The following is a 229,766-nucleotide window of genomic DNA, read 5'->3' as shown; positions in this document are numbered from 1 at the left end:
GGGCTGCTCGTCCCCGCCGGAGCCCTGGAGCGGCCCGCGGTGCGCGAGCTGGCCGCGCTCCTGCCGGTCGCGCTGCTCGCCGCGCTCACCGCGCAGCAGACCTTCGCCACCGGCCACGAGCTCGTGCTCGACGCCCGCGCCGCCGGGCTCGCGGCCGCCGGGGTCGCCCTGCTGCTGCGGGCCCCCTTCCTCGTCGTGGTCGCGGCGGCCGTCGCGGTCACCGCGGGGCTGCGGGCCCTGGGAGGCTAGGCCCGGTCATCAGGCCGTAGGCCCGCAGCGTCAGCAGGGCCTCCAGCGTGGCGATCGGGCGCCGCTCCAGCGCGCTGCCCGGCGCCCAGTCCGCGCGGTGCACCGGCCAGCCGCCGTCCGGCTGCTGCAGCCCGGCCAGGTGGCGCAGCGAGCCGCGCAGTTCCGCGTCGGTGAACCAGCCCCGGGCCAGGGACGCGGGGCGCGGGGCGAAGTCGTACGGGTGGAGGTGCCCGCCCGGCGCCAGGCCGGGCACCGGCGGGTACGCGTCCTGCCGCGCGGGGTCCAGTACGACGAGCCGCCGCTCGCGCACCAGCCGCCCCAGCCGGTCGGCGGCCGCCGAGGCCCGGGCCCGGTCGGGGACCCCGTCCAGGAAGGACACCGCGCCCTGGATCTCATGCGGGTGCGGACGGCGCAGGTTCTCCACCCGGTCCCAGCAGAAGTCCGTCGCCCGGAACAGCCACGCGTGCCAGACCCGGTTGCGGTGCAGGATGCCGACGGCGGGGCCGGTGGTCGCCAGGTCGCCGGGCGGATCGTCGTGCGGGGGCCGGTACGGGGCCGCCGGGTAGCCTCCGGCGGCCGGGGAGGTCGCCGGCAGCGCCCCGTCCGGGGTCGAGACCCGGGACAGGTGGGCGCAGAGCCGCTCGACGCGCTGTCCGGCGCAGCGGCCCAGGGAGTCCAGGACGCGCAGGGCGTGGGCGGCGTGCAGCGGGTGGCTCAGCGGTCCGCGCACGTCGGGGTCGAGGGCGTGGCCGTACCCGCCGTCGTCGCCGAGGTACGCGCCGAGGGCCGCGTCCACCGGGTCGGCGCCCCCGCCGAGGAAGTGGAACGCGAACCGCCGCTGCTCCAGGACCCGGGCCGTGAGCCAGATGAACTGCTCGGCGCGGGCCGCCGGGCTCGGCGCCGCCGGGGCGGGGGCTTGGTCTCCAGGCATGCGGGAAACCGTAGGGGCCCGTGGGGCGCCGAGGGTTGGTGGGAGGGCTAGGAGGTGTATAAGAGACGGGGCCCGCACTGGGCTCGGAGGGTACGGCCTGCCGTGAGGGTCCGGCAGACCCGAGCAGCCCTCCCCACGCATCCGGCTCGATGGCCCGCCGTCGGTTACCGGCGGGGGGCGTACTCACGGAATCCGCGGCCGGTCTTCCGGCCCAGGCAGCCCGCCGCCACCAGGTGCTCGAGCAGCGGGGACGGGGCCAGACCCGGGTCGCGGAACTCCTTGTGCAGGACCTGCTCGATGGCCAGCGACACGTCCAGGCCGACCACGTCCAGGAGCTCGAAGGGCCCCATCGGGTAGCCGCCGCCCAGCTTCATCGCCGCGTCGATGTCGTCGATGCCGGCGTAGTGCTGCTCGACCATCTTGATCGCGTTGTTGAGGTACGGGAACAGCAGCGCGTTCACGATGAAGCCGGCCCGGTCCCCGCAGTCGACCGCGTGCTTGCGCACCTGGCCGCAGATCCCGCGGACCGTGGCGTGCACGTCGTCGGCGGTCAGCACGGTGCGGACCACCTCGACGAGCTTCATCGCCGGAGCCGGGTTGAAGAAGTGCATGCCGATCACGTCCTCGGGCCGCGCGGTGGCGCGGGCGATCGCGATCACCGGCAGCGAGGAGGTCGTGGTGGCCAGCACCGCGCCCGGCTTGCAGACCTTGTCCAGCGACTGGAACAGGTCCTGCTTGACGGCCAGGTCCTCGGCGACGGCCTCGACGGCCAGGTCCACCTCGGCGAACGCGTCCAGCGAGCCCGCCGGCGTGATCCGGCCGAGGGTGGCCGCGGCCGCCTCCGCCGACAGCCGGCCCCGGTCCACGGCGCGGCCGAGCGACTTGCCGATCGCGGCCTTGGCCGCGTCCGCCTTCTCCTGGCTGCGGGCCGCGAGCACGACGGGGAAACCGGCCTGCGCGAAGACCTGCGCGATGCCGCTCGCCATCGTGCCCGAACCGGCGACGCCGACCGAGTTCACCGGGCGGCTCGCCCGGACCAGCTCCCCGTCCGGCGGAGTCTGCAGGTCGCGCACGACGACCTGGCTGCCCGCGGCCTCGTACGTGTAGAACCCGCGCCCGGACTTCTGCCCGGTCAGGCCCGCCTCGGCGAGGTGGCCGAGGATCGGGGCCGGGGCGTGCAGCCGGTCGCCGGAGGCCGTGTACATGGCCTCCAGGACGGTGCGGGCGGTGTCCACGCCGATCAGGTCGAGCAGCGCGAGCGGGCCCATCGGCAGACCGCAGCCCAGCTTCATGGCCGCGTCGATGTCCTCGCGGGAGGCGTACTTCGCCTCGTACATGGCGGCGGCCTGGTTGAGGTAGCCGAACAGCAGGCCGTCGGCGACGAACCCCGGGCGGTCGCCGACCGCGACGGGCTCCTTGCCGAGCTCGCGGGCCAGTGCGGTGACCGCCTCGACGGCCGGCGGGGCCGTCAGCACGCTGGAGACGACCTCGACCAGCTTCATCGCCGGGGCCGGGTTGAAGAAGTGCAGGCCGACCACGCGCTCCGGGCGCCGGGACTCGGCGGCCATCCGCGTCACCGACAGGGCGTTGGTGCCGGTGGCCAGGATCGCGGTGGGCCGCACGATCGCGTCGAGCTCGCGGAAGATGCGCTGCTTGAGCTCGTAGGACTCCGGGACCACCTCGATGACCAGATCGGCGTCGGCGGCGGCTCCCAGCTCGGAGAAGGTGCGGAAGCGGGCGAGCACGCCCTCGCGCTCCTGCTCGGTGAGCAGGCCCTTGGTGACGGAGCGGGCGGTGGCCGCCGCGAGGGAAGCGGTGGCCCGGCGGGCGGCGGCCTCGCTGACGTCGATGCCGACGACCTCGCGGCCGGCCCGGGCGAGGACCTCGGCGATGCCGGAGCCCATCGTGCCGAGACCGACGATCGCGATGGTCTGCAGCGCCGGACGCACGGGCTGGGAGGAGGGGGAGGACTGACTGGACGTGGACGGAAGGTCCATCGCGGGACTCCAGTGGAAGAGGGTGACGACTGAGGGGCGCGCGGCGCGGAGCACGCGCGGATGCCGAACGGGAAGCCGTGCGGGAGAGCCCCGGCCGGGAGTTCCCGGCAGGACGTGGTGGTCCGAGGGGGAACGGCCCGGAGGGCGGAAGCGGCGGAGCCCTGTCCCGGGGTCACGCCGTGAGGTCGTACGGAGGTCGTACGGGGGTAGTGCAGAACCGACTGGTACGAGGTGGCTGCGTCACCAGGCCGCCCTCGTACGTGTTGTAGGGACAGTAACCCGCTGGTAACCGGTCCGCCAGGGTGCGCACATGTGACCTGTGCCGCTCAAATGTACCGATCATCGATCATCGATCAACCGACTCTCGAGCGGGCCGTGCACAGACGGGGCGAGGGCCGCGCGAGGGGCCGGCGCCCGAGTCCCGGAACCCCGCGTGGCGGCCGTCCCGCCCCCCTAAGGTGGCGGCGTGAACGACGTGTTGGAACGCCTGCGGGCGGAAGCCGGGCAGGCACCGGAGTACGAGGCCCTGCTCGCCGCGGACGCGAACGGCCTCGCGGCCTCCCTGACCTCCGCCGGGCTGCCGCTGTGGGCCCGCGAACTGGCGGCCTACCGGCTGGGCCTGGCCGGCGACCGGCGCGCCTTCGAAGCGCTGGTCCTGCTGCTCAACCACCGGGACCCGCCGCGCTGCGAGGCCGCCGCGCGGGCGCTGGCCGTCCTCGGGGACCCGCGCACCGCCCGCGCGGCGGCGGCCCTGGCGACGAACGAACTGCGCACCGCCTACGCCCTGCACCCGGTCCGGCTGCTGGCGGCGCTGCGCGCCCCGGAGTCCGCCCCGGCGCTGATCCGCACGCTCGGGCGGCTGCTCGCGCCGAACGACCCGTACTGGCGGGTGGCCCTGGCCTGCGTGGAGGGCCTGGGCGCGCTGGCCGACCAGCGCGCCCGGGAGGTCCTGGCCCGGGCCCAGGCGCACCCCCGGCTGGCGGTGGCGGCGACCGCGGCCCTGCGGAGCCTGGAACTCAGCTAGCGAACCCGGTCTTGAACCCGGTCCCGAAGCCGGCCCCGGACCCGGTCCGGAAGCCGGTCCCGGTCTCGCTCTCGGCCCTGTTCGCGGACCCGGACCCGGACCCGGCCCGCTCCGCCACGATCGCGAAGGCCTCGATCTCCAGCAGCAGTTCGGGCCGGACGAGCGCCGCCACCTGGACCGCGGAGGAGGCCGGGACGCGGTCCCGGTCGATCACCTCGTCACGGGCCGCGCGCACCGCCGGGAGGTGGGCGACGTCCGTGACGAAGTACGTCAGCTTCACCACGTCCTCGAACGTGGCCCCGGCCGCCGCCAGGCAGCGCCGCAGGTTCTCGAACACCTGCCGGGCCTGGGCGGCGGCGTCGCCCTCACCCACCACCTCGCCCTTCTCGTCGAAGGCGCACTGCCCGGACACGGCGACGAACCGCCCCGTGCCCCATACGACATGGCTGTATCCGGTGCCCGCGGCGACGCCCTCGGGAGCGGCGACGCGGGTGAGGTGGCTGTTGGTTGTCATGGCTCCGATTGTGCCCGGGCGGATCGGCCGCCGCCGCTCACCCCCGGAAGCCGAGCAGTCCGTGCAGCGCCGCGCCGCCCGCCGACGGCGGGACCGCGCGCGTCGCCGCGAGCGGCGTGGGGGCCGGCTGTGCGGGGCAGACGGCGTCCGCGGCCTTGCCCGTCAGCAGGTACGCCGACAGCTTCTCGTCCAGGCACTTGTTGCCGCTGAGCGCGACGCCGTGGTTGCCGCCGCCCTCCTCGACCACCAGCGCCGAGCCCGCCAGTTTGCGCCGCATGCTCACCGCGCCCTCGTACGGGGTCGCCGCGTCCTCCGTCGCCTGGAAGAGGAGCGCCTGCGGCAGGGCGGTGTTGGTGACGTCCGGGGCCTGCAGCGGCTCGGTCGGCCAGAACGCGCACGGGGCGTTGTACCAGGCGTTGTTCCAGGTCATGAAGGGCGCCTTGGCGTGCGTGCGCCACATGTCGGCCCGCCACTGGTTCCAGTCCTTGGGCCACGCCGAGTCCCGGCACTGGACGGCCGTGTACACGCTGTAGCTGTTGCCCGCCGACGGCTCCACCGCGCCGAACCGCTCGTAGGCGGCGACCAGCGGCTTCGGGTCGCCGTCCACCGCGTACGCCGAGAAGGCCGCCGCGAGGTGGGGCCAGTAGCCGTTGAAGTAGCCGCCCGGCATGAAGGTGTCCTCGAGCTCGGCCGCGCCCACCTTCGCCCCCGCCGGGTTCTCGCGCAGCGCGGCGCGCATCTCGTACCAGCGGGCCTCGACCCGGGCCGGGTCGGTGCCGAGGCGGTAGGTGGAGTCGTACCGGGCCACCCACGCGAGGAAGGACTTGTGGCGGGCGTCGAAGGCCTGGTCCTGCGCGAGGTTGTCCTCGTACCAGACCCCGGCCGGGTCCACGACGGAGTCCAGGACCAGGCGGTGCACCCGGTCGGGGTGGAGCTTGGCGTACACCGCGCCCAGGTAGGTCCCGTACGAGTAGCCGAAGTAGCTCAGCTTGTCCGCGCGCAGGGCGGTGCGCAGCACCTCGATGTCGCGGGCCGCCGAGACGGTGCCGATGTGGGGCAGGACGTCCGCGTGCTTGGTCTGGCAGGACTCGGCGAAGGCCTTCACCCGCGCCAGGTTGGCCCGCTCGGTCTCCCCGTCCAGCGGTACGGAGTCGGGCCGTACGGGGGTGAAGTGGCCGGCGCCGCAGTTCAGGGCGGGCTCGCTCTTGCCGACGCCGCGCGGGTCGAAGCCGATCACGTCGTACTGGGCGGCGACGTCCTTGGGCAGCGCCGAGGCGATGTACCCGGCCAGGGTGCGGCCGCTGCCCCCGGGGCCGCCGGGGTTGACCAGCAGCGGCCCCTGGGAGCGGGCGGCGGTGTGCGGGACCCGGGTCAGGGCGAGGGAGATCTGGCGGCCGGCCGGTTCGTCGTGGTCGAGGGGGACCTTGAGGGAGGCGCACTGGAGCGTCGGGTAGCGCGGGGTCACGCAGTCGGCCCACTTCAACGGGGCGGGCGCGGGCGCCGGCGCGGCCGGGGCGGCGGCCGTGACCGGGGCCGCGAACGCGGAAGCGGCGACGGTGGAGAGCGCCAGCAGGACGGCGGCGCGCTTCTTCGAGGGACCGCGCTTGTTCATCGGATGCAGCATGGGGCCTCCCAGCCGAGGGTTCTGGGCGGAATCGTCCCGGAACCCGCGCCCGGAAAGCGGGATTGGACCGCTCATTGGCCCGATGTGATGACCTTTCACCGGGCCCGGGGAGCCCGGCTGCCACTCAGAGCAGGCTCAGCTGGGCCGGCCCGGCGGGAGCGGGGTCGGCCGGCCGCTCGGGTACGGGGGTCCGAGGGGCCGCGCCGCGCCCGCCGGGACCGATGCCGAATTCGGTGGCGAGCTCGTGGACTTGGCGGGTGATCGCGCGCTGGTACCAGGTCGGCGCGTACGAGCCGCCCGCGTACATCCGCGCGTACCGCTCGACCAGGTGCGGGTGGTGCTCGCCCAGCCAGGCCGTGAACCACTCGCGCGCCCCGGGCCGCAGATGGAGTACCAGGGGTGTCACGGAGGTCGCGCCCGACTCGGCCACGGCCCGGACGGTGGCCCGCAGCTGCTCCGGGGAGTCACCGAGGAAGGGGACCACCGGGGCCATCAGCACCCCGCACTCGATGCCGGCGTCGGTGAGGGTGCGCACGGCCTGCAGCCGGGCACCGGGGGAGGGGGTGCCGGGCTCGACCGTGCGCCACAGGGCGGTGTCGGTGAAGCCCACGGAGACGGAGATCCCGACGTCGGCGACGGCGGCGGCCTCTTGGAGGAGGGGCAGGTCGCGCAGGATCAGGGTGCCCTTGGTGAGGATCGAGAAGGGGTTGGCGCGCTCCCGCAGCGCCTCGATGATCCCGGGCATGAGGCGGTAGCGGCCCTCGGCGCGCTGGTAGCAGTCGACGTTGGTGCCCATCGCGACGTGCGCTCCGGTCCAGCGGCGGGAGGCCAGCTCGCGGCGCAGCAGTTCGGGGGCGTTGGTCTTCACGACGATCTGGGTGTCGAAGCCGATGCCGGTGTCGAGGTCGAGGTAGCCGTGCGTCTTGCGGGCGAAGCAGTAGACGCACGCGTGGCTGCAGCCCCGGTACGGGTTCACGGTCCACTCGAAGGGCATGCGCGAGGCGCCGGGGACCCGGTTGAGGATCGAGCGGGCGCGGACCTCGTGGAAGGTGATGCCCCGGAACTCGGGGGTGTCGAAGGTGCGGGTGACGACGGCGTCGGCCCCGAAGAGCGCGGCGGGCCCACCGGCGGCGGCCCCTGCGCCGTCCCCGGTGCCGCTGGTCAGATTGTCCCAGCGCATGGTGCGCCTCCCTCGGTAGCTCGCCCCGAGAATAGAACAAACGTTCCCATGATCGTGCGGCCGTCGATCCCGGCCCCGACCCCGAGGGCCGTCGGGCGGCGGCGCCGGGCCCGACGGCCCCGTGCGGGGACGCCCTGCCCGCCTCCGTACGCCGCCGCGGCCGACCCGGATTTGGGCGGCCGCCCCGGAGGTGGTTGGCTTGCGGCGACGACGGACACAACTGCTGGAGGACAGCCATGGCGCAGGTCGAGGCCACCACGGAGCGCATCATCACGGCGGACGCGGAGACCGTGTTCGACGCGCTGGCCGACTACACCGGGACCCGGGGCAAGCTGCTGCCCGAGCACTTCAGCGAGTACGAGGTGCGCGAGGGTGGCGACGGCGAGGGCACCCTCGTCCACTGGAAGCTCCAGGCGACCAGCAAGCGGGTCCGCGACTGCCTGCTCGAGGTCAGCGAGCCCACCGACGGCCAGCTCGTCGAGAAGGACCGCAACTCCTCCATGGTCACCACCTGGACGGTCACCCCGGCCGGCGAGGGCAAGTCCAAGGCCGTCGTCAGCACCGTGTGGAACGGCGCCGGCGGCATCGGCGGCTTCTTCGAGCGCACCTTCGCGCCCAAGGGCCTCGCCCGCATCCACGACACCTTCCTCGCCAACCTGGCCGCCGAAGTCGAGGGCTGAGCAGCGCCGTTGCCGGTGGGCCCGGTCAGCGGGCCTCACCGGATCGGGTGAAACGAACGACCCGGGGGGGCCGATGCTGCAACAGAACGGGCTGTACTACCCGTACATCCACTTCCGCGACGAGAGCTGGCTCAAGGCCGCCGCGCTGTACTGGCCCAGCCTGGGCCGGGTCGTCCCGGACGGATACCCCGTCATGGACTCGCCGACGGTCCGGCGGCTGAGCGAGGGGCTGCCGGGGTTCGTCCACGACGTGGACCCGGCGGCGGCCGCGCGGTCCGTGGCCGAGGACTTCCTCGAGGTGCTCACCGGGGACCCCGCCGTCCTGCGCGGACTGCGGGACGCCCACGCGAACTTCGAGGAACTGGCCGGCGCCCCCGGCGTCGGCCCGGGAGTCGGCCCGGGCACGAACGGCTTCCCCGACTTCGGATCCCGACGGCACGGCATGCCGACCGTGTCCCGCGACCCGGCCCCCGACCGGATGCGCCGCTCCGGCCTGGCCGGCGTCTACCGCGGCGAGGTCGACCCCCGGCTCCGCGCGGCCCTGACGGACAGCGGGCTCGCCCTCCCGGCGCGCTCCGCGCGCTTCCGCGGGGTGGCCGACGCCGGCTTCCTCGCCATGTCCCCCGAGCTCGCCTGGGTCTACAAGTGCGCGCTGACCGAGGAACTCGCCCGGCTCGGCGGCTACGCGCCGACCACCGACCACACCGCCTCGCACACCGCCTCGCAGGGCTGGGACGCCGAGCGCATCGCGCGGGCGCTGCTCGACCGCGGGTCCGCCCCCGGGTTCCGGCCGCCGGACACCGTGGACGGAGGCCTCGTCGACGCCGTGGGGATGCTCGCCGTGCGCATCGTGCTCCCCGCCGACCTGCACCGCGTCGACATCGAGAAGATCATCGAGCTGCGCACGACGCACGCGGCGGCCTTCGACCGCTTCGGCCAGGCCGTCACGGACACCGCCGAGGCCCTGAAGTCGGACCTTGCGGACGTCCTGCTGCCGCAGGCCGCCCGCCGCTACCTCGAACGGGAGGTCGACCGGCGGTTCCGGATCCCGCTGGCCGACCTGGAGGACGCGGTGCGCTCCCTGAACGGCGACACGGTCTTCAGCGCGGCCAACGTGGCCTTCACGCTGCCGCCCCTCCTGGGCCTCGCGGTCGGGCAGTTCTCCGGCAACCCGGCGGTCGCCACCGGCCTCGGCGCGGCCTTCGGCATCACCGGGGCCGTCCGCGGCGCGCGCCAGCGGAAGCGGGCCGCGCTGGCCGGCTCCCCGGTCGCCTACCTGCTGTCCGTCAAGCGCGAGCTGGCTCCCGCGCAACTCCTCCGGCGGATCACCGCCCGGGTGCGCGGCCGGGACTGAGACGGACCGGCCCGGGCGGGTGCGTCCGGGGCGGGTGCGTCCGGGGCCGCGGCGCCCCGCGCCGGGCCGTCCGGGCGGGCGTCCCGGCGGCCGCGCCCGTGGGCGGCGCGGGTAGGAGGGGGCCGGGGGCGCCAGGCGGCCGGCCAGCGGTCCCGGGGGCAGGGGGAGGTTGAAGAGGAAGTTACCGATGACCTGGGCGCCCGCCGGCTCACCGTCTCCGAGGCGGCGGTCGGCAAGCACATCGGGAACAAGAGACGGGCGCGGGCGCGCTCGTACGGGAGTACACGACGGTCGGCGCCTGGTCGCTGACCGGGATGGGAAGCACGGTCCTGGCCGACGTGCCGCCCGGCGAGGTGTGGGCCGGGAGCCCGGCCCGCCGACTGCGCGAGGCGGGTGGCCCGGCGCTCGACGAGCTGCGGGCCGATGAGTCGGAGACCGGCCGCGGGCCGGAGACACGGATGGGGAGCACAGCCGGATGAACCAGATACCGCTCGTCGACCTGAAGGCGGCGCACGCCGAGGTCGCGGAGGAGATACGCGCCGGTTTCGACCGGGTGCTCGCCGGCACTGCTTTCATCGGCGGTGAGGAGGTCCGCGCCTTCGAGCGCGAGTACGCCGAGTTCGCCGGAGTCGGCCACTGCGTCGGCGTCGCCAACGGCACCGACGCACTGGAACTGGCCCTGCGCGCCAGCGGGGTGGGCGTCGGCGACGAGGTCGTGCTGCCGGCCAACACGTTCGTCGCCACCGCCGGCGCCGTGGCCCGCATCGGCGCCCGGCCGGTCCTCGTGGACTGCCTCCCCGACACCCTGCTGATCGACCCGCAGGCCGCGCTCGACGCGGTCGGCAAGGCCACCCGCGCGGTGGTCCCCGTCGACCTGTACGGGCAGTGCGCGCCCGCCGCCGAGCTGGCCGCACTGCTGCCCTCGCACGTCAGGCTCGTCGAGGACGCCGCGCAGAGCCAGGGCGCCACCCGCGGCGGCCGCTCCCCGGGCACCGGCGGGATCGCCGCGACCAGCTTCTACCCGGGCAAGAACCTGGGCGCGTACGGGGACGCGGGCGCGGTGGTGACCGACGACGAGGAGACCGCCGACCTGGTCCGGGCGCTGGCCAACCACGGGGGCGTCGCCAAGTACCGGCACGACGTGGCCGGGTTCAACAGCCGCCTGGACGGACTGCAGGCCGTCGTGCTGCGCGCCAAGCTGGCCCGGCTGGCCGACGGCAACGCGGCCCGCCGCGCCGCCGCCGCCCGGTACGACGAGCTGCTCGCCGATGTCGCCGCCGACGGACGCCTGACCCTGCCGGTGACGGACAGGGGCAACGTCCACGTGTGGCACCTGTACGTGGTCCGGGTCCGGGGCGCCGACCGCGACGCGGTCGTCGGCAAGCTGAACGCCGAGGGCATCGGCGCCGGCGTGCACTATCCCGCCCCCGTCCACCTCACGCCGGCCTTCGGCCACCTCGGCCACGGACGCGGGGCCTTCCCGCACGCCGAGGACGCCGCCGACCGGATGCTCTCCCTCCCGCTCTTCCCGCAGATCACCGCCGCGGACCAGCAGAGGGTCGTGGGCGCGCTCATCGACGCCCTGCGCTGACCAGCACTGTGCTGACGCAAAACACAAAGAGGTACAGATGAACAGACGGACAAGGTTGCTCCGGTACGGCCTCTTCACCGCGGTCGCGGCTCTCACGGCCACGGTCTTACCTCCCTTCGCGGTGGCCGACGCGGCGGACCCCTGCGGTCCCGGCACGAACGCGATCGTGTGCGAGAACTCCAAGCCGGGCACACCGATGTCCGACTGGTTCGCGCCCAGCGCCTACGGCGACATCAAGGGCTTCAGCGCCCAGATGAGCGTCCAGGCGGGTGAGACCGTGCAGTTCAAGGTCCAGTCGCCGACCGCGTACAAGGTGTCGGTCTACCGGCTGGGCCACTACGGGGGTGACGGGGCCCGCCTGATGTCGACCGCGGCGCAGGCGGCCCAGACCTTCCCGGCGAACTTCCCCGCGGGAGGCAGCCCGCACAGCTGCACCACCAAGCCCACCACCGGGCTGGTCGACTGCGGGAACTGGCCCGTCACCTCGACGTGGACGGTGCCCTCCGACGCCGTCTCGGGCCTCTACATCGCCAACTTCGACCAGGCGGACGGCAACGGCGTGATGCCCTACCCGTTCGTGGTCCGCAACGACTCCAGCCACTCCGACATCGTGGTGCAGACCGCCGACCAGACCTGGCAGGCGTACAACAACTACGGCGGCCAGGACCTCTACGACGGAGCCGGGCCCGCGCCCGACGGCCGCGCGTACGAGGTCAGTTACAACCGGCCGATGGACATCGGCGGCGAGAACGGGATCTACGGGTCCGAGTACCAGATGATCGCCTGGCTGGAGCGCAACGGGTACGACGTCAGCTACATGTCCGGGATCGACATGTCGACCAAGGGCGCCGCCCAGCTCCAGAACCACAAGGTGTTCATGTCCTCGGGGCACGACGAGTACTGGACCCAGGATCAGTTCACGAACGCCCTGAACGCGCGCCGCGCGGGCGTCAACCAGACGTACTTCGCGGGCAACGAGGTCTTCTGGAAGACCCGTCTCGCCCCCAGCATCGACGGCGCCAACACGGCCAACCGGACGCTGGTCTGCTACAAGGAGACCAAGCTCTCCTTCCCGCAGCCCAACGGCATCCCCGACCCGAGCGGGATCTGGACGGGCACCTTCATGGACCCGGCCAGCGCCACGAACGGGCGTCCCTTCCAGCCGCAGAACCAGGTGACCGGCTCGCTGTTCAGCGTGAACGGCTACCGCAGCGACGCGATCACCGTGCCCGGCGCCTACGCGAAGATGCGGCTGTGGCGCAACACCACCGTCGCCAACCTGACCCCCTCGCAGACCGCCACCTTCCCCGTCGGCACGCTCGGCTACGAGTGGGACAGCGACGTGGAGGACGCGGCGCGCCCGGCCGGGCAGATCGCGATGTCCTCCACCACGGTGGACATCAACGACGGCAAGTACCGCCTGGACTACGGCAACACCTACGGGAACGGGACCGCGACGCACAGCCTCGTCGCCTTCCGGGACCAGACCTCGCACGCCCTGGTCTTCGGATCGGGCACCGTGCAGTGGTCCTGGGGCCTGACCAACATGCCGACCGGCAACCCGGACGACGCGGTGGTCACCGAGGACAAGCGGATGCAGCAGGCGACGGTGAACATCTTCGCCGACATGGGGGTCCAGCCCAAGTCCCTGCAGAGCAACCTGGTGGCGGCCACCGCCTCCACGGACACCACGGGCCCGACCATCACCGTGACCAGCCCCGCGGCGAACGCCACCGTGCCCGCGCTGCGTCCGGTGACCATCACCGGCACCTCGGCCGACACCGGCGGCGGCGTCGTGGCCCGCGTGGAGGTCTCCACCGACGGCGGGACCACCTGGAAGGCCACCACGGGCGTCGGGTCCTGGAGCTACAAGTGGACCCCGACGGTCCCCGGCGCCGCGCAGATCAAGGTCCGCGCGGTGGACGACAGCGTCAACATCGGCGCCACCACCACCGTGCCGCTGACCGTGGGACCCCAGCAATGCCCCTGCACCGTCTGGCCGGCCTCGGCCGTGCCGGGCACGGTCAACGCCGGTGACGGCAGCGCCGTCGAGCTCGGCGCCAAGATCCGCTCCTCGGCCCCCGGTTCGATCACGGGCGTCCGCTTCTACAAGTCGCCGGCCAACACCGGCACCCACACCGGCAGCCTGTGGAGCAGCTCCGGACAGCGCCTGGCCACGGGAACCTTCACCAACGAGACGGCGTCCGGCTGGCAGCAGCTGAACTTCTCCTCGCCGGTCCCCGTGAAGGCCAACACCACGTACATCGCCTCGTACTTCGCCCCCAACGGCGGGTACTCCTTCGACACCACCTTCGCCTCCTCCGCAGCGGGGCTCGCCCCGCTCACCGCGCTGAAGAGCGGAACGGACGGCGGCAACGGCGTCTACCGCTACAGCGGCACCGGCGGGTTCCCGTCCAGCGCCTCGTCCGGCAGCAACTACTGGGTCGACGCGGTCCTGGACACCGCCACCGCGAGCACCACGCCTCCCACGGTCACCTCGACCACACCGCAGTCGGCGGCGACCGGCACCGCGATCACCGCGGCGGTGAAGGCCACCTTCAGCACGGCCGTGGACGCCGACACCCTGGTGTTCACGCTCAAGGATGCGGGCGGCGTCACCGTCCCGGGCAGCAAGGGCCTCGACGCCTCCAACAGCGCCACCTTCACCCCGTCCTCCGAACTGCAGCTGAACACCACCTACACGGCTTCGGTGCAGGCCGAAGACCTGTGGGGCAATGCCATGGCGGCGCCGGTGACCTGGAACTTCACCACCAGCACGACCCCGCCGGTGGTGAACTGCCCCTGCACCCTGTGGGGTCCGGCCGCCACACCGACCACCGCCAACGTCGGGGACGACACCAACTCCGTTGAACTGGGCACCCGTTTCCAGTCCACCGTCAGCGGCTACGTCACCGGCGTGACCTTCTACAAGGGCGCCGGCAACACCGGCACCCACACCGGCAGCCTCTGGGCGCAGGACGGCACCCTGCTGGCCACCGGAACCTTCGGCAGCGAGACCCTGTCGGGCTGGCAGCAGCTCCACTTCACCACCGCCGTGCCCATCACGGCGGGCACCACCTACGTGGCCTCCTACCACGCGCCGAACGGCAAGTACTCGGTGGACGGCGGCTACTTCACGGCGGCGCACCGCTCCTATCCGCTGGTGGCTCCGGCCGACGGCAGCGGCGGTGCCAACGGCCTCTACAAGTACGGGTCGGCCACGGTCTTCCCCACGAACACCTTCGGCTCGGTGAACTACTGGGTCGGCCCGGTCTTCAGCACCACGGCACCGTCGGGCCTCGCGGCGCAGGGCTCGGAGGTGGCCGGCCAGTGAGCACCGTCAGCGTGGTGATCCCCTGCTACAAGTACGGCCACTTCCTGGCGGACTGCGTCAAGAGCGTGCTGGACGAGCAGGAGGGCGTCGACGTACGGGTACTGATCATCGACGACGCCTCGCCCGACGACTCGGCGGAGGTCGCGCGCGCCCTCGCGGCCGCCGACCCCCGGATCGAGGTCCGGGTCCACGAGCGCAACCGGGGTCACATCGCCACGTACAACGAAGGCCTGCTGGAGTGGGCCGACGGGGACTACGTGGCCCTGCTCTCGGCCGACGACCGGCTGGTCCCCGGCGCCCTGGTGCGCGCCGCGGCCCTGCTGGACGCCCACCCGGAGGCGGGCTTCGCCTACGGCAGGCCGCTGCGGTTCCAGCACGGCGGGCCGCTGCCCGAGGCCCGCACCCGGACCACCGGATCGGTGGTCTACCCCGGGCGGTGGTGGCTGGAGCGGCGCTTCAGGGAGGGCACCGGGTGCATCACCTCGCCCGAGGTGGTCGTGCGCACCAGCCTCCAGCGGAAGGTCGGGGGCTACGACCCCGAGCTTCCGCACGCGGGCGACATCGAGATGTGGATGCGGCTCGCGGCCCACGCCGACGTGGGCTACGTCCGGGGGGCCGACCAGGCCTTCTACCGCGTCCACGGCAACAACATGTCCACCACGGACTTCGGCGGGCAGCTCGACGACCTGCGCCAGCGCCTCGTCGCCTTCGACTCCGTACTGGAGAAGTGCGGCGGCCTCCTCCCGGAGGCCGCCCGGCTGTCGGCGGCGGCGCGCACCCGGCTCGCCCGGTACGCCCTGCGCAGGGCGTACCGGGCCTACGACCGGGGGCGCACCGGGGTGGTCCCGGTCGAGGAGCTGGAGGCCTTCGCCGCCGAATGCCGGCCGGACTACACCGAGCTCGCCGAGTACGGGGCGCTGCGCAGGCGCCGGCGGGTCGGAGCACGCGTGATGCCGTACCTCCAGCCGCTGGTGCTCTCGGCCTTCGCCGACCGGGGGCGCGAGTGGCTCTGGTGGCAGTCCTGGAAACGCCGAGGGATTTGATGAATTCTCCGCACCACCCGCACCACATGCACCATCCGCACCACCGCCCCGCGGTTGGGGCACACCCGGCCCGGCGGCCCGCTTCCTCAGCGGGCCGCCGCGGCCGCGGGTACACGGCCTTCGGCCGTCTCCTGCGGACCGGCGTCGGCGCTTTCGCGCCGGCTCCGGCTCCGGCGTGTCAGGAGCTGGTCGGTCCACAGCGTGCACGCGACTCCGCCGACCACGGCCAGCAGCGCCGTCCCGGCCAGGCCACGGCTCTTCGTACCGGTCTGCGCGACCGAGGTCGGCGGTACGAGGAGGGTCACGCTCATCCGCGCCGCCGCCGGGATCCGCTGCTCGGCCTGCATGTCCGAGAGGTGCTTCGTGTAGACCTCGACGACCTTCAGGACGGAGCGGTCGGCCACGACGGGGTCCACGTGCTCCGCCTGCACCTGGAGCGAGGGGATCAGATAGCGGGGGGTGACGCTCGTGCCGCTGTTGCGCGGTGTCATCCGGTACTCGCCCTCCACCCCCGCGGCGCGCAACTCGGCCTCCCCGTCCGGGGAGTCCAACTGCTGCACCGCCGCGTAGGAGACCGCGGCCAGCGGCGGCTGCAGGTTGGCGAGCTGGTTGGGCTGGTTGCCGGTCACCGGCGGCTTGAGCACGACGATCGCCGTGCTCACGTAGGTCTGGGTGGGGCGGAGCACCTGCAGGGCTCCGGCGGCCGCGAGCGCCGCCGCCAGCACCAGGACGTACCAGCGGCGGCGCAGCGTGCGGAACAACTCACCAGGCGACACAGGATTCCTTCCGTCGTGATCGATCTTCCCAGGACGCGGGTCGGCCCGCCATCGGTTCCCGGCCCTCATGGGGGGCGTTCGTGAACATCGGTGAGATAGGCGCCGTGTTGAGGCGCCGCTGGTACGTGATGATGCCCCTGACGATGATGGGAATCCTCGCCGGCCTGCACCTGTACGAGTCGGTTCCGGTGTCCTACCAGTCGCAGAGCTCGGTGGCGCTGCTCGACTCCTCGGCGGTCGCGGAACTGGCTCCGACCTTCGGCAACCCCATCTCCAACGCGGGCGGTTCGCTGGTCGTCACCGCCGACGTGCTCATCAGGACCCTGTCGGGGGCCGACGCGGCCCGGGACCTGCAGGGGCTCGGCGTCACCGATCCCTACACCGTCGGATTCGCCGCGAACACCTCGGGCCCCATGCTCACGTTAACGGTCACGGGCAACGACCGGGCCAAGGTGCTCAAGGAGACCAGCACGCTCACCGCGTTCGCCGGGGAGCAGCTCAACGCCCTCCAGTCGGCGGCCAAGGTACAACCCGCCTACTTCGTGCAGACCGCCCCGGTGGTGCTCCCGCAGACCCCCAAGCCCCAGCTCAAGAGCCGCTACCAACAGGTGCTCGCCGTCCTCATCGCCGGCCTGGTCGCCGGCTTCACCCTGTCCTTCGTGACGGAGAGCCTGCTCGCGTCCCGGCGCCGGCGGCGCGAAGCAGTCGAAGCCGCGCGGGCCGCCGAAGCCGGCGGAGCGGCCGCCGGGGCGACGGCGCGGGTGCGCAGGCGGACCAGGGCCCGGCAACTGGACGCCACCGCGCTGCTCACCGGCTATCTCGCGCTGGCCTTCTTCATCCCCTCGAACCTCACCCTTCCGGGGCTGGGAGGGGTGGGCACCCCGGCCAACGTGTTCGCGATCCTGGGGCTGTTCTGGTACCTCGCGACCTGGCTGACCGGCCGGATCCGGCCCGCTCACGGCACCCGGCTGCCCCGGATCGCGATGTGGCTGCTGGCCGTGTCGGTCCTCGCCTCCTACCTCGGGAACGCCTCCCGGGGCAGTACCCACAAGGAGGTGCTGGGGGCCGACCGCGGGCTGATCGGACTGCTCGTCTGGGTCTCGATCGTGGTGCTGGTGTCGGCCGGCATCCAGGACCGGGCCCGCCTCGACGTCCTGCTGCGACGGGCCGTGGTGATGGGGGCGCTGGTGGCCGCCATCGGCTACTACGACTTCTTCACCGCCACGAACATCGCCGAGAAGATCAGCATCCCGGGGCTCCAGTCGAGCGTGGCCCAGATCACCGCGCTCGACCGGGGGGCCTTCACCAGGCCGCGCTCGACGACGGCGCAGCCGCTGGAGTTCGGCGGCATGCTCGCCCTGATGCTGCCCTTCGCCGTGCAGCAGGCCTTCGATCCGGCCCGCGCGCACCTGACCCGGTGGCGCCGCTGGGCACCGGTGGCCCTGATGGGCGGGGCCCTGCCGCTGACGGTGTCGCGCACCTCCATCATCGGCGCGCTGATCGTCGTCCTGGTGATGGTGCCGCGGTGGAAGCCGCAGCGGCGCTGGACCACCTTCGGCCTGCTCCTGGGTTCCGTGGCGATCTTCAAGGTCCTCGTACCGGGGCTGATCGGCACGATCACCACGCTCTTCGCGTCCTTCCTGTCGAACTCCGACAGCAGCACCCAGGCCCGAACCGTCAAGTACAGCGCGATCGTCCCCTACCTGGAGGACCGCCCGCTGTTCGGACGGGGCCTGGGCACCTTCACCCCCGACCTCTACTTCTTCACCGACAACCAGTACATGCTGACCCTGGCGGAAATGGGCCTGCTGGGCCTCGTCGCGCTCCTGGCCCTGTTCCTCACCGGGATCCACCAGGGCGGCGCCATCCGGAGAATCGCCGCCTGCGAGTCCGACCGCGAGCTCGGCCAGGCCTTCTTCGCCTCGGCCCTCGTCGCCCTGGTCAGCGCCGCCACCTTCGACGCCCTCAGCTTCCCGATGTTCGCCGGGATGTTCTTCCTGACGATCGCCGCCGGAGGCAGTTACCTCGGCTTCATCCGGCGCGCCGCGCCGAAGCCCCGAACCGTGGAGTCCCCGTGTCCTCCCATGGCCCCGACCCCAGCACAGACCGACCACGTGGCCCGGCCGGCGGACCCCTTCCAGGCCCCGTGGTCGGTCTTGATCCGCTCGTCGCTGGTGTGGGAGAGGCGCTCGGTCTCCACGGCGCCGGGGCGATGGTGACCACGCGCACGCCCGAGGCGGCGACCTCCTCGCGCAGGTTCTCGGACATGGCGTGTCTCGCAACGATTTCCGACCACCAGGAGAGCACCTCGACCCTGTCTCGCGGCGCACCGAAACCAGGGGCCTGACGGCCTGTCGGGACCACGGATTAGGCTGGCGGAATGGGCTACGGGACCGATGGCATGTCGCAAGGGCTGAGCGAGCTGGCCGCCGGCTTCCTGAGCGGGCACGGCGTCCGGGTGGAACGCCGGCAGGTGGAGCCGTACCGGGCGAAGTGGCTGGACCTCGGGGTTCCGGCCGAAGTCATCGACCGGGTGGCGGAGTTCGAGGCCCGCTGGGGCGGTCTCGTCCTGCCTCCGGCGCCCTGGTACGAAGGCGGGCCCCTGGTGTTCGGCGCGGACACCCCCGAGGGGTCGCCCGGGACGGGCTGGTGGTTCTGGGCCGGGGACCAGCGTTCCTCCGTCCCGTTCAGCTTCCTGATCGGCCCGCACGGTGAGTTCGGGATCCGCGGCGCCCGGTGGGTCCCCCTGCACGCCGGTGTCGAGGGGTGGGTCGAGTCCGTGGCCCTCGCACACCACGCCCGGCAGTGGGCGCGCCGGACCACCACGCTGTCGGGGGACGCCGTGGAGGGCCTCGATCTCGGCGGCCTGGAGCCGGTGGCGTCGGTGGCGGGCCTCGCCGACACCTGGTGGCGGGGACCGGGGACGCTGGTCGCCGTCTACCGCGGTGAAGCCGAGGCCTTCGGTATTCCCAGGGCGCTGCGGGCCCAGGTCCACGAAGGCCTGCCCGAGGACGCGTTCTGGTTCGACCTCCGGGCCCGCACCTGACCGGACGGCCACTGACCGCACAGCCACGACCGCACGGCCACGACCGCACGGCCACTGACCGCGCGGCCACTGACCGCACGGGCCGACGGCAGGGGCCCCGACCTGCGGATCGCCCACCAAGTGCGCCGCGCACCCGGCCTGCCCATACTGGGGGAATGAGACGTACCCGTACCGTCTTGGTGTGCATCGTCGGCCTGATGGGCGCGGCCCTTCCCGCCGGGACGGCGGCGGGCGCGGAGCCGGCCGCCGCAGCCCCGGGAACCTGCGTCAACTCGCCCGGCCCCGCGCAGGGCGAGGCACGTGAGGTCCTGGCCATCGCCCAGCAGGCCCAGAAGGAGTTCGGCCTGAACTCGGTGATCCTGCGGGTCTCCTCCGACGGCCGGGACGTGCTCACCACGGCTCTCGGGGAATCGATGACGGGGGTCCCGGCCGAACCGTCGATGCACTTCCGCACGGGCTCCGTGGCCATCGTCTACATGGGCGCCGTCCTGCTCCAGCTCGTCGACCAGGGCAAGGCCTCGCTCGACGATCCCGTGTCCCGCTGGCTGCCGGACGTGCCGCACGGCTCCGAGATCACCCTGCGGATGCTCGGCAGCTCCACGTCGGGCCTGCACGACTACGTCACGGACCCCGCCTTCGTCGCCGCGCTCGAGGCCGCGCCGTTTCGCAAGTGGACGCCGGAGCAAGTCATCGGCATCGCGACGGCCAAGCCGCTCCTGTACGAGCCGGGGACCAACTGGAGCTATTCGCACGCCAACTTCGCGATCCTCGGCGCCGCCCTGGAGAAGATCAGCGGACTCCCGCTGGACCGGCTGCTCGCGGAGCGCGTGTTCGAACCGCTCGGGCTGAGCGAGACCAGCAACCAGTTCACACCTCAGATCCCCGACCCCGTGGTGCACGCCTTCACCTCCGAGCGCGGCACCTACGAGGAGTCCACCTTCTGGAACCCCTCGTGGACCACCGCTCCCGGCGCCGTCCTCGTACAGAACATCTGCGATCTGGACCGGTCCGCTCGTGCCATCGGGACCGGGGAGCTGCTGTCAGCGAAGTCCTTCAAGACGCAGCTCGATCCGGGCACCATCGGCCTCGGTCACGCGACGGCCTCCTGCCCCGCCAGTGCCTGCCTCCTGACCAACACCGAGGCCCACCACTTCGGGCTGGGCGTGATCGTGGTCAACGACTGGATCCTGACGAACCCGTCGTTCTCCGGATACGCGGCCATCCAGGCCTACTTGCCGGCGAAGAAGCTCGCGATCTCGGTGAACGTGACGCAGGGCCCCAAGAGCCCCGAGGGCAACTCTGCCCAGACCATCGCCGAACGCATCTCCGCGGCCCTCGCGCCCGGCCAGGAGCTGAAGATGCGCTGACGCGCGGTCCGCCACCCGCTCCTACCGGGTGTACCTGAGGATGCGGTAGCGGAGGCCCGCGGTCGAGGTCTGCCAGTCGGCGTCCTCCTCGAGGCTCCACGTCGCGTCCGGTGCCGGGGCGTAGGTGTCGCCCTTCACCGCGGAGTCGACCTCGGTCACCGAGAGCATCGTGGCGTGGGCCAGGGCGGCACGGTAGACCTCACCCCCGCCGATCACCCACACCGTCGCGCGGGCGGCCGCGTCCGGGGACCCGGCCGCCGCGAGTCCCAGCGCCTCGGCGATGGATCCGGCGCGCTCCGCGCCCTCGGCAGCCCACCGCGGATCGCGCGTCACCACGATGTTGCGCCGGCCGGCCAGGGGGCGGAACCGCACGGGAAGGGAATCCCACGTCTTGCGCCCCATCACCACCGGGTGCCCGAGGGTGGTCGCCTTGAAGTGCGCCATATCCTCGGGCAGCCGCCACGGAATCCCGTTGTCCGCGCCGATCACGCCGTCGAGGGTCTGGGCCCAGATCAGCCCGACGTCAAGCCTTGAGTCCGGCCGGACGTCCGGCCCGGCACCCGGCTCGGAGTCCGGCCCGGAGTTCGCCACGACGCTCATACGGCGACCGGAGCCTTGATCGCCGGGTGGTGGCGGTAGTCGAGGATCTCCACATCGGAGTAGGCGTAGTCGAAGAGCGAGTCCGCCCGGCGCAGCCGCAGCTCGGGGAACTCGAACGGGGTGCGCGAGAGCTGCTCGGTCACCTGTTCGACGTGGTTGTCGTAGATGTGGCAGTCGCCCCCGGTCCAGATGAAGTCACCCGGCTCGAGGCCCGCCTGCTGCGCGACCATGTGCGTGAGGAGGGCATAGCTGGCGATGTTGAACGGGACGCCGAGGAACAGGTCCGCGCTGCGCTGGTACAGCTGGCAGGAGAGCTTGCCGTCGGCGACGTAGAACTGGAAGAAGGCGTGGCAGGGCGCCAGCGCCATCTTGGACAGCTCGGCGACGTTCCAGGCGGAGACGATCATCCGGCGGGAGTCCGGGTCGCTGCGCAGGGTGGCGAGGACCTCGCTGATCTGGTCGATGTGGCTGCCATCCGGGGTCGGCCAGGAGCGCCACTGCACCCCGTAGACCGGGCCGAGCTCGCCGTCCGCGTCGGCCCACTCGTCCCAGATGGTGACGCCGTGCTCGTGCAGCCAGTCGACGTTCGATTCGCCGCGCAGGAACCACAGCAGCTCGTACACGATCGACTTGAGGTGCACCTTCTTGGTGGTGACCAGCGGGAACCCCTGCGAGAGGTCGTAGCGCAATTGGTGTCCGAAGACACTTCGGGTGCCGGTGCCCGTCCGGTCGGCTTTGGCCGTCCCGGAGGTCATCACCAGGCGCAACAGGTCTTCGTACTGAGTATCCACCACAGCCGACGAGTCTACTGGCCTGCGCGGACGCGGGCGTACGGCGGGCGCGCGAGGCCAGCGGCCCGGCGGTGTCCGGGCACGGACGGCCCGGTGGGCGGCCGCGCGCACCGGGCCGCGGTGATTCCGCGGTGCAGTGCCCATGAGGCGCGGCCCGGCCGTGACCCTGGTGTTCAGTTCCCGCGCGGGGCGTACATGATGACCGCCATCCCGGCGAGGCAGACCAGCGCGCCGACGACGTCGTAGCGGTCGGGGCGGTAGCCGTCGGCGACCATGCCCCAGGCGATGGAGCCGGCGACGAAGATCCCGCCGTAGGCAGCCAGGATCCGCCCGAAGCTGCCGTCGGACTGGAACGTGGCAACGACCCCGTACACGCCCAGCGCGATGACGCCGGCACCGATCCAGATCCAGCCCTTGTGCTCGCGGATGCCCTGCCAGACCAGCCAGGCGCCGCCGATCTCGAAGAGCGCGGCAACGGCGAACAGGGCGAGGGAGCGGGCGACGAGCACGGTGGAGTCCTTCTGGAGAAGGGGGAACGGACCGGCCGGGGCCGGCTCAGACCAGGACGGCGGGCTTGAGGATGTCCCGGGACCACGGCCGTCCCCTACTGGATCATCGTCGCCCGGTACGTTTCGAGGCTCGTCCCGTGACACCGAACCGGGCGCCGCGACGGCTTCGCAGGCCGCCCGGGTGAAGCCCAGGTAGGGCTCGCCGGGGCCGTCGGACCGCGGGTTCGGGGGCACCAGCCAGAGCACGCTGTCGGCGCCGGGGTCGCCGTGCGATCCCCGCGCGACCAGCCCTTGGATCCTTCCCCGAACGAACCGTGTCCGGTGCCCGAGCACCCGGCCCAGCTCCGCAACGAACTCCGGCAGCAGCGCCGGCCCGTTCCGGAAGTCGAACCCCAGGTAGGCGAAGGCGAGCCCGTCTCCAGCCCACTCCCATGCGGCCAGCGGCACCACCCGTCCGCAGGCCGGACAGGGCACTGCGGCCCAGCCGGTGTTCCACCATTCGTCCATTGCCGGCGAGAACGCCTCACGGTGCCCATCCCCGAACACCACCGCGCAGTACGGACAGACCGGCGGCCCGCCCTGCTGCGGCGAGAAGAACACCGTCCGCCCAGTGACAACGGTGAGCCCATCGCTCCCGCTCGCTTCCCGGAACCCGGTCGCCCGCTCCCACCGCGGCCCAGGACCGTAATCCGGCAGCCCCACGATTCTCTCGCCCACCAGCCACGCCGCCACCCGCTCCCCGTGCGCGACGCCGTCCTGGGCGGTGGCGTCCAGGTCGACGATCGTCTGAAAAGAGCTACCCACAGCCGAACGGTAGGCGGCCTACTCGATTCCGCAAAGCCCGTACATCCCGATCCGCATGGCACCGCTGCCGCCCGCGAAAAGAGCAGGAAGTCCGCTTCCCCCGTGCGCAGCACGTCCCACACGTGATCGACAAGACGCCCCCTGGGCGCCGGAGATCGTTTACGGGACAGCCCTTAGGGCCAGCCCTCGCCGTAGGACGCGAGCAACGCCCCCAACGTTGCGCTCGTTCGCTGGTCCTTCCTGCCCTCGCGCTCATCTCCAGGGCCGAGGACCGGCGCGATTTCACTCGACCGCATCGCCTACCGATGAGGGTGGCGCGGGGTCAGCTGAAGGTGCGGCGGTACGCGTGGGGGCTGACGCCGGTGGTCTTCTTGAACCGGTCGCGGAACGCGGTGGGTGAGCCGAAGCCGACTTGAGAGCCGATGCGTTCGACGGAGTGGCGCGTGGTCTCCAGGAGGTGCTGGGCCTGGCGGACGCGGGCGCGGTGGAGCCATTGGAGGGGCGTGGATCCGGTCTGATCGCGGAAGCGTCGGATCAGGGTCCGGGTACTGGTCCCCGCCTCGGCGGCGATGTCGGCGAGGGTGAGCTCCGAGCCCAGGTTGCCCCGCAGCCAGACCAGCAGCGGTTCGAGGGTCGAGCCCTGAGGGGTGGGCGCGTGGTCGTGGACGATGAACTGCGCTTGTCCGCCCTCGCGCTCCAGGGGCATGACGGACAGCCGGGCGGCGTCGGCGGCGACGGCCGAGCCGTAGTCGCGGCGGATCATGTGCAGGCACAGGTCCAGTCCCGCCGCGGCGCCGGCCGAGGTGAGGATCTGCCCGTTGTCGACGTACAGGACGTCCGGATCGACCTCGACGGCCGGGTACGTGGCGGCGAGGAGGCCGGCCGCGATCCAGTGGGTGGTGGCCCGCAGCCCGTCCAGGAGCCCGGTGGCGGCCAGCGGGAAGGTGCCCGAGCAGATGGAGGCGATGCGCGTACCGTGCTCCGCCGCCGCGCGCAGGGCCTCGCGGACGGCGGGAGCGAGCGGCGCCTCGGGGTCGTCGGTCCCCGGGACGATGATCGTGTCCGCGCCCTCGAACCCCTCCAACCCCCAGGGCGCGCGCAGGCTGAAGGTGCCCGCGTCGATCTCCGGCTCCTGCGCGCACACGCGGATGCGGTAACCGGGGCGGCCGTCCGGGAGACGGGTGCGGCCGAAGACTTCGATCGGGGTGGACAGGTCGAAGGGGATCACCCGGTCCAGCGCGAGGATCGCGACAGTGTGCATGGCCAGAAGATACCCGCCCGCCAAGGCCAAGGCGTGGTCCGAGGGGCCTCGGGACGCATCATCTGCGCAGGTCAGCGGCGGTACTGCGGCGTTGGCGATATCCCGTTGAAAGGTGTCGACAATGCCACTGGGGGTGAGGGCGCCATCCGCTTAGTGTCGGGATCGAGCCCGGCGCGGACCGGGCCCGCCGGACTCGGAGGAACCCCGCATGCGCGCCCAGATCGTCCTGTTCGACGGCTTCGATCCGCTCGATGTCATCGCCCCCTACGAGGTGTTGTACGCCGGCGGTACCGCCTCCGGCGGGGCGGTGAGCGTGGAGCTGGTCTCCGCCGAAGGACCGCGCGAGGTGGTCAGCGGCACCGGGGGCCTGACGCTGCGCGCCACCGCCGTCCTCGACCCGGGGCGCGCGGACGTGGTCCTGGTCCCCGGCGCCTCGGGCCGCGTCGGTGAGCCCGGAGAGGTCCCCGACCATGACGCGGGGGCCGGGGAGTGGCGGCAGGACGAGTTCATCCCCGTACTGCTGGGCCGCACCCTGAGCACCGAGCTGCCCGCGCTGCTGAAGGCGGCGATGGACGACCCGGAGGTGACGGTCGGCGCGGTGTGCGGCGGCTCGCTCGTCCTGGCCATGGCCGGCCTGCTGGAGGGCCGCCACGCCACCACCCACCACCTGGGACTGGACATGCTCGAAGCCACCGGGGCCCGCGCGGTGAACGCCCGGGTCGTCGACGACGGCGACCTAGTCACCGGCGCCGGAGTCACCTCCGGTCTCGACCTGGGCCTGTACCTGCTGGAGCGCGAGGTGGGCCCCCGGATCGCCCACGCCGTCGAAGAGCTGTTCGCCCATGAGCGCCGCGGCACCGTCTGGCACGACAGGGGTCCGGTGCCCGCCGGCCTCTGACCGCGCGTCCGCCCCGCACTGCCTGCCCCGCACTGCCCGCGCCGCGCGCCTCGCCCGTACCGCAAGCACCGTAAGGAAGTACAGCAGCATGTCCGTTGAAGGAATCTGGGACCTGTCCGTCTCCACCCCCGTCGGCAGGATCGCCGCCGTGGTCGAACTCCTGCGGGAAGCCGGTGCCCTGACCGGGACCGCCCACGGGGCGGGCGAGCACGTCCCGCTCGGCGACGTCGCCCTCGACGGCGACCGGCTCACCTGGAAGCAGGCCGTCACCACGCCCCTGAGCTTGAACCTGGCCTTCGCCGTGACGGTCGACGGAGACACCCTGACGGGAACCTCCAAGGCGGGGCGCCTGCCGGCCTCCAAGGTCAGCGGCCGGCGCCGTACCGTCGGGGCGGGCGCGGAACACTGACCATGGCGAAGCTCTTCCTCTCCCTGCACGTCCTGGCCGCGCTGGTCGCGATCGGCCCGGTCACCGTCGCCGCGAGCATGTTCCCCAAGGCGATGCGTCACGCCCACCGCGCCCCGGGCGACCAGGACGCGCTCACCACCCTGCGGACGCTGCACCGCATCTGCCGGGTCTACGCGGCCGTCGGCAGCGCGGTCCCCGTCTTCGGGTTCGCCACGGCCGGCAGCCTCGGGGTCCTGGGCAGCGGCTGGTTGATCGCCTCGATCCTCCTGACCGCCGCCGCCGCGGCGATCCTGGCCCTGCTGATCCTGCCCGCCCAGGACGCCGCGCTCGCCGGCGCGGAGGCTCCCGGCCCCGGCCCCGGCGCCGGTCACGACCTCGGCTCCGGCCCCGCCTCCCGGTCGATCGCTCGCCTCGCCATGCTCACCGGCGTCTTCAACCTGCTGTGGGCGACGGTCACCGTCCTGATGATCGTCCGCCCCGGCTCCACCACGGGAGGATGACAGGAGATGTACAAGCGTATTGAACAACCGTCATAGACGGTTGTATGATTTCCCCGTCGGCCCGCACCGGTACCAACAAGGGGGAATTCCCGTGACGAACACCGCCCAGCCCACCCGCGCCACCCTGACCATCGACGGCCGCGCCCTGTCCCACCTGGACTTCGGGGGCGCCGGCCGACCCCTCCTCGCCCTGCACGGCCACCTCTCCGAGGGCTCCTCCTTCACCGCCCTCGCCGCCGCCCTCGGCCCCGAGTGGCGGGTGATCGCGCCCGACCAGCGGGGGCACGGCGACTCCGACCGCGCCGGGGAGTACACCCGCGCCGGCTACGTCGGCGACCTGGTCGCCCTCCTCGCCCACCTCGGCGTCGACCGGACCGTCGTCCTGGGCCACTCCCTCGGCGGGATCAACGCCTACCACCTGGCCGCCGAACACCCGGAGCTGGTGGAGGCCCTCATCGACGTCGACGGCCCCGCCGACCTGCCCGACCACGGCGTCAGCCCCCTCGCCTTCGTGCTGAACTTCCCCTACACAAACGCAAATGTGTATAAGAGACACCCCCACTCCCGCAACCCACCGCCCCGAACCGCGAGAGGCGCAGCCATGTCCACGATCCCCGCCACCCCGCCCACCAGACCCGACGTGCCCGCGTCCACGGACGTGTCCACGGACGCAGCCAGGGCCACGGCCACGGCCGAAGCAGACGGCGGCGGCCGGCGCACCGGCATGCTCGCCCTCGGAGCCGCACTGCTCGGGGTCGCCGCCGTACTGGCGCTCGTCGTCCGGCGGGACGTGCTCCGTCCGCCCTTCCAGGGGTTGGACGAGCGCTGGCACGCGTGGATGGGCGGGCCGCACGAGGGGCTCTACTCGGCGGTCGCGACGGTCCTGAACCTGTTCGGCGGCCCGGCGGGATCCGTCGTGCCGCTCGCCCTGCTGGCCTTCCTGCTCATCCGGCGCCGGTGGGTGTCGGCGGGGTTCCTCTTCGGCGTCTACATGGCGGGCAACATGCTCGTGATCCAGGGGCTCAAGCACCTGGTGGACCGGCCGCGCCCGGCCAACCCGCTGGTCCGGGTCGACCACGGCTCCTTCCCCTCCGGGCACGCGGCCGGCGCGGCGCTCCTCGTGGTCATCGTCGGGGCGCTCCTCGTCCCGGCCGCCCGGCGCCGGGCCTGGTGGGTCGGCGGCGCCGTCTTCACGCTGGCGATGATGTGGAGCCGCACCTGGCTGCACGCGCACTGGCTCAGCGACACCGCCGCAGGCGCTGCGGCCGGTGCGGGGGCCGGGCTGCTGGCATGGTGGCTCTGCGCCCCGGCACTGGCCCGGGAGGCACGGCGCGCGCCCGGCCGCCGGCACGCGTCGGAGCGGGTACCCGCCGCCCGGTGACGGCCCCGGCCGCGGGCCCGGGCCCGGGCCCGGCGCGAGCCCGGCCCGGGCTTGACTCCAGGCCCGGCCCGGCCCGGGCCTTGTCCGGGCACGGCACCGGGGCGGCGCTCGCGCTCAGCCGCGCGGGCGCGCCCGCGGCGTCCGGCGGCGCCGGAGCAGCCCCAGCACTCCCAGGGCCGCCGCCACGAGCACGCCGGCGACGGTCAGCATCCAGACCGGGACGCCGGCCGCCGTGCGCAGTTCGTCGCGGTACTCCACCCGCCGGTACGCGGTGTCCGCGGCGGTGGCGCGCAGTTCGTGGTCGGCGTCGATGCGGGACGGGACGGGGAAGCTCTGGTCGATCGCCGTCAGGAACACCGGGGCGGTGCCCGCGAATTCGGCGACCGGGCCCGTCGGGGTGATCCGTCCGGCGAAGGTCACCTCGGGCGCGCTCCCGCCGATCGGGGAGGCGGGCTCCATGCGGTGGTCGGCCAGCACGTACAGGCCGAGGGACTGCGCGCTCTTCGCCAGTCTGGACAGCCGCATCGGGTAGACCAGCCGGTCGCTGTCGAAGCGGATCAGGAGCGGGTCGAGGGTGCCCCGCAGGACCCCGCCCGGCTCGCGGGGGGCGAGGCGGACGGCGACGTACTCCCAGTGCCGGTCCACGTACGGCTCCAGCTCGGTGGAGAGCCCTTCGGGCAGTTCGAAGCCGTTGTCCTCCAGCCAGCCGCGCAGGGCACCGGGGTCGGTGGCGGTCAGCCGGGCGACGTCGAAGTCGCCGAGCCGCTCGCGGCCCACGACGCCGACCCCCGGGTCCGGGCCGCCGGGCGGCGGCGCTCCGGCCAGGTCACCCCGGTCGGAGGTGAAGGGCCAGTCGCCCCGGCGCGGCCAGAAGTAGCCGTGGGTCCGGTACTCGGGCCCGGTCAGGTCCGCCAGCTGCGGGAACAGCCCGCTGTCGCCGAGGCGCACCGTGGCCCGCCCCGGCACCGGCATGATCCACGCGGCCCGCTTGGCGTCTCCGCCGACGGTGAAGCGCATCGCGATCTGCTCGGTCCGGCCGTCCCAGCGCACCACGGACGCCTCGCGGGAGACCCCGATCCGGGAGGCGCCGTCCGGGACCATGGCCCCGCAGCCGCAGGCGTAGGCGGGGCTGATCAGCGAGCCCAGCTGGGTCGCGAGCAGCGCGCACGCCAGTACGCCGGCCCTTCGTCTCTTCCGCGACTTCGTCCACATGTGCTCATGGACGGCTGCGCCCGCGATCCGGTTCCGGTCACCTGTTCGCCATCCGGCGGCCACCCCGGCCTGCCACGATGCGGCTCGTCGAGAGTTGTACATACAACTTTCCCGGACGATGACACAGGAGCCCCCATGTCCGCGACGGCGATCACCCGCCCGCCCGCGCCCTGGCTGCGCGACAACTGCCCCTGCGCGGACTGCCGTGATCCGCGCACCGGCCAGAAGCTCTTCCAGATCACCGAGCTGCCCGGGGGCCTCGCCGTCGGCTCGGTGCGCGAGGTGCCGGCCGCCGGCGCCGGCGGCGGACCGGGGTGGGAGGTGGTGTGGCAGCCGGACGGCCACCGCTCCGTCTACGCGGCCGACTGGCTCGACGCCCACGCCCCGGACGACGCGGGTGAGGGCCGCTCAGGACACCGCCTGACCGGGGACGGCCGGACCGAGGCGGACAAGGAGCTGTGGGCGGCCCGGGACCTGGACGGGCGGATCCCCGAGGCGGGCTGGGACGCCTACACCTCCTCCCGCGAGGTCCGCGAGCGGGTCCTGGACGGCGTGGTCCGGCTCGGCTTCGCCCTGCTGCGGGACGTGCCGTGCCGGGACCGGATGGTGCTCGACGTGGCGCGCACCTTCGGCTTCGTCCGCGAGACGAACTACGGCGAGCTGTTCGAGGTACGCGTGGAGGCCGAGCCCAACAACCTGGCCTTCACCGGCGCGCGGATCACCCCGCACACCGACAACCCGTACCGGGACCCGGTGCCCACGCTGCAACTGCTGCACTGCCTGCGCAACGAGGCCCGGGGCGGGGACTCCGGGCTGGTCGACGGCTTCCACGCCGCAGCGCTGCTGCGCGAGCGGGAGCCGGAGGCCTTCGAGGTGCTGACCCGGGTGCCGGTGGAGTTCGTGTTCGCCGACGCCCGCACCGAACTGCGGGCCCACCGGCCGCTGATCGGCGTCGACCCGCTCGGGAAGGTGCGCGAGATCCGTTTCAACAACCGCTCCATCGCCACCCTGCACCGGCCGGCGGCGGTCCTGGAGGAGTTCTACGCCGCCTACCGGCTCTTCGCCGAGTTGCTGGAACGGCCCGAGCTGCGGCTCGACTTCCGGCTCGCGCCCGGCGACTGCCTGGTATTCGACAACACCCGCCTGCTGCACGCCCGTACCGCCTTCGCCGAATCGGGCGGGCGCCACCTCCAGGGGGCCTACGCCGACATCGACGGGCTGCTCTCCGCCCTCGCCGTCCTGCGCCGTGAAGGAGCCCGCGCGTGAACGCCCCCGAACCCGGACTCGGACTCGGACTCGGAGACAGCATCGGCATCGATGCCGACCCCATCGCCCTGCTGGCCCGCCTCTTCGAGGGCGAGGGCAGCGCCGAGTACTTCGGCGAGGCCGTCACCCAGGCCGGGCACATGCTCCAGGCCGGGGCCCTCGCCGAGGCCGCCGGAGCCCCCGCGCACCTGGTGGCGGCCGCGCTGCTGCACGACGTCGGGCACTTCCACGGGACCGTGACCGGCCGCGATCTGATGGAGGACGGGCTGGACAACCGGCACAGCCACACGGGGGCGGACTGGCTGGCCCGGTGGTTCGGGCCGGAGGTGACCGGGCCGGTCCGGCTCCACGTGGCCGCGAAGCGGTACCTGTGCGCGACCGAGCCCGGCTATGTCGGCCTGCTCTCCGAGGCGTCCGTGCACACCCTGCGCGTGCAGGGCGGCCCGATGACCGGCGAACAGGTACGCGCCTTCGAGGCGCTGCCGGGTGCGGCCGACGCGGTGGCCGTGCGGCGCTGGGACGAGCAGGCCAAGGACCCCGAGCGGGCCACCCCGGACTTCGGCCACTTCCGGCCGCTGCTGGAGGGGCTGCTGCTGTAGCGGCTGCTCCTGCTGTAGGGACTGCTCCTGGGGCCGCCGCTCAGGGGCCGAGGCGGCGGCCCAGCGCGCTCGTGGCCGTCGAGTGCACGGTGAAGGCCACGGTTCCCGGCAGGTAGCGGTCCTGCGACCACTCCACCGGGTTCCCCGCCGGGTCGGTGGAGCGGCGCCGCTCGCGCAGCAGCGCCTCGCCGGCCCGGCAGCCCAGCAGCTCCGCGTCGTCCGCGTCCGCCGCCACCAGGTCGATGGTGTGGTGGGCGTCGGTGAACAGGACGCCGTGCCGGGCGAGTTCCTCGGAGTACGAGACGGTGTCCCGCGGCATGGCCGCGACCAGGGCGCCGACCGCCTCCGGGTAGGTGGTGCGCTCCACCATCACCGGGGCCCCGGACAGGGTGCGCAGCCGAAGGACCCGGCGGACGGGGGCGCCCGCTTCGAGCCGCAGCTGCTCCGCCTCCTCGGCGTCGGCCGCGCCCCGGTCCACGGCGACGGTCCGCCCGCCCGGCTCCCGCCCGAGCGAGCGGGCCCACCGGGTGAAGCTGCGGAGCTCGGCGACGCCCGCCGCCCCGGCCGGGCCGCCGCCGAGGACCACCCGGCGGGTGCCGCGCCTCGAGGTGATCAGGCCGTCGGTGCGCAGTGCGGTGAGCGCCTGGCGGACCGTACCCCTGGACACGCCGTAGCGGTGGGCGAGTTCGTCCTCGGCGGGCCGGCGCGCGCCGGAGCCGTACTCGCCCGCCGTGATGGCGGTCCGCAGGTCCGCGGCGACCTTCAGGTAGAGCGGTGTCCTGCGTGCCGTGTCGCGCGGTGCCTCGTTCACGGCCCCAGCCTGCCACGGCCGGGAGCGGGCCCGGACGGCGGCGGGCGGACCCGTACCGCGCGGGGCGAAGGGCCCGGCGGGTCGGGACGTTTCGCCCCGTATTGAGCCGATGCGCGTCGTCTAAATTCGGAGGTACCGCACGGCCGCACACCGACTCGCAGAGGACATCACCATGTTCGGCATGACCATCGACACCACCCTCGACACCACCGCCGGCCCGGCCCTGCGCCTGGACCCCGAGGGCGGGCCGTTCCGCGAGCTCGCCGCCGTCCGGATCCAGGTGCCGGCCGGCGGCACCATCCCGGCGCACGGGCACGGCGCCTCCGAGCTGCTGCTCACGGGTGTCGCGGGGACGGTGGAGGCCTCGTGCGGCTGCGGCGCCAAGACGGTGGCCCCGGGCACCTTCGCGATGCTGCCGGCCGGCAAGGAGGTCACCCTGGCCAACCACGGCGGCGAGCCGGCCACGGTGCTCGCCGTCTTCTCGCAGAGCGAGTTCACCGACGGGCTGCCGCGCGGTGCGGCGAAGGGCTGCGGCTGCCAGGGGCACGGCGGCTGATCCCGCGGCCACTGACATCCCGCACGGCCGCCGAGCCGTGCGGGGAGGGCCGCCCGTCCCCGCGGGGAGGGCCGCGCTGGACCGGCAGCCCGGCTGATCCCATACTTCTCCCGTGAGAACGACGGAGAAGCAGCCCCGCACCAGTCCACTGGTGCCCGACGCGGTCGCCCGGGAGATTGCCCGGCACGACTGGGAGTCCGTCACGTGCGGGTGCGGACGCCCGGCGGGGCATCTCGCCGACACGCTGTGGGACGCGGCCGAAGGACATCCGGCCGCGTTCCACGCGCTGGAGGGCCATGCCTTCCACACCGGCCGGCTGCGGGCTCCCGCGCCGGCGGTGTGCGGGGTGCTGATGGCCGTGTGCTCCGCCGGCCCGCCCCGGCAGTCGACCCGCGAGGCCCTGCTGTGGACCCTGCTGCGGCTGCTCGGCGCCGAGGACGACGGCTCCTCGCACGAGGCCGGCCTGTACGGCCAGTGCGCCGCCCACATCCGCGCGGGCCTTCCGTCCCTGCGCGCGTCGGCGGGCGCCCCGGGCTCCGTGTCCGCGGCGTACGTGGAGGGCATCCTGCGCCTCCTCGACCTGTCGGACTGAACCGAGCCCGGGACGGGCCGGGAATCCGGCGTGCTCAGACGTCCAGGGGCGCTGCCAGGCAGGCCCTCAGGGTGGCCGGCGTGACCGATTCCAGGGAGTGCGCGAAGGTGCGTACCGGGGAGGCGGGGACCGGGAGCAGGGAGGGGACCACCAGGAGTCCGCAGCCGGCCGCCTCCGCCGAGGCCGCCCCGTCCGGGGAGTCCTCGACCGCCACGCAGGCCCGCGGCGGCGCGCCGAGCCGAGCGGCGGCGGTCCGGTAGGGCTCCGGGTGCGGCTTCGTCCGGGCCGTGTCGTCGGCCGACAACGTGAAGGCGAAGGGCACGTGCGCGAGCGAGCCCCCGACGACCGAGTCGACGACCACCCGCGGTGAGGCGCTGACCAGCGCGAACGGCACGCCTTCCCGTTCGAGGGCCGTCAACAGGGCCTGCGCCCCGGGCCGCATCGGCGCGCCCGCCTCGACCCGGCGGAAGAAGCTCCCGGTCAGGGCGCGGGCCACCGCGGCCGGGTCGCCGGCGCGGGCCACCCGGACGAGGTGCGCCGCGGTGTCCTCCACCGCTCGGCCGACCACCTCGGGCGCGTCCGTGTCCGTCAGCGCGTGGCCGAGGCCCGCCGCGATCTCCTCGGTGGTCAGCCACCACAGCGTCTCGGTGTCCACGAGGGTGCCGTCCATGTCGAAGAGGACGGCGGCGAGGTCGTTCACGAGGCGGTCCGCGCGACGACCAGGACGGGCCGCTCGGCCAGGCCCACGGCCGCCCGGGCGCCCGGAACCAGGGCTCCGGCGTCGCGCGAGGGCAGGTCGGCCTTGACGCGCGTGCCGTCCGCCAGATCCAGGTGGAGGCGGGTCACCGAGCCGAAGAAGGAGGCCGAGGCGACGGTGGCCGTGCCCGCCTCGTCGGCCGCCACCGTGATGTTCTCGGGGCGTACGAGGACCTCGACGTCCGGGGAGGAGGGCACGGGGCCGTCCACCGGCAGCCGGGAGCCGGCCGCTTCGACCAGCCCGGAGCCGGTCAGCCGGCCGGGGAGCCGGTTCATGGTGCCGACGAACTCGGCGACGAAGGGCGTGGCGGGCCGCTCGTAGAGCTCGGCGGGCGCGGCGCACTGTTCGAGGCGGCCCGCGTTGAGCACGGCGACCCGGTCGGCCATGGACAGGGCCTCCTCCTGGTCGTGCGTGACGAACACGGTGGTGATGCCCAGCGAGAGCTGCAGCCTGCGGATCTCCTCGCGCAGGTTGGCCCGTACCTTCGCGTCCAGCGCGGAGAGCGGCTCGTCGAGCAGCAGGACCCGGGGGCGCAGGGCCAGGGCGCGGGCGAGCGCGACGCGCTGCTGCTGGCCGCCGGACATCTGGTGCGGGTAGCGGTCGCCGTGGTCGGGCAGGCCGACCAGGTCGAGGAGTTCGGCGGCGCGCTCGCGGCGCTGCGCGGCGCCGACCTTGCGGACCCGCAGTCCGAAGGCGACGTTGTCGCGGGCGCTGAGGTTCGGGAAGAGGCTGTACGACTGGAACACCATCCCGGCGTCGCGGCGGTTGGCCGGGACGCGCGTGATGTCCTCGCCGTCGAGGAGGACTTCGCCGGAGTCGGGCTGCTCGAATCCGGCGACGACGCGCAGCGCGGTGGTCTTGCCGCAGCCCGACGGGCCGAGCAGGGCGACGAGTTCGCCGGGCTCGATGGTGAGGTCGAGTCCGTCGAGGGCGACGGTGGAGCCGAACGCCCGGCGCAGTCCGCGGAATTCGACGCGCGCGCCGGCGGGGGCGGCTTCGCCGTCCGCGGGCTTCCTGGCCTCGGGAAGGGTGAGGGACATGCGGGTCAGGACTCCTTGCCGGAGGTGCGGGAGGTACGGGAGGTACGGGAGACGGCCGGTCCGGGGGACACGGTGGCGGGGGTGGTGCCGGCCCGGGAGAGGAGGAGCAGCAGCAGCCAGGTGATGAGGAGGCTGAGGACGGACACGGCCACCGACATGCGGGCGTGCGCTCCGGAGATCGAGACGATCCACACGGCGAAGGGCTGGAAGCCGAGCAGCGAGGCGATGGTGAACTCGCCGAGGACCAGCGCCAGCGTGAGGAAGGCGGCTCCGGCCAGGGCGGCCCGCAGGTTCGGCAGGATCACGCGCAGGACGACGTACGGCCAGCTCGCGCCACAGCTGCGGGCGGCTTCGACGAGGGTCGGGACGTCGACGGCGCGCAGGCCCGCGTCGAGGGAGCGGTAGACGAAGGGCAGCGCGAGCACCGTGTAGGCGAGGACCAGGACGACGGGGAAGTCCGGGTTCTGGACGGCCAGGAAGGTCTGGTAGAGCGGGGTCCTGGACAGGTGGTCCGGGCCCCAGCGCAGCACGGTGGTGATGCCGGTGACCAGGGCGATCGGCGGCACCACCAGCGGCAGCATGCACATCACCTCGACGACGGGGCGCAGGCGCGGCGAGCCCACGCGCACGGCGACCAGCGCGGGCACGGCGAGGAGCAGCGACAGGGCGATGGTCGCGGCGGCGAGGCCCAGTGAGAGCAGCAGGCTCTCGGTGAAGCCTTCGGCGGAGAGCAGTTGGGTGTAGGCCTCGAAGCTGATGCCCTGGCCGGGGACGTGCACGGTGAAGACGAAGGAGGCCAGGAGCGGGAGGAGGAAGTACGCGCCCGCGAGCAGGAGGACGGCTCCGCGCCACACCCGGGGGCGGGGTCGGGAGCGCCGTCAGCGGTGAGAAGGTAGGGCTCGCTGAAGAGGTTGGCGCCGGTGATGATCGCGGGGATGGCGACCAGGGCCGAAGCCGTCGTCGCCGCCCAGCGGCAGCAGGCTGCACGGGCCAAGGCGCGCGAGGCGTACGCGGTGACGGCGGCGGCTCCCGCACCCGGACGGCGGGGGATCCGGGCGTGCGCGGGGACCGGGTACGGGCGGTGTGGTGGGCGCTGTCGGGCCGGGTCCGGATCGCTGCCCGGGGCCTGCTGCTGGCCGGAGTGTTGCCCGCGGCCGCCTGGCGTCTGGTGCAGGCCGGCTTCACCCTGACGGTGCTGGGCGGCACGGCCGCCGTGGCCATCTTGTACCGGGGCGCCGTGTACCGGCCGCAGCTCGCCCCCTCCGGCCGGGCCGCTGGTGGCGCCCTCGGCGGAAGTCCAGCGGCACGCCGCCCGCGAGGCGGCCACCGGGCCCGGCGCCTGACCGGAGAGAGCTGAGGGAGGGACGCGGTTGGTGATGACGGGCAGGCAGCGCCGAGCCGGTGGCGGTGCGTTGGCGGGGACGGTGCTGGCTGCGGCAGGCTGGTGGGCGCAGTGGTCCGGGTACGAGGTCGTGGTCCTGGCCTTGACTGTGCTGGCCGGGGCCGTGGTGCTGGGCAGCAGTGTGTGGCGCTCGGGCGCCCTGCACCTTCCGCAAGCCGCGGCGGACCTGGGCAAGCCCCCGTCACGGCTTGCCCAGGGCTGAACTCCGGGAAGGACCCGTGCATGTGAAGACGGGCAACCCCTTGACCTCCTATGAATCGTTGGCGGTCAAGGGGCTACCCGCCAACCATGACCGTGTGCCGGGTTCCGCCGGGTCCTGCGCGCTGGTGATCAGCTCGACCATGTTGCGGCCGCCTGGGGCTCCCCGCGCCGTCTATCCAGCCTCGCGTGCGCCTTTAGGCCATTACGCCGTGTTCGATTTTGTAAAGACGGTGGGGGCTTCAGGCTTGGCGGGGCGAAGCATCACGTGTGTCCACGGGACGCCCACATCATCATCTTTGGGGGAGCCATGGCATCGGTCCAGGAATGGAAATTGGACTCTGGAACCGCGCGGGTATTTCCCGCGAGGGAGAACGGCATCACCAAGCCGCTCGTTGGCTCACGAGGGAGGAACGGGCGCTACGGACTTGGCCGCATTCGAAGCCAGCCTCGACGCCGACCCCTACTCGTTCCTCCTTGCCGCGCGAGCGTATCGGTATGACCTGATCCTGGTCGGCTACAACGCCGGCACCAGCCTCGCCGGCCAGGCGAACACGGTCACCTACGCCATTCGCAAGGTGATCGCCGAGCACATCGGTGGCGACAACACGATGACCGTGGGCGGCATCGGCCGAGGCGCACTGGTGGCCCGATACGCCCTCGCAAGTTTCGAGGCCCGTAACGAGAATCACCAGGTCGAGCGCTACTTCTCCTACAACGGAACGGTGCCCTCTCAGGAGGAGGGCGAAGAGCTGAAGAGGCTGCGCGACTGGCCGATCAGGCCTCTCAAGATCGGGCTGGTCAGCGCCGACTTCACAAGCGAAATGGTCGTCGACCCGCCCGAGTACAGCCCCTTCGACGAAGGCAAGAAGGGTGCCGCCAACCCGGGGGGCCAGCTGATCACCAGCGAGCTCGGATCCTGGCTGCTGAACGCCTGGACCGCAAGAACTAGACCTCACCGGCAAGCACCGGCACCAGCCTGAGCGCCCTGCACAGCCAAAGCGGCCGTGCAGGGCGCTCAGTCACACCCGCGTGCAGTCACAGGTCGTGCACGCGCAGGTTGGTTGAGCACTGCGCAGTTTCACTGGTTCCCAGGATGCGGCGGCGGCTACGAGGTGGGGTTGATGGCGAGCCAGGCGGTGGGGATGAGCTCTTCGCCGCCGCACCCGTTGTAGCGGATGGAGTTCTGGTACCAGGGATGGGGCAGGTCGGCGTGGTCGCTGACGATGATCTGGAAGCCGGGGGAGAGTTCGGTGACGACATCAACCCAGTCCACCCCCGCTACGCTGGGGGCGCCTGCATCCAGAGACTGTTGTCGCTGGTCAGTGAAACTGAGCAGTCGTTATGCTGCTGACCTTGGGTTGTGCAGTTTGGGTGAGCGGTTTCGCGATGGGGCGGCTCACTGAATCTGCGCAGAGACTGGGCCTCGTTAGTCGTCTGACCTGCAGTGTTCGTCATCCCGTGTGCGGTTGCGCAGGTTGGTTGAGCATTGTGCAGTTTCGCTTATCCCCGACAACGGCGGCGCCCAGGGCTTCGGTGTAGTCGTGTGACGTCCGGTTCGTGACGGTCTGTCGGATAGGCGGCCCTGGGAACGTGACAGGCACGGCTTCCAAGATCATGGAGTTCTCGACGCCCCGTGATCCGAGTGGAAGACCCTGCCTGCCGACGCAACATCGCCGATCCCGCCTGCTCTTGACCAACTCCGCCAGCAGTCCGAGTCCCGGCCCGAGGAGATCCCGAGCCTACTGGAATGGCTCGCGGGGTGCTGGACCCGCGTGATCCATGCGGGGTCCGCAGGCGGTGCACTCGAAGGTCGTTTGGCTCTCGCGTGACTTCGGGCCCAGATGCCCCTACAGGGCCCACCCCTGATGCCTGGCGGGACAGATGGCGTTCGTCGAGATCGACGCCGCCCACGCCGCGTGCTTCGGCCGCGCCAACGAGTAGTCGAGGTCGCTACGGCCGCGTCGGCCGCCATCTGCCGCACCAGGCGAGTAGAAGGGATGGCAAACCGCCAACCTCAGCGTTCCGAGACGAGGACACCATGTCGCACGCCCGGCCCGCTCTGCGCCGCCCGGAAGCCAGGCTCGCTCTCGCACTGGCGTTCGCGGCTGCCGCCGCGGTCTTCGTCGCCGTCTTCCTGTTCGGCCGGGCGAACACTCCGGACTACACCGCGACACTGTTCGGCCAGGCGGACGCCGATGCCGTGCGTCTCAAGGCACAGCTCGCCACCGGCGTCCTGGGGCTGGCCGCTCTCCAGCTGCTGCTGGCGCTGTGGATGTACCGTCGGCTGCCCGGGGTGCGCCGGGTGCCGGGCCCGGTGCCGATCACCCACCGGATCGTCGGTGTGGTCCTGTTCGCCCTCACCGTCCCGATCGCGGTGCACTGCGTTCAGGCGTATGGCGTGCAGCTGACCGGCTCGCGTGTCGCAGTGCACTCGATCGCGGGCTGCTTCTTCTACGGGGCGTTCGCCGCCAAGGTCCTGCTGGTGCAGAGCCGTCGCCTGCCGGGCTGGGCCCTGCCACTGGCCGGGGGCGCGCTGGTGGTCGTCGTGGTGGTCCTCTGGTACACGAGTGCGCTGTGGCACTTCAACGGAGACAGCGTGCCGGTGCTGTCGCTCGGACACCACCACCTGCCACCGGGGTAGATGTGACGATCGGACGAGCGCCGTAGAGCAGGGCCTATCGGATGACGCTCCTCGGCAGCGGCCCCTCGGCGCGGTATAGACCGCGCGCAGCCGGTCGTGTACGTCGTGGCGGCCGAGGGCGAAGAGAGCGAAGGGGCTGCCGCTCTCGCTGGGGATTTCCGGTGCGAACATGCACGACAGCCTCGGTCTTGAACCGCTCGTGCGGGGCATCCCGCCGATCCGGTCTCGACGAGGACCTCGTCGACGGCGCCCCGGCAAGCTCCACGGAGGCAAGGGCTACGACTACAACCACCTGCGTCGATGGCTCCGCAAACGCGGCATCCGCCACCGCACCGCCCGCAAGGGCATCGACTCCTCACAACGGCTCGGCCGCCACCGCTGGGTTGTCGAACGGACCGTGTCCTGGCTCGCCGGCTGCCGTCGGCTCCACCGCCGCTACGAACGCAAGGGCTCGGCGGTCCGGGCGCCGGAGTTCCGGGTGCGGGGCGGAAGGCCGCGAGGTAGTCGCGGACGGAGGCGTATCCGTCGGGGTAGCCGCGTCCGGCGATCTCGCGATGTAGGGCCGGGGCGTTCGTGCACCCCTCTGCCCAGCGCCGTTGCAGGTATGGCTTGTAGGGATCAAGTTTGCTCGGACGCGGAGGCATGCCGACGAACGTCTCCTGCCAGCGGGCGGCGTGCGCGTATCGCATCACCGTTTTCCGGCCCCAGGCGAGGTGCCGGGCGATCGCCCGGAGACCGTGCCCCTGAGCCATCAGTTCGTGGACCTGGGCGTGGGCGGCCCGTTTGCGTTCTGCTCGCGGCCCTGTGGGATCCGGCCCAGCCGTCGGCTCCGTGTCGTCCGCCGGCGTCGACGGCGCCGGGACCGGTGCCTGGAGGCAGGAGCGGTGTGCTCCGACGGTCTTCTCCACCGCCCGGCCGAGTCCCTGCCAGAGATGGAAGCGGTCGGTAACATGGACCGCATCCGGGGCGCCGAGCCGTGAGCCTTCCGCGTAGGCCCCGGCCCGGTCCCGGCAGATCACTTCCACACCCGGATGCGCGGCCAGCCAGGCGGCCAGAGGACCTGCCTCGCGGCCCGGCAGCACGTCGATGACCTGGTGCGTCTCGCCATTGGTGATCACAGTGGCGTACGTGGCCCCACGCCGGGTGGAAATCATCGACGCCGAGGACCCGTGGCACCTCGGCCTCGGGGTCAGGTAGAGCCAGCACCCGCCGAAGGAACGTCATGCGGCCCGCCGCGATGCCGAAGGAGTTCGCGAGCCGGGATCCGGCCCGGCCGGCGAGGGCGAGCCCGATCACCTCCAACCAGGTGCCCAGTCGCCGCGTGCAGCGTGCGTACGGAGTGGTCAGCTGAGTAAAGCGCTCGGCGAAGGTCCGACGCTCACAACGAGCGTTGTCACAGATGAAACGGCGTACCAGCAGCGTGATCACCACGGGCTGACCACCCATCGGAAGGTCCTGCACCCGCCGGTGATAACGGTCGTGGACACGCTCGCCACACCGCCCGCAGTCCGGGCAATCCTCACTCGCCGCCCGGCCCCACCCCGTGATGAACACCAGCCCCAGTGACGACCGGACAGCTCTGATGACGAGTCCGCCGTCCAGGCCGGCGAACGCGAGCGAGGGCCAGCAGGAATCTCCGAGGTCCATGCCCGACCATCCGCGCGCACGCCTCTGCCCGTCACGACCCGAACCCTTAGCTGATGGAGCGTCACCCTGCGGCCGCCAGGCGCGTCACAGCGACCGGGCACACCGGCGCACTACGCCCCACTCGAACACGGCCATCACTCTCCGCGACGACTCCCCAAGATCTGTGCCGGACCCCAGTTGTCACTGACGCAGCCAAGTGAGACGCCCAGGTCGCGTACTGACGTGAAAGCGAGAGATCGCATTCAGGTCCGAGCCGCTGACCCCGCTGGGATACACCCGAGTCCACAAGTACGACCTCGTGGACTGGATGCGCCCGGCACCCGGCAAGAACCCGGGAGCCGCCGCGTGACCACGCCTGGTGGGCCGATCGTGTCCCTGCGATCCACCCTCATCCTTTTCGGCGGCGTGATCGTCGCGGCTGCGGCCGGCATCTGGACCTGGCGCTTCGATCCGGCTGTCGCGGCTGGTACTGCAGTGGTTTCCTTCGCTGGAACCGTCATTTTCCTCAGCAGCATCAGCGAGTCCTGAGGCGGCTCGACCCTACAGATCGGCCCTGCCGAGCCTCCGGATCAATGAGGCTCGGCGGGGCCGATCTAACCTCAGATCTAGTCAGGGCGACGCGAGAGCGTCTCGCTGGATCTTCTCGGTGACAGCCATCTGGTGAAGGGCCGGACAGCCACACGGTGGCCCGCCAGATGTTCGTCTCCGAGCACACCGTGCAGGACCACCTCAAGTCGGTGTTCGCCAAGACCGCGACGAACAACATCAGAATGCCGCTGGCCCGCGCACTCGGAACGCGAACCGCGGGCCGCTACCCCGCCTGCTTGACGCAGGTCTGGTCCCTCGCCGGCAGCTTGCCGGTGGCCAGGTACCGGTTGACCTGGTCGTCCACGCACGCGTTGCCGTAGCGCCCGAAGAGGGCGTGCCGGTTGGCGCCCTCGAGGGTGACCAGCCTGGAGCTCGGCAGCTGCTTGTGCAGCTCGACGCTTCCCTTGTACGTCGTACGCGGGTCACCGGTGGCGGCGACGATCAGTGCAGGGGCATCGCGCCGCACCCGGGTGGGCTCTTCGCGCGGCGAGTCCCAGAAGGCGCACGGGTTGATGTTGTTGGTCAGAGCGCCGAACAGCGGGTGCGCGGTGCGGTTGCGCTCGATGTCCCGCCAGTAGAGCTCGGGATCGCGCGCGGCGGCCACGTCCCCGCAGATCACGGCGGACTGCGCGCCGGTGGGCTCGCCCTCACCGCGCAGCACGTACCGGAGCTCCGGGACGAGCATCGGCGGCACCGTCGTCGGCCGGCCCTCCGCGGCTTTGGCCAGTACGGAAAGCAGCTCGCCGAACGACGCCCGCGCCGGGGCGGTGTCGTCCGCGATGCCCGAGAAGAGGAGGAGCGGCACCTGGCTGTCGTCGATCCGGAAGGCATCGGCGCCGGCGCCGATGGTCAGCGGACCGCGCGCGGCCGCCGCGACGATGCGGTCGACGGCGGCGAGCACCTCGGCGCGGCTGCGGCCGAGGCCGTAGGCGTCGTGGTGCTCCGCGGCCCAGGCGGCCCAGTCGGACAGCGCCTTCTCGTTCTCGCGTTCGGTGCCCTTCAGTAGCCGGGGGCGGTAGTCGCTCGGGTTGATCGCCCCGTCCAGCACCATCCGGTCGTGGCGGCCGGGGAACATCTGCGTGTAGACCGTGCCCAGGTAGGTGCCGTACGAGTAGCCCAGGAAGGAGATCTTCCGCTCGCCGAGCGTGCCGCGGATGACGTCCATGTCGCGGGCCGTGTTGCGGGTGGTGATGTGGGGGAGCACCGCGGCATCGGTGGCCCGGCACTTGTCGGCCAGGCTCTTCTGCAGGGCGACCTGGCGGTCGAAGCCCGCCCGGCCGGTGCCGGCGGACAGCCAGGTCATGCCGACGGGCAAGCCGCAGTCCAGCGCGGTGCTGCGCCCGATGAAGCGCGGGTCGAAGCCGACGATGTCGTAGCGCGCGCCGACCTCCTTCATCGACGCGCGGGCCTGCGGCGGGGACTGGAGCGCGGGACCGCCCGGACCGCCGTTGTTGAGGAGGATCGCGCCGATGCGGTGGCGGGCGTCGGTGGCCTTGAGCCGGGAGATCGCCACGGTGATCGTGCGCCCCCGGGGGTCGGCGTAGTCCAGGGGCACGGTTACGTCCGCGCACTGCACGCCTGCCTGGTCCAGATCGCGGCCCGTGGTGTCGTCGGGGCCCTTGATGCAGCTGCCCCAGTTGAGGTGTTGGTGGTAGTACCGGTCCAGTCCGGCCCCGGAGCTGTCCTGGGCGGGGGTCTCGGCGGCCGTGGCCAGGACGGGGGAGGACGTGAGGCAGGCGGCGAGGGTGAGGCCCACGGCCAAGGCGCGGCGTGCGGCGGGGCTGACAGTGGTCACGGGGTCTCCTTGAGCATCGTCCGCTTCGTGTGATCGCATGCCCCGAGGCTAGGAACCCGCCCTGGTACGGCACATCGCCCAAGGGCACGAGGACCCAGGTCCCGTTTATCCCTGGTCTGGGACCTGCGGCCCGGTCCCGCCTCCTCCTCCGGGAGGAGACCGTCGGCGGGGCTGCGCTGAGGGCCGTCCCGGCCACGCGCCTGCCGCAAGGGGAGATCGCCGCACTGGCATGCTGTCAGGGGTTCTTCGGCTCCAGAATCGAGACGACCCCGTGTCTGCTTCCCAGGATCCTCTGGCTCTTCACATCGGTCTTCACCGCCGCGGGATCGGTCATCGGCGTCGTCGCCTCCCTCAAGATCCGACGCGCCCGGTTCCTGCTGAGGGAGGGCAGTACTGCGAGGGGGTGGTGACCCGTCTTGAGGAGAGCCGGATCGCGCTGGCCTCGGATGCCGGCAGCACCAGGCGGAGCGTCGGAACCACCGTGTACTACCCGGTCATCACTTGGAGCACGGGCGACGGCCGCGCAATGGAAACCAGGACGAACATCGCTCGACCCAAGGACAGGACCCTTTCCGTCGGTGCCCGCGTCGAGGGCCGTTTTGGTGCCGGTCGGGTTGGCGTGTGTCTTTGTGATGGCTCGCAGTTCAGATGGGGAAAGCGGCCGAGACACGGGCCAGGTCTTGCGGTGTGAGGGCGAAGGCGTTGGACGGGTTGCGGTAGGAGTGCCCGCCGTCGTCCACGCGGACGCCGTTCTTGTTCGCCCAGTGCGAGGGTCCTGTTGCGCCCTGGCCGTCGGCTAGAGCGGTAGCGAGTCCTTCGGGGTCTTCAACGGTTGTCCGGGCAGCGAGGGCTGTCGTGAGGCGGCTTTTCGCGCCTTCTGGGGCGCGGTCGTCTCCAAGTGCCGGCAGCAGTAGCAGGAGTCGGCTGTCTGGGTCGGCGGTGCTGCCTCCCGGCAGCTGGTTGTCGGCGGCGGAGAGCAACTCGGGCCAGGATCACGGGCCGGGCCTTGCACACCGAGATCACCACCCGCGGATCCAACGGGTCCTACCTCCTGCTCGCCCCGGACAGTGCCCCTCCGCCGCCACTGCTACCGCCACCTTCCGTCCGGCAGGTCACCGGCTGGCTGACCCGCCATCCCGCCGTCCTTACCCCCGATGCGACCGTCCAACGCAAGGCCGTACTGGCCCACTGATGCGCGTCCTGTGCGCTCACCTCGACCGCCTGGAGGAGATGCGCAAGTCCCGACGGATCGTCGAGCAGTGCCTAGCCCGCGCAGCTCGCCATGGGCCCGACTCCTGGCGATCCAGGCACTGCTCGACGATCCGCAGGGACTGGCGCATCTCCTCGGGCCGATGGGCCCTCGCGTGCGGGTCGCGGGACACGGTGGGCTGGCGCGCTCCTCTTGCCGCGTGCGGGACCTTTGCCATACTTACGTTGCCGTAGGTTACGCGTCCGTAGAAAGTGTGGCCGGGCGGCGCGCCTGCCGACTCCTTCACCCTCAGGGGACCTCTATGACCATCAGTCCCGACGTGATCGAGGACGCCTCGGCGTCTTCCGGCGCGTCCGTGCCGTCCGCGACCCTGGGCGGTGAGAGCAAGCGGTCCGTCGAGCAGATCGCGCTGCTGCTGTTCATCACCGTCCCCTTCCTGGCACTGCTCGCGGTCGTTCCGCTGGCCTGGGGGTGGGGGGTGAGCTGGCTGGACGTGGGCCTGATGGTGTTCATGTACTTCCTGGCCTGCCACGGCATCACGATCGGTTTCCACCGCTACTTCACGCACGGTTCCTTCAAGGCGAAGCGGCCGCTGCGGATCGTGCTGGCGGTCATGGGGTCGATGGCGGTGGAGGGTCCGCTGGTGCGCTGGGTGGCCGATCACCGCAAGCACCACAAGTACTCGGACCACGAGGGCGACCCGCATTCGCCGTGGCGGTTCGGGGAGACGCTGCCGGCGCTGATGAAGGGCCTGTGGTGGGCCCACATCGGGTGGCTGTTCGACGAGGAGCAGACCGATCAGCAGAAGTACGCCCCGGACCTGATCAAGGATCCGGCGATCCGGCGGATCTCGCGGGACTTCGTCTTCTGGACGATGTTCTCCCTGGCGATCCCGCCGGTCGTGGGCGGTCTGGTGACGATGTCCTGGTGGGGGGCGTTCACGGCGTTCTTCTGGGGTTCGCTGGTGCGGGTCGCGCTGCTGCACCACGTGACGTGGTCGATCAACTCGATCTGCCACGCGGTGGGCAAGCGGCCGTTCAAGTCGCGTGACCGCAGCGGCAACGTGTGGTGGCTGGCGGTGCTCTCGTGCGGGGAGTCCTGGCACAACCTGCACCACGCCGATCCGACGTCGGCGCGCCATGGGGTGCTGCGCGGCCAGGTCGACTCCAGTGCCCGGCTGATCCGCTGGTTCGAGCAGCTGGGATGGGCGTCCGACGTGCGCTGGCCGTCCGAGGCCCGCCTCGACGCCCGGCGCAAGGAAGAAGCGTCGAACGCGGCATGATGGGGGGTGTGGCGATCGACGGCAGCAGTTCCAGCAGCGACAAGCCCAGGCGCGGCCGCCGGGTCCGGATGACGGGCGCCGAGCGGCGCCAGCAACTGCTGGACATCGGCCGCATCCTGTTCGCCGAGAAGGGCTTCGAGGGCACGTCGGTGGAGGAGATCGCGGCGAAGGCCGGGGTTTCCAAGCCGGTGGTGTACGAGCACTTCGGCGGCAAGGAGGGTCTGTACGCGGTCGTCGTCGACCGGGAGATGCGCCAGCTGCTGGACGGGGTGACGGGCGCGCTGACGGCCGGCCATCCGCGGGAGCTGCTGGAGCAGGCGGCGTTCGCGCTGCTGGACTACATCGAGAACTACACCGACGGGTTCCGGATCCTGGTGCGGGATTCGCCGGTGGCCCAGTCGACGGGCACCTTCGCCTCGCTGATCAGTGACATCGCCACGCAGGTCGAGGACATCCTGGGGCTGGAGTTCAAGGCCCGCGGCTTCGATCCGAAGCTGGCGCCGCTCTACGCGCAGGCGCTGGTGGGCATGGTGGCGCTGACCGGGCAGTGGTGGCTGGAGACGCGCCGGCCGAAGAAGGCGGAGGTGGCAGCGCACCTGGTGAACCTGGCCTGGCACGGGCTGGAGAACCTGGAGGCGAAGCCGAGGCTGGTGGGCCACCGCAAGAGCTGAGCACGCCCGTACGGGTCCCGTACGGGCGCGAGGTGCGACGGCGCCCCGTCACCGGATCTCCGGCGGCGGGGCGCCGTCGCGCGTACGGCAGCCCTCAGCCCAGGGGGGCCTGCGGGCTGTGCTCTTCCGGGCCGCGCTGCTCCAGGCCGTGCCGCTACGAGCTGCGCGGCTCCGAGCTGTGCTGCTCCACGCTGTGCTGCTCCAAAAACTCGAGCCGGTTGCCGACGGGGTCCTCGGAGTAGAAGCGGCGGTGCCCCGGCAGGTCGTCGTCCCAGACGACCTCGGCGCCCCGCTCCTCCAGTCTGCTCGCGTAGGCCTCGATGGCGGTGACCCTGAGCCCGGGGTGTGCCTTGCGGGCGGGGCGGAAGTCCTCCTCGACGCCGAGGTGGAGCTGGACGGGCCCGGCGGCGAACCAGCAGCCGCCGCGCGCCGCGAGCACCGGCGGCTTGGGGATCTCGGTCATGCCGAGGACGCCGGCGTAGTAGGCGCGGAGAAGGTCCTCCGCGCCGGGCGGCGCGGCGAGCTGGACGTGGTCGACTGCGGCGAGCATGGTCAGGACTCCTTGCGGGCGACGGCGAAGATGCGGCGGAACGGGAAGACGGTGCCGCGGGGTCCCGGCGGGTAGGCCTCGCGCAGCAGGGTGCGGTATTCGGTGAGGAAGGCGGCCTCGGCTTCGTGGTCGTCGCCCAGCGCGGTGAGGACGGGCCGCAGGGCGGTGCCCTTGACCCAGTCCAGGACGGGGTCGGGGCCTTCGAGGAGCTGGTGGTAGGTGGTCTCCCAGACGTCGGCGGCGCAGCCTAGCTCGGTGAACCGTTCCAGGTAGCCGCCGGGTTCGAGCATGTGGATGTAGCGGGCCCCGTGTCCGGCGAGCCGGGCCCGCCAGCGGGGGGCGTCGCACAGGTCGGCGAGGATCCGGTGGCTGGGGGCGCCGAAGTTGCCGGGGATCTGGAAGGCGAAGGTGCCGCCGGGGCGCAGTCCGTTGATCCAGGGGGCGAAGGAGGCCGCGTGGCCGGGGACCCACTGCAAGGCGGCGTTGGAGACGATCAGGTCGTAGGGCTCTTCGGGGAGCCAGTCGGCGAGGTCGGCGCGGTGGAAGTCGAGGAGGCCGCCGCCTTCGGTGGGTCCGGCGTGCTCGGCGCTCGCGCGGTGGAGCATTTCCGGGGAGAGGTCGTATCCGGTGATGCGGGCCTCGGGCCAGCGTTCGGTGAGCAGGGCGGTGACGTTGCCGGGACCGCAGCCGAGGTCGGCGATGCGGGCGGGCTTGGTGGGGAGCTCGGCTATGCGGCCGAGGAGGTCGAGGAAGGGCCGGGCCCGGTGGCCGGCGTGCCGGAGGTACTGCTGCGGGTCCCAGGTGGGGGCGGCCGGCGCGGTGGGGGCGGCGGCTGCCGGTGCGGGGTTCGACGCCGGAATCCTGGCCGACGCGGTATCGGAATGCATGTTCGGGCCTCCTTGCGGGCGGTGCGGTCGGAAGCGGAAGCTGCTCCGGCCCCCTCCATGCCCCCATGGTGCGCAATATATATCTCGACATCAAGATACACGAGATCGAGATACTCGGTTTGAAGAGACTTCACGTCGACAGACCCTTTACACTGATCGGCATGGAGGACGAGGTCGACCGACTGGTTGCGGCATGGCGGCGGGAACGCCCTGACCTCGACGTGGAACCGCTCGAGGTGCTCAGCCGCGTCAGCAGGCTCGCGCGCCACCTCGACCGGGCCCGCAGGCTGGCCTTCTCCGAGCACGGCCTGGAGCCGTGGGAGTTCGATGTCCTGACCTCGCTCAGGCGGGCCGGCGCGCCCTACCAGCTCTCCCCCGGGCAGTTGCTGACGCAGACTCTGGTCACCTCCGGCACCATGACCAACCGGATCGACCGGCTCGCCAAGAAGGGCCTCGTCGAGCGGCTGCCGGACCCCAACGACCGGCGCGGGGTCCTGGTCCGCCTCACTCCCGAGGGCCGCGACCGCGCCGACCAGGCGCTCGCCGGGCTGCTGGCCCAGGAACGGGCGATCCTGGCCCAGCTCTCGCGCACCCAGCGCGGCGATCTCGCGGCGCTGCTACGCCAGTTGACCGCTCCGTTCGACAACGTCCCCGGCTAGTCCGGACCCTGGCAGCCCGGACCCTGGCAGCCCGGGTCCCGACAGTCCGGCCCCCGGCAGTCCCGGCAGTCCCGGCAGGTCCGCGGGGCGTACGCCGGCCCGCCGGGCCAGGGCGACGGCCGCGAGCGTGGAGTGCACCCCGAGCTTGCCCAGCACGTTCTGCATGTGGGTGCGGACGGTGTGCGGGGAGAGGAACAGCCGCGCGGCCACGTCCTTGCGGCCCAGCCCCGCCACCATGCAGCGCAGCACCTCGTGCTCGCGGGGCGTGAGGGACTCCACGAGCCGCTCGCTGTCCGTACGGTGCTTGCGGGCGGCGGTCAGCTCCCGGAGGACTCCGGTGAGCAGCGCGGGCGGAAGGTGCGTCTCCTCGCGCAGGACTCCGCGCACGACGGCCAGCAGCCGCGAGAGGGAGCAATCCTTCGCCACCCACCCGGAGGCCCCCGCCTGGAGCGCGAGGGCGGCCCGGCGCGGATCGTCGCGCTCGGCGAGGACGACCGTGCGGACCCCGGGATGGGACACCCGTACGCCCGCCACGAGTGCGATTCCGTCGGCGGTGGCCGGTGGAGCGGCGGCGGGCTCCCGCTGGGCGGGGACGGCTCCGGCGACGGCGGCGAGGTCGGCGTCGACCAGCAGCACGTCGAACCGGCGGCCCTCGGCCGCGCCGCGTTCGAGGCAGCGCAGCGCGGCGGGGCCGCTGCCGGCCGCGGAGACGTCCACGTCCGGTTCGGCCGCGAGCGCGGCGGCGAGAGATTCGGCGAAGATGCGGTGATCGTCGACCACGAGTACCCGGATACGGACCACAAAACCCCCAAGGGTCGGGGAACGGACGACGGCGGGTACGGCGCCCGGACCGGGTGATCCGCAGGCGCCTCGGCCGCCGCCGTGACATCTCTGCACTACCCCGGACCGGACGTCGTACCCGACTTGTCTCGACCCCTGAATCAACACCGGCCCCCACCGGTGTCACGCATCAGCGTAGGCCCGGGGGAGGCTGGTGGTTGGCCGAATAGCAGAAGTTTTCCGAGCCATTTTCCGGTGAGGCGGCCGTTCAAGGCCTCCTGGCTGGCCGGAAATCACCCCTACCGCGATGCCGTGGGACATATCGCGGACGGTCGTGTGCCGCGGGCAGTTGCACGAGGTGTATTTCACCCGGCGTGCGCACGCCGGGCGCCCGCGCACGGCGCCCGGTCACGGCGCACCCCGAACGTGTGCGCGCCCCCGCACCGGGTGGGGGCGGGGGCGCGGAGCTCCGTAGGGATCGGGCCGCTTCAGCTGGTCCGGGCGCGCAGCGCGCGGGTGAAGTTCCAGGCGTCCGTCACGATCCCCGTGAGGTCCGAGCGCTCCGGGGTCCAGCCGAGGCGCTCGTGGGCCGTGCGGGCGGAGGCGACGAGCACCGCGGGGTCGCCGGCCCGGCGCGGGGCGACGACCTCGGGGATCTGCTCCCCGGTGACCTTGCGGACGGTCTCGATGACCTCGCGGACCGAGAACCCGTTGCCGTTGCCGAGGTTGCACACCAGGTGCTCGCCCGCCGCCGCGGCCCGCAGCGCCGCCAGGTGGGCCCGCGCCAGGTCGGCGACGTGGATGTAGTCCCGCACGCAGGTGCCGTCCGGGGTCGGGTAGTCCTCGCCGAACACCGAGATCGACTCCCGCTCGCCGAGGGCCACTTGCAGCACCAGCGGGATCAGGTGCGTCTCGGGGTCGTGGCGCTCGCCGAACTCGCCGTAGGCGCCGGCCACGTTGAAGTAGCGCAGCGACACCGCCGCGAGGCCGTGCGCCACGCACTCCCCCGCGATCATGTGGTCGACGGCGAGCTTGGAGGCGCCGTACGGGTTGGTCGGCGCGGTGACCGAGGACTCGGTCAGCGGTCCGCCGGCCGGCTCCCCGTAGGTGGCGGCGGTGGAGGAGAACACCAGCGTGCGCACGCCCGCCCCGCGCATCGCGGCGAGCAGGGCCATGGTGCCGCCGACGTTGTTCTCCCAGTACTTGCCGGGGTTCACCACCGACTCGCCGACCTGCGAGGAGGCGGCGAAGTGCAGGACCCCGTCGAAGGAGGAGTCCAGGTGGTCGGCGGCGTCCTGGATGCGGCCCTCGATGAACGTGGCGCCGGCCGGCACCCCGGAGCGGAAGCCGGTGGAGAGGTCGTCGAGGACGACCACCTCGTGGCCCGCTTCCAGGAGGTGGGCCGCGACGACGCCGCCCACGTATCCGGCGCCGCCGGTGACCAGGTATTTGGAAGGTGCCGTCTTGCTCACGTGCCCACTGCCTCTCGCGCGAGAACGCACGCGCGATGCGTCGCGTGCTGGTCTCCGGCTTACCGGATCGCGCCGCCCGGGGGAAATCCGCGGCACGGATCAGGACGAAGCGGCCCCGGTCGGCGGCAGTCCGGCCCGCTCCAGCAGCCCGGTGCGGGCGGCCAGCGCGGCCGCTTCCAGCCGGGACCCCACGCCGAGCTTCATCAGCACCCGCTGCACGTGCGTGCGCGCGGTGCTCGGCGCGATGGCCATGCCCGCGGCGATGAGCCGGGTGTCCTCGCCCTCGGCGACCCGGACCAGCACTTCCACCTCGCGCGGGGTGAGCATCCGCAGCAGCCGGCTGCCCTCGTCGTCGGGCTGGGCGGCGGGGTTGAGCAGTTCCGCGAAGGCGCCCTGCAACAGCTGCGGGGCGATGGCGACTTCCCCCGCGCGCGCCTTGGCCAGGGCCCGCTCCACGCCCTCGATGCGCTCGTCGTGGCGGACGTACCCGGAGGCTCCGGCGGCGAAGGCGGCGGCGATGCCGCGCGGGCTCGGCACGGGGCCCAGGACGACCACGGCGATCTGCGGGCGCTCGCGCTTGATCCGGACGATCGGCTCGAAGACCCCGGGCTCGGCGGGCGTGGCCGTGCCCAGCAGGCAGACCTCGGGGGCGCGGCTGATCACCAGCTCGGCGGCGCCGGCGGCCGGCGCGGCGGCCGCCAGGACCCGGTGGCCGCGCAGTTTCAGGGCCGAGGCGAGCGCCTCGGCCAGCAGCCGGTGCTCGTCGACCACCATGACCCGTACGCCCATCGCAACCCACCCCCCACCCTTCTGCCCCGGCAAGCTACACGCTTGTTCGACGGCGCGGTGCGGATACCGCGCAGAAGCCCCCGGAAGGACGGACCTTCCGGGGGCTTCGGGCGCTTCTGGGTGATTGCGGGTGGCCGGTCAGCCCGTCTTGAAGGAGACGACGATGTAGTTCGGGTCGCTGGCCACGGAGGACTTGGTCATCACGGAGGTGGCCGCGATGAAGAGCCTGCCGTTCTGGTAGTGGTACTCGGCGCGGTCCGGCACGAACTGGGTCTCGGCGCGCTGCGATTCCTTGGTCGCCGGGTTCTGCATCAGGACCGTCTGCTTCATCTCCTTGGGCTCGATGGAGACGATCTGGCCGCCCCCGTCGTAGGGCGGGACCTTGTAGGCGATGAGGTTCGGCCCGTCCATGCGGATCGGAAAGATCTTGAAGCGCTCACCGGCGTCCGAGCGGTCGGCGGTCTGCTTGCCGGTCTCCAGGTCGAAGGAGACGATCTCGTTCGTGCGCCCGTACTCGGCCGCGCCCTTGTGCTCCTGGCTCGGCATGTAGATCTTGCCGTTGCCGACCACCATGTGGGTGCAGTCCTCGACCTCGGTGGAGCTGCACCTGGGTGCGTAGTTGCCCGAGGTGAGCGGGATGCGCGTCTTGAGCGCACCGGCGTCGTCGAGGACGAAGAGGTCGCTGACGCCGGTGGCGTCCTTCGCGGTCTTGTTGATGTTCACCGCGACGATGAGCGGCTTGGTCGAGGCGATCTGGGCGAACTCGACGCCCGCGGGGAGCTTGTACGAGAACTTCGCCGCGCCCGTGACCGGGTCGAGGGCCTGGGCGTACAGGACCCGGGTCGAGCTGCCGCACTTGCGGATCACGGCGAGGGCCGGGCCGCCGCCGTAGCCCATGTCCTCGCAGCCCTCGGCATCGGTCTTGGGCGCCCACAGCGCCTTGCCGTCGGCGAGGTTCCAGGCGGCGCCGCCGCCGGTGCCGCCCGCGGCGACGGTCTGGCCGCTGAGGGTGATCTCTTCGAAGTTGACGGCCTTGTCGCCGCCGGTCTGGGACTTGGCGCTGGCGGACCACAGGAGCTTGCCGCTGACCAGGTCGATGACGCCGGCCTGGTTGCACGGCTGGTACTTCTTCTCCGCCGTCGGCATGGCCTCGTCGAAGAGGATCGCGGCCTTGTTGTCGGAGGCGTAGCGGCTGGCTCCGCAGATGTTGCCCTTGAGCGGGGTCTCCCACGCCTTGGAGCCGTCGGTCAGCTTGTAGCCGACGACCTTGCCCACATCGGACTTCACGTACGTGGTGTCCGTGACCCAGGAGCCCTTGATCTGGACGATCTCGGTCGATTCCGGCTCCGGGATGTTGAGGAACGTCTTCGACTTGATGCTGGCGGGGACCTTCTCGGAGCCGCCGGCGCCGGACTGGCCCTTGTCGCCGCCCGCGCCCGGGCTCGCGCTGCCTTCGGCGACGGGCTGCTCGCCGCCGCCGTCGCCGTCGTCGGAGACGTACCAGAAGCCGCCGCCGATGATGAGGGCGATGGCCAGGAGGGCCGCGCCGACGATCATCAGCTGGGTGCGCACGTCGTTGCCGCCGGAGCCGGCCGCGGGTCCGGCCGGGGCCTGGGCCGCGTACATGGGCGCGGTGACGGGCTGCTGCGGCGGGTGGCCGTAACCCGCCTGCGGATAGCCGTAGCCCTGTCCCTTCTCCACCTCCGAACCTGCCCGCCAGCCACCATGGGCACGTCATTGTGGTTCGCGCCGTGCGGCGCCGCGGACGCCGGGGCGCTGGTCGAGGTGTTCCGGGATCCGGCGCTGCGGCACTGGCTGACGCGGCACGTCGACGGCGTCGAGGACGCGCGGAGCTGGCTCGGGGAGCAACGGCTCGGGTGGGCGAGCGGGAAGCGGGGAGGGCTCAGATGCCGTGCGAGGTGACGAACGCCATCCGGCGCAGTGCCTCGTGGAAGGCGTCGGGCTCGACGTGGACCCCCGACGCGTAGGCGTGGTTGAGCTGGAGGACCAGCCAGACCCCGTAGCCGCAGACGGCGCCGAGGGCGGCGATGCCGAGGATCCCCCGGATGCCCTTGGGCCAGCCGATGAGGACCAGGAAGCCCACGGACAGGGCGGCCGCGCCGATCAGGGTGACCACCATGATGGACGGGAGCCCGCCCTGGATGTCCGCCACCCGGACCCGGCGCTGCGCCAGCAGCCGGTTGATCGCGTCCCTGGAGTCGTCCACGGCCTTGGGCGGGGTGTCCGCCGGGATCTTGGCCACCAGCTGGTAGAGCCCGTAGACCATGGCCCAGGTCTCGTCGTCCGTCTGGCCGTCCCGCATCTTCGGCCATTCGCGCTCGATGACCATGTGTGCGTACTTCTCGGAGTGGCCGCGCACTTCCGCCTTCGTCTGCGCCGGCATCCGGTCGGCCGCCAAGTACAGGTCTATGAGGGCGCCGGCCTCGGCGTAGTTCCCCTTGCGGGCGACGGCCAGGTCCTGGGCCGAACTCACCATCAGGAAGGCCAGGGTGAGGATGAAGAAGGAGAAGACCACTCCGGCGGCGGTACCCACGGCCGGGCCCGCGTCCGGCATGCCGCGGTGGCGCGCCAGGTAGTGGCCCAGCCGCGCCGCGGCGACGGCGATCAGGGCGGCTCCGATGACGGCGATGACGGCGACAACAACCATGGGGTCGAGGACTCCTCGGTGCGGGGGCCGGCCGGCAGCACTCGCTGCCGGTGATCAACACCCTCCGTGATCATTGCCGCCCGCGCGCGCCGGGCGCACCGATGGGGTGAAGCACCGTATCCGACGGACCGTCCGACCACCCGTACTCCGGCTCGTACGCCGCCTCGTACTCCGCCTTGTACTCCGCCTCGTACTGCGGCTCATCCGCCGGCTCGGTCCGCCCGCCGGGCGGGTCAGCCCGCGGCGGGGAGCGCGCGCCGGTAGCTCCGCCCGGGGCGGCCGTCGACGGTGAGGTCCCCCGTCGGCGTGAAGCCGGACCGGCGCAGGACAGCCGCGGACGCCGCGTTGTCCAGGGTGGTCACCGCGGTGAGGGTGCGGAGCCCGTACGGCGAGGCGGCGAGCAGGCAGACTTCCCCGACGGCGGCCGTGGCCGTACCGCGGCCCGCCGCGCGTTCCCCGATGCGGTAGCCGAGTTCGGCGGTGCCTTCCTCGACGTCGACGAGGTTGACCCGGCCGACGAGGGCTCCGTGCTCGTCCAGGACGACATGGAAGTGGCACGTGCCCGCCTCCTGTTCGGCGAGCAGCGCGCGGTGGCGTGCCTCGAACCCGGTGAAGGTGAAGTACGTGTCGCCCCGGTCCGGTACGGAGCGGGCGAAGTACTCCCTGTTCTCCTGCTCGAAGGCCAGCAGGATGTCTCCGTGTTCGGCGCGGAGCCGCTCCAGTCGCAGCATGCGCCGAGCCTATACGGGCCGCCCGGGCGGCCTCCAGGCGATTTCCCGGGGCGCCGCGAGGAGCATCGTGGGGCGCGCGCCGTACCGGGCGCCGGGACGGGAGGATCGGCCTGACCGCCGGAGTGTCGTAGGGGCGTGCGACGATGTTTTCCGGTTCGGGAGGGGATACGGGCCGGACCGAGTCAACACACGGCCAAGGGGTGGGAATGAAGACAGGGAAGGTCGCCGCGGGCATCACCGCGGCACTGATCGTGACGGTGGGCCTGAGCGGCTGTACGGCCGGCTCGTCGGTGGGCAAGCAGGCCGCCGACACGGCGGAGACGCTGGTCGCGACGCTCACGAAGGCTTCCGACGAAGCTTCGAAGGCGGGCTCGGCCAAGGTCAAGATGACCGTGTCCACACCGGACACGGGTGGCAAGCCGGTGCTGATGGAAGGCGTCTACTCGTGGGGCAACGGCCTCGCGATGGAGGCCGAGATGCCGGCGAAGGACCTCGAGATGGAGGACCTGGTCGCCGACGGCACGGTCACGATGCGGCTCGTGCAGGGTGCGTACTACTACGGTGTCGACCCGGCCTCGGAGGGTCCGTTCAAGGGCAAGAGCTGGCTGAAGGTCGAGGCCTCGGCCATCCTCGGCGACGCGGGCGCCTCCGCCATGAACGCGGGCAACAACGACCCGACGGCCGGCCTGAAGACCCTCAAGTGGGCCAAGGACGTCAAGAAGGTCGGCACGGAGACCGTCAACGGCAAGAGCGCGGTCCACTACCGCGCCACCATCCCCAAGGAGAGGATGGGCGACGCCGCTTCCGTGTTCGGCGCGGTGGGCGGCGGCAGCGCCGACGGGCTCGTCGCGGACGTCTGGGTCGACGACAAGGGCATGCCCGCGCGGCTGACCCAGACCTACGGGGACGTCAGCGGGGACGTGGAATTCCTGTCCTTCGGCGTCGCGCAGGACATAGCCGTCCCGCCGGCCGCCGACACGGCCGACATGACGGACCTCGTCAAGAACGGCGGCGCGGGCCAGGTCTGAGGCGCGGGCCCAGGGGACTCACGGGACCCACGAGCCCACGGGTCCACGGGTCTCGTACGGAGGCTGCGCGGGTGTGGCCTCGGCCTGCCGCGCAGCCCCGCCGGGGGCGACCGGGGCAACCAGGGCAGCGGTGCGTAACGCACGGTTCGGTCCATATACTGAGACCGCACGCACCGCCATCGCGCTGACGCGAAGGACCGCCCCATGGAAGCCGAGACGGCGAACGCCACGGACGAGTACGGCATCCCGGTCGCCCCCGGCCTCCCTGACGCCGCCCGGCGCAAGCGGCAGGCGATCATGGAGGCGGCCGCCGCCGAGTTCCTGGCCGAGGGCTATTCCGCCGCTTCCATGGACTCGATCACCAGCCGCTCCGGGGTGTCCAAGGCCACGGTCTACAAGCACTTCGGCAACAAGGAGCGCCTGTTCCTCGCCGCCATCGGCGGGATCCTGCGGCGCACGTACGCCGGCCTCGAGCCGTACGGCTCCACGATCGCGGAAGCCGGCGATTTGCGCGGCGCCCTGATCGGCGCCACCCGGGACTGGGCCGCGCTGCTGCTGCGCCCCGACATCGTGTCGCTACGGCGCCTGGTCATCGGGGAGACCGACCGTTTCCCGCAGCTCGGCCGGCTCTGGTACGACCTCACGTACGACATGTGCGACGGCCCCCTCACGGAGGCCGTCGCAGCCCTCGGTCGGAGCGGGAAGCTGGACGTGCCCGACCCCGTGCTCGCCGTGCGGCAGCTCGTCGCCACCACCGTGGGCGTCCCGCAGCTGGTCCACACCTTCCTGCCCGACACCGAGACGGATCCGGCGGAGCTCACCCGCGTCGTCACCTCGGGCGTGGACCTGTTCCTGGCCCGGTACGCCACTCCCACAGATTGCCGATGAGGGCCGGCGTTTCCACCTCCGTCCGCCGTCCCCACGGCCCCGCCGTCCACGTGTCCGGATGTGACAGAAGACCGTCATTGCGGATGTGAGGGGCGGGGGGAACCATGGGGTCATGCCCAGCAACCGCCGCATCGTCATCGTGGTCTTTCCGGACGTCGACCTCCTCGACGTGACGGGTCCGGCCGAGGTGTTCGCCCTGGCCAACCGCGAGACCGAGGGCCGCGCGGGCTATCAGGTGCAGTTGGCGGGCCCCTCGCGCGGCGCGGTCACCACGGCGGCCGGGGTCCGGCTGCTGGCGGACCTCGCCTTCGACGAGGTGAGCGGCGTGCTGGACACGCTGCTCGTGCCCGGCGCGGTCGACCTGCGCCCGCAGGGCCCGGTCGCCCGGGTCGACCGGGACGTCGTGGAATGGGTCAGGGTGACCGCGCCGCAGGCCCGCCGCGTGGCGTCGGTGTGCGTGGGCGCGCACCTGCTGGCCGCCGCCGGGCTGCTGGACGGGAAGCGGGCGACCACGCACTGGTCGACCGCGGCCCAACTGGCCGCCGAACACCCGGAGGTGACGGTCGACGCGGACCCGATCTTCGTCAGGTCCGGGAAGGTGTGGACCGGCGCGGGGATCAGCGCCTGCATGGACCTCGCGCTGGCGATGGTGGCCGAGGACCTGGGCGAGCAGGTCGCCCTCGCGGTGGCCCGGCAGCTGGTGATGTACCTCAAGCGCCAGGGCGGGCAGAGCCAGTTCTCGGTACCGCTGAGCCGGCCCGCCGGGTCCAGGCGGGACATCGAGGAACTGCGGACGTACATCGCGGAGCACCTCGAAGCCGATCTGTCCACGGTGGCGCTGGCCGGGCGGATGGCGCTGAGCGAGCGGCACTTCGCGCGGGTCTTCCGCAAGGAGACCGGCACCAGCCCGGCCTCGTACGTCGAGGCCGTCCGGGTGGAGGCGGCGCGGCGTCTGCTGGAGAGCACCGACCAGCCACTGGACCGGCTCGCCGCCGCCTGCGGATTCGGCTCCGCGGAGACCTTGCACCGGGCGCTGCGCAAGCAGATCGACACGACGCCCGCCGCCTACCGCCGCCGCTTCCGCACGACCGCCTGACCCCCGCTCCACCCCTACGCGTCACACATCCTCGCCCCTTCTCCCTCCTCTCCTCTCTCCTCTCCTCTCTTCCACGGTCGCGGGCACCGCGCGGGCCGTGCGGCTTCGCCGTGCCCTCGTGCGCCATGCCCTCCATCCCTGCTTGCCCTTCCCGAAAGGAACCCTTCCCATGAACGCTCCGCTCACCGCTTCGCCGACGCTGCGCGAGATCTTCGGACTCGACTCCGGTCTGCCCCGGCTCGCCGACACCGCTCTCGTCATGATCGATTTCCAGAACACCTACACCGCCGGGGTGCTGGAGCTGGAGGGCGTACGGGAGGCCCTCGCGGCCGGTGCCCGGCTGCTCGCCGCCGCCCGCGCCGCCGGGATCCCCGTGGTCCACGTCGTGAACGACTCGGGCTGGAACTCCCCCTACGACATCCGTGCGGAGATCGGCGCCATCTGCGCGGAGGTCGCCCCCGTCGACGGGGAGCCCGTCGTGGTCAAGGAGTTCCCCGACGCCTTCCACGACACCGTCCTGGAGAAGGTGCTGCGCGAGCTGGGGGCGGGGACGGAGCTGGTGCTGGCCGGCTTCATGACGCACATGTGCGTCGTCTTCACCGCCCACGGTGCCATCACCCGCGGCTACCGGCCCACCGTCGTCGCCGAGGCCACCGCCACCCGCCCGCTGGCCGGCCCCGACGGCACCGTCGTCCCGGCGGCCGCCCTGCAGGCCGCCTCGCTGGTCACGGTCGCCGACCGGTTCGGCGCGGTCGCGCCCACGGTGGACTCCCTCATCGGCTGACACCACCACCACGACGGCCGCCGCTCCCGGACCGCGGACCGGGAGCGGCGGCTGCGCGACAAGACCGGGCGGGGGCGTGACGAGTTCCGCCCCTCACCATCGGGGGGAGAACGGAGAACACCGCGACGAAATCCACTGGCGGGTCCGGTCCCCCGAGGGCGAGCATGGGGCACATGAGTGATCAACCCGAGCGATGGACCCAGGCGACCGTCTACCCCGACATGTGGGCGGACCCGGCCGACGACCCCCGCAACAACGAGGACAGCCCGGACGGCGAGCTCGCCACGCTGCTGGACTTCCTCGCGAACTACCGCATCACCCTGCGGATGAAGTGCGAGGGCCTGGATCCGGAGCAGCTGGCCCGCCGGGCGGTCCCGCCGTCGACGATGTCGCTGCTCGGCCTGCTCCGGCACCTCGCCGAAGTGGAACGGGACTGGCGCAACTGGATCAGCGACGGTGATCCGCTGCCGAAGCTGTACGGCAAGAAGGACGCCGACTTCGAGGGGGCCGTCGCCGAGCAGGCCGTCGTCGACGCCGCGTACGCCGATCTGGCGCGCGAGCAGGCCGAGGTCGACGCCGCGCTCGCCGGGCACCCGGATCTGGGCGAGCGGCTGGGCAAGGACCGGATCGCGGTGCGGGAGCTGATCGTGCACCGGATCGAGGAGTACGCCCGGCACTGCGGGCACGCCGACCTGCTGCGCGAGTGCGTCGACGGCAGGGTGGGCCAGTGAGGTTCCGCCGGTGAGGTTCCGCCGGTGAGGTCCCGCCTGTGAGGTCCCGCCGGTGAGGTCCCCGAGCGCCGGGCGCTGAGCACGCGCCCGCGGCCGGCGGGCACCGCCCCCGCGATCCGCGGCGCTCCGGGGGGAGCGGCCGCGAGCGCGGGGGCGGTCTCGGTCAGCCGTCAGCGGTCCTGGGAGAGGCCGTACAGCTCGGCGAACGTGCCGCCGAGGGCGGTCAGTTCGGCGAAGGTGCCGGTCTCGGTGATCCGGCCCTTCTCCAGGACGATGATGCGGTCGGCCAGCCGGCAGTTCTCCAGCCGGTGCGTGACGATCATGGTGATCCGGTCGTCCTTCATCTCCCGCAGCCCGGTGAAGATCCGGTGCTCGCCGCGCGCGTCCATGGCCGAGGTCGGCTCGTCCATGATCAGGAGCCGGGGCCGGCGGTGGAAGGCCCGGGCGCAGGCCAGGCGTTGCCACTGGCCGCCGGAGGGCTCGTGGCCGCCCCACAGCGAGCGGGCCAGCAGGGTGTCGAGGCCCTGCGGGTACTCCCGTACCGCCTCGCCCAGGCCCACCGCGGCCAGCGCTTCCCACACCGCCTCTTCACCGCGCTCGCCGGGCTGGCCGAGGGTGATGTTCTCGCGGGCCGCGAACGGCCACTGCGCATAGGACTGGGCGACCAGCCCGACGTGCGTCCACAGGGTCCGCTGGTCGTGGTCCCTGGTCGGGACCCCGTCCCAGTACGCCTCCCCGCCGCTCGGCACGGTGAGGCCGGTCAGCAGCCGGATGAGGGTGGACTTGCCCGCGCCGTTCTCGCCGACGACGGCCACGATCTCGCCCCGCGTCAGGGACAGGCTGACCGGGCCGAGCGCCGGGACCTCCTTGCCCGGGTAGGTGTACGAGGCGTCCTCCAGGCTGACTTGCAGTGGCGGCGCGGCCGCCACGGCGCCCCGGGTGGCCCCGAGTTCGCGCGCCCGGTCCAGGAAGAGGCGATAGTCCTCCAGGTAGAGGGCGTGCTGGAACATGGCGGCCCCGTACACGACGAGGCTGGACAGGGCGGAGGCCGAGGTCCGCATGGCGACGATGGCGGTGCCGGCCGCCGCGAGGGCCATGGATCCGGTGAGGACGAGCGCGGCGAGCGCCGCCCAGGTGCCGACCTGGAAGAGGCCGCCGAGGGCCGCGGCCAGGAGCGAGACGCGCAGGTAGCGCGGGGCGGAACCGACGAGTTTGGCGTCGATCCGGGCGCAGACGGCGGCGTACCAGGCGTGCGCGTAGGGGCGCATGGAGTTGCAGCGCAGCTCGTCGCCGAGCTTGTGGGTGGTGAGGTACCAGCGCATCATGCCCCGGATGTTGCGCGAGGCGATCGTCTCGTTGTGCAGGGCGTAGTCCAGGCGGGCGGCGATGACGGCGCCCATGCCGCGGGGTACCACGCAGAGCAGGAGCAGCGGCATCAGCACGGGGTGGACGACGGCGAGGACGCCGGCGACGGCCAGGAGGTTGATCAGGCCGTTGGTGAAGGCCATGGCGTCCTTGACGAGCATGGACGAGCGGGCGGCGCCGATCTCGGCGGCCTCCGAGCGGTCGGAGAACCCGGGCTCGTCGTAGGCGGAGACCTCCACGTCCATGTGGGCGTCGACCATCTCCAGGTCGGCCGTCGTGCTCAGCCGCGGGGTGAGCCGGCGGGCCGCGCTGCCGGCGGCGATCTCGGCCGTGGTCCCGGCCCCGGCCGCCACCATCGCGATCGCCAGCGGCCAGGCGGCGGCCGTGACGCGCTCCGTGGCGTCGCCCGCCGCGAGCAGCGGGCCCATGGCGTCGGCGACCCCGGCGAGGGTGGCGGCCGTACAGGCCCCGGCGATGATCTGGCCGCCCAGCAGCCAGGCCACGGAGGCCCGGTCGATCCGCCAGGCCATCCGCGCGGTCTGGGCGAGCGCGGCGGGCAGCCGTGCGGCCATCTCCCGGAGCGAGAGGTGCTCCATGGCCCGGTTGTGCGCGCCCCAGGCGAAGGTGAACTCGGGCGGGTCGGCGGCCTCCGGTTCGCGTGGTGCGGGCACCGTTCCCCGTGCCGTGCGTTCCGTCTTCTCAGCCACGTGCGGCTCCTTCACGTCGTCGTCGAAACACGGCGGTCCCCCGCCGCGGACCCGCGCCACGGCATGGCGGAGCGGGGCCGCGAAGCGCCCTGGAGGAACCGTTGAGTGAGGGAGTACATCCGAGCCCGGGGAGCGGAGTAACGAGAACCGGCCTTCGTGCCGGACCGGGGGGCGCGGCCGCGCGGGGCACCGGGGACGGACGTCCGGTGCCCGCCCGGGGGCGAGAACGGCCGGATACCGACGGGGCGCGGGGGAAATGCCTTGCACTCCCCCGGCCCGCGCCGGGAAGGTCGGGACGGCGTGAGGGTCACGCCCGATCCCGGCCGGGGCGGGGCGGCCGCGCGCCGACGGGATGAAGTTTCCCGGGCTTTCGCCCCGGGCGGCGCATGCCGCGGAAGGAACGGTCGTACGGGGCCCTCAGACTCCCCGTGTGCGGGCGGGCGCCGGCGCCGGCCGGACGGAACGGGAGGCAGGTTTCGTGTTGGTTAAGGGGCAGAGTGGGGGGCGGGCAGGCATTCCTTGCCGCGAGTGCGGGCGTCCAGTCATAGGCGAGCTGGCCGCCTCCGGGCTGGAACCGCTTCAGCTCCCCGCCCCCGCTGCCGTAGAAGAAGGACCAGACCCCGCCGGTCTGGTTGTCGAAGTAGAACCCGCCGCCGTTCCAGTTCGACACCGAGTAGCGGTGACAGGCGTCCAGGTAGAAGATCTTCCAGTCCGAACTCGTCGGGTCCCAGACGAGGGTGCACAGGTTCCCGCTGGCGCAGCCGTAGCCGCCGCCCGGCGGTACGTGGCCGCTGGGGGCGTACGGCGAGATGCCCGGGGAGGCGGCGGCCAGGGCCGCCGAACGGTCGGCGGCCGCCGGGGCGGCCGGGGCGGTCAGGACGACGCGGGCCGCAGCCGTGCTCTGCTCCGAGGGTGCGGCCGCCTGGGCCGGGGCGGTGGTGAAGGCCGCTGCGCACAGCATCGCGCAGACGCCGGCCGTGCCGAGGATGGATCGCTTGACGCGCATCGTGAAACCCCTTGTCAGAGCGGTGTGATGTGCCTCAAGGCTCTCGGAGGAGCCGGCCGGGCGGAACCTCGCACGAACGAGGGTGAGCGGGTGCGAGGGTGAGCGGGTGCGAGGGTGCGAGGTGCTGCCAGGGCGGTCAGCAGCTCGGGACCCAGGCGTGGGAGCGCGGGCTCTCCCCTCCGCCGAGGTTCGTCCTGGTGCGCACCTTCACGCAGCCCAGCAACTGCCGCTCGCCGGCCTGCCCGTAGTAGCGGACGTCGACCTTGGCCGCTCCCTCGGCGAGGTCGAAGCCGTTGTTGTAGACCGAGCGCGGAGCGCCGCTCGCCGCCCACGGGCAAGGGGCCGGCGCATCGGTCCAGTCGGTGTCGCCGTCGACCCAGGAGCACATCTCGCCCCGGCCGTCCTCCCGCGCGAAGAAGCAGACGGCGCCGCGCCGGCACCTGTCGTAGCCCGTCGTCCCGTCGCCCGCGAGGGGCAGCAGTCCCGAGCCCCAGACGACCCCGAGGCCCGCGAGTGCGCCGGCCGCGGCCGCGGCGGCGATCAGGGCGCGGCGCCGTCGTCGCGGGAGCGGGCTCCGCGGACCCCGGCCTTGAGCGTCCGGGCCCTGCGGAACCGGGTCCTGCGGAACCGGGCCCTGCGGGACCGGGTCGCGCGGGGCCGGTGGCGCGTACGTCCCTTCGGCGCGGGCCGTCGCCGCCGCCCGCGCCCGGCACAGCAGTGACGCCGCGGTGTGCCGGACCCGGTCCTCGTGCCTCCGGGCCAGGCAGTCGTGGACGATGTCCCGCCAGGGTGCGGGCAGTTCGGGCGAGAGGCGCAGCTCCTCCTCGCCCCTGGCGTAGCGCAGCGCGGCGTCCCGGCGGGCCGCCGGCGTACCGCCGGGCAGCGGCAGCGTGCCGGTGAGGACGACGTGGGCCAGGACGCCGAAGGCCCAGATGTCGGCCGTCGGACGGATCTTCGTCCCGCGTTCGCCGACCTCCGACCAGAGCAGGTCCGGCGGGGTGTAGTCGGGTGTCGCGAAGGCCGCCGCGTACGCGTGGGTGCCCTCCAGCTCCGCCGCCATGTTGAAGTCGCCGAGCCGCGCCGAGCCGTCGGGCATCAGGAGCACGTTCCCGGGCTTGAGGTCTCCGTGCACCCAGCCCGCCCGGTGCAGTTGGTCGAGTCCCTCGCAGACCTGGGCGAGGAGCACGGGCCCCGCGGGCGGCACGCCGCCGGCGAGCAGGGTGTCGAGGGACCCCGCGGCCTCCTCCAGGACCAGGACGGTGGCGCCGTCGAGTTCGGGGCGGTCCGGATCGTCGACCGTGAGCACCTCGTACATCCGGATCAGGCGGGGCGTCCGCACCCGGCGCAGCACCTCGGTCTCGCGCGCGGCGAGCTCTCCCAGGTGGCGCAGCTGGCGCGGGGTCGAGGTGCCCGTCGGTAGGACCTTGAGCGCTGCCCGGCCGGGCAGTCCCGGTTCGGGTACGGCGCGCAGGGCCGCGTACACGCTGCCGAAGGCGCCGGATCCCAGGAGGCGGCCGGCGACCCAGGGGCCGACCCGGTAGCCCCGCGGGACCGCGAGGGCGCCCGGTCGGCCCGCCCGCCCGGTCAACGCCCGCCACCGGTCGCGGGGGTCGGCAGGGCCGCCAGATCGTCCTCGCCGACGAGGTCGAAGCGCAGGGCCAGCGAGACGAGGGTCTCCTTCTTGCCGACCAGTCGCGGTCCCGGATCCGCCGTGTCCGGGCCCGGCTTGAGGCGGAGCTTGACCGCGAGGTAGTCGATGTTCCACTGGACGGCGGCGCGGTTCGCGGCCGTCCAGTGCGGCTTCAGCCGTTCGACGACCTGCTCGACGGTGGGCAGCGGCGCGTGCGGTTCGCCGCGCAGCCGGGACTCGCAGAGCGCGGTGAGGACCAGGAAGTACCGGCTGGAGCGGTCGAGCGGGAAGGCGAGTACGGTCGGGTCCCCGCCGGGGTCGCCGGGCTCGTTCCGGTCGGCGTAGTCGTGGCGCGGTGCCCAGACGTCCAGGGTGAGGAGCTCGGATCCGGCCGGCAGGACGATCCGGGCGAACTCGAACGGGACGGGTGCGGCGAGCCGCCCGGGTGCGATCTTGATGTGTTCGCCGGCGCCCTCGGGGTTCTCCACCACGTAGGTCGACGAGCGGCTGAGGTTGCTGAGCGACCAGTGCGTGCCGCTGGCGGCGATCTCCCCCGCCGAGCGCGAGATGCCGGCGTGCGGTAGGCGCAGGCAGCCGTCGCCCTCGCCGCCGCGGCCGAACCGGAGGGTCTGCCCCGGTGCCAGGCGGATCTGTGCGGCCGGGGACATGGTGGGCCCCGGAACCACGATGATGCTGTACACGCTGTTTCCTTCCCCCAGAGTGCCGGGGGAAGGTTAGCCAGCGGAATCAATCAGTCCTGTAACGGCGGCCCGTGCTCAGCACTCGCCGCGCCACCGGAAGCTCTGGATCGTCCGGCCTCCGGCGGGCAGGTTCCCGCGTCCCTCCTGCGGGCCGAAGTGCAGGCAGGCGCCGCCGCCCTCCCGGAAGGCGACCTGTACGTGGTCGTAACCCGGGTCGGCCGTACCGTTGTTGAAGAAGGACTTGCGCAGCCCGCAGGTGCTGTTCGGTTCGTTCCCGGCGGAGCGGCAGACGGTGCCGGTCCCGTCGGTGCCCGAGTAGAAGCAGACGTATCCGGACGGGCAGTCCTGCCAAGCGGGCGGCGTACCGGTGCAGTTGCGGCTGGTGACGCTCATCCAGTCCTTCGAGGCACCGGTGTATTCGACGCCGTCGAAGTGGACGGGCACCCGGTGGCTCTCGTCGGTGAAGTCGCCGCCGGTGGCCAAGTACCGCTGCTCGTAGTGCAGGTGGGCCCAGCCCGAGGCCCCCGAGGTGCCGATCCGGCCGATCCGGGTGGACGGCTGGACGGCGTCGCCCTTCTTGACGTAGGCCGCCGGGTCGTCCTTCAGGTGGTAGTACGCCGTGAACCAGCCGTTGCCGTGGCTGATCTGAATGGTGTTGCCCGAGCCGTTGTTCCAGTAGGTGGCGGACACCGTGCCGGCGGCGGACGCCAGGACGGGCAGGCCGTCGGATCCGGTGTTGCCCTCCACCACGATGTCCAGCGCGGGGTTGTGGGCCCAGGTGTGCATCTCCCATGTCGTGCCGCACGGGAAGGGCAGTTGGAACGGCGGCTTCGCCGCGGTCGCGGCGGCCCCGCCCCCGGCCGCCGTACCGGCGGCCGCGACGGGCGCTCCCGCCAGTACGAGCCCCGCCACGCACATCAGCACCACGGCCCGCAGTCTGCGCACATACCGCAGCATGTCTTCCCCTCCCCGTTCACACGGACCCCGCCCGGCCGGACGACGCCCAGCGCCATGGTCGGGGGCGGGAGCCGATCGCGAAACCTCGCACGCACGAGGGTGCGGGCTCCGACTCAGGCCGTCTCCTTCGGATCGTGCCGGGCCCCTCCCAGCAGGACGGCCGTCAGGCGGCGGATCGTCTCGCCGGCGGGCTGCGCGGTCTCCGCGTGCTGCGCGGGTCCGGGGCCTCCCGTCAGCAGCAGGTGGTGGACGGTGCCGATGAGTGCGAGGGAGAGGGTGGCGGCGTCGGCGTCCGGTGCGATCCGGCCCCCCAGCCGCTCCGCCTCCAGGTAGGCGGTGACCGATTCCTGCATGGCGGCGAACCCCGGCGAGCCGGACTCCAGCGCCCGCCGGGTGTGGAGCGAGGCTCCGGGGCGGGTCATGGCCAGGCCGGCGATCGCGGGGTCCAGGGAGTTCAGCAGGGCGAGCGCCACCTCGGCGAGGTTCCCCTCGACGGTGCCGCGCCCCGCCTTGGAGGCCAGCTCTTCGGCGAAGCGCGCGCTGCGCGCGAACCGGTCCAGGACCAGCTCCGCGACGAACTCGTCGATGCCGGAGAAGTGGGTGTGCAGCACCCCCTTGGCGCACTCGGCCTCGGCCGTGACCGCCCGGCTGGTCAGGGCGGCCGCGCCGTCGCGGGCGACGACCCGTTCCGCGGCCGCGAACAGCCGTTCGCGCAGGTCGGGAATAGCCACTCCACGCGGTGACATAAGACCTCTCTCCGAAATTCCGATGCCGATTGCCGGTGACCGGTGACCGGTGACCGATTGCCAGTATGGGCGCATGCCCATACTCTTTGGGCACTTGCCCATTCTAAGTGCGGAGGAACCCGGTGGAACACATGGCCAACACCGAACAGGCGCGGGCGTGGAACGGATACGAGGGCACGCAGTGGGCCCTGAACCAGGACCGCTGGGACGCCGTCAACGACGGCTTCAACGGACCCCTGCTCGACGCCGCCGCCATCGGCACGCACGAGCACGTACTGGACGTCGGCTGCGGAGCCGGCCGCACGACGCGCCTGGCCGGCCGCCGGGCCGCCGAAGGGCGGGCCACCGGCCTGGACCTGTCCGCCCCCCTGCTGGAGCGCGCCCGCGGGAGCGCCCGCGACGAGGGGCCGGCCAACGTGTCCTTCACCCAGGGCGACGCCCAGAGCCATCCGTTCGCACCGGGCGGCTTCGACGTGGCGATCAGCCGGTACGGCGTGATGTTCTTCGCCGACCCGGTGGCCGCCTTCGCCAACATCGCGGGCGCGCTGCGCCCGGGCGGACGCCTGGTCTTCGTCTGTCCGGCGGAAGCCGACGGCAACGAGTGGCTCCAGGCCCTCGCCGCGCTGCGCGGCATCCTGCCCGTCGGCGAGTTCGGCGCCCCGGGGTCCCCCGGGATGTTCTCGCTCGCCGATCCCGAGCGCACCCTGCGGGTCCTGTCCGCCGCCGGTTTCGAGGCGGCCCGGGCGGTACGCGTCCACGCGGACGGGGTGTGGGGACGCGACGCCGAGGACGCGGCCGGGTTCCTGCTGGGCTCCGGCCCCGGCCGGCACCTGCTCGACCAGGTCGGGCCCGAGGAGCAGCGGCTGGCCCGCCGGACCCTCACCGACGCGCTGCGCCCGCACGAGAGGAACGGCTCCGTCCTGCTGCGCAGTTCCTCGTGGCTGGTCACCGCCGGCCGGCCGGCGCGCTGAGGCCCGGGGCCCGGGGCCCGGGGCCCGTCGCCCGGGGCCCGTCGCCGAAGCGGCGCGCCCCGGCCCCGGGATCCGGGGTGCCCGTCGGTCGGGGCCCCGGTCAGTCGGAGTCCGGCGCGGGAGGCGTGCCCGGCCCGACCTCATCGTCCGGGGCCGCGGACCGGGCCGCGGACGGGGGCTCGGACCGCCACCGTTCCAGGGCCGCCACCTGCCCCAGCTCGCCCTCCACCCGGCTGCGCTCGGCGTCCGTGAGCTCGATGGCCCGCAGCTCAGCCGCCCACTCCTCGATCCGCTCCACCTCGTCCAGGGCGGTGGCCAGTTCCATCAGCGTGGCCAGGGCCAGCGCCCGCTCCACCCCGGCGGCGTCCGCCCCGTGGCGGCGAAGGCCCGAGGTGACCGCGCGGAACGCGGCCCGGTCGTCGCCCTTGAACTCGCGCAGGACGCGTGCGTTGTCCAGCGCCTTGGCCAGCCCCGTCAGCTTCTTCGAACCGCCGTACTCCAGTTCCTCCGGCTCGTCGCGCTGGATGAAGATGACCGAGTTGCCGGACGGGTCGACCAGCGTGAAGCGGGACGCCCCGGGCCGGTGGCGCGTGATGCGCGGCCGCCCGGACGACAGCACCTTGCCGTAGGCCCGGCGCATGGCCTCGGTGAAGGCCGCGTGGTAGGGCGCCACCGCGTCCACCAGGACGAGGCAGCCGCCGACGTCCTCGTTCGCCGGGTCCGCGCCCGAGGCCGGCTTGGTGAAGTGCAGCGCGAACCCGCTCCACTCCACCACCAGGTACACGTAGGGCCTGGTCTGTTCGTAGGTGACTTCGAACCCGAGGGCCCGGTAGAACGCCAGGGTCTCTTCCGGGGACGCGCACGCCAGCATGGGCACCGTCGTCTCGTTCGCCCGCACCACGGCCTCGCTCAAGGACTTCCCGCCTTCCGTCAGCAGCGGACCCTGCCCGCGCCCGCCGCACGATCCTGGCACGCGGGACGGCGGCAGCGGGGCGGCAGCAGCAGCCGGAAACCGCTACGGCATCAGTTGGTACTGCGGGAAGTTGCCCGGCAGGCGTTCGCTCTCGGGGCCGTCGGTCACGGCGTGGACGAGGAGTTCCCCGCCGACGAAGGCGCCGCGCCAGGACGCGCCGAAGCCGCCGAACAGCTCTTCCCGGTCGCCCCGCGAACGCGGCTTGCCGTGCCCGATCTTGAAGGCGCGGATCTGCGGTGCGAGCCGGTCGAAGGTGGTCGGATCGTCCGTGGAGAGCGTGGCGACCAGGGCTCCGTTGGAGGCGTTCATCGCGGCCAGGAGCTCGGCCTCGGTGTCGACGAGGACGATGCTGTCGACGGGGCCGAAGGGCTCCGCGTGGTAGAGCGGCGAGGAGGCCGGCGGGCTGAGGAGCGCGAGCGGGGCCACGTACGCCGAGGTGTCCTGGCCGGGCAGGAAGCGGCCGGGGTCCAGGGACCCGCGGTAGAGCGGCACGGCGCCCCGCTCGACGGCCTCGGCAGCGTGGTCGGTGAGCTCCTTCGCCTTGGCCGCGTTGATGAGGGGGCCGAAGTCCAGCTCGGGCAGCGGGTCGTCCGGGTGGGCGACCGCGAGCGGATGCCCCGTACGGACGGACGCGACGGCCGGCAGGTACGCGCCGAGGAAGGCGTCGAAGGCGGTGCGCTGGACAACGAAGCGGGGGTAGGCGGTGCAGCGCTGCTTCCCGTAGTCGAAGAGCTTGGGGATGACCGCTCCCAGGGCCGCCCAGTCCGTGTGCTCCCAGATGCCCCACGTGTTGAGTCCCTCTTGTTCGAGGATGTGGCGCTTGCCCAGGTCGGTGACGGCGGTCGCGATGCGGGCACCGGCGTCCCGGCCGCCGACGAAGGAGACGCAGCCGATCTCGGGCGAGCGGACCAGGGCCTCGGAGAGCTCGCCGCCGCTGCCGCTGATCAAGGTCACCGGGATGCCCTCGCGGTGGATCAGCGCGCAGGCCAGGGTGAGGCAGGCGAGACCGCCGTCGGTGGGGGTCTTGGCGATGACGGCGTTGCCCGCGAGTGCCTGCACGAGCATCGCGTGCACCAGCACCGACATGGGGTAGTTCCAGCTGGCGATGTTGGAGACGGGACCCCCGAGCGGTGTCCGGCCCGCCAGCATCGCCTCGATGTGCTCCGCGTACCAGCGCACGCCCTCGATGGCCCGGTCCACATCGGCCCGGGCCAGGCGCCAGGGCTTGCCGATCTCCCAGACGAGGAACAGGGAGAGCAGCTCGCGGTGTTCGGTCAGGGTGTCCAGGGCCGCGCTGACGCGCGCGCGGCGTTCGGGGAGCGGTACGTGGCGCCAGGCGCGGTGCTGGTCGAGGCTCGCCCGCACGGCCCGGGTGGCCACGGAGGAGTCCAGGCGCGGCGGGCCCGCGACGGAGCTGCCGTCGACGGGGCTGGTTGCGGGCAGCGCGCGGCCGTCGGAATGCCAGGAGCCGCCCCAGAGGTTCAGGACGCGGTCCTCCTGGAAGGCCTCGGGGGCCACGGCCAGGGCGCGCTGCCAGGCATCGAGCCAGGCCGTGCCGGGCTTGAGGGCGAGGGCGGGGTGTGCCATCTGCGGTTCTCCGCTCGGTCGGTGGGCGGAACACGGGGTGGACCGCGTACGGCCGCACGTGCGGGGTGACGCCGTGCGGGGTGACGCCGTGCGGGCCCGGGCGGACTCGTGGTCCGACGGTACGTACTGTCGGACCGCACGAACGGTTTCCCCGCTCGACGGCGGGTCGACGGACTGCCCCCCGTCGGATCCTCGTGCTCAGCCGACCCCGGGGGCGTCCGCGACGCGGCCGGTCACCAGCAGGTCGCCGTCCGGGGTGCGGCGCGCGAGGCGGCCCGTGCGGAAGTAGCCGTCGGCGGTGAAGGCGCGGGCGTCGCGGGCGGGCGCCCGGTAGTAGCCGCGCGGGGTGTGCGGACCGCGGACGAGGAGTTCGCCGGGCTCCCCCTCGGGCAGGTCCTTGCCGTCGGCGTCGACGATGCGCACCTCCTCGTCGACCGAGAGCGGGCGGCCCTGCGTGCCCAGGACGGTCCCGGCCGGATCGTCGGGCCGGGTGAGGATGAGCGGCCCCTCGGCCATGGCGAAGACCCGCTGCAGGCCCGAACCCAGTGCGGGGCCCACCCGTTCGGCGGTCGCCCGGCTCAAGGACGCACCGCCGATCTGCACGAGCCGCAGACTGCCCAGGCACCGTCGACCAGGCCGTCGTGCTCACCGGCGCGCTCATCTCCACGCTGCCGCTGCTCCTGGTCTTCGCCGTCCTCGGCAAGCACATCGTGGGCGGCATCACCGCCGGCGCCGTCAAGAACTGACCGGCCCGCTCGTCCCCCGTCCGTACCGCACCACCATCCGTACCGCACCACCATCCGTACCGCACCATCATCCGTACCGCACCATCATCCGCACTCGCGTTGGGAGCGCTCTCATATGACCGCGTCCGAGACCCGGCCACTCGCCGCCGTCCGTACCTTCCCGTCCGACTTCCTGTGGGGCGCGGCCACCGCCGCGTACCAGATCGAGGGAGCCGCGCGGGAGGACGGCCGGACCCCCTCCATCTGGGACACCTTCTCGCACACCCCCGGCAAGGTCTTCGAAGGCCATACCGGTGACGTGGCGGTGGACCACTACCACCGGTTCCGCGAAGACGTCCGACTGATGTCCGAACTCGGCCTCAATGCCTACCGGTTCTCCGTCTCCTGGTCCCGCGTCCAGCCGACCGGCCGGGGCCCTGTCGTCCAACGGGGCCTGGACTTCTACCGCCGGCTCGTCGACGAACTGCTCGCCGCCGGCATCGAACCCGCCCTCACCCTCTACCACTGGGACCTGCCGCAGGAGTTGGAGGACGCGGGCGGCTGGCCGGAGCGTTCGACCGCGGAGCGGTTCGCCGAGTACGCGGGCCTCGTCGCGGACGCCCTCGGAGACCGGGTGCGGCGCTGGACCACGCTCAACGAGCCCTGGTGCAGCGCGTTCCTCGGCTACGGCTCCGGGGTCCACGCCCCGGGCCGCACCGACCCGGTCGCCGCCCTGCGCGCGGCGCACCACCTCAACCTCGGTCACGGCCTCGCCGCGCAGGCCCTGCGGGCCGCGCTGCCGGGGGGCGGCCAGCTGGCGGTCTCCCTCAACCTCCACGAGGTCCGCCCCCTGACCCCTTCGCCCGAGGACCGGGAGGCGGCCCGGCGGATCGACGCCGTCGGCAACCGGATCTGGCTGGGCCCGATGCTGGAGGGCGCCTACCCGCGGGACCTGTTCGCGGACACGGCGCACCTGACCGACTGGTCCTTCGTCCGGGACGGCGACACCGCCGCGATCCGCCAGCCCCTGGACCTGCTCGCCGTCAACTACTACACGCCGACGGTCGTTTCACACGTCGCGGCGGGCACGGAGCGGCCGCGGGACGACGGGCACGGAAGCAGCGAGCACTCCCCCTGGCCGGGCGCCGACGACGTCGCCTTCCACCGCGCGGCGGGCGCGCGCACGGCGATGGGCTGGCCGGTCGCCCCGGACTCGCTGTACGAGCTGCTGACCCGGACCGCGGCCCGGTATCCCGGCCTGCCGCTCGTCATCAGCGAGAACGGGGCGGCGTACGAGGACGAGGTCGGTCCGGACGGCACGGTCCACGATCCGGAGCGCGCCGCGTACGTCCACGCGCACCTGGACGCCGTGCACCGGGCGATCGGCGCGGGGGTGGACGTACACGGCTACTTCCTCTGGTCGCTGCTCGACAACTTCGAGTGGTCGTACGGGTACGCGAAGCGGTTCGGGGCCGTCCACGTCGACTTCGCGACGCTGGAGCGCACGCCCAAGTCGAGCGCGCGCTGGTACGGGGGCGTGGCGCGGACGGGTGAACTGAGCTCGCCCGGCGGGGCGTAGCGGCGCACCGGCGCTGACCAGGACCCCCCGACCTCGGGTCCGGGGCCGGCCGCGTCAGCGCAGCGGTCAGCGCAGCGGCGTCCGCGTCGAGGCGAGGAACCCGTCGACCATGGCGGTCTGTACGTCCTCGGGGAAGCGGCCGGGGTCGAAGAGGGCCTGGACCACGAGTCCGTGGGTGAACGCGACGGCGGTGGCGGCGAGTTGTTCGGGATCGGCGGTCTCGGGGAGCTCGCCCAGGCCGAGCGCGGCTTCGAAGTGCGGGCGGATCGCCGAGCGCATCCGGGTGTAGCGGTCGGCCTGGTCGGCGGCCAGGCCGTCATCGGCCAGGGCCAGGTCCCAGGAGCTGACCCAGATGCGGTTGCGGGCGGTGTCGTCCGGGGTCAGCGGCAGGATGTCCAGCAGCACGGCCCGTACGGCGGCCAGGCCCTCGGTGGGGCGGGCGCGACGGGGGCGTTGCGCGGTGCGCTTCTCCAGCAGGTCCAGGGCGTGCGCGATCAGGGCCCGCTTGGTCGGGAAGTAGTGCATGAGCATCCCGGTCGAGACGTTCATCGCGGCGGCGACGGCGCGCAGGGTCAGGCCGCCGAAGCCCTTGTCGGCGAGTACGTGCCAGACCGCCTGGGACACGTCCTCGCGGCGGGCTTCACGATCTCCGGGTGCGGGGGGTGGCATGCTGCTACCTTACATACCGAACGCTTGTTACGCACTGAGGATCGAGGTATCCGTGTTCACACTGCCGATCGGCGAAAACGCCCGCCTCCGCCCCCTGGAGCCCTCGCACGCGCGGGAGTTCCTCGCCCACATGGACCGCGCCCGGCCCTCCGTGGACCCCTGGATACCGTGGGCGACGTTCAGCACCGACCTCCCGTCCGCCACCGCCGTACTCCAGCGGTACGCCGACCGGCAGGCCGCGGACGGCGCCCGGATCTACGGGATCTGGCTGGACGGCACGCTGGTCGGCGGCGTGATGTTCACGCAGTTCGACGCCGCCGCCGGGGTGTGCGAGATCGGCTGCTGGCTGGAGGCCGCGGGCGAGGGCCGGGGGCTGGTGACCCGGGCGTGCCGGGAGCTGATCGGCTGGGCCTTCGGGGAACGCGGGATGAGCCGGGTCGAATGGTGGGTCTCGTCGGGCAACACCCGCAGCGTCGAGGCCGCGCGCAGGCTCGGGATGACCCGTGACGGTGTGCTGCGACAGCGGACCTCGTACCGGGGCGTACGGCACGACACCGAGATCTGGTCGGTCCTGTCCGAGGAGTGGTCACCCGCGGCGGACGCCAAGACGGACGCCAAGACGGACGAGAAGGCGGACGAGAAGGCGGACGCGGCGACGGGCGAGGTGCCGGCGGAAGCGGCGCACCGGGTCGCCAAGGCCGAGCTCGACCGGCTCATGCGCACCTTCCTCGGCGCGTTCGCCAACACCGGCGGCGGCCGGCCGAACCTCGAAGCCGTCCGCGAGGTGTTCATTCCGCAGGGAACGATCATCAAGAACGTCGGCGGCGAGCCCGTGGTCTACGACCTCGACGCGTTCGTCGAGCCCCGGGAGAAGATCCTCACGGACGGGACGCTGACCGAGTTCTCCGAGTGGGAGGTCTCCGAGCGGACCGAGGTCTTCGGCACGGTCGCCCACCGGTTCAGCGAGTACGGTAAGTCCGGCTTCCTCGACGGCGAGTGGTTCGAGGGCTCCGGCCGCAAAACCACGCAGTTCGTCCGCACGCCCGCCGGCTGGCGGATGAGCGCGATGGCCTGGGACGACGTATAAGGATCTTCGTGGCACGGCAAGATCTCGGACGGTCGTTCGGCTGGTTGTGGTCGGCGTTCGCCGCCTCCACGGCCGGCACCTTCCTGGGGTTCGGCGCGTTCCCCCTGATCGCGATCCAGGTGCTGCACGTCGGCCCGGCCGCGGTGTCGGCGCTTCCCGCCGCGGCTCTGGCGGTCGGCTCGCTCCTCGCGCTCCCGCTCGGCCCGTGGGTCGAGGTCCGGCGGAAGAAGCCCGTCATGATCGCCGCCGACCTGGTGCGGTTCGGCGCCCTGCTGACGGTCCCGGCGGCGTACTTCGCCGGCCGGCTGACCTACACCCAGCTGCTGGTCGTCGCCGTGGTCAGCGCGGCGGCGAACATCGCGTTCGCCGCCGCCGGCGGCGCCTACCTCAAGCAGCTCGTGCGCCCGGACCAGCTGCTGGTGGCCAACGGCCGCTTCGAGTCGACCGCCTGGACCGCCACGGCCGTCGGCCCGACCCTGGGCGGGGCGGCCATCAGCCTGCTGGGCCCTGCGGTCACCGTGCTCGCCAACGCCGCCGGCTTCCTGCTGTCCGCGCTCGGGATCGGCGCGATCCGGGAGAAGGAGGCCGCCCCCGAGCGGGCCGAGCCCGCGCGGTTCCGGGCTTCGGACCTGGTCAAGGGCTGGAAGTTCATCCACGAAGACCGGCGGCTGCGCCCGCTGTTCTGGAACACCGTGGCCGTCAACGCACTGATCATGGCCACGGAACCGCTGCTGGCCGTTCTGCTGCTGCACGACCTGGGCTGGTCGGCGTGGCAGTACGGACTCGTGTTCGGCCTGGCCTGCACCGGCGGGTTCATCGGCGCCCGCCTCGCCCCGCGGCTGGAGGCCCGCTACGGGCGCCGGCGCGTCCTGACCACCTCCGGGGTCCTGCGCGCCCTGTGGCCCGTCGGCCTGTTCTTCGTCGTTCCCGGGACCGCCGGCATGGTCCTGGTCGTCGCCGTCGAACTGGTCCTGATCACGTGCATCGGCGTGTTCAACCCGCTGTTCGCGACCGAGCGCCTCCAGCGGGTTCCGGCCGAGCGGGTCGGGCGCGTCCTGGTGGCCTGGAAGATCACCGGCAGCGGCGCGACCGCCGCGCTGACGGCCCTCTTCGGGGTCCTGGCCTCGGTCACCGGCGCCCGCGCCGCGATCGGCGTCGCCGGCCTGCTTCTCCTGGCGACCCCGTTCCTCCTGCCGCGCGGGGGCGGGAAGTGGCCGGGACGGGTCCCCGCGTCGGCCGGGAGCGAGAAGGCCCGCCCGTGAGATTGGCCGGAACCGCCCCTCGCGGTACCGGGCACCGATCCGCACACAGAACCGTCAATGGTCGATTTTCAGCCATCACATCGAGTGGCTGGCCTATATACATGTATCGCAGGGGGTGTCCGGCCTCGTACCTTCCGTCATGCGGGCTGCTCGGGGCCGGTCTGGCGGACCCACGCCACCACCGTGGCGCAGCGGTCCGCCGGTGGCCGCCGGCCACCGCGAACAATCGACACCGCACGACGCACACCCTTGGGTGAGCACGGGCGCACCCGAGAAGGAGACAGCGATGGCAACTGGCATCGTGAAGTGGTTCAACGCCGAAAAGGGCTTCGGCTTCATCGAGCAGGACGGCGGCGGTCCCGACGTCTTCGCGCACTACAGCAACATCGCCGCCACCGGCTTCCGGGAGCTCCAGGAGGGCCAGAAGGTGACCTTCGACGTCACCCAGGGCCAGAAGGGCCCCCAGGCCGAGAACATCGTGGCTTCCTGACCCCACGCCACCGGAGCGCCCCGCATCACACCGATGCGGGGCGCTTTCGCGTGCGCGCAGCCCCGCGCCGCTGCGAAGCGCAGGCCGGAAGGGGTTACCGTGTCCCTTCATTCGAGGGGGAGTACAGCGATGTCGCACAACACGGGGTGGGGACAGCACCCGGGACAGCCCACGCCGCAGTGGGGAGGCGGCTGGATGCCGCCGTCCGCGCCGAAGCCGGGCGTCATACCGCTGCAGCCGCTCGCCACGGGCGAGATACTCGGCGGCGCGTTCTCGACCTTCCGCCGCCACTGGAAGACCCTGGTCGGCGTGATGTTCGCGGCGCAGGGAATCGGACTCCTGCTCGTGGCCGCCGCGATCGTCCTCACCGTCGTGGCCGCGCGGAGCCGCTTCTCCGACGTCGCGGACCTCGCGCCGGGGGAATCCGGCGGTGGGGCGTGGGCGGCGCTGCTGCTGGCCTTCGCACCGGCCGGCGTGCTCCTGCTGGTCACGATGACCCTGAGCGCCGCGGTGACCAGCGCCCTGTGTCCCGCCGTGGTACAGGAGGCCGTGCTCGGCCGCCCGACGACCTTCGGCGTCATGTGGCGCCGCTCGTGGTCCCGGCTGCCGTCGGTGCTCGGGACCCTCTTGCTCACCGGGCTGATCGCGGGCGGGCCGATGCTCGCGCTCTACGCGATCTGCATCCCGCTGATCATCACGGCCCCGGCCCATTCCGGCCCGCCGGCCGCCCTGTTCGTCTTGCTGCTGGGCCTCTTGCCCTGCCTGCCCCTCTCGATCTGGCTCATGACGCGGCTCAGCCTCGCGCCCGCCGCCGCGGTGTGCGAGGGGCTCGGCCCGGTCGCCGCCCTGCGGCGCTCCTCCCAGCTGGTCAAGGACGGCTGGTGGCGGGTGTTCGGCAACACGATGCTCGCGTACATCGTGGCGGCGGCCGTGGGGTACTTCATCCAGATGCCGTTCGGCCTCGTCGGCATGGTGGGGCTCATCCCCTACTTCGGCGACGTGAGCGGCGAGAACCCGGACGTCGGCTCACTGATCGCCGGAGTCGTCGTGTACGTGGTCTCCGTGCTGGTCGGCACCACGGTCAGCATGGTGTTCCAGTACGGCTTCCCGCAGCTGGCCCTGGCCCTGTTGTACGTCGACCAGCGGATGCGCAAGGAGGACCTCGCGGCGGTCCTGATCGCGTCGGCCGCTCCCGCCGACCCGGTGTACGCACCCGCCCCGCATCCCGACCAGGTCTGAGACGGGCGGGCCCGGCCGCCCGCGACGGCCGGCGGGCAGACGGGCGGGCAGACCGACGGGCAGACCGACAGGGAGACCGACAGGGAGACCGGCGGGCATGTCCGAAACTGTGCGAGTGATGTCGTTCCGGACCATCACGTTCGGACCCGGCCCACGGTGAGACTGGACTCATCAGGACACCGAGAACGGGGAAAACGATGAGCACGACGGCTGCAGTGGTGGTTTACGGCGCGACGGGGCACACCGGTCGCTTCATCGTCGAGGAGCTCCGCAGGCGCGGCATCACCACCGTGATCTCGGGCCGCGACGCGGCGCGGTTGGAGCTACTGGCGGCCGAGTGGCCGGGAGTGGTCGTGCGGCCGGCCTCCGTGGACGACCCCGGCTCCCTGGACCGCGCCCTGGCCCGTGCCGCGGCCGTCATCAACTGCGCCGGGCCGTTCGCGCTGACGGGAGGACCCGTCGTCGAGGCGGCCCTGCGCGCGGGCATCCCGTACCTCGACGTCGCGGCGGAGATCGAGGCGAACGCGGCGATGTTCGCCGACCACGCGGCGGCGGCCCTGAGGTCGGGCACGCCCGTGGTGCCGGCGATGGCCTTCTTCGGCGGCCTGGGCGACCTGCTGGTCGCCGCGGCGATGGGTGACTGGACCGCCGCGGACGAGGTGCACGTCGCGTACGGGCTGAACAGCTGGCGTCCCACACCGGGCACCCGAACGGCCGGCGCCGTGTCCCACGAGCGCCGTGCGGGCCGCAGGGTGCGGTTCGCGGACGGTGCGCTGGAGTACCACGACGACGAACTGCGCGAGCAGGACTGGGACTTCCCGGAGCCGCTGGGCCGCCGCGCGGTGATCGCGGAGTTCACCATGGCCGATGTCGTCACCGTGCCCAGCCACGTGCACGTGCCCGATGTGCGCACCTACATGGCCGTCGAGGCCGCGCGGGACTTGGCCGGGCAGGACACCCCGGCGCCGGAGGCGGTCGATTCCCTGGGCAGGTCGGACCAGCTCTTCGTCGTCGACGTCCTGGTCCGCTCGCGGGGCGTGGAGCGGCGGGCGACGGCCCGCGGCCAGGACATCTACGCGGTCACCGCACCCCTGGTGGTGGAGGCCGTCGAGCGCGTCCTGGACGGGCGGACGCGGACCACCGGTGTGGCCTCGGCCGGCGCGATCTTCGACGCGCCGGACTTCCTGCGGGCGCTGTCCCCGTACCTGTCGGTCGATCTTCCGCACTGACCGGCGGCGGTCGCGAACGGGAGGGTCGCCTCAACTCCCCTCCGGGGCCGACGAGTCGGGTCCGATCCGGAAAACACGCGGGAAAAGACCCCCGGGCCCCGCCGAGGAAGCCCCCCGGGGTGCCTTCGGCGGGGCCTTCGCGCCGCTCCGGCCCCCCGCGCCGACCCCCGGACCGGCCGTCTCGAAAAAGCCCTGGACACGGCCGCCTGGGACCCTGCCACACCCGCTCTGACCTGCGCGTTCACCTCCCAATCCCTAGGATGGGCGCACACGGGGGGAGGCCGCGCGAGCAGCGTCGGCCGCTGCGGCGACCTCCGCCCGCCGACGTGCCCAGGACGGCCCAGGGAGGGTGCTTCATGACCGAGTCCGACAACCCCAGTCGGCCCGCGGACGGGAACCAGATCGCGTACGACGGCAGTCAGATCCAGATCCTGGAAGCCCGCGAGTCGATCCGCAGGCGCCCCGGCATGTACATCGGCTCGATCGGCGAACGCGGCCTGCACCAGCTGGTGTACGAGGTCGTCGGGTACGCCGTCGACGAGCACGTGGCCGGCCACGCCGACGCGATCGACGTCACGATCACCGCGGACGGCGGCATGCGCGTCGCGGACAACGGGCGGGGCCTGCCCGTGGAACCGGAGGAGTCCACCGGCAGGTCGGCCGTCGAACTCGTACTGACCGAGCTGTCCTTCGGCTCCGGGCCCCGCTCCCGCCACCATGTCTCCGGCGGCCTCAGCGGCCTGGGCATGTGCGTGGTCAACGCGCTGTCGGACCGCCTCTCGGTCGAGGTCCGGCGCGACGGCTTCCGCTGGACGCAGGAGTACGAGCGGGGCGTCGCGCTCGCGCCCTTGACGCGGCACGAGGCGACGACCGGGCACGGCACCACGATCGTGTTCCGGCCCGACGCGGGCATCTTCGAGACCACGCGGTACTCGTTCGCCACGCTGACGGAGCGCTTGCGCGAGCTGGCCTTCCTCAACGCGGGCCTGGCCGTCTCGCTGACCGACGAGCGCCCGGAGCGCCCGGTCCGGTTCCGGCACGAGGACGGCCTCCGGAAGTTCGTCACCCACCTCAACCCCTACCCCGTGGCACCGGCCAAATGGGTATACGAGCACGGGCCACGGAGATCCGAGAACGGCGATCCCGCCCCGGCTCGCCCCCGCGGATCGTCACGGGCCGAGGTGCACGTGCCCCGTCCAGTCCCAGGGGTTGACCGGACCGTCCGTGGAGTCGGGCGCCGCGAGTTCCCTCCTCATGCGGCGTAGAGCCTGGTGCAGCGCGAGACCCGGGTCCCGGTCCGTTCTGAGCCGTTGGTAGAAGGCCGTGGGGTCCCAGCAGTTCCCGCCGAAAAAACAACGCTAAGCAGCTGCGGCCCAGTTCAGAGGGTGGATCAGGGCAGCCGCAGCGGATGCCCGCCGAGGGGTGCCCGGAGCGCGGTCCTGGTCACTGGCAGAGAGCGCTGACCCGGTTCTCGTACTCGCGGCGGGCCTTGCGCTGTGCCGGGACTGCCGGTGCGCCCTGGGTGCCGTCGAGGGGCTGGCAGCGGGTGAGGAGCTGGCGGTGGACGGCGGGGACGGCGCTGACGCGCAGGGTGTAGCCCTGACCGCGTCGCACGGTAACCCCGTGGTCGAGCGCGGCCCGCTCGGCGGGCTCCAGTTCGGTGGCGCGGAGGAAGTCGGCGACCTTGCCCGGCATGTCGAGGGTGACCGGCAGCTCCGATGCTGACGCGCCCTCCTCGATGGCGGTGCCGTCGGGCAGGAGGTCGGCGACGGTCGTGCGGATCGCCCCGCGGCTGACGCCGTGTTCCCGGGCGAGGGCGGCAATCGAGCGGCCCTCCAGGTAGGCGGTGCGCACGTCGGCGGTCGTCTCGGCCGGGACGGCGGGGCGGCGTCCGCCCTTGTTGCCCTTGGCCTCGGCGGCCCGCAGCCCGTCGTACGTCAGCTCGCGCTGGAGGTCACGCTGGAGTTCGCCGGCGGCGGCGAGGGTCTGCACCATGAACTTCACCGTGGACAGCAGCTCTCCGGTCCGCGGGTGGCGGGCCGTGAGCTCCATCGCGGAGAACGCGCCGTCGTGGATACGCAGCCCTACTTGGTCGCGGTGCAGGACGTCGAGCACGTCGAGGATATGCCCGGTGCCGCGCACCAGGCGGAACATCTCGGAGATGTGCACGGTGTCGCCCGGCCGCGCGTACGTCAGCAGCTCGCGGAACTTCGGGCGCTGGAGCGGGTGGAGGCGGCTGGAGGTGCCGCCGTCCTCCTCGAAGACGACCGGATCCTCGATCCCGGCCTCGGCCAGGACGAGATCCTGCCGGGCGGTCGACTGCTGGTCGGTCGAGACCCGCTTGTAGACCAGGTTCGCCACCGAGGGCCCCTTCCGTGCGGAGGATCGGACCCTACCTGTCGTCAAACCCTGTCAGCAATCACCATCGGATCCGATTGGATTCGATCCGCCGTGAACCCCCGGATTGCACGGGTTCATTGGACGCGTCTGGCGCCTGTCGTCAAACGATCGTTTACCGACAGGCGCCAGACGCTCCCTTCAATGAATCAACATCGATCTCACCTCCGGGCCTCAGACGTGGAGCTCCTGCGGAAAGCCGGTCCAGCGAAGCTCGGCGGGGAGGTGGCCTGAGTCGTTGAAGAGGAGGATCGACGGGGGGCGGCCGGGCGCATAGCGGATGACAGTCAGTGCCGCGTTGGCGTGGTTGATGCCCATCCAACGCCACTTCGGCGCGTCGAGGGCGGCTCGGACGAGCCAGCCGACGAGGAAGTTGTGGGTGACGACAAGTTCGTGGCGTGGTTCGTCGCCGACGACGGGCCCAGTGAAGTCCGCGAGCGCCGCCGCCGCGAGGGCGGGTCCCTGCTCGCGTTGCTCAGCCGGGAACTGGTCTAGGAACCCGAGCATGGCGTCAGCCGCCTCGGTCGGCAGCTCCTCGCGCGCCGGGAGGTAGGGAATGTAGTCGCCGGCTGCATCGGAGCACCGACGGTGGACGCCGTCGAGCTGTTCACCGACCAGCTGGGCGGTCTGTTCAGCACGGGCGAGCGGCCCGTGGTGGATCGCCGCCAGCGGGACGCCACGGAGCCGCTCCCCGAGCAGGGCGGCCTGGCGGCGGCCTGCCTCCGTCAGTTCACTTTCGTCCGACGATGCCTCGCCGTGGCGGGTGAGATAGAGGTAGCGGGCGGCCGTACCGGTCATGGGCGGGTCCTTCAGGAAAGTCGATCTTGCGGACTAATGGAGGGACGCCGACCACCCAGGGCCGGTTCCACGAAGGGGTGGGGTGTGTACCGCCCTTCCCCGTGGGGTGGCGCCGGGACCGATCGTCGCTCTACAGCCCGGCTGCGGGCTCGTCCGTACCAACGGTCCGCAGCGGCCGGTGTCCCTGCTCGTCGAGCTGGGCCAGTTCGTGTTCGTAGTCGACGGTGATGGAGCCGTAGTAGTTCACCACCGAGCTGCGAGCCGGGGAGATGTGCGCCAGGACCTCGGCGTCCACCTCGCGGCCGGCCCCGCGCAGCTCGCCGACTGCCAGGCCCATGTACTCGGTGTGCCAGCAGACCACCGCGTTCGTCACCACCGTCAGGCACCACGCCTGCTCGTTCTGCTGCTCGGGCTGACGGCGGGTGATCTTGCCCTCGCGGGCGTAGTGGAGCTGGCGGCGCAGGGCATGCAGGGACTCGCCCTTGTTCAGCTGCCGGGCGATCTTGCGCCGGTAGCCCTCGTCCGACAGGTACTTCGCCGCGTAGATCGTGCGCCGAATCGCGCCGTACTCCTTGAGCGCGCCGCGAGGGCGTTCTGCCGGGAGGACGCGGAGAGCTTGCCGACGATCAGGGAGGCGGTGGCGTGCCCGTACTTCAGCGATCCGGCCAGGCGGAGCAGGTCGTCCCAGTGGTCGGCGATCAGGTCGAGGTTGGCCTTCTTCGTCAGGAGCGGTCCTGCCTTCGGGAACCGCTCCTCGTAGTCGTTCTTGGCGCCCATCCGGTACAGGGTGATCTTGCCCAGGTCGCGGATGCGGGGCGAGAGCTGCTTACCGACCAGGTCGAACAGGCCGAAGTTGACCAGGGTGACACCGTGCGTGTCCGTGGCGTGCTCGGTGATCGGCAGGTCGGTGGCGTTGCCGAGGATCTCGTCCAGCACGTAGTGCGCCTCGCGGTGCGTGGCCACGATGACCTTCGTGCCGAATGTGGAGTGCTGGTCGGAGACGTGGGTGTACGTGGAGATTCCCTCGGAGACGAAGTACTTGTTCAGGTGCCGAGCGGTGATCGACTTGCCCCGGGTGGGAAAGCGCTGGCCGTCGGAGGAGGACAGGGTGCCGGAGCCGAACATCGCGGTCACCGGCAGCTTGTGGTGGTAGTTGACCAGGCAGATGTTCGCCTCGCGGAGCGTCTCCTCACGGATGTACCACTCCGCGGTCCACGCCAGCACGTCGTAGGGGATGCCGCAGGACGCGGCCATGCCGTGCAGCCCGAGGTTCGTGGAGAGCCCGATCAGGCAGGCGATCAGATTCCTTTTGAGCTGCGGCGAACGGGTCTGCTTGCCGCCGGCGTGAACGAAGCAGTCCAGGAAGCCGGTGTGCCGGTCCATCTCCACCAGCAGGGAGGCGATCGGCACGTTCGGCAGCATCCGCTCCAGCTCGGCGTGCAGTTCCTCGGCCTCGGACGGGATGTCCTCTGCCGTCAGCGGCGAGATGACCAGCTCCCCGGCGTCGTTCAGCCTGACCGGCCCGTCGCCGCGCCCCAGGACTTCCTCCAGGTCGGTCAGGGCCTCGTCGAGTTCGTCCATCACCAGCGGTAGGGCCTGTGAGGCGTCGGGGCTCTTGCCGACCAGGCGGCAGAACTCCGTGCGGTGCGTCTCCCACTGGGCGGGCTTGAACAGGTAGGCGGCCGGGTTGTCGTAACGGCGCGAGCCCGGCACGAACACATCCCCGCTGCGCAGGCCGTCGCGCAGCGCGAGCAGCGTGCACAGCTCCCAGTAGTGCCGGTACGCGGTCGCATCCCCCTTGGCGGCCTCGTCCAGGTAGCCCTGCCAGCGGGCCGGCACGAACAGCGTCGGTGCGTTGTCGGGGACGTTGCGGGCACCGATGGCGTTCAGTTCCCGCAGGATCGTGAGCGCCTCGATCAGCGGCTGCGCGTCGGTGCCGCCGGCGAATCGCACCGCCTCCAGTACCTTCGGCGCGAACTGCCGGATGTAGGTGTAGGAGCCTTCCAGCAGCGCCAGGTGCCCGTGGTCCTTCGGCAGCCGCACTGTGGCCGCGGCGTGCGCGGCCCGCAGCCGGGACATGCCGATCTTCCCGCGCAGCAGCGTTCCCACCGCCTCGTCCGGGATACCGGCATCGGCCAGCACGGGCAGGATCTCCTCCAAAAGGGCGAGCCGGTCCTCCGACAACTTGGCCCGCTCGGCAAGTACCTCACGCAGCTTGATCCGCGCGCGGGACTCCGAGCCCGACAAGGTCTGGTCGAAGAGCTGGACGACGGAGTCCAGGACGTCGACCGAGGACTGCGCGAGCAGTGTCAGCAGGATCGGATGGCGCCGGTTGGGCTCGCGCCGAACCAGGGCCTGCGCGGTCAGCCGGCGCCCGATCTGGGCCAAGTAGCGCCGACGTTCGGCGGGCAGCGACGACATGTCGACGGTGTCCGCGCCAAGTCCCCGCAGGAACCTCAGCTTCTCGACCTCGCCGCCCACACTCGTCGGCGACGCCTGCACCGGCCCGGTCACCAGCCAGTGCAGCCGCGAGGACCGCAGCTTCGCATCGAAGACCAGCAGCCCGTCCAGAGCCGGCGCCCGCTCCGGGCCCAACAGGTGAGCCACGCGCGCGTAGGTCTCCCGCTCGGCGGCCTCGCGGGCGGAGGCGACCTTCTCCAGCAGCGAGACGACACCCGGCCGGATCACCTTCGCTGAACGCAGGTACTCGCAGCCCAGCCGGAACAGGAGACTCGGGGCGTCGTGTTCCATCGCGCGGGCCAGCAGGAACTCGTCCAGCTCCTTGAGCTCGATGATCTTCGCCGACTTCCACCCTAGATACTCGGCGATCTCCCGCAGATGGTCGGTACGAGTCTGCTCCCGCTCCCCGTAGCCCGCCAGATCTGTCACGGCGAGCCCGAGCTGGCGGGCCAGGCGGCCGACCGCCGCGGGTGGTGCGGCGGGCACAGCATCGGGGACGAAGCCCAGCCAGGGCAGGGCAGACAGTTGCACAGCGGCGCCGAGCACGTTCTGGGCCCGGCGGAACTTCCGCAGGAACGCCTCGTCGGCCGGGGTGAGGGTGAAGTGCCGGATCAGCTCGTCCTTGCCGATCGTCGGGAAAGACCGCAGGGCCTCCAGCTCCTCATCACTGAAAACCCGCGTCGCCATCCGACCGCCCTCCAGTCTCCGTCACCCGGTCAGCCCAACGAGCCACCCTGCACACGGCAACGGGCCGCTGCTCCGCCTTCTCCGAGATCACGCCAGATCAGGGGAGCCCCACGGGCTTAGCGTTGCTTTTTCGGCGGGAACTGCTGGGACCCCGCCGTCGCCGTCCGTGTGGCCACGCGGTCGTCCAGCTCGTGCCGGGCCGCGATGACGTGGCGGAAGCCGGCCAGGTGCACAGCGGCTGCCAGGTGGAGGGCCTCGGCGGGATGCCGGTCGTGGGCGTCCGCTCCATGACAGGCCGACAGGTAGGCGAGCCCGCCGCCGCCGATGCGCAGGGCGGCGAGGTCGGCGAGGGTGACGGGGCCGTCGAAGGCGCTGAGCGCTGTGTCCGTGGGGGCGGTCAGGCCTCGCGCTCCGTGCCCGGCGAAATGGAACCAGGCGTACGTGCCGAGCCCGGACAGCAGGCTGCCGCGGGTGGCCTCGGAGCCGGCCAGCGTGGTCACGGTCACGGGCGCGGCCTCGGTCACCGCCGCGATCTCCTCCCGTACGCCGCGCAGGACGTCCGTACGGTCGAAGGGGGTCGGGACCGACACCGCGAGCAGTGCTGCGGCCCGGCCGTTCGGTACCGCGGGGCGCGCGGATTCGGCCAGGATGCGCAGGGTCGGCGCCTCCGAGGAGACGACGCGGTCGATGACGGCCCGGCCGGAGCCGTCGTGGTGGCCGGTGGCAAAGAGCGGGAACGTGCTGAGGGGGCCCGTGGCACACCACTGGACCCGCGGCCAGGGCAGGCCCTCTTTCGGCGGGGCCCGATGGCCCAGCGCTTCCAGGGCCGGCCCGGTGATGGCGTCCCAGCCCCAGGCGAGGAGTTCGCCGATCTCCTCGATCGCCGTTTCGAAGGCGACGAGCTTCGAGCGCTCCGGGGGGGGCGCCCGGCACGGGCCGCGGCGGCCAGGGCACGTTGCGCGGACCGTGCTTCCGCGGCGGCCTCGGCGTAGCGGGCGCGCTGGCGGGCGGCAAGATCCTCGTCGAAGTCCAGGCCCAGGGCCGCGATCCGGAGGGGTGAGGCGGCCGGGTCCGCGTCAGCGGCCGGCCGGAGCAGGATGGCGTCGCAGCGCGTCCTTGCGGCATTGACGACGACCACGGACCCGCACGCCGTCGAGGCGGCCAGGTCTTGCGGAGTCGGCGGCCCGAGGAATCCCCCGAAGCCGTCGAGCCGGCGGATGTCCGCGAGGAGCCGTCGGTGCCGCTCGTTGACCCGCGCCAGCCGGGCACCCCGGTCAGGGACCGGACCGCCATGGGTGAGTGCTCCGGCCTCGGCACGCAGGGCGCGGTAGCGGGCGGCCAGCTCCGGGTCGGCATCGTCGAGCCGTTCCAGTTCGAAGCCGGAGTCGGTGAGCTGGCTCCAGAGCAGACCGCGGCCCTGCTCCAGGAGCGCCGCCGCCTGCTCCGGATCGTTCATTTCCAGGGCCCACGCGGCGGCGGTGGAGGCGAACCCCGCCCACTCCCCCACCAGAGCCAGCCGGTCGTCGACGCTCAGCCCCTGCCAGCCCACGGCCGCCAGCAGCTGGAAGGCGTACCGGGCCCCCTCCACCCCGGCCGCGGGGTCGGCCGCGCCTTTGAGCACGGCCCACTTCCGCGCCGCGTCCCCACGGGGCCGGACCAGCGATGCCCCCTCGCGACGTGCTTCGTCGTAGGCGGCGATCGCCTCGGCCAGCGGGTGGGGATCGAGCGTGGCCCCGAACTGCATCAGGAGCGTGTCGCCCAGCCTGCCCAGGTAGGTGACGCGGTGGGCGTGGCCCGGCTGCGTGCCGTCTGCGGCGGCTCTGGCCTCCGACACGGCGGCGGCGAGATCGGCCGGATCTCCGCCGCGCAGGAACCGGTGGTACAGCACCTTGCTGAGGCCGGCGTGCCGGCGCCCCCATTCGACATGCCCGTGCGGGGTCCATCCGACGGCGCGCCGGGCGAAGGTGACCGCCTCTTCCAACAGCTCGGGAGTGCCTTCCTGCCCGTACAGGTCATCAAGTGCGCCCGCGAGGTTGTCCCACCTGGTTGCGGCATGGTGGTCAGTGGGCGGGGTCAGCTCCACGCAGTGCCGCAAGTGGCCTACCGCGACCTCCAGTTCGGCGAGTACGCCGGTGCGCCTGAAGAGGCCCATGCGCGCCGCCGACAGGTTGGCCAGCACCGAGGGGAGGGCTTCCCCGTCACCTGGTACCAGCCCCAGGGCCCGATCCAGGACTTCGGCGGCCGTCCGCAGGTCCGCAAGGTCATGGCTGTGGTCGTGGCGCCGGAGCAAGGCGATCCCCAGGCGGTTGAGCCGGATCACTTCGTGCATCGCCGGCACACCGGGCACTTCGGCGGCCTCCAGGAGGCGGACGGCCTCGTGGATGTCGGCCGGGTCCCCCCGTTGCTCGAACCGCAGGCGAAGGAGCATGCCGAGGGTGCCCGCGGCACTCGCGGTGGCGTCGGGGTCCGCGGCCTCCAGCCCCAGTCGGGCCCAGCGCAGGGCTTCGTCCAAGTGCGCGGGGTTGCCGGTGTCTTCGGCGCTCCTGCTGTAGGCCTCGGCCACGAGCCCGTGGAGTGCGGTGTAGGAGGGGTGGGTGGGCGGCGTACTCTCCACAGCCTCTGCCGCGAGTCGTACCGCCGTGGTGAGGAGCAGGGGGAAGCGCTGCTCACCGTGGGAGTGCAACAGCGCTGTCACCCGCCGTAGCCGGATGATCAGCGGGTCCGTGTCCGGACCGGGTTCCGGCCGGGCGCTCTGCTCGGTGAGGAAGCGCCGCAGGTTCCTCCGGATCGTGGGGTCGTCCGGCTGCGTGGCGGCTGCGGCGGCCACGAGCGCTGTCGCCTCCTCGAGGTCGCCCGGGTGACCGCCGCTGTCGGCACGGGCCCGCAGGACCACTCCCAGATTGGAGACCAGGCCCGCGTGATCCGGGTGCTCCGCCGGCAGGAGCGGCAGCGCGTCGCGCAGCCGGTCCACGGCCTCGTCGAGGTGTCCCTGGTCGTCGGCCTCGCCGACGATGAAGCGCTCGTAGAGCAGCCCCGCGAAAATGCTCAGGTGGATGGGGTGGCGAGGATCGCCCAGGTCGGCGGTGCGGATGAGGGTGCGCCCCTCGGCGACGGCCCGGTCCATGTCCTCGAGCCGCTCGCACACCTCAGGGACGATCTCGAGGGTGCGCCAGATCTTCTCGGTGACCGCCCGGCGGCGCGGACCGGCGGGATGCAGGCTCGCCGCTTGCGCGAAGCAGCCCAGGGAGCGCCACAACGCGTCCGGTTCGCGCCGGGCCAGCGCCAGTCCGTGCAGGGAGGCACCGAGGTTGTCCAGAGGGGAGGCCTTGTCGTCCGGGCGGGCCAGACGGACGGCGTGCTCGTGGGCCGTGACGGACGCCAGCAGGTGGTCCACGTCGTGCGTGACCTGGTAGAGCCCGTAGAGCGCGGTGCCTAGTGCTGTGACCGGGAAGGTTCGCCGGGTTGCTCGTGGTGCTGGTTGGAAAGGAGTTCTCCAATCAGCGTGGGGAGGCGGGATGGCGCAACCGGTCCGGGTTCGCGGGCTGACCGAGCAGGAGGGGTGCTCCACTCCTCCCAGGCGAGGAGGGCCGGGGGCCGGTGGGCGGCGCCGGGGGCGGCGAACAGCAGCATCCGGCCGCGGTGCACGGCGGCCGGTCCGGACCCGGGGCCCTCGGCCCAGAGCAGGTCCAGCATCCGGCGCCCGAGGACGACGGGGACGTTGACCACGTCGAAGGCGGTCCCGCAGGGCAGGACGGCGGGCGCGGTGGGCCGGGCCTGCCAGGCGGCCAGCGTGCCCTGGGGGTGGGCGGACGCCGAGGCGAGCCAGGCGGCGCCCGCCGGGGTGACATGGGTCGCGGGGGCGCTCGTCCGCACGTCGAGGGCGGGGCAGCCGGTCAGGATCGTCATATGACAAGGTCTACCCGCTGTAGCGGACCGGTCCCCGGGAGTTACGGGAAACCGGGACGCGCCGGGTGCTCCTGGGGTATGTTGCGTCCCGCATATGCCAGTGGTCGGACCCACCCGGCGCCGGGCCGGCCCCGCGGCGGCTGCCGCCGGGGCCCGGGCGCCGGGCGCTCGGCCGCCGGGCCCTAGCCGCCGGCCCTGGCCCCGCCCGGCTCAGGGGCCCTCGGGCGCGGTCCCGCGGAGCAGGGACTCGCCGAACTCGATCATCTTGTGCGCGTAGTCCTCGGTCCACTCCGCCTGCTCGGCGATGGTCCGCGCGGACAGCCGGTCGAACCGCCGCGGATCCGCCAGCTGGGCCGCCGCCACCGCCTGGAACTCCACCGCCCGCTCCTGCGCCGCCCGGAAGGCCAGCGTCAGCTCGGTGGCCCGGACCAGCAGCTCCCGCGGGTCGTCGATCGATTCGAGGTCGAAGAAGTGCTCCGGGTCCGTGACGGTCTCCGACGGCTCGAAGAGCAGCTGCGCGGGCCGCAGCCTGCGCTCGGTCCGCTCGGGCTCTGCCATGCGTGTCCTCCTGCTGCACGTGGGAAAGGCGCTGGGCCGAAAAGCTTCCGGGCCACCGTCCATTGTCCAACGTCGCGCAAGATGGCCCGAGAGGGCCCGCGCACGGGGTCGCATCGGCTAGAACATGCGTATGGCCGATGGTGTGCACGAGGAACTGGACCGGCTCTGCGACGAGGGAGTCGAGCAGGTGATCGGCTGGCGCCGGCACCTGCACCGCCATCCCGAGCTGCCGAACCGCGAGGCAGCCACCGCGCGGCTCGTCGCGCGGGAGCTCACTTCTTTCGGACTCGACGAGGTCCGCACCGGCATCGCCGGGCACGGCGTGGTCGGGGTGCTGCGCGGCGGCCGGCCCGGCGGGCGGGTGGCCGCGCTGCGGGCCGACATGGACGCCCTGCCCGTCCCGGACCGCTGCGGCGCGGAGTTCGCCGCCGCCGGCCCGGCCTCGCACGCCTGCGGCCACGACTGCCACACCGCGATGCTCCTCGGAGCCGCGCGCGCACTGGCCGACGTACGGGTGCGCGAACGGCTGCCCGGCACCGTGCTGTTCGTGTTCCAGCCCGCCGAGGAGGGGCCGCCGGTCGGCGAGGACGGCGGGGCGCGCCTGATGGTGGCCGAGGGGGCCTTCGCCGACCCCGTCCCCACCATGGCCTTCGGCATGCACGTCACCCCGCACCCCAAGGGCTGGGTGGGCTACCGGTCCGGCCCGATGTACGGCGCCTCCTGCCTGGTCCGCGTCACCGTCACCGGCCGCCAGTCGCACGCCTCCTCCCCCTGGCAGGGCGTCGACCCGATGCCCGCCGCCGGGGCGCTGCTGACCGGGATCGGCCAGCTCTACCGGCAGGTCCCGGCGTTCTCCCCGGTCACCGTCTCCATCGGCCACATCGAGGACGTCGGCCGGTACAACGTCATCGGCGAGACGGTCACCCTGTGGGGCACGATCCGCTGCGCCGAGGAGCGGGACATGCCCGAGGTCAAGCGCCGGCTGACGGTGCTGGCCGAGCACACCGCGCTGGCGTACGGGGCCTCGGCGACCGTCGAACTGCTCCAGGACGTGCCCGCCGTGCGCAACGACCCGGCCTGGGTCGAGGCCGCGCTGCCCACCCTGCGCCGGGTCGCGGGCGCGGACCGGGTGGTGGAGGTCGGCGGCACGCTCGGCTACGACGACGTCTCCGAGCTCATCACCCGCTTCGGCGGGCTGTACGTGATGCTCGGCGTCCAGGACACCGCCCTGGACCCGGCGAGCGGCGAACCGGTCGCCGTCCCCGGCGGCCGGGGCCTGGTGGGCAACCACCACCCCGCCTTCTACGCCGACGACGCCACGCTGGCCACGGGCGTACGGCTGCACGCGCACGCCGCGTACGACCACTTGGCGGGGACGCTCGTCACGCACTGACCGCCGCCTTCGCCGGGGCGGCGAGCTCGTCCAGTACCGCCGCCGGCTCGTCCGCGAGTCCCGCGGGGGCCCGGAACCCGTCAGCCATGACCAGCCCGCTGATCCCGGGGACGTCCGCCGAGGCCCCGGCGTCCGCACCCGCCTCGGCGTCGAGCGCACATCCCGCTGACCCGCCGACTCAGGGATTCCGGCTCACCTGGTACTCGAACGGGTGAGGTTTCGAATGATTGGCTTCCTGCCCTCAGAAAACAGGATCACCATGGAGTTTCATCGATAGGGGACTGTGTGGGGGGAGTGAGATGCCGTACAGGCCGTCACCGGGTACTCGTGTCCTGAAGATGCGTCGCATCAGTCGGAATTCCGAGGACAGCTCTGCTTTGGCGCGTCAGGTCGAGGCCTTGGACGGCGCAGCCGCTGAGGGCCGGTTCGATGTGGTGGGGGACGTAGAGGACTCGTTCATCTCGGGGGCAGTCCGCCCTGACGAGCGGCCTGGCCTCGGTAGGTGGATGCGTGAGCCGCTCTGGTACCGGTGGGACGCGATCATGGTCACCTCCCTGGACCGCATCACTCGGAACCAGACGCACTGGGAGATGTTCGCCGACAGGTGCTACCAAGACGGCAAGGACGTCATCTGCCTTGATGACCCGGCCTTGGACATCACTCCTGGCAATGGCCGGATGATCGCTTACATCAAGGCGACACAGGCGCAGGAGTACCGCGAAGCCATCGTGCAACAGCGCCGGAATCAGACTCAGTACTACCGCGATGAATGTCTTTGGGGTGGTGGGACTTGGCCCTTTGGCTATCGGCCGGTCCTCGCGGAACATCAGGGCCGGCAGCGCTACAAACTGCTCATCGACCCGGTGACGGGCCCCATGATCCGTGAGGCGTACGAGCGAATCGCGGAGCAGGGGTGGTCCATGAGCCGCCTGTGTCAGGACTGGAATGAGCGTGGTGTCCTCACGTCGCAGGACTACCAGCGGAGCGTCAACGGGGGCGAGAGGAAGGCCGGGGTCAAGACGGCTGTCAAGGGGACCAGGTGGACCACGTCCACCCTGGGGAAGATGCTGAAGAAACCGATCCTCAGGGGGATCGCCATGCATGGAGGCGAGCCGCTCCTTCGCGATGGAGTTCCTGTTCGATGGGCTGATCCCGTCCTCAGCGATGGGGAATTCGCCAAGTTGCAGGCGGCGGTATCCGCGCTAGGTCGACATCGTGCCGGAATCAAGTCCAACGCGTCTCCCATGACGGGACTGCTCTACTGTCCGTGCGGCAGGAAGATGTACGAGAACAGCTCGATCGGGAAGCTGAGCACGGGAGAGATCCGGCACCACAAGTACTTCCGCTGCTCTTCCTGGTCCAACGGCAAGGCGTGCGATTTCTCTGTCTCCTGGCCTCAGGACCAGGTGTACGCAGCGGCGGAGCGCGCGGTCCTCGGCAAGCTGGGTGGCGAAGAAATCACCCAGCGTCAGTACGTACCGGGTAGGGACAACAGGAAGCAAATCAAGGAACTTGAGCGTGCCATCGGCAATCTGTCGCAATCGATCGCCTTGGCCGCATCTCCTGTAGTGGTGGCCTCCCTGACCGGTGCGATGGAGCGGCATGCGGCCAACCTTGAGGAACTGATGGCTGAGCCGTTCGTTCCAGGTCGGTGGGAGGTTGTTGGGACCGGCCAGACGTACGCCGAGAGGTGGTCCGAAATGAACGGCTGGAAGGAGCAGGGGCCTTTCCTTCGCCAGGCTGGCATTCGGCTCTTCATTCGGAGCCGACCCAGGGCGAACGCGCGGCACATGGCCATCTGCATCATCACGCCGAATGACGTCGCCGAGAGGGCGAGTGATGCCTTGGCTGAATCTGTTGAGCCGAGCGACGAAGAGGCATGGAGCCTTGAAGCCTTGAAAATCTTCCAGGAGGTCCTGGAGACAGAATCGACCAATCGAGGTCCAGCCTCTCCTGAGTGAGACCGCGGCCCCCCTTTCCACCGGGGGCCTTGAGAGGATGTCTCACGTGGATAGGCTCCGAGCTCCTTGCAGCAGGTCGGGGCGGTGACCATAGCTGACCACGGCTCCGCCGGTTGTTGCGGACCACGTACGGGATCTTGAGACCATGAGCAGCCCATGGCAGGCTCGTGCCGCATGATCGATGATTTCGCGAAAGACAACCTGCACAAGAGACTGCGGCGGGACCGTGAGGCGCTGCTCTGGAAGCTCGACGGCTTGTCCGAATACGACGCGCGCCGGCCTCTGACGGCGACCGGGACCAACCTCCTCGGCCTGGTCAAACACGTGGCCACGGTCGAGGCCAGGTACTTCGGCGAGGTCTTCGACCGCCCTTCTCCGGAGCCGCTTTGCCGGTGGCAGGACTCCGACGGCAGCGATCTATGGGCGGCCGAGAACGAGACGCGTGGTCAGATCGTCGGGTTCTACCGGCGCACGTGGGAACACTCGGACGCGACAATCAACGAGCTTGCCCTCGACGCCCCCGGCCACGTGCCCTGGTGGCCGGAGCCTTATGCCGACACGAACCTGTTCGCCATCATGGTCCATGTCCTCGGCGAGACCATCCGGCATGCCGGGCACGCCGACATCCTGCGCGAGGGCGTAGACGGCCGGACCGGGATGCGCGCCGAACACGAGCAGCCGATCGACAAGGAAGCCCGCGCAGCCTCCTTCGCGAAGATCGAGCAAGCCGCCAGGATGGCCACACCAACCACCGCGTAGGGGCTGTTCCACGACATGACGTGATGTTCGAACGGCATGATGCCGGTCGTGAGTGCTGATCTGTCGAAGCGTCTGGTTCCTGATGAGCTCTGAGAGCTGGTTGCCCCGTTATTGCCGTCGTTCGCCGCTCGACCGCAAGGTGGTGGGACCGCTCCGTGTGACGAACGGGCCGTGTTCACGGCAGTGGTCTACGTGCTGACCAGCGGCTGTGCCTGGCGGCATCTGCCGCCGACGTTCGACACGTCCTCCGCCACCGCGCATCGGCGCTTCACGGTATGGACCGAGGCCGGCCCATGGCGTCGGCTCCACCGGGCGGTGCTGGACGAACTCGGGGCCCGGGGCAAGGTGGACTGGACCTCGGCGATCGTCGATGCGGCCCCTGTTCGCGCCAAAAGAGGGGATCGCTGACGGGGCCGAACCCGGTCGATCGCGGCAAGAAGGGCAGCAAGCTGCACGTGCTGTCCGATGCCCAGGGCGTCCCACTCACCGTCGCCGTGTCCGGCGCGAACATGCACGACAGTCTCGCCCTCAAGGTCGCGCGCATCGCGCGGCCAGGCGTCGACTCCGGCGAACGCCTCGGCCGGTACCGCTGGAAGATGTCGATCGCTTGGCTCTTCGGCTACCGCCGCTTGACCGTCCAGTACGAACGAAAGGGCTCAAACTTCCTCGCCTTCCTCGGCCTGGCTGCTGCCCTGACCTGCTACAAGAAGCTCGCGAAACTTGCCACGTGAGACACCCTCTTAGGCTGGTGGCGGCCTATGGCCGCCACGAGACGCGGTGGTTGGACCAGAAGTCCCACGTTGACATCATCGCCTCCCAGCCGTCGGGGAACTTCACCGTCACGCCCAGCTGGACCGGTTCCGTCGACGGGTGGTCGTCCAGCAGCTCCGCTATCCCCGCCCGGGCCACCACCACGCAGGCGTGCCGGTGCCGCGAGGCCAGGACGCACAGCCGGCCCGTCTCCAGGTGGAAGGCGGTCGCGTCCGGGCGGCCCGACAGGGGGTGGAGGACCACCGTGAGGTCGTACTCGCGGCCCTGGAGCCGGTTCGCCGTGTCCACGGTGACCCCGGTGACCCCGAGCGCGGCCAGCGCCGCGCGGACCGCCGAGGCCTGGTCGCGGTGGGCGGTGCCCACGGCGATCCGGTCCGCCGTCAGCGGGGACGGGCCGCCGGGCCGCTCGTCCACCGTCACCGCGCCCCGGTCCAGCGCCCGGCGGACCACCGTCGCCACCGCCCGCACCGCCTCCGGGTCCGTCCGGGGCGTGTGCCGGGCCGGCAGCTCCAGCAGCCCCCAGCCCGACTCCGCGGCCTCGTCCAGCACCCGGTCGGGGCCCGAGCCGTCGCCCGCGACCCCGTAGGACATCCGCCGCTCGCCGGGACCCGTACCGCTGCGGAACGGCGTGTACGGGTAGAAGGCGCGGGAGACCAGCGGCGCGGCCGAGGCCGGCAGCCGCCACGACACCGGCAGCCGGTGCTGCGGCAGGGTCGGGTTGTGGGCGAGCAGGGTGCTGACCGCCGAGGCGGAGGGGTCGTAGGACAGCCCCGCCCACTGGTCGGCGCCGACCACGCTGAAGGGGTCCAACTGGCCCGGGTCGCCGACGAACAGCGCCCGGTCGAACAGCCCGGCCACCGCCAGCAGCGCGTCCGAGCGCATCTGGTACGCCTCGTCCACGATGGCGTGCTCCCAGGGCTCCACGTCCTTGACCCACGCCCACTTGGCCGCCGTGGAGATGGTGACCGGCAGCTCGGCGAGGTCCGCGGGCTTCGCCGAGAGGACCACCGACTCCAGCTCGCGCAGGGCCGGATCGTAGGCGTCCGCGTCGCTGCTGTGCAGCCGGCCGACCTTCAGCTCCGGATCCTTCCCGTGCAGCCGCAGCACCAGGTCGTCGACCTGCGCGTTCGTCTGCGCGACCACCATCAGCCGGCGCCCGGCCGCCGCCAGCTCGCGCGCCGCGCGCACCACCAGCGTGGACTTGCCGGCCCCGGGTGGGGAGTCGACGACCACGCCCCGCGCCGTGCCGTGCAGGGTGTCGTGGAGGATGGCCGCCGTGGCCCGGTCGGCCGCGGTGCCCGGATCGAAATTCACAGGAGGTCCTCGTCGGTCACGGGGTCGGGCAGCGGCAGCGCGGGCGCCGATCCGGTCAGGTGCGCGGGCGGACCGCCGTGGGTCCACGGGGTCTGCTCGGGGTCCGGCAGCTTCGGGCCGCCGCGGGAGTCGTGCTCGAACAGCGTCCAGCAGACCCGGTCGCCCTTCTCCGGCACCGAGCCCGCCTCCGGGTCCCTGCCGCGGCCCATCTTGTCGAGCAGGCGCAGCACGAGCCGGCCGTCCTCCTCCCAGCGCACGAACCGGGCGCTCTGCGGGCGGCCGTCCAGCGAGCGGAACACCTTCGCGCCGCCGTCACCGCCCTCGCCGCCGCCGGCGAGCTGCGGCCGGTCCTCCGTGGCCACCGTCACCAGCGGGCGCGGGCTCGGCCGCTTCGCGTCCGTCCACTCCATGACCACTTCGGTGACCTCGCCGGCGAAGGCCTCGCCCGCCAGCCGCCGGCCCGCCATCACCAGCGGGTCGTCCAGCGCCTCTTGGGCGTCGAGCCTGACCTGCTCGGTCTCCCGCTTCGCGAGCTTGCGCGCGGCCGTCACCGCGTCGTCCAGGCGCGGCTGCGGCCCTTCGCCGGCCCGCACCCGGTCCCGGTGCCCGGTGTACGACCAGCGGTCCCCGGTCCAGCGTTCCTCGGCCCGCTCACCGGCGGGCAGTTCGCGCAGGAGGCCGACGGCCTGCCACACCGCGTGCCAGGTGCTCTCCATCTGGGCCGTGACCAGCCGCCGGACGGCCAGCTCGGCGGACCGCGTGCTGCTGCCGCCCCCGTCGCCGCTGCCGCTGCCGCTGCCGTCGCGGAGCGCGGCCGCCCGGGCCGCGTCGAACTTCGCGATCGCCGGGGCCAGCAGCTTGTTGTCGAACGCCGGATCCGTCGCGGGACCGGCCGGCGGGAGGAGCAACTGGCCGTCCGCGCCCCGGCCGAGCTCCGCGCGCAGCGCCCGCTCGGCGCCCGACTCGCCCCGCGGGGGGTCGATCCACGCCAGCAGCGCCTGCAGGTGCTGGTCCTCCAGGTTGCTCTGGCCGCTCGCCCAGTGCCGGGCCAGCAGATCCGTCGCCGACAGCAGCATCGAGGACCCCGGGACCCGAGAGCGCTCGGAGAAGTGCGTGAACCAGCGCCCGAGCAGGGGCACTTGGGCGGGCGCCGGATAAGGGTTCTCGGGATCCTCCTCGGCGGTCCGCCGGAACCGCATGGACCGCCCCAGCAGCCTCACGTACTCCACGCCGGCGCGGCTCGGCACGATGAGCTGCGGCGCGTCCACGCACAGCTCGGCCGCCACCTTGACCCGCTTGCCCGTCTCCGGGTCGGTCTCGGTGTGCTCGGCCGGCTCGACGTCGTCCGCGTACGAGTCGATGTACGGGATGAGGTGCCCGGCGAGCTCCGCCAGGAACTGCCACCGCAGGTCGCGGTCGCGCGGCTGCGGTATGACCAGGATCCGCGGCGCGTCCCGGTCGGTGCCGAACATCGCGCCGAGCGGAGCCCCGGCCTCGCCCGCGGTCGTCAGCGGTACGAAGACCAGCGGGCGCTCGCTCAGATGCCGGTGCCGGACGGTCGCCAGGGCTTGCGCCCGGCCGGACCGGACCGCTTCCAGCCGGGCCAGGGTGGTCAGCAGGGACACGGGGCGTCCTCCGGGCGGATGCGGGCGGCGGCCTGCTCCAGCGCCTCGGCGCGCAGCCGGGCGGCGTACCGCAGCGCGGCCGCGGTCGGATCGTCGGGGGAGGGGGCGTCGGCAGCGTCAGATGTGTTTAAGTGTCGGCGCCCGCTCACGCCTCAGTTTCCGCGCATGTGCCCTTCCATGACCGACAGTAGATAGTCGGGTTCCACCGGCTTGGTCACATAGTCGGAGGCTCCGGACTCGATCGCCTTCTCCCGGTCGCCCTTCATGGCCTTCGCCGTCAGCGCGATGATCGGCAGCCCCTCGAACTGCGGCATCCGCCGGATCGCCGAGGTCGTCGCGTACCCGTCCATCTCCGGCATCATGATGTCCATCAGCACGAGCGCCACGTCGTCGTGCTGCTCCAGGACCTCGATGCCCTCCCGCCCGTTCTCCGCGTACAGCACCGCCAGGCCGTGCTGCTCCAGCACGCTGGTCAGCGCGAAGACGTTGCGCACGTCGTCGTCCACGATCAGCACCCGCTCGCCGTGGAAGTCGTACGTCCGAGGCGCCACCGGCAGCGGCTCCTCGACGGCCCACGCCTCCGCGTCGCCCTGCCCCGGCACCTCAGCCCGCAGCTGCGGCTCGCTCAAGGCCTTGCGCCGGCGCCGGAACAGCGCCGAAGACCCCTGCCCCGCCGGTTCCCCGCCGCGCGGCAGCGCAACCGGCTGCACGGGCGGTACGGGGCCCTGCTCGGCCGGGGCCGCCGGCAGCGCGGGCCGCGCCTCCTCGGCCGCCGGCCTGCGGTACAGCTCCGCGCGGGCTCCGCCCGGCGTCGGGGGCGCGTACCCCTGCGGGGGCAGCTCGCTCGGGTGCAGCGGCAGGTACAGCGTGAAGGTGGACCCGCGTCCGGGCTCGCTCGCCGCGTGGATCTCCCCGCCCAGCAGCCGGGCGATCTCCCGGCTGATGGACAGGCCGAGGCCCGTTCCGCCGTACTTGCGGCTGGTGGTGCCGTCGGCCTGCTTGAAGGCCTCGAAGATCACCAGCATCTTGCTCGCCGCGATCCCGATCCCGGTGTCGGTCACCGAGAAGGCGATCAGGTCGGCGTCCGCCTCGCGGAGCGAACCCGCCTCCAGCAGCTGCTCGCGGATCGCGATGGGCACGTCCGCCCCGGCGGGCCGGATCACCAGCTCCACCGCCCCGGTGTCGGTGAACTTCACCGCGTTCGACAGCAGGTTGCGCAGCACCTGCAGCAGCCGCTGTTCGTCGGTGTGCAGGGTCGCCGGGAGCTCCGGGGAGACCCGTACCGAGAAGTCGAGCCCCTTCTCCGCGGTGAGCGGCCGGAAGGTGGCCTCCACGTAGTCGACGAGCTGGACCAGCGCGATCCTGGTCGGCGAGACGTCCATCTTCCCGGCCTCGACCTTCGACAGGTCGAGGATGTCGTTGATCAGCTGGAGCAGGTCCGAGCCGGCCCCGTGGATGGTCTCGGCGAATTCCACCTGCTTCGGCGAGAGGTTCTCGTCCGCGTTGTCCGCGAGCAGCTTCGCCAGGATCAGCAGGGAGTTGAGCGGGGTCCGCAGCTCGTGCGACATGTTCGCCAGGAACTCGGACTTGTAGCGCATCGAGACCGCGAGCTGCTCGGCGCGCTCCTCCAGGACCTGCCGGGCCTCCTCGATCTCGGTGTTCTTCACCTCGATGTCCCGGTTCTGCTGGGCCAGCAGCTCGGCCTTCTCCTCCAGTTCGGCGTTGGCCGCCTGGAGGGCCTTCTGCCGGTTCTCCAGCTCGTCGGAGCGCTCGCGCAGCTGCTCGGTCATCTCCTGCGACTGCTTGAGCAGCATCTCCGTCTTGGAGTTGACGGAAATGGTGTTGACGCTCGTGCCGATCATCTCGGCGATCTGGCTGAGGAAGTCCTTCTGGATCTGCGTGAAGGGCTGGAAGGAGGCCAGCTCGATGACGCCGAGCACCTTCCCCTCGAAGAGCACCGGCAGCACGATCACGTGCGCCGGCGGGGCCTCGCCGAGCCCCGAGGAGATCTTCAGGTAGCCGGGCGGGGTGTTCTCGATCAGGATCGTCCGCTTCTCTTCGGCGACCGTCCCGATCAGCCCCTCCCCCGGCCGGAAGGACATGGGCATCTGGCCGCCGGCGTACGCGTAACTCCCGCGCATCCGCAGCTCGTACGAGCCATCCGCGCCCCCCTCCGTCCCGATCTCGGTGGTACCGCCGGCCGGCAGCGCCAGGAAGAACGCCCCGTGCTGCGCGGAGACCACCGGGGTCAGCTCGCTCATGATCAGCGAGGCGACGTCGTCCAGCTCGCGGCGGCCCTGCATCAGGGCGGAGATCCGGGCGAGGTTGCCCTTGAGCCAGTCCTGCTCCTTGTTGGCCAAGGTGGTGTCGCGCAGGTTGGCGATCATCGTGTTCAGGTTGTCCTGGAGGACCTGGATCTCGCCGGCCGCGTCCACGTCGATCTTGAGGTTGAGGTCGCCGCGCGTCACCGCCGTGGCGACGGCCGCGATGGCGCGCACCTGGCGGGTGAGGTTGCCGGCCATCTCGTTGACCGACTCGGTCAGGTCCCGCCAGGTCCCGTCGACGTCCCGGACCCGGGCCTGGCCGCCGAGGATCCCCTCGGTGCCCACCTCGCGGGCCACCCGCGTCACCTGGTCGGCGAAGGACGACAGCTGGTCGACCATCGTGTTGATCGTGGTCTTGAGCTCCAGGATCTCGCCGCGCGCGTCGATGTCGATCTTCTTGGTCATGTCGCCCTTGGCGATGGCGGTCGTGACCATGGCGATCTGCCGGACCTGGCCGGTGAGGTTGGAGGCCATGAAGTTCACCGAGTCGGTGAGGTCCTTCCACGTCCCGGACACCCCGGGAACGTGTGCCTGACCGCCCAGCCGGCCCTCCGTACCCACCTCGCGGGCCACGCGCGTGACCTCGTCGGCGAAGGACGACAGGGTCTTGACCATCGTGTTGACGGTGTCGGCCAGCTGCGCGACCTCGCCCCGGGCCTCGACCGTGACCGTCTTGGTCAGGTCTCCGTTGGCCACCGCCGTCGAGACCTGGGCGATCCCGCGCACCTGGGCCGTCAGATTGCCGGCCATGGTGTTGACGTTGTCGCTGAGGTCCTTCCAGATGCCGGTCACCCCGCGCACCCGGGCCTGGCCGCCGAGGATCCCCTCGGTGCCCACCTCGCGGGCCACCCGCGTCACCTGCTCGGCGAACGAGGACAGCTGGTCGACCATCGTGTTCACGGTGGTGACCAGTTCGAGGATCTCGCCCTTCGCGTCGACCGTGATCTTCTTGGAGAGGTCGCCCATGGCGACCGCGGTGGTCACCTCGGCGATGTTGCGCACCTGCGACGTCAGGTTGTTCGCCATGAAGTTGACGGACTGGGTGAGGTCCTTCCAAGTGCCGGAGACCCCCTTGACCTCGGCCTGGCCGCCCAGGATGCCCTCGGTGCCCACCTCCCGGGCCACCCGCGTCACCTGCTCCGCGAAGTTCGAGAGCTGGTCCACCATCGTGTTGAGGGTGTTCTTCAGCTCCAGGATCTCGCCCCGGGCATCGACCTCGATCTTCTGCGACAGGTCGCCGCGGGCCACCGCGGTGGCGACCTGCGCGATGTTGCGCACCTGCGAGGTCAGGTTCCCGGCCATGCCGTTCACCGAGTCCGTCAGGTCCCGCCACACGCCGGCCACACCGGGCACCTGCGCCTGGCCGCCGAGCCGGCCCTCCGTACCCACGTCCCGGGCCACCCGGGTCACCTGCTCCGCGAAGGCGGAGAGCTGGTCGACCATCGTGTTGATGGTGTTCTTCAGCTCCAGGATCTCGCCGCGCGCGTCCACGTCGATCTTCTGCGACAGGTCGCCGCGGGCCACCGCCGTGGTCACCTGGGCGATCTGGCGCACCTGGGAGGTCAGGTTCCCGGCCATGAAGTTGACGGAGTCGGTGAGTTCCTTCCAGGTGCCGGACACCCCCTCCACCCGGGCCTGGCCGCCGAGCCGGCCCTCCGTACCCACGTCCCGGGCCATCCGCGTGACCTGGTCGGCGAACGAGGACAGCTGGTCCACCATCGTGTTCACGGTGTTCTTCAGCTGGAGCATCTCGCCGGAGACGTCCACGGTGACCTTCTGCGACAGGTCGCCGTTGGCCACCGCCGTCGTCACCTGCGCGATGTTGCGGACCTGCCCGGTGAGGTTGCGGAAGGCGGTGTTCACCGAGTCGGTGAGGTCCTTCCACGTCCCGGCCGCGCCCGGCACCTGCGCCTGGCCGCCCAGCTCGCCCTCGACGCCGACCTCGCGGGCCACCCGCGTCACCTCGGCACCGAAGGACTGGAGCTGGTCCACCATCGTGTTGACGGTGTTCTTCAGCTCCAGCATCTCGCCGGCCACATCGACGGTGACCTTCTGCGAGAGGTCCCCGTTGGCCACCGCCGTCGTCACGGTCGCGATGTCCCGCACCTGCGTCGTGAGGTTGCGGAAGACCGTGTTCACCGAGTCGGTGAGGTCCTTCCACGTCCCCGCCGCGCCCGGCACCTGCGCCTGACCACCGAGGGTTCCCTTGGCCCCGACCTCGCTGGCCACGCGCGTGACCTCGTCCGCGAAGGTCCGCAGCGTCTCGGTCATCTGGTTGATCGTTTCGGCCAGCTGCGCGACCTCGCCGCGAGCGCTGACCCGCACCTTCTGCGACAGGTCGCCGTTGGCGACGGCCGTCGTGACCTGGGCGATCCCGCGCACCTGAGCCGTCAGGTTGCCCGCCATCGTGTTGACGGAGTCCGTCAGGTCCTTCCACACGCCCGCGACCCCGGGCACCTTCGCCTGGCCGCCGAGCTCACCCTCCGTACCCACCTCGCGGGCCACCCGGGTGACCTCGGACGAGAACGAGGACAGCTGGTCCACCATCGTGTTGACGGTGTTCTTCAGCTGGAGCATCTCGCCGGCCACGTGCACGGTGACCTTGCGCGACAGATCGCCCTTCGCCACCGCCGTCGTGACGAGAGCGATGTCACGCACCTGAGCGGTGAGCCGGTACGCCATCGTGTTGACGGAGTCGGTCAGATCCTTCCAGGATCCGGACATTCCACGCACCTGGGCCTGGCCGCCGAGCTTGCCCTCGGTGCCCACCTCCAGCGCCACCCGCGTCACCTCGTCGGTGAACGCGGAGAGCTGGTCGACCAGATTGTTGACCGTCCGCCCGACCTTCAGGAACTCCCCGCGCAGCGGGTGCCCGGCACCCTCCGCGGCCTGGGTCCGCAGGTCCATGCGCTGGTCGAGATCGCCCTCGGCGACCGCCGACAGCACCCGGCCCACCTCGGACACCGGCCGCGCCAGATCGTCGACCAGCTGGTTCGAGGCGTCGATCGCGGCCGCCCAGGAGCCCTCACAGGCACCCGTTTCCAGCCGTTCGCTCAGCTTTCCCTCGCGGCCCACCATCCGCCGGACCCGGGACAGCTCGCCGGTCAGGTGGAGATTGCGGTCGGCGACCTCGTTGTAGACGGCGGCGATCTCCGCCATCACGCCTTCGCCGGACACCGTCAGCCGCTTGCGGAAGTTCCCGTCCCGCATCGACACCAAGGCCGTGAGCAGCCTGTTCAGGGCCGCGGTATCGACCTCCGTCGTCCCTTCCCGCCGGGACCGTCCGCCCTTCGGGCGCGTTCCCGTACGCCGCACCGCCGCGCCAGACTCCACCGTGTCCCTCCCGAAAGGGTCGACCGCCGTTCCACCGGGCACTTTGCTCATCAGTACCCGGCTCCAAGCCTGCCCAGTGTTTCACCCCGACCGAACCCGGCCATAACACTCCGGCACCATCGCACACCGGCCGCACCCTGCGGGTGGATTCCCGGACGACGGCACCATGGCGACCGCGAAGGTAAGTAACCTGGCATCCGATGTCCACCGCGTCGAAGGAGACTAGTGATCACGGCACGGGCGGCTGCCAGTTTCGATCCACAAGGGCGTTCGGTCGCCTCTGCCCGCGCATTCGTCCGCGACACCCTCCAGGGCTGGGGTTTCGCGGACATCGTCGACGACGCCGTGGTCCTCACCAGTGAGCTCGTCACCAACGCCGTGGTCCACGCCGGCACCCGCGCCGAGGTCCTGTGCCTGCGCACCGAGGACGGCGTACGGGTCGAGGTCGCCGACCGGTACCCGGAGCGCGAGCTGCCCCTGCACCACCCCGGCGAGCGCCCGTACGCCGATCCCGACCGCGAGAGCGGCCGCGGGCTCATGCTCTGCGCCGCGCTCGCCACGCGCTGGGGCGTCGAGTACACCGGCACCCACAAACACGTGTGGTTCCGCCTCGACATGCCGGACCGTCCGGTCGGTACCCGCTCCGCGGGCCCCGTCGTCCCCGACCAGCTGCTCCCCCTCGCCGACAGCCGGGTCCGCGTCGCCGTCGTGCAGATCGACGCCACCGACACCATCTCCGGCTGGAACGAGGACGCCGAGATCGTCTTCGGCCACCCCGCCGAGAAGGCCGTCGGCCGCCCCCTCGCCGAGCTCGCCGCCTGGCCGCAGACCCCCGGCACCGGAACCGGCATCGCCGAGGCCCTGCGCCTGTCCCGCTGGGAGGGCAGCTACGGCATCCGCGGCGCCGACGGCCGCGTCATCCCCGTCTACGCCTCCCACCTGCGGGTCCGCGATGCCCACGGCGAGCCGTCCATCGTCTGCCTCCTCGTCCACGACGACGAGCGCGCCCTGCTCATGAGCCCCGTACGCGTCCCCGTCGACGGCGGCCACCTCGCCGAGTCCCGCCCCGCGGACCCCTTCGAGATCTTCATCGGCTCGCCCGCCCCCGACGACCTCGACGGACTGCTCCAGCGCACCGTGGAACGCGCCCGCGACCTCCTCGACGCCGACGCCGCCTTCCTCCTCCTCGCCACCGACGACGAGACCGAGCTCGAGGTCCGCGCCACCACCGGCCTGCCCTCCACCCGCCAGCGCTTCGCCCGGGTCCCCGTCGAGGCCGGCACCAACCGGTACGGCAGCGCCCGCATGCCCGCCGTCCACGACGACCTCGCCGTCGTCCCCGGAGCCGTCCCGCTCCTGGAGAACACCGGCATGCGCTCCGCCGTGACCGTGCCCCTCAAGGTCGAGGGCCGCCTCACCGGGTCCCTCGGCGTCGCCACCGAGGCCCCCGGCCGCTACTCCAACGACGAGGCCCTGCGCCTCCAGTTCGCCGCCGACCGCATCGCCCTCGCCGTCGAGTCCGCCCGGCTCGGCGAGCTCGAACGGCTGCGCCGCGGCTCCCTCTCCTTCCTCGTCGAAGCCTCCGACCTGCTCGCCGGCACCCTCGACCGGGACCAGACCCTGGCCCTCATGGCCCAGATGACCGTCCCCACCCTCGCCACCTGGTGCGCCGTCTACACCATCGCCGACCAGTCCTCCGACCCGTACCTCTCCTACGTCCTGCACGAGGACGAGGACCGCATCGACGGCCTCAAGGACCTGCTGTCCCACGTCAGCCCGCCCGAACCGGTCCGCGAATCCGGCGCCACCCCCTGGCCCGCGGCGACCCTCGCGGCAGGCGACGAGACGGTGGTCCTCCCCCTCCTCGCCCGCAACCGCGTCATCGGCATGCTGACCCTGGGCAAACCGTCCGAGGAGCACTTCCGCCAGGAGATCCTCGAACTCGCCGAGGACCTCTCCCGCCGCGCCGCCCTCGCCCTGGACAACGCCCGGCTCTACTCCGAGCGCACCGCCATCAGCCGCTCGCTGCAGCGCAGCCTGCTGCCGCCCGGCTCCCCCGCCATCCCCGGCATCGAGGTCGAGGTCATCTACCGGGCCGCCGGCGAGGGCAACGAGGTGGGCGGCGACTTCTACGACGTCTTCCCGATCCGCCCCGGCGTCTACGGCTTCGCCATCGGCGACGTCTGCGGTACGGGACCCGAGGCGGCCGCCGTCACCGGCCTGGCCCGCCACGCCCTGCGCCTCCTGGCCCGCGAGGGCCTCGGCGGCCCGGCCGTGCTGGAGCGCCTCAACGCGGCGATCCTCGACGAGGGCGCCCGCAGCCGCTTCCTCACCCTCCTCTACGGAGAGCTCCACCCCCAGTCCGACGGCAGCGCCCACATGAAGGTCGTCTGCGCGGGCCACCCGCTCCCCTTGCGCCTGCGCCCGAACGGCGAGGTGCTCCCGGCCGCTGACCCGCAGCCGCTCCTCGGCGTGATCGAGGACCTGGACCTGTACGAACAGACGCTCACCCTGGACCCGGGCGACGTCCTGCTCTGCGTCACGGACGGAGTCACCGAACGCCGGGAGGGCACCCGCATGCTCGGCGACGACGGCCTCGCCGAGGTCCTGACCACTTGTACGGGCCTCACCGCCGGCGCCGTCGCCTCCCGCGTCCTGCGCGCCGTGGAACGCTTCGCCGCCGAACCGGCCTCGGACGACATGGCCATCCTGGCTTTCCGCATTCCCGAACAGCGCCACGGCGACTGAGCACCCCACGGTGCCCTGACCGCTTGACCGGCTACCGCCGGGGCCGCACCACAAGGATCATGAACGACGGGGCCGCCATCTCGCCCCGGGGCCCACAGCCCTCGTCGACGATCACATCGCTGTCGGCCGGGCAGGGGGAGGGGAAGGCGTCACGTTCGGTCTCCCGGTCCCCCGAGTACGCGGAGTCGTCCCTGGCCTTCACGACCAGGCGGACGAGGCGTTGGATCCTGTCGGTGCTCATGAGAGGTCCTTCCACTGGTCAGGGGGCTCGGACAGCGGATGAAGCCGTCATCCGTGCTTCCATTGCGCCCCGAGCGGCAGCCCTGGTCACGACCCGAGAACTCGGGACTTGACAAGAAGGTCCTGTAACGCAAAAAAAGGCCCCCGCCAAGAGGCGGGGGCCTTTTTGATGAGCCCTTTAACGGAATCGAACCGTTGACCTTCTCCTTACCATGGAGACGCTCTACCGACTGAGCTAAAAGGGCGGGTTGTTCGGCGGCGTCCTACTCTCCCACAGGGTCCCCCCTGCAGTACCATCGGCGCTGAAAGGCTTAGCTTCCGGGTTCGGAATGTAAACCGGGCGTTTCCCTAACGCTATGACCACCGAAACACTATTCCCCGCCCCCCTCCCAGGCGACAGGCCGCCCGACCGTGACCCTCCCGCCGGACTTCAAGAACGTGTTCGAAGGATGGGCCACGGGCGATGCCGGCAAGGATGCCGCCCTGACCGACCTCAGCAGCCAGATCAACGCCGTTGACGCCGCCATCGCGAACGACGAGCCCGAATCGCCCGCCGTGGTCTTCTACAACAAGGGCATGGCCCTCATCAACGCCGGTACGTGGATCGCGAAGATGAAGACGAAGGGCTACGTTCCCACCGGAACCTCCCGATACTTCAACCCGAAGCTTCAGTCGTTCGACGACAAGTCCGTCGGCGTCTCCTACTGCTCGGACGAGAGCAAGGCGTTCGCCAAGGACCGCGGGACGGGCAAGGTCCACACGACCCCCGTGACCGACAACTCATACGTGGCCTACACCGCCCGCCTGGAGAAGAACGAGCAGGGCGTCTGGCAGACCACCCAGCTGAACTCCAAGAGGGGCGACAAGTCGTGCACACCTTAAGGACTCCACTCCGCGTGGTAGCGACGGGAGTGACCGCCGCGGCGATCGCACTCATGCCTGGTATCGCGGCGGCGGAGTGGCCGCCCGAAGGCGACACCCGCGGTGGTGACCCCCAGACCAGCGGCGGCCACGACAAGGGCACGCTCACCTCGCTGATCAGCTTCTCGGGGTCGACCAAGGGCAAGGGCAGCCCGAAGGGCTTCACGGCGTCCAACAACTGGACGCCGCCCGCCTGCTGGTACGAGCCGCGCTCCGCATCGCAGTTCGCGGAGTACGTCGAGGCCTTCGTCGCGGAAACCGTCAACTACCCCGGTCAGGCGGGTCACGCCAAGAGTGCAGTGGGGCAGTTCAGGACGATCTACAAAGACGGCAAGTACAAGAACTACAACCTGGACCAAGAGGGCAAGGGTGCCTTCTGGGTCGCCGTCCGCAATCCCGACCGGTTGAATGACGTCGCCTCCATGGGCTGCAGCGAGCTGCCGGAGTGGGTCCCCAACGGCACCCCGCCCCCTTTCCAGAACTCCGTCACGCCCGAGGTCCTGGCTCACCTGGCGTACAACCAGATCGCCATCACTCCGACCACTGTGAGCCTCGCCCCCACCCCGGCGAACAACAAGGTCAACCTGGCCACGTGGATCTCGCACGACAAGGCCGACTTCAAGCCGGTCTCCGTCACCGCGACCCTCAACGCCGCCGGCGTGAACGTCACCGCCACCACCACCGCCAGACCGGTCTCCCTGCACATCAAGCCCGGCACCGCCGACGCCCAGGTCCACCCCGGCTCCGGCGAGTGCGCCATCAATGCCGACGGCACGATCGGGGCTCCCTTCACCGAAGGTTCGGCCGACAAGAACCCGCCGTGCGGGCTCACGTACCTGCGTTCCTCGGGCAACGGCACGTACGCCCTGGAAGCCAGCATCACGTGGGAGGTCACCTGGACCTCGACCACCGCCCCCGGAGGCGGCCTTCCCCCTGGGACCTTCGCCGTCGTCCAGAACATCACCGTCCAGGAGATCCAGGCCGTCAACCGCTGACCGCACGTCGCGTAGCCTTCACCCCCAGGCCGGGCCGCCCGTACCCGTGGCGGCTGACCTGGGAGGGTGGTCATGAACGAGCTCAAGACGGGGTCCCGGACCTGGCGGGTCCTGGTGCACTCGGCGTACGCGGTGGTCTCCGGCCTCGCCGGGGCGGGCGCGCTCATCACCGCGGTCGTCAGCGCCGCCGCCGGCTCCGAGGGTTCCTCCTGGGCCGACAGCAGCCGGGACCACGTCACCGGCGTGCTCACCCTGCTCTTCCTCGCCGTCCTCTGCCTCGACCTCGCGCGCAAGCTGACCCAGGACGCCCTCGCCCTGCACCGGGCCGACCGCCCCGAGGACGCCGAGGTGGCCGCGGGCATCGCCCTCGCCCTCGGCTGCGCCTACGGCGCCGTCTCCGGCCTGGTCCTGTCGACCGCCGCCGACGGCGTCCCGCTCTGGGGCGTGCTCCTCGTCATGGGCGGCCCGCCCCTGGCCCTGACGGCCCTCCGCGCACCGAAGGCCATCAGCGCCCGCCGGGAGCGGACGACCGCCCGCGCCGCCGCGAGGGCGGCAGCCCGGCCGGTCGTCACCACGCGCAACCCCGGCGCCATGCGCCGCACCACCCGCGCACAGCGGCGAAGCGCGTCCTGAGGCCCGTCCCGCAGGCCGCCGACGCCAACGCCAACGCGAATGCCCACGCCCGCGCCCACGCCCGGAGTTCCGCCCGGAGTCCCGCCTAGAGTTCCGACTCGTCGTCGACGAGCCGGATGCTCCGTACGAACGCGTCGAAGGCCGGCTCCGCGACGGAGAGCCTCCCCAGGTCGTCCGACGAAGCGAAGGCGATGACGTCCACGCCGCGCTTTTCGTCCCGGAACGCGTACCAGAGGTTCATTGCCACGGAGTTGTCGTCCAACTGCACGTGCGTGCGCGAATGCAGACCCGTGCCGAGCGCCTCCGTGGTGAATTCCTCCACCTGCGGAGGCAGCATGGCATCGGGGCTCTCGACCCGCGCGTACTTCCGCAGCGCCACATCCCGATCGCCCTCCGCCGGCCCGTACCAGAGGTGGATGTCCAGCGGCTCTTCCGTGGGGTGCGCGAAATAGAGGTAGCTCTCGCGGGAGGTGTTCATCTCCTCGAACACCTGCCGGCGGGCCGCAAGGAGCGTGGACAGGCGCTTGAGCTCCTTCCGCTTGAGCGGCAGGTCGTGGTAGGTCAGCAGGACGACGGCCTTGCTCTCGGCCCAGTCCTTCTCGTCGTCCCACGGCCTTTCATCCCATGCGCCCCAGGGCAGGGGCACCCAGTACAGGTCGTCGAAGTCGACGTGAACCCAGCTCATTCTTCCCACCCATTCCTTTACGGCGCGTAGTCGTACATGCCGGTGTCGCTCGGAGTCCAGTCCTTGAGGTCTCCGTAAGGGCCGACCTTCGGCTTGTCCTCGTAGATGTCGCTCGGCGCGATGCCCTTGTCGGTCCAGTCGATCAGGTTTCCGGCCGCGAAAGTACCAAAGGCGAGTCCGCCGTTACGGCCGGCCGCCCGCGCCGCCGCACTCGTGGCCGGGTCGCCGCCCCGCTTCAATGCCTCGTTCCGCGCGAACTTGAGCTGCGCGGCCGCATCGCGGTCGCCGCCCGCCCTGAACGTGTCCATCCGGCTCGGCTTGGGCATCTCCGTGGCCACGCCCTTGGGCTTCTGGGACTTCACGAAGGCGTCCTTCTCCTTCTGGATGGCGTCCCTCGCGCGCTGGCTGCCCGCGTTCGCCTTGCGCTCCTCGAACTTCGCGATCTTGTCCTTGTACGCCGGGCTCGTCTTCACGTCCTTCGCCTGCTGGCGTCCGGCCTTGACCGAGGCCTGCCGAGCGGCGTCCGAACCCTTCTTGATGCCCTTGCCGGCCACGGTTCCCATGCGCATGGTGAGCAGGCCCACGACGTCGAAGACCACGTCGCCCCACCCTCCGTTGCCGGTGGCCGCCATGGCGACGTGCGCCACCGTGCTCGCGAGGGCGAGGGCCGTGCCGATCTGGGTCATGAGCGCCATCGCCGCGAGCCAGCCCGCGCCCGGCACGGCGAACATGGCCACGATCATGATGACCAGCGCGATGACCGCGAGGATCGTGGCGATCCAGCCCATGACCTCCAGCACGACCTTGATGGCCTTGAGGTTGCGCTCGATGAGGTTGGAGAACCAGCTCCAGAAGCCGTCCTCGACCGCGTCGTCGATGATGTCGCGGATCTTGTCCGCGATCCGCTTGGAGTCCTTGCGGTATCCCTCGACGGCCGTGCCGTTGCGCTTCTTCGCACCCTCCAGCTTGGTGCGCGCGCTCTCCAGCTCCGTCTTCTTCGACGGCTCCAGGTCCTTCTCCGCCGTCTTGGCCGCCGCCGAGTCCGGGTCCTCGCTGCCCACCAGGGCCCGGAAGCTCTCCTGGGCCTCCTTCGCGGACGTCAGCGCCGCCGCGGTCTCGCTCTGCGCGTGCTCCAGGCAGCCCGCCCACTCGCCCAGCTTGGCGGAAACCTTCTCGTACCGGCCCGCCGACTTCTCCAGCTTGCCCTTCAGCTTGCCGGAGCCCTTCTTCAGCTCCTCGACGTACTTGCCCTTGAGCTCGTCCGTCCCCGATATGGCCTTGAGCCGGGTGATCTGCGCCCGGATCTGCTCACCCGTGGTCGCCATGTTCTTGGCCCCGGTTCTCACCTCCTCGGGATTGCCCGGCGTGGGATCGGAGCCGGCCAGCGGCTGCCAGTCCTTGGGTCGGTTGTTGGGTGCCATGCTCTTCGAACCCCCGTGATTCCTGCTACTTCTTCACTGCTACTTCTTCGCTGCGTTCTTCTTCACTACTTCTTCTTTTCGACCTTGCCCGAGTCGATCAGGTCCTTCTCCAGCCCCTCGAAGCTCTCCCGGGCCTTGATGACGAGCTTGAGCACGTCCTCGATGTTCGTGAGCATCTGCTTGCGGTTCTTCTTCCAGTTGTCCGAGAACTCGTGCATCGCACTCTCGAGGGTCTTCGCCCCGACGTCCTCGGCCAGCTCGTCCTGCCGGTCCCCGCACTTCTTGAACTCCGTCTGGATGATCCCCAGGGACTTCTCGGATTCCGTCAGCAGCTGGTAGTCGACCTTCAGGTCGGACTTGTCACCCATCACCACTCCTCTGCCATGCGAACGTCGTCATGATCGCGTCGAACAGCTCCACGAGCAGGAGCGCGAACTCACCCTCCGGGTCCCCGTCCCCAGGTGTGGAGAACGAGACGCTGATCCAGCGGGCCGCGTTCCCGGGCACCGGCATCGTGTAGTCCACGGTCCGGGCGGCCTCGTGCCGACCCTTCGCCGGGTCGGCGGGACGGACGCGCTCCGTACGGGAACCCACCCCGCCCTCGACGTCCACCTCTTGGGCGTCCGCCTCCCCGTCCCCGCCGGCCGCGAGGGCGCGGGCGACCTCCAGCGGGTCCACGCCGTCGCCCAGCTCGAGCCGGAACTGCGCCACCACGATGGAGCAGGGGATGGCGATCCCGTCGCGCGGGATGGTGGGGAGGTACAGGTCGATACCGGAGTTGTCGGCGGCCTTGCGGGCCAGCTTCAGCAGATGGCCTTCGAGCTGGGCCCGGTGCTTCGCGACCTCGTCCCGGGGGAGCTCGTCGGGGGCGAAGGCCGCGGTATCGGCCGCGATCGTGCGTACCGCGTCCTCCATTCCCTCCCCGAGCGGAATGTGCGACCACCCCGGAGGCATCACGAGGGTGTATCCGGCGATCGCCCCCACCGGGGCCGATCCGGCCGGCATTGAAATTGTCATGTGAACAGCCTTCCTGGCACACGGCCACGCGTGAGGGGCGGGGGTCCGCACTTCCCCGTCCCGACGCAATCCTCCTACGTGGCCCCGGGGTCCACGCCCTCGTCCTTCGCCATCGGACCCTCCGCGCGGCCGTCGCAGTTGCGACATTCGCCGGAAACTTCCGGCACCGAAGCGGACAGGAGGCACAACTCACTGTTACGTAAAGGGAACCGTCCTGGCGAAACCGATCGCCACAAAGGTAGCGTCAGACAGCTTCAGACGCCCTTCGCCCCATCAGGAGTCGCCCAGTGACCCGCCGCACCTTGCCCGTCGCAGTAGCCACCACGGCCGCTGCCGCCCTGCTCCTGTCCGCGTGCGGCGGTGATGGAACGAAGGCGAGCGACAAAATCGCCGGATCGGAGTCGAGCGCCCCACCATCGGCATCCGCGAGCGCGAGCCCGTCCCAGGCGGCGGGCCGGCCGACGATCACGCTTCCGGCGGACGTCAAGAACGTCTTCGAGACGTGGGCGACGGGCGAGCCGGTGAAGGACGCGATCCTCACCGATGTCAGCGCTCAGATGAACGCCACCGACGAGGCCATCACGAGCGACGCCCCCGAAACGCCGGGCGTCGTCTTCTACAACAAGGGCGATGCCCTCATCGGTGCCGCGAAGTGGATCACCGAGTTCAAGGCCAAGGGCCTGACGGTCACCGGAACCACGCGTTACTACAGCCCCCGGATCGAGCTGTTCGACGACAAGTCCGCGGGTGTCGGCTTCTGCACGGACGAGAGCAAGGCGTTCACCAAGGACCGCAAGACGGGCAAGGTCAACGAGGAGCCCGCGAGCGACAAGTCGTACGTCTCCTACACCCTCAGGGTCGACAAGAACGCCCAAGGGGTCTGGCAGACCACGAAGCTGACCTCCGAGAGGGGGAGCAAGACGTGCGCGTCATGAGCCGTTCGGGCCGCTGGCTGATCATCGGCGCGACCGCCACCGCGCTTGCCCTCGTACCGGGCACCGCCTTCGCCGGGAAGGACCCCGGTGGCGGCTCCCGAGGCGAGACCACCACGGGGGGCGACCGGGACGGGCAGATGCTCACCTCGCGCATCAGCTACTCGGGTTCGACCGGCGGATCCGGCGGGAAGAACCCCAAGACGTTCACCCCGACGGGCAACTGGACCCCGCCCGCGTGCTGGTTCGAGCCCATGTCGGCCAGTGAGTTCGCGGCTGCCGAGAAGGCCTCCTACGACACGGTGGTCAACAATCCGGGCCAGCCGTCCTACGCCAAGAACGCCATGGCCGAACTCCGGAAGAAGTACACCGAGACCGACTACAAGGACTACAACCTCGACAAGGAGGGCCAGGGGGCCTTCTGGGTCGCCGTCATGAACCAGGACCGGCTCAACGAGCTGGCCGCGTTCGCCTGCAACAGCACGCTGCCCGAGTGGGTCCCCAACGGCACGCCGCCGCCGATGCGACAGGCCGTGACCCCCCAGGTGCTCGCCGAGCTGGCCTACAACCGGATCATCGTCCCGACGACCCAGGTGACCCTCGCGCCCGAGGCGAACACCAAGGTGAACCTCCCCACCTGGGCCTGGCTGGACAAGGGCATCTTCAAGCCGGTCTCCGTCACCGCGAGCCTCAACGCCGCCGGTGTGAACGTCTCCGCCACCACCACGGCGACGCCCGTCTCGCTCCGCATCAAGCCCGGCACAGCGGACGCCCAGCTGCACCCCGCCTCGGGCGAGTGCACCTTCAACGCCGACGGCAGCATCGGCACCCCCTTCACCCAGGGCTCGGCCGACAAGACCCCGCCGTGCGGACTCACGTACCTGCGCGCCTCGGGCAACGGCGGCTACTCGCTGGAAGCCAGCATCACCTGGAACGTCAGCTGGGTCGGAACCAACAGCCCGCGCCCGACCAACATGCCGCCGGGAACCTTCACCACCGTCCAGAACATCACCGTCCAGGAGATCCAGGCCGTCAACCGCTGACGCCGCCGCCGGGACCACGCGCCACGCGACCACCGTTCCCCGACAAGGGAGTTGATCCATGAGCGAGAGAACCAGGGCCGACCTGGAGATGATCAGGGAGTGCTCGGACTCCCTCTTCGCCATCCACCGGCAGTTCAAGGACAACAGCAACCCCGCCGACGCCTACGACGACGCGCTCGGCAGCAAGAAGCTCCGCGAGGTCTTCGACGACTTCTCCGACACCTGGAAGAAGACCAGGAAGAAGCTCATGGAAGACATCCAGCACCTGGCCGAGTTCACCAAGACCGCGGCGGACACCTACGACGAGGTCGACAGCAAACTCGCCGAAGCGCTGCGCAGCGCGAAGAAGAAGGGCTGACCGACACCGTGAGCACCCGCCCCCGCGACTGGTCCACGCTGCACGACGGCGACCCGGTCCCCGGCGACCCGTACGAGGTCGCCGCGCTCGGCAAGAAGCTGCGCGACATGGCCGACGAGATCGACAAGCAGGCCGCCAACATCAAGGCCCTCTCCTCGGTCGACGGCTGGGACAGCGACGCCGGACGCGGGTTCCACGACATCGCGGACAACACCTCGGCGCGCCTCAAGCGCAGCTACGAGCGGTACGACGAGGCCGCCAAGGCCATCGGCACCAAGGTGGTCGAGGGCGAGTCCGACGAATACGCGAGCGAGCTGCACCGCGCGCAGAAGATGGCGGACAAGGCGCTGGCCGACTTCCTGGAGGCGGACACCACGCACAAGACCGCCATGAAGGACCTGGAGAAGTACGACGCGAAGCCCCCCACCCCCGAAGACGGGCCGGAGCGCACCCGGCTCACGAACCAGAAGAACGACGCCTGGTCCGCCAAGCGGGAGTGCTTCATCAAGGTCTCCAAGGCCAAGGACATACGCGACGACGCCGCGAGCAAGGCCGCCAAGCACATCAAGAACGTGATCCACCACGACGGGGTCCGCGACCCCGGCGGGTTCATGAACTGGCTGGCGGACTGGGCGGACCGGTTCTCCAACATGGCCGCGATCTTCTCGATCCTCGCGGTCATCTGCACCTTCGTGCCGCCCCTGCAGTTCCTCGCACCGATCTTCGCCGCCCTCGCCATCATCTCGAGCGCGGCCGCGCTGGCCGGGCACGCGTACGACATGACGGTCCGCGGCGGCAAGCTGAACCTCCTCAAGCTCGGCCTCGACGTCCTGGGCGTGGTCCCGGGCCTCGGCGCCCTGAAGGGCTTCTCGGCCGGCGCCAAGGGCCTGAAGTTCCTCGGGAAGCTCGGCGGACTGCGGTTCAGCGGATCGGCCGCCCTCAAGGGCGCGAACTTCAAGTTCTTCAACGGGCTGGCGGTCAACCTGACCAACAAGGTGCTGGCCAAGATCCCCGCGATCGGGATCCAGTCCGGGGAGCGGATCACGGCGGTCGTCAAGGGCGGCGGACTCATCGGCGCCATCATCAAGATCGCCCAGCGCAAGGACGGCCACGCGACCGGCGACCCCGGCGACCCCAGGCCCACGCCGACGGGCCCGACGGCCACCCCGACCCCCGGCCCCCCCCCCGGACCGCCGGGGGGCCCCGCCCGAGCCCGGCTTGGCCCGCGCGGCGGTCCCCCGCGTGTCCCGCCCGCTCTCCGGGCGCGCCGTCTCAGGCGGAGGCGGAGGCCAGGGCGGCGCGGCCCGCGAGGAGCACGCGGGTCTGCTCGGTGACGCGGCGGCCGAGGTGCTCGGCGGTCGCGGCTCAAGGCCGTGGAGGAGCCCGCTCCGCGGACCGTGTGGCTGCTGTGCGCGCCCTCGCTGGAGGACGTGCTGCCGACCATCCGCTCGCGCTGCCGCCACCTGACGCTGCGCATCCCGCCGGTGTCCGCCGTCGCCGAGGTGCTGGTCCGACGCGACGGCATCGAGCCGGCCGTCGCCCAGGCCGCGGCCCGCGCCACCCAGGGGCACAACGGCCGGGCCCGCCGGCTCGCGACCGCCGAGGCCGCGCGCCCCCGCCGGGCCCCGGTCCAGCACCTCGCACTGCGCGTGGGCGGTGTGGGCGGCTCCCGCCAGGCCCGCCCGGCGCCCGGTCCCCGCCGCGCCGCCCCGCCACGCGCTCGTCTGGGGCACGGCGCTGCTCCTGCTGTCCCTGCTGATCGGACTGCTCGTCCGCATCGACGAACGGCCCTTCTTCCAGGGCCTCGACGACGCCTGGGCCGCTTCGCTGCAGGGCTCGCCCGCCGATTCCGCCAGCGGGTTCGCCACCGTGCTCGACCGTCTCGGCGGCCCGCTCGGCACGGTCGTGCCGCTGCTGCTGATGGGCTGCCTGTGCATGTACGGGCGCTGGCGCTCGGCGCTCTTCGTCTTCACCACCGCGATCCTGGCCAACATGCTCGTGGTGCTGCCCCTCAAGGCCCTGGCCGACCGGCCGCGACCGCCGCACACCTGGGTCCTGGTCAACGACGGCTCGTACCCCTCCGGCCAGGTCTTCAGCGCCGTGGCCCTGATGATCGCCGCCGCGGTGGTGCTGTTCCCGCCGGACGGCCGGCGCTGGTGGTGGCTGTTCGGCACGGGGTACGCCGGCGCCATGATGTGGAGCCGCACCTGGCAGCACGCCCAGTGGCTGAGCGACACCTTCGCCGGCGCCCTGGCCGCCGCGGGGGCCTGCCTGCTCCTGTGGCGGGCCTTCGCGCCCCTGCTGAAGACGGAGGCCGAGCGGATGGCGGCGGACACGCTCTGGCTGTGACGCGCCCCCGACCGGCCGGCGACACTCTTCGCGGTATCGCGCAACATTGACGGTCGGCGAATTTTCGCCATACTCTCGACGGGTCGGCGCGCGTTCGGCGCGGGACCCAGGAAGGATCGACTCATGGCACCCACCCCAGGACCCCCAGGACCCGGTCGGCCCGTGGCACACCCGCCCGCGGGCCGGCTGCGCGGCGCGGTCGAGGACGGGCTCGCCGTCTTCCGGGCCGTGCCCTACGCCGCACCCCCGGTCGGCGAACTGCGCTGGCGGGCCGCCCGGCCGCACCCCGGCTGGAGCGGCACCCGCGACGCGACCGCCGACGGCCCCAGCGCCCCGCAGATGTACCTGGAGGGCGGCGACCCCGTCCTCGGCGGGCACGGCTCGCCGCCCTTCGACGAGGACTGCCTGACCCTCAACGTGTGGACCCCCGCGGCCGACGACGCCCGGCGGCCCGTGCTCGTCTGGATCCACGGAGGCGGCTTCGTGTCCGGCTCCGGGTCGCTGCCGAACTACTCGGGCGCCACCTTCGCCCGCGACGGGGACCTGGTCGTCGTCAGCATCAACTACCGCATCGGCCCCCTCGGTTACCTGCACACCGGCCCCGAGGAGGGCGCGGCGGACCCCGGCGCCAACCACTGGCTGACCGACCAGCTCGCCGCCCTGCGCTGGGTGCGGGACAACATCGCCGCCTTCGGGGGCGACCCCGACGCCATCACCGTCGCGGGCCAGTCGGGCGGCGCCGTGTCCACCGCCGCCCTCGCCGGACTGCCCGAGACCCGGGGCCTGATCCGGCGGGTGATCCTGATGAGCCCGCCCTTCGGGCTGGACCTCCCCGGGTCCGAGGACGGCCCGGAGCGCACGGCCGCGTACCTCGAGGCCGCCGGGGTCAAGACCCTGGCCGAGCTGCGCACCCTGCCCTGGCCCGAGCTGATCGGCGCCGTCGGCGGGCTCTTCGCCCGGACGACCCGCTGGGGCTACTGGCCCACGCCGTTCCTGCCCGTGGTCGACGGCGTGACGCTGCCCCGCCACCCGGCCGAGGCCCTGCTGCACGGGGCCGCGGCCGGCATCGAGGTGATGATCGGCTGGACCCGGGAGGAGGCCAACTTCGGCTTCGCCCTGAACGAGGTGCACGCAGCGGCGGACCGGGACCAGGTCACCGACCGGATCGCGGACACCTTCGGCCCCGAGGCGGCCCCCGCCGTGTACGCGGCGTACGAGCGCACCCGGCCCGGGGCCGGTCCGGCCGACGTCCTGATGGACCTCATCACGGACGAGCTCTTCCGGGTCCCCGCGCTGCGGCTGGCCGAGGCCCGGGCCGAGGCGGGCCATCCGGTGTGGGCCTACCAGTTCGACCTTCCCGCGGCCGCCCACGACGGCCGGCTCGGCGCGGCACACTGCCTCGAACTGCCCTTCGCGTTCGCCAACTTCGACCAGTGGACCCACGCGCCCCTGACGTCCGGGCTGGACCCCGCCGTCCGGGACGGGCTCGCGCACACCATGCACGAGGCCTGGATCGCCTTCATCCGCACCGGCGACCCGAACCATCCGGACATGCCGACGTGGAACCCGTACGAGAAGGACACCCGCACCACGATGCGCTTCGACTCCGTCGTCACCGCGCTCGCCGACCTCGCCGGGGACTCCCTGCGCCTGCACGAGAGGGCGCTCGGCTCCCGGCCCGCCTGAGGGCCGCCCCCGGGGCGGCGGCCGGGATGAGGGCCAGAGCCTGCCGGCCGCCCTCCCGGCCGCCGACCCGGCCGATGCGCCGGCCGCGGACCCGGCCGACGAGCCCGGGGCGGCGGCCGGGCGACTGCGGGAGCATCCCGCCGCCCCGGTGTCCGCGGCAGCGGAGCAAGTGCGGCTGCGCCGGCGGGCGGCGGCGAAGTTCGGGGAGTCCGCGCCCGGGCTGCGCTTCACCGAGGACAGCCCGGAGCCGTCGCCCCACGTGGCCGTGTCCGCGTACGAGATCACGGAAGTGCTGCCGCTCACCGGCGGGGCACCGAATGCCCCACGGACCCCGGAAGCGTCGACGGAGTTCCCCGCGGGCCCCGCGGACCGCCCCACCGTGCTGGTCGTCAGCCCCACCCCGGTCACACCCGCCGCCTGAGCCGACCAGCGACCGGACCGCCGAGCAGGCCGCCCGAACCGACCGGGACCCGCCCCCGCAGAGCTGCTCGCACATCCGGGCGGGCCCGCGCTCCGTTGATCTAACTCGTGTAACCTCCGAAGGGAAGGCACCGAGCCGAACAAAAGGAGCGTCGAGCGACGTCATGGCCAAAGACACTCCTGTCCCGGCGTCCCCCACCAGCGCCGACGTGGCCCGCCTCGCGGGGGTTTCCCGCGCCACGGTCTCCTTCGTCCTCAACGACACCCAGGGCCACCGCGTCGGCGAAGCGGCCCGCGCCCGCGTCCTCGACGCCGCCCGGCAGCTCGGCTACGTACCGCACGCCGCGGCCCGGTCCCTGCGGGCCGGGCGCAGCAACCTCGTGCTGATGCCCTCGTCGATCTCCGCGGTCGGCCGCCTCGTCAGCGACTGGGTCGACGACCTGCACAGCGAGCTCGACCGGCACGGTTACACCGCCGTCCTGCACGCGGGGCGCTTCGCCGACCCCCTCGACGCCGCCCGCGCCTGGGCCGAGCTGCGCCCGGCCGCCGTCATCGCCCTCGACGGCGACCGGCTCACCGCACAGGCCGCCGAACTGCTGCGGCGCGCCGGGGTGCGGGGGCTGCTCGCCTTCGCCGCCCGTCCCGTGCCGGGCGTGCACACCATCCGCTTCGACCACGCCCGCATCGGCGCCACCGCCGCGGAGCACCTGATCTCGCGCGGCCGGACCCGTATCGGCGTGGTCATGCCGCAGGAGCGCGGTCTCGGCACCCTCGCCGCGCCGCGGCTCGCCGGCGCCGAGTCGGTCGCCGCCGGGCACATGGCCACGGTGACCCCGGTGGAGCTCGCCTACACCCGGGAGTCGGCGACCTCGCTGGCCCGGCGCTGGCGGAGCCTCGGCCTGGACTCCGTGTTCGCCTACAACGACGAGTACGCCGCGCTGCTCATGCACGCCCTGCGGGCCGAGGGGATCGACGTACCCGGGGAGGTGGCCGTCGTGGGCTCCGACGACCTGGTCCTCGCCGCCCTCCAGCAGCCCCCGCTGACCTCGATCCGCCTGGATCTGGTCTCGCCCGCCGCGGTCGCGGACGCCGTGCACGATCTGATCGAAACGGGCACGACGGCGCCCATCCCGGAGATAGAAGCGGTCCTGATCGAACGCGAGACCTCCTGAGGGCCCCGATTCCGGGCCCGCCCGTCGATCCCCCGTGAACGCGTCATGAGCCGGTTCCGGCGCCTCGGGGCAGTCCGAGCCCGCCGGGAGCCCCTGGGGTGTCACACCGGTCTGGCAGTCTGCCGTCCATGACGGATGACCTCATCGACACATGGACGCCGAAGCGCCGCATCACGGATCCGGCCGAGGCGCTCGCGGCGCTCGAGCGCGCCGTTCCGGACATGGCCGACCACCGCCGGCCGACTCCCGCCGTACTCGACTGGGCCCTGCTCGAGGAGGGCTTGGGCACCGCGCTGCCTTCCGACTACAAGCACCTCGCCGAGTGGTACCCGGCGTTCGCCATCGGCCACTGCGTACTCCTCGGCCTGCCGGAGCCGGGCGCGGAACACCACGTGCTCCGTGACATCAGGAGCCTGCTGGAGGCGCTCGTCGAGGCCCGGCCGGAACCCGGCCCCGGCGTGCCGCCCCATCCCGCACCGGGCGGTCTTCTGCCCTGGGCCGAGTCGGACGAGAGCGACACGTTCGCGTGGAGGACGACCGGCGGGACCCCGCAGGAGTGGTGCGTCACCGTGGCGGGTCACGGCGGGGCTGGTGGCACTACGAGGGCGGGGCCGTGCAGTTCCTGGCAGAACTCTGCGACGGCACGCTGGAGCCCCCGGGCCTGCGGCTGTTCGACTCCGAGGTGACACCCTGTTGAGCCCCCGCGGGACCGTCGTCATCGGGCGGGACGACGGCGGCGGAGCTCGGCCCCGGACCTGAACGGAACGGCGCCGGGCGCCCCGGTGACGGGGGCCCGGCGCGGCGGCTTTCGGATCCTGCCGGTTTCCGGGGGGCGCGGGGCCTCAGGCGCCCAGTGCTGTGACCGGGAAGGTTTGCCGGGTCGCGGTGTCCGGTGCGGTGCATCTCCCCCAGCTACCGCCGGGAGGGGCCCCCGGACGGAGGACCACGCCTCGTACTGGACGTACCGGTGTGGTCCGACAACGCGGCGAGGTGCCGTGCCGGGCGCCGCGACCCGGTGAACCCTTCCGGTCACAGCACCAGGTGGCCGGCCAGGAAGGCGACGCTGTCCGCGACGATCCGCCCGATGTCGGGCGATCCGAGGAAGATGTGGTCCGCGCCCTCCACCGGAGTCAGGGTGACCTCGCCCCCGGCCTTCGTCAGGACCGCGGCGAGCTGCTCGCTCTGGCTGTAGGGGACCAGCCCGTCGAGCGTTCCGTGGATCAGCAGGAACGGCGGCGGGTCCGAACCCTCGACGGCGTACGTGACCGGGCTCGCGGCCCGCGCCAGCTCGGGGCGTTCGGCGACGGCCGCGCCGAGCAGGGCTTCGTACGGGTCGGGGAACTCGGCTCCGCCGGGCATCGGCGGCATGGGGTGCTCGGCGAGGGTGACCAGGTCGGAGACCCCGTACCAGTCGACGACGGCCCGTACCGCGGTGTCCCCCGCGCCCACTCCCTGTACGCCCTCCAGCGCGGCGGCGTCCGGGGTGTCCGCGCCGACGACCCCGGCGAGGGCGGCCAGGTGGCCTCCGGCGGACTCGCCCCAGACCCCGATCCGGTCCGGGTCCACGCCCAGGACGGCGGCGAACTGCCGGACGTAGCGGATCGCGGCCTTCACGTCGTGCAACTGGGCCGGGAAGGGGGCCTCCAGGCTGTGCCGGTAGTCGATGGAGACGAGCGCGAGGCCCGCCCCCAGCACCGATCCGTGCAGCAGCTCCACGGGAACGGTCGGCGGCGGGTAGCGGCGGTCGCCGTCCAGCCAGCCGCCGCCGTGGATCCACACCACCGCCGGGAAGGGCCCCTCGCCCTCGGGCACCAGGACGTCGAGGAGCCGCGGCCGGTAGCCGGGCGAGGTCGCGTACGTCACCCCTTCGAAGCGGCGGATCCCGTCGGCGCCGACCACCGCGGACACGGGGGTCCGGAACGGCGGGGGCGGCCAGGTCATGTCCGCCAGGTCGATCGTGGCGGGGGGCGATTGCGTCATTGCGGCCCTTCCAATCTGCTCGGCCCCGAGGGCCGAGGGGGTACGGGTACGGGTCCGGTCGTCAGTCCGGGTCCGGGTGCGGGTCCGGTCGTGGGTCCGGGTCCCGCCACGGCTGCGGCCACCACCACGGACAAGGCTTCGTAACGTATGTCCGGATTGCTTGCGCGAGCCATGGCGGAGGCTTAGCGTGTTACACGTGTAATCACGACTCTAGCGACGCGTTTCCGCAGACCACAAGAGCACGGGCAGTCCAAGTTCCCCGGCAGTTACACGAGCCGCCGCGCGAATGTCGCCGCCTTCCCCCCTCCGGGAGCACGTCATGCTCACGTCCACCCCCACCCCCACCCCGCCCCACTCCGGCCCGGTCGGTCCCGCCGGGCCGTCCGACCCGGTCGGCCTGTCCGACCCGGTCTCCGCAGCCGCCTCCCGGGCCCGCGGCTTCGGCCACTGGGCCGCGCGGCCCACCGCGGCGACCGTCCCCCTGATGCGCTCCCGCGTCCGCTCCGCCCTCGACGGCTGGCAGATCGCCGGCGAGATCGCGGACGTCCTGCTGCTCGCCGTCAGCGAGCTGGTCGCGAACGTCGTCCTGCACGCCGCCGAAGCCGGTCGGCTGCGGGTCGGGATCTCCCTGCGGGGAGGGTGGCTCCAGCTGGAGGTGGCCGACGGGGCCTCCTCGCTCCCCCGACTGCCGCACCCCCGAGGCGAGGTCGACCCGGACGCCGAGGGCGGGCGGGGGCTGCTGATCGTCCAGCTGATGGCGGCCGAGAGCGGCGGCCGACTCAGCTTCAGCGCCGACGAGTTCGGCAAATCCGTGCGCGTGCGCATACCGGCCGCCTGACGAGTGGCGAAGCCCACACCGGAGGCCACGAAGGGGGCAGGGAACCCCCGGAGAGCCGCGCGAAAGCCGCGTGAGAGCCGTCGCGGCGGGGCGCCGGATGCGGCGCCGAGCATGACGATTCCCTCACAGAAATATCGCGAGGAATTGACGGCCGCCATTTTATCGAGATACTTGCCCCATCTCCCCCGCTGCTCCCTGATTGAGGTGCCGCCCCATGGAGCTCTCCCCTTCGGCGCATGCCGATTCCTTCTGCCGCGACCGGCTTCCGCCGTTCGAGCTCTGGCCCCGACTCCACTTCGATCTTCCGGAGTTGGACTACCCCGACCGGCTCAACTGCGCCCGCAGCCTCCTCGACGACGCCGTCGAGCGCTGGGGCCCCGACCGCCCCTGCCTGCTGACCCCGGACGAGCGCTTGACCTACGGCGAACTGCGCCGGCGCGCCAACCAGGTCGCCCAGGTGCTCACCGAGGACCTGGGCCTGCGTCCCGGGAACCGCGTACTGCTGCGCGGCCCCAACAACCCCTGGCTCGTCGCCGCCTGGTTCGGCGTGCTCAAGGCCGGCGGCGTGGCCGTCACCACCGTGCCGCTGCTGCGGGCCGCCGAGCTCACCGGGCTGTGCGAGATCAGCCGGCCCGCCATCGCCCTGTGCGACCACCGCTCCCTCGAAGAACTCGAAGCCGCGGTGGCGGCAACGGCCACGACCGGCGCCGATGCCGATGGCGCCGACGCCACCGCCCCGCGGGTGATCGCGTACGGCGGCCCCGGCGAGGACGACCTCGCCGTCCGCTGCGCCGCCAAGGACGGGGTCTTCACCACCGTGGACACCGCCGCGGACGACGTGGCGCTCATCGCCTTCACCTCCGGCACCACCGGGCGGCCCAAGGCGACCCTGCACTTCCACCGGGACGTGCTCGCCAACGCCGACACCTTCTCCCGGCACGTCCTGCGGCCGAACCCCGACGACGTGTTCACCGGCACCCCGCCGCTCGCGTTCACCTTCGGGCTCGGCGGTCTGGTGGTCTTCCCGCTGCGGGTCGGGGCCTCCACCCTGCTCGTGGAATCGGCGACGCCCACGCAACTGGCCGACCTCGTCGCCGCGCACGGGGTGACCGTCCTGTTCACCGCGCCCACCGCCTACCGCGCGATCCTGGCCGCCGGCTCGGCCGACCGGCTGGCCGGCCTGCGCCGCTGCGTGTCGGCGGGCGAACCGCTGCCCGCCGCCGTGTGGGAGGAGTTCCACGCGGCCACCGGGCTGCGCATCATCGACGGCATCGGCGCCACCGAGATGCTGCACGTGTTCATCGCCGCCGCGGACGAGGACATCCGGCCCGGCTCCACGGGCCGGCCCGTCCCCGGCTACCGCGCCGCCGTGGTCGACGAGAACGGGGCGCCCGTCCCCGACGGGTACCCCGGGCTGCTCGCCGTCACCGGGCCCACGGGCTGCCGCTACCTGGACGACCCGCGCCAGTCCACGTACGTCCGGGGCGGGTGGAACATCACCGGTGACACCTACATCCGCGATGCGGACGGCTACTTCTGGTACGTGGCCCGCAGCGACGACATGATCGTCTCCTCGGGCTACAACATCGCGGGGCCCGAGGTCGAGAAGGCGCTGGCCGGCCATCCCCACGTGGCGGACTGCGGTGTCGTCGGGGTCCCCGACGAGCGCCGCGGCATGCTCGTCAAGGCCTTCGTGGTGCTGCGCGACGGCGTCCCGGCCGCGCCCGAGACCGTCCGCGAGCTCCAGAACCACGTCAAGGGGGCCATCGCCCCGTTCAAGTACCCGCGGGCCGTGGAGTTCGTCACCGACCTCCCCCGTACGGAGACCGGCAAGCTCCGCCGCTCCGAACTGCGCACCCGGGGAGCGGCGACGGGCCTGTCCCGTATACACATCTGACGCGGCGGCCGCGCTACTCTGGGTAGGCACCGGCGGCAGCGGCGGCAGAGGGGCAGGCGGCGGCGGGGGCGGGGAAGGGGCCGGGGGCGGAGGGGGGCGCGACGGCGACGAGCCGCCGGCGCCCTCCGTGTCCGCCGAGCCCGCCGGCCCCCAGACGGCCGGGACCGTCCCCGCCGAGCCGGCCGTCGGCGCGCTGTTCTCCCCCGGCGCCGACGGCGACCCCGACCACCACTGCTCGGCCGCCGTGGTCCACTCCCCCGGCGGCGACCTCATCGTCACCGCCGCCCACTGCGTCCACCAGAACGGCTTCCGCACCAACCTGGCCTTCGCCCCCGGCTACCACGACGGCACGTTCCCCTTCGGGGTCTGGGTCCCGACCCGGATCGACGTGGACCCCCGCTGGAGCGCCGACCACGATCCCGACCACGACGTGGCCTTCGTGCGCGTGCGCCGCCCCGGCCGTCCCGGGCAGCGGCTGGAGGACGTCACCGGCGCCGCCTGGACGCTGCGCACCGGAACCGCGCTCCCGGTGCCCGCCCGGCTGGTGGGCTACCCGAACACCGCCGAACAGCCCCTGGGCTGCCTGACCCTGGCCGTCGCGGACGGGCCCGCGCAGCTGCGGCTGGACTGCCCGGACGTACCCGACGGCACCAGCGGCGGGCCGGTGCTGACCGACGGGAAGGCCCTGATCGGCGTGATCGGCGGCCGCGACGGAGGCGGCGACGACCAGACCTCCTACAGCTCCTCCTTCGACGACGACGTCCGCGAGCTCTACGAACGCGCCGTCCGCGGCTAGCGCTGTGGCCGGAAAGGTTTGCCGGGTCGCGGTGTCCGGTGCGGTGCATCGCAAGGCGGAGGGCCGCCGCTTGTACTGGACGTACTTCGGTGGTCCGACAACGCGGCGAGGTGCCGTGCCGGGCGCCGCGACCCGGTGGACCTTTCCGGTCACAGCACTAGTGCTGTGGCCGGCTCTTTCGGATCTTGCCGGGGCTCCCGGTAGCGTGTGTCCTCCACGAAGGAAGGAACTCCCGTGCCGCGCATCGCACTCGTCCGGGGCGACATCACCACGGAGCGGGCCGACGCCGTGGTCAACGCGGCGAACTCCTCGCTGCTCGGCGGCGGCGGTGTCGACGGGGCCATCCACCGGCGCGGCGGTCCGGAGATCCTGGCCGCCTGCGAACAGCTGCGCCGCTCGCACTACGGCAAGGGTCTCGCGACGGGCAAGGCGGTCGCCACCACGGCCGGCCGGCTGCCGGCCGATCACGTGATCCACACGGTCGGTCCGGTCTGGTCGCGGGACGAGGACCGGTCGGCGCTGCTGGCCTCCTGCTACCGGGAGTCGCTGCGGGTCGCCGATGAACTGGGAGCCCGTAGCGTCGCCTTCCCGGCGATCTCCACCGGGATCTACGGATGGCCCCTGGACGACGGGGCGCGGATCGCGGTGGAGACCGTGCGGTCGGCCCGGACCGAGGTGGAGGAGGTCCGCTTCGTTCTCTTCGACGAACGCGCCTACGAAGCCTTCGCGAACGCGGTGGCCGCCGGGCCTTCTTAGTCCTTCGGCGGGCCGTGGTGGGGTGGGTAGTCGGTGGTTTCGGGGGTGGCCGGAAGGCGCCACTTCGACAGGACGCGGGCCATCGTGACGGGCTCGAGCAGGACGGCCGGCGGGGCGGTCAGCGACAGCACGCCGAAGAAGCGGCCCGCGATCGCCGGGTCGGCGTTGGCTCCCACCATCACCCGCGCCATGTAGCGCTGCAGGATCCGGGTGGCCCGGTCCGGCGGCGGCCCCTTCGTCACCGGATAGCGCATGTCCTCGCTGGTGGCGATCTGCCAGGGCACGGCGGACGCCGCGGTGGTGCGGCGCTGGATGCGCCGGGCGGCCCCGGCGATCTCCCGCGGGTTCAGGGTGCGGATCTCCTTGGCCAGGGCCTCCGCGGCGAGCGCGGCGACCGTCATCCCGTGTCCGTACACGGGGTTGAACCGGCAGACGGCGTCGCCGAGGACCACGAATCCGGCCGGCCAGTGTGCGAGGCGCTCGTAGTGGCGCCATTCGTTCGCCGTGTTCCGGAAGGCGGTGGGCGGGGACAGCGGGGTCGCGTCCCGGATGGCGTCGTACAGGGCCGGGCTGCGCAGGCTCCGCGCGAACGCGAAGAACGCCCCGTCCTCGACGGGCGGGGCGTGTTCGCCGTTGCCGATCAGGGTCACCAGCCAGCGGTTGCCGTCCTGCGGCATCAGGACGCCGCCGCGCGGGAGGTCGGGGCGGCCCTGGACGTACAGGCCCTGCCAGCGCCGCCCCGGATCGGCCGGGATCTCGAAGTAGCGGCTGGAGTAGCCGAGTCGGGAGTCGTAGCGGGTGACCTCCGGGGCCGCGTGGCCGAGCGCGATGAGCCAGTCGGGCGCCTTGGAGGCGCGGCCGGTCGCGTCGACGACGAGTCGCGCGGCCAGCGGGCCGCCGTGGCGGAGCTGTACGCCGGTCACCGAGCGGCCGTCCGGCCCGGCCACCAGTCCGGTGGCCGTCGTCCCGCCGCGGATCGTGATGCGGCCGTCCCGCAGCACCTCGCGGCGCACCGTCCGGTCGAGCAACTCCCGGCTGGAGAGCAGCACTTCGGCCCCGTGTAACGGGCCGAACCAGCCGGCGGGGCTCAGCCAGAGGAAGTCCCGCGGCGAGTTCAGCAGGCTCGCCCCGGCACCCACCAGTTTGCCGGTGATGCCCGGCAGCATCAGTTCGATCAGCTCCACGCCCCTCGCCCACAGGATGTGCGCGTGCCGGGACTGCGGCAGCCCGGGCCGGAACTGCGGCTCTCCTTCGGGCAGTTCGTCCCGCTCGATCACGGTGACGCGGGAGAAGCGCCGCGCGAGGACCCGCGCGGCCAGCAGCCCGGCCATGCCCGCCCCGAGGACCACCGCGTGGTCCCCGGGCTCCGAGTCGGTGCTTCCTGGGTGGTTGTCCGTACCGTCGTCGTCCATGCCGCAGAGTGTGGTGCGGTCCGCGCGCCCCGGTGAGGGCCCGGACGGGGCGCCTTGGGGCTTCCCGGGGGCGGACGGGCTCATGCCGGGGCGCCCACACACCCGTTCGACCGGTGGGGTCGCGTCAGGGCAGGTCAGGGCGGGTCACGGACACAGGACCGTCCAGGTGACCCGCACGTGCCCGTCGTCGTCGCCGCGGAAGTCGCTCGTACGGGTTCCGGGCTGGTCGGTGTAGGGATCCCAGGCCACCGTGCCGCGGGCGACCAGGTCGTCGGCCGAGGAGGCGTCGCGGTCCCAGAGGTACACGCCGATCTCGAAGGGGCCGGGGCCGTACGTCGTCCCCGAGCCGACCTGCTGGTGGAAGTACGGGTCCGGGTTGGTGCGGCCGCCCTTGTTGGGGAAGGTCGACGGGTCCGACGAGGAGCGCGACCACACGGCGCCGCGGCCGCCGTCACCGGTCCGGACCGTGAGGTCCCCGTAGAGCGCGGGCCGGGTCGTGCCGTCGTCGAAGTAGGTCAGCTCGGCCCCGTCCACGCGGACCCGGCAGGCGGGGACGCCCTGCGCCGGGGTGACGGTGTAGGTGACGGACACCTCGCCGCCGTCCACTCCCGCCATCTTCGCGGTGAACCGGCCGAAGCCGAGGGCCGGGTCCCAGTGGACGCGGCCGGCGGCCATCACGTCGTCGTTGTTCCCGGCGGTGTAGTCGGCGTCGGTGACGTGGGCGGTGATGGTGGCGCCGGAGCCGAAGACCTGCCCGCGGGCGGAATCGTCGAGCCCGAACCAGGGGTCGTGGTCGGGGAAGGCGGTGGCGCCGGCGCGGTCGCGGTGCCACAGGGTGCGGGCGGTCCCGTCGGTGGTGAGCGTGAGGCCGTCGTAGAGCTCGGGACCGCTCTCCCCGGCGGAGGTGAAGCGGGCCGAGTCGACGGTGATGCGGAAGGGGCCGTTCTTCAGGTCGACCCGGCTCACCGGGTCCTTGGAGAACTCGGCGACGATCTGCCGGCGGATCCAGTCGTTGCCGAGCAGCCCGTAGTGCGAGGGGCAGCCGCTGTCGCCGACCGGGAGGACGTGGTTGACGGCGCCGGCCAGTTCGGTGGAGCGCGGGGCGCGGCTGTCGCCGGGCGGGATCTGCTGGTCGCAGGTGGAGCTGAAGGTGGTGTAGCGGGTGGCGCCCGGGGTCTCGTCACCCGCGTTGAGGGAGGTCAGGAAGGCGCCGCCGGGGGTCATGTCGGCGAGGGAGGCGGCGTGGATGTCGCAGAAGGTGCCGAAGGGGCCGCAGGGCGCGGCGTCACCCGCCCCGTGGTTGGGCCCGCCCAGCGAGACCCAGGCACGGACCCGGGAACTCCCGCCGTCCTTGAGGTACTTGCGGGTGAGCAGCGAACCCATGCTGTGGGCCACGACGTTGACCTGGCGGGCGCCGAAGCGCTCGGTGAGGAAGGCCCCGAAGCGGGCCGCGTTGGACTCGTTCGTCGCGGCCCAGTCGTAGCCGAACTCGGCGAGGTCGCTCGAGAGCCAGCCCTGGCCGCGCAGGTGGTCCTCCAGCCCGTCGAGGGAGGCCGCGGTGTCCCCGTAGCCGTGGACGAGGACGACCGGCGTACGGCGCTCCGCGCTCGCGGCGGCCCGGGCGGGCGGTGCGGTGAGGGCGGTCGCGAGGAGCGCCGCGAGCGTGGCGAGGAGGAGCGGGAACAGCAGGGGCACGGGCAGGGCGGATCTGCGCATGGCTCTCCCAGGGGATGCGGCCCGACAGCCTGAAGAAAGTGACTGGCGAGTAGCAAGTTAGCCCTCGGGGATTCAGTGCGATAGGGACGCGTACGAGACTCCCGTGAGCTTTTCGGAGGCGGACCAGAGGCGTTCGCCGGACTTGTCGTCCAAGGTCCATTTCGCCCGCCAGGATCGGGCGGGCGCCCCGCGCCAGCCGAGCCGCGGACCGATGAACTCGTCCGGCCGGACCCCGGGCGCGGTGGCCGCGTACAGGGTGGGCAGGGCGCCGGAGGCGGCGGACTGTGCGATGACGCCGTTCCCGATGGTGTTGCCCAGGGTGTTGGCGGCGACCGTGATCCGCGAGGTGAGGGTGGTGCCCGCCTGCGGGGTCGCTCCGACGTGCAGGTTGGTGGAGGCGTAACCGGGGTGGGCGGCGGCGGTGACGATCCCGGAGCCGGCGGCCGCGAGCCGGCGGGCGAGCTCGTGGGTGAAGAGCAGGTTCGCGGTCTTGGAGCGGCCGTAGGCGATCCAGCGCCGGTAGCGGCGCTCGCCGTTCAGGTCCTCGTGGTCCACGTCCCCGAGGGCGTGGAAGCCGCTGGAGAGGTTCACGACCCGGGCCCCGGGGCCGGCGGCGAGGAGCCCGGGCAGGAGCAGCCCGGTGAGGGCGAAGTGGCCGAGGTGGTTGACCCCGAACTGCGTCTCGAACCCGTCCGCGGTCCGCCCGTACGGCAGGGCCATCACCCCGGCGTTGTTGACGAGGAGGTCGAGGCTGCCGTGCCGTTGGCCGTACTCCCGCGCGAACTCCCGCACGGTGGCCAGGTCGGCGAGGTCCAGCGGGATGAACCGCACGTCCGCGCCGGGCAGTTCGGAGCGCAGTGCGACCTCGGCCGCCCGTCCCCGGGCCGCGCTGCGGCAGGCCAGCACGACCGCGGCCCCGCGCCGGGCGAGCTCCCGGGCGGCGAAGTAGCCGATCCCGCTGTTGGCCCCGGTGACCACGGCCGTGCGGCCGCTCTGATCGGGTATGTGCGCGGCCTTCCAGCCCGGCATGCCGCCTCCTCCCGCTCGCCGCCGGGACCCCGGCCGGGTCCCTGGCCCCCGCACCCTACTCCCGGAGCCCGGAGCCCGGCTCCCGGAGCCCTGCCGCCGCGGGGCCCGGCCGGCCGCGGGTGCACCTCCGCGCGGGGCACGCGGGAAAGGGGCCCCACCCGGCCGCCACAGCACTAGGCCCCGGCTCCCGGGGTGTCCGGGGCCGACCAGTAGGCTGCGGGTCCACCCCCTTCCCGTACTCCGAGGTTCCGCGCAGTGAGCTCGACGCCGCCACCGCCCCCCGTACCCGTGTCGGTCGTCGGCCTCGGCGCCGACGGCTGGGGCGGGCTGACCGCTCCCGCGCGGGCCGCGCTGGCCGGGGCCGAGGTGTTGATCGGCGGACCCCGGCAGCTGGACCTGCTGCCGCCCGAGGAGTGCGCGGGCGTCCGAGTGGCGTGGCCGAGCCCGCTGCGCCCGGCCGTGCCGAAGCTGATGGCGGAGCACGCGGGCCGCCGGATCGCGGTGCTGGCGAGCGGCGACCCGATGTTCTACGGGATCGGCCGCGCGCTGTCCGAGGAGCTCGGCCCGGGCGCCCTGCACGTCCTGCCGCACCCCTCCTCCGTGTCGTACGCCTGCGCGCGCCTGGGCTGGCCCGTGGAGGACACCGAGGTGGTCACCGTCGTCGGCCGCCCGGTGGCCCGGCTCGCGGCCGCGCTGTACGAGGGCCGGCGGGTGCTGGTCCTGAGCGCCGGAGCAGTGACCGCAAACGAGATCGCCGCTCTGCTTCGAGAGCGGGGCTTCGGCCCCAGCCGGATGCGCGTCCTGGAACAGCTCGGCTCCGAGCACGAGGACGCGTACGAGGGCCTCGCCCGGAGCTGGGACCGCGCCCCCGGCGACCCCCTCAACGTGGTCGCCGTCGACTGCCGCCGCGACCCCGCCGCCGGGGTCCCCCGGCTCGGCGCGACCCCCGGCCTGCCCGACACCGCCTACGAGCACGACGGCCAGCTCACCAAGCGCCACGTCCGCGCCGCCACCCTGTGCGCGCTGGCCCCGGCCCCCGGCGAACTGCTGTGGGACATCGGCGGCGGCTCCGGCTCCATCGCCATCGAGTGGATGCGCACGCACCCTTCCTGCCGCGCGGTGACCGTGGAGCGGGTGGCCGAGCGGGCCGCGCGGATCACCCGCAACGCGGCCGCGCTCGGCGTGCCCGGACTGCGCGTGGTCACCGGCGCCGCGCCCGGGGCGCTCGCCGGACTGCCCGCCCCCGACGCCGTGTTCATCGGCGGCGGCCTCACTGCGCCGGGCCTGCTCGACGCGGCCTGGGAGGTGCTGGCCCCCGGCGGCCGGCTCGTGGTCAACACGGTCACCCTGGAGTCGGAGGCCGTCCTCACCGAGCGCTACCGGCGCCACGGCGGCGACCTGGTGAAACTGGCCGTCGCGCACGCCGTGCCGGTCGGCGGTTTCACGGGCTGGCGCCAGGCGATGCCCGTCACCCAGTGGTCGGTTACCAAGCCCTATCCCGAAATGGTGGATCAGACGACATGACCGTGTACTTCATCGGTGCGGGCCCCGGCGCCGCCGACCTGATCACGGTGCGCGGCGCCCGCAGGCTGGCCGCCGCCCCCGTCTGCCTGTACGCGGGCAGCCTGGTCCCGCGCGAACTGCTCGCCGAGTGCCCGCCGGACGCCCGCCTGATCGACACCGCGCAGCTGAACCTGGACGAGATCATCGCCGAATGCGTCCGCGCGCACGCGGCCGGCCAGGACGTGGCGCGGCTGCACTCGGGCGACCCGTCCGTCTTCAGCGCCGTCGCGGAGCAGATGCGGCGGCTCGACGCGGCCGGCATCCCCTACGAGGTGGTGCCCGGCGTCCCGGCCTTCGCCGCCGCGGCCGCCGCGCTGAAGCGGGAGCTGACCGTCCCCACCGTCGGCCAGACCGTGATCCTGACCCGGATCTCCCAGCAGGCCACGCCCATGCCGCCCGGCGAGGACCTCGCCACCCTGGGGCGCAGCGGGGCACTGCTGGTCCTGCACCTGGCCACCCGCTACGTCGACCGCGTCGTGGACGAACTGCTGCCGCACTACGGGGCCGAGTGCCCGGCGGCGGTGGTCGCGATGGCCAGCCGTCCCGACGAGTTGATCCTGCGCGGGACGCTGGCCGACATCGCGGGGCAGGTGAAGGAGGCCGGGCTGGTCCGCACCGCCGTCATCCTGGTGGGCCGCACCCTGGGCGCCGAGCAGTTCCGCGACAGCCACCTGTACTCCGCCGAGCGCGACCGGCATGCCTGCTGACGGGCCTGCCCCCACCGCCGGCCCGCCGGGCGGCCCGCCCGCAGGTCCGCCCGCAGGTCCGTCCGCCGACCCGAGCAGCCCGAGCGGCCCGGGCCGCCGCCCGCACGTCCTGATCCTCGGCGGCACCACGGAGGCCCGCGGCCTGGCGCAGGCCCTGGCCGCCGCGGAAGGCACCCCGTACCGGGTGACCACCTCGCTGGCCGGCCGGGTCGCCTCCCCGGTGCTGCCGCCGGGCGAGACCCGGATCGGCGGCTTCGGCGGTCCCGCCGGGCTCGCGGAGTGGATCACCGCCCACCGGGTCACGCACCTGGTCGACGCCACGCACCCGTTCGCGGAGCGGATGAGCTTCAACGCGGCCGGGGCGGCGGAGCTTTCGGACGTGCCGCTGCTGGCGCTGCGCCGCCCCGGCTGGACCCCGGGCCCCGGGGACGACTGGCACTTCGCGAACTCCCTCGCCGGGGCGGCCGCCCTGCTGCCGGGACTCGGCTCGCGCGTCTTCCTGACCACCGGCCGGATGGGCCTGCACAGCTTCGCGCACCTGGCCGAGCCCTGGTTCCTGGTGCGTTCGGTGGATCCGCCGGACGCGCCCGCGCCGCCGCGCCTCGAAGTCCTGCTCGCCCGCGGCCCGTTCACCCTGGACGACGAGCGGGAGCTCCTCGCCCGCCACCGCATCGACCTCCTCGTGACCAAGGACAGCGGCGGCTCCGCCACCGCCCCCAAGCTCACGGCCGCCCGCGAGGCCGGCGTCCCGGTCCTCGTCGTCCGCCGCCCGCCCGTCCCCGAGGGCCACCCCGTGGCGACCTCCGTCGCCGAGGCCCTGCGCCTGTTGCACTACGCTCTGCCGCGTTGATCACTCACGCGTGCGAAGGGAGCGGGCCATGAAGGCCGGCGGCAGAACATCCGGGGCGGTGCCGACCCTGCTCGTCGGCGGCCTGCTGGTCGGCGGCCTGCTCGTCGGCGGCCTGCTGGCGAGCGGCTGCTCGGGCGGCCCGGGCGCCGGGCCGGCGCGGAAGCCGGCCTCGGTGCCGGCGACGAGCGCCCCGGCCGAACCGTCCGGCACGTCCTCGCCCGCCGCAGTCTCTTTTCCACACCTGACGCGCCCGACCCACTCCCCGTGCGAGACCTATCCGGCAACCCGCCTGGTCACCCGGTCGCGGCGGTCCGAGAAGTGGTTCCGCGACTCCAGTGTCCAGAACGGGGAGCGGCGCGCGTCGGCCACCCCCGCCTCCGCCAGCTGCGCGTGCACCCCGGCGACCACGTCCACGGCCGGTGTCCCCCAGCTGGTCTCGTCGTACGCGGCCGGAACCACCCGTGCGACGGCCGTCCGCACCCCCGCGCGCCCCCCCTAGCAGCCCCCGCCCACCCCCGGTCCGGTCCGGCCCCCAGTGACAGCCCGGCCGCCGGCCGGCTCCCGCCGGGCCCTGGTCGCGGGGTCCGTCGGCAACTTCATCGAGTGGTACGAGTTCGGCGTCTACGGCTACTTCGCCACCGTCATCGCGGCGCAGTTCTTCACCCCCGAGGGCGGCGGCGGTGCGGAGGCGCTCGTCAAGACGTACGCCTCGTTCGCCCTCGCCTTCTTCTTCCGGCCGGTCGGGGCGGCCCTGTTCGGGCGGCTCGGGGACCGGATCGGCCGGCGGCCGACGCTCATCCTGGTCGTCTGCCTGATGACCGGCGCCACGACGCTCATCGGCGCCCTGCCGACGTACGCGTCCATCGGCGCGGCCGCACCGTGGCTGCTGACCCTGCTGCGGATCGTCCAAGGGCTCTCGGCGGGCGGGGAGTTCGGCGGAGCGGTGTCGATCATGACGGAGTCCGCCCCGCCCGGCCGCCGGGGGCGGTACGGGGCGTGGCAGTCGTTCACGGTGTCGCTCGGCCTGCTCGCGGGCGCCGGCGCGGCCGCGCTCCTGGCGACCGTACTGACCGGTGCGCAGCTGAACGCGTGGGGCTGGCGGATCCCCTTCCTGCTGACCCTGCCGCTCGGACTCGCCGCGCTGTGGCTGCGCTTGCGCCTGGAGGAGACCCCCGCCTTCGAGGCGGCCGCCGGCCGCGCGGGCGGACCCGTGCGGCGGCCGCCCGCCGCGGAGACCGCCAGGGCCGTAGTGCTGGGCGCCGGGCGGCTGATGGGATGGTCGGCGGCCGGCTACACCTTCCTGGTGGTCCTGCCCTCGTACCTCCAGAACACGCTGAACGCGACGTTCCAGCAGGCGTTGGCCGCCACCGTCCTGGCGAACCTGGGATTCGCGGCGTCGATCCTGCCGGCCGGCATGCTGAGCGACCGGCTCGGGCGCCGGACGGTGATGCTGGCCGGAGCCCTGCTCGTCGCCGTGCTCGCGCTGCCGCTGCTGAACCTGGTGCAGGACGCCGGCGCGAGCGTGTACGCCAAGGGGGCCGCGCTCCTCGCCGCGGGCGCCGCCGTCGGGCTGATGGCCGGACCCGGGCCCGCGATGCTGGCCGAGATGTTCCCGACCACGGTGCGCTACACGGGACTCGGACTGGCGTACGCGCTGTCCAACGCCGTGCTCTCGGGCAGCGCGGGGCTGATCATCACCGAGCTGGTCGCGTGGACCGGCGACGTGGACGTTCCCGCGTACTACGCCGCGGCCGCCTGCGCGGTGAGCGCCCTCGCGCTGCTGACCCTGCGCGGCGACGACCACGAGCGGGCGCTGCGGTGAGCGCCCTGCGGGTGGTCGGGCTGATGTCCGGCACGTCGTACGACGCCATCGACGCGGCCGCCGCCGACCTCGACATGGACGGGGACGCGCTCGTGCTCACCCCGCTGGGCATGATCAGCACCGCGTACGACGACGAGCTGCGGGCGGCGCTCGCCGGGGCGCTGCCGCCCGCAGCGACGGACCTGGCCGCGGTGTGCCGCCTCGATACGCGCATCGGGCAGGCCTTCGCCGCGGCGGCGGTCCGGGCCGACCTTGAACTGTGCGACGGGCGGGCGGACTTGATCGCCTCGCACGGGCAGACCGTCTACCACTGGGCCGAGGCCGGCCGGGTGCACGGCACGCTCCAGATCGGCGAGCCGGCCTGGATCGCCGAGGCGACCGGCCGCCCCGTCGTCTCCGGCTTCCGTACCCGGGACGTGGCCGCCGGGGGACAGGGCGCGCCCCTGGTGAGCATCGTCGACGTCATGTGGCTGCGGGGGCGGCCGGGAGTTCCCGTGGCGCTCAACCTGGGCGGCATCGGCAACGTGACGGTGGTGCGGGGTGGCTCGGGAGGTGCGGACGGCCCGTACGGCTCGGGCGTCCCGTACGGCTCGGGCGGCGAACCGATCGCCTTCGACACCGGGCCCGCCAACGCGCTGATCGACGCGGCGGTGCGGGAGCTGACGGGGCGGGACGCCTCGGGCGGGCAGCGCTCCATGGACGCGGACGGCGCGCTCGCCGCGCGGGGGAGGGTGGATCCACCGCTGTTGCGCAGGCTGCTGGACGAGCCGTACTACCGGCTGCCCGCGCCGAAGACGACGGGCAAGGAACTGTTCCACCTGCCCTATCTGCGCTCCGCGCTGGACACGGTCGGGCCGCTGCCCGCCGAGGACGTCATCGCCACCCTGACCCGGCTCACGGCACGGACCGTCGCCGACGCCGTACGGCCCTTCGCGGCGACGGAGGTGATCGCCTCGGGCGGGGGCACCCGCAACCCGGTGCTGATGCGGTGGCTGCGCGAGGAGCTCGGCGGAGCCGCGGGCGCGGCGCTGCGGACCTCGGACGAGCTGGGACTGCCGTCGGGCACGAAGGAGGCGTACGCCTTCGCCGTCCTGGGCTGGCTCACCGCGCACGGCCTGCCCGCGACCGTCCCCTCCTGCACCGGCGCCCGCCACGCGAGCGTCCTCGGCTCGCTCACGCCCGGCGGAGCAGGACTGCGGCTGCCGGAGCGGCCGGCGGCGGCGCCCGTACGCCTGACCGTGCGGGGCGGGCGCGCCCCTGGATGACGCGGCGTCCCGGAGCGAACTCGGACGATCGAACATACGATGGGCGGGAACCGGGCGCGGGCGGCTCGCCGCGCCGCCATCCCAGGCCGCTCGGGGGCGGGAGACGCATGGCAGAGGTCACCGGCACGGCGCGTACCGAGACGGCGCGTACCGAGACGGCGCGCACCGTCATCCTCACCGTGGACGACGACCCGGGCGTGTCCCGGGCCATCGCCCGCGACCTGCGCCGCCACTACGGCTCCGGCTACCGCATCGTGCGCGCCGAATCCGGCGAGTCCGCGCTGGAGGCCCTGCACGAGCTGAAGCTGCGGGGCGACCTGGTGGCCGTGATCCTCGCCGACTACCGCATGCCGCAGATGAACGGCATCGAGTTCCTCGAACAGGCCCTGGGCGTGTACCCGGGCGCTCGGCGCGTGCTGCTGACCGCGTACGCCGACACCAACGCGGCGATCGACGCGATCAACGTCGTCGACCTCGACCACTACCTCCTCAAGCCGTGGGACCCGCCGGAGGAGAAGCTCTACCCGGTCCTGGACGACCTCCTCGCCGCCTGGCGCTCCAGCGACTACCGGCCCGTGCCCGCCACCAAAGTGGTCGGGCACCGCTGGTCGGCACGCTCCTCGGACGTCCGGGAGTTCCTGGCCCGCAACCAGGTGCCCTACCGCTGGTACTCCCGCGACGAGCCCGAGGGGCAGCGGCTGCTGCGCGCGGCCGGAGCCGACGGACAGCGGCTGCCCGTGGTGATCACACCCGGCGGCACCGTGCTGATCGAGCCGGCCGCGCCCGACCTGGCGGCGCACGTGGGGCTCGCCACGACGCCGACCGCCGACTTCTACGACCTCGTCGTGATCGGCGGCGGCCCGGCCGGGCTCGGCGCGGCGCTGTACGGGGCCTCCGAGGGGCTCCGGACGGTGCTGGTCGAGCGGTCGGCGACCGGCGGGCAGGCCGGGCAGAGCTCCCGCATCGAGAACTACCTCGGATTCCCGGACGGCGTGTCCGGCGCCCAGCTCACGGACCGCGCCCGCCGCCAGGCCGGCCGGTTCGGCGCCGAGATCCTCACCGCGCGCGAGGTCACGGGGCTGGAGGTGAACGGCGCGGCACGCGTCGTCCGCTTCTCCGACGGCACGGCGATCGCCGCGCACAGCGTCATCCTCGCGACCGGCGTGTCCTACCGGCAGCTCCGGGCGCCGGGCTGCGACGAGCTGACCGGCTGCGGGGTGTACTACGGCTCCTCGCTCACCGAGGCGGCCGCCTGCCTGGAGCAGGACGTGTACATCGTCGGCGGCGCCAACTCGGCCGGGCAGGCGGCGATGTACCTGGCGCGCGGCGCGAAGTCGGTGACGCTGCTCGTACGCGGGGAATCCCTGGCCGCCTCGATGTCCCACTACCTGATCCAGCAGATCGAGGAGGCGCCGAACATCACGGTGCGCCCCCGGACCGTCGTCGAGTCGGCGCACGGCGACGGGCACCTGGAGCAGCTCACGCTGCGGGACGTGGCGAGCGGCGCGACCGAACTCGTCGACACCCAGTGGATGTTCGTCTTCATCGGCGCGGCCCCGCTGACCGGCTGGCTGGACGGTACGGTGCTGCGCGACGAGCACGGCTTCATCCTGGCCGGGCCGGACCTCACGCCGGACGGACGGCCGCCCGCCGAGTGGGAGCTGGACCGGCCGCCCTACCACCTGGAGACCAACATCCCGGGCGTGTTCGTGGCGGGCGACGCGCGCGCCCAGTCGGCGAAGCGCGTCGCGTCCGCCGTCGGAGAGGGAGCCATGGCAGTCATGCTCGTCCACCGGTACCTGGAGCAGTCGTGAGCGGGCGGGTCATGCCCTGCAGCCCGCAGGAGATCGCCTCGCTGTTCCTGTTCGAGAAGCTCTCCCCGGAGCAGCTCGGGCGGCTGTGCGCCGAGGGACGCGTGGAGCGCTTCGACGCCGGTCCCGTGTACACCGAGGGCGACCCCGCGACCTGCTTCTACGTGATGATCGAGGGCACCGTCGTCCTGTCCCGGCGGGTCGGCGGCGACGAGGTGGAAGTCGCCCGGACCTCGCAGCGCGGGGTGTACTCCGGGGCCATGCAGGCCTACTTGGGCGACCGGGTGCCGCAGACCTACAACAACTCCATGCGGGTGACGGAGCCGACGCGGTTCTTCGTGCTGCCCGCGCAGTCGTTCGCGGACGTCATGCGGGAATGGTTCCCGATGGCCGCTCACCTGCTGGAAGGGCTCTTCTTCGGCTCGCGGAGCACCCAGCAGGCCGTCGGGCAGCGTGAACGGCTCCTCGCGCTGGGCTCGTTGTCCGCCGGGCTCACCCACGAACTCAACAACCCGGCCGCGGCGGCCGTCCGGGCCACGGCCACACTGCGCGAACGCGTCGGCAAGATGCGGCACAAGCTGGCGCACATCTCCCAGGGCAACTATCCACGCGAGGCGATCGCCGAACTCATCGAGATCCAGGAACGGACCGTCGAACGCGTCGCCAAGGCGCCGGTGTTGAGCCCCATCGAGGCCTCCGACCGGGAGGACGGGCTCGCCGACTGGCTGGAGGACCACGGCATCCCCGAGGGCTGGCGGATCGCACCGGTCTTCGTCCAGGCGGGCCTGGACACGGACTGGCTGGAGCAGGTCGCGGCCAAGGTGGCCGGGGACCTCCTGCCGGGGGCCATCGGCTGGCTCAACTACACCGTCGAGACCGAGCTGTTGATGGACGAGATCGACGACTCCACCACCCGCATCTCCCACCTCGTGGACGCCGCCAAGCAGTACTCGCAGCTCGACCGGGCCCCGCACCGGGTCGTCGACGTCCACGAACTCCTCGACAGCACCCTGCTGATGCTCTCGGGCAAGATCGGACCCGGGATCCGGGTGGTCAAGGAGTACGACCGCTCCGTGCCGGACGTGCCCGCGTATCCGGCCGAGCTCAACCAGGTGTGGACCAACCTCATCGACAACGCCGTCTTCGCCATCGGGAGCACCGGCGGAGAGGGCACGCTGACGGTCCGCACGGCACGGGAGGGGGACCGGCTGCTCGTGGAGTTCCGGGACACCGGGCCCGGCGTGCCGGCGGACATCCGCAGCCGCATCTTCGACCCCTTCTTCACCACCAAACCGGTCGGCGAGGGCACCGGACTCGGCCTCGACATCTCCTGGCGGATCGTCGTCAACAAGCACCACGGCAGCCTCCAGGTCGAGTCCGCACCGGGCGACACCCGCTTCCAGGTGCTGCTGCCCCTCACCGCCCCGGAACCCGCCCCGGAACCCGCATCGGGATCCACGTCCGTGCCCGGAACCGAGACCACCGAGGAGCCCGCATGACCGCCATCGACGGAGTCGAACCGAGCGTCCCGCCCACCGGCACCGGCTGCACCGACTGCGACGCGGTCGGCGGCTGGTGGTTCCACCTGCGGCGCTGCGCCCAGTGCGGCCACGTCGGCTGCTGCGACTCCTCGCCCGCCCAACACGCCACCGCCCACTGGAAGTCGACGGGCCATCCGCTGGTGCAGAGCTTCGAACCGGGCGAGGACTGGTTCTGGGACTACGCGGGCAACGAGCCGTACGAGGCCGGACCCGAGCTCGCGCCACCGGCCTCCCATCCGGCCGACCAGGCGGCGCCGGGCCCGTCCGACCGGGTTCCGCAGGACTGGACGCGGCTGCTCCACCGCTGAACGGCCCGCGCGGGGCCGTCGTGCGGGCCGCGGCGGGGGAGCCTCAGGCGGCCGGCGGCGTGGTGACGGGATCGCCGCCCAGGGTGAGCAGGGACAGGGTGAGCAGCGACGCGGTCCATCCGAGGGGTGCGACGGCCGAGGGCCTTCCGGACCCGTTGACGGTTTCGGGCAGTTCACCGAGGGCGTTGCGCTTGGAGAGCACCCAGGTGAGTACGGCGTCGGCCTTCTTGGTCTGCCCGAGTCCCGCCCAGGCGAGGGCGAAGAAGGTCGTACTGGCGGTCCACGCGTAGGAACCCCAGCTGTGGTCGGGGTCGTTGCCGGGCGTGAGGCCGCCGTTGGGCAGGAGCAGCGCCCGCTGGGTGGAGTCGAGGGCGCCCGCGAGGCCGGCGGGCGCGGCGTTGAACGGCGGCGCCATGAAGGCGGCCGCGCTGTCGCGGCCGTGCAGCCCGTCGAGGGTGCGCTGGTACCCGAGGGGGGCGAAGTACCGGGCGATGCCCGCCGACAGCCGTTTGGCCGCAGCGTTCCAGTGGGCTTCGTCCTCGGCCCTGCCCAGGCTGCGGGCGAGGTCGGCCGAGGCGTTGAGCCCGGAGAGCAGGGGCGCCGCCGTGCCGATGTTCGCGGTGGTGGTGTCGAGTTCCCAGTAGTCGGGGGAGGCCGGGGCAGTCCCCGCGCGTCGAGGAGGGCCGCGGCCCGGTCGGCGGCCTTGCGGATCATCGGGTAGATCGCGTCCAGCCGGGCGGTACGGGTGTTCGCCGGCGCGCTCCGGTACCACTGCCAGGCCGCCCACGGCACCCACCCGTTGGCGTCCAGCTGCCAGCTCCGGCCGTCGGGCGGTCCGGAGCCGTCCAGCTTCGTCCGCGCCTCCCACGTGCCGTCCGCGCGCTGGGTACGGGCGCTGTACCGGAGGATGTCGTAGGCCTCGGTGTCGTGGCCGGTCCGAGCGAACGCGGCCGAGGCGAACGCCGAGTCGCGCGGCCAGTTGTACTTCCAGGCGCTCTCCCAGCCGGCGGCGAACCCTCCCCCGGGCTGAAGCAGGGCGCGCATCGACAGCAGGGCGCGCTCCGCCGCCTGCGGGGTGCGGGTCAGGGGGAGGCGGGCCGGAAGGCCGTGGCGCGTACGGCGCCGTCGCAGAGCGCGAAGTTTCCGCCGTCGTCGGGCGCCAGCTGGAGCCCGCCTCCTCCCACACCCAGTACGACCGAGGGCGCGACGCCCGGCTCGGCGCCGGAGTCGCAGTACCCGTCGGCCTCGCCGAGCACCGGGGTGAAGGTGAGCCGGGTCCAGGCCCGGTCGCCGGCCTCCAGCCGCACGGCGCCCGCCCGGCCCTCGCGCACCACGTCCAGGGGCTTGTTCCGGTCCGGCGATCCCTGACCGGCGAGGGCCACGGCGGGATGCCCCTTCAGTACGCACGCCCCGGGGCCCTCATTGACCACCGTGATCCGGAACCCGCTGACGCCGATGCGCTGCGCGCCGTCCGCGACGAGCTGCTCGCTCGTACAGGGCGCGGCGCCCGCCGACCGCCCGGCCGTCCCCTCTACCGCGCCGGCCGGGCCCGCGGCCGCCAGCAGGCCGCAGGCCAGGGCGCCCGCCACCAGCCAACGGGCCGGGGCCCGGTCCGCGCCGCCTCGTGCCGTGCGCTGCATGGGGTCTCCTCAGGGTCGTGGGGCGCCCCCTCACCCAGGCCGCGCACCCGGGCTTCCCACCGGCGGCACCCCTCCTGTCAGCGTCGCACCGCCCCCGGCCGACGGCATGCGCAGCGCCTTTTACGTGGCATTTACGGGCGTGTCAAGTCCCGAGTTTCCGGAACATGACCGGGGTGTGCCCGCCGGGGCTTACTTATGGAGCGGGAAGGCAACACCGGAAACGGAGAAGCCGAAGGGAAGAGACGGAAGACCTCCTCCGGAGGATTTCCCCTCTCCCCGACATACCGCACCACCGTCCCGAATCCCCGGGACACCTCAATTGCTCATCAGAATTACTAGGAGAAGATCATGAACCGCAAGATTCGTTTCGCGACGCTGGCCGCTTCCATCGCTGTTATCGGTGGAGGGATCGTCCTTCCGGCCTCCGTGGCCGCGGCGGCCCCGATGCCCGGACACGTGGCCACGGCCCTCCCGACCGACGGAGGGAAGGGTGGCGCCGGAGGCAAGGGCGGCGACGGCCTCGTCGGTGGCGGCGGCGGCTCCGGCGGTTCCGGTGGTGGCAGCGTCAAGGGCACGGGCGGCGACGGCGGCGCCGGCGGCGACGGCGGCCTCGGCATCCTGACCGGTGGTGGCGGTGGCGGCGGCGGTGGCGGCGGCGAGGGCAAGGTCGGCGGCAACGGCGGCAAGGGCGGCAACGGCGGCATCGGCATCCTCGAGCAGGGCGGCGACGCCGGAGCGGGTGGCGGTGGCGGCGACGGCCGGCTCAAGGGCGGCAACGGCGGCAACGGCGGCCGTGGCGGCGACAGCCTCAACGACGGTGGCGCCGGTGGCGCGGCCGGTGACGGAGGCGACGGCCTGATCGGCGGCACCGGTGGTGACGGCGGCGCCGGAGGCCTCGGCCTCGGCTTCAAGTTCCCGTTCTAACCAACGGACCCGGTCCGACGGGTGGAGGCCCTCAAGGCATAGAGTGGTGCGTAGGCAGCGTCAGAGGTGTATAAAGGAGAGGCTGCCCCCCACCGGGAAGCCGCTCTAAAACCGCTATGCGGCGCCCGCCGCGAAGCAGACCCAACCATGGGCGGGGGGCGCCGCAGAGCGGTTTTGGGGCGGCTTCCCGGGCGGGGTCAGCAGGGCTTGCACCAGGGCCCGTACGGACAGTTGGAACAGCCGTTCCGGGTCCACCGGGCGGGCCAGCGCGCGGGCCAGCGGCGGGTCGTGCGGGGCGCCGGTCGGGTCCCAGAGCTCGCTCTCGGCGGGGGACTGGGCGGGGGAGCGCTCGCGATTGCGCTCGAGCAGGACGAATCCGATGATCTGGAACTGGATGGCGCGCACCGCGTCGGCGGCCCGGGCCCCGCGCAGGCCGGCCGCGTGCACCTCGTGGACCAGGGCCTGCTGGGCGGGCAGGAACATCCGGTCGGTGAGGCCGCGTTCGTGGACCATCGCGATCAGGTGCGGTCGCTCGCGCAGCTCGCGGCGCAGGATCCGGGCGACCGAGACGATCCGGTCGCCGGGGTTGCGGCCGATCGGGAGGATCGCGCCCATGTCCTGCACGGTCCGCTCCACGAGGGCGTCGAGCAGCGATTCGCGGTTGCCGACGTGCCAGTAGATGGAGGTCACGGCCGTGCCCAGCTCGGCGGCGAGCTTGCGCATGGTGAGCGCGGCCGGCCCGTGCTGTTTGACGAGCGAGGCGGCCGCGTCCAGGACCTCTTCGCGCGTCAGTGTGGCTCTGGCCATGGTGTCCGTACCAACTTTCTGTCGATCCGTCAGATCGGTTACGTGCAAGGGTCTTTACCCTTCATCGCTCCCGGTGTAACTGTGTTACAGAACCGACTGCGTCCTAGACGAGGGATGGTGCGCACATGGCACGCGTACGGTACGGAGCGCGAACCGAAGCCGAGATCGCCGCATCGCGCGAGAAGAATTCCAAGCTCCCCGACATCTGGTCCACCGGCGTGGTGGCCGTCTGGGAGAGCGACCCCGACGTGGTGGCGGCGGTCCTGCCGCCGCCGCTGAAGCCCGCCGACCGGCCGCTGGTGCGGGCCAACATCAGCAAGGTCGACCTGCCCGGCTACCCGCTCGGCGCCGGCTCCGTGGCCGTCGCCGCCCAGCACGGCGGGGTCGAGGGCTGGTACCCGCTGGTCATGCCGATGACCATGGAGCGCGCGCTGACCGGCGGCCGCGAGGTCTTCGGCGAGCCGAAGAAGCTCGGCGAGGTCACCGTCGAGCGCGACGGCCTCGTCGTCCGGGCGGCCCTCGCCCGGCACGGCATCGCCTTCGTCGAGGTGCGCGGGGCGGTGGACCGCGAGCTGCCGCTGCCCGAGCCCACCGTGAAGACCGACTTCTACTTCAAGTTCCTTCCCGCCGTGGACGGTTCGGGATTCGACTCCGACCCGGTGCTCGTGCACTGCACCCGCAACGAGAAGGTCCGCAAGCTGGAGCACGTCACCGGTGACGTGGTGCTCCGGGAGTCGATGTACGACCCCGTCGCCGACCTCCCCGTACGCCGCATCGTCGAGATCACCATCGGCGAGAAGACCACCGACCAGAAGGGCAAGGTCGTCGAGCGGGTCAGCGCCCAGGCCCTGCTCCCGTACATCCACCAGCGCTACGACGACCCCATGCAGATCCTCGACGGACCGCCCGAGGGGAGCGTCTGATGCGACTCGAACCGGGACAGGTGGCCGTGGTCACCGGAGCCGCGAGCGGCATCGGCCTCGCCATGGCCCGCCGCTTCGCCGCCGAAGGGCTCAAGGTCGTCCTCGCCGACGTGGAGGAGGGCGCCCTGCGCAAGGCCGCCGAGGAACTCGCGGCGGACGGCGCCGAGGTGCTCGCCAAGACCGTCGACGTCAGCGACCGCGACTCCGTGATCTCACTGGCCGACGCCGCGTACGAGACCTTCGGCGCCGTGCACGTGCTCTGCAACAACGCGGGCGTCGGCTCCGGCGCCGAGGGCCGCATGTGGGAGCACGAGCCCAACGACTGGAAGTGGGCCTTCTCCGTCAACGTCTGGGGCGTCTTCCACGGCATCCAGGCCTTCGTCCCCCGGATGATCGCGGCCGGCGGACCCGGCCACATCGTCAACACCTCCTCCGGAGACGGCGGCATCGCCCCGCTGCCCACCGCCTCCGTGTACGCGGTCACCAAGGCGGCCGTCGTCACCATGACCGAGTCGCTCTACGCCCATCTGAAGGCGGAGGGCGCCGCCATCGGCGCCTCGGTCCTCTTCCCCGGACCGCACATGCTGCGCACCGGCCTGTGGGAGTCGCACCGCAACCGGCCCGACCGGTACGCGAAGGAGCGCCCGCGCAAGAGCCCGTACCGGAGCCTCGACCAGTACGAGGCCGCCATGAAGCAGGCCGGCCACGAGGTGAACTTCACCCCCGTCGAGGACGTCGCCGAGCACGTCGTGGACGGCATCCGGGCCGACCGCTTCTGGATGCTCCCGGACAGCGAGCACAGCGACCGGCAGATCCGCGCCCGCTCGCAGTCGATGCTCGACCGCGCCAACCCCGCCTATCTGGAGAGCTTCATCCTCGACTGAGGGAATCGACAGGAGTGCAGTGAGTACGTACGAAGATCCGTATCTGATCATCTCCTCCGACTGTCACGCGGGCCTGCCCACCGAGCAGTACCGCCCGTACCTGGACAGCGCGTTCCACCCCCAGTTCGACGAGTTCCTCGGCCAGCGCGACGCCCGCCGCGCCGAGGCCACCAAGCTGGGCGTGCGCAACGAGGCCTTCGCCGAGAAGTGGTTCCACGACCACGAGGAGGGCCTGCGGGGCGGCTGGGACGTCGCCCAGCGGCTGAAGGAGCTCGACGGCGACGGCGTGGCCGCCGAGGTCGTCTTCCCCGACGCCGACGCGGTGGACAGCCAGACCGCCGCCCCCTTCGGCGTCGGCCTCGGGCTCTCCGGCGACCAGGACCCCGAGCTCGGCATGGCCGGCGCCCAGGCGCACAACCGCTGGCTCGCCGAATTCGTCTCCGAGAACCCGGAGCGGCACTGCGGGGTCGCCCTGCTCCCCATCACCGGCGACCCCGACAAGGTCGTCGCCGAGATCCACCGCGCCAAGGCGTCGGGGCTCGGCGCCCTGATGATCCCCGCGATGTGGGTGGACAAGGCGCCCTACCACGACCGCCGTTACGACCCGGTGTGGGCGGCGGCCGCCGAGACGCAGATGCCGATCGTCACCCACTCGGGGTCCTCGCCGCGCCACGAGTACGGGGACCACCTGGGCATCTTCGTCTCCGAGGTCACCTGGTGGCCGGCCCGCCCGCTGTGGTTCCTGCTCTGGTCCGGGGTCTTCGAGCGGCACCCGGGGCTGAAGTTCGGCGTCGCCGAATCGGGCTGCTGGTGGCTGCCGAACCAGCTGTGGTTCATGGACCGGCTCTACCTCGGCGCGCACGGCGGCAAGAAGCTCTCGCCGTTCGAGGAGCTGAAGCGGCCGCCCAGCGAGTACCTGGACCGGCAGGTCTTCATCTGCGCCACCAACACCAAGCGGCGCGAGCTCGCCCAGCGCTACGAGATCGGCGTGGACAACATCCTGTGGGGCTCGGACTTCCCGCACCCCGAGGGGACCTGGCCCAACACCCGCAAGTGGCTGGGGAACACCTTCCACGACATCCCCGTCGAGGAGACCCGCCGGATGCTCGGCCTGGCCGCGGCGGACGTCTTCGGCTTCGACACCGCGAAGCTGGCGCCGATCGCCCGCCGCATCGGCCCCACCCCGGCCGAGCTGGGGCAGAGCGAGGACCAGGCGGCCGTCGAAGCCTCCTGGGCACGCTCGCGCGACGTCGGCCGGCACTGGCTGACGGACAACGACTTCCCGGTCCTGGGGGTGAACGCGTGACCTCCGACACCCCGGTGGCCGGGGAGGACCGGTACACGGTCATCTCGGCCGACTGCCACGCGGGCGCCGACCTGCTGGACTACAAGCCCTACCTGGAGAAGCGCCACCACGAGGCCTTCGACGACTGGGCCGCCGGCTACGTCAACCCGTACGAGGACCTCCTCGCGGACACGGCGGACCGCAACTGGAACTCGCAGCGCCGCCTGGCCGAGCTCGAAGCCGACGGGATCGTCGCGGAAGTCCTCTTCCCGAACACCATCCCGCCGTTCTTCCCCAAGGCCTCCCTGATGGCCCAGCCCCCGACGGCGGCCGAGTACGAGATGCGCTGGGCCGGGCTCCAGGCCCACAACCGGTGGCTGGCGGACTTCTGCGCGGACGCGCCGGGCCGCCGTGCGGGCGTGGTCCAGATCCTGCTCAACGACGTGGACGCGGCGGTCAAGGAGATCCGCCGCACCCGCAAGGCGGGTCTGACCGGCGGCGTCCTGCTGCCCGGCGTCCCGCCCGGCTCCACCGTCCCGGAGCTCTACTCGGCCGTCTACGACCCGATCTGGGCGGTCTGCGACGAGCTGGACGTCCCGGTCAACCACCACGGCGGCTCGGCCTCGCCGCCGCTGGGCGACGAGCCCGCGGCGCGGGCCGTCTTCATGGTGGAGACCACCTGGTTCTCCCACCGGGCCCTGTGGCACCTCATCTTCGGCGGGGCCTTCGCCCGCAACCCCGGGCTGAAACTGGTCCTGACCGAGCAGGGCTCCGGCTGGATCCCCGGCGTGGTCGAGATGCTGGACTACTACCACGGCCGCCTGGTGGCGGCCTCGGCCACCGCCGAGGCCAAGTTCGGGGCGGGCCTGGCGGAGTCCATGGGCAAGGGCCCGAGCGAGGTCTGGCGGGACAACTGCTTCGTGGGAGCGAGCTTCATGCGCCCCCACGAGGTCCCGCTGCGGGACCGGATCGGCCTCGACAAGATCATGTGGGGCAGCGACTACCCCCACGACGAGGGCACCACCCCCTTCTCCCGCGAAGGCCTGCGCATCGCCTACGCCGGCCTGCCGCGCGAGGAGGTGGCCGCCATGGTCGGCGGCAACGCCGCCCGCGTGTACGGCTTCGACCTCGCCCTCCTCGACGCGGTGGCCGCCAAGCACGGCCCCCCCGTCTCGGAGGTCGCGGAGCCCCTGACGGAGGTTCCGGCGGCCGCCACCAGCCCGGCCTTCGCCCGAGGGGGCCCGGTCCGGGTCTGGTAGGGCTCCGGCGGGGCCCGTACCCGCCGGAGCGGCTCAGTCCTTGCGGACGAGCCGCTCCGGCGGGATCAGCTCCGCCCCGCTCACGTGCGTGCCCCGCCGCAGCTCGATGACGAGGTCGTCCAGCGGCGCGAGCGGTGCGAGGTCCACGGTCCCCAGGCACTCGCTCAGCACCACCCGGCGCAGCTCCGGGAACTCGCGCAGCGCCTCCAGGGTCCCCTCCAGGGCGCACCGGATCAGCACGAGCCGCGCCAGGCGCCGGTACGGCAGGAGCGCCCCGACCGACACCGGCGCGGCATGCCGGATCTGCAGGCCGGCCAGGTCCGGCAGCGGCAGCGACCGCACCAGCTGCCGGTAGTGGCTGCTCCCGGCGACCGTCAGCGTCCGGACCTGCGGCCACCGCTCGATCCCGTCGAGCGTCATCCGGCGGGCGCCCTGCCACAGGTGCAGCGCGGTCAGCGACACCGCGGCCGGGACGTCCCCGATCCGCCGCTCCCGCGGCTCGAAGCCGATGACGAGGGAGCGCAGCCCCGGCACCCCCGCCAGCGGGGCCAGCGAGAGGTCGTCCCGCAGGTAGCCGAAGGCGAGGCTGTCCGCCTCCAGCTCGCCGACCACCTCGATCCCGGTCACGTTCGGGCAGTCCAGTACCCCCAGGTGCCGCAGCGAGCGCAGGCCGGCCAGCGGGGACAGGTCGGTCAGCCCCGAATTGCGGTGCATGATCAGCGATTCGAGGTCCCGGCGGCCCGAGATCTCCGGCGGCACCGGGCCGTCCCAGGTGACGTGCAGCCGGTGGATGTGCGGCAGCCGGTCCAGGGCCCGCAGCTGTCCGGCGGTGCGCACGTGCAGGTGCGCCGTGCGCATGGGGGCGTCCGCCAGCACCGCGTCCGCGTAGGCCTCGACGGGGAACCGCCCCCAGGCGTCGGACAGCTCGCGGCCCACTTCGTAGCGGTCGTCCGTCCGGAAGCCCGCGATCACCTGCAGGGCCCGGTCGCCGCCGACCAGCGCCGCCGTACGGATCGTCGCGGCCGCCTCGGCCTCGGTGAGCCCGGCCGGCTCCGGCAGCAGCTCCAGCACCAGTTCGCCGGCCTTGGCCAGCTCCCCGGCCTGGCTCGCGGAGCGCGGCGGCAGCAGCCGCGCCGTACGGTTCTGCACCTCGCGCCAGACCGCCGGGTCCAGCTCCGGCGCGTGCTCCAGACAGGCGGCCGCGAGCAGCACCAGCCGGCTGCGGTCGCGCTCGCCCTGGTCGGCCCGGTGCAGCAACTGCCGCAGCAGATAGGCGCGTTCGTCGGGTCGGGCGTGGCCCACCGCCATCCGGACCACGTTGTCCCAGGTGTCCTCGTGCGCGTTGCGCACCAGTACGCCGAAGTCCCGCGCCTCCACGGCAGCCTTGGCGCCGAGGTAGTCCTGGAAGGTGCGGTGGACGAACAGGACCGAGCCGGGCAGCGGCTCCCGGAGCAGCCCGCTGCGGATCAGCAGGTGCCGGAACACCGTCTCCGCGCTGCCCTGCGCCTTGACCTGCGGCATGGCGTCGAGCGATTCGGCGATCATCCCGATCGCGTCCTCTGCGGACGCCTCCACCTGGCCGTTGCGGATCAGCCAGTACGCGAGCCGCTGGAGCAGCAGGGTCTGCTCGTCGCGGCTGAGGTAGACGCCCTCGACGCCGGAGATGTCCCGCTCGCTGTCGCGCCGTATCAGGAGCATGTCCAGCGCCGCGTCGTAGAGCTCCTTGCGGGCCCGGGGCAGATGCATCCGCCGGTCCCGGTTCAGCGCGCACAGCAGGGCGCACATCAGCGGGTTCGTCGCGAGCCTGCCCAGGTCCCGGCGCGAGCCGACGGCCTGCAGGAGCGCCTTCTCGTACCGGTCGAGCAGCTCCCGCTCCCGTCCCGGGTCCTCGGCGTCCGCCTCCGCGCGGGCGGAGTCGTGCCAGTGCGTGATGAAGGCCCCGACGTCGTCGCGCTCCATCGGCAGCAGGGACAGGGAGGAGAAGCCGTGGGCGGTCAGCCAGTCCTCGGGCACGGCCGAGGGGCGGGTGGTGACCACGAAGCGGGCCCCCGGGTAGCGCGCGAGCAGGTCCCGCAGCCAGGACTCGGTCCTGCTGCGCAGCCGCGGCGGCACCTCGTCCACCCCGTCGACCAGCACCAGCGCCCGGCCGGTGGCGAGGAGTCCCGCGACCCAGCCGTCCGGGGCGCGCAGCGGTACGCCGGTCGCCGCCAGCCAGTCCTCGGGCGCGGGGAGTCCCGCGGGGGAGTTGAAGGAGCGCAGCGGCAGGACGAAGGGGACCAGGCCGTTCCAGTCCCGCAGCCGGGGTCCGAAGCTGCTCCGGGCGGTGTTCAGGGCCAGCCACTGGACGAGGGTGCTCTTGCCCGAGCCGGCCGGGCCGCGCAGCAGCACCCGCTCCGTCGCGTTCAGGGCCACCTCGGCCTTCACCGAGGTCTGCAGGCCGGGCTCTTCGAGGAGTTCCCCGCCGCTGACGGCGAGGCCGATGTAGGCGAGGTCGAGCGACCAGTCCTGGCGGGCATGGCCGAGGGTCAGGCCGAACAGCTGGACCCTTCCCTGGGTCCGGGCCACGTAGCGGGCGTACTGCTCCCCGAAGGCCGCCGCCCCGCCGTCCCCTTCCTGGCCTTCCTGGCCGTTCTGGCCGTCCCCGCCCGCCGCCCCCGCGGCGGCGTGCGCGCGGCACAGCGCGACCAGTTCCCGGAAGGCGGCTGCGGCCGCCGGGCTCAGGGCCGAGCCCGGCGGGGGCGCGGGTGCGGCCGGGCCGGGTGCCGCCGGGCCGGGTGCCGCCCCGCCCGGGTCCGCCGCGAAGAGGGCCCGGGCCTCCTTCGGGCCCAGCGCGGCGAAGGCCCCGCCGACCGCGGCCACCGCCGCCGACCGGCCGGGCTCCGGGAGCCCCGAGGCCGCCCCGGTCAGCAGGGCGGCCAGCCCGCGCGCGAGGCTCCGTACCTCCGGGTCGCCCGGCTTGGCGGGCCTGAGCCGGCGGGCGCCCGGCCGGGACCTCGCCCGCGCCAGTGCCACGGCGTCCGCCGCCCGTAAGACGACCGCGTCGAAACCCGCCTCTGAGTCCGTCATCCCCACGCCCTCCCCTTGGCCCGGACACCCGCACCCGAAAGCATCTCGTGAACCGTCGGTAACACCGATGGATACCGATCGGTAACAACCTCTAGCCGAGCCCCCGAGACCGCCTCTATGGTGCGGACATGCCGAACCTGCCCGATGTCGTGCTGTGGTCCATACCCGCCTTCGTACTGCTCACGGTCATCGAGCTCGTGAGCTACCGCATCCATCCCGACGAGGACGCCGCCGGGTACGAGACGAAGGACGCCGTCACCAGCCTCGGCATGGGGATCGGCAGCCTCGTCTTCGACTTCCTGTGGAAGATCCCGATCGTCGCGATCTACACCGCGGTCTACGAGCTCACCCCGCTCCGCGTCCCCGTCCTGTGGTGGACCGTCCTGCTGATGCTGCTCGCCCAGGACTTCCTGTACTACTGGCAGCACCGCGGCCACCACGTCATCCGCATCCTGTGGGCCTGCCACGTCGTGCACCACAGCAGCCGCAAGTTCAACCTCACCACCGCCCTGCGCCAGCCCTGGACCAGCGCCACCTCCTGGCCCTTCTACCTGCCGATGATCGCGCTGGGCGTGCACCCGGCCGCCATCGCGTTCTGCTACTCCGTCAACCTCGTCTACCAGTTCTGGATCCACACCGAGCGCATCGACAAGCTGCCCCGCCCCGTGGAGTTCGTCTTCAACTCGCCCTCCCACCACCGCGTCCACCACGCCTCCCAGGGCGGCTACCTGGACCGCAACTTCGGCGGGATCCTCATCGTCTGGGACCGGATGTTCGGGTCCTGGGTGGGGGAGACCGACAAGCCGGTCTTCGGCCTCACCAAGAACATCGGCACCTACAACCCGCTGCGCGTCGCCACCCACGAGTACGCCTCCATCGCGCGGGACGTACGGGGAGCCGCGACCTGGCGCGAGCGGGCCGGACGCGTCTTCGGCGGCCCCGGCTGGCAGCCGGCCCCCGCCCCGGCCGCGCACTCTGCCCCGGCCGCGCACTCTGCCGGCGGCGCCGTACCGGGGCCGGGGCGGGGCGCTCAGCCCCGCTGTTCGGCGGCCGGCGGCTCGGAGAGGGCGTCCAGGGCCCGGCGCAGCTGGGTGCTGGAGGTGTGCACGGTGTACGGGAAGTAGACGACGTCGACCCCGTGGGCGGCGAAGTCCTTTTCCAGCCGGTCGCCCTTGGGGGTGCCGCGCCAGTCGTCACCCTTGAAAATCACATCGAACCGGACTTGTCTCCATGTTTCGACTTTGTCCGGGACAGTCTCGACAAAAGCGGCGTCGACATATCTCACACTGCGGACGATCTCCAGGCGTTCGACCAGGGGTATCACCGGGCGGCGCCCCTTGGCCATTTCGGCCATTTCATCTGACACGACCCCGGCCACCAGGTAGTCGCACTGACTCCTCGCGTGCCTCAGGATGTTGAGATGTCCGATATGAAACAGATCGTACGCCCCCGGGGCGTAGCCGATTCTGTACGGTCTGCGCGCGGGCGCAGTAAGTTCGGACATGTCCCGCTCCGTCATCTGTTATCCCCCTGAGCCACACCCCCCGGTGTGGCGGATTAGCAGACAATAGCGTGCACGTTCCTCAGCACGTTGATGAACGAATAGGGTGACGTGCGCATCATCCTGGGGAAGAAGGGGACGTCCAGTGTCGAAAACCGGTCAGCGACGGCTACTGCTGGTTTCCACGAATTACGCCCCCGAGCACACGGGCATTGGTCCGTACGCCACGCAGATCGCGGAGCACTGGGCGGATCTCGGTCACGAGACGCATGTCCTCGCCGGCATGCCGCACTACCCCTCCTGGTCGCTCGAGCCGGAGTACAAGGGGGCGCTACGGCGCACGGAACGGCGCGCGGGGGTCACTGTGCACCGGCGCGCGCACACCGTGCCGCCGCGCCAGACCGCCGTCCGGCGGGCCCTTTTTGAAGGATCGATTCTGCTGCACGGTGCCGTGGCCCCGCCCCGGATGCGCAAGCCGGACGCGGTGCTCGCCCAGATGCCCAGCCTGGCCGGCGGCCTGCTGGCCGCCCGCCTCGCGGCGCGCTGGAAGGTCCCGTACGTCCCCGTCGTCCAGGACCTGATGGGCGCCGCCGCCGCGCAGAGCGGCATCAGCGGCGGCGACAAGGCCGCCGCGGTGGCCGGGCGCGCGGAGGCCTTCGCGCTCAAGCGGGCCACCCTCGTCGGCGTCATCCACGAGACCTTCGTGGACCGGGTCGTCGGCATGGGCGTGGATCCCAAGAAGATCCGGCTCGTGCCCAACTGGTCCCACGTGGCCCTGCCCACCAAGCCGCGCGGCCGCACCCGCAGCCACCTCGGCTGGGCGCCCGGGCAGACCGTCGTGCTGCACTCCGGGAACATGGGGCTCAAGCAGGGCCTGGAAGTCCTCGTCGGCGCCGCCCGGCTGGACCCGAGCGTCCGTTTCGTCCTAATGGGCGACGGAAGCCAGCGCTCCGCCCTCGCCGACCTCGCGGCCGACGTCCCCAATCTCGACATCATCCCCCCTGCCGCCGACGGGGAGTTCCCGGATATCCTCGCCGCGGCGGACGTGCTCGCGGTCACGCAGCACGCCGCCGTGATGGACATGAGCGTGCCGTCCAAGCTGACCTCGTACTTCCAGGCCGGCCGTCCCGTGGTCGCCTCCGTCGCGGCCCTGGGCGGCACCGCCCAGGAAGTGGAACGTTCGGGCGCGGGCGTGCTCGTACCGCCGGAGAACCCGGAAGCCCTGCTCAGGGCCGTACGGGCACTGGCCGAGGATCCGGCGGGAGCGGACGCGCTGGGCGCGGCCGGTCCGCGCCATGTGGCGGCACACCTGAGCCGTGAGGCGGGCCTGGCCCGCATCGACGCACTGATCGACGAAGCACTTGGGGGTCCCCGGCCGTGATCGAGACCAACCGACCGGCGGCGGCTCCGGCCGAGGACGAGCCGGACCTGCTCCGGGACCAGTTCCGCCAGCTCCTGCGCTACCGCCGGCTCATCGGCGCGGGCGTGGGCATCGGCCTGCTCGGCGGGGTCTACCTCGGCGTCACCACGGCGGACACCTACGTGGCCACCGCGGACATCGTGCTGCGCGCCCCCACCGACGACCCGTTCAACCCGAGCCTCGCCCCCGACAAGGCGATCAACATCGGCTCGGAGCGCCAGGTCGCGCTCTCCAGCTCCATAGCCAACGAGGCCGCGAAGAAGCTCGGCGTCTCGGCCTCCGGCTTCCGCTCCCTGCGCAGCGGTCTGCAGGTGACCAACCCGCCGCAGACGATGGTGCTGCGCTTCACCTACACCGCGGCCTCCCCCGCCGAGGCCGCCAAGCGCGCCAACGCGATGACCGAGGCGTACCTGCTCAAGCGGCAGGAGGCCCTCGACGTCACCCGCGACAAGATGGTCAAGGGGTACCAGGACCAGCGCGATCCGGTCGCCAAGCAGCTCGACGAGCTCGTCAAGCAGATCAACGGCATGCCGGCCGGTCCGGCGCGCGACGCGGCGTACTCCTCCAAGACCGACCAGCAGAGCAAGGTCAACACCCTCAACAGCAACATCGCCAAGCTCCAGGCCCTGGACATGACCCCCGGCCGGGTCACCAGCGCCGCCGTCCCGCCGCACGGGGCCGACGGCCCCGGCATCGCCATGTCGCTCGCGCTCGGCGCGGCCGTGGGCCTGGCGCTCGGCCTGCTCGCCGCCTGGGTGCGGCTCGTCTTCGACCCGGCACCGCGCTCCGAGGGCGACGTCGCCCGGGCCCTGCGCGCGCCCGTGCTGGGCTCCCTGCCGCGGGGCAAGGCCGACGGCGGGCCGCTGCTCGCGGCGGGCGAGGAGGACCCCCGGCTGGCGGAGGAGTTCCGCTCGGTGGCCTTCCGGCTCGCCTACGACTCCCGCTTCGCCGACCGGCGCCGGCTCCTCGTGGTCGCCCCGCGCGGCAGCAGCGAGATCGCCGCCGCCGTGGCGGTGAACCTGGCGGCCTCCTTCGCGGAGACCGGCAAGGACGTCCTGCTCATCGAGGCCGACCTGCGCACCCCGGTGCTGGCCGGCCAGCTGCCGACCGAGTCGGCCGGCCGGCCGCGCTGGAGCCACTCCCAGGGCGCCCCCGGACCGCAGCACGCGGACATCGAGTGGCCCGACGGGCGCCAGCTCGTCGTGGACGCCGGGGAGTCGGGCTCCTTCGACCTGATCCCCGGCGAGCGGGTGCGCAACGTGCCCCGCGCGCTGACCTCCTCGCGCGCCTCCCGGCTGATCTCCGAGGCCGACTCCCCCAACTCCACCGTCGTGGTGCTCGCACCTCCCGTGCTCTCCTACGCCGACGCGCTCGCGCTCGTGGACCGCGTCGACGGCGTCCTGGTGGTCTGCAACCCCGGCGCGGTGCGCCGTACGGACCTCTCGCGCATCCGCGAGCTGATCAGCGGCGCCGGCGGCACGGTGCTCGGCGCGGTGCTGCACGCCCCGCTGCCGGGCGACAAGCGCAGCCGCAGCTTCCGCAGGGGCGGCGCGCCCGCCCCCGAGGCCCCGGAGCCCGCGCCGGCGCCCCGCCGGCGTGAACCGCAGCCGATCCCCTACGAGGTGGCGGCCGCCGACGCCGCGCAGCACATCCCGGGCGACGGCACCGACACGGTCGCCCTGCGTACGGTCCGCACGGGCCGGCGGTGAGCCGGCGCGGCCTCGCGGCGGTCGCCTCGGTTCTGGACCAGGCCGCGTCCAGCGCCACGAACGTCCTGGTGCTGGTGCTGGCCGCCCGGCTCTCCTCGGCGGCCGGCTTCGCCGACTTCTCGATGGTCTACGTGGCCTTCAGCGTGCTCCTCGGCCTGAACATGGCGTACGTCGGCCAGACCGTGGTGCTGGAGAAGGACGAGGAGCGGCTCGCGACGGCCTGCCGCTCGGGCCTGGCCTTCACCGGGGCCGCCTCGGCGGCGGCGGGCGCCGTTCTGGCCCTCGTGGGGCTGGCGCTGCCCGGGGACGGCGGCCGGGCCTTCCTCGCGCTCGGCCTCGTCCTGCCCCTGGTGCTGCTCCAGGACGGACTGCGCTACTGCTTCTCCGCCCTGCGCACGCCCGAGCGGGCCCTGGCCGCGGACGCGCTGCGCCTGGTGTGCGTCGTCTGCGCGCTGGCGGCCCAGCCCGAAGGGGCCTCCGCGGGCCGGCTGGTGCTGGTGTGGGGCGTCTCGGCGCTGCCCGCGCTCGCGCTGGGCCTGTGGCTGCTGTGGCCCCGGGTGCGCGGGGCGGGGGCCGCGGAGCTGGTCCGGGAAGTGCGGCCGTATCTGCGGCGCGGGCACCTCGGGCAGCGGTTCGTGGTCGAGTTCGCGGTGGGCAACGGCTCCAGCCAGCTCGCCGTCCTGGGCCTCGGCGTCTTCGCGACCCCGCTGGCCGTGGGCGCCCTGCGGGGCGCCACCACCCTCTTCGGGCCGCTGAACGTGCTGCTGAACTCCGCGAACTCCTTCGGCCCGCCCGTCGTCGGCCGGGCGCGCGGCAAGCGGGGCGTGGTGCGGCTGACCGCTCTGATGGGCGGCGCGCTGGCGCTGACCGGCGCCGCGTGGGGGGCCGTGCTGTACGCGCTGCCCGACCGGCTGGGCCGTGAGCTCCTCGGCGACACCTGGACGGGCGCGGCCGCGCTGCTGCCCGCCACGGGCGCCCAGTACGCCGTCATGGGGCTGGGGACGTGCGCGCTGCTGACCCTGCGGGTGCTGAACCCGAAGGCCACGCTCTCGCTCCAGGTCGTCTTCTCGCTGCTGTCGGTCGCCCTGCTGCTGGGCGGGTACGCCGCGTGGGGCGTGGCCGGGGCGGCGTGGGGGCTGGCGCTCGGCTCCGCGGCGAAGGCGGCCGCCGGCTGGCTCAGGGTGGCCCGGCTGCCGGTGCCCGCGGCCGGGGACCCGGCCGGGGCGGACCGGGTCCGCGCGGCCTGAGCGGCGCGGGTCAGGCCGGGCCGTCCCCGAAGCCCCTCTCGATCAGGTCGAACAGGGCCCGCATGGCCTGCTGCTGATCGTCCTGGCCGCGGATCAGGCTCGAGGTGTCCAGCGCGAAGCGGGCCAGCGCGGCGGAGCGCAGGTCGCCCTCGGGCGCCCCGGCCTCCTCGGCGATGGCGGCTCCGAGCGCGAACTCGTGGCGCCGCCACATCCGGTCCCCGTACTCCTGGAGCTCCGGCGTTCCCCGGACCAGGGCGATGTGCGCGATGACCGCCGGATCGTCGCTCCGGCGCGTCGCCCGCGTGGCCACGAGGTGCTCGCGCAGGGAGTGCAGGACGGACTGCCCGGGCGTGCGGTCCCGTACCGCCGCCACCAGTGCGGCCTCGACGTTCTCGTCCTCGTCGAAGACCAGCGCTTCCTTGCTCGGGAAGTGCTTGAACAGCGTGGTCACGGAGACGTCGGCCGCCTCCGCCACGTCGCGGACGCCGACCTTGTCGTACCCGTGCTCCTGGAACAGGCGCAGCGCGGCGTCGGCCAGGGACTTGCGGGTCTGGGCCTTCTTGCGCTCGCGGCGCCCCACCGTCTCGGTCATGGCCCCACTCTAACGGCGCGGTGTATCCGATGCCGAAGTTGAACCGCTGCACCGTTGACCGGTCGACCGCCTCAACGCCGCACCCGTGCCGCCGCACCCGGGCCGCCGGACCGGGCGGGTCAGCGCAGCGTCGTGCCCTTGTCCTGCCGGTACGTGGCCACGAGCGCGAGGCAGATCCCGGCGATGGCGATGCGCCCCGAGGCCTGCAGCAGCGGGCCGCGCAGCAGGATGAAGGAGTACCCGGCGACCAGCGGGACCACCGTGGAGATCAGGCTGCCGGGCGGCGAGCTGCGCCTGGCGCGCTTGGCGTAGCGGCGGTCGACGCGGGCGGAGGCGTACCCCAGGCCCAGGAGTCCGGCGCCCATGCCCAGCGGGCCGAAGTCGATCCACAGCTCCGCCCAGATCGGGGAGGAGAGGTTGGTGTTGACCGTGCCCATCCACTGGCCGACCATCACGCCGGTGTCGCGCGGCTTGCCCGGCCACACCGAGCGGGGCACCGCGAAGAAGACGGATCCCGCGAGCTGGCGCCCGTAGGAATGGCCCGGGCCGGAGTTCGAGAAGGTGATGGTGTTCGCGAACATGCCGATCTGGTCGTAGTCCTTGAGCGCCATCGGCTCCAGGAACGAGGTCGTCTCGACCGGCTTGTAGTTCTTCTCGTCGTAACGGAAGCGGTCGGCGAAGGGGAAGACGAGGAGGGCGATCACCACGGCCATGGAGAGCGCCACCCGGTACATCGCCGCGCTCACCGGGAAGACGGTGAACAGCAGCGAGAACATGACGGTGAGGAACCAGTAGCGCGGGTTCGAGATCGGGTTGTTGACGATCAGGTTGAGGACCGCGAGCGCCGACCAGGTGACGAGGATCGAGACCTTGCGGCGGGCGAACTTCGAGGTGATCAGCCAGCGCGTGTACAGCAGCAGGGCGAGCAGCGCCGGGACGGTGCCGAACCCCCGCAGCAGGGCCTGGCCGGCCTGGCCGTCCTGGGAGACGCCCGCCTCCTCGATGCCCGCGATGATCTCCTGGCGGCTGGAGAAGAAGACCGCCGGACCGCCGAGCTTCATGATCAGGGCCGCGCTGCCGAGGAAGGCCATCACGGTCAGCAGCTGGAGCCGCCGCCGGTGCGCCATGACCGGGCGCGGCTCCTTGCGCGAGCCGCCGGCCCGGCCCGTCGGCCGGTGCCGGGCGAGCAGTACGCCGACGTCGAACAGGGCGCAGCCGAGCAGCACCAGGCCGATGGCGGTGGTGAGGTCCGAGCGCGGGCCGACGACGGGGGTGGGGACCCGGCCCAGGACGGCCTGGGCGAGCGGGGCCACGCCCATGGCCATGTAGACGAAGAGCCAGAAGGAGCCCTGGAGCAGCTTGCGGCGGCTGGTGAGGACCATCGCGGAGAGCCGGGCGCCCGCGTACATGGTGAGCACCAGTTGGAGCCAGAAGGCCGCGTCACGCTGGCCGTCGCCGTCCTGGACGGCGACGAAGAGCGGCAGGAAGACGGTGAATCCGAGGGCGAGCGGGACGGAGAGGGCCCGGGAGAGCAGGGTGCGCGGGGTGGTGACCCGGCCCCAGTTGCGCCCCTCGTCGGGGTGGGGCGGGGCCGGCCTGACCGCGCTCTCGCGTATGTCGGTTGCCACGCTCGCCCCCACCCCAGTGCCTGATCCGGGCGCAGTCTAGTCTGAGCGCTCGGCGCCCGGGGAGGCGCCTGCGGCCCTGACGACGGGCGGACGATGAGGGGTAGCTGTGCGTGATCTTCCTGCCTTCACGCTGGCCGGATACGACAAGGGCCGAGGGCTGCTGACGCAGGCGCTCTGGTTCGCCGTGATGAACACGCTGTTCATGAGCTGGCTGTGCCCGGCCCGGCTCCGGGTCGCGCTGCTGCGCGCCTTCGGGGCCGAGATCGGCGAGGGCGTGCTGATCCGCCACCGGGTGCGCGTGCTGTGGCCCTGGAAACTCACCGTGGGCGACCACGCGTGGATCGGCGAGGGCGCCTGGCTGCTGAACCTGGAGCCGGTCACGATCGGCGCGCACGCCTGCGTCTCGCAGGAAGCCCTGCTGTGCACCGGCTCGCACGACCACCGTGCCGCCGACTTCCGCTACCGCAACGCGCCGATCACCGTCGAGGACGGCGCGTGGGTGGCGGTACGGGCCACCGTGCTGGCGGGCGTGACGGTCGGCCGGTGCGCGGTGGCGGGCGCGGGCTCGGTGGTCCACAAGGACCTTCCCGCCCTGACCCTGCAGACCCAGGACGGGCGCCGCCGCCCGGTGGAGGAGCCGAAGTGAGAGTCCTGCACGCCGTCACCCTGCACTCCCCCACCCACGCCTTCGGCGGCCCGGTCCGGGTCGCGCTGAACCTGGCGAAGGGGCTGCGCGAGCGCGGCCACGAAGCGGGCCTGCTGGCCCTGGGCGAGGGCTTCCCGGACCCCTGGCCGACCTCGGTGGAAGGCGTCCCGGCGAAGCTCTTCCCGGCCCGCCGGCTGCTGCCGCTCGGCTTCAGCGGGATGACCTCGCCCGCCCTGCTGGCCTCGCCGGGCCGCCTGGTCCGGGACGCGGACGTGGTCCACGTCCACCTGGCGCGGGACCTGGTGACCCTGCCGGTGGCCCTGGCCGCGCTGCGCGCCCGCACACCGCTCGTCCTGCAGACCCACGGGATGGTCGACCCGAGCGAGAAGCTCCTGGCCAAGGTGCTGGACGCGGTGGCGGTACGCCGGCTGCTGCGCGGCGCGGACGCCGTGCTGTACCTGACCCCGCACGAGCGGGAAGGCCTCGATGCCGTGGTCGGGGCGCCGCTCGCGAACGCCGTCCGACTGGTCAACGGCACCCCGGCCCAGGAGGCGCGCCCCGCCCTGTCCGGACCCCCGCGGATCCTCTACTCGGCCCGTCTGCAGTCCCGCAAGCGCCCGGTGGACTTCGTCGACGCGGCTCCGGCCCTGCTGGCGGTGCACCCGGACGCGGAGTTCGTGGTGGCCGGCCCGGACGAGGGCGAACTGGCGGCGGTCCGCGCGCGCGTGGCGTCCCTCGGCCTCTCCTCCCGCTTCACGGTCCCGGGGGCCCTGTCGAGCGCGGAGGTTTTGACGGAGCTGCGCCGCGCCCACGTCTACGTACTGCCCTCGGTGGACGAGCCGTTCCCGATGTCGGTCCTGGAGGCCCTGTCGGTCGGCGTCCCCTCGGTGGTGACCCACTCCAACGGCCTGGCCCGCGACATCGCCGCGGCGGGCGCGGGCGCGGCGGTCGACCCGGGCCCGGCGGGCGTCGCGGCGGCGGTCCTGTCCCTGCTGGACTCGGCGACCAACACCACGGCCTCCCTCGCGGCCCGCGAACTGGCGGCGAAGTCCTTCTCGATGGAAGCGGTCCTGAACACCCTGCTCCCGGTCTACGAGGGCGCGGCACAGCGCTGACCCTGCGGGGCGCGTCCCCGGGTCACAGGCCCCGGCGGGTTTCGTCGACCACCGGGAGGGCGCCGATGCGTCGGCGCTTGAGGACGCTCGCGTAGACCGCGAGGCCGATGGCGCCGGCCACCATCATGATCACGCCGACCAGGTCGAGGTTCACGCTCTGCATCTTCCAGTCGGACGCGAAGGTGAGGATGGCCCCCACCACGATCAGGCCTATGCAACCGCTGATGCCCCTCATCGAATTCGCCTCCGCAGTCGTGGTCGGGGAGAACCCCGCCGTGTGCACCCTCGACTGCCCCCGTTCCGGGAACGAAAACGCCCCCGCCGACCGGGAGTTCGGGTGGGGCGGTGCTCGGGCTCGCCTCACACCGGCGGCCGGCCGGGGGGCGGTCGTGACGGGAGGGCAGGGGAGGGGCATCGCCAGGCGGCACCGGCCGCCCGGGGGCCTGAAGAGCGAGAGCACCGTGGGGATGCGCCCCCAGACGGCGGGGATGGCGGGGGGCGGGGCGGTCCTCGCGGGCCTGATCGCGGACGGGGGGGTCCCCGCCCCGCCCGCCCCGCCGGCGGCGTAGGCGGCGTAGGGCGCCGGGCCGGCCCGCTCAGCCGGCTCGGCCCGCCGAGCCGGCTCAGCCCCCCGGCGGCCGCATGCGGAAGTTGTACCGGGGCGGCAGCGGGCGGTCCGTGAGCGTGGACCAGACCTCCGAGAGGATCTCTTCGCCCTCGCGGAGGTCAGGCAGCTCGAAGCCCTCCTCGAAGACCCGGCGGGCCGCTCCCACATGGCCCTCCGCCGCCAGCAGGCGGGCCGCGGCCAGGCGGAAGCGGCCCTCGTCGCGCAGGGCGGGGCGGAGCCGGTCCCACACCGAGCGGGCCTGCGGCAGCAGTCCCGCCGCCAGCAGGGACTCCAGCGCCTCCCGGCCCAGCGCCGACTCCGCGGCCAGCCAGCCCGCGCCGCCCCGGCTCTCCTGCGCCAGGTCCTCGAAGGCCTCCGCGTACCAGCGGGCCGCCCGCTCCGGATCCCCGGCCAGATCGTCCGCCACCGCCATGCACCTCAGCAGCGGCCACCGCGAGGGGGCCAGCGCCAGCCCGCGCTCCCAGCTGCGCACCGCCTGCGCGATGTCCCCGGCGTGCCACTGCGCCACCCCGAGGTGGTACTCGGTCAGCGGGTCCGCCCGGGCCGTCTCCAGCATGTCCCGCCAGTGCGGGGCGACCAGGCTCGGCCCGGGCGGCGCCACCTTGCGCGGGGCCGGGAAGACCCCGCTGCGCCACAGCTCCAGCCACGGCACCTGGTCCTCGCCCAGCGTGTCCTCCCCGAACGGGGTGCCCGGCAGCTTGTGGCCCCCGCACAGCACCTCCAGCGCGCCCCAGCCGGAGCCGGCCGCCAGCCGCTCCCCCGGCTCGGAGTCGGCGCACGCGCGCCACGCCTCGTACGCCGCGTCCACGGCCGCCCGGGGCAGCGCGGACTCCAGCGCCGCCCCGGCCGCGGCGCGCGCCGCCCCCCAGTCGTCCCCGTGCACGGCCGCCGGGTCCGCGGACAGCGCCCCGTAGGCCTCCAGCCAGCTGAACTCCGCCCCGGCCTCCAGCCGTACGTGCTCCAGCTGGGTCCGGGCCAGCCCGGCCTGGATCTCCGCGTAGCCGCCCGTTCCCGGTTCGGTCAGCCACTCCTGCCAGCGCCGGCCGCCCTCGCCCGCGCCCCACACGAAGAGCTTGCGGCCGCGCAGCCGGGCCGTCGAGCTCTGTACGAGTCCCCGCCCGTCCGCGTCGAGCGAGGCGATCCAGGGCCTGGCCCCCTCCTCGACCTCGTAGAAGAAGTCGGCGGGGTAGGTGCTGCGCAGCGGGTACGTCCGGTCCGCGCCCTCCCACCCCGGTACGGGGATCCGCCGCAGCGAGCGCTCGTACCCGAAGTGCCAGGCCTCGTCCGCGGGCGCCAGGACGCGGGTGCCCCCGTCCTCGGGCACGGCGATGTTGGACCACCAGTACACGGGCGCGGGCCGCTCGTGCGGGTTGCGCACGCGGACGCCCACGTAGAGGAACTCCGAGTCCTCCGGCAGCCACAGGTCCACTTGGAACGGCAGGTCGCGCAGCCGCTCCCACTCCCACAACCGCACCATCACGCCCCCGTCGGGCGCCGGTACGAGGGCCGCGTGCAGCGGGGCGCAGGACAGGGTGGTGTGGCCGGTGGCGCCGAGGTTCCACTCGATTCCGCCGGAGAACCAGGCGCCGTTGAGCGCGAAGTTGGCGGGTTGCAGCACCGGATTGCGGTAGAGCAGCTCGCGCCCGGTGGGGAGGTGGACGAGCGAGTGGATCCGGCCGCCGAGGCCCGGCAGGACGGTGGCGCGTAGATGCGCGTTCTCGATGACGATCGTCTCCACGTCCCGTTCGGCCCGCCGCCGCCGGTACCCGTCCAGGACCCGTACGGGCAGCAGCGAGCGCAGCGGCTCGTAGCCGATCTGGCGTGCCATGTCGCGCGGCAGGCCCTCGCGGGAGCGGTCGTCCAGCTCGTGCACGCCGCCGGGCGGGCGGAGGGCGGGCAGCGGGTTCTCGGGACCCAGCGGGGCGGCGGGAAGGGTCAGGACGGAACGGCGGACGGTGGTGGCCATGGGGAAATGGAACACGCCGCGGCGGCCGGTGCACAGGGATTCGGCGCATCACCACCGGTCAGGATTACGCAAAGCCCTGCGCGGCCAGGGCCGGTGACCGAGGATCGGGGCATGAGCGAGCGCAGCCGACGGGCCGGACTCTTCGCCGGACCCGAGTCCGAGAGCCGGTTCGCGGGGCCCGCGACCGGCGACGAACGGCGCATGCTCGCATCGATGTTGGGGGCCCAGCGGGCCACGCTGGAGCTCAAGTGCGCGGGGCTCGGGCCGGAATTGGCCGAGCGGTCGGTCGAGCCGTCCACCCTGTCACTGCTGGGGCTCGTCCGCCACCTCGCGGACGTGGAGCGCCGCTGGTTCCGCCGGGTGCTGGCCGGGCAGGACGCGCCGGCCCTGTTCTCCTCGGCGGCCGACCCCGACGGGGACTTCGACGGCGCGGTGTCCGGGCCCGGGGAGGCCGAGCGGTCCTGGGAGGCGTGGCGGGCGGAGGTGGCGTTCGCCGAGTCGTTCGCGGAGCGGGCGCCCGATCTGGAGGTGTCCGGGAAGGACGGCTGGCGGGGCGAGGTCTCGCTGCGCTGGGTGCTGGTCCACATGATCGAGGAGTACGCGCGGCACAACGGCCACGCGGACCTGCTGCGCGAGCGGATCGACGGCGCGAGGGGCGTCTGACGTCTGGCGTCTGAGGCGCGGGGCGCTCCCGACGGCCCCGGGCCGTGAAGCCCGGGGCCCGGGGCGGCCGTTACGCGAACGCCCCCGCCACCAGGTCCGCGAGCAGGGCCCCGGCGCGGCCTTCCGGGTCCAGGTCCGGGTCGTAGATGGTGACGTTGAGCCCGACGCAGCGCGGAGAGCTGATCAACACCCCCAGCAGCTCGGCGAGTTCATCGGGGATCAGGCCCCCGGGGTCCGGGCTGTCGACGGCCGGCATGACCGACGGGTCCAGCACGTCGGCGTCCAGGTGGACCCAGAACCCGGCGGTGGCCGGGGGCTGCAGCCCCGTCAGGGCGGTCCGTGCCACGGGACCCGCGCCCCGGTCCCGGATCGCCCCGACCGTGGCGGCGAAGATCCCGGCGGCGCGCAGCTCGAGGAGGTCCGGGTCCCCGTCGCGCAGTCCGAAGAGCCGTACGTCCTCGTCGCGCACGTAGGGCCCGAGGCCCTCCAGGTCGGCGAGGCCGGCCTGGCCGCGTCCGGTGGCCAGGGCCAGCTCCTCGCCGCCCGCCGCGCCGACGGGCCCGTTGACGGCCTCGTTGCCGGGGTGGCGGAAGTCGGCGGAGCCGTCGATCGCGGCGATCCCGTACCGCCCGATCCGGCGCATGGCGAGCGAGGCGCCGAGCTGGATGGAGCAGTCGCCGCCGAGGACTACGGGGAACTCCCCGGCCCTCAGGTGGCCTTCGATCCGGTCGGCGAGGGCGACGGTGTACGCGGCGAGGGGCCCGGCGTGGAACACGCCGTCGCCCTCCTTCCAGTCGCCCCGGTCGTAGCGCGGCGGGACGACCACCCCGCCCTCGCGCGCGCCGAGCCGGGCCAGCAGGCCCTGCTCGCGCAGGGCGCCGGCCAGTTTGTAGACGCCGGGTACGGTGCCCGGCGCGGGCGGCCGGAGCCCGAGGTTGGACGGCGCGTCGAGGAGCACGAGGGTTCGCATGGACTCATCCTGTGCGATGGCGAGCCCCTGGAGGAGGCGTTTCGGCCGCGATCGCCCGGCGTTCACGGTCCCGCCGGGCGCCGTCGGCGTGGCGGAACCCCGGCGAAAACCCTCATCGTTCCAGGCCGGTGCTGTGGCAGGATCCCGATGTGATCATCACCCCGAACACCGAAGAGCTCCTTCTCGCGGCCGCCCACAACAACGCCGCGTGGTGCGCGGCGGTCAGCCGCGACGGCGGGTTCAGCGCCGAGGCCTGGAGCAGTCCGCGCCCCACCCCGCCCTACTATCCGGACGCCGTGACCCTCACCCGGGACACCGACGCGGCCGCGCTGGTCGCCGGGATCGACACCGCCTCGCAGCGCGCCTCCGTCAAGGACAGCTTCGCCTCGCTCGACCTGGCTCCGGCGGGCTTCGAGGTCCTCTTCGGCGCCGAGTGGATCCACCGCCCGGCGGGTGCTCCCGGCGCCGCCCCGGCCCTGGAGTGGAGCCGGGTCGCCGGCCCCGCCGAGCTGGAGGCGTGGGAGAGCGCCTGGGACGGCGAGGAGAGCACCGGACTGTTCCACCCGGAGCTGCTGACCGGGCACTCCGGGGACATCGCCTTCCTCGCGGGCCGGGACACCGAGGGCCGGATCGTCGCGGGCGCCGCCGCCAACCGAACCGGTGAACTCGTGGGAGTCTCCAACGTGTTCTGCGCCGAGGGGACCCCGGACGACGAGGCCTGGGCGGGCGCGCTGACCCTGATCGCCTCGCTCTGGCCCGGTCTGGCGGTCGTCGGCTACGAGTCCGGCGACGACCTCGACACGGCGCTGCGCCACGGCTTCGCCGCCATCGGCCCGCTCCGGGTCTGGCTCCAGGCGGGCTGACCGGCCCGGCGCCGCGGGCGAGGCCGGGCGCGGGCGGGATCGGGCGCGGGTGCTGCCGGACCCGCTACCTGCGCCGCCGCGCCAGATAGGCCCCGCACAGCCCGCCCAGTACCGCCGCGATCAGGAGGGCGACGTACAGGGGCATCGTCACCTGCGGGATCAGCAGCCGGATCTTGGTCGAGCGGGTGTTCTCGAAGATGAACACCAGCGTGAGCACCGCGATCACGGCGATCCCGGCGCGGCCCGGCGTGATCGGCCCGCGCCCCTTGGATCGGCCCTTGGACGCATGAGGGGTGGTCATGCCCCCATCGTCCGCCCCTGCCCGCCCCGGGGCTCAGTCGGACAGGGCCAAACGGGGGACGTCCGTCCGCTCGATTCCGAACACCTGCGCGTACAACGAGAGTTCCGCCTCCAGCGCCCGGACCATCGTGTCCGCGCGCCGGAAGCCGTGCCCCTCGCCCTCGAAGGCGACGTAGGCGTGCGGCACCGACCGCCCGCGCATCGCGTCCAGCAGTCGGCGCGCCTGCGCGGGCGGGCAGACCGGGTCGTCCAGGCCCTGGAGCAGGAGGAACGGCGCGGTGATCCGGTCCGCCCGGGCCACCGGGGAGCGCTCGCGGTTGCGCAGCGCCAGGGTCTGCGGCGGCCCCGCGAGGCCGTCGAGGTAGCGGGACTCCAGGTCGTGGGTCTCCTCGGCGAAGCCGAGCAGGTCCAGCACCGGGTAGATGATCGCCGCGCACGCGTACAGGTCGGTGGCGGCCAGCGAGGCCGCCGCCGTCCAGCCGCCCGCGCTGCCGCCCCGGATCGCGAGCCGGTCCGGGTCGGCCGTGCCCTCGGCGGCCAGGGCGCGCGCCACGGCCGCGCAGTCCTCGACGTCCACCACGCCCCACTGGTCGCGCAGCCGCTCCCGGTAGGCGCGCCCGTAGCCGGTGGAGCCGCCGTAGTTGACCTCGACCACGCCGATGCCCCGCGAGGTGAAGTAGGCGATGTGCAGGTCGAGTACGGGCGGCACGTGGTCGGTGGGGCCGCCGTGCGCCCACACCACGTACGGGGGCAGCTCGTCCGCCCGCGCCCGCAGCACGGGGTGGTGCGGCGGGTAGACGTGGGCGTGGATCTCCCGGCCGCCCGGGCCCGGGAAGGTCCGGCTCTGCGGCTCCGGGTAGTACGCCGGGTCCGCCGGGTCCGCCGGGTCCGCCTGCGGCGGGCCGCCGACCGCGCGGGCCCGGCCGGTCGCGGTGTCCAGCTCCACCACCTCGTACCCGCTGCGCGGGCTGGCCGCGACCCCGTAGACCCGGGTGCCGCTGACGGCGAGCGTGGGCTGCCAGGCCGTCCACGGGCCGGCCGCGTCCACCAGGTCCCCGCTGTCGGGGTCGAGCACGCCGAGCACGCTCGCGCCCTGGCCGTGCAGGACGGCGACGGCGCCTCCCCCGGAGCCGGCGACGCCCCCGGAGCCCGCTGCGCCCGCCGGGAGCGCGGCGATCCAGCGCAGCCCGGGCTTCCAGAGCGGCCCGCCGAACTCCTCTTCCCGGGGGCACAGGTTGACGGCCCGGCCGGTCTCCGGGTCCACCCGGTACGGGTTCCACCAGCCGCCCCGGTCGCTCACCGCGAGGAGGGTCCCGTCAGCGGCCCACTCGACCTGCGCGACCGCCTCGTCAGCGCCGCCGATCACGGTACGGGGCCGTGTGAGCAGGCCGTCCGGCGTGACGTCGGCGAACCTGAGCTCGGTGCCGTCCCACGGCATCCGGGGGTGGTCCCACACCAGCCAGGCCGCCCGCCGCCCGTCCGGGGACAGCCGGGGCCCGGTGCTGAACCGGTGCCGCCCGTCGGTCAGTTCCCGCACCCGGGACCGGTCGCCGGCGGCCGAACCGTCCAGCGGTACGGCGGCCAGGACCCGGCGCACGTCGGTCGGCGCCGGGCCGGTGAACTCCTCCAGCACGCACCAGACCTCGTCGCCGCGCAGCACCGGGTCGGCCCAGCGCAGCCCGCCGCCGACCGCCGAGAGGGGGGTCAGGGCGCGCGGGGCGGGGCTGCCCGGCGCGTCCGGCTCGTACGCGTACAGCCGCTGGTCGGCGAAGTGGGCGAACACCACCAGCGGCCCTCCGGCGGGGCGTTCGGCCCCGGCCCAGGGCAGGCCACCGTACTCGGTGACCCGGCTGCGCACGTTCCACGGCGCCGGCAGCACGCCTGCGGCGGGTCCGCCGTCGGCGGGCAGCCGGACCAGGGTGCGGCGGCCTCCTTCGGCCGGCCGGGGCTCGGTCCACCACACCTCGGGGCCGAGCGCGCCGAGGTACTCGGGCCGGCCGTCGAGGCGGGCGGCGAGCGCCGCGTCGATCGGCGAGGGCCAGCTCCCGTAGGGAGCCGTGCGGAGTTCCATCACAGGGTGCGCAGTGCGCGGTCGAGGACCCGGACGCCGAAGTGCAGGGCGTCCACGGGGACCCGCTCGTCCACGCCGTGGAAGAGGGACCAGTAGTCGAAGCCCGGCGGCAGTTTCAGCGGGGAGAAGCCGTAGCCGGTGATGCCGAGGCGGGAGAACTGCTTGGCGTCGGTGCCGCCCGCCATGCAGAAGGGCACCACGTGCGCCTCGGGGGCGAACTCTTCGACGGACTCGCGCAGGATCCCGTACGTCCGCCCGTCCACGGGGGCTTCGAGGGCCACCTCCCGGTGGTGGAACTCCCAGCGCACGTCGGGTCCGGTGAGCGCGTCGAGGGTGGCGGCGAACTCCGCCTCGCCGCCGGGCAGCATCCGGCCGTCGACGTAGGCGGTGGCGGTGCCGGGAATGACGTTGAGCTTGTAACCGGCGCTGAGCATGGTGGGGTTGGCGCTGTTGCGGACGGTCGCCTCGACGAGGGCCGCGGCCGGGCCGAGTCTGGCGAGCACCCCGTCGAGGTCGAAGCCCGGGGCCCGGGGGTCCACCGACATGCCCTGCAGGGCGGCGAGTTCGGTGATGCAGGCGGTGACGGTGTCGGTGAGGCGGACCGGCCAGTCGTGGGCGCCGATGCGGGCCACCGCGGCGGCGAGCCGGCTGACGGCGTTGGACCGGTTGGGCTTGGAGCCGTGCCCGGCGGTGCCGGTCGCGGTCAACTTCAGCCAGGCGGTACCGCGTTCACCGGCGGCGATGGGGTAGAGGGCCCGGCCGGGTCCGGTGTGCACGGTGAAGGCCCCGGACTCGCTGATGCCCTCGGTACAGCCCTCGAAGAGGTGGGGGTGGCGCTCGGCGAGGAAACCCGATCCGTCGATCGCGCTGTCCTCCTCGTCCGCCGTGTAGGCGATAACGATGTCCCGCCGGGGCCTGGCGCCGACCCGCGCCCAGGCCCGTACGACGGCCAGCACCATCGCGTCCATGTTCTTCATGTCGACGGCGCCGCGGCCCCAGACCACCCCGTCGCGGACCTCGCCCGAGAAGGGGTCGACGCTCCACTCGGAGGCCTCGGCCGGGACCACGTCGAGGTGGCCGTGGACCAGCAGGGCGGGGGCGCCCGGGTCGGTGCCCTCGATCCGGGCCACCACGTTGGTGCGGCCCGGGGTGCGCTCCAGCAGCACCGGCTCCAGGCCGGCGGCGGCCAGCCGCTCGGCGACGTACTCGGCGGCCGGGCGCTCCCGGCAGTCGCCGCCGCCCCGGTTGGTGGTGTCGATCCGGATCAGCCCGGAGGTGAACTCGACGGCCTCGTCGAGCGCCGTCCCGTCGACCGGGGATTCGAGCACCGAGCCGGGATTGGGGTCGGACATGTCATCCATACTGTTCCTCCACCGCTGCCGAGACGATCGTCGTGACCGCCTTGAAGGTCCGGATCCCCTCGTACATCGTCGCGCTGGTGTACGCGACCTTGCGCTCGCCCGAGCGGGCGACCCCGGGCACCACCGTGGCGGCCATCGCCAGATGTTCGGCGTCGAACTCCACCTCGACGGTGAACGGCCCTCCGCGCACCGGTTCGTGACGGACCGCCAGGGGCGCGGCGGCCTTGGCGGCGGCCCGGATGTCGGCGGCGGTGCGGGCGGGGGTGCGGCAGACGGCGGCGTAGCGCGAGACGTGGTCCTTGACGGCGACGGTCACCGCGTCCGGGGCGTAGCCGGCGGCGTCGAGGCAGGTCAGGTCGTCTCCGGTGACGAGGATGACCGGGACCCCGTACTCGGCGACGACGTGCGCGTTGAGCACTCCCTCGCTGGCGCGGATCCCGTTGAGCCAGACCCCGGTGATGGAGTTGGCGAGGTAGGTGTGGGCGAGCACGCCCTCTGCGCCGGCGCCCGTGTGGTAGCCGACGAAGGCGATGCCGTCGACGTCCCCGTGCTGGACGCCCTCGACCATGGAGAGGGACTTGTGGCGGCCGGTGAGCATCTCGGCGCGCGCGTCGAGCCGCTCCAGCAGCAGGTTGCGCATGGTCCAGTGGGCTTCGTTGATGAGGACCCGCTCCGCCCCCGCGTCGTAGAAGCCGAGGACGGCGGCGTTCACGTCGGAGGTGAACAGCGTGCGGCAGCGTTCCCACTGCGGAGTCCCGGGCAGCACGTCGGCGGGCCAGGTGACGCCGGTGGCGCCTTCCATGTCGGCGGAGATGAGGATCTTCATCGGGCCCCCGGGCGGTCGGTAGCGCTCAGGGGCCCCACCCTAGCCGCCCGTCCCCCGCCGGACCCGGGGGGGGACGGGCGGCTAGGGTGGGGCAGAACCGCGACCTCACAGGTCTTTTTCAAAGGAACCTCATCCACCGAAATGGACGGGGTATCAACTTTTTGGCGTTGATTTTTGGCACGCTGTTGAGTTCTCAAGGAACGGACGCTTCCTTTGTACTCACCCTCTCGGGCTTTCCTCCGGGCGCTTCTTTCGTTCTTGTGTCTCCGACTCTATCAGACTCTTTCGTGTCCGATTCCCGGTCGAAGCGGGTTTCGCTTTCCAGTTCTTCGCTTTCGCGTTTCCCTTTCCGGCGAGTCCGACTCTATCAGAAGTTTTCCACCGGATTTCCCGGCTTCAGATTCCTGGATGAGGAGTCGAGGGTGCCCACTCGGAATTGCTTCTCTGGGGGCTTGTTGCCGAACTTGTCCAGTTCCAGGCAACCGTTTGACTCTACATGACACCCCCCGAAGGTTCAAAATCGACGCGACACGACCCCCCGCACCCCCGTACCCTCACCGGCCCGGGGTGGCGCCGGCCTTCGTACTCACACAAGAGGACGGCACGGCCAGGCACACGGTGCACCGCCCGACACCCGCAGGCCACCGGTGCTCGTAGCCTCTCGCTGTGACGGACAAGAATGAGGCGCCACGCACCTCGCACCATGCGTCGGCTACTCCATCAGGCGCGTCTCGTTCGACGCCTTCGCCGAGGAAGACTCCCTGGAGATCACCCTCAGGGAGGGCCATGGAAGCCGGACGTAGTCATCTCCCTCTCCAACCTCCACCACGTCTCGGTCGACAAGCCCCCACAGATCGCCGGCAGCTTCATCGACGAGATCTCCCTGATCCACCTCCCGGCGCTACCGCACCCATGGCCCGCGGACACCGCTGACCATGTCCGGCGGTTCGACGGACTCTGTGAACTCGCGTGGCTGCGGATCGTTGGGCCGGTTCAAATCGAGACTGTCGCCTCGATCGTGACGATTTACACCGCAATGAGCGATGACCAAGCCTCAGTGGTTCAACCCCCTCCCCAAGATCTGTGCCGAGCCGAGTAGCGACGTCGTCTTGACGCGACATCGGAAGTCACACGCTTCGCGTTCCCAAGCAGCTCGGCGAACGCCGTCGCGGCGGTGTCGCGATCCTCGAACCGGTCGACCCAGAGGGAGGAGGTGACGGCCTCGGCGTCCCGATCTGTCTCGAGCCGTCGGCGCTAGTGCTGTGACCGGGAAGGTTTGCCGGGTCGCGGTGTCCGGTGCGGTGCATCTCCCCCAGCTACCGCTGGGAGGGGCCCCCGGGCGGAGGGCCGCCGCTTGTACTGGACGTACTTCGGTGGTCCGACAACGCGGCGAGGTGCCGTGCCGGGCGCCGTGACCCGGTGGACCTTTCCGGTCACAGCACTAGCCGTCCCACAACAGGTTGGCGGGCAGAGGCCCCTCCGATCCCTGGTCCGCGAACCGGATCTCGCACGTCGCCCAGGAGTCGTCGAGGAGATCCAGCAGCCCAAGGCCTGCCGTACCTGCTGGGCCACGTCCAAGCACTCGTCAGTGAACACCTCACCGGCCCAGGAGTGCGCGACCTCGTTGGCGGTGAGCGGCCGGTCAGGCCCTCGACATCGGCCCATCCCCCAGGAGCCTCGACAACGCCTCGCTCGGCGAGCCACACATCCGCGCATCCTCGACGCTTCTTCATCGACATCGATCACAGCGGCGGCGCCAAGGTGACCCCGAAGCCGTGAACGAACGACTCCCGTCTCCACCCCGCCCGCCAACGCATCAGCGTGCGGTTCGCCATGCTCCGCGACGGCACGTTCTACGGGCCCCGCCACCCCCGGCGGGGCTCGTAGAACCAGCCCTCAGGCCGGTCAGGTCAACCGCTTGTGCCGTCGGCCCACGCCGAGATCTCCGCGGCACCCCGCCGGACAGCTTCCGGGACGGGACCTTCTGCGAACCGCAGCCTGTTCGGACGGTCGCTCCGCAGACCTAGACCATGGTCAGGAGGTGATCCGAGGGCCCGTAGTCGATCTTCCAGTCGACATACACTCCCGCGGCCCCGTCCCTCTGGCACCGCGGACCGACCCGTCACCGGCTAGGGAGAACGCGACCGCGGTCTCGAACTTCTCGCTCCCGCACGGGCAGCAGGCCTCGCCAGGATCCGCGTCCTCCCAGAACTCCTCGCTATCCGCGATGAACGCGCGGCCGCCGCAACCAGCGCACACCCGCTCGGCTCCACCCTCGACACCCTCGCCAACCTGATCATCACCATGCACGGGCACATCGTTCCGGCCGGTGTGGAGTGGACCGCTGCCTTCGCGGATCTGGACTCGGCGGACTTTCCGGTGCTCTGGGTCCTGACTCCGTATGGGGACGCTGTGTTCAACCAGCGGCAGATGCCGTTGCTGCTGGCGGAACTCGACCGGCTTCCGGCCGCCTGTGGTGGCGAGTGGGTCACTCAGGCCCGCGAGTTGTGCCAGGTCGTCGAGCGCGGTTCGCACCTGTATGTGTGGTTCCTTGTCGGCGTACGCTTCAAAGTGCAGCGGGCCGTATTCGCGAACGTGCACCACGCGTCATGGCCGATCTTGCCGGACTGTCACGGGGTGGCGTTGCCGCCTTGTTCGAGTTCCTTGAGGAACTGTCGTTGGCCGTCCAGGAATCCGTCCGCGAAGAGCGAGCGGGGCGAGAAGAGCGCAGTGAGCGTGATCTTGAGGTCCGACTGCTCGATGGACTGCTTGAGCAATGAATGGGTCGCGTCCGGGTAGCGCTTGGCCGTCAAGGCACCGCCTGCGTCCAGCACCTCGCGGTAGACGCGCTCCGTGTCGGCGATGTCTACGTTGATGTCATGACCCGCGAGGGCCAGCAGCACCGGTACGCCGCGCAGGGCGCGAAGGTCTTGCGTGGCGTCCGCGGTGTAGTTCTTGGAGATGAAGCCCCAGCGATCGTCGGTCATGCCGTCCGCGTCGCCGCCCATGGCCTTGACGTACTCCTCGAAGGTCGCGTGGCGTTCCAGCAGCCGTCGGGTCGTGTCGCTCTTGGCGATCGCCGCGTTGGTACGGGCTGCCGGCGCGCCGTCGGCGCGCAGCTCGGCGAGGAGGTTGTAGCGGCCCTGCTGGAGCCAGTTGATCGCGGGCGAGACGGCGATGACGAAGCTCACGGGCGTCTTGGCTGCGACCTTCGGCAGGACCCAGCCCGCCTGGCTGGCGCCCCAGAGCCCGATCCGTTCGCCGTCGATGTCCGGGCGGGTGCGCGCCCAGGCGATGGCGGCGGCTGCCTCGTCGGCCCGGTCGTCCATGGACTGGCCGAGCCAGTTCCCGGGCGCGCCCGCGACGCCGGGCTTGTCCCAGGACAGGGAGGCGTAGCCGGCCTTGGCGTTCGCTTCCCACAGGGGCTTGTACCCGTCGTCATGGGTGGCGTCGACGGGGCCGTCGCCGTGGACGTACACGACCAGGCCGTGGTGCTTGCGGCTGTCCTTGGGGGTGGTCAGTACTCCGTTGAGGATGTGGCCGCCGTGGCGGATCGATACCCGCTGCTCGTCCATGGCGTAGGAGTGCTGCCACAGCACCACGCTGACGAGACCGGCGGCCACGACCAGGGCCGTGACGAGTGACCACACGGCTGTGCGGAGCCCGCGCCGTCGGGGCTGGATCTTTGGATGCATGGGATCTGACCGCCTCTGTTCAGGTGAGCGAACCTGAAACTATCAGAACGAGTACGATCGTTGTAAGCGTGATAGTTTTGAGTTCCGGGTTGCAGTGAGAGAAGAGGGCACGGCATGGGAACGGACACGACGGACACCGGTGCTGGACCGGTGACGGTCCGGCGGGGCCTTCCGGCCGGCGCCGAGCGGCGGGCGGCCGAGATGTACTGGGCCGCCTTCGGCCGTAAACTCGGCCCCGCGCTGAACCCGCCGGACAAGGCGGTGCCCTTCATCGCCGCCCACCTGAACGCTGATCGCGCGGTGTGCGCGATCCTCGACGGGCAGCTCGTCGGCCTCGCCGGCTACCAGCTCGGCGGCCGTGCCCTCACCGGGGGATCGGCCTCCGCCGTGCTGCGCGTGTACGGACACTTGCGGGGGCTGCCCAGGCTCCTGCTCCTCGCCCTGTTCGAACGCCACCCGGCCCCCGGACAGCTCGTCATGGACGGCATCGCCGTGGACCCGGGCATACGCGGGCGTGGTGTAGGGAGCCTGCTCATCGAGGAAGTGGCCGCCGTGGCGGCGGAGCAGCACTGCCGGGAGATCAGACTGGATGTGATCGACACCAATCCGCGCGCCAGGGCCCTGTACGAGCGGCGCGGCTTCACGGCCGTGGGGACCGAGCGCACGCCCTACCTGCGCGGGCTGCTGGGGTTCGGCGCGGTGACCACCATGCGTCGCACCGTCGGAACGAGAGGGGCGAAAGAACTGTGAGCGCCGAGGCGGACCACGTCGAGGTCCCCACCCGCATGCTCGTCCACGCGCTGATCCGCGAGGACGGCACCGTCGGCGCGGACGAGCTCTACACCGTCGCCAACACCCTGGGCATGAGCGACCAGCAGGTGCGGCTGTGCGCCAAACGCCTCGTGGCCGAGGGCCGGTTCACCCACGAGGGCCGTGGCCGCAAGGCGCAGCTGCACGCGACCGCGGACACCACGCGTGCCCTGGCCCCCAACGCGGACTTCCTCCGGCACGCGTTCCAGCAAGACGCCGGGCTCGCGCCCTGGGACGGTGTCTGGCACCTGGCGGCCTTCGCGGTGCCCGAATCGGCCCGCACGGCCCGGGACGCCCTGCGTGAGACCCTCGTCCACTTCGGCGGCGCCCCGCTCCAGGGCGGACTGTACGTCTGCGCCAACGCCTGGGAACCGTACGTCGAAGAAGCGGCCCACCGCCTCGGCGCCGACGAAGCGCTCACCCTCCTCACCACGACTGACCTGCGCAAGGGCGACACCCAAGAGCCTGTCGAACTCGCCCGCCGCCTGTGGTCCCTGCAGGAGATCGCCGACCGCTACCACCGCCTCAGCCGCATCACCCAGCCCCGCCTCGCCCGGCTCACCGGCCCTGCCGAACTCTCCTCATCCTCACTCCTCACCATCGCGGTCGAGCTGGCCGCCGAACTCACCCGCGCCATGGAGCCCGACCCGCTGCTGCCGCCTCAGCTCCTGCCCCAGCCCTGGCCCGGCACCCAGGCCCGGGAGCTCGTCGCCCGGTGCTGGGCGGTCCTGCACGAACGAGAAGGCGGCGAAGCCCGCCCAGCCCTCTTCCGCCTCTACGCCGACATCACCCGAGAAGCTGCAGACCGGGCCGCGCGCTGAGTACGGGACAGAGGGCGTGCACTTTGATTCGTACCGACCGGTGCATGTTCGGGGCTCTGGCAAGATTTTCGTAGGCGAAGATCATCTCGGTGAGATGGTCGGCCGGTCGGCATAGCGTCGTCGGAGGTGGGCGATCAGGACGACGCGGTGTCTGAGGAGACGGACGCCGGCGCGTCCGGCCATGATGCGTTTCTGCAGCTTGACGTCGGTGATCCGGCCCTCGTTGACCCCGGAGTTGTAGGGGGTGGTGATGCCCTGGGTGACGGCATCCCGGTCTTCGCGCAGGGCCCTGGCAAGGCCGGTCAGCGGTGCGAGTCCGGTGTTCGCGAGGTCGTCCAGCCACTTGGGCAGGGATGTCGCGTCGCGGTTGTCGAGCATGTCGGCGAACCGGCGGACCAGGTCGTGCGCGGTCCTGAGTTCAGGGCAGTGGTCGAGGAGGCGGGGCAGGCGGTCGTTGATGTGCGGGCTGCGCCGGTGAGGGTGGGTCGTGATCCATCGGGCGGCTTCGCGTGGTGAGGGCGGCCGCTCGCGGGGCTCGTCCAGAGGCAGGCCCCGCCTGAGCGGTGCGACGGCCATCTTCACGCGCTGGTAGTGGCCGGGATAGCCCTTGGTCTGCAGTTCTTCGTGCAGGATCTTGGCGCTGTGCTGTCCCTCGTCCCAGCGTTGCTGCAGGTAGTCGAGGTAGGGATCCAGGGTAGAGAACTTGCGTGGAGGGCGCCGCACGACCTCCTGCCAGGTGCGGGCTCGGGCGTACTTGCTGACGGTGCGGCGGTTCAGGCCGAGCTCCCGGGCCACGGAGCTGTGGCTCCGGCCAGAGCGGGTCAAAGCCTGAACGGCTTCGAAAAGCCTTCGAGCGTGACGCTCGGCCAGCGTGTCCTCGGTGGTGTTCTCGACGCACTCCTCGACCGGTGCGGCAGCGGTGTCGTTGATCGGAGGCAGTGCTGCGGGCAGGCAGCCGCGGTGGGTGGAGGCGATGTCCTGGACTCGGCGGGAGAGGCCCTGCCAAAGGTGAAAGCGGTCACTGACCTGCACGGCGTCCGGGGCGCCGACGGTGATGCCCTGCCGGTAGGCGAGGGAGCCGTCGCGGCAGGCGACCTCAACCCCTGGGTGTTCGCGGAGCCAGCGGCCGAGCCGTTCCGCGTCGCGTCCTTCCCAAAGCGTAAGCGGGAGCCGCGTGGTGGCGTCGACCAGGAGAGTTCCGTAGGTGTCGCCGTAGAGTGCGAAGTCGTCCACCCCCAGCACCCGCGGCGCAACCAGCGGCGGCAACGGCACCCGCATCAGCTGGGACAGGACGGCGACCCGCGAAAGCCTGATGTTCAGCATCCGAAGCATCCGGGAACCGCCCCGGCCGGCCAGCACGACTCCGACGTCCTCCACCAGGCGCTGCAACGCCGGTGTCCGCCGCTGGTAGCGCACGGTCAGCCCCGGTACTTGCTCGGCGAAAGTCGCCTTCGAGCAGGCCATGTTTTCGCAGTACAGACGGCGTACGGACAAGATGATGCGTAAAGGCTTGCCTGCGAGCGTGACGTCGGAAAGGCGCCGTACATAGCGGCTGTGGCGCCACCCGCTGAGCTGTCCGCATCCCGTACATCCCGCTGGAACACCGGATCTCGTGCGGGCCCGGACCGCCACCACAGCATCAGAGACCTCGACCGAGTCCACGAGGACATCAGCCAACTGCGGCAACAGACCGACCAGTTCACCAGGGCACAGTCAAAGACTGCCCGCCGCGCAGACCGACTGCCCCTCCTGACGAGATGATCTTCGCCTACGAAAATCTTGCCAGAGCCATGTTCGGGTGTACGCCGACATTCCTCGGCGACTGACCCTGTTCGGCTGGGCTTCAACTCTCCTGGGGTCGTTGCTTACTTGCCCTCCGGCGGGCTTGCTGTCCGCGATGTGTCCCAGGATCGCGAGCAGGTCGCCGTCGGCAAACCGCCCTGCCGTGGCCGCAAGACCGCGGGCCTGGTCGACTCTGCCGTTGACGCCCCGGCACCACACCCTCGCGCCGGTATAGCCCGGCGGGGTCGAGTAGCGCACCGAGTTGAAACTGATGGTGCGGTCCGGACTCAACTGGCTCCACAACTGGACTTTGCCACGGCCGCCGACAGGGTTGTCGGAGCACCGACAGCCCGCCTTTGCCGGCGACATCGCCCAGGGAGCCACGGAGGCCGGAGCGGTGGTTTTCGTGTGCGCTACGTGTGGAGTCTCCCTGACCGAGGCACTCACACGACTGCCCGCGGTGCCCGAGGCTCCGTATTACGCGTGGTGGGACGCCGACGAGCCCGGCCCGTCACCGGCCACCGTGCCTCCGGGCTGCTACGCGATCGAGACGGAGCCGTACGGAGCGCCCCTGGTGGTCGCCCGAGCACCCGGGCCCGTGATGCCGCGTCGGGGGGCGAAGAGCGACGTGCACGGGCAGCCGCTGGTGTCGCGGGGCCCGCGGGGCAACATCGTCATCAACCCGGGTGACGCCCGCGGCCTGGAGCTGCGGCACGCGTCCGCCGCCTGCTGCGGAGCGACTCCGGACGGCGGGATGAACCAGATGTGCCCCTGCGGGACACTCGTCGCAACGCTCTGCTCCGACTGCTGCCTGCCGTACGAGCTCCACCTCTCCGCCGGCCACGTCCGCGCCGTTCACCCCTGAGGGCCGCCCGTCTCACTTCGGGCCGCACGATCGGGACGCTCGAGCTGGTCCGGACCCAGGAGCCGCTGCGTCGACACCTTCCGGCCCCGCCCGCGGACATCCTGGATGTCGGCAGGGGGCCGGCGTGCACGCCGGTGGCTCACGGACGACGGATACCGGGTCACTGGGGTCGATCCCGTGCAGCGGCACGTCAGCCAGGCCCGGCCCTGGGCTGACGGCCTTGGTCGGGGACGCGCAGCAACTGGACCGGGAGGACGAATCGATCGACGCGGTGCTCCTGCTCGGTCCCCTCTGCCAGCTACCTGATCCTTCGGGCCGGGCACGAGCATGGCGGGAGCACACCGGACCGTCAGGCCCGGCGGCCTGGTGGCCGCAGCCGCTCAGCCGCTCAGCCGTAACCAGCATGCATCTGCTCGCCCTCGTACGGCGGCCGTCCAGGCGCTGACCAGCTGGCGTGGTCAGTCGGGCCTGTTCTTTCGTTTTCGCCCCACCGACGGGGGCAGGTCAGGCTGCGTCGTCCAGGAGGCCGAAGGCTTCCGGGAAGTCCTCGAGGAACTCACGGCGCGACGGATCGGTCTCCTCCGCGGCCATCTTCCCCAGCAGCTCGAGGAATTCGGTCCGCTGGTCGTTCGACAGGTCGCCCACCAGGTGGGCGGCGCCCTCCAAGACCTTGACCGCGTCGTCGGGATCCATCTGCTCGTCCTCGCTGCCCTCCACGAACCAGAGGACATCGACCAAGGCCTCGGTCAGGGCGCGGTTCAAAGACGAGTACACGGGCATCAGTTCGTTCTCCCAGCAGTGGAGTTCAGAGTCCGGCCATCCCAGCACACACCACTGACACGGTCAGCAGCGGCGGTGCCACCACGCCAACTCCGTTGGTGTCAGGGGTTCGTGGTGGGTTCGGTTGAGGAGCATGTCGTCCAGGGCCTCGACCCGTGCACGCAGTTCCGCGGAGGCTTTCGGCGGCAACAGGAAAAGGGCTTCCTGCAGCTTGTCCCGCGCCCAGCCCTCGCCGCAGCACGAGCAGGTGAACTCCGACTCCCACCGCTTCCAGCGGCGCTTGCTCCCGTGGACTCGGACGGACCACACGCTGAGTGCGACGGACACGATGCCCGGGGTCAAGCGGTCGCGCTCGAGGACCCGGACGGCCGCGTTCGCCGCACCCGACAGTCCTGGGACATCGCGGTACCGCGCCCACGGATTGCGCGAGCCCCGCTCACGCGGTCGAAGTGTCGCCGGCGCTCTACGCGGCACGGTCCCTTCCCGTGGATGTCATGAACCGGATCATCGCACGCTGCGGGCGCGGCGGCGGCGCATTTTGCCCGCCGCATTCTGCGCCGCACGCGTTGCATGGAACAAATGATCTGGTCCAGAACGCAGAAAAGCCCCGCACCATAAGGTGCGGGGCTTTCCCACAATAATTGTTCGGCGGCGTCCTACTCTCCCACAGGGTCCCCCCTGCAGTACCATCGGCGCTGAAAGGCTTAGCTTCCGGGTTCGGAATGTAAACCGGGCGTTTCCCTAAACCCACTCCGAGGAGCCCTCCCCCATGACGACCATGACGACCATGCCGACCACGCCCGCGACCACGCCGACGACCCCGAGCGCGCGGTCCGCGCCGTCCGCGGCGCACCCCGCGCTGGACACCGCGTACTTCAGCCGCTGGATCGCCGAGACCAACCGGCTCGTACGCCGGGACAGCGCGCGCCTGACCGAGCTGGACGCGGTCATCGGCGACGGGGACCACGGGGCCAATCTCGTACGGGGCTTCGGCGCCGTCGGCGCGGCCGTCGCCGAGCAGCGGCCCGCCACCCCCGGGGCGCTGCTGACCCTGGCCGGCACGACGCTGACGAACACCGTGGGCGGCGCGTCGGGCCCGCTGTTCGGCACCGCGCTGCGCCGCACGGGCAAGGTGCTCGGGGACACCGAGGTGCCGACCGCGGCCGAGCTGGGTGCCGCGCTCGGCGCCGGGCTGCGCTCCGTGCAGAAGCTGGGCGGCGCCGAGCTCGGCGACGCCACGCTGGTGGACGCGCTGGCTCCGGCGGTGAAGGCGCTGTCCGAAGCCGCCGGGGCGGACCGCCCGCTGCGCGAGGCCCTGGACGAGGCGGCAGCGGCGGCCCGCGCGGGCGCCGACGCCACCGAGGGGCTCGAAGCCCGCAAGGGCCGGGCCAGTTACCTCGGCGAGCGCAGCGTCGGGCACCAGGACGCCGGGGCCAACTCCGTGGCCCTGCTGATGGAGGCGCTGCGCAGCGCGGTCGACGCCGCCGGGGCGGAGCTCGCGCCCGGGGAGCCGGCCGTGGAGCCGGTCGTCACCGCGGCCCCGGCGGACCGGCCGGCGCCGAAGACCCGTACCGGCCGGGTCGGCGTGGTCCTGGTCTCGCACAGCAAGGCGGTCGCGGAGTCCGTCGCCGCCCTGTCGGGGGCGCTGATCGGCTCGGTCGAGCCGGCGCCGCTCGCGGTGGCGGGCGGCACCCCGGACGGCGGTATCGGCACGAGCGCGGAGCTGATCACGGCCGCCGCCCGGTCCGTGGACGAGGGACAGGGCGTGGCGGTGCTCTGCGACATGGGCAGCGCGGTACTGACGGTGAAGTCGCTGCTGGGCGAGGAGCCCTCCCAACTGCCCGAAGGCGCCCGGATCGTGGACGCGCCGTTCCTGGAGGGCGCCGTGGCGATCACCCTGACCTCGGCGATCGGCGGCGACCTCGATGCCGTGCTGGCCGCCGCCGAGGACGCGCGCGGCTATCGCAAGCGCTGACCGGGGGCCGGCGGGGCCGAGGGGAGGGCGCCCTTGAGCAGGAGGGTGTCCAGTGGTTCTGCGGGCCCCTTCGGCTCGGCGGCGGCCCCGGCCCGGGGCGCGGCTCCGCACAGCGCCTGTTCGCGCAGGGCGGCCAGGGCCGCGTCGACCGGATGCGGCACCGGGCGGCCCTGCGCGTCCGTGCGCTGATAGCCCATCAGGTTGATGCCCAGCGCCACCTGCCGCTTGCCGTCGGGTGTGGACATCGCCTGGGTGCCCGAGCCCCAGACCGCGCCGTCGTGGCCCCACACCGGGCCGCACGAGGTGTCCACGGTGTAGACGCCGAGGCCGTAGCCCATGACCACGGTGCCGCTCCCGTCCTTGACCGGCACCGCGGTCTTCATCTCGCGGAGCTGGGCGGCGGGCAGCAACCCGCCCTGGAACAGGGCCCGGTAGAAGGTGTTCAGGTCCTGGGTGGTCGAGATCAGCGCACCGGCCGTGCCGGCCATCGTCATGTTGTACTCGGAGTAGTCGCGGGGCGGATCGATGAGCCCGCCGAAGTTCTCGTACAGCTTGGAGTGCGGGCCCTTGATCCGCGGGTCCGTGCCGGGGAAGTAGGTGTCCTTCAGCCCGGCCCCGCGGATCACGTTCTCGGTGATCACCCGCTCCGGGTCCTTGCCGGTGACCTCGCGGATCAGTTCCCCGAGCAGCAGGTAGTTGGTGTTCGAGTACGACCAGTCCGTGCCGGGTTCGAAGAGCTGCGGGGCGCCGACCCCGTAGCCGATCAGCACCTCGGGCGCGATGGTGCGGTGGCGGAACTCGTCGAGGCTGCGGGGGGAGTTCTCCTTGAAGGACGGGAAGGCCTCCGCGACGTAGTCGGGGAGGCCGCTCGTGTGGTTGAGCAGCATCCGCACGGTGACCTTGCGGCCGCGCTCGCCCGGGAGCAGCTCGGGGAGGTAGTCGCCGACCGGCCGGTCGAGCCCGATCCGGCCCTTGGCGCTGAGCTGGAGCACCGCGACCGAGGTGAAGGACTTGGGGACGCTGCCGACCCGGTGGCGCATGCCCGGCCGGGTGGGGCGCCCGGTGGCGGTGTCCGCGACGCCGGTGGCGCCGTCCCACCGGGCGCGGCCGTCGCGGACGGAGGCGTACGACCCGTACATGCCGGCGTCGCGTACGGCGTCGAGCCGCCGGGTGAGGGACTCGCGGTCGAGGCCGCGCGCGGCGGAGTCCGAGGCCCCCGGCCCGGCGGCGGCGGTCGCCGCCGGGGCGGCCCCGGCCAGCAGGGCCAGGAGGACGGCGGCCGCGGCGGCCGTCCTGCGTGCGCGGCGGTGTCGCTCTGAGTGGGTGTGCTGCACCGGTGTCTCCCCGAGTCGGTGTGCGCTGGCGGGCAGGTGGTCGATCATGCCCACCCCGGATTCTTCCGGGGGTCCGGCGCGCGCCCATCACCCCCGGGGACGATCCGTTCGCGCGCCGCCTCGTGCTCAAGTACCGGGCGGACCTCCCCCGTACGGGTCCCTTGACGCCTGGCAGCATCAGGGGCATGACACCTCGCAAGATCCGCGGCCCGGCCGAGCGGGTGCTCGGATACGCGCGCGTCCAGGAAGCCCGCGACCCCGGGACCACGGCGGACCGGCTGCGCGAGCTCGCCGGGGACGAGATCACGCCACCGTTCGACGCATGGCCGTCCACCACCCCGGCGCCCCGCGGTCGCTGCGCGCCGAACTCCTCGCCGAGGGCGCCTGCGCCTGTCCCGGGCACTGCAGCCCGGGCGCCTGGGGCACGCTGCTCCGCAGGTGGCGGGAGACCGGGCGACCGTGACACGGGAGCGCGGCAGGTCGGCAAAGCGGAAGGAAATTTACCGGCGGTCACGTGCGGTTCCCGCACATGGCGATCGCTCAGCGTTTACGGGGTCTTGACGCGGAAACCTGCGGCCGGACCGGGTCCTGGCGATGGAATCCGCACATGAACAGCTCTTGACCTGCGGATCTCGTGAAGATTGCATGTCGGCCCGGGAGCCACCGAACCACTCTTGCCCACCACCGCCCCGGAGGCGATACCGCTCCCGCGCTCACTCACCGCATCTGCCGATCGGAACACCGCACCGATGTCTGACACGATCAGCGCCCCTCAGGCCCTCTCCCCCGCCACCGGGCCCACCCCCCAGAAGCTCAAGCGTTCCATCGGCGTCGTCGGCGGTACCCTGCTCACGCTGTCGTGCGTGACGCCCGCCTCGACGCTCTTCGTCGTCGTTCCGGACCTCTTCTCCAGCCTCGGCACCTGGACCGCCCTCACCATCGCGATCGGCTCGCTGCTCTGCGTCGGCGTCGCCTTCTGCTACTCGGAGCTGGGCACCCTCATCCCCAGCGCCGGCGGCGAGTACGCGATGGTGTCGACCCTGTCCGGGCGGCTCGCCGGCTGGCTGGTCTTCGTCCTCTCCCTGCTGGTCGTGATGATCGTGCCGCCCGTGATCGCCATGGGCACCGCCGACTACCTCGCCCCCGTGGTCGACGTACCGGCCCCGGCCGCCGGCGCCGGCGTGATGCTGCTCGCCACCCTCGCCGGCCTCCTCGACCTGCGGGCCAACGCCTGGATCACGGGCGTCTTCCTCGTCCTGGAGGTCGTGGCGGCCGCGCTCGTCGCCGTCCTCGGCTTCGCGCACGGCGAGCGCGGCGCGGACGCCCTCGTGCACGGCTCGGTGGCCGCGGAAACCGGCGGCACCTCCACCGTCACCGCGATGATGGTCGTCTCCGGACTCGCCATCGCCCTGTTCATCACCCAGGGATTCTCGACGGCCGTCTACCTCTCCGAGGAACTGGAGCACCCGCGCCGCAACGTCCCGCGGACCGTGCTCGCCACCCTCGCCATCTCCACCGCCGTCATCCTGGTCCCGGTCATCGCCATCACCCTGGGCGCCCCCGACCTCGAGGCGCTGACCTCCGGCGACCTCGGCGCGATGGTGACCGCCTGGTCCAACTCCGCCGTCGGCACCTTCGTCAGCCTGTGCGTGGCCCTCGCCATCGTCAACGCCGGCATCGTCATGGTCATCCAGAACTCCCGGGTGCTCTTCGCCTCCGCCCGCGACAAGGCCTGGCCCGCGCCCGTCAACGCGGCGCTCTCGCGGCTCGGCCGGTTCGGTTCCCCGTGGGTGGCCACCCTGCTCGTCGGCGTCCCGGGTGCGGCGATGTGCTTCGTCAACCTCGACACCCTGTACGGGGTCACCGGCGTCTCGGTGACCGGCATGTACCTGCTGGTGGCGGTGGCCGCGCTGGGCAGCCGGCGCGGGGCGCACCGCGACACGGCCGCCTGGCGGATGCCGCTGTGGCCGGCCGTCCCGGTCCTGCTGATCCTGGTGTTCGCGTACATCCTGACCCAGCAGGAGACCCAGTACCTGCTGTGGACCGGCGGGATCACCGCCGTCGCCACCCTGTACTGGGCGCTGTACCTGCGCCCGCGCAAGGACACCCGCTGGCTGGTCAGCATCCCGGTGGACGAGGACAACCCGGCTCCGGCCGCGGTTCCCGCACAGGCCTCCGCCCCGGCCCTGTAGGGCCGCCCGGCGGCCCCGCCTCCTGGCGGCCCGACGACCCGGCACCAGGACCCCGTACGCGCGGATGGCCCGCGTACGGGGTCCTTGCCGTCCCGCCGCCCGGCCACGGCCCGGATCACGGCCCGGTCCGGATCACCACCTTGCCGAACGGTGCGTCCGCCGCGTAGCCGCGGTAGGCCTCCCGGGCCTCCTCGAAGGGGTGCACCCGGTCTATCACCGGGCGGAGCCCGCTCGCCGCGATCGCCCGGTTCATCGACTCGAACTGCGCCCTGCTGCCGACGAACACGCGCCGGATGGTCGCGAGGCTCGACGCGTAGGCCTCGTGGGAGATCGCGATGCCCGGCTTCGTGGCGGTGCCGGTGGTCAGCAGAACGATCTGCCCGTAGAGCGCACCGGCCCGCACCGACTGCTCGATGGTGTCGGGGCCGCCCGTCTCCACGACCAAGTCGGCGCCGCCGCCGGTCAGTTCCCGGACCTGCGCGCCCCACGCGGGCGTCCGGAGGCGGTTCACGACGGCTTCGGCCCCCAGCGCCTTCAGCCGGTCCGCCTTCTCCTCGCCCGACGTGGTCGAGACGACCCGGCAGCCGAGCAGCTTCGCGAACTGCACCGCGAAGAGCGCGACCGGGCCCGTGCCGAGGGTCAGCACGCTCTGCCCGGGCAGCGGTGCTCCGCCCTCGCCGCCGGTCAGCGCGTTCCAGGCGGTGAGCGCGGCGCACGGCAGGGTCGCCGCCTCCTCCCAGGTCAGGTGGTCCGGGACGCGCACCGCCCCTTCCTCGTCGAGCAGCGCGTACTCCGAGAGCATCCCGTCGAGGGTGCAGCCGGGCTGGTCGACCATGGCCGGCGTGAGCCGGCCGTCGCGCCAGCGCGGGAAGTAGGTGCCACAGACGCGGTCGCCGACGGCGAACCGGGTCACCGACTCCCCCACGGCCACCACCTCGCCCGCGCCGTCGCTCAGGGGGACCACCCCGGGCACGGCGGCCAGCGGGTAGCGCTCGTGCAGGATCAGCAGGTCGCGCTTGTTGAGGGAGGCCGCGCGGACGCGGACGACGATCCCGGTCGGCCCGGCCGGAACCGGGTGCGGGCCGCCGGCGCCGCCGTGGCCGTGGCCGTGGCCTTGGCCGTGGCCGTGGCCGTGGCCGTGGCCGTGGCCGTGGCCGTGGCCGTGGCCTTGGCCGTGGCCGTGGCCGTCGCGCAGGACGATCCCCTCCACCGTGCCGAACGCCTCAAGGTGGTACGCGCGCATCTTCGCCTCCAGATGGTCCCGATGTCCCGATGTCCCGATGACGCCGATGCTCCGGTGCCCGGACACGCGCGGCAATTCCCTCCGGGGAATGGCGGGCTCCGCCGGGCCGGGGGTTAGAAAGGGGTCATGGCCACCACCGCTGCCGCCTCGACCGCCCCGGCCTCCTCCCCAGGGCCCTCCCCGTTCGCCCGCGAGATGCGCCGGCGCAGGTCGCTGCGGCGCATGAGCCAGCTGGAGCTGGCCACGCTCGCCGGGACCACCCAGCGCCACCTCAGCTTCATCGAGAGCGGCCGCTCGGTGCCGGGGCGGGCGATGGTGGTACGGCTCGCCGAATCCCTCGGGCTGACCCTGCGGGAGCGCAACGCCCTTCTGCTGAGCGCCGGTTACGCACCCCTGTACGCCGAGTCGGCGCGGGACGCGGAGGCAGTCGAGCCGGCCATGGAGGCGCTGCGGTCCATCCTGACCGGCCACCTGCCGTATCCGGCGGTGGTGGCCGGCCCGCGCGGGGAACTCGTCCTGGCGAACGCCGCGTTCGACCTCCTCACCGAGGGCGCCGCCGCGCACCTGCTCGAACCGCCCGTGAACGTGCTGAGACTCGCCCTGCATCCGCAGGGCATGGGGCCGCGCGTGGTCAACGCGGCGGCGTGGGGGCGGCACATCACGGAGGGGCTGCGGGCCCGGTCGGCGGCCCATCCGGATCCCGGCCTCGACCTGCTGGTCGAGGAGCTGACCGGCTACCTGCCGGCCGCCGTCCCGGACCAGGCCGGGCACCTCGGCTTCGCCGTGCCGCTGCGGCTGCGCTCCGCGGACGGCGAGCTGAGGCTGCTGACCACGCTGACCTCCTTCGCCACGGCCGTCGACGTGACCCTGGCCGAGCTGCACCTCGAGGCCTTCCTGCCGGCCGACGCGGCCACCGCCGAGCTGCTGCGGCGCCGCGAGGAGCTCCGGAAGCGCCCGGCCTAGACGGGCCCCCTGCCCGCCATTCGGAACGATTTCGTCCAACATCCGGACCGTGCTTGTCGATACCCACCGCACACCGACAGGATGCGCCCATGGCCCCCGTACTCACCTCGCGCCGTCACGTGGATCTGCCGCGCGTGTCGACCATGCTCTGTCGGGCCGCCGCCTTCCGTACGCACGGCTGTTGATCCTCCGATCCGCCGTTCCTGACTCCGTACGGACGATTCCGCGCCCGGCTCCACGCTGACTCCCGCGGTCCCCTCCCCCCTCGCGTTCGCCCGCCCGTCCTCCTGCCTTCCGTGACACGTGCCACCCCCTGTGCGGTGGTCCGCGTCATGCTGCCCCGACGAGGTCTCCTCCCATGCCACAACGACCGCTCCTGCTCCACTGGTTCCTGCCCACCGGCGGGGACGGCCGCGACCCCGGCGGGGTCACCGCGGTCCAGGGCCGCAGCAGCCGGGCCACCCGCCGGCCCGCCGACGTCCCGTACCTCGCCCAGGTCGCGCGCGCCGCCGAACAGGCCGGATTCCACTCGCTGCTGACCCCGGTGGGCCTCGGCTGCGTCGACCCGTGGATCCTGACGGCCGCCCTCGCGCAGCACACCACCCGCATCGGCTTCCTCGTGGCGTTCCGCGCGGGGTTCGCGAGCCCGACGCTTATCGCCCAACAGGCCGACGCCTTCCGCCGGTTCGCGGGCGGACGGCTCGCCCTGAACGTGGTGACGGGCGGAGACCCGGCCGAACAGCGCGCCTACGGCGACCAGCTGGCACACGACGACCGCTACGCCCGGACCGGCGAGGTGATGGCGGTGCTACGGGACCTCCTGGACGGCAAGGCCGTCGACCACGAGGGCGCCCACCTCCGCATCGAGGGGGCCGCGCTCACAAATCCCGAGTTGCGGCACCCGGTCCCGCTGTACTTCGGCGGGGCCTCGCCCGCTGCCGAGGAGGTCGCCGCGCGGCACGCCGACGTACAACTGCTCTGGGGCGAGCCGCCGTCGGCCGTGGCCACGCGCGTCGCCAGGCTGCGCGCGCGGGCGGAGGCGGCGGGACGGCAGGTGCGCTCCGGGCTGCGGCTGCACGTCATCAGCCGGGACACGGCCGCCGAGGCCTGGGCGGAGGCCGACCGGATCCTCGCCGGGCTCGATCCGGCGGCGGTGCGGGCGAGCCAGGCGCGGTTCGCCGCGATGGACTCCACCGGCCAGGCCCGGATGACGGCCCTGCACGGCGGGATCGCGGACGCCGCGCGCCTGACGGTCTCGCCGAACCTGTGGGCGGGCATCGGGCTGGTCCGCGAGGGCGCGGGGACGGCGCTCGTCGGCTCGCACGAGGAGGTGGCCGCGCGGCTGGCGGAGTACCGGGCCCTGGGCATCGACGAGTTCGTCCTGTCGGGGTACCCGCACCTCGAAGAGGCGTACCGGGTCGGCGAAGAGGTCGCACCGCGCCTGCGTGCCCTGATCGGGGAGACGGCCCCGTGACCGCGCTCACCACCACGCCCGGGACCGGGACCGGGACCGGGAAGCCCGCCGCACTGCCGGCCGGACCGGCCCCGTCGGAGGCACCGAAGTGGCTGCGCGAGGCGCTCCGCTGGGGCGCGCTGCGCCTGGTGGCCCTGGCCGTGCTGCTCGCGGCCTGGCAGGCGGCGGTGGCCGCCGAGCTGTGGCCGAGGGTGCTGGTGCCCTCTCCGGGCGAGGTCTGGCGGCAGTTCGCCCTTGCCTCCACCACCCACGACGGGGTGCGCGGGTACGGCGGCCACCTGCTGGTCGAGCATCTGGGCGTGAGCTTGCGCCGGATCGGCACGGGCTCCGCGTACGCGGTGCTCGTCGGGGTCCCGCTCGGCCTGCTGATCGGCTCGGTCCGCTGCGGCAAGACCACCCTGCTGCGCGTGATCGCGGGCTTCGCCCGCCCCGCCGCGGGCAGCGCCCTGGTGCGGGGCGCCGCCCCGCGCCCGGGGCGGGGTGCGGGGGTGGTGTTCCAGCAGCCGCGGCTGTTCCCCTGGCGTACGGTCGGCGGGAACCTCGGCTTCGCGCTGGCCCGCCACAACGTCCGGCGAGCCGAACGGCCGCGAAGGACAGCCGAGTTGCTGGAGCGGGTGGGTCTCGCGGGGATGGCCGGGCGCCGCACGTGGGAGCTGTCCGGCGGCCAGCAGCAGCGGGTGGCGCTCGCCCGCGCCCTGGCGGCCGAGCCCCAACTCCTCTTGATGGACGAGCCGTTCGCGGCCCTGGACGCGCTGACCCGGGAGCGCCTCCAGGAGGAGGTCCGCGCCTTGGCCGGGCGGCTCGGGACGACGGTGCTGTTCGTGACGCACTCCGTCGAGGAGGCGGTGCTGCTGGGCTCCCGCGTGCTGGTGATGGCGGCGGGACCGGGCCGGGTGGTGGAGGACCTCACGGTCCCGCTCCCCCGCGATCCGGACACGGACGTAACGGCGTTGCGCGCCTCCCCGGAGTTCGCCAGGCTGCGCGGCCACCTCACGGAGGCGCTGCGCCCGGACTGACGGCAATCGGCGGGCGGGGGGTTACGGGCGGCCGGGGCACGAGGACGGGCCACCTATCCTGGTCACGTCGGACAGCGCGGTCCGCACGGGCAGCCCGAGCTGCGCACCTGCGGGAATCCCTCCCCGGGCACCCCACCCGGCGAAAGCCGGAGAAGGACCCCGGAAGGCCTCCCCTCCCGCGCGCAAACCGGAGCCCACCTCCCAGTAGCGCTCGAAACACTGCAAGGAGCCGCACCTGTGAGCAGTGCCGACCAGGCCCACTCGACCAACACCGACGCCGCGATCACCGCCGGCGCCGCCGCCAACGCCGAACTGCGCGCGGACATCCGCCGCCTCGGCGACCTCCTCGGCGAGACCCTCGTACGCCAGGAAGGCCAGGACCTCCTCGACCTGGTCGAACGCGTCCGTGCCCTCACCCGCACCGACGGCATCGCGGCAGCCGCGCTGCTCGGCGACACCGACCTGGAGACCGCCGCCAAGCTCGTGCGCGCCTTCTCCACCTACTTCCACCTCGCCAACGTCACCGAGCAGGTGCACCGCGGCAAGGAGCTCCGCGCCCACCGCGCGGCCGAAGGCGGCCTCCTGGCCCGCACCGCCGACATGCTCAAGGACGCCGACCCCGAACACCTGCGCGAGACGGTCAAGAACCTCAACGTCCGCCCCGTCTTCACCGCACACCCCACCGAGGCCGCCCGCCGCAGCGTCCTCAACAAGCTCCGCCGCATCGCGGCCCTCCTCGAAGAGCCCGTCGCCGGCGCCGGCGAACGCCGCCGCCACGACCTGCGCCTCGCCGAGAACATCGACCTCGTCTGGCAGACCGACGAGCTGCGCGTGGTCCGCCCCGAACCCGCCGACGAGGCCCGCAACGCCATCTACTACCTCGACGAGCTGCACGCAGGCGCCGTCGGCGACGTCCTCGAGGACCTCGCCGCCGAACTCCAGCGCGTCGGCATCGAGATCCCGGCCGGCACCCGCCCCCTCACCTTCGGCACCTGGATCGGCGGCGACCGCGACGGCAACCCCAACGTCACCCCCGACGTCACCCGGGACGTGCTGATCCTCCAGCACGAGCACGGCATCACCGACGCCCTCGAACTCATCGACTTCCTGCGCGGACTGCTGTCGAACTCCATCCGCTACACCGGCGCCACCGAGGAGCTCCTCACCTCCCTCCAGGCCGACCTGGAGCGCCTCCCCGAAATCAGCCCGCGCTACAAGCGGCTGAACGCCGAGGAGCCCTACCGCCTCAAGGCCACCTGCGTGCGCCAAAAGCTCGTCAACACCCGCGCACGCCTCGCCAAGGGCACCCCCCACGAGGAAGGCCGCGACTACCTCGGCACCGCCGAGCTGCTCACCGACCTCACCCTCATCCAGACCTCCCTGCGCGAACACCGCGGCGCCCTCTTCGCCGACGGCCGCATGGACCGCACCATCCGCACCCTGGCCGCCTTCGGCCTCCAGCTCGCCACCATGGACGTACGCGAACACGCCGACGCCCACCACCACGCGCTGGGGCAGCTCTTCGACCGCCTCGGCGAGGAGTCCTGGCGCTACGCCGACATGCCCCGCGACTACCGCGGCAAGCTGCTCGCCAAGGAGCTCCGCTCCCGGCGCCCGCTGGCGCCCACCCCGGCCCCGCTCGACGCCGCCGGACAGAAGACCCTCGGCGTCTTCGGCGCCATCAAGGACGCCTTCGAGAAGTTCGGCCCCGAAGTCATCGAGTCCTACATCATCTCGATGTGCCAGGGCGCCGACGACGTCTTCGCCGCCGCCGTCCTCGCCCGCGAGGCCGGCCTCATCGACCTCCACGGCGGCTGGGCCAAGATCGGCATCGTCCCGCTCCTGGAGACCACCGACGAGCTCAAGGCCGCCGACGTCATCCTCGACGAGATGCTCGCCGACCCCTCCTACCGGCGCCTCGTCTCCCTGCGCGGCGACGTCCAGGAGGTCATGCTCGGCTACTCCGACTCCTCCAAGTTCGGCGGCATCACCACCAGCCAGTGGGAGATCCACCGCGCCCAGCGCCGACTGCGCGACGTCGCCCACCGCTACGGCGTCCGCCTGCGCCTCTTCCACGGCCGCGGCGGCACCGTCGGCCGCGGCGGCGGCCCCTCGCACGACGCGATCCTCGCGCAGCCCTGGGGCACCCTCGAAGGCGAGATCAAGGTCACCGAGCAGGGCGAGGTCATCTCCGACAAGTACCTCGTCCCCTCCCTGGCCCGCGAGAACCTGGAGCTGACCGTCGCAGCCACCCTCCAGGCCTCCGCCCTGCACACCGCCCCGCGCCAGTCCGACGAGGACCTCGCCCGCTGGGACGCGGCCATGGACACCGTCTCCGACGCCGCGCACGACGCGTACCGCGCCCTCGTCGAGGACCCCGACCTGCCCGCGTACTTCTTCGCCGCCACCCCCGTCGACCAGCTCGCCGACCTGCACCTGGGCTCGCGCCCCTCGCGCCGCCCCGACTCCGGCGCCGGCCTCGACGGCCTGCGCGCCATCCCGTGGGTCTTCGGCTGGACCCAGTCCCGCCAGATCGTCCCCGGCTGGTACGGCGTCGGCTCGGGCCTCAAGGCCCTGCGCGAGGCCGGCCAGGGCGACGCCCTGACCGAGATGGGCGAGCGCTGGCACTTCTTCCGCAACTTCCTGTCCAACGTCGAGATGACGCTGGCCAAGACCGACCTGCGGATCGCCCGCCACTACGTCGACACCCTCGTACCCGAAGAGCTCAAGCACGTCTTCGCCCGCATCGAAGCCGAACACGAGCTCACCGTCCGCGAGGTCCTGCGCATCACCGGCGGCGAGAAGCTCCTGGACTCCAACCCGGTCCTCCAGCAGACCTTCTCCGTCCGCGACGCCTACCTGGACCCGATCTCCTACCTCCAGGTGTCCCTCCTGGCCCGCCAGCGGGCCGCCGCCGAACGCGGCGAGGAAGCCGACCCGATCCTCTCCCGGGCCCTCCTCCTCACCGTCAACGGCGTCGCCGCGGGCCTGCGCAACACCGGCTGAGACCACACGCACGAGGGGCCCGTACACCCACCGGTGTACGGGCCCCTCACGCATCCGCGCCTAACTGTTGTACGTGGACTGCGCCCGCTCCAGACCCTCCTGGACCAGACACTCCACCGCGTCCGCCGACCGGTCCACGAACCAGTCCAACTCCTTGCGCTCCGTCGAGGAGAAGTCCTTCAGCACGAAGTCCGCGACCTGCATCCGGCCGGGCGGCCGCCCGATGCCGCAGCGCACCCGGTGGTAGTCCGGCCCCATCGACTTCGTCATCGACTTCAGACCGTTGTGGCCGTTGTCCCCGCCGCCCAGCTTCAGCCGCAGCGTCGGATAGTCGATGTCCAGCTCGTCGTGGACCGCCACGATCCGCTCCGGCGGCACCTTGTAGAAGTCCCGCAGCGCCGTCACCGGACCACCGGACAGGTTCATGAACGACAGCGGCTTCGCCAGCACCACCCGCCGGTTCGCCGGCCCCGGCGGACCCATGCGGCCCTCCAGCACCTGCGCACGGGCCTTGTGCGCCTTGAACTTCCCGCCCATCCGCTCCGCCAGCAGGTCCGCCACCATGAAACCGATGTTGTGGCGGTTGCCCGCGTACTCCGCACCCGGATTCCCGAGGCCCACGATCAGCCAGGGCGCCGCGTCGTCCGACATCAAAAGCTCCTTATACGAAGACGACCGCCGTCCCGCTCCAGTGGAGCCGGACGGCGGTCGTTCAGCAAGTGCTGAGAGAGGGGGGTGAGGCTCAGGCCTCGGTGCCCGCGGCGTCGGCGGCCGGCTCCTCGCCCTGCGCACCGATGACCTGCAGGACGGCGATGTCGCCGTCGACGGCCAGGGTGGTGCCCGCCGGGAGGACCAGGTCCTTGGCGGTGATGGTGGCACCGGCCTCCAGGCCCGCGATCGAGACGGTGACCTCGGTCGGGATGTGCGTGGCCTCGGCCTCGACGGAGATGGTGTTCTGGAGGGTCTCCAGCATGTTGCCGCCCGGGGCCAGCTCGCCCTCGGTGACGATCGCGACGTCGACGGTGACCTTCTCGCCCTTCTTGACGATCAGGAAGTCGACGTGGGAGATCGAACGCTTCAGCGGGTGCTTCTGCACGGCCTTCGGGATGACCAGCTCGGTGCCGCCGCCCGCGATGTCCAGGGAGAGCAGGACGTTCGGGGTGCGGAGCGCCAGCTGCAGGGCGTGGGCGTCGACGTTGACGTGCTTCGGCTCGGTGCCGTGGCCGTAGATGACCGCGGGGGTCAGGGCGTCACGACGGGCCTGGCGGGCAGAGCCCTTGCCGAAGGACTCGCGGACCTGCGCGGCAAGCTTGATCTCGGACATGCTCACTCCTCGTGGGGTGACGGAAATGGACGACAGTCACCCGGCCGGAACACGGCCTGCTACGAAGAGCGCGTCGATAACGGAGCATCCGCACCCGTGAAAAACAGGTACGGCCTCCCTCGCCGAGCAACTCAAGGAGTGTACCCGGCGGGAAGGCCGTACCCAAAAAGGATCTAGCGCAGTGCGGACGTGCCTGCCGCCCTACTGCCCTACTGCTGCTCTTCGAAGAGACTGGTGACCGAGCCGTCCTCGAAGACCTCGCGCACCGCGCGCGCGATCATCGGGGCGATCGACAGCACCGTGATCTTGTCGAGCTCCAGGTCGGACGGGTCCGGCAGGGTGTTCGTGAACACGAACTCGCTGACCTTGGAGTTCTTCAGGCGGTCCGCCGCCGGGCCCGACAGGATGCCGTGCGTGGCCGTCACGATGACGTCCTCCGCGCCGTGCGCGAAGAGCGCGTCGGCGGCGGCGCAGATCGTGCCACCCGTGTCGATCATGTCGTCGACCAGGACGCAGACGCGGCCCTTGACCTCACCGACGACCTCGTGGACGGTCACCTGGTTGGCGACGTCCTTGTCACGGCGCTTGTGGACGATAGCCAGCGGCGCGTCCAGACGGTCGCACCAGCGGTCGGCGACGCGAACGCGGCCGGCGTCCGGGGAGACGATCGTCAGCTTGGAGCGGTCGACCTTGGCACCGACGTAGTCCGCGAGGACCGACAGGGCCGAAAGGTGGTCGACCGGGCCGTCGAAGAAACCCTGGATCTGGTCCGTGTGCAGGTCCACCGTCAGGATGCGGTCGGCACCCGCGGTCTTCAGCAGGTCCGCGACCAGACGGGCCGAGATCGGCTCGCGGCCCTTGTGCTTCTTGTCCTGACGGGCGTACCCGTAGGACGGGACGATCACGGTGATGGAGCGTGCCGACGCGCGCTTGAGCGCGTCGATCATGATCAGCTGCTCCATGATCCACTTGTTGATCGGAGCCGTGTGGCTCTGGATCAGGAAGCAGTCCGCGCCACGAGCAGACTCCTGGAAACGGACGTAGATCTCGCCGTTCGCGAAGTCGAAAGCCTTGGTCGGCACGAGGCCGACACCGAGCTGGTGCGCGACCTCCTCGGCCAGCTCGGGGTGGGCGCGGCCGGAGAAGAGCATCAGCTTCTTCTCGCCGGTCGTCTTGATCCCGGTCACAGCACTGTCTCCTCAGACGTGGGAAAGCTGCTCGCCCCCATGTGCGTCCGTCCCGCACACGGTGAGCCAGCCGAATTGCGTGCACCTATCACGGTACGCCGTCTCGGGCGTAGCCGTTTCCGGTCAGTTCACCTCAGCGTTCGCCGGAGTCCTCGCGGACCGCCGACTGAGCCGCCGTGGCAGCGGCACTTCCCGGACGCTTGCGGGCCACCCAGCCCTCGATATTCCGCTGCTGGCCACGGGCCACGGCCAGCGCACCGGGCGGCACATCCTTCGTGATCACGGACCCGGCGGCCGTGTAGGCGCCGTCCCCGATGGTGACGGGAGCCACAAACATGTTGTCCGAACCCGTCTTGCAGTGTGAGCCGACGGTCGTGTGGTGCTTGTGCTCACCGTCGTAGTTGACGAACACGCTGGCCGCGCCGATGTTCGTGTACTCGCCGATCGTCGCGTCGCCGACGTACGAGAGGTGCGGGACCTTGGTGCCCTCGCCGATCGTCGCGTTCTTCATCTCCACGTACGTGCCGGCCTTGGCCTTCGCGCCCAGGTTCGTGCCCGGACGCAGGTACGCGAACGGACCGACGGTCGCCGACTCGCCGACCACCGCGCCGTCCGCCACCGTGTTGTCCACCCGGGCCCGCGGACCCACGTGCGTGTCCTTCAGACGGGTGTTGGGGCCGACCTCGGCCTCCTCACCGACGTGCGTGGTGCCGAGCAGCTGGGTGCCGGGGTGCACGATCGCGTCCTGGCCGAAAGTCACCGTCACATCGACGAGCGTGCTCGCCGGGTCGACGATCGTCACGCCGGCGAGCATGGCGCGCTCCAGCAGGCGCGCGTTCAGCAGCGCACGGGCCTCCGCGAGCTGGACCCGGTTGTTGATCCCGAGGATCTGCCGGTGGTCCGCGCCCACGGCCGCGCCCACGCGGTGGCCGGCCTCGCGCAGGATGCCGAGCACGTCGGTGAGGTACTCCTCGCCCTGGCTGTTGTCCGTGCGGACCTTGCCGAGGGCGTCGGAGAGCAGGGCGCCGTCGAAGGCGAACACCCCGGAGTTGATCTCGCGGATCGCGCGCTGGGCGTCGGTGGCGTCCTTGTGCTCGACGATCGCGGTGACCGCGCCGGTGTCCGCGTCGCGGACGATGCGGCCGTAGCCGGTGGAGTCGGGCACCTCGGCGGTCAGCACGGTGACGGCGTTGCCGTCGGCCTCGTGCGTCGCCGTCAGCGCGGCCAGCGTCTCGCCGGTCAGCAGCGGGGTGTCGCCGCAGACGACGACCACGGTCCCGGCCGGCCGGTCGCCGAGCTCTTCGAGGGCCATCCGGACGGCGTGCCCGGTGCCGTTCTGCTCGTACTGGACCGCGGTGCGGACGTCGGCGTCGACGGTGGCGAGGTGCGCGGTGACCTGCTCGCGGGCGTGGCCGACGACGACGACGAGGTGCGCGGGGTCCAGTTCGCGGGAGGCGGCGACGACGTGACCGACGAGCGAGCGCCCGCTGATCTCGTGGAGAACCTTGGGTGTGGCCGACTTCATGCGGGTGCCTTCACCCGCTGCGAGTACGACGACGGCTGCCGGGCGGTTGGCGCTCACGGGTGTGCCCTTCGGCTTCGGGTGGTGGACCCGTGAAGGATACCGGGGCGTTTGGGGCCCTAAACGAGGTAGGGCCCTGACCATCGCGGTCAGGGCCCCGGCTCGCAGCGCTCCCCTGCCAGGACTCGAACCCGGACATAGGACTCCAAAGGTCCCAGTGCTGCCGATTACACCACAGGGGACTACATTTCGACCAAGTCGGACATTACGCCCTCCTGGTCGACTCAACGGCTCCTACTATGCCGCACCATGCGCCCTCGATGCGACGATAAAGATCGGAGCCCTTGAGGACGCGCACGGTGAGGCAACCCCGGTACGTGTCGCCCGTGTTCTTACGGTTCGTGAGGGGGGTGTGCCGTTTGAGCGTGGTTTTGCCGAAGTGGGACGCGTCGAGCCCCACGGTGTCGATCCAGTACTGCTCCGCGTTGGCGACGTCGGTGGTTTCGTGGATCTGTAGCGTGAACCGCAGCCGGTCGTCCGTCACTTCCAGGAGGCGCAGCCACGCGAGGAACGTCTTGATCATGCCGGCGTCGCTGTTCGTGAAGCTGATCTGCGGGTGCGGCTGGTGGGGCTTGGTCTTGCCCCCCTCGGCCCAGTAGAGGCCGACACCGATGATGAACAGTTCCCGCCCGGTGAGGGCTCCGATCTCTTTCCGTGCTGCGCTGCGAGTCTCCTCGTACTCGGCCTTTCGGCGTTCGTGAGCCTCCCTGAGGCCTTGCCGTGCCCGAGTCATGTCGGTGCCCGGTGCCCGGTGCTTGCGTTCCGGTTTCGGGAGGTCGCGGACCCAGAGGGAGATCGAGCTCTTCGAGCAGCCCAGCTCGACCTGGATCTCGTCGTACGTCATGCCCTGCACGCGGAGTTCGCGGGCGCGGTCGCGGAGGTCGTCCTTCGCGTTCGGGCGCTTCGTCCACTCGGGTGGCGGCTCGCCCTTCACCAGGCCGTTGAGGATGTTGTTGTTGTGGATGCCCAGGCGGTCGCGGATCTGCCGCAGGCTGAGGCCCTCGCGGCGCAGGGCTATCGCCTGTTCGCGGAGGGATTCGTAGGTCGCGGTTCCGGTACGGAGGCCGCCGGTGCCGTCGCCGGGGCGGCGTTTCATTTCGGTCATGTCGCCAATGTCTTCCGGAATGCGGGATTCCTGTCCCGATGCGTGGACGATTCAGTCGTACGTGCGATTACCGTTGGTTTGCCGGAATTTCGGTCGCCTCTGTGCTGGGGGCTCTGCGTACGCTGGACCGCATGACCAGTACGGGGGATGTGGAAGGCCGCGCTGGGCCTTTGTGGTGGGCGCGGCGGCGGGATGCCGTGGAGGACGTGGTGATCGGCGGGGTGTCCGCCGTCGAGTGCGCTTGGGAGGGCGTCGGGTTCGCGCACGAGGCGGGGATCCCGGTACCCGCGGGAGTGCTGTTCGGGTTCGTGGTGGGGACCACGCTCACGCTGCGGCGGCGCTGGCCGATCGCCGTGGTGCTGGTCGGGATCGCCGTGTCGCCCGCCGTGATGGGGTTCCTGCTCGGGGTGGTCGCGCTGTACACGCTCGCCACCTCCGAGGTGCCCCGGCGGATCACGGCGACCCTGACGTCGATGTCGATGGCCGCGACCTTCGTGGTGATGTACATGCTGACCCGCAAGGACGCGGAGGCCGGGAGCACGCTCGTCGTGCTGCTGTCCGTGTTCGTGGCGGTGGCGCTGACCGTGCCGCCGGTGCTGTTCGGGCTGTACATAGGGGCCCGCCGGCGGCTCATGGAGAGCCTGCAGGAGCGTGCGGACTCGCTGGAGCGGGAGCTGTCGCTGCTCGCGGACCGGGCGGAGGAGCGGGCGGAGTGGGCCCGTAAGGAAGAGCGGACCCGGATCGCCCGGGAGATGCACGACGTGGTGGCCCACCGGGTGTCGCTGATGGTGGTGCACGCGGCGGCCCTGCAGGCGATCGCGTTGAAGGACCCGGCGAAGGCGGTGAAGAACGCCGCGCTGGTGGGGGACATGGGCCGGCAGGCGTTGACGGAGCTCCGGGAGATGCTCGGGGTGCTGCGGGCCGAGGCGCCGAAGCGCAGGGCGGCGGCCGTTCCGGTACCGGTGGCGCTGGGCCTGGTGGGCGGCTTCGAGGAGGGGCCGACGCTGGCGGAGCTGGAGGCGCTGGTCGGGCAGTCGCGGGCGGCCGGGATGGTGGTGGAGCTCGATGTGCGGGGGGTGGGGGACCCGTACGCGGCGGAGGTGGAGCAGACGGCGTACCGGGTGGTGCAGGAGGCGCTGACCAACTGCCACAAGCACGCTCCGGGCGCGCGGGTCGTCGTACGGCTGGCGCACCGGGAGGGTGAGTTCGCGATGCAGGTGGAGAACGGTCCCTGTGACGGCAAGGCGGCCGAGCCGGGGCTGCCGAGCGGCGGCAACGGGCTGGTCGGGATGCGGGAGCGGGTGCTCGGCCTGGGCGGGGTGTTCGTGTCCGGGCCGACGGACGGGGGCGTTTGTACAACTCGCAGAGCCCAAGGGATCCAGTCCCCGTCCCCGTCCGAGTCCCCCTCGCCCACCCCATCCGGGAGCACACGTGAATGACCCGCAGCGGTCCGACCGGGCCGACAGCGTCGTACGGGTCCTGCTCGCCGACGACGAGCAGATGATCCGGGCCGGCGTCCGGATGATCCTCAAGCACGCCGACGGCATCGACGTGGTCGCCGAAGCCGCCGACGGGGCCCAGGCCGTGGAGCTCGCCGCGCGGCACCACCCCGACGTGGTCCTCCTCGACATCCGGATGCCCGTCCTCGACGGCCTCGCCGCCATCGGACCGCTCACCGCGCTGGACCCGGCGCCGCAGGTCGTCGTCCTCACCACCTTCGGCGACGAGGAGAACGTGCTGCGCGCGCTCGCGGCCGGGGCCACGGGCTTCCTGCTGAAGGACGAGGGCCCCGACGAACTGATCAGCGCCGTACGGTCGGCCGCGAGCGGTGACGCCGTCCTGTCGCCCGGGGTCACCGGCACCGTCATCCGCCGGATGCTGCAGGGCGGCGGCGCAGGCGGCGGGCGCCCCGCCGCCCCGGCCGGTCCCGACGCGCGGATCGCCGCGCTCACCGAGCGGGAGCGGGACGTACTCGCCCTGCTCGGCGCGGGCCTCGCCAATCTGGAGATCGGCCGCCGGCTCGGCATCGGCATCGGAACGGTCAAGACGCACGTCGGCTCCATCCTGGAGAAGACCGGCTGCGCGGGACGGGTCCAAGCCGCCCTCCTCGCCCACCAGACGGGCCTCGCGGCCGGGGAGTGACACCGGGCGCGACGCCCGACGGCAGCGCCGGGTTCGGCCGAAGGATGCAGGTCAGGCGGGTAGATCGGACTCAAGTCGCATACAAGATCGGGGACCTGAGGGCGACGACGACGAGGCGGGCGCGCGCGGAGGATGGAGGCATGTTCCCCACAGACCCGCGCAATGCCCTCGCCCACAAAGCCCAACTCGTCATGACCGCCCTCGCCGTCGTCCTGCTCGGTGTCGCGTTCGCCGTCTTCCGGCACGCCGGTCTTCGGAGACGCCGTCAACAAACCCCACCGAAGCGCCACCGCCCAGAACTTCGAGGAACACCGCCGCCAACCACGCACCCGCCGCCGACCGCCGCGGGCCGGCCGCCGCGGACGAGTCGGCGCTCGACGCGAGGACCGCCTCCGAGGGCGGGCATGCGCCCACCCGTCGGCACCACGAGCTCACCGCCAAGGCGGTGCGAGGCAGTTCGGCCGCCCAGTGCTGTGACCGGAAAGGTCCACCGGATCGCGGCGCCCGGCACGGCACCTCGCCGCGTTGTCGGACCACGGCGGTACGTCCAGTGCGAGGCGTGGCCCTCCGCCCGGGGGCCCCTCCCGGCGGTAGCTGGGGGAGAGGCACCGCACCGGACACCGCGACCCGGCAAACCTTTCCGGCCACAGCACTAGGCACTCGGGACGAACCGGGTCCTGCTGCCTGGCCAGAGGGTGGAAACGAGAGACGGTGCCCTGATCGGCCCGGCCGACTGAACACGCTGGACGCGATCAACACCCGGTAGCGCCCGCTGCCTTCCAGCCCTGGCCCGCCATCAGTCGGGCACGTGCGCAGCTCCGGTACCCGGGGTGACGTGCGTCGTTAGAAGGTGCGTGCGCAGCCGCCCCAGCCGAACCGCGACCCCTGCCCAGGCCCCCGCGAGAGCCGCCCGGGCCGCGCCGCCCGAAGCCACTGCGGCCCGCACCCTCACCACGGCTCTCACCCTCACGCTCGCCCTCGCCCTCGCGCCGTCCGGGGCCGCGGCAGCGGCCCCGGAGGTCCCGGCCGACAAGCCGCAGGTGCTGAGCGTCTGGACCCAGGGGACCGGCGCCAGCTACGAGTCCTGGACGGCGGCGCGCGCGAACCGGGACGCCTGGCAGTCGTACGGCTTCGACTGGTCGACGGACTACTGCACGACCTCCCCGGACAACCCCTTCGGCTTCCCCTTCCGCACGGCGTGCGCCCGCCACGACTTCGGCTACCGCAACTACAAGGCGGCGGGGGAGTTCGCGGCCGCCAAGAACCGGCTGGACGACATGTTCCACGCTGACCTGAAGCGGGTCTGCGCCCGTTACTCGGGTGCGAAGAAGGCTTCCTGCGACGGCACCGCGTGGACTTACCACCAGGCGGTCAAGGCCTTCGAGTAACCGCCGCACGTGCTTACGCCACCGCTACGGCAGGCTCGCTAAGGTGCCCTGACCTGCACGAAAGCCCTCCGCAAGCGGAGGGCTCGATGTGGTGGGAAAAGAGTGCCCCCGGCAGGACTCGAACCTGCGGCCAAGTGCTTAGAAGGCACCTGCTCTATCCACTGAGCTACGGGGGCCGGAAGGTGGCCGTGGTGGCCTGGAGCCCCTGGGTGGGGGTGGGACTGTGGTCCGTGCCGGGTCAAGGATAGGGCTCCGGTTGCCTTGTCCCGGTTGCTTCACTCGCGTGCCACGATGTGGAGGTTCGGTGAAGCGGTCCCGATAATCGCAGGCAGGTGCGATTCTCGCACCGCTTTTGCGCCGTGGCGCCCTGGGTGTTGTGCACTCGTTATGCCTGCGCCCCACTCGTCCGCTGTGTCCAGGATGTCCCAGTGGAGTAGCGGTCGGCGCGCAGAGGACGTATAAGCTTCAAAAATGGTCCCAAATTGGGCATTCTTCGCATGTGGTGACCTTGGATGTTCGGCCTCAGCTGCTCGATGCCCTGTCCGCCCTGCGCGACCGGGTCGCGTCCGTGCGTCTGCCGCTGCCCCTGCCCGGCGCCCCCCGCGCCCGCCAAACCAGAGCCGAGCTGCTCGCGCAGCTCGACGACTACCTCGTACCCCGGCTGAAGGCGCCGGAGGCGCCGCTGCTCGCCGTCGTCGGCGGGTCCACCGGAGCCGGTAAGTCCACCCTCGTCAACTCCCTCGTAGGGCGCCAAGTGAGTGAGGCCGGGGTACTCCGGCCCACGACACGCACCCCCGTGCTTGTCTGCCATCCGGATGATCATCACTGGTTCGCCGGGGTGAGGGTGCTGCCCGACCTGATGCGCGTCTGGGTTCCGCAGGGCGAGGAAGACGCCCTGCCGGCAGCCCGCAGAACCCCCCACAGACCACCGCAGCCCCACGGGCACACCGCCCGCGAAGTACGCATCGAGACCGTCTCCACCCTGCCCCGCGGTCTCGCCATCCTCGACGCCCCCGACATCGACTCCCTCGTCGTCGACAACCGGACGCTCGCCGCCGAACTCATCTGCGCCGCCGACGTCTGGGTCATGGTCACCACCGCATCGCGGTACGCGGACGCCGTGCCCTGGCACCTCCTGCGCACCGCCAAGCAGTACAAGGCCACCCTGATCACCGTCCTCGACCGGGTGCCGCACCAGGTGCTCGCCGAGGTCTCCCGGCAGTACGGGGCCCTGCTCACACGGGCCGGGCTGGGCGACGTACCCCGGTTCACCGTCCCCGAGCTGCCCGAATCGGCCGGCGGAGGCGGGCTCCTGCCCGCCAGCGCCGTCGCGCCGCTCTTCGCCTGGCTCGCCCACCACGCGCAGGATCCGGCCGCCCGGCAGTACGCCGTCGGACGCACCGCGCTCGGCGCGCTCGACTCCCTCGGGCGCCGGATGCCGGAGCTCGCCTCGGCCGTCGCGGCCCAGCACGCTGCCGCCGTACGGCTGACTTCCGCCGTCGAAGACGCCTACAAGAGGGAGGGCAAGAGGGTCCGCAACCGGCTCGACCGCGGCGCGGTGCTCGCCGGGGACGCGCTGACCCGCTGGCGCGGCTACCCCCTCGACACCAGCGCCGACGAACTCCTCGACTCCCTCGCGGAATCCCTCGCCGCGCTGCTCCAGTGCGCCGTGGCCGCCGCCGACGAACGGATCGCCGAGGCCTGGCGGCGCGAGCCGGCCGCGGGCGCCGTCGCACTGCCCGCCCCCGACCGGGAGGCGGCGGAACGTATCGGCATGGCGGTACGGCGCTGGCGGCGCGTGCTGGAGGAACTCGCCGAGGACGAGGTGGCGCGGCTCGAGAAGCAGCCCGCGCCCGACCCCGACGGGGTGGCCGCCCTGCTGGTCGCCGCCCTCCTCGGAGGCAAGCGGGCCCGCCCGGCGGGGGAGAAGCTCGCCGAGCGGATCGGGGTACAGGCCGCCGTACGCCTGCGCGACCGGGGCGGCGAGCTCGTCGGCGAACACCTCGACCAGGTGCTGCGCGCCGAACGCGACCGCCGCCTCGCCCCGATCGAGGCACTCGAAGTGAGCCCCGAACCCCAGGCCGAGCTGATCGCCGCCCTGTCCCTACTGCAGAAGGAGAGGTGATGAGGTGACTGCCCTGACCGACCGCACCGACGACCGCTGGGACGACGGACTCATCGCACGCTCGCGTCCCCGGGTCACCGACGACGACTGGCCCGCGACCGGCGACGACGAGGGTGACGAGGCGCTCGTACGGGCGGTTTCCGGCGCCGGGAGCGATGGGGGCAAGGCGCCCGCACCTCCGCTCAGTCCCGAGGCGCAGGCGCTGCGCGTCCGCCTCGACGCGCTGCGCCAGCTCATCGGGCTTTCCCGGACCAGGATCCTCGACGGCAAGACCCTCGCCGAAGCCGGACGGGTCCTCGACGAGGCCGCCGCACGGCGCGGGCTCTCCGCGCAGCACACGGTCGTCGCCATCGCGGGCGCCACCGGAAGCGGCAAGTCCACCCTCTTCAACTCGCTCGCCGGAGTGCAGATCTCCGAAACCGGGCTGCGCAGGCCGACGACCGCCGCACCCATCGCCTGCAGCTGGTCCGACGGCGCGGCCGGCCTCCTCGACCGCCTCGAGATCCCCGGACGCCTGCGCCGCCGCCCCCGTGAGACCTCGGAGGCGGAAGCGCTGCGCGGAATGGTCCTCGTCGATCTGCCCGACCTGGACTCGGCGGTCGGCGCGCACCGCGACCACGTGGACCGGGTGCTGGCGCTGGTCGATGCCGTGGTGTGGGTGGTGGACCCGGAGAAGTACGCGGACGCGGTGCTGCACGAGCGGTACCTGCGGCCGCTGGCCGGGCACGCGGAGGTGACCTTCGTCGTGCTGAACCAGGTGGACCGGCTGCCCGGCGAGGCCGCCGACCTCGTACTGGACGATCTGCGCAGGCTCCTCGACGACGACGGGATCGCCCTCGGCGAGCACGGCGAACCCGGCGCCACCGTCCTCGGGATCTCCGCTCTTACGGGTGAAGGAGTCGGGGAACTGCGCGAGCTCCTCGGACAGTTCACCCAGGAGAAGGGAGCCGCCACCCGGCGGATCTCCGCGGACGTGGACAAGGCCGCCACCCGCCTGCGGCCGCTCTACGTCGCCGACGGCCACCCCGGCCCGGAAATCGGGGAGACGGCGCGCGCCGAGTTCGAGGACCGGCTCGCCGAGGCGGTCGGCGCGTATGCGGCCGGGCTGGCCGCCGAGCGCGCCTGGCGGCGCAACGCCGGAAAGGCGTGCGGGACCCCGTGGCTGCGCCTGTGGCGCTGGTACGAGAGCCGGCGCGCCCCGCGCTCGCTGGCCGGCCTCGCCGCCCTGGCGGCGATCGGACGCTCCGCGACGGCCTCCGAGCTGCCGGTCGAGGAGGAGGTGACGGCCCGTCAGCGGGTGGAACAGGCCGTGCGGACCGTCGCCGACGAGGCGGTACGCGGCCTGCCCGACCCGTGGGCGCAGGCCGTACGGGAGACCGCGGTGCGCGGAGCGGAGGGGCTCCCGGAGGCGCTCGACGAGATCGCGGTGACGCTGGGCGCGGCGGTCGCGGTGCCCAGCGTCAAGCCCCCGCGACCCTCCTGGTGGCCTGCGGCGGTCCTCGCGCAGGCGGCCATGACGCTCCTGCAGATCTACGGCGGGCTCTGGCTGGTCGGACAGATCGCCGGAGTCCTGGAACCGAAGCTGATGCCGCCGGTGCTCCTGATGGTGGCGGGCATCATCGGCGGACCGCTCGTGGAGTGGGCCTGCTCGATCGGGGCCCGGGGCCCGGCACGGCGCTACGGGCAGGACGCGGAGCGGCGGCTGCGGCAGGCTGCGGCCGGCTGCGGGCGGGCGCGGGTGCTGGAGCCGGTGGCGGCCGAGCTGCTGCGCTACCGGGAGGTGCGCGAGCAGTACGCGACGGTGGCGAAGTTGTCCACAACCCGTCAGTAATCCACAGGCTCCGGCGGATTCCGGCGGACCGGGCCAGCATGGTCGTACCTCGTGCGGATGGTCCGGACGGGTACGGAATGCGGGTCGGGCGGGCGCTTCGCCGAGCGGGCGGCCGCGGCCCCGGGAGGACGGCCGGGATGAACGACACCCAGGTGACGCTGGTGGGCTACGTGGCCACCCAGATCGACTACAAGGAGACGCCGAGCGGCCCCGCGGCCCGGTTCCGCTTCGCGGTGACCCCGAGGTACTTCGACCGGAAGAAGGAGGCCTGGGCGGACGCGCCCACCAGCTTCTACACGGTGTGGGCCCGGCGCGGCCTCGCCGTGAACCTCGCCGGATCCGTTTCCGTCGGCGAACCGCTGGTGGTCCACGGGCGGCTGCGGGTGCGCGAGGACCCGCCCGACGGGGAGGGGAACAGGTGGTTCTCCGCGCAGATCGACGCGACGGCCATCGGACACGACCTCAACCGCGGTACGGCGGCCTTCCGGCGGGTCGTCAGAACGGACACCCCGCTGATGGGCACTCAGAAGGCGGCGGTGGTCTGAGTGTTCGAAGAGGCTAGGATTCCCCGGTACTCACGGGCACCTGGGCCTTCGGCCCGAAGGGGAAGACTGTGTCGATTGCCGTTCCCGCATCCTCCGCTCCTGCTCCCGCTCCTGTTCGCGCTCCTGTTCCTGTCCCGGCTCCGGCTCCTGTTCGCGCTGTTGCTCCTGCCACCGCTCCTCAGGCCGATCCGGTCGATCCGGTCGCGGCTCCTGCCGTCGCGCCGGCCCCCGGTCCGGCCCCCGGTCCGGCCCCCGGTCCGGCCACCGGTCCTGCCGCCGCGGCCCCACGGGGCTCCGCGCGGCGCCCGCTCGCGGTCGCGCTGCTCGCCGCCGCGCTGGCGGCGGCGCCGGCCGCCGGGGCCGCCGCCGACGGCGGCCCCGGCGCACCCCGGACCCCGGAGGGCGCGAGCGCCGTGCTCGACGGGCTGAAGACCTACGGGCAGGCGGTCCTGCGCGGCGCGGACGGCTCGGTGCGGCAGATCCCCGCCGGGCTGTACGAGATGCGGGTCGACGGGGGCGGGATGCTCCAGACCTACGGGGTCGGCGTCGCGGGCAACGCGCAGCCCCAGACCCGCTACACGGAGAGCGGGTGGAGCGGTACGCCGCTCGCCGGCAACGGCGAGGCGGCCCGGATCCGCTGGGTCCTGGAGCACTCCTACCCCCAGCTGAACGATCTGGCCGGGCTCGCCAAGGCGGCCGGGGCCGCCGCGCTCACCGCGGAGAGCGCGGCGGCCGGCACCCAGGTGGCCATCTGGCGGCTGGCCGACGGCGTGCGCGTGGAGGCCGCCGACCCGCAGGCGGAGAAGCTGGCGGACTACCTCATGCGGGAAGCCGGCCGGCTGCCGGAGCCGCCGGCCTCGCTGGCGGTGGACCCGGGCGAGGTGTCGGGACCGCTGGGCACCCGGATCGGGCCGGTCACCGTGCGGACGAGCGCGCAGAGCGTGAGCGTGACCCCGGACGCCGCGGCCGTGGCCATGGGGGTGCGGGTGGTGGACGCCGAGGGGCGGCCCGTCACCGCCGCCGCCAACGGGAGCAAGCTGTTCTTCGAGGTGCCGGCGGGGACGCCGGACGGCACGGCCTCGGTCACCGTCCACGGCTCCACCCGGGTACCGGTCGGGCGGGTCTTCACCAGCGGGATCCCGGCGCAGGTCCACATCGTCGCCGGGTCCAGCCAGTCCGCCGCCGTGGCCACGGCGACGGCGCGGTGGCCGCAGGCTCCCGACGTACGGCCGGCCGGTGCGGTGGAGGCGGGCACGGCCGTCACCACGCTCGGCGCGGTGTCCGCACCCGCCTCCGCGGCGGGCCCGGACACCTCGGAGGAGCGGCTGGCCTCCAGCGGCAGCTCCGCGGCCACCCCGGTGATCGCCTCCCTGGCGGTGGGCCTGGTGGTCCTGGGCGGACTGGTCGTCCTGCTCCTGCGCAAGCGCCCCCTGGAGGACGGGCCCGGCCAGGGTCCGATTCCGGGGGAGGATCGCGGGTAGAGGCAGGAAATGGCTGATCAAGAGTTGACCTGGCGGGGTGCGGTCGCGCGGGGCGACCGGTGGCTGTTCGACGTGGTGGCCCGCCGGCACTGGCCGGGGGCCGACCGGGTGCTGCCGCGGCTCGGGCGGGCCGCGAACCACGGGGTGCTGTGGGGCGGGACCGCCGCGGCCCTCGCCGTCTTCGGCTCGGCCGGGGCCCGCAAGGCCGCCGTACGCGGACTCGCCTCGCTGGCGCTGGCCTCCGCGACCATCAACACCGTCGGCAAGTGGTCGGTGCGCCGGCCGCGCCCGATGCTGGACGGGGTGCCCGCCGGGCGCCGGCTCGCCACGCAGCCGCAGACCACGTCCTTCCCCTCGGGGCATTCGGCGTCCGCGTTCGCCTTCGCTGCTGGCGTGGCCCTGGAGTCCCCGGGCTGGGGCGCCGCGCTGGCCCCGGTGGCCGCCTCCGTCGCCTTCTCCCGGGTGTACACCGGGGTCCACTACCCCTCCGACGTGCTCGCCGGGGGGGCGCTCGGGGTGGCGGCGGGACTCGTCGTACGCCGCCTCACGCGGGACGTCGAGGAGGCCCGGATCGTGCCGGGCGACGAGCGGACGGCCTCCACCGCGCCGGCGCTGCCCGACGGCGCCGGGCTCACGGTCGTGGTCAACTCCGGCTCGGGCTCGGCCGCCGCGGCGGGGCTCGACACGGTGCGGGAGCGGCTGCCCAAGGCCGAGTTCGTCGAGTGCGGCGGGCCCGAACTCGTCGCCGAACTGGCCAGGGCGGCCGACCGTTCCACCGTGCTCGGCGTGTGCGGCGGCGACGGCACGATCAACGCGGCCGCCACCGCCGCGTTGCGCGCCGGGATCCCGCTGGCGGTGTTCCCCGGCGGCACGCTCAACCACTTCGCGCTGGACCTCGGCCTCGCCGGCACCGAAGACACCTGCCGGGCCGTGGCGGCCGGGCACGCGGTCCACATCGGAATCGGCCGCTTCACCCCGGGCCCGGACCCCGAGGACCCGAGGGCCGGCTACTTCCTGAACAACTTCAGCATCGGGGCCTACCCGGAGCTGCTGGGCCACCGGCTCCGCTGGGCGCCCCGGATCGGCGGCGGTCCCGCCGCCCTGCTGGCGGCCTGGCGGGTCCTGCGCGCGCAGCGCCCCGTACGCCTCACGCTCGCCGGACGCCCGCGCAGCGTCTGGCTGCTCTTCGCGGGCAACGGCACCTACCGGGGCACGGGCCCGGCGCCCCGCTACCGCGAGAGCCTGGGGGAGGGCCTGCTCGACGTCCGGCTCGTCCACGGCGGCGGCCGCCCCGGCCCCCGCCTGCTCGCCGCCGCCCTCGCGGGCCCGCTGACCCGCTCGCCGGTCCACGCCGCCACCCGGCTGCGGAGCCTGCGTGTCGGCGACATCCCGGCCGGCACCCCGCTCGCCTACGACGGGGAGTACGCGTACGCCCCGGCCGCCCTCGTCCTGGAGGAGCTCCCGGACGCCCTCACGGGGGACCTGGCCCTTACCCACATCTCATCTTACCGATGATCCTCTCTGCCTGTCTCGTGGGCTCGGAGATGTGTATAAAAGCCGGCCCCCGCCGCGCAGGGACCCGTACCGCCCGGACAGGGCAATCTGCGGGCCCGGCTCACGACGTTCGTCGGCCGGGAGGACGACATCCGGGCCATCGGCGACGATCTCGCACGGGCCCGGCTCGTCACCCTGCTCGGGCCCGGCGGCGCCGGCAAGACCCGGCTGTCGCAGGAGGCCGCCGAGGCCCACGCCGGGGGCGGCTGGCCCGACGGGGTGTGGTTCGTCGAGCTGGCCCCCGTCGACGGCCCCGCCGACCCCGAGGACGTCGCCGAAGCGGCCCTCGCCGCGCTCGGCGCCCGCGAGACCAAGCTGCGCGGCGCCTCCGCCGAGGAGATGCGGGTACTCACCGAGCGCGGCGGGGACAGTGCCCTCGACCGGCTCGCCGAGCACTGCGCCCGGCGCCGCCTGCTCCTGATCCTCGACAACTGCGAGCACGTCATCGGCGCCGCCGCCCGCCTCGCCGCGGAGGTGCTCGCGCACTGCCCCGGAGTCCGGATCCTGGCCACCAGCCGCGAGCCCCTCGGCGTGCCCGGCGAGACGCTGCGCCCCGTGGATCCGCTGCCCGACCCCGTCGCGCTGCGGCTGCTGGACGACCGGGGCTCCGCCGCCCGGGCCGGGTTCACGGTCGACGACGACCCGGCCGCCGCCGTCGAGATCTGCCGTCGGCTGGACGGGATGCCGCTCGCCATCGAGCTGGCCGCCGCCCGGCTCAGGCTGCTGACCCCCCGCCAGATCGCCGACCGCCTCGACGACCGCTTTCGGCTCCTGACCAGCGGCAGCCGTACCGTCCTGCCCCGCCAGCAGACCCTGCGCGCGGTCGTCGACTGGTCCTGGGACCTTCTCGACGAGCCCGAACGGGCGGTCCTGCGCCGCCTGTCCGTCTTCGCCGGCGGCTGCGACCTCGACGCCGCCGAAGCCGTCTGCGCCGACGCCGGCGACACGGACGGGGCCGCCGGCGTCGCCGACCTCCTCGGCTCCCTCGTCGACAAGTCCCTCGTCGTCGCCGCCCCCGGCGCGGACGGCAACGGCATGCGCTACCGGCTCCTGGAGACCGTCGCCGAGTACGCCGCCGAGCGCCTCGCCCAGGCAGGCGACGACCTCGCCGACACGGGCCGCCGCCACCTCACCCACTACCGGGAACTCGTCCGCACCATCGAGCCGCAGCTGCGCGGCCACGGCCAGCGCGCCGCCGCCGACCGGATCGCCACCGAGTACGAGAACCTCCGTACGGCCCTGCGCCGGGCCGTCGCCGCCCGGGACGTCGGCGAGGTGCTCTGCGTCGTCCACTCCCTCGCCTGGTACTGGCAGATGCACGACCTGCGCGCCGAGCTCCGCCACTGGTCCGCGGCCGCCGCGGCCCTCGGCCCCGACCCCTTCGCCCCGCCCGTGGTCCCCGCGCCGCCCCTCTACGAGCGGGTCGTCGACACGCCCCCGCCCTACGAGGGCGAGCTGCTCACCGAGGCCTGGCGCGGCATCCAGATCATGTGCCTGGCATCCCGGGACCAGACCAGCGACAACTGGTCCAGCCCGGAGGTCCGCGCCCAGGTCGACGGCATGGTCGCCGCCTACCGCCCCGGGCTGCCGCAAACCTGCCGGGCCCCCGCCCTGATGTGGGTGTACGCCGTGATGATCTCGGGCGATGCCGACCTGCTGCGCGACGTCATCGAGGAGACCGTGCGGACCGCCCGCGGCCTCGGCTACCGCTGGGAGCTCGCCTCCGCCCTCCAACTGCGCGCCAACGTCCTGGCCAACCGCGCAGACTGGGCCGGCGACGCCTCGCGCGACGCGGAGGAGAGCCTCGCGATCTTCCGCTCGCTCGGCGACGACTGGGGCTGCGCCGAGGCGCTCTCCGCCCGCGCCGAGGCCATGGAGAAGCGCGGCGCGTACGCCCTGGCCGCCGACGACTTCCGGGCCGCCATCGAGCACGCCCGGCGGCTCGGCGCCCAGGCCCAGGTCTCGGTGCTGCAGGTGCGGATGGCCGGGACCCTCGTCGAGAGCGGCCACATGGAGGAGGCGGAGGAGCTCCTCACCGGACTGCTCCCCGGCATCCAGCACTCCGGCAACGAGGCCATGCCCGCCGCCCGGATGTTCCTCGCGGGCATCTACGGCCGCACCGGCCGCATCGCCGAGGCCCGCGCGCAGCTCCAGTCCCTGCGCGACGAGTTCTCCTTCGGCGCCTACGCCATCTTCGACGGGTTCCTGCTCGGCACGATGGCCTGGCTCGACAACCAGGAGGACGCGTACGAGAGCGCCCTCGTGACGGTCCGCCGGGCCATCGAGAGCGTCCGGGACCCGCTCGCCCTGATGATCGCCCCGCACCTTCCGGCCGTGTACCTGCTGACCGCCGCCGTCGCCCACGCCGGAGCCGGCGGCCCGGTCCGGGGCCGCCGGGCCGCGGAGCTGATGGGCGCCTACCGGGCGCTGGTGCCGCCCGCGCACTTCCCGGTCACCACCGAGCGTGCGGACGCCGAGCTGGCCGAGGGCCTGGCCCGGGCCGCGCTCGGCGACAGCGCCTACGAGGCGGCGTACGCCGAAGGCGGCGGCCTCACCCTGAAGGAGGCCGCCGCCCTCGTCTGACCCGGTCCCCGACCTGGGTCCGCCCGGGACGCGATCCGGAACGGACCGGTCCGCGGGTCAGGTCTTCTGGCGGAACCTCCGCACGGCGAGCGGCATCGTCACCAGCGTGATGCCGACCGACCAGGCCAGCGTGATCCACACGGAGTTGCCGATCGGGGTCCCGTTGATCAGGGCCCGGGCCGCATCGGCCAGGTTGGACAGCGGGTTGACGTCGGTGAAGCTCTGCAGCCAGCCGGGCATCGTCGTCGTCGGGGCGAAGATCGAGCTGCCGAACTGCAGCGGCATCAGGACCAGCATCGCCATGCCCTGGACGGCCTGGGGGGTCTTCATGGCGAGACCCAGCAGGATGAAGATCCACATCAGCGAGGAACCGAAGATCGCCGCCAGTCCGATGGACAGGAACAGGTCCAGCACGGAGGTCTTGATCGACAGGCCGAGCAGGAAGCCCATGCCGAGCAGGATCGCGATGGCGACCATCATCCGGCCGAGCTCGACCACGATCTTGGCGATGAGCACCGAGGAACGGGCGATGGGCATGGACCGGAACCGGTCCATCACGCCCTTCTTGAAGTCGTCGTTGACCCCGGTGCCGACACCCATGGCGATGTTCATGCCCATCATCGCCATCAGGCCCGGCACCACGTAGTTGACGTACTCGCCCTGGTTGCCCTTGCCCGCGATCGCGCCGCCGAAGACGAACACGAACAGCAGCGTGAAGATGATCGGCATGAACAGGACGTCGAACATCGACTCCGGGTCCTGCTTGATCTGCAGGACGTTGCGCCGCGCCAGGGCGCCGATGTGGCGGAGATTGCCCCGCAGGCCGATCCGGCCGTCATCGGCCGGGGCGGGCCCGCCGGCCGGGGCGGCCGTGGCGGGACGGGGCTTCGTGGTTACGGTGCTCATGCCGCGACCTCCTCGGTCTGCTCGGTGGGAACGGAGTCCTCGACGGAGGGGTGCTGTCCGGTGATGGACAGGAACACCTCGTCCAGGCTGGGCAGGTACGTGCTGATGTCGGTGATCCCGTACCCGCGGGCCGCCAGCAGGCCGACCACGGCGGTCAGCTGCTCGTCGGCCAGGATCGGGACCAGCAGGGCGCCCTCGTCCGGGACGGCCTGGGAACCGGCCACCCCGTCCAGTCCGGCCTCCGCCAGCGAGCGGGCCATGCCCGGCAGGTCCGAGGGGTCGGAGGGGCGGATCCGCAGGGTCCGGCCGCCGACGCGCGCCTTCAGCTCATCGACCTTGCCGTTGGCGATGACCTTGCCCTTGTCGATGACCGTCAGCTCGCTGGCGAGCTGCTCGGCCTCCTCCATGTACTGGGTGGTGAGCAGCACGGTGGCCCCCTCGGCGACCATCCGCTGCACCTCGTCCCACACCTCGTTGCGGGTGCGGGGGTCCAGACCGGTCGTCGGCTCGTCCAGGTACAGCACGGCCGGGCTGCCGATCATCGAGGCGGCCAGGTCGAGCCGGCGCCGCATGCCGCCGGAGTAGTTCATCACGGCCTTCTTCGCGGCCTCCGTGAGGGAGAACCGCTCCAGCAGCTCGTCGGCGCGCCGGCGGGAGTCCTTGCGGGACAGGTCCAGCAGCCGGCCGATCATGTAGAGGTTCTCCCAGCCGGAGAGCTTCTCGTCGACCGAGGCGTACTGGCCCGTCAGGCCTATGGTCCGGCGCAGCTGGCGGGGCTGGCGGACCACGTCGAAGCCGGCGACGAAGGCCGTGCCGGCATCGGGGGTGATCAGGGTGGACAGGCAGCGCACCAGGGTGGTCTTGCCCGCGCCGTTCGGGCCGAGGACACCGAGCACGGTGCCTTCGCGGACATCCAGGTCCACCCCGTCGAGGGCTTTGGTCTCGCCGTAGTGCTTGACCAGTCCCCGCACTTCTACGGCGTGGGGGTTCTTGTCGATTCGCGTCATGTCCACCATGGGACCACCCGCCACTGACAAAGCACCGACATCCGACCGACAGCGGACCGACGGCGGACCGACATCGGGTCGACATCGGGTCGGCAGCGGGTCGGCAAAACGGCGGGGGCCCGCCGAGACGTCCGTCGGCGGGCCCCCGGATGAACCGGTCCTGCTAGTGGAACGCGTGCTCGGCCTGCGGGAACGTTCCGCCGACCACGTCCTCGGCGAAGGCCTTCGCCGCGTCGCCCATGGTCGCCCGCAGGTTCGCGTACTGCTTGACGAACTTCGGCATCTTCCCGCCGGTCAGCCCCATCATGTCCGTCCACACCAGCACCTGCGCGTCGCACTCCGCGCCCGCGCCGATGCCGACCGTCGGGATGTGCAGGGACCGGGTGACCTCGGCGGCCAGCTCGGCCGGGACCAGCTCCAGCACCACCGCGAAGGCGCCCGCGTCCTGCGCCGCCTTCGCGTCGCGCAGCAGCTGGTGGGCGGCCTCGTCGCCGCGCCCCTGCACCCGGTAGCCCATGGCGTTGACGGACTGCGGGGTCAGGCCCAGGTGGGACATGACCGGGATGCCGGACTGCACGATCAGCTCGGTCTGTGCCAGCGAGCGCTCCCCGCCCTCCAGCTTGACCGCGCCCACCCCGGCCTCCTTGACGAGCCGCGTGGCGCTGCGCAGCGCCTGCACGGCGCCTTCCTGGTACGAGCCGAACGGCAGGTCGCCAACGATCAGCGCGCGGCTGGTGCCGCGTACGACGGCGGCCGACAGCAGGGTCATCTCGTCCATCGTCACCGGGACGGTGGTCTCGTAGCCGAGGTGGCAGTTGCCCATCGAGTCGCCGACGAGCATGACCGGGATGCCGGCCTCGTCGAACACGGACGCGGTCATCGCGTCGTAGGCGGTGAGCATGGGCCACTTCTCGCCGCGTTCCTTGGCGAGGGTGAGGTCGCGGACGGTGATGCGCCGGGTGCCCGTGCCTCCGTACAGCGTGGGGGAGGCGGCTTCGCGGGCAGGCGAAACGGCATGCGTCATTGCAACTGCTCCTTGATGTTCATCTCGAGGCGCCCTTACGGCGTCCCCGGACTCACCACCATGGTGGCACTCGTCCGGCCCGGGCGGGAAGTGGCACGAAGACCGGTTCCTCCCGCCGTTCATCACACTTCCGGCGCAGCGCGGGCCGGCCGGGGGCCCGGCGGGGGCCCGGCGGGGCCACGCCCGGTCCAATGTGCGCGTTTCGTGACAAGCGGAACTGTTGCCGCTCGGCCGTTCGTCCTCCCGGACGTACGGCCGAGACAATCGGCACGGAACGTTCCGTATATCGCCTAGGGTCAAGGGGCGGGGACGGAGCGCGAGCACGGCAGCGAGGGCAGTGGCATGGCACAGGCGTACATGACGGAGACGGGGAACGGCGGCTCGGACCCCGAGCCCTCCCGAACCGGTCTCCGGCGCCGGCTGGCCGATCTGAGGGGCGACCGGGGGATCTGGCGCCGCGGGATCGTGCTCGCGGCGATCGCGGCCCTGATCTCGCTCGTCATGATCTTCCACGCCTCGCTGCCCAACGACATCGGCAACCTCGGCAGCCTCACCGAGACCTTCCTGCCCTGGCTCGGCCTCGCCGTCCCGGTGCTCTTCGCCGCCGCGCTGCTGCGCCGGTCCGCGACCGCCCTGATCGCGATACTGCTGACCGCCGCGGTCTGGGTGAACCTCTTCGGCGGACTGGTCACCGACAAGGCCGGCGCCGGCGGCAACCTCACCGTCGCCACCCACAACGTCGACGCCGACAACCTCGACCCGAAGGGGACCGCCGCCTCCGTCGCCACGTCCGGAGCCGACGTCCTGGCCCTGACCGAGCTCAAGGGCAGCGCCGTCCCGGTCTACGAGAAGGCCCTCGCGGAGACCTACAAGTACCACTCGGTCGAAGGGACCGTCGGCCTCTGGAGCAAGTACCCGCTGACCTCCAGCGCGCCCGTCGACATCAAGATGGGGTGGACCCGGGCGATGCGCGCCACCGTGCACAGCCCCCACGGCGACATCGCCGCCTTCGTCGCCCACCTGCCCTCGGTCCGCGTCAAGCTCAACGCCGGCTTCACCGCCAATCAGCGCGACAACAGCGCCGACGCCCTCGGCGCCGCGCTCGCCGCCGAACCGCTGGGCAAGGTCATCCTGCTCGGCGACCTCAACGGCACTGTCAACGACCGGGCCCTGTCCGAGGTCACCTCGCAGCTGCGCTCCACCCAGGGCGCGTCCGGCGACGGCTTCGGCTTCAGCTGGCCCGCCCAGTTCCCCATGGCCCGCATCGACCAGATCCTGGTCCGCGGCGTCACCCCCGTGGCCTCCTGGACCCTGCCCCGCACGGGCAGCGACCACCTCCCCATCGCGGCCCGGGTCACCGTCACGTAGGACCGGCCGCCGGGCCCGCGGCGCCCGTACGGGCGCCCGTACGCATGCCGGTGCCCCGGCCGCTCCGAGGAGCGGCCGGGGCACCGGTGCGAGGACGGCGGGATCCGGAGCGGACGGCCTACGCCTGCTCGCGCCAGCCGTTCGTGATGGGCAGCCGGCGGTCCTTGCCGAAGCCCTTCGCGGAGATCTTCGTGCCCGGCGGGTACTGCCGGCGCTTGTACTCCGCCGTGTCCACCATGCGCAGGGTCTTCGCGACGAGCCCGCGGTCGTAGCCGGCCGCCACGATCGCCTCCAGGCCCTGGTCGCGGTCCACGTACAGGTCCAGGATCCCGTCCAGCACGGGGTAGTCCGGCAGCGAGTCCGTGTCCACCTGCCCCGGGCGCAGTTCGGCGCTCGGCGGCTTCTCGATCGACGCGACCGGGATCGGCGGCGTCTCGCCCCGCTCCTCGGCGGCCCGGTTGCGGTAGCGGGCGAGCCGGAAGACGTCCGACTTGTAGACGTCCTTGATCGGGCCGTACGCGCCCACCGAGTCCCCGTACAGGGTGGAGTAGCCGACGGCCAGCTCCGACTTGTTGCCCGGGGCCAGCACGATGTGGCCCTCCTGGTTGGAGAGCGCCATCAGCAGGGTGCCGCGCAGCCGGGACTGGAGGTTCTCCTCGGCGAGCCCGGTCAGGCCCAGCGCGCCCATGTACGCGTCGAACATCGGCTCGATCGACACGGTCCGGAAGTTCAGGCCGGTCCGCTCGGCCAGGTCCGCCGCGTCGCCCTTGGAGTGGTCCGAGGAGTACTTGGACGGCATCGAGACGCCGTACACGTTCTGCGCGCCGATCGCGTCGCAGGCGACGGCGGCGACGAGCGCGGAGTCGATGCCGCCGGAGAGCCCGATCAGGACCGAGCGGAAGCCGTTCTTCTTCACGTACGCGCGCAGGCCCACGACCAGAGCGTCGTAGATCTCCTCGTCGTCCTCCAGGCGCTCCGCGTAGCCGCCGGTCACGACCGCCTCGTACGGCTCGACCGGCTCCTCGGAGAGGACCACCCGGTCGATGCGCAGGCCGTCGTCGACGACGCCCTCGACGGGCGAGGCCGAGGCGGCCGGCAGGTCGAGGTCGACCAGCACGCAGCCCTCGGAGAACTGCGGGGCGCGCGCGATGACCTCGCCGCCGGCGTCGACCACGATCGAGTCGCCGTCGAAGACCAGCTCGTCCTGGCCGCCGATCATCGCCAGGTAGGCCAGGGTGCAGCCGGCCTCCTGGGCGCGCTTGCGCACCAGCTCCAGGCGCAGGTCGTCCTTGTTGCGCTCGTACGGGGACGCGTTGATCGAGATCAGCAGTCCGGCCCCGGCGGAGCGGGTGGCCGGGACGCGGCCGCCCTCCTGCCAGAGGTCCTCGCAGATGGCCAGGGCCACGTCCACGCCCCGCACCCGGATCACGGGCTGGGTGTCGCCCGGTACGAAGTACCGGAACTCGTCGAAGACGCCGTAGTTGGGGAGGTGGTGCTTGGCGAAGCGCAGGACGACCTTGCCGCCGTGCAGTACGGCGGCCGCGTTCTCCGGGGACCCCGCCGGGCGGCCGAGCCGCGGCGCGGCCTTCTCCGTACGGTCGAGGTAGCCGACGACGACCGGCAGGTCGCCGAGGCCCTCGGCCGCCAGCCGCTCCGCGAGCCCGCGCAGCGCCGCGCGCGAGGCATCGACGAAGGAGCCGCGCAGCGCGAGGTCCTCGACGGGGTACCCGGTCAGCACCATCTCCGGGAACGCCACCAGGTGGGCGCCCTGCTCGGCGGAGTGCCGGGTCCAGTGGACGACCGAGTCCGCGTTGGCGGCGATGTTGCCGACGTGCGAGTCGATCTGATTCAGAGCGAGGCGTAGTTGAGGCACGCGGCCCAGTCTAATCGTCTTTCTGACGCGATGTCCTGGGAGCCGGGCAATCAGCCGATGGGGCCGCTGTACTTCACCGAGGGGAGCCGGCCACCGGGGCTGATGTCGGCGGTGAGGTTCGCGGTGCCCTTGGGGACCTCCCAGGCGATGATCCCGGTCGCCGTGGTGCCCGGCAGGATGTCGCCCTTGATCATTTTGGGCAGCTCCCCGTCGAAGACGAGCTTGCCGGCGAGGCCCTGCTCGTCGCGGAGGTTGGGCACCGCGTAGATGACGTTGAGGTTCTCGGTCGAGTTGTTCGTGATGGTGAGCGTCACCTGCACCGCGTTGCCCACCTTGATGTACTCGTTGTCGGTGACGTACTTCTTCGGCACCGACACCTTCACCTCGACGCCGCTCGGGTACGTGAACGTCTCGCCGAACGGCAGCGCGCTGGTCAGACCGGGCACCTGGGACGGGGACGGCGAGGTCTTGGGCGTCGGGAGCGGCGGGGAGCTGGGCAGGACCAGGTCGTCCTCGTCGAACTCGTAGTCGCCGTAGCGGTTCTCCTCGGCGACCTTGTCCTGGATCTTGCCGACGAAGTTCGCGGTGATGAACCAGCCGCCGACCGAGGCCGCGATGGCGAGGACGCTGAGCACGGTGCCGAAGGCGGCCAGCGTGCCGCGCGGGGCGCCCTTGCGGGACTTGACGATGGCCCCGATGCCCAGGCCGGTGCCGGTCAGGGCGAGCAGGGCGCCGGCCCAGAAGAAGAAGGGGATGAGGCCGACGAAGATGCCGAGCAGGCCGAGGATCAGCGCTGCCACGGCCAGGCCGTTGGTGGCGGACGGGGGCGGCGGGAAGCCGTGCGGGGCCGGGTAGCCGCCGCCGGTCGGCGGCGTGGCCCAGGGGTTGCCCCTCGGGCGCGAACCTGCACGACAGCCAGGCCCTTGAGCCCCTCGTCCGCGGCATACCGCCCATCCGATCCCGCCGCGGACGCCGCCGGCGCCGACCCGGCAAGCTGCACGCGGACAAGGCCTACGACCACGCCCACCTGCGACGGTGGTTACGTGAACGCGGAATCAGGCACCGCATCGCCCGCCGAGGCGTTGAATCCTCGCAGCGGCTGGGCCGCCACCGCTGGACCGTCGAACGCACCATGGCCTGGCTCTCCGGCTGCCGCCGCCTACACCGCCGCTTTGAACGCAAGGCAAAGCATTTTCTCGCCTTCGCCAGCATCGCCTGCACTCTCATCTGCTACCGCCGACTCACCAAATGAGATGACTTCTTAAGGTCGACTGCTATCTCGTCGCCTGGCCGGAGTGCGCCGAGGTCCTTGCGCATGCGGGCCTGGTCGGCGATGACGAAGGCGTCCTTGGCGTCCGTCTTGCCCTGGCCTCGGTAGGCGGCCGATGCCTGGTGAACGGCCAGGCCGGTGAGGTAGACCATCGGCTGGTCATGGCCGAGCAGGAGACCGATCAGCAGGGCGGCCCCGCCGTGGTTGATGTCGACCGCCCAGAGCACATCCTCGGAGAGAGCGGGTACGTCGCTGATCAGCTCGAGCAGCTCTGTCTCGTCGTTGAGGACACGCCGTGACAGCAGGCGTTCGCCTTCCGTGTCGATCACCACGCAGTGGTGATGTTCCTTGCCGATGTCCACGCCGGCCCAGATCTGGGGCACGGTCACCTCCGCCAGCTCGTCGTCCAACAGCAGTCCCGCAGACGACCTCGCCGACGTTGTCCTACACAGCGATCGAATCGCATTTCACAATTAGCGGTCGAGTCGTCGCGGGGCTCCGGGCGGCCAAGTCTTTGAGCCATCCAACGGCGACAAGCTCACAGCCATACCCAGAGCCCCTGGGGTCCGACGATCTTACGAATGACCGCCTCAGGCCCACGTCTGGAAGGTAGGACAAGCTCAGAGGGCGTTTCATCCCGTTGTTTCATCCCAGATTGCCGGGTTGAGGGTAGTTCATGCGCCGCGCCAGCTGGGGGTGGATTCGGCGGTGAGTCTGCGGGTCATGAGGTTGATCATTGCGAGGTGGATCATGGCTTCGGAGCGGTGGGGGCAAGCTTCGTAGTCGCGGGCCAGGCGGCGGTGGTTCATGAGCCATCCGAGCGTTCTCTCCATGGCCCAATCACACTGCACCTATGGATAGTCAGGAGTGCGGGACGGCACCGATAATCGGTCGTGAGGGCCTTCGGCGGGTGGTGGCCGTGGCCCGGCGGTTGGAAGGAGAGCTGGGCGGCGAGGGGAATGGGTCGTCATGTGCGACGACAGTGACGTTGGCCCCAGATAACGCTTCCGGCGGCGCCGGAGGGCGGGTGTGGGAAGTGCTGCCGGCAGTGAACCGGCAGGCGGTGGTTGGCCAGTTGACACGGCTGGCGAGCCGCCTGTTGTCCGTCGCGACATCGACGGATGAGCGGGACCGGCAATGAGTTCAGTGATGCCGTGGGAACGGTCCGGCAGCAAGATCGATGACCGCCACCTCCAGCGGCTGGCGCTGATCTACATCCGCCAGTCCACCCGACAGCAGGTGCTTGGCCACCAGGAGTCGGCCCGGTTGCAGTACGCCCTGGTGGACCGGGCGCTCGCGTTGGGTTGGCAGGCGGACCGGATCCTGGTGATCGACGAGGACCTGGGCAAGTCGGGGTCCAGCGCGGTCGCCCGCACCGGCTTCCAGCGTCTGGTCACCGAGATCGGGCTGGACCATGTCGGACTGGTGCTGGGCATCGAGATGTCCCGGCTGGCCCGCTCCGGCAAGGACTGGTACCAGCTGATCGAACTGTGCGCTATGTCGGGCGCGGTCCTGGCGGACACCGACGGCGTCTATGACCCGGCCGACTACAACGACCGGCTGCTGCTGGGACTCAAGGGCACGATGAGCGAGGCCGAACTCCACCTGATCAAGCAACGGATGTGGAGCGGGCGTCTGAACAAGGCCCGCCGCGGCGAGCTGGCCTTCGCCCTGCCCAGTGGCTACGTCCGACGCACCTCCGGTCAGGTGGCCCTTGACCCGGACGAGCAGGTCCAGACCGTGATCCGGCTCATATTCGCGCAGTTCGAGCGCCTGGGCACACTGCACGCAGTACTGCGCTACCTGGTCGAGAACGAGATCCAGTTGGGCATCCGCCTGCGCGAGGGGCCGGATAAGGGCACCCTGGAATGGCGACGACCGAACCGGATGACCCTGCAGACCCTGCTGCACAATCCCGCCTACGCCGGCATCTACGCCTATGGGCGGCGCCGGGTCGACCCGCGCCGCGAGGACCCGGCCCAGCACCGGACGGGTCGTCCGCTCCCGGGACGGATGGCACGTGATGATCCCCGATGTCCTGCCCGCCTACATCACCGTCGCCCAGTTCGAGGCCAACGAGGCGAAGCTGGCGGCCAACCGTGCCCGCGCCGAAGCCATGGGCGCGGTGCGGGACGGGCCCGCACTGGCCGCCGGACTGGTGCACTGCGGACGCTGCAACCGGCGCATGAGCGTGCGCTACCACACCCAACGCGGCATGGCCCTGCCCGAATACCTGTGCTCCCGCGACGTCGCCAACTACGGCGCGGACAAGACCTGCCAACTCCTCAACTCCGCCTGCGTGGACGCCTTCGTCGAACAGCAGGTCCTGGCCGCCTTGGGCGATGCCTCGCCAGGCTTTCAGCTTGTTGATCAGGCGCTCGACGGTGTTCCGCTCCTTGTAGAGGTCGGCGTCGTGGGTGACCGGCCGGCCCCTCTGCGGCCTTTGTTCTTCCGGTTGGATGCCTGGTCCTTCTTCTCCGGGATGACTGCCTTGATGCGGCGTTTGCGCAGGTAGGCGCGGTTGCCGCGGGACGAGTAGGCCTTGTCCCCGGCGACCGCGCCGGGCCGGGTGCGGGGACGGCCGACGGGCCCGCGGACCCGTACCTTCTTGAGCACGGGGATGAACTGCGGGCTGTCCGCGGCCTGCCCTGCGGTCAGGATCAGGGCCAGGGGCCGACAGCGGCGGTCGGCGGCCAGGTGGATCTTGCTGGTCTGTCCGCCTCGTGAGCGCCCGAGCAGAGCGGCGTTCAAGCGGAGCTTGCGCCGTCGCCGGACGCGCCGCCGTTCGGCCCGGCCGGGATCAGCGACGTCGCCGTGTCCGTCTTGTTCCGCCGCGCCGCCCCCTTTTGCCGGGCCGCCTCCGCCTCGACGGCGGCCTTTTCCAGAGCGTCCAAAACGTCCTCCTCCAGGCGCATTCCGGCCGCGTCGTGATGGGCGCGGACCGTCGTGGAGTCCACGCTGACCAGCGACATATCCACCCTGCCCCGCCCGGCCGCCTCGGCTATCAGCCCCTCCAGCAGCGCCTCGAAAACTCCGGCGTCCCGCCACTGCCTGAACCGGTTGTGCACGGTGGACCAGGCGCCGAACCGGCCCGGCATCTCCCGCCACTGCGCTCCCGTACGGAACTTCCAGATCACACCCTCGAACTGCTGCCGTAGCCGCTTTGGATACGGGCCGTACTCACCGACCGGCAGATACGGCTCGACGAACCCCCACTCGTCGTCCGTCAGTTGCACACGCGTCATGTGTACCGGACTACCGGATCTGCCCTCGAAGCGAGGGCAGATCCGGCAAACCGATCACGACTCAATACACGCCCTAGCAGGTGAGAAGCATACGAGGGCTGGCTGTCGCGTCGGCGGTGGCCGCCATCGCCGTCGTCTTGACGGCCGGCTGCGCGCAGACGGCGCAGTCCACGGACGCCAAGAGCGCAAGCACACCTCGGCCGGTGTCGTACGCGGCGGTCGGCGAGCTGCCGGAGACGCTGGCCGCGGACGGCACCACGATCGTGGTGGGCGACCCGGCAGCGGCAACCACGGTCCGGCTGTACGAGGATCCGCGCTGCCCGTACGTGGACGAGTTCGAGGCGGGCGGAGCGCCGGTGCTCCGCGCGATGACGCTGCGCCGCGAGGCCAAGACCGAGTACACCTTCGCGTCCTTCAGGGACGACCGGGTGGGCGGCGACGGATCGAAAAGGGCGGTCAACGCGCTGCGCGCAGCGCTCGACGCCGGCCTTTTCACCGAGTACCACACGGTGCTGATGGAGAACATGGCCAAGAGCGAGCGCGCGGGCGGGTACACCACGAATTCCCTGCTGTACCTGGCCGACCAGGTCCCCAGTCTGCGGAGCGAGGCCTTCGACTCCGCGGTGGCGACGATGAAGTACAACGACTTCGTCATGGCGTCGGAGAAGGCGTACGAGGCAGCCGGCGGCGATGACCCGCGCGGGCCCGGCACTCCCACGGTCGTCATCAACGGCACTCAGATCACCGGCGCCCGGTACGCCTGGCTCTTCGAGGAGAGGTCGTTCGGCCAGCTCCTGAAGTCCGCGCGGGGCTAGAACCTGTCTGACAAATAGCCAGTTGGTGGTTCTCGGAGCCAGAGGATGAATGAGGCCAGCACGAAGCGGGTGCGGTAGCGGGTGGCGAGTTTGTCGAAGCGCGTGGCGATGGCACGGAACTGCTTGAGACGGAGGAAGCAGTGTTCGACGACGTTACGGTCGCGGTCGGCGGTGCGGTCGAAGTTGGGCGGGCGGTGCCCGAGGGGCGAGCCGCTAATCGAGGCGCAACTGAACGCTTCCGAGGTGCTGGTCACTATGTATGAGCACGACTCGCCCGGTCGGTCGCGGTGCTGCCGGGTTGGCGCGGACCGTGCGCACCGAGCCACTCCTGAAGCTCCCGGTGGCGGAACTGGTAGGCCGATCCTGACACCCGGAGCAGGCCCGCTCCGTAGGCCCAGCGCAGGAACCGGCCCAGCCGCCAGGGGAGTTGTCCGCGCGCGCAGAGCAGGAACACCAGGTAGCGCCGGCCTGCCCCGGTGAGGAAGTACAAGCCGAGCAGGAGGCCGAGGACCAGGCACACGGCGACCGCCCCGGGCGTCAGTGTCCAGGAGTCGAGGCTGATTTGGACCACCTGGGTGAGCACCAGTCCACCGGACAGGACCATCATGGGGATGAGGCCGAACCCGACCAGCAGGTCGTGGCGGATCGCATGGTGCGGGTCGGCGCGGGGCTCAACGATCGTGCCTGCCGAACGGCCGTAGGTCAGCTTGCGCCATTTCTCCGCCCGGACCCACCGGCCGAAGTCGGTCGGCGTCGCGGACGTGCGCTCCCAGGTGACCGGACCTGTCAGAGCACTCAGTACACCGAAGAGGATTCCGGCCGGAAGACTCACGCCCGCGAAGATCGCGGTGCAGCCCACCAGGAGCGCCAGCTGTTTGAACGGGTCGAGGGAGAGCATCACCAGGTCGACGACGCCCCAGACCAGGGTCACGGCGACCGCGGCGAGGAAGCCGATCAGGAAGCCCGCCGTGCCCGCTCCGACGATGCGCCGTCCCATCAGCCGCAGTCCAGCGACGGTGCCCAGCCGCCCGAGCTGTGCGGCGCGCGGCACGACACGGCGCTTCCAGGCGCGCAGCCAGAGCAGCCCAGCGAGCAGCACGGTGTAGACCGTCCATACGTCGCTCTCCTTGGGCTCCGCAAGCTGCACCCACCCGCACAGGACCGCGACCCACAGCAGGACCAGCAGCAGCTCGGCGATCCGCACCCGCCGGGGCATAAGCTGCCAGAGCTCGTGCAGGTACAGGTCCGTCCCGGTCTTCGGCGCCCCGGCGGCCGGTCCGGCAGCCAGTACACCGAGCCAGCGGCGGGTGGCCTCGACCGGGTAGCGGTCGGGAGCGGTGGGGTGCGAGGCCGAGGCTGCGGAGAGGTAGAGCCCGAGCAGGTGATCACCCGCCTCCTCAGCGGAGGTGAAGGCGAGCAGGTCGGCCGGGTCGCGTCGGTAGGCGAGTTCGGCATCGCGCTGCTCGTAGACGGTGGCTGCCAGGTTCAGCCGCCATGGGGTGTTCAACACGGCGGCCAGGACGCCCGGTTCAGATTCCGCCAGGTGGCTGAGTACCGGTTGCCAGCGCTGGGGGGCGGCGGTGCGGTCGGTGAGGTAGGCCACCGCCTTGATGGCGGACACCGCCTCGATGCGGACGCGGGCCGCGTCCCGCACCCGCACCTGGCGTCGGGTCAGCCGTTCGTAGAGTTCGGTGCGGCAGGTGAGCACGGCCGGTGCGCTGCCCCGTGCGTCCTGGTAGGAGTTGAGCTCCTCCAGCACCTGGTAGGCGCGGCTGCGGGCGAGCGGGGTGTCGGCCGCGTCCATCTCGTCCAGGCCGTCGAGCACCGGAAGGATCCGGCGGCCCTTGACCAGGGCAACGGCCCGGCGTCGGGTGATGCCCTCGGCGGCGAAGCGGTCGGCCACCTGTTCGGCCAGCCACCGCTGGAGCGGGAGCCCCTGGCTCCAGCCCGCCAACGAGAAGCGCACCGGGACCGGATCGGCCCGGGACCGGGTCCGGTCCGAGAGCAGCGCCAGAACCAGGTGGATGGCCAGCAGGGTCTTACCGGCGCCCGGCTCGCCGGTGATCACCAGACGGGCCGGCCGGAGCGCCAGGTAGAACGCCTGGGCATCGCGCAGGTTCCCCCGCTCTTGGGCGCCGGCCGCGTTGTTGGCCAGCTCGGGGACGCACCGGAACACCAGGTCGATCCGGTGTCCGCCGGGTCCCAGCAGTCGGGAGGCGTGTTCGGTCTCGTCGGCGAGGACCTGGCTGGCAATCCGGGCCGCTGCCTCGTCGGTCCAGTTGTCACCGGTGCCGGTGCCGGTGCCGCCGCCTCCCGGCGACGTGCTGTCAGGGTGGGGCACTCCGGCCGGTCCGGTGCCGTCGGCGACCGGGGCCACCGGAGGCGGCACCATCACGGTGATGTTCGCGTGCAGTTCGAGGAGCCGGTCCCGGTTCAGCTTGAGACAGTCGGCCAGCTTCGCGACCGTGATCGCGCTGGGAGGCGGGGCACTCATGCTGAACGCCTGGATCACGGTGGTCTTACCCAGTCCGGTCCGGGCCACCAACTGGGTCTTCGTCAGCTTGTGGGTCGCCCGCCCCCGCTCCAGTAACTGGCGTAGCAGGACGAGTGCGTCACGTCCGGTCGCCGTGGCGGTGTCGTCGGCGGCCTCGGAGTCGTCCTGCTGAGCCACGTCGCCCCCGGCACACGGTCCGCTTCGGTTCAGGAAGGTTCAGCCGAACCACGGCGAACCCTTTCGAGAGCAGTGTCCACCCTGTCAGCACCCAGCACCAGGAAATGGGGACTCCTCATGAACACTTCGACCAAGGTGGCCGTCACCCTGCTCGCAGCGGCCAACGTCGTAGTCATCGCGCTGATGGTGGGCTGGGCGGCGGGTCACCTGGCCCACCGGGACGGGGCTGGCCACTCGCAGGCGATCGGCCGGGCGGCGATCGCCTTCGGCGGCACCCTTACCCTCGCCGCGACCCTCACGCTGACGATCCTCCAAATGCTCGAGTGACCCGGGCCCTGTGCGGTTACGTTCTTGGACGGGACACCGTGCTGACGATCCCTCTCGTTGCGTGACGCTCTGCGGTGCGCAGCTAGGACCTGTCTGATAATTCGCGGCGGATCGGGCCAGACCTGACTCGAATGGTCGGACAGGCCCTAGGGTGATCACCCATGAGACGAGGGTGGGCGCTCACCATGGCCACGGCTGGTGCCGTAGTCCTGGCCGGGAGCGGATTCGTGGTGGGGGACCGGACGGGTAGCCGGGACGAGCCGTCCTGCGCAGAGGTCCGGCAAGCAGCTGAGGATCTCTTCGGCCAGTGGTCGAAGCTGGATTCGGACGACGGGGTGAGGTCGGTCAAGGTCAGAGCGGCGGCCGACATCGTGCTGACGCACGGGGACTGCTTCAACTTCGTGACTCGGTCCGCAGCGCGGGCCGCGGTGCAGCAGCTCGACGTGAGCGGCGCCGCGACCCCAGCACAGCTCGCGGCGGGCCTTGTAGCCTGCGAGGCGGTCGTCAAGGATGTGTCGTCCTGCCGGACCAGGCCCTAGTAGTGCTTTGTTACGTGTTGTTGTAGGCCTGTCTTGGGATGGGTTGTCGGCAGGTGGGGCAGGTGCCGGTCCAGGTGGCGATGAGGTGGTGGAGGAGGTCCAGGGCCTGGTAGAGGGGCAGGCCCTGGCAGGGACTTTTGGGGTCCTCCGCTGTTCGGTGAGGAAGAGGTGGGCGGCGGTGACGAGGGTGACGTGGCGGTGCCAGCCGGTGAAGGAGCGGCCCTCGAAGTGGTCCAGGCCCAGGACGGTCTTCAGTTCGCGGTAGTCGTGCTCAATCCGCCAGCGGGTCTTGGCGAGACGTACCAGGTCCTTGGCGGGAATGTCGGCGGGCAGGTTCGAGATCCAGTACTTCACCGGTTCCCTCTCGCCTTCGGGCCACTGCGCGATCAGCCAGGTGAGGGGGATCGTCCCGTCGGCGGCGGGTTTGGGCCGGCGGCCCGCGAGGCGGACTCGCAGGAGCACGAAGTGCGAGCTCATCGCCGCTTTCGATCCCTTGCGCCAGGTCAGCGTGTGTCCCGCCCGTCGGCCGGCGGCCAGCACATGGTCGCGCAAGGAGACCGGCCTGGTGCGGTAACGGGGCAGCGGCCTGGGCCCCAGTCCGCCGTATGCGGGCTGGTGTGGTTCGGCCTCCTCGCCGTGGGCGGTCATCTCGACTTTCACCTGCAGGATGTAGGCCAGTCCCCGGTCTTCGAGGCCGTGGCGGAAGTCCGCGTTCGCGCCGTAGCCGGTGTCCGCGACCAGTGCGGCGGGCCGCAGAGCGATGCCGTCGAGTTCATCGAGCATGTCCAGCGCGAGCTGCCACTTGGCGCGGTGGTGCTCGGTATCGGGAATCTTGCAGGCTCGCCTGCGGGCCTCGGCTTCCGGGCTGTCCCAGCTCGCAGGTAGGAACAGGCGCCAGGACAGCGGGCAGGAGGCCGTGTCCGTGGCGGCGTGGACGCTGACGCCGATCTGACAGTTGCCGACCTTGCCCAGGGTGCCCGAGTACTGGCGGGCCACCCCGGGCGAGGCGGTGCCGTCCTTGGGGAAGCCGGTGTCGTCCACGACCCACACCTCGGGCCGCACCGCGGCCACGGCCCGCCATGCGAGCCGGGCTCTCACGTCCTCGACCGGCCAGGGCGAGGACGTCATGAACTGCTGCAACCGCTGGTGATCGATGCCGAGGCGTTCGGCCATCGGCTGCATCGACCTCCGCCGGCCGTCCAGCAACAGCCCCCGCACATAGAGCAAGCCCTTCTCACGCTGGTCCCGCCGCACCAGCGGCGCGAACACCTCGGAGGCGAACTCCTCTAACCGGACCCGAACCGCAGCAAGCTCCCCAGCCCCCATACCAACCAGCGAACTACCAGACACCCAACGTGACAAGACCAGCTAACAAAGCACTACTAGCCGGCGCCGAGCCGGTACAGCAGCACGGGTCCGTCACCGGATTCGGTGGCGGCCCCGCTGCTGTACCGGGCGCGCGGTGGGGCGCGGCAGGACCCCGGGGCCGGTCAGGCGGTCCGCGGTCTCTGCTCCTTCGGGCTGGTCAAGGTTTTGTGTGCTGGGCAGGCGTCGCAGGCGCTGGCGATGGGTCGCGTGCCACCACCCATCGGGCTTGCTCGGTGGTGAACGTCCCGCCGATGGTCCCTTCGATCGCCCGGCAGTCCGGCTGATGGATGCGCATTCCGGGATCGCATCCGGGTGCTCCGGCGGGGTGCGGTACGCGCTGGAGACCAGTGCCGTGAAAGTCAACGCCTGAACGGTAGCCGATACGCCCATCGGGAACGCCCACGGGCGCGACCGGGCCACATGCCGCGCCTCCCGCGAGGGGCTGCGGGCCCGGGCGGGGCGCCGCGGCGCCCTCCTGGCCACCGCGGACCTGGCCCAGGCCTTCGGGGAGCCGGCGGTGCGACGGGGTCCGAGCTGTCAGGGGATCGTCTAGACCTCGTCGCGCACAGGGGCCAGCAGCCGGTCCAGGACCCGTTGCCCCCGCCGCCCTTGAGGCGAGCGGCGCGAAGAAGGCCCGGGCCCCGCGGGCCCGCCGGGCCGCACCGCCGCACGGGGTCCGGCCGGCGCCCCCGCTCGGCGCGCAGGAGCGGTCCCGGCTGCTGGAGGGCCGCCACCACGATCCGCACGGGGTGCTCGGAGCCCGTGCCCAGCGGGGCGGGGTGTCCTTCCGGGTGCTGCGCCCGTACGCGAAGGCGGTCACCATCGTCGCCAAGGGGCTGCGGGCCGAGCTCTTCGACGACGGCGACGGGCTGTTCTCGGGGCTGCTGCCGCTGGCCGGGGTGCCGGACTACCGGCTGCTGGTGACGTACGACAGCGACGAGGTCGAGGTCCACGACCCCTACCGGTTCCTGCCCGCGCTCGGCGAGCTCGACCTGCACCTGATCGGCGAGGGCCGCCACGAGGAGCTGTGGACGGCGCTGGGCGCGCAGCCGATGGAGCACCAGGGAGTGGCCGGCACCCGGTTCACCCTGTGGGCCCCGAACGCGCAGGGGGTGCGCGTGAGCGGGGACTTCTCGTACTGGGACTCGGTCGCCTACCCGATGCGCTCGCTCGGCTCGACCGGGGTGTGGGAGCTGTTCCTGCCGGGTGTCGGCGCGGGCGCCCTGTACAAGTACGACATCACGCGCCCGGACGGTTCGCACACCCTGCGCGCCGACCCGATGGCCCGGTCCGCGGAGGTCCCGCCGGCCAACGCCTCGGTGGTGACGGCCTCCTCCTACGTCTGGCAGGACGCCGAGTGGATGGCCTCGCGCGGGGCCCTCCCGGCGCACCAGGCCCCCTTCTCGGTGTACGAGCTGCACCTGGCGTCGTGGCGGCCCGGCCTGTCCTACCGGCAGTTGGCCGAGCAGCTCCCGGCGTACGTCACGGAGCTGGGCTTCACCCACGTGGAGCTGATGCCGGTCGCCGAGCACCCCTTCGGCGGCTCGTGGGGCTACCAGGTCACCGGCTTCTACGCGCCGACCTCCCGGATGGGCACCCCGGACGACTTCCGCTTCCTGGTGGACTCGCTCCACCGGGCCGGGATCGGGGTGATCGTCGACTGGGTGCCGGCGCACTTCCCGCGCGACGAGTGGGCCCTGGCGGAGTTCGACGGGCGCCCGCTGTACGAGCACCACGACCCGCAGCGGGCCGCGCATCCGGACTGGGGGACCCTGGAGTTCGACTACGGGCGCCGCGAGGTCAGGAACTTCCTCGTCGCCAACGCCGTCTACTGGTGCGAGGAGTTCCACGTCGACGGGCTGCGCGTGGACGCGGTGGCCTCGATGCTCTACCTCGACTACTCGCGCGGCGAGGGCGAGTGGACGCCGAACGAGCACGGCGGGCGGGAGAACCTGGACGCGGTGGCGCTGCTCCAGGAGATGAACGCCACCGTCTACCGGCGCTGCCCGGGCGTGGTGACGATCGCCGAGGAGTCCACCGCGTGGCCGGGCGTCACCCGGCCCACCGACGCGGGCGGTCTGGGCTTCGGCCTGAAGTGGAACATGGGCTGGATGCACGACACCCTGCGCTACGCGTCGAAGGAGTCGGTGCACCGCAAGTACCACCACCACGACATGACCTTCGGGATGGTCTACGCGTTCAGCGAGAACTACGTGCTGCCGATCTCGCACGACGAGGTGGTGCACGGCAAGGGCTCGCTGGTGTCGAAGATGCCCGGGGACTGGTGGCAGCAGCGGGCCGCGCACCGGGCGTACCTGGGCTTCATGTGGGCCCACCCGGGCAAGCAGCTGCTCTTCATGGGGCAGGAGTTCGCGCAGGGCTCGGAGTGGTCCGAGATGTACGGGCCGGACTGGTGGCTGCTGGACTCCTCGTACGCCGCGGCCGGCGACCACCGGGGCGTACGCAGCCTCGTGGGCGATCTGAACCGCACCTACCGGGCGGCGCCCGCCCTGTGGGAGCGGGACACCGTGCCGGAGGGCTTCGCGTGGGTGGAGGGCGACGCGGCGGAGGACAACGTCTTCGCCTTCCTGCGGTTCGCGCAGGACGGCTCGCAGCTGCTGTGCGTCTCGAACTTCTCGCCGGTGGTCCGGCACGGGTACCGGATCGGGGTCCCGGAGGAGGTGCCGGCGTGGCGGGAGGTGCTCAACACCGACCAGCAGCTCTACGGCGGCAGCGGCGTCCACCACGCGCGGCCGGCGCGGCCCGAGCCGGTGCCCTCGCAGGGGCGGGCGGCGAGCCTGCGCCTGACCCTCCCGCCGCTGGCGACGGTCTGGTTCAGGCCCGCGCCGTAGCCGCGGCGGCGGCGGTCGGGACCGCCGGGGCCAGGTGCTCCTCCAGTTCCTGGAGGAGCCGGCGCTTGGCCCGGGCCCCGACCAGCTG

188 protein-coding genes, 3 tRNA genes, 2 rRNA genes and 19 pseudogenes (2 of these 212 only partly in view) are annotated in these 229,766 nt (G+C 72.3%); 113 read left to right on the top strand and 99 right to left on the bottom strand.

Features of this window, described 5'->3' with window-relative positions; all coding sequences use genetic code 11:
- Positions 1-249, top strand: partial view of an AzlD domain-containing protein gene (locus tag DRB89_RS34640; protein ID WP_112451156.1) — the 3' portion only. It extends 60 nt beyond the left edge of the window; the window shows 249 of its 309 coding nt (coding positions 61-309); the start codon falls outside the window, past its left edge; its stop codon occupies positions 247-249.
- Here the strand turns inward: DRB89_RS34640 and DRB89_RS34635 are convergent.
- On the bottom strand, positions 218-1,180 hold the full coding sequence (locus DRB89_RS34635) for a hypothetical protein (RefSeq protein WP_112451157.1): 963 nt from the start codon (positions 1,178-1,180) through the stop codon (positions 218-220). The two genes, DRB89_RS34640 and DRB89_RS34635, sit on opposite strands and share 32 nt — an antisense overlap.
- A gap of 164 nt (positions 1,181-1,344) precedes the next feature.
- Positions 1,345-3,177, bottom strand: a complete 1,833-nt coding sequence (locus DRB89_RS34630) for a 3-hydroxyacyl-CoA dehydrogenase (protein WP_112451331.1) — start codon at positions 3,175-3,177, stop codon at positions 1,345-1,347.
- Between the two features lie 466 nt (positions 3,178-3,643).
- Between DRB89_RS34630 and DRB89_RS34625 the strand changes: the two genes are divergently transcribed.
- A complete protein-coding gene (locus tag DRB89_RS34625) occupies positions 3,644-4,201 on the top strand; it encodes an adenylosuccinate lyase (protein ID WP_112451330.1) in 558 nt (185 codons plus the stop codon).
- Here DRB89_RS34625 and DRB89_RS34620 read toward each other — a convergent pair.
- The 3 genes from DRB89_RS34620 to DRB89_RS34610 form a co-directional block, all read right to left on the bottom strand.
- Positions 4,194-4,715 (bottom strand): RidA family protein, encoded by a 522-nt coding sequence (locus DRB89_RS34620; protein WP_112451329.1) that lies wholly within the window; start codon positions 4,713-4,715, stop codon positions 4,194-4,196. The genes DRB89_RS34625 and DRB89_RS34620 overlap by 8 nt on opposite strands.
- Positions 4,716-4,752: 37 nt before the next feature.
- Complete coding sequence (locus DRB89_RS34615) at positions 4,753-6,339, bottom strand: alpha/beta hydrolase (protein WP_112451328.1); 1,587 nt, start codon at positions 6,337-6,339, stop codon at positions 4,753-4,755.
- A gap of 124 nt (positions 6,340-6,463) precedes the next feature.
- A complete protein-coding gene (locus tag DRB89_RS34610) occupies positions 6,464-7,519 on the bottom strand; it encodes an Rv2578c family radical SAM protein (RefSeq protein ID WP_112451327.1) in 1,056 nt (351 codons plus the stop codon).
- A gap of 236 nt (positions 7,520-7,755) precedes the next feature.
- Between DRB89_RS34610 and DRB89_RS34605 the strand changes: the two genes are divergently transcribed.
- The 6 genes from DRB89_RS34605 to DRB89_RS34580 all read left to right on the top strand — a co-directional run bounded on the left by DRB89_RS34605 (position 7,756) and on the right by DRB89_RS34580 (position 15,521).
- Positions 7,756-8,199 carry an SRPBCC family protein gene (locus DRB89_RS34605; protein ID WP_112451326.1) on the top strand — a complete coding sequence of 148 codons (444 nt, stop codon included), beginning with the start codon at positions 7,756-7,758 and terminating at the stop codon, positions 8,197-8,199.
- A gap of 73 nt (positions 8,200-8,272) precedes the next feature.
- Positions 8,273-9,553, top strand: coding sequence for a DUF6236 family protein (locus DRB89_RS34600; RefSeq protein ID WP_112451325.1), 1,281 nt, complete (start codon positions 8,273-8,275; stop codon positions 9,551-9,553).
- Between the two features lie 314 nt (positions 9,554-9,867).
- The gene (locus DRB89_RS34595) at positions 9,868-10,032 is read left to right on the top strand and encodes a hypothetical protein (protein ID WP_239516485.1); all 165 of its coding nucleotides are present in this window, start codon (positions 9,868-9,870) and stop codon (positions 10,030-10,032) included.
- Positions 10,029-11,144: a DegT/DnrJ/EryC1/StrS family aminotransferase gene (locus DRB89_RS34590; RefSeq protein ID WP_112449486.1), complete on the top strand. Its 1,116-nt coding sequence runs from the start codon at positions 10,029-10,031 to the stop codon at positions 11,142-11,144. The genes DRB89_RS34595 and DRB89_RS34590 overlap by 4 nt, the downstream gene beginning before the upstream one ends.
- 37 nt (positions 11,145-11,181) lie before the next feature.
- Positions 11,182-14,478: a DUF4082 domain-containing protein gene (locus DRB89_RS34585; protein ID WP_112449485.1), complete on the top strand. Its 3,297-nt coding sequence runs from the start codon at positions 11,182-11,184 to the stop codon at positions 14,476-14,478.
- Complete coding sequence (locus DRB89_RS34580) at positions 14,475-15,521, top strand: glycosyltransferase (protein WP_112449484.1); 1,047 nt, start codon at positions 14,475-14,477, stop codon at positions 15,519-15,521. The genes DRB89_RS34585 and DRB89_RS34580 overlap by 4 nt, the downstream gene beginning before the upstream one ends.
- A gap of 86 nt (positions 15,522-15,607) precedes the next feature.
- Here the strand turns inward: DRB89_RS34580 and DRB89_RS34575 are convergent, their stop codons facing one another.
- Entirely contained in the window at positions 15,608-16,297 is a 690-nt protein-coding gene (locus tag DRB89_RS34575; protein WP_162688848.1) for a hypothetical protein, read from the bottom strand.
- A gap of 80 nt (positions 16,298-16,377) precedes the next feature.
- Here DRB89_RS34575 and DRB89_RS34570 point away from each other — a divergent pair, with 80 nt between their 5' ends.
- From DRB89_RS34570 to DRB89_RS34555, 3 genes are all read left to right on the top strand, one after another.
- The gene (locus tag DRB89_RS34570) at positions 16,378-18,516 is read left to right on the top strand and encodes an O-antigen ligase family protein (protein WP_239516484.1); all 2,139 of its coding nucleotides are present in this window, start codon (positions 16,378-16,380) and stop codon (positions 18,514-18,516) included.
- Between the two features lie 182 nt (positions 18,517-18,698).
- Positions 18,699-19,343: a hypothetical protein gene (locus tag DRB89_RS34560; protein WP_239516483.1), complete on the top strand. Its 645-nt coding sequence runs from the start codon at positions 18,699-18,701 to the stop codon at positions 19,341-19,343.
- A gap of 155 nt (positions 19,344-19,498) precedes the next feature.
- Positions 19,499-20,710, top strand: coding sequence for a serine hydrolase domain-containing protein (locus DRB89_RS34555; RefSeq protein ID WP_239516482.1), 1,212 nt, complete (start codon positions 19,499-19,501; stop codon positions 20,708-20,710).
- 21 nt (positions 20,711-20,731) lie between these two features.
- On the opposite strand, the gene DRB89_RS34550 is transcribed toward DRB89_RS34555, so the two are convergent.
- The 4 genes from DRB89_RS34550 to DRB89_RS34535 form a co-directional block, all read right to left on the bottom strand.
- Positions 20,732-21,310 carry a dihydrofolate reductase gene (locus DRB89_RS34550; protein WP_112452337.1) on the bottom strand — a complete coding sequence of 193 codons (579 nt, stop codon included), beginning with the start codon at positions 21,308-21,310 and terminating at the stop codon, positions 20,732-20,734.
- Positions 21,307-22,104 carry a thymidylate synthase gene (locus tag DRB89_RS34545; RefSeq protein WP_112452336.1) on the bottom strand — a complete coding sequence of 266 codons (798 nt, stop codon included), beginning with the start codon at positions 22,102-22,104 and terminating at the stop codon, positions 21,307-21,309. Before DRB89_RS34545 ends, DRB89_RS34550 begins: the two co-directional genes overlap by 4 nt.
- Before the next feature lie 170 nt (positions 22,105-22,274).
- Entirely contained in the window at positions 22,275-22,610 is a 336-nt protein-coding gene (locus DRB89_RS34540) for a YnfA family protein (protein ID WP_112454204.1), read from the bottom strand.
- A gap of 1,126 nt (positions 22,611-23,736) precedes the next feature.
- On the bottom strand, positions 23,737-24,675 hold the full coding sequence (locus tag DRB89_RS34535; protein WP_112452335.1) for a helix-turn-helix domain-containing protein: 939 nt from the start codon (positions 24,673-24,675) through the stop codon (positions 23,737-23,739).
- 208 nt (positions 24,676-24,883) lie between these two features.
- Between DRB89_RS34535 and DRB89_RS34530 the strand changes: the two genes are divergently transcribed.
- The 5 genes and pseudogenes from DRB89_RS34530 to DRB89_RS45245 all read left to right on the top strand — a co-directional run bounded on the left by DRB89_RS34530 (position 24,884) and on the right by DRB89_RS45245 (position 27,863).
- Positions 24,884-25,573, top strand: coding sequence for a DJ-1/PfpI family protein (locus DRB89_RS34530; protein WP_112452334.1), 690 nt, complete (start codon positions 24,884-24,886; stop codon positions 25,571-25,573).
- An 88-nt stretch (positions 25,574-25,661) separates the two neighbouring features.
- Positions 25,662-25,982 carry a hypothetical protein gene (locus DRB89_RS34525; RefSeq protein WP_112452203.1) on the top strand — a complete coding sequence of 107 codons (321 nt, stop codon included), beginning with the start codon at positions 25,662-25,664 and terminating at the stop codon, positions 25,980-25,982.
- Positions 25,983-25,984: 2 nt separating this feature from the next.
- The gene (locus DRB89_RS34520) at positions 25,985-26,482 is read left to right on the top strand and encodes a hypothetical protein (RefSeq protein WP_112452204.1); all 498 of its coding nucleotides are present in this window, start codon (positions 25,985-25,987) and stop codon (positions 26,480-26,482) included.
- A 91-nt stretch (positions 26,483-26,573) separates the two neighbouring features.
- Positions 26,574-27,278: pseudogene (locus DRB89_RS46435) on the top strand (alpha/beta hydrolase); the annotation flags it as partial.
- 42 nt (positions 27,279-27,320) lie between these two features.
- Positions 27,321-27,863, top strand: a complete 543-nt coding sequence (locus DRB89_RS45245) for a phosphatase PAP2 family protein (RefSeq protein ID WP_275435599.1) — start codon at positions 27,321-27,323, stop codon at positions 27,861-27,863.
- A gap of 114 nt (positions 27,864-27,977) precedes the next feature.
- Here the strand turns inward: DRB89_RS45245 and DRB89_RS34505 are convergent, their stop codons facing one another.
- Positions 27,978-29,075: a DUF2330 domain-containing protein gene (locus DRB89_RS34505; protein WP_112463566.1), complete on the bottom strand. Its 1,098-nt coding sequence runs from the start codon at positions 29,073-29,075 to the stop codon at positions 27,978-27,980.
- Positions 29,076-29,210: 135 nt separating this feature from the next.
- Here DRB89_RS34505 and DRB89_RS34500 point away from each other — a divergent pair, with 135 nt between their 5' ends.
- Both DRB89_RS34500 and DRB89_RS45240 read left to right on the top strand, forming a co-directional pair.
- Complete coding sequence (locus tag DRB89_RS34500) at positions 29,211-30,341, top strand: TauD/TfdA family dioxygenase (RefSeq protein ID WP_162688847.1); 1,131 nt, start codon at positions 29,211-29,213, stop codon at positions 30,339-30,341.
- The gene (locus DRB89_RS45240; protein ID WP_239516481.1) at positions 30,338-30,940 is read left to right on the top strand and encodes a phosphonate degradation HD-domain oxygenase; all 603 of its coding nucleotides are present in this window, start codon (positions 30,338-30,340) and stop codon (positions 30,938-30,940) included. Before DRB89_RS34500 ends, DRB89_RS45240 begins: the two co-directional genes overlap by 4 nt.
- A 40-nt stretch (positions 30,941-30,980) precedes the next feature.
- On the opposite strand, the gene DRB89_RS34490 is transcribed toward DRB89_RS45240, so the two are convergent.
- Positions 30,981-31,751 carry a GntR family transcriptional regulator gene (locus DRB89_RS34490; RefSeq protein ID WP_112463565.1) on the bottom strand — a complete coding sequence of 257 codons (771 nt, stop codon included), beginning with the start codon at positions 31,749-31,751 and terminating at the stop codon, positions 30,981-30,983.
- Positions 31,752-31,932: 181 nt separating this feature from the next.
- Here DRB89_RS34490 and DRB89_RS34485 point away from each other — a divergent pair, with 181 nt between their 5' ends.
- Positions 31,933-32,307: a cupin domain-containing protein gene (locus DRB89_RS34485; protein WP_162688846.1), complete on the top strand. Its 375-nt coding sequence runs from the start codon at positions 31,933-31,935 to the stop codon at positions 32,305-32,307.
- Positions 32,308-32,419: 112 nt separating this feature from the next.
- Entirely contained in the window at positions 32,420-32,899 is a 480-nt protein-coding gene (locus DRB89_RS34480) for a hypothetical protein (protein ID WP_162688845.1), read from the top strand.
- A gap of 34 nt (positions 32,900-32,933) precedes the next feature.
- Here DRB89_RS34480 and DRB89_RS34475 read toward each other — a convergent pair whose 3' ends face one another.
- Genes DRB89_RS34475 through DRB89_RS34465 form a run of 3 tightly spaced genes read right to left on the bottom strand, consistent with a single transcriptional unit; the run spans position 32,934 to position 35,550 of the window.
- The gene (locus DRB89_RS34475; RefSeq protein ID WP_275432046.1) at positions 32,934-33,599 is read right to left on the bottom strand and encodes an HAD family phosphatase; all 666 of its coding nucleotides are present in this window, start codon (positions 33,597-33,599) and stop codon (positions 32,934-32,936) included.
- Positions 33,596-34,696 (bottom strand): ABC transporter ATP-binding protein, encoded by a 1,101-nt coding sequence (locus DRB89_RS34470; RefSeq protein ID WP_204357898.1) that lies wholly within the window; start codon positions 34,694-34,696, stop codon positions 33,596-33,598. The genes DRB89_RS34475 and DRB89_RS34470 overlap by 4 nt, the downstream gene beginning before the upstream one ends.
- Positions 34,697-34,701: 5 nt before the next feature.
- Positions 34,702-35,550, bottom strand: a complete 849-nt coding sequence (locus DRB89_RS34465; protein WP_112463564.1) for an ABC transporter permease subunit — start codon at positions 35,548-35,550, stop codon at positions 34,702-34,704.
- Between the two features lie 203 nt (positions 35,551-35,753).
- Between DRB89_RS34465 and DRB89_RS34460 the strand changes: the two genes are divergently transcribed.
- The 3 genes from DRB89_RS34460 to DRB89_RS34450 all read left to right on the top strand — a co-directional run bounded on the left by DRB89_RS34460 (position 35,754) and on the right by DRB89_RS34450 (position 37,279).
- Positions 35,754-36,053 (top strand): hypothetical protein, encoded by a 300-nt coding sequence (locus DRB89_RS34460; RefSeq protein WP_112450094.1) that lies wholly within the window; start codon positions 35,754-35,756, stop codon positions 36,051-36,053.
- Between the two features lie 67 nt (positions 36,054-36,120).
- Positions 36,121-36,300: a hypothetical protein gene (locus DRB89_RS34455; RefSeq protein WP_162688844.1), complete on the top strand. Its 180-nt coding sequence runs from the start codon at positions 36,121-36,123 to the stop codon at positions 36,298-36,300.
- 424 nt (positions 36,301-36,724) lie between these two features.
- The gene (locus DRB89_RS34450; protein WP_112450096.1) at positions 36,725-37,279 is read left to right on the top strand and encodes a hypothetical protein; all 555 of its coding nucleotides are present in this window, start codon (positions 36,725-36,727) and stop codon (positions 37,277-37,279) included.
- 125 nt (positions 37,280-37,404) lie between these two features.
- Here DRB89_RS34450 and DRB89_RS34445 read toward each other — a convergent pair whose 3' ends face one another.
- Positions 37,405-37,572 (bottom strand): hypothetical protein, encoded by a 168-nt coding sequence (locus DRB89_RS34445; RefSeq protein ID WP_239516480.1) that lies wholly within the window; start codon positions 37,570-37,572, stop codon positions 37,405-37,407.
- A gap of 765 nt (positions 37,573-38,337) precedes the next feature.
- On the opposite strand from DRB89_RS34445, the gene DRB89_RS34440 reads away from it, so the two are divergent.
- Entirely contained in the window at positions 38,338-38,940 is a 603-nt protein-coding gene (locus DRB89_RS34440) for a DUF6529 family protein (RefSeq protein ID WP_239516479.1), read from the top strand.
- 127 nt (positions 38,941-39,067) lie between these two features.
- A pseudogene (locus tag DRB89_RS34435) lies at positions 39,068-39,385 on the top strand (transposase); the annotation flags it as partial.
- A gap of 511 nt (positions 39,386-39,896) precedes the next feature.
- Here DRB89_RS34435 and DRB89_RS45235 read toward each other — a convergent pair.
- Both DRB89_RS45235 and DRB89_RS45230 read right to left on the bottom strand, forming a co-directional pair.
- A pseudogene (locus DRB89_RS45235) lies at positions 39,897-40,094 on the bottom strand (transposase); the annotation flags it as partial.
- A gap of 295 nt (positions 40,095-40,389) precedes the next feature.
- A pseudogene (locus DRB89_RS45230) lies at positions 40,390-40,587 on the bottom strand (hypothetical protein); the annotation flags it as partial.
- A 345-nt stretch (positions 40,588-40,932) separates the two neighbouring features.
- Here DRB89_RS45230 and DRB89_RS34425 point away from each other — a divergent pair.
- On the top strand, positions 40,933-41,115 hold the full coding sequence (locus tag DRB89_RS34425; protein ID WP_112450098.1) for a hypothetical protein: 183 nt from the start codon (positions 40,933-40,935) through the stop codon (positions 41,113-41,115).
- Between the two features lie 283 nt (positions 41,116-41,398).
- Here DRB89_RS34425 and DRB89_RS34415 read toward each other — a convergent pair whose 3' ends face one another.
- Positions 41,399-42,970 carry an alpha/beta hydrolase gene (locus tag DRB89_RS34415; protein ID WP_112450099.1) on the bottom strand — a complete coding sequence of 524 codons (1,572 nt, stop codon included), beginning with the start codon at positions 42,968-42,970 and terminating at the stop codon, positions 41,399-41,401.
- Positions 42,971-44,481: 1,511 nt separating this feature from the next.
- Between DRB89_RS34415 and DRB89_RS34400 the strand changes: the two genes are divergently transcribed.
- Entirely contained in the window at positions 44,482-45,462 is a 981-nt protein-coding gene (locus DRB89_RS34400) for a fatty acid desaturase (protein ID WP_204357899.1), read from the top strand.
- On the top strand, positions 45,462-46,133 hold the full coding sequence (locus tag DRB89_RS34395; RefSeq protein WP_112452079.1) for a TetR/AcrR family transcriptional regulator: 672 nt from the start codon (positions 45,462-45,464) through the stop codon (positions 46,131-46,133). The genes DRB89_RS34400 and DRB89_RS34395 overlap by 1 nt, the downstream gene beginning before the upstream one ends.
- Before the next feature lie 154 nt (positions 46,134-46,287).
- On the opposite strand, the gene DRB89_RS34390 is transcribed toward DRB89_RS34395, so the two are convergent.
- Positions 46,288-46,683, bottom strand: coding sequence for a VOC family protein (locus DRB89_RS34390; protein ID WP_112452080.1), 396 nt, complete (start codon positions 46,681-46,683; stop codon positions 46,288-46,290).
- Between the two features lie 2 nt (positions 46,684-46,685).
- The gene (locus DRB89_RS34385) at positions 46,686-47,570 is read right to left on the bottom strand and encodes a trans-aconitate 2-methyltransferase (protein WP_112452081.1); all 885 of its coding nucleotides are present in this window, start codon (positions 47,568-47,570) and stop codon (positions 46,686-46,688) included.
- Positions 47,571-47,731: 161 nt separating this feature from the next.
- Here DRB89_RS34385 and DRB89_RS34380 point away from each other — a divergent pair, with 161 nt between their 5' ends.
- Positions 47,732-48,229 (top strand): MarR family transcriptional regulator, encoded by a 498-nt coding sequence (locus tag DRB89_RS34380; RefSeq protein WP_112452082.1) that lies wholly within the window; start codon positions 47,732-47,734, stop codon positions 48,227-48,229.
- On the opposite strand, the gene DRB89_RS34375 is transcribed toward DRB89_RS34380, so the two are convergent.
- The 6 genes from DRB89_RS34375 to DRB89_RS34345 form a co-directional block, all read right to left on the bottom strand.
- Positions 48,188-49,030 (bottom strand): response regulator transcription factor, encoded by an 843-nt coding sequence (locus DRB89_RS34375; protein WP_112452083.1) that lies wholly within the window; start codon positions 49,028-49,030, stop codon positions 48,188-48,190. The genes DRB89_RS34380 and DRB89_RS34375 overlap by 42 nt on opposite strands.
- Before the next feature lie 467 nt (positions 49,031-49,497).
- Complete coding sequence (gene galE / locus DRB89_RS34370; protein WP_112452084.1) at positions 49,498-50,481, bottom strand: UDP-glucose 4-epimerase GalE; 984 nt, start codon at positions 50,479-50,481, stop codon at positions 49,498-49,500.
- Between the two features lie 99 nt (positions 50,482-50,580).
- Entirely contained in the window at positions 50,581-51,270 is a 690-nt protein-coding gene (locus DRB89_RS34365) for a LuxR C-terminal-related transcriptional regulator (protein ID WP_112452085.1), read from the bottom strand.
- A gap of 138 nt (positions 51,271-51,408) precedes the next feature.
- Positions 51,409-52,971, bottom strand: a complete 1,563-nt coding sequence (locus DRB89_RS34360) for a PQQ-binding-like beta-propeller repeat protein (RefSeq protein WP_239516478.1) — start codon at positions 52,969-52,971, stop codon at positions 51,409-51,411.
- 202 nt (positions 52,972-53,173) lie between these two features.
- A complete protein-coding gene (locus tag DRB89_RS34350) occupies positions 53,174-53,938 on the bottom strand; it encodes a DUF4239 domain-containing protein (RefSeq protein WP_112449721.1) in 765 nt (254 codons plus the stop codon).
- Positions 53,939-54,171: 233 nt separating this feature from the next.
- Complete coding sequence (locus DRB89_RS34345; protein ID WP_112449722.1) at positions 54,172-54,669, bottom strand: GNAT family protein; 498 nt, start codon at positions 54,667-54,669, stop codon at positions 54,172-54,174.
- Between the two features lie 206 nt (positions 54,670-54,875).
- Here DRB89_RS34345 and DRB89_RS34340 point away from each other — a divergent pair, with 206 nt between their 5' ends.
- From DRB89_RS34340 to DRB89_RS34320, 5 genes are all read left to right on the top strand, one after another.
- Positions 54,876-55,697, top strand: coding sequence for a hypothetical protein (locus DRB89_RS34340; RefSeq protein WP_112449723.1), 822 nt, complete (start codon positions 54,876-54,878; stop codon positions 55,695-55,697).
- A 204-nt stretch (positions 55,698-55,901) separates the two neighbouring features.
- On the top strand, positions 55,902-56,585 hold the full coding sequence (locus DRB89_RS34335; protein WP_112449724.1) for a TetR/AcrR family transcriptional regulator: 684 nt from the start codon (positions 55,902-55,904) through the stop codon (positions 56,583-56,585).
- 112 nt (positions 56,586-56,697) lie between these two features.
- Positions 56,698-57,681, top strand: coding sequence for a DJ-1/PfpI family protein (locus tag DRB89_RS34330; RefSeq protein WP_112463561.1), 984 nt, complete (start codon positions 56,698-56,700; stop codon positions 57,679-57,681).
- Between the two features lie 169 nt (positions 57,682-57,850).
- Entirely contained in the window at positions 57,851-58,465 is a 615-nt protein-coding gene (locus DRB89_RS34325) for an isochorismatase family protein (protein ID WP_112449726.1), read from the top strand.
- Between the two features lie 164 nt (positions 58,466-58,629).
- Positions 58,630-59,196: a DinB family protein gene (locus DRB89_RS34320; RefSeq protein WP_112449727.1), complete on the top strand. Its 567-nt coding sequence runs from the start codon at positions 58,630-58,632 to the stop codon at positions 59,194-59,196.
- Positions 59,197-59,366: 170 nt separating this feature from the next.
- Here the strand turns inward: DRB89_RS34320 and DRB89_RS34315 are convergent, their stop codons facing one another.
- From DRB89_RS34315 to DRB89_RS34295, 6 genes are all read right to left on the bottom strand, one after another.
- Positions 59,367-61,268: an ABC transporter ATP-binding protein gene (locus DRB89_RS34315; protein WP_239516476.1), complete on the bottom strand. Its 1,902-nt coding sequence runs from the start codon at positions 61,266-61,268 to the stop codon at positions 59,367-59,369.
- Positions 61,269-61,575: 307 nt separating this feature from the next.
- On the bottom strand, positions 61,576-62,274 hold the full coding sequence (locus DRB89_RS34310) for a hypothetical protein (RefSeq protein ID WP_204358166.1): 699 nt from the start codon (positions 62,272-62,274) through the stop codon (positions 61,576-61,578).
- Positions 62,275-62,410: 136 nt separating this feature from the next.
- Positions 62,411-63,862 carry a serine/threonine-protein kinase gene (locus DRB89_RS34305; RefSeq protein WP_162688843.1) on the bottom strand — a complete coding sequence of 484 codons (1,452 nt, stop codon included), beginning with the start codon at positions 63,860-63,862 and terminating at the stop codon, positions 62,411-62,413.
- Positions 63,859-64,605: an FHA domain-containing protein gene (locus tag DRB89_RS43330; protein ID WP_162688842.1), complete on the bottom strand. Its 747-nt coding sequence runs from the start codon at positions 64,603-64,605 to the stop codon at positions 63,859-63,861. Before DRB89_RS43330 ends, DRB89_RS34305 begins: the two co-directional genes overlap by 4 nt.
- A 75-nt stretch (positions 64,606-64,680) precedes the next feature.
- Positions 64,681-65,562 carry a peptidoglycan DD-metalloendopeptidase family protein gene (locus tag DRB89_RS34300; RefSeq protein ID WP_112451525.1) on the bottom strand — a complete coding sequence of 294 codons (882 nt, stop codon included), beginning with the start codon at positions 65,560-65,562 and terminating at the stop codon, positions 64,681-64,683.
- A gap of 113 nt (positions 65,563-65,675) precedes the next feature.
- A complete protein-coding gene (locus DRB89_RS34295; protein WP_112451526.1) occupies positions 65,676-66,308 on the bottom strand; it encodes a TetR family transcriptional regulator in 633 nt (210 codons plus the stop codon).
- A 122-nt stretch (positions 66,309-66,430) separates the two neighbouring features.
- Between DRB89_RS34295 and DRB89_RS34290 the strand changes: the two genes are divergently transcribed.
- Complete coding sequence (locus DRB89_RS34290; protein ID WP_112451527.1) at positions 66,431-67,279, top strand: class I SAM-dependent methyltransferase; 849 nt, start codon at positions 66,431-66,433, stop codon at positions 67,277-67,279.
- 100 nt (positions 67,280-67,379) lie between these two features.
- On the opposite strand, the gene DRB89_RS34285 is transcribed toward DRB89_RS34290, so the two are convergent.
- The 3 genes from DRB89_RS34285 to DRB89_RS34275 form a co-directional block, all read right to left on the bottom strand.
- Positions 67,380-68,192, bottom strand: coding sequence for a glyoxalase (locus DRB89_RS34285; protein ID WP_204357860.1), 813 nt, complete (start codon positions 68,190-68,192; stop codon positions 67,380-67,382).
- Between the two features lie 102 nt (positions 68,193-68,294).
- Positions 68,295-69,839 (bottom strand): aldehyde dehydrogenase family protein, encoded by a 1,545-nt coding sequence (locus tag DRB89_RS34280; protein WP_112451528.1) that lies wholly within the window; start codon positions 69,837-69,839, stop codon positions 68,295-68,297.
- Positions 69,840-70,037: 198 nt separating this feature from the next.
- On the bottom strand, positions 70,038-70,442 hold the full coding sequence (locus DRB89_RS34275) for an AMP-binding protein (protein ID WP_343234831.1): 405 nt from the start codon (positions 70,440-70,442) through the stop codon (positions 70,038-70,040).
- A 20-nt stretch (positions 70,443-70,462) separates the two neighbouring features.
- Between DRB89_RS34275 and DRB89_RS34270 the strand changes: the two are divergent.
- Positions 70,463-70,585 (top strand): annotated as a pseudogene (locus DRB89_RS34270) (carbohydrate ABC transporter permease); the annotation flags it as partial.
- A gap of 115 nt (positions 70,586-70,700) precedes the next feature.
- Entirely contained in the window at positions 70,701-72,143 is a 1,443-nt protein-coding gene (locus DRB89_RS34265) for a GH1 family beta-glucosidase (RefSeq protein WP_112451548.1), read from the top strand.
- 66 nt (positions 72,144-72,209) lie between these two features.
- Here the strand turns inward: DRB89_RS34265 and DRB89_RS34260 are convergent, their stop codons facing one another.
- A complete protein-coding gene (locus DRB89_RS34260; RefSeq protein ID WP_112451547.1) occupies positions 72,210-72,812 on the bottom strand; it encodes a TetR/AcrR family transcriptional regulator in 603 nt (200 codons plus the stop codon).
- A gap of 52 nt (positions 72,813-72,864) precedes the next feature.
- Between DRB89_RS34260 and DRB89_RS34255 the strand changes: the two genes are divergently transcribed.
- From DRB89_RS34255 to DRB89_RS34230, 6 genes are all read left to right on the top strand, one after another.
- Positions 72,865-73,899, top strand: a complete 1,035-nt coding sequence (locus DRB89_RS34255; protein ID WP_112451546.1) for a GNAT family protein — start codon at positions 72,865-72,867, stop codon at positions 73,897-73,899.
- Between the two features lie 8 nt (positions 73,900-73,907).
- Complete coding sequence (locus tag DRB89_RS34250) at positions 73,908-75,161, top strand: MFS transporter (protein WP_112451545.1); 1,254 nt, start codon at positions 73,908-73,910, stop codon at positions 75,159-75,161.
- A 286-nt stretch (positions 75,162-75,447) separates the two neighbouring features.
- Positions 75,448-75,651 carry a cold-shock protein gene (locus tag DRB89_RS34245; RefSeq protein WP_112451544.1) on the top strand — a complete coding sequence of 68 codons (204 nt, stop codon included), beginning with the start codon at positions 75,448-75,450 and terminating at the stop codon, positions 75,649-75,651.
- A gap of 129 nt (positions 75,652-75,780) precedes the next feature.
- Positions 75,781-76,890, top strand: a complete 1,110-nt coding sequence (locus DRB89_RS34240; protein ID WP_162688841.1) for a hypothetical protein — start codon at positions 75,781-75,783, stop codon at positions 76,888-76,890.
- 197 nt (positions 76,891-77,087) lie between these two features.
- On the top strand, positions 77,088-78,119 hold the full coding sequence (locus tag DRB89_RS34235; protein WP_112451542.1) for a saccharopine dehydrogenase NADP-binding domain-containing protein: 1,032 nt from the start codon (positions 77,088-77,090) through the stop codon (positions 78,117-78,119).
- Positions 78,120-78,475: 356 nt separating this feature from the next.
- Entirely contained in the window at positions 78,476-79,384 is a 909-nt protein-coding gene (locus tag DRB89_RS34230; protein ID WP_112463559.1) for an ATP-binding protein, read from the top strand.
- A 178-nt stretch (positions 79,385-79,562) separates the two neighbouring features.
- On the opposite strand, the gene DRB89_RS34225 is transcribed toward DRB89_RS34230, so the two are convergent.
- The 6 genes and pseudogenes from DRB89_RS34225 to DRB89_RS34200 all read right to left on the bottom strand — a co-directional run bounded on the left by DRB89_RS34225 (position 79,563) and on the right by DRB89_RS34200 (position 88,925).
- Positions 79,563-80,480, bottom strand: coding sequence for a recombinase family protein (locus tag DRB89_RS34225; RefSeq protein WP_112452055.1), 918 nt, complete (start codon positions 80,478-80,480; stop codon positions 79,563-79,565).
- A 210-nt stretch (positions 80,481-80,690) separates the two neighbouring features.
- Positions 80,691-81,314 (bottom strand): histidine phosphatase family protein, encoded by a 624-nt coding sequence (locus DRB89_RS34220; RefSeq protein ID WP_112452054.1) that lies wholly within the window; start codon positions 81,312-81,314, stop codon positions 80,691-80,693.
- 130 nt (positions 81,315-81,444) lie between these two features.
- Positions 81,445-84,461, bottom strand: a pseudogene (locus DRB89_RS34215) (Tn3 family transposase).
- A gap of 116 nt (positions 84,462-84,577) precedes the next feature.
- Entirely contained in the window at positions 84,578-85,276 is a 699-nt protein-coding gene (locus tag DRB89_RS34210; RefSeq protein WP_343234851.1) for a CHAT domain-containing protein, read from the bottom strand.
- Between the two features lie 2,743 nt (positions 85,277-88,019).
- A pseudogene (locus DRB89_RS34205) lies at positions 88,020-88,367 on the bottom strand (bifunctional DNA primase/polymerase); the annotation flags it as partial.
- Positions 88,368-88,577: 210 nt separating this feature from the next.
- Complete coding sequence (locus DRB89_RS34200; RefSeq protein WP_112451591.1) at positions 88,578-88,925, bottom strand: hypothetical protein; 348 nt, start codon at positions 88,923-88,925, stop codon at positions 88,578-88,580.
- A 130-nt stretch (positions 88,926-89,055) separates the two neighbouring features.
- Here DRB89_RS34200 and DRB89_RS34195 point away from each other — a divergent pair, with 130 nt between their 5' ends.
- The 4 genes and pseudogenes from DRB89_RS34195 to DRB89_RS34180 all read left to right on the top strand — a co-directional run bounded on the left by DRB89_RS34195 (position 89,056) and on the right by DRB89_RS34180 (position 93,769).
- Positions 89,056-90,318 (top strand): amidohydrolase, encoded by a 1,263-nt coding sequence (locus DRB89_RS34195; RefSeq protein ID WP_112451590.1) that lies wholly within the window; start codon positions 89,056-89,058, stop codon positions 90,316-90,318.
- Positions 90,319-90,617: 299 nt separating this feature from the next.
- On the top strand, positions 90,618-92,279 hold the full coding sequence (locus tag DRB89_RS34190; protein ID WP_112451589.1) for a recombinase family protein: 1,662 nt from the start codon (positions 90,618-90,620) through the stop codon (positions 92,277-92,279).
- Positions 92,280-92,453: 174 nt separating this feature from the next.
- Complete coding sequence (locus DRB89_RS34185) at positions 92,454-93,038, top strand: DinB family protein (RefSeq protein ID WP_112453937.1); 585 nt, start codon at positions 92,454-92,456, stop codon at positions 93,036-93,038.
- A 96-nt stretch (positions 93,039-93,134) separates the two neighbouring features.
- Positions 93,135-93,769, top strand: a pseudogene (locus tag DRB89_RS34180) (IS5 family transposase).
- A 25-nt stretch (positions 93,770-93,794) separates the two neighbouring features.
- Here DRB89_RS34180 and DRB89_RS34175 read toward each other — a convergent pair.
- The 3 genes from DRB89_RS34175 to DRB89_RS34165 all read right to left on the bottom strand — a co-directional run bounded on the left by DRB89_RS34175 (position 93,795) and on the right by DRB89_RS34165 (position 102,405).
- On the bottom strand, positions 93,795-95,123 hold the full coding sequence (locus tag DRB89_RS34175) for an AAA domain-containing protein (RefSeq protein WP_112451588.1): 1,329 nt from the start codon (positions 95,121-95,123) through the stop codon (positions 93,795-93,797).
- On the bottom strand, positions 95,120-96,748 hold the full coding sequence (locus DRB89_RS34170; RefSeq protein ID WP_112451587.1) for a hypothetical protein: 1,629 nt from the start codon (positions 96,746-96,748) through the stop codon (positions 95,120-95,122). Before DRB89_RS34170 ends, DRB89_RS34175 begins: the two co-directional genes overlap by 4 nt.
- Positions 96,749-96,900: 152 nt before the next feature.
- Positions 96,901-102,405: a HAMP domain-containing protein gene (locus DRB89_RS34165; RefSeq protein WP_204358165.1), complete on the bottom strand. Its 5,505-nt coding sequence runs from the start codon at positions 102,403-102,405 to the stop codon at positions 96,901-96,903.
- 225 nt (positions 102,406-102,630) lie between these two features.
- Here DRB89_RS34165 and DRB89_RS34160 point away from each other — a divergent pair, with 225 nt between their 5' ends.
- Complete coding sequence (locus DRB89_RS34160; RefSeq protein WP_112452046.1) at positions 102,631-105,153, top strand: SpoIIE family protein phosphatase; 2,523 nt, start codon at positions 102,631-102,633, stop codon at positions 105,151-105,153.
- Between the two features lie 31 nt (positions 105,154-105,184).
- Here the strand turns inward: DRB89_RS34160 and DRB89_RS34155 are convergent, their stop codons facing one another.
- From DRB89_RS34155 to rrf (DRB89_RS34145), 3 genes are all read right to left on the bottom strand, one after another.
- Positions 105,185-105,394, bottom strand: a complete 210-nt coding sequence (locus DRB89_RS34155) for a hypothetical protein (protein ID WP_112452047.1) — start codon at positions 105,392-105,394, stop codon at positions 105,185-105,187.
- Positions 105,395-105,565: 171 nt separating this feature from the next.
- Positions 105,566-105,638 (bottom strand) — tRNA-Thr (locus DRB89_RS34150).
- Between the two features lie 5 nt (positions 105,639-105,643).
- A 5S ribosomal RNA gene (gene rrf / locus DRB89_RS34145) occupies positions 105,644-105,761 on the bottom strand.
- A gap of 43 nt (positions 105,762-105,804) precedes the next feature.
- Here rrf (DRB89_RS34145) and DRB89_RS34140 point away from each other — a divergent pair.
- The 3 genes from DRB89_RS34140 to DRB89_RS34130 all read left to right on the top strand — a co-directional run bounded on the left by DRB89_RS34140 (position 105,805) and on the right by DRB89_RS34130 (position 107,942).
- Complete coding sequence (locus tag DRB89_RS34140) at positions 105,805-106,275, top strand: hypothetical protein (RefSeq protein ID WP_112463556.1); 471 nt, start codon at positions 105,805-105,807, stop codon at positions 106,273-106,275.
- A gap of 53 nt (positions 106,276-106,328) precedes the next feature.
- Entirely contained in the window at positions 106,329-107,309 is a 981-nt protein-coding gene (locus DRB89_RS34135) for a hypothetical protein (protein ID WP_239516474.1), read from the top strand.
- Positions 107,310-107,381: 72 nt separating this feature from the next.
- The gene (locus DRB89_RS34130; protein WP_112450521.1) at positions 107,382-107,942 is read left to right on the top strand and encodes a hypothetical protein; all 561 of its coding nucleotides are present in this window, start codon (positions 107,382-107,384) and stop codon (positions 107,940-107,942) included.
- Between the two features lie 85 nt (positions 107,943-108,027).
- Here the strand turns inward: DRB89_RS34130 and DRB89_RS34125 are convergent, their stop codons facing one another.
- From DRB89_RS34125 to DRB89_RS34110, 4 genes are all read right to left on the bottom strand, one after another.
- Positions 108,028-108,627 carry a hypothetical protein gene (locus tag DRB89_RS34125; RefSeq protein ID WP_112450522.1) on the bottom strand — a complete coding sequence of 200 codons (600 nt, stop codon included), beginning with the start codon at positions 108,625-108,627 and terminating at the stop codon, positions 108,028-108,030.
- Between the two features lie 17 nt (positions 108,628-108,644).
- Complete coding sequence (locus DRB89_RS34120; RefSeq protein WP_112450523.1) at positions 108,645-110,048, bottom strand: hypothetical protein; 1,404 nt, start codon at positions 110,046-110,048, stop codon at positions 108,645-108,647.
- A 65-nt stretch (positions 110,049-110,113) separates the two neighbouring features.
- On the bottom strand, positions 110,114-110,416 hold the full coding sequence (locus DRB89_RS34115; protein WP_112450524.1) for a hypothetical protein: 303 nt from the start codon (positions 110,414-110,416) through the stop codon (positions 110,114-110,116).
- Complete coding sequence (locus DRB89_RS34110) at positions 110,409-111,065, bottom strand: hypothetical protein (RefSeq protein WP_162688839.1); 657 nt, start codon at positions 111,063-111,065, stop codon at positions 110,409-110,411. The genes DRB89_RS34115 and DRB89_RS34110 overlap by 8 nt, the downstream gene beginning before the upstream one ends.
- A gap of 287 nt (positions 111,066-111,352) precedes the next feature.
- Between DRB89_RS34110 and DRB89_RS34105 the strand changes: the two genes are divergently transcribed.
- The 10 genes and pseudogenes from DRB89_RS34105 (at position 111,353) to DRB89_RS34055 (ending at position 119,711) form a co-directional block, all read left to right on the top strand.
- A complete protein-coding gene (locus tag DRB89_RS34105) occupies positions 111,353-112,000 on the top strand; it encodes a hypothetical protein (protein ID WP_112450526.1) in 648 nt (215 codons plus the stop codon).
- Positions 111,997-113,040: a hypothetical protein gene (locus tag DRB89_RS34100; protein WP_239516901.1), complete on the top strand. Its 1,044-nt coding sequence runs from the start codon at positions 111,997-111,999 to the stop codon at positions 113,038-113,040. Before DRB89_RS34105 ends, DRB89_RS34100 begins: the two co-directional genes overlap by 4 nt.
- 58 nt (positions 113,041-113,098) lie before the next feature.
- Complete coding sequence (locus tag DRB89_RS34095; protein WP_112450528.1) at positions 113,099-113,398, top strand: hypothetical protein; 300 nt, start codon at positions 113,099-113,101, stop codon at positions 113,396-113,398.
- 8 nt (positions 113,399-113,406) lie between these two features.
- Positions 113,407-114,732, top strand: a complete 1,326-nt coding sequence (locus tag DRB89_RS34090; protein WP_239516473.1) for a putative T7SS-secreted protein — start codon at positions 113,407-113,409, stop codon at positions 114,730-114,732.
- A gap of 30 nt (positions 114,733-114,762) precedes the next feature.
- Positions 114,763-115,065 (top strand): annotated as a pseudogene (locus tag DRB89_RS34080) (DNA polymerase III subunit delta'); the annotation flags it as partial.
- Between the two features lie 253 nt (positions 115,066-115,318).
- Positions 115,319-115,747, top strand: coding sequence for a phosphatase PAP2 family protein (locus DRB89_RS45225; RefSeq protein ID WP_343234850.1), 429 nt, complete (start codon positions 115,319-115,321; stop codon positions 115,745-115,747).
- Positions 115,748-115,909: 162 nt separating this feature from the next.
- The gene (locus tag DRB89_RS34070) at positions 115,910-117,433 is read left to right on the top strand and encodes a carboxylesterase family protein (protein ID WP_162688838.1); all 1,524 of its coding nucleotides are present in this window, start codon (positions 115,910-115,912) and stop codon (positions 117,431-117,433) included.
- 148 nt (positions 117,434-117,581) lie between these two features.
- Complete coding sequence (locus DRB89_RS34065; RefSeq protein WP_162688837.1) at positions 117,582-117,854, top strand: hypothetical protein; 273 nt, start codon at positions 117,582-117,584, stop codon at positions 117,852-117,854.
- Between the two features lie 163 nt (positions 117,855-118,017).
- A complete protein-coding gene (locus DRB89_RS34060) occupies positions 118,018-119,025 on the top strand; it encodes a LacI family DNA-binding transcriptional regulator (RefSeq protein ID WP_112452502.1) in 1,008 nt (335 codons plus the stop codon).
- A 128-nt stretch (positions 119,026-119,153) separates the two neighbouring features.
- Entirely contained in the window at positions 119,154-119,711 is a 558-nt protein-coding gene (locus DRB89_RS34055) for an SMI1/KNR4 family protein (RefSeq protein WP_239516472.1), read from the top strand.
- A 343-nt stretch (positions 119,712-120,054) separates the two neighbouring features.
- Here DRB89_RS34055 and DRB89_RS34050 read toward each other — a convergent pair whose 3' ends face one another.
- Positions 120,055-121,005, bottom strand: coding sequence for an alpha/beta hydrolase (locus DRB89_RS34050; protein ID WP_112452501.1), 951 nt, complete (start codon positions 121,003-121,005; stop codon positions 120,055-120,057).
- Positions 121,006-121,324: 319 nt separating this feature from the next.
- Between DRB89_RS34050 and DRB89_RS34045 the strand changes: the two genes are divergently transcribed.
- The 4 genes from DRB89_RS34045 to DRB89_RS34030 all read left to right on the top strand — a co-directional run bounded on the left by DRB89_RS34045 (position 121,325) and on the right by DRB89_RS34030 (position 125,292).
- Positions 121,325-121,843, top strand: coding sequence for an ATP-binding protein (locus DRB89_RS34045; protein ID WP_162688836.1), 519 nt, complete (start codon positions 121,325-121,327; stop codon positions 121,841-121,843).
- A gap of 214 nt (positions 121,844-122,057) precedes the next feature.
- Positions 122,058-123,740, top strand: coding sequence for an AMP-binding protein (locus DRB89_RS34040; protein ID WP_112463552.1), 1,683 nt, complete (start codon positions 122,058-122,060; stop codon positions 123,738-123,740).
- A 127-nt stretch (positions 123,741-123,867) separates the two neighbouring features.
- Positions 123,868-124,536, top strand: coding sequence for a trypsin-like peptidase domain-containing protein (locus DRB89_RS34035; RefSeq protein ID WP_112463551.1), 669 nt, complete (start codon positions 123,868-123,870; stop codon positions 124,534-124,536).
- Positions 124,537-124,770: 234 nt separating this feature from the next.
- Complete coding sequence (locus DRB89_RS34030; RefSeq protein ID WP_112452027.1) at positions 124,771-125,292, top strand: O-acetyl-ADP-ribose deacetylase; 522 nt, start codon at positions 124,771-124,773, stop codon at positions 125,290-125,292.
- Here the strand turns inward: DRB89_RS34030 and DRB89_RS34025 are convergent.
- From DRB89_RS34025 to DRB89_RS34015, 3 genes are all read right to left on the bottom strand, one after another.
- Positions 125,289-126,704: an NAD(P)-binding protein gene (locus tag DRB89_RS34025; protein WP_204357892.1), complete on the bottom strand. Its 1,416-nt coding sequence runs from the start codon at positions 126,702-126,704 to the stop codon at positions 125,289-125,291. The two genes, DRB89_RS34030 and DRB89_RS34025, sit on opposite strands and share 4 nt — an antisense overlap.
- Before the next feature lie 144 nt (positions 126,705-126,848).
- Entirely contained in the window at positions 126,849-128,420 is a 1,572-nt protein-coding gene (locus tag DRB89_RS34020; protein ID WP_112452026.1) for an alpha/beta fold hydrolase, read from the bottom strand.
- A 72-nt stretch (positions 128,421-128,492) separates the two neighbouring features.
- On the bottom strand, positions 128,493-129,449 hold the full coding sequence (locus DRB89_RS34015; protein WP_112452025.1) for an oxidoreductase: 957 nt from the start codon (positions 129,447-129,449) through the stop codon (positions 128,493-128,495).
- Between the two features lie 255 nt (positions 129,450-129,704).
- On the opposite strand from DRB89_RS34015, the gene cbiE reads away from it, so the two are divergent.
- Genes cbiE through DRB89_RS33995 form a run of 3 tightly spaced genes read left to right on the top strand, consistent with a single transcriptional unit; the run spans position 129,705 to position 132,569 of the window.
- Positions 129,705-130,973, top strand: coding sequence for a precorrin-6y C5,15-methyltransferase (decarboxylating) subunit CbiE (gene cbiE, locus DRB89_RS34005; RefSeq protein WP_112463550.1), 1,269 nt, complete (start codon positions 129,705-129,707; stop codon positions 130,971-130,973).
- Positions 130,970-131,719, top strand: a complete 750-nt coding sequence (gene cobM, locus DRB89_RS34000; RefSeq protein WP_112452023.1) for a precorrin-4 C(11)-methyltransferase — start codon at positions 130,970-130,972, stop codon at positions 131,717-131,719. The genes cbiE and cobM overlap by 4 nt, the downstream gene beginning before the upstream one ends.
- Positions 131,709-132,569: a cobalt-precorrin-6A reductase gene (locus DRB89_RS33995; RefSeq protein WP_112452022.1), complete on the top strand. Its 861-nt coding sequence runs from the start codon at positions 131,709-131,711 to the stop codon at positions 132,567-132,569. Before cobM ends, DRB89_RS33995 begins: the two co-directional genes overlap by 11 nt.
- Here the strand turns inward: DRB89_RS33995 and DRB89_RS33990 are convergent, their stop codons facing one another.
- Together DRB89_RS33990 and DRB89_RS33985 are read right to left on the bottom strand one after the other, a co-directional pair.
- The gene (locus tag DRB89_RS33990; RefSeq protein WP_112463549.1) at positions 132,570-132,779 is read right to left on the bottom strand and encodes a hypothetical protein; all 210 of its coding nucleotides are present in this window, start codon (positions 132,777-132,779) and stop codon (positions 132,570-132,572) included.
- Positions 132,780-132,842: 63 nt separating this feature from the next.
- Positions 132,843-133,049: pseudogene (locus DRB89_RS33985) on the bottom strand (laccase); the annotation flags it as partial.
- Positions 133,050-133,104: 55 nt separating this feature from the next.
- Between DRB89_RS33985 and DRB89_RS33980 the strand changes: the two are divergent.
- From DRB89_RS33980 to DRB89_RS33960, 5 genes are all read left to right on the top strand, one after another.
- Complete coding sequence (locus tag DRB89_RS33980; RefSeq protein WP_112463548.1) at positions 133,105-134,391, top strand: MFS transporter; 1,287 nt, start codon at positions 133,105-133,107, stop codon at positions 134,389-134,391.
- Between the two features lie 5 nt (positions 134,392-134,396).
- Positions 134,397-135,656, top strand: a complete 1,260-nt coding sequence (locus DRB89_RS33975; RefSeq protein WP_112454024.1) for an anhydro-N-acetylmuramic acid kinase — start codon at positions 134,397-134,399, stop codon at positions 135,654-135,656.
- A 107-nt stretch (positions 135,657-135,763) separates the two neighbouring features.
- Positions 135,764-137,470 (top strand): FAD-dependent oxidoreductase, encoded by a 1,707-nt coding sequence (locus tag DRB89_RS33970; protein WP_112451831.1) that lies wholly within the window; start codon positions 135,764-135,766, stop codon positions 137,468-137,470.
- On the top strand, positions 137,467-138,966 hold the full coding sequence (locus DRB89_RS33965) for an ATP-binding protein (RefSeq protein ID WP_112451830.1): 1,500 nt from the start codon (positions 137,467-137,469) through the stop codon (positions 138,964-138,966). The genes DRB89_RS33970 and DRB89_RS33965 overlap by 4 nt, the downstream gene beginning before the upstream one ends.
- On the top strand, positions 138,963-139,316 hold the full coding sequence (locus DRB89_RS33960) for a UBP-type zinc finger domain-containing protein (protein ID WP_112451829.1): 354 nt from the start codon (positions 138,963-138,965) through the stop codon (positions 139,314-139,316). Before DRB89_RS33965 ends, DRB89_RS33960 begins: the two co-directional genes overlap by 4 nt.
- Before the next feature lie 43 nt (positions 139,317-139,359).
- Here DRB89_RS33960 and DRB89_RS33955 read toward each other — a convergent pair whose 3' ends face one another.
- A complete protein-coding gene (locus tag DRB89_RS33955; protein ID WP_162688834.1) occupies positions 139,360-140,103 on the bottom strand; it encodes a hypothetical protein in 744 nt (247 codons plus the stop codon).
- Positions 140,104-140,398: 295 nt separating this feature from the next.
- Positions 140,399-140,956, bottom strand: coding sequence for a DUF4232 domain-containing protein (locus DRB89_RS33950; protein WP_112463547.1), 558 nt, complete (start codon positions 140,954-140,956; stop codon positions 140,399-140,401).
- Positions 140,957-141,304: 348 nt separating this feature from the next.
- On the opposite strand from DRB89_RS33950, the gene DRB89_RS43325 reads away from it, so the two are divergent.
- Positions 141,305-141,880, top strand: coding sequence for a hypothetical protein (locus DRB89_RS43325; protein ID WP_162688833.1), 576 nt, complete (start codon positions 141,305-141,307; stop codon positions 141,878-141,880).
- Positions 141,881-141,994: 114 nt separating this feature from the next.
- Here the strand turns inward: DRB89_RS43325 and DRB89_RS33940 are convergent, their stop codons facing one another.
- Complete coding sequence (locus DRB89_RS33940) at positions 141,995-142,687, bottom strand: TetR/AcrR family transcriptional regulator (RefSeq protein ID WP_112463546.1); 693 nt, start codon at positions 142,685-142,687, stop codon at positions 141,995-141,997.
- Positions 142,688-142,812: 125 nt separating this feature from the next.
- On the opposite strand from DRB89_RS33940, the gene DRB89_RS33935 reads away from it, so the two are divergent.
- Genes DRB89_RS33935 through DRB89_RS33920 form a run of 4 tightly spaced genes read left to right on the top strand, consistent with a single transcriptional unit; the run spans position 142,813 to position 147,038 of the window.
- Complete coding sequence (locus DRB89_RS33935; RefSeq protein WP_112451393.1) at positions 142,813-143,610, top strand: acetoacetate decarboxylase family protein; 798 nt, start codon at positions 142,813-142,815, stop codon at positions 143,608-143,610.
- Entirely contained in the window at positions 143,610-144,494 is an 885-nt protein-coding gene (locus DRB89_RS33930; protein WP_112451392.1) for an SDR family NAD(P)-dependent oxidoreductase, read from the top strand. Before DRB89_RS33935 ends, DRB89_RS33930 begins: the two co-directional genes overlap by 1 nt.
- Positions 144,495-144,513: 19 nt before the next feature.
- Positions 144,514-145,800 carry an amidohydrolase family protein gene (locus DRB89_RS33925; RefSeq protein ID WP_112451391.1) on the top strand — a complete coding sequence of 429 codons (1,287 nt, stop codon included), beginning with the start codon at positions 144,514-144,516 and terminating at the stop codon, positions 145,798-145,800.
- Positions 145,801-145,814: 14 nt separating this feature from the next.
- A complete protein-coding gene (locus DRB89_RS33920) occupies positions 145,815-147,038 on the top strand; it encodes an amidohydrolase family protein (RefSeq protein ID WP_112463912.1) in 1,224 nt (407 codons plus the stop codon).
- A 33-nt stretch (positions 147,039-147,071) separates the two neighbouring features.
- On the opposite strand, the gene DRB89_RS33915 is transcribed toward DRB89_RS33920, so the two are convergent.
- On the bottom strand, positions 147,072-150,104 hold the full coding sequence (locus DRB89_RS33915) for an NACHT domain-containing protein (RefSeq protein WP_112463545.1): 3,033 nt from the start codon (positions 150,102-150,104) through the stop codon (positions 147,072-147,074).
- A 128-nt stretch (positions 150,105-150,232) separates the two neighbouring features.
- Between DRB89_RS33915 and DRB89_RS33910 the strand changes: the two genes are divergently transcribed.
- Positions 150,233-151,228: a sterol desaturase family protein gene (locus DRB89_RS33910; RefSeq protein ID WP_239516471.1), complete on the top strand. Its 996-nt coding sequence runs from the start codon at positions 150,233-150,235 to the stop codon at positions 151,226-151,228.
- Here DRB89_RS33910 and DRB89_RS33905 read toward each other — a convergent pair.
- Positions 151,135-151,623, bottom strand: a complete 489-nt coding sequence (locus tag DRB89_RS33905) for an adenylyltransferase/cytidyltransferase family protein (RefSeq protein ID WP_239516470.1) — start codon at positions 151,621-151,623, stop codon at positions 151,135-151,137. The two genes, DRB89_RS33910 and DRB89_RS33905, sit on opposite strands and share 94 nt — an antisense overlap.
- A 157-nt stretch (positions 151,624-151,780) precedes the next feature.
- On the opposite strand from DRB89_RS33905, the gene DRB89_RS33900 reads away from it, so the two are divergent.
- Genes DRB89_RS33900 through DRB89_RS33890 form a run of 3 tightly spaced genes read left to right on the top strand, consistent with a single transcriptional unit; the run spans position 151,781 to position 155,981 of the window.
- Positions 151,781-152,986: a glycosyltransferase family 4 protein gene (locus DRB89_RS33900; protein ID WP_112454091.1), complete on the top strand. Its 1,206-nt coding sequence runs from the start codon at positions 151,781-151,783 to the stop codon at positions 152,984-152,986.
- A complete protein-coding gene (locus DRB89_RS33895; protein WP_112452000.1) occupies positions 152,983-154,734 on the top strand; it encodes a lipopolysaccharide biosynthesis protein in 1,752 nt (583 codons plus the stop codon). The genes DRB89_RS33900 and DRB89_RS33895 overlap by 4 nt, the downstream gene beginning before the upstream one ends.
- Positions 154,731-155,981, top strand: coding sequence for a hypothetical protein (locus DRB89_RS33890; protein WP_112451999.1), 1,251 nt, complete (start codon positions 154,731-154,733; stop codon positions 155,979-155,981). Before DRB89_RS33895 ends, DRB89_RS33890 begins: the two co-directional genes overlap by 4 nt.
- Positions 155,982-155,991: 10 nt before the next feature.
- Here the strand turns inward: DRB89_RS33890 and DRB89_RS33885 are convergent, their stop codons facing one another.
- Both DRB89_RS33885 and DRB89_RS33880 read right to left on the bottom strand, forming a co-directional pair.
- Positions 155,992-156,573: a TetR/AcrR family transcriptional regulator gene (locus tag DRB89_RS33885; RefSeq protein ID WP_112451998.1), complete on the bottom strand. Its 582-nt coding sequence runs from the start codon at positions 156,571-156,573 to the stop codon at positions 155,992-155,994.
- Between the two features lie 119 nt (positions 156,574-156,692).
- Complete coding sequence (locus DRB89_RS33880; RefSeq protein WP_204358205.1) at positions 156,693-158,189, bottom strand: hypothetical protein; 1,497 nt, start codon at positions 158,187-158,189, stop codon at positions 156,693-156,695.
- Between the two features lie 118 nt (positions 158,190-158,307).
- Here DRB89_RS33880 and DRB89_RS33875 point away from each other — a divergent pair, with 118 nt between their 5' ends.
- On the top strand, positions 158,308-158,847 hold the full coding sequence (locus DRB89_RS33875; protein WP_112451997.1) for a WcaF family extracellular polysaccharide biosynthesis acetyltransferase: 540 nt from the start codon (positions 158,308-158,310) through the stop codon (positions 158,845-158,847).
- On the top strand, positions 158,844-159,962 hold the full coding sequence (locus tag DRB89_RS33870; RefSeq protein ID WP_112451996.1) for a glycosyltransferase: 1,119 nt from the start codon (positions 158,844-158,846) through the stop codon (positions 159,960-159,962). Before DRB89_RS33875 ends, DRB89_RS33870 begins: the two co-directional genes overlap by 4 nt.
- A 22-nt stretch (positions 159,963-159,984) precedes the next feature.
- On the opposite strand, the gene DRB89_RS33865 is transcribed toward DRB89_RS33870, so the two are convergent.
- Together DRB89_RS33865 and DRB89_RS33855 are read right to left on the bottom strand one after the other, a co-directional pair.
- Positions 159,985-160,197 carry a hypothetical protein gene (locus DRB89_RS33865; RefSeq protein WP_112451995.1) on the bottom strand — a complete coding sequence of 71 codons (213 nt, stop codon included), beginning with the start codon at positions 160,195-160,197 and terminating at the stop codon, positions 159,985-159,987.
- 388 nt (positions 160,198-160,585) lie between these two features.
- Positions 160,586-162,556 (bottom strand): DUF5107 domain-containing protein, encoded by a 1,971-nt coding sequence (locus DRB89_RS33855; RefSeq protein WP_112454374.1) that lies wholly within the window; start codon positions 162,554-162,556, stop codon positions 160,586-160,588.
- Between the two features lie 111 nt (positions 162,557-162,667).
- On the opposite strand from DRB89_RS33855, the gene DRB89_RS33850 reads away from it, so the two are divergent.
- Positions 162,668-163,219, top strand: coding sequence for a DinB family protein (locus tag DRB89_RS33850; protein WP_112452800.1), 552 nt, complete (start codon positions 162,668-162,670; stop codon positions 163,217-163,219).
- A gap of 70 nt (positions 163,220-163,289) precedes the next feature.
- Here the strand turns inward: DRB89_RS33850 and DRB89_RS33845 are convergent, their stop codons facing one another.
- Positions 163,290-164,189, bottom strand: coding sequence for an arginase family protein (locus DRB89_RS33845; RefSeq protein ID WP_112454376.1), 900 nt, complete (start codon positions 164,187-164,189; stop codon positions 163,290-163,292).
- A 149-nt stretch (positions 164,190-164,338) separates the two neighbouring features.
- Here DRB89_RS33845 and DRB89_RS33840 point away from each other — a divergent pair, with 149 nt between their 5' ends.
- Positions 164,339-165,052, top strand: coding sequence for a hypothetical protein (locus DRB89_RS33840; protein ID WP_239516469.1), 714 nt, complete (start codon positions 164,339-164,341; stop codon positions 165,050-165,052).
- Between the two features lie 64 nt (positions 165,053-165,116).
- Here DRB89_RS33840 and DRB89_RS33835 read toward each other — a convergent pair whose 3' ends face one another.
- The 5 genes from DRB89_RS33835 to DRB89_RS33800 form a co-directional block, all read right to left on the bottom strand.
- Positions 165,117-165,353, bottom strand: a complete 237-nt coding sequence (locus DRB89_RS33835; RefSeq protein WP_112451321.1) for a LapA family protein — start codon at positions 165,351-165,353, stop codon at positions 165,117-165,119.
- A 33-nt stretch (positions 165,354-165,386) separates the two neighbouring features.
- Positions 165,387-167,423 carry a prolyl oligopeptidase family serine peptidase gene (locus DRB89_RS33830; RefSeq protein WP_112451322.1) on the bottom strand — a complete coding sequence of 679 codons (2,037 nt, stop codon included), beginning with the start codon at positions 167,421-167,423 and terminating at the stop codon, positions 165,387-165,389.
- Positions 167,423-168,775, bottom strand: coding sequence for a M20/M25/M40 family metallo-hydrolase (locus tag DRB89_RS33825; protein ID WP_112451323.1), 1,353 nt, complete (start codon positions 168,773-168,775; stop codon positions 167,423-167,425). The genes DRB89_RS33830 and DRB89_RS33825 overlap by 1 nt, the downstream gene beginning before the upstream one ends.
- A gap of 1 nt (position 168,776) precedes the next feature.
- Positions 168,777-169,610: a M55 family metallopeptidase gene (locus tag DRB89_RS33820; RefSeq protein ID WP_112451324.1), complete on the bottom strand. Its 834-nt coding sequence runs from the start codon at positions 169,608-169,610 to the stop codon at positions 168,777-168,779.
- A 2,630-nt stretch (positions 169,611-172,240) separates the two neighbouring features.
- On the bottom strand, positions 172,241-173,305 hold the full coding sequence (locus DRB89_RS33800; RefSeq protein WP_112451989.1) for an alpha/beta hydrolase: 1,065 nt from the start codon (positions 173,303-173,305) through the stop codon (positions 172,241-172,243).
- Between the two features lie 114 nt (positions 173,306-173,419).
- Between DRB89_RS33800 and DRB89_RS33795 the strand changes: the two genes are divergently transcribed.
- Together DRB89_RS33795 and DRB89_RS33790 are read left to right on the top strand one after the other, a co-directional pair.
- Entirely contained in the window at positions 173,420-174,055 is a 636-nt protein-coding gene (locus DRB89_RS33795; RefSeq protein ID WP_112451988.1) for a GNAT family N-acetyltransferase, read from the top strand.
- A gap of 35 nt (positions 174,056-174,090) precedes the next feature.
- Positions 174,091-174,936: a PaaX family transcriptional regulator C-terminal domain-containing protein gene (locus tag DRB89_RS33790; RefSeq protein WP_112454079.1), complete on the top strand. Its 846-nt coding sequence runs from the start codon at positions 174,091-174,093 to the stop codon at positions 174,934-174,936.
- Between the two features lie 81 nt (positions 174,937-175,017).
- On the opposite strand, the gene DRB89_RS33785 is transcribed toward DRB89_RS33790, so the two are convergent.
- Positions 175,018-176,598, bottom strand: a complete 1,581-nt coding sequence (locus tag DRB89_RS33785; RefSeq protein WP_239516467.1) for an ISL3 family transposase — start codon at positions 176,596-176,598, stop codon at positions 175,018-175,020.
- A gap of 580 nt (positions 176,599-177,178) precedes the next feature.
- Here DRB89_RS33785 and DRB89_RS33780 point away from each other — a divergent pair.
- Positions 177,179-177,583, top strand: coding sequence for a hypothetical protein (locus DRB89_RS33780; RefSeq protein WP_112451986.1), 405 nt, complete (start codon positions 177,179-177,181; stop codon positions 177,581-177,583).
- Positions 177,584-178,087: 504 nt separating this feature from the next.
- Here the strand turns inward: DRB89_RS33780 and DRB89_RS33775 are convergent.
- The 3 genes from DRB89_RS33775 to rrf (DRB89_RS33765) all read right to left on the bottom strand — a co-directional run bounded on the left by DRB89_RS33775 (position 178,088) and on the right by rrf (DRB89_RS33765) (position 179,118).
- Entirely contained in the window at positions 178,088-178,363 is a 276-nt protein-coding gene (locus DRB89_RS33775) for a hypothetical protein (RefSeq protein ID WP_112451985.1), read from the bottom strand.
- Between the two features lie 63 nt (positions 178,364-178,426).
- Positions 178,427-178,690: a hypothetical protein gene (locus tag DRB89_RS33770; RefSeq protein WP_162688832.1), complete on the bottom strand. Its 264-nt coding sequence runs from the start codon at positions 178,688-178,690 to the stop codon at positions 178,427-178,429.
- A 321-nt stretch (positions 178,691-179,011) separates the two neighbouring features.
- Positions 179,012-179,118: ribosomal RNA gene (gene rrf, locus DRB89_RS33765) — 5S ribosomal RNA — on the bottom strand.
- A 104-nt stretch (positions 179,119-179,222) separates the two neighbouring features.
- On the opposite strand from rrf (DRB89_RS33765), the pseudogene dhaL reads away from it, so the two are divergent.
- Positions 179,223-179,828: pseudogene (gene dhaL / locus DRB89_RS45220) on the top strand (dihydroxyacetone kinase subunit DhaL); the annotation flags it as partial.
- Positions 179,817-180,338, top strand: a complete 522-nt coding sequence (locus tag DRB89_RS45215) for a PTS fructose transporter subunit IIA (protein ID WP_239516899.1) — start codon at positions 179,817-179,819, stop codon at positions 180,336-180,338. The pseudogene dhaL and the gene DRB89_RS45215, both read left to right, overlap by 12 nt.
- On the opposite strand, the gene DRB89_RS33755 is transcribed toward DRB89_RS45215, so the two are convergent.
- Positions 180,323-181,672 carry a serine hydrolase domain-containing protein gene (locus DRB89_RS33755; protein ID WP_239516466.1) on the bottom strand — a complete coding sequence of 450 codons (1,350 nt, stop codon included), beginning with the start codon at positions 181,670-181,672 and terminating at the stop codon, positions 180,323-180,325. The two genes, DRB89_RS45215 and DRB89_RS33755, sit on opposite strands and share 16 nt — an antisense overlap.
- Positions 181,673-181,994: 322 nt before the next feature.
- Here DRB89_RS33755 and DRB89_RS43320 point away from each other — a divergent pair, with 322 nt between their 5' ends.
- Together DRB89_RS43320 and DRB89_RS33750 are read left to right on the top strand one after the other, a co-directional pair.
- The gene (locus DRB89_RS43320) at positions 181,995-182,135 is read left to right on the top strand and encodes a hypothetical protein (protein WP_162688831.1); all 141 of its coding nucleotides are present in this window, start codon (positions 181,995-181,997) and stop codon (positions 182,133-182,135) included.
- A 286-nt stretch (positions 182,136-182,421) separates the two neighbouring features.
- Entirely contained in the window at positions 182,422-183,864 is a 1,443-nt protein-coding gene (locus DRB89_RS33750) for an APC family permease (protein WP_112451982.1), read from the top strand.
- A 115-nt stretch (positions 183,865-183,979) separates the two neighbouring features.
- Here the strand turns inward: DRB89_RS33750 and DRB89_RS33745 are convergent, their stop codons facing one another.
- Positions 183,980-185,173 (bottom strand): NAD(P)-dependent alcohol dehydrogenase, encoded by a 1,194-nt coding sequence (locus DRB89_RS33745; protein ID WP_239516464.1) that lies wholly within the window; start codon positions 185,171-185,173, stop codon positions 183,980-183,982.
- Positions 185,174-185,233: 60 nt separating this feature from the next.
- Here DRB89_RS33745 and DRB89_RS33740 point away from each other — a divergent pair, with 60 nt between their 5' ends.
- The 4 genes from DRB89_RS33740 (at position 185,234) to ppc (ending at position 191,566) form a co-directional block, all read left to right on the top strand.
- Positions 185,234-186,070 carry a helix-turn-helix transcriptional regulator gene (locus tag DRB89_RS33740; RefSeq protein WP_112451981.1) on the top strand — a complete coding sequence of 279 codons (837 nt, stop codon included), beginning with the start codon at positions 185,234-185,236 and terminating at the stop codon, positions 186,068-186,070.
- A gap of 358 nt (positions 186,071-186,428) precedes the next feature.
- Positions 186,429-187,544, top strand: coding sequence for an LLM class flavin-dependent oxidoreductase (locus tag DRB89_RS33735; RefSeq protein ID WP_112463543.1), 1,116 nt, complete (start codon positions 186,429-186,431; stop codon positions 187,542-187,544).
- A complete protein-coding gene (locus tag DRB89_RS33730) occupies positions 187,541-188,560 on the top strand; it encodes an ATP-binding cassette domain-containing protein (protein WP_343234651.1) in 1,020 nt (339 codons plus the stop codon). Before DRB89_RS33735 ends, DRB89_RS33730 begins: the two co-directional genes overlap by 4 nt.
- A 282-nt stretch (positions 188,561-188,842) precedes the next feature.
- Positions 188,843-191,566 (top strand): phosphoenolpyruvate carboxylase, encoded by a 2,724-nt coding sequence (gene ppc, locus DRB89_RS33725; protein WP_112454071.1) that lies wholly within the window; start codon positions 188,843-188,845, stop codon positions 191,564-191,566.
- A 60-nt stretch (positions 191,567-191,626) separates the two neighbouring features.
- Here the strand turns inward: ppc and pth are convergent, their stop codons facing one another.
- The 6 genes from pth to DRB89_RS33695 form a co-directional block, all read right to left on the bottom strand.
- Entirely contained in the window at positions 191,627-192,217 is a 591-nt protein-coding gene (gene pth, locus DRB89_RS33720; protein ID WP_112451979.1) for an aminoacyl-tRNA hydrolase, read from the bottom strand.
- Positions 192,218-192,308: 91 nt separating this feature from the next.
- Positions 192,309-192,890, bottom strand: coding sequence for a 50S ribosomal protein L25/general stress protein Ctc (locus tag DRB89_RS33715; protein WP_204357887.1), 582 nt, complete (start codon positions 192,888-192,890; stop codon positions 192,309-192,311).
- Between the two features lie 209 nt (positions 192,891-193,099).
- Positions 193,100-194,077: a ribose-phosphate diphosphokinase gene (locus DRB89_RS33710; RefSeq protein WP_112451977.1), complete on the bottom strand. Its 978-nt coding sequence runs from the start codon at positions 194,075-194,077 to the stop codon at positions 193,100-193,102.
- Between the two features lie 133 nt (positions 194,078-194,210).
- A complete protein-coding gene (gene glmU, locus DRB89_RS33705) occupies positions 194,211-195,659 on the bottom strand; it encodes a bifunctional UDP-N-acetylglucosamine diphosphorylase/glucosamine-1-phosphate N-acetyltransferase GlmU (protein ID WP_112451976.1) in 1,449 nt (482 codons plus the stop codon).
- Between the two features lie 110 nt (positions 195,660-195,769).
- Positions 195,770-195,841, bottom strand: a tRNA-Gln gene (locus tag DRB89_RS33700).
- Between the two features lie 23 nt (positions 195,842-195,864).
- Positions 195,865-196,755, bottom strand: coding sequence for a hypothetical protein (locus DRB89_RS33695; protein ID WP_112454069.1), 891 nt, complete (start codon positions 196,753-196,755; stop codon positions 195,865-195,867).
- A gap of 140 nt (positions 196,756-196,895) precedes the next feature.
- Between DRB89_RS33695 and DRB89_RS33690 the strand changes: the two genes are divergently transcribed.
- The 3 genes from DRB89_RS33690 (at position 196,896) to DRB89_RS33680 (ending at position 200,294) form a co-directional block, all read left to right on the top strand.
- Complete coding sequence (locus DRB89_RS33690; protein ID WP_204358164.1) at positions 196,896-198,203, top strand: histidine kinase; 1,308 nt, start codon at positions 196,896-196,898, stop codon at positions 198,201-198,203.
- Between the two features lie 61 nt (positions 198,204-198,264).
- The gene (locus DRB89_RS33685) at positions 198,265-198,906 is read left to right on the top strand and encodes a response regulator transcription factor (RefSeq protein ID WP_112463908.1); all 642 of its coding nucleotides are present in this window, start codon (positions 198,265-198,267) and stop codon (positions 198,904-198,906) included.
- A gap of 854 nt (positions 198,907-199,760) precedes the next feature.
- Entirely contained in the window at positions 199,761-200,294 is a 534-nt protein-coding gene (locus tag DRB89_RS33680; RefSeq protein WP_112451959.1) for a phospholipase, read from the top strand.
- Positions 200,295-200,397: 103 nt separating this feature from the next.
- Here the strand turns inward: DRB89_RS33680 and DRB89_RS33675 are convergent.
- Positions 200,398-200,470 (bottom strand) — tRNA-Arg (locus tag DRB89_RS33675).
- A 332-nt stretch (positions 200,471-200,802) separates the two neighbouring features.
- Here DRB89_RS33675 and DRB89_RS33670 point away from each other — a divergent pair.
- The 6 genes and pseudogenes from DRB89_RS33670 to DRB89_RS33645 all read left to right on the top strand — a co-directional run.
- On the top strand, positions 200,803-202,419 hold the full coding sequence (locus DRB89_RS33670) for a dynamin family protein (protein WP_112451958.1): 1,617 nt from the start codon (positions 200,803-200,805) through the stop codon (positions 202,417-202,419).
- Positions 202,420-202,423: 4 nt separating this feature from the next.
- Positions 202,424-204,250 (top strand): YfjP family GTPase, encoded by a 1,827-nt coding sequence (locus tag DRB89_RS33665; protein ID WP_112451957.1) that lies wholly within the window; start codon positions 202,424-202,426, stop codon positions 204,248-204,250.
- 137 nt (positions 204,251-204,387) lie between these two features.
- Complete coding sequence (locus DRB89_RS33660; RefSeq protein WP_112451956.1) at positions 204,388-204,795, top strand: single-stranded DNA-binding protein; 408 nt, start codon at positions 204,388-204,390, stop codon at positions 204,793-204,795.
- Between the two features lie 68 nt (positions 204,796-204,863).
- A complete protein-coding gene (locus tag DRB89_RS33655; RefSeq protein WP_239516463.1) occupies positions 204,864-206,276 on the top strand; it encodes a thioester domain-containing protein in 1,413 nt (470 codons plus the stop codon).
- 9 nt (positions 206,277-206,285) lie between these two features.
- The gene (locus DRB89_RS33650) at positions 206,286-207,791 is read left to right on the top strand and encodes a bifunctional phosphatase PAP2/diacylglycerol kinase family protein (protein WP_112463542.1); all 1,506 of its coding nucleotides are present in this window, start codon (positions 206,286-206,288) and stop codon (positions 207,789-207,791) included.
- Positions 207,792-207,872: 81 nt separating this feature from the next.
- Positions 207,873-210,413 (top strand): annotated as a pseudogene (locus DRB89_RS33645) (AAA family ATPase); the annotation flags it as partial.
- Positions 210,414-210,470: 57 nt separating this feature from the next.
- On the opposite strand, the gene DRB89_RS33640 reads toward DRB89_RS33645, so the two are convergent.
- From DRB89_RS33640 to panB, 3 genes are all read right to left on the bottom strand, one after another.
- Complete coding sequence (locus tag DRB89_RS33640) at positions 210,471-211,319, bottom strand: ABC transporter permease (protein ID WP_112451911.1); 849 nt, start codon at positions 211,317-211,319, stop codon at positions 210,471-210,473.
- On the bottom strand, positions 211,316-212,335 hold the full coding sequence (locus tag DRB89_RS33635; RefSeq protein WP_204357881.1) for an ATP-binding cassette domain-containing protein: 1,020 nt from the start codon (positions 212,333-212,335) through the stop codon (positions 211,316-211,318). Before DRB89_RS33635 ends, DRB89_RS33640 begins: the two co-directional genes overlap by 4 nt.
- 154 nt (positions 212,336-212,489) lie before the next feature.
- Positions 212,490-213,350, bottom strand: coding sequence for a 3-methyl-2-oxobutanoate hydroxymethyltransferase (panB, locus tag DRB89_RS33630; RefSeq protein WP_112463540.1), 861 nt, complete (start codon positions 213,348-213,350; stop codon positions 212,490-212,492).
- A gap of 342 nt (positions 213,351-213,692) precedes the next feature.
- Between panB and DRB89_RS33625 the strand changes: the two genes are divergently transcribed.
- The gene (locus DRB89_RS33625) at positions 213,693-214,718 is read left to right on the top strand and encodes an endonuclease/exonuclease/phosphatase family protein (protein WP_112451913.1); all 1,026 of its coding nucleotides are present in this window, start codon (positions 213,693-213,695) and stop codon (positions 214,716-214,718) included.
- A 118-nt stretch (positions 214,719-214,836) separates the two neighbouring features.
- On the opposite strand, the gene DRB89_RS33620 is transcribed toward DRB89_RS33625, so the two are convergent.
- Together DRB89_RS33620 and DRB89_RS33615 are read right to left on the bottom strand one after the other, a co-directional pair.
- The gene (locus DRB89_RS33620; RefSeq protein WP_204357882.1) at positions 214,837-216,591 is read right to left on the bottom strand and encodes an NAD+ synthase; all 1,755 of its coding nucleotides are present in this window, start codon (positions 216,589-216,591) and stop codon (positions 214,837-214,839) included.
- Between the two features lie 50 nt (positions 216,592-216,641).
- On the bottom strand, positions 216,642-217,391 hold the full coding sequence (locus DRB89_RS33615; RefSeq protein WP_162688830.1) for a DUF4352 domain-containing protein: 750 nt from the start codon (positions 217,389-217,391) through the stop codon (positions 216,642-216,644).
- 92 nt (positions 217,392-217,483) lie between these two features.
- Here DRB89_RS33615 and DRB89_RS33610 point away from each other — a divergent pair.
- A pseudogene (locus tag DRB89_RS33610) lies at positions 217,484-217,843 on the top strand (transposase); the annotation flags it as partial.
- Positions 217,844-217,851: 8 nt separating this feature from the next.
- On the opposite strand, the pseudogene DRB89_RS33605 reads toward DRB89_RS33610, so the two are convergent.
- Positions 217,852-218,244, bottom strand: a pseudogene (locus DRB89_RS33605) (IS110 family transposase); the annotation flags it as partial.
- A 291-nt stretch (positions 218,245-218,535) separates the two neighbouring features.
- Positions 218,536-218,694: pseudogene (locus DRB89_RS33600) on the bottom strand (IS5/IS1182 family transposase); the annotation flags it as partial.
- 304 nt (positions 218,695-218,998) lie between these two features.
- On the opposite strand from DRB89_RS33600, the pseudogene DRB89_RS45210 reads away from it, so the two are divergent.
- Together DRB89_RS45210 and DRB89_RS46430 are read left to right on the top strand one after the other, a co-directional pair.
- Positions 218,999-219,769: pseudogene (locus tag DRB89_RS45210) on the top strand (recombinase family protein); the annotation flags it as partial.
- A 31-nt stretch (positions 219,770-219,800) separates the two neighbouring features.
- Positions 219,801-220,127, top strand: a pseudogene (locus DRB89_RS46430) (zinc ribbon domain-containing protein); the annotation flags it as partial.
- A gap of 72 nt (positions 220,128-220,199) precedes the next feature.
- Here the strand turns inward: DRB89_RS46430 and DRB89_RS33590 are convergent.
- Positions 220,200-221,106 (bottom strand): annotated as a pseudogene (locus DRB89_RS33590) (transposase); the annotation flags it as partial.
- Positions 221,107-221,186: 80 nt separating this feature from the next.
- Here DRB89_RS33590 and DRB89_RS33585 point away from each other — a divergent pair.
- A complete protein-coding gene (locus tag DRB89_RS33585; protein ID WP_112451939.1) occupies positions 221,187-221,921 on the top strand; it encodes a thioredoxin domain-containing protein in 735 nt (244 codons plus the stop codon).
- On the opposite strand, the pseudogene DRB89_RS33580 reads toward DRB89_RS33585, so the two are convergent.
- Together DRB89_RS33580 and DRB89_RS33575 are read right to left on the bottom strand one after the other, a co-directional pair.
- A pseudogene (locus DRB89_RS33580) lies at positions 221,918-222,100 on the bottom strand (IS5/IS1182 family transposase); the annotation flags it as partial. The gene DRB89_RS33585 and the pseudogene DRB89_RS33580 sit on opposite strands and share 4 nt — an antisense overlap.
- Before the next feature lie 74 nt (positions 222,101-222,174).
- The gene (locus DRB89_RS33575) at positions 222,175-224,592 is read right to left on the bottom strand and encodes an NACHT domain-containing protein (RefSeq protein ID WP_112451938.1); all 2,418 of its coding nucleotides are present in this window, start codon (positions 224,590-224,592) and stop codon (positions 222,175-222,177) included.
- 117 nt (positions 224,593-224,709) lie between these two features.
- Here DRB89_RS33575 and DRB89_RS33570 point away from each other — a divergent pair, with 117 nt between their 5' ends.
- Entirely contained in the window at positions 224,710-224,919 is a 210-nt protein-coding gene (locus DRB89_RS33570) for a hypothetical protein (RefSeq protein ID WP_112451937.1), read from the top strand.
- 155 nt (positions 224,920-225,074) lie between these two features.
- Here the strand turns inward: DRB89_RS33570 and DRB89_RS33565 are convergent, their stop codons facing one another.
- Complete coding sequence (locus DRB89_RS33565) at positions 225,075-226,727, bottom strand: IS701 family transposase (protein ID WP_343234830.1); 1,653 nt, start codon at positions 226,725-226,727, stop codon at positions 225,075-225,077.
- An 815-nt stretch (positions 226,728-227,542) separates the two neighbouring features.
- Between DRB89_RS33565 and glgB the strand changes: the two genes are divergently transcribed.
- Positions 227,543-229,678 carry a 1,4-alpha-glucan branching enzyme gene (glgB, locus tag DRB89_RS33560; protein WP_275435596.1) on the top strand — a complete coding sequence of 712 codons (2,136 nt, stop codon included), beginning with the start codon at positions 227,543-227,545 and terminating at the stop codon, positions 229,676-229,678.
- On the opposite strand, the gene DRB89_RS33555 is transcribed toward glgB, so the two are convergent.
- Positions 229,662-229,766, bottom strand: the 3' end of a protein-coding gene (locus DRB89_RS33555) for a thioredoxin domain-containing protein (RefSeq protein WP_112451910.1). It continues 273 nt past the right edge of the window; only the last 105 of its 378 coding nucleotides appear in the window; its start codon lies beyond the right edge, outside the window; its stop codon occupies positions 229,662-229,664. The genes glgB and DRB89_RS33555 overlap by 17 nt on opposite strands.

Origin of the sequence: Streptomyces sp. ICC4, from assembly GCF_003287915.1 — a bacterium.
GTDB lineage: Bacteria > Actinomycetota > Actinomycetes > Streptomycetales > Streptomycetaceae > Streptomyces > Streptomyces tritrimontium.
The sequence above is the reverse complement of the archived record's forward strand: the minus strand, read 5'-3'. Positions and strand labels throughout refer to the sequence as shown.

Coding starts and splice junctions, on each gene's coding strand:
- DRB89_RS34350 (WP_112449721.1), bottom strand. CDS start 53,938: ATGGTTGTTGTCGCCGTCATCGCCGTCATCGGAGCCGCCCTGATCGCC.
- DRB89_RS33625 (WP_112451913.1), top strand. CDS start 213,693: ATGGCACAGGCGTACATGACGGAGACGGGGAACGGCGGCTCGGACCCC.
- pth (WP_112451979.1), bottom strand. CDS start 192,217: ATGTCGGACGACGCGGCGCCCTGGCTGATCGTGGGCCTCGGGAATCCG.
- DRB89_RS34330 (WP_112463561.1), top strand. CDS start 56,698: ATGCCCAGCAACCGCCGCATCGTCATCGTGGTCTTTCCGGACGTCGAC.
- DRB89_RS33915 (WP_112463545.1), bottom strand. CDS start 150,104: ATGACGGACTCAGAGGCGGGTTTCGACGCGGTCGTCTTACGGGCGGCG.
- DRB89_RS34340 (WP_112449723.1), top strand. CDS start 54,876: ATGAAGACAGGGAAGGTCGCCGCGGGCATCACCGCGGCACTGATCGTG.
- DRB89_RS34015 (WP_112452025.1), bottom strand. CDS start 129,449: ATGCCGGGCTGGAAGGCCGCGCACATACCCGATCAGAGCGGCCGCACG.
- DRB89_RS33825 (WP_112451323.1), bottom strand. CDS start 168,775: ATGTCCGACCCCAATCCCGGCTCGGTGCTCGAATCCCCGGTCGACGGG.
- DRB89_RS34095 (WP_112450528.1), top strand. CDS start 113,099: ATGAGCGAGAGAACCAGGGCCGACCTGGAGATGATCAGGGAGTGCTCG.
- DRB89_RS34295 (WP_112451526.1), bottom strand. CDS start 66,308: ATGTCACCGCGTGGAGTGGCTATTCCCGACCTGCGCGAACGGCTGTTC.
- DRB89_RS33660 (WP_112451956.1), top strand. CDS start 204,388: ATGAACGACACCCAGGTGACGCTGGTGGGCTACGTGGCCACCCAGATC.
- DRB89_RS34380 (WP_112452082.1), top strand. CDS start 47,732: ATGGAGGACGAGGTCGACCGACTGGTTGCGGCATGGCGGCGGGAACGC.
- DRB89_RS34200 (WP_112451591.1), bottom strand. CDS start 88,925: ATGGCAGAGCCCGAGCGGACCGAGCGCAGGCTGCGGCCCGCGCAGCTG.
- DRB89_RS33930 (WP_112451392.1), top strand. CDS start 143,610: ATGCGACTCGAACCGGGACAGGTGGCCGTGGTCACCGGAGCCGCGAGC.
- DRB89_RS34055 (WP_239516472.1), top strand. CDS start 119,154: ATGACGGATGACCTCATCGACACATGGACGCCGAAGCGCCGCATCACG.
- DRB89_RS33970 (WP_112451831.1), top strand. CDS start 135,764: ATGGCAGAGGTCACCGGCACGGCGCGTACCGAGACGGCGCGTACCGAG.
- DRB89_RS34280 (WP_112451528.1), bottom strand. CDS start 69,839: ATGGCACACCCCGCCCTCGCCCTCAAGCCCGGCACGGCCTGGCTCGAT.
- DRB89_RS34530 (WP_112452334.1), top strand. CDS start 24,884: ATGCGCGCCCAGATCGTCCTGTTCGACGGCTTCGATCCGCTCGATGTC.
- DRB89_RS34310 (WP_204358166.1), bottom strand. CDS start 62,274: ATGCGCGTCAAGCGATCCATCCTCGGCACGGCCGGCGTCTGCGCGATG.
- DRB89_RS33855 (WP_112454374.1), bottom strand. CDS start 162,556: ATGGCCACCACCGTCCGCCGTTCCGTCCTGACCCTTCCCGCCGCCCCG.
- DRB89_RS34585 (WP_112449485.1), top strand. CDS start 11,182: ATGAACAGACGGACAAGGTTGCTCCGGTACGGCCTCTTCACCGCGGTC.
- DRB89_RS33640 (WP_112451911.1), bottom strand. CDS start 211,319: ATGAGCACCGTAACCACGAAGCCCCGTCCCGCCACGGCCGCCCCGGCC.
- DRB89_RS34630 (WP_112451331.1), bottom strand. CDS start 3,177: ATGGACCTTCCGTCCACGTCCAGTCAGTCCTCCCCCTCCTCCCAGCCC.
- DRB89_RS33695 (WP_112454069.1), bottom strand. CDS start 196,755: ATGAAACGCCGCCCCGGCGACGGCACCGGCGGCCTCCGTACCGGAACC.
- DRB89_RS34395 (WP_112452079.1), top strand. CDS start 45,462: ATGGGGGGTGTGGCGATCGACGGCAGCAGTTCCAGCAGCGACAAGCCC.
- DRB89_RS34115 (WP_112450524.1), bottom strand. CDS start 110,416: ATGGGTGACAAGTCCGACCTGAAGGTCGACTACCAGCTGCTGACGGAA.
- cobM (WP_112452023.1), top strand. CDS start 130,970: ATGACCGTGTACTTCATCGGTGCGGGCCCCGGCGCCGCCGACCTGATC.
- DRB89_RS34345 (WP_112449722.1), bottom strand. CDS start 54,669: ATGCTGCGACTGGAGCGGCTCCGCGCCGAACACGGAGACATCCTGCTG.
- DRB89_RS34390 (WP_112452080.1), bottom strand. CDS start 46,683: ATGCTCGCCGCAGTCGACCACGTCCAGCTCGCCGCGCCGCCCGGCGCG.
- DRB89_RS33690 (WP_204358164.1), top strand. CDS start 196,896: ATGACCAGTACGGGGGATGTGGAAGGCCGCGCTGGGCCTTTGTGGTGG.
- DRB89_RS33570 (WP_112451937.1), top strand. CDS start 224,710: ATGAACACTTCGACCAAGGTGGCCGTCACCCTGCTCGCAGCGGCCAAC.
- DRB89_RS33995 (WP_112452022.1), top strand. CDS start 131,709: ATGCCTGCTGACGGGCCTGCCCCCACCGCCGGCCCGCCGGGCGGCCCG.
- DRB89_RS33650 (WP_112463542.1), top strand. CDS start 206,286: ATGGCTGATCAAGAGTTGACCTGGCGGGGTGCGGTCGCGCGGGGCGAC.
- DRB89_RS34220 (WP_112452054.1), bottom strand. CDS start 81,314: ATGACCGGTACGGCCGCCCGCTACCTCTATCTCACCCGCCACGGCGAG.
- DRB89_RS33910 (WP_239516471.1), top strand. CDS start 150,233: ATGCCGAACCTGCCCGATGTCGTGCTGTGGTCCATACCCGCCTTCGTA.
- DRB89_RS34020 (WP_112452026.1), bottom strand. CDS start 128,420: ATGCGCAGATCCGCCCTGCCCGTGCCCCTGCTGTTCCCGCTCCTCCTC.
- DRB89_RS33795 (WP_112451988.1), top strand. CDS start 173,420: ATGGGAACGGACACGACGGACACCGGTGCTGGACCGGTGACGGTCCGG.
- DRB89_RS34335 (WP_112449724.1), top strand. CDS start 55,902: ATGGAAGCCGAGACGGCGAACGCCACGGACGAGTACGGCATCCCGGTC.
- DRB89_RS34045 (WP_162688836.1), top strand. CDS start 121,325: ATGCTCACGTCCACCCCCACCCCCACCCCGCCCCACTCCGGCCCGGTC.
- DRB89_RS33820 (WP_112451324.1), bottom strand. CDS start 169,610: ATGAAGATCCTCATCTCCGCCGACATGGAAGGCGCCACCGGCGTCACC.
- DRB89_RS34610 (WP_112451327.1), bottom strand. CDS start 7,519: ATGCGCTGGGACAATCTGACCAGCGGCACCGGGGACGGCGCAGGGGCC.
- DRB89_RS33790 (WP_112454079.1), top strand. CDS start 174,091: ATGCTCGTCCACGCGCTGATCCGCGAGGACGGCACCGTCGGCGCGGAC.
- DRB89_RS33865 (WP_112451995.1), bottom strand. CDS start 160,197: ATGAGGGGCATCAGCGGTTGCATAGGCCTGATCGTGGTGGGGGCCATC.
- DRB89_RS34050 (WP_112452501.1), bottom strand. CDS start 121,005: ATGACGCAATCGCCCCCCGCCACGATCGACCTGGCGGACATGACCTGG.
- DRB89_RS33850 (WP_112452800.1), top strand. CDS start 162,668: ATGAGCGAGCGCAGCCGACGGGCCGGACTCTTCGCCGGACCCGAGTCC.
- DRB89_RS34470 (WP_204357898.1), bottom strand. CDS start 34,696: ATGTCCCTCACCCTTCCCGAGGCCAGGAAGCCCGCGGACGGCGAAGCC.
- DRB89_RS45225 (WP_343234850.1), top strand. CDS start 115,319: ATGGGCTGCCTGTGCATGTACGGGCGCTGGCGCTCGGCGCTCTTCGTC.
- DRB89_RS34560 (WP_239516483.1), top strand. CDS start 18,699: ATGTCGCAAGGGCTGAGCGAGCTGGCCGCCGGCTTCCTGAGCGGGCAC.
- DRB89_RS33845 (WP_112454376.1), bottom strand. CDS start 164,189: ATGCGAACCCTCGTGCTCCTCGACGCGCCGTCCAACCTCGGGCTCCGG.
- DRB89_RS34060 (WP_112452502.1), top strand. CDS start 118,018: ATGGCCAAAGACACTCCTGTCCCGGCGTCCCCCACCAGCGCCGACGTG.
- DRB89_RS43325 (WP_162688833.1), top strand. CDS start 141,305: ATGAACCGCAAGATTCGTTTCGCGACGCTGGCCGCTTCCATCGCTGTT.
- DRB89_RS45215 (WP_239516899.1), top strand. CDS start 179,817: ATGGAGGCGCTGCGCAGCGCGGTCGACGCCGCCGGGGCGGAGCTCGCG.
- DRB89_RS33885 (WP_112451998.1), bottom strand. CDS start 156,573: ATGACCGAGACGGTGGGGCGCCGCGAGCGCAAGAAGGCCCAGACCCGC.
- DRB89_RS34120 (WP_112450523.1), bottom strand. CDS start 110,048: ATGGCACCCAACAACCGACCCAAGGACTGGCAGCCGCTGGCCGGCTCC.
- DRB89_RS34555 (WP_239516482.1), top strand. CDS start 19,499: ATGAGACGTACCCGTACCGTCTTGGTGTGCATCGTCGGCCTGATGGGC.
- DRB89_RS33800 (WP_112451989.1), bottom strand. CDS start 173,305: ATGCATCCAAAGATCCAGCCCCGACGGCGCGGGCTCCGCACAGCCGTG.
- DRB89_RS34595 (WP_239516485.1), top strand. CDS start 9,868: ATGGGAAGCACGGTCCTGGCCGACGTGCCGCCCGGCGAGGTGTGGGCC.
- DRB89_RS33935 (WP_112451393.1), top strand. CDS start 142,813: ATGGCACGCGTACGGTACGGAGCGCGAACCGAAGCCGAGATCGCCGCA.
- DRB89_RS33835 (WP_112451321.1), bottom strand. CDS start 165,353: ATGACCACCCCTCATGCGTCCAAGGGCCGATCCAAGGGGCGCGGGCCG.
- DRB89_RS45245 (WP_275435599.1), top strand. CDS start 27,321: ATGGGCGGGCCGCACGAGGGGCTCTACTCGGCGGTCGCGACGGTCCTG.
- DRB89_RS33740 (WP_112451981.1), top strand. CDS start 185,234: ATGGCCACCACCGCTGCCGCCTCGACCGCCCCGGCCTCCTCCCCAGGG.
- DRB89_RS33950 (WP_112463547.1), bottom strand. CDS start 140,956: ATGCAGCGCACGGCACGAGGCGGCGCGGACCGGGCCCCGGCCCGTTGG.
- DRB89_RS34525 (WP_112452203.1), top strand. CDS start 25,662: ATGTCCGTTGAAGGAATCTGGGACCTGTCCGTCTCCACCCCCGTCGGC.
- DRB89_RS34040 (WP_112463552.1), top strand. CDS start 122,058: ATGGAGCTCTCCCCTTCGGCGCATGCCGATTCCTTCTGCCGCGACCGG.
- DRB89_RS34385 (WP_112452081.1), bottom strand. CDS start 47,570: ATGCATTCCGATACCGCGTCGGCCAGGATTCCGGCGTCGAACCCCGCA.
- DRB89_RS33830 (WP_112451322.1), bottom strand. CDS start 167,423: ATGGAACTCCGCACGGCTCCCTACGGGAGCTGGCCCTCGCCGATCGAC.
- DRB89_RS34325 (WP_112449726.1), top strand. CDS start 57,851: ATGAACGCTCCGCTCACCGCTTCGCCGACGCTGCGCGAGATCTTCGGA.
- DRB89_RS33905 (WP_239516470.1), bottom strand. CDS start 151,623: ATGACGGAGCGGGACATGTCCGAACTTACTGCGCCCGCGCGCAGACCG.
- DRB89_RS34505 (WP_112463566.1), bottom strand. CDS start 29,075: ATGTGGACGAAGTCGCGGAAGAGACGAAGGGCCGGCGTACTGGCGTGC.
- DRB89_RS34365 (WP_112452085.1), bottom strand. CDS start 51,270: ATGGGCGTACGGGTCATGGTGGTCGACGAGCACCGGCTGCTGGCCGAG.
- panB (WP_112463540.1), bottom strand. CDS start 213,350: ATGACGCATGCCGTTTCGCCTGCCCGCGAAGCCGCCTCCCCCACGCTG.
- DRB89_RS34600 (WP_112451325.1), top strand. CDS start 8,273: ATGCTGCAACAGAACGGGCTGTACTACCCGTACATCCACTTCCGCGAC.
- DRB89_RS34195 (WP_112451590.1), top strand. CDS start 89,056: ATGGCCGATGGTGTGCACGAGGAACTGGACCGGCTCTGCGACGAGGGA.
- DRB89_RS34605 (WP_112451326.1), top strand. CDS start 7,756: ATGGCGCAGGTCGAGGCCACCACGGAGCGCATCATCACGGCGGACGCG.
- DRB89_RS34615 (WP_112451328.1), bottom strand. CDS start 6,339: ATGCTGCATCCGATGAACAAGCGCGGTCCCTCGAAGAAGCGCGCCGCC.
- DRB89_RS33635 (WP_204357881.1), bottom strand. CDS start 212,335: ATGGTGGACATGACGCGAATCGACAAGAACCCCCACGCCGTAGAAGTG.
- DRB89_RS33940 (WP_112463546.1), bottom strand. CDS start 142,687: ATGGCCAGAGCCACACTGACGCGCGAAGAGGTCCTGGACGCGGCCGCC.
- DRB89_RS34485 (WP_162688846.1), top strand. CDS start 31,933: ATGACCATCGACACCACCCTCGACACCACCGCCGGCCCGGCCCTGCGC.
- DRB89_RS33960 (WP_112451829.1), top strand. CDS start 138,963: ATGACCGCCATCGACGGAGTCGAACCGAGCGTCCCGCCCACCGGCACC.
- DRB89_RS34620 (WP_112451329.1), bottom strand. CDS start 4,715: ATGACAACCAACAGCCACCTCACCCGCGTCGCCGCTCCCGAGGGCGTC.
- DRB89_RS34185 (WP_112453937.1), top strand. CDS start 92,454: ATGATCGATGATTTCGCGAAAGACAACCTGCACAAGAGACTGCGGCGG.
- DRB89_RS34590 (WP_112449486.1), top strand. CDS start 10,029: ATGAACCAGATACCGCTCGTCGACCTGAAGGCGGCGCACGCCGAGGTC.
- DRB89_RS34320 (WP_112449727.1), top strand. CDS start 58,630: ATGGGGCACATGAGTGATCAACCCGAGCGATGGACCCAGGCGACCGTC.
- DRB89_RS34300 (WP_112451525.1), bottom strand. CDS start 65,562: ATGCTGCGGTATGTGCGCAGACTGCGGGCCGTGGTGCTGATGTGCGTG.
- DRB89_RS34025 (WP_204357892.1), bottom strand. CDS start 126,704: ATGGACGACGACGGTACGGACAACCACCCAGGAAGCACCGACTCGGAG.
- DRB89_RS34550 (WP_112452337.1), bottom strand. CDS start 21,310: ATGAGCGTCGTGGCGAACTCCGGGCCGGACTCCGAGCCGGGTGCCGGG.
- DRB89_RS34265 (WP_112451548.1), top strand. CDS start 70,701: ATGACCGCGTCCGAGACCCGGCCACTCGCCGCCGTCCGTACCTTCCCG.
- DRB89_RS34245 (WP_112451544.1), top strand. CDS start 75,448: ATGGCAACTGGCATCGTGAAGTGGTTCAACGCCGAAAAGGGCTTCGGC.
- DRB89_RS34635 (WP_112451157.1), bottom strand. CDS start 1,180: ATGCCTGGAGACCAAGCCCCCGCCCCGGCGGCGCCGAGCCCGGCGGCC.
- DRB89_RS33735 (WP_112463543.1), top strand. CDS start 186,429: ATGCCACAACGACCGCTCCTGCTCCACTGGTTCCTGCCCACCGGCGGG.
- DRB89_RS33775 (WP_112451985.1), bottom strand. CDS start 178,363: ATGCCCGTGTACTCGTCTTTGAACCGCGCCCTGACCGAGGCCTTGGTC.
- DRB89_RS34190 (WP_112451589.1), top strand. CDS start 90,618: ATGCCGTACAGGCCGTCACCGGGTACTCGTGTCCTGAAGATGCGTCGC.
- DRB89_RS34240 (WP_162688841.1), top strand. CDS start 75,781: ATGTCGCACAACACGGGGTGGGGACAGCACCCGGGACAGCCCACGCCG.
- DRB89_RS34130 (WP_112450521.1), top strand. CDS start 107,382: ATGAACGAGCTCAAGACGGGGTCCCGGACCTGGCGGGTCCTGGTGCAC.
- DRB89_RS33685 (WP_112463908.1), top strand. CDS start 198,265: ATGATCCGGGCCGGCGTCCGGATGATCCTCAAGCACGCCGACGGCATC.
- DRB89_RS34135 (WP_239516474.1), top strand. CDS start 106,329: ATGCCTGGTATCGCGGCGGCGGAGTGGCCGCCCGAAGGCGACACCCGC.
- DRB89_RS43320 (WP_162688831.1), top strand. CDS start 181,995: ATGGCCGTCCACCACCCCGGCGCCCCGCGGTCGCTGCGCGCCGAACTC.
- DRB89_RS34520 (WP_112452204.1), top strand. CDS start 25,985: ATGGCGAAGCTCTTCCTCTCCCTGCACGTCCTGGCCGCGCTGGTCGCG.
- DRB89_RS34155 (WP_112452047.1), bottom strand. CDS start 105,394: ATGAGCACCGACAGGATCCAACGCCTCGTCCGCCTGGTCGTGAAGGCC.
- DRB89_RS33750 (WP_112451982.1), top strand. CDS start 182,422: ATGTCTGACACGATCAGCGCCCCTCAGGCCCTCTCCCCCGCCACCGGG.
- DRB89_RS34100 (WP_239516901.1), top strand. CDS start 111,997: ATGAGCCGTTCGGGCCGCTGGCTGATCATCGGCGCGACCGCCACCGCG.
- DRB89_RS34235 (WP_112451542.1), top strand. CDS start 77,088: ATGAGCACGACGGCTGCAGTGGTGGTTTACGGCGCGACGGGGCACACC.
- DRB89_RS34125 (WP_112450522.1), bottom strand. CDS start 108,627: ATGAGCTGGGTTCACGTCGACTTCGACGACCTGTACTGGGTGCCCCTG.
- DRB89_RS34535 (WP_112452335.1), bottom strand. CDS start 24,675: ATGCACACTGTCGCGATCCTCGCGCTGGACCGGGTGATCCCCTTCGAC.
- DRB89_RS34230 (WP_112463559.1), top strand. CDS start 78,476: ATGACCGAGTCCGACAACCCCAGTCGGCCCGCGGACGGGAACCAGATC.
- DRB89_RS34500 (WP_162688847.1), top strand. CDS start 29,211: ATGTCCGCGACGGCGATCACCCGCCCGCCCGCGCCCTGGCTGCGCGAC.
- DRB89_RS34260 (WP_112451547.1), bottom strand. CDS start 72,812: ATGCCACCCCCCGCACCCGGAGATCGTGAAGCCCGCCGCGAGGACGTG.
- DRB89_RS33715 (WP_204357887.1), bottom strand. CDS start 192,890: ATGTCCGAGATCAAGCTTGCCGCGCAGGTCCGCGAGTCCTTCGGCAAG.
- DRB89_RS34440 (WP_239516479.1), top strand. CDS start 38,338: ATGTCGCACGCCCGGCCCGCTCTGCGCCGCCCGGAAGCCAGGCTCGCT.
- DRB89_RS34400 (WP_204357899.1), top strand. CDS start 44,482: ATGACCATCAGTCCCGACGTGATCGAGGACGCCTCGGCGTCTTCCGGC.
- DRB89_RS34110 (WP_162688839.1), bottom strand. CDS start 111,065: ATGACAATTTCAATGCCGGCCGGATCGGCCCCGGTGGGGGCGATCGCC.